The sequence below is a fragment of the Streptomyces sp. NPDC107765 genome (genome assembly GCF_055657085.1).
The window spans coordinates 54,979-280,407 of the sequence record NZ_JBVKBL010000005.1; the positions used below are offsets into that span (position 1 = coordinate 54,979).

Annotated in this window: 211 protein-coding genes, 4 tRNA genes and 1 pseudogene (2 of these 216 cut by a window edge); 161 read left to right on the forward strand and 55 right to left on the reverse strand. The window is 70.9% G+C overall.

What is annotated here, in order from left to right; translation table 11 throughout:
* From ACZ7MX_RS14175 to ACZ7MX_RS14190, 4 genes are all read left to right on the forward strand, one after another.
* Positions 1-944: the 3' portion of a dicarboxylate/amino acid:cation symporter gene (locus ACZ7MX_RS14175; RefSeq protein WP_472131896.1), read on the forward strand. 415 nt of this gene lie to the left of the window's left edge; 944 of the gene's 1,359 nt are visible here — the last part of the coding sequence; its start codon lies off the left edge, out of view; it ends in the stop codon at positions 942-944.
* A gap of 480 nt (positions 945-1,424) precedes the next feature.
* The gene (locus ACZ7MX_RS14180; RefSeq protein ID WP_472131898.1) at positions 1,425-3,392 is read left to right on the forward strand and encodes an NACHT domain-containing protein; all 1,968 of its coding nucleotides are present in this window, start codon (positions 1,425-1,427) and stop codon (positions 3,390-3,392) included.
* A gap of 321 nt (positions 3,393-3,713) precedes the next feature.
* On the forward strand, positions 3,714-4,631 hold the full coding sequence (locus tag ACZ7MX_RS14185) for an aminoglycoside phosphotransferase family protein (RefSeq protein ID WP_472131900.1): 918 nt from the start codon (positions 3,714-3,716) through the stop codon (positions 4,629-4,631).
* Between the two features lie 529 nt (positions 4,632-5,160).
* The gene (locus ACZ7MX_RS14190) at positions 5,161-5,388 is read left to right on the forward strand and encodes a hypothetical protein (RefSeq protein WP_472131902.1); all 228 of its coding nucleotides are present in this window, start codon (positions 5,161-5,163) and stop codon (positions 5,386-5,388) included.
* Between the two features lie 663 nt (positions 5,389-6,051).
* Here the strand turns inward: ACZ7MX_RS14190 and ACZ7MX_RS14195 are convergent.
* Complete coding sequence (locus ACZ7MX_RS14195) at positions 6,052-7,422, reverse strand: sporulation protein (RefSeq protein ID WP_472131904.1); 1,371 nt, start codon at positions 7,420-7,422, stop codon at positions 6,052-6,054.
* Between the two features lie 216 nt (positions 7,423-7,638).
* On the opposite strand from ACZ7MX_RS14195, the gene ACZ7MX_RS14200 reads away from it, so the two are divergent.
* The 4 genes from ACZ7MX_RS14200 to ACZ7MX_RS14215 all read left to right on the forward strand — a co-directional run bounded on the left by ACZ7MX_RS14200 (position 7,639) and on the right by ACZ7MX_RS14215 (position 9,309).
* Positions 7,639-8,172, forward strand: coding sequence for an ATP-binding protein (locus ACZ7MX_RS14200; RefSeq protein ID WP_472131905.1), 534 nt, complete (start codon positions 7,639-7,641; stop codon positions 8,170-8,172).
* Positions 8,173-8,383: 211 nt separating this feature from the next.
* A complete protein-coding gene (locus ACZ7MX_RS14205) occupies positions 8,384-8,587 on the forward strand; it encodes a hypothetical protein (protein ID WP_472131907.1) in 204 nt (67 codons plus the stop codon).
* Positions 8,587-8,823, forward strand: a complete 237-nt coding sequence (locus ACZ7MX_RS14210; protein ID WP_472131909.1) for a DUF7848 domain-containing protein — start codon at positions 8,587-8,589, stop codon at positions 8,821-8,823. Before ACZ7MX_RS14205 ends, ACZ7MX_RS14210 begins: the two co-directional genes overlap by 1 nt.
* Before the next feature lie 213 nt (positions 8,824-9,036).
* On the forward strand, positions 9,037-9,309 hold the full coding sequence (locus ACZ7MX_RS14215; RefSeq protein ID WP_472131911.1) for a hypothetical protein: 273 nt from the start codon (positions 9,037-9,039) through the stop codon (positions 9,307-9,309).
* 509 nt (positions 9,310-9,818) lie between these two features.
* On the opposite strand, the gene ACZ7MX_RS14220 is transcribed toward ACZ7MX_RS14215, so the two are convergent.
* Complete coding sequence (locus tag ACZ7MX_RS14220; protein ID WP_472131913.1) at positions 9,819-10,601, reverse strand: GntR family transcriptional regulator; 783 nt, start codon at positions 10,599-10,601, stop codon at positions 9,819-9,821.
* A 179-nt stretch (positions 10,602-10,780) separates the two neighbouring features.
* Between ACZ7MX_RS14220 and ACZ7MX_RS14225 the strand changes: the two genes are divergently transcribed.
* From ACZ7MX_RS14225 to ACZ7MX_RS14240, 4 genes are all read left to right on the forward strand, one after another.
* Positions 10,781-11,137, forward strand: coding sequence for an SCO3933 family regulatory protein (locus ACZ7MX_RS14225; RefSeq protein WP_472131915.1), 357 nt, complete (start codon positions 10,781-10,783; stop codon positions 11,135-11,137).
* On the forward strand, positions 11,137-12,441 hold the full coding sequence (locus ACZ7MX_RS14230; RefSeq protein ID WP_472131917.1) for an FtsK/SpoIIIE domain-containing protein: 1,305 nt from the start codon (positions 11,137-11,139) through the stop codon (positions 12,439-12,441). Before ACZ7MX_RS14225 ends, ACZ7MX_RS14230 begins: the two co-directional genes overlap by 1 nt.
* The gene (locus ACZ7MX_RS14235) at positions 12,438-12,632 is read left to right on the forward strand and encodes a hypothetical protein (RefSeq protein WP_472131919.1); all 195 of its coding nucleotides are present in this window, start codon (positions 12,438-12,440) and stop codon (positions 12,630-12,632) included. The genes ACZ7MX_RS14230 and ACZ7MX_RS14235 overlap by 4 nt, the downstream gene beginning before the upstream one ends.
* A gap of 293 nt (positions 12,633-12,925) precedes the next feature.
* The gene (locus tag ACZ7MX_RS14240; RefSeq protein ID WP_472132512.1) at positions 12,926-14,299 is read left to right on the forward strand and encodes a replication initiator; all 1,374 of its coding nucleotides are present in this window, start codon (positions 12,926-12,928) and stop codon (positions 14,297-14,299) included.
* A gap of 185 nt (positions 14,300-14,484) precedes the next feature.
* Here the strand turns inward: ACZ7MX_RS14240 and ACZ7MX_RS14245 are convergent, their stop codons facing one another.
* Entirely contained in the window at positions 14,485-14,700 is a 216-nt protein-coding gene (locus tag ACZ7MX_RS14245; RefSeq protein ID WP_368451197.1) for a hypothetical protein, read from the reverse strand.
* A gap of 319 nt (positions 14,701-15,019) precedes the next feature.
* Here ACZ7MX_RS14245 and ACZ7MX_RS14250 point away from each other — a divergent pair, with 319 nt between their 5' ends.
* Positions 15,020-15,586 (forward strand): hypothetical protein, encoded by a 567-nt coding sequence (locus tag ACZ7MX_RS14250; RefSeq protein ID WP_472131921.1) that lies wholly within the window; start codon positions 15,020-15,022, stop codon positions 15,584-15,586.
* A gap of 173 nt (positions 15,587-15,759) precedes the next feature.
* Here ACZ7MX_RS14250 and ACZ7MX_RS14255 read toward each other — a convergent pair whose 3' ends face one another.
* From ACZ7MX_RS14255 to ACZ7MX_RS14270, 4 genes are all read right to left on the reverse strand, one after another.
* Entirely contained in the window at positions 15,760-17,199 is a 1,440-nt protein-coding gene (locus ACZ7MX_RS14255; RefSeq protein WP_472131923.1) for a recombinase family protein, read from the reverse strand.
* Between the two features lie 357 nt (positions 17,200-17,556).
* Positions 17,557-18,321, reverse strand: coding sequence for an alpha/beta hydrolase family protein (locus ACZ7MX_RS14260; RefSeq protein WP_472131925.1), 765 nt, complete (start codon positions 18,319-18,321; stop codon positions 17,557-17,559).
* A gap of 235 nt (positions 18,322-18,556) precedes the next feature.
* Positions 18,557-19,039 carry a hypothetical protein gene (locus ACZ7MX_RS14265; protein ID WP_472131927.1) on the reverse strand — a complete coding sequence of 161 codons (483 nt, stop codon included), beginning with the start codon at positions 19,037-19,039 and terminating at the stop codon, positions 18,557-18,559.
* Between the two features lie 114 nt (positions 19,040-19,153).
* Positions 19,154-19,648 (reverse strand): MarR family winged helix-turn-helix transcriptional regulator, encoded by a 495-nt coding sequence (locus ACZ7MX_RS14270; RefSeq protein WP_472131929.1) that lies wholly within the window; start codon positions 19,646-19,648, stop codon positions 19,154-19,156.
* 244 nt (positions 19,649-19,892) lie between these two features.
* Between ACZ7MX_RS14270 and ACZ7MX_RS14275 the strand changes: the two genes are divergently transcribed.
* Positions 19,893-21,332: an MFS transporter gene (locus ACZ7MX_RS14275; RefSeq protein ID WP_472132514.1), complete on the forward strand. Its 1,440-nt coding sequence runs from the start codon at positions 19,893-19,895 to the stop codon at positions 21,330-21,332.
* 56 nt (positions 21,333-21,388) lie between these two features.
* Positions 21,389-21,850: a TIGR03618 family F420-dependent PPOX class oxidoreductase gene (locus ACZ7MX_RS14280; RefSeq protein ID WP_472131931.1), complete on the forward strand. Its 462-nt coding sequence runs from the start codon at positions 21,389-21,391 to the stop codon at positions 21,848-21,850.
* 101 nt (positions 21,851-21,951) lie between these two features.
* On the opposite strand, the gene ACZ7MX_RS14285 is transcribed toward ACZ7MX_RS14280, so the two are convergent.
* Entirely contained in the window at positions 21,952-22,833 is an 882-nt protein-coding gene (locus ACZ7MX_RS14285; protein ID WP_472132516.1) for an alpha/beta fold hydrolase, read from the reverse strand.
* Positions 22,834-23,125: 292 nt separating this feature from the next.
* Here ACZ7MX_RS14285 and ACZ7MX_RS14290 point away from each other — a divergent pair, with 292 nt between their 5' ends.
* Together ACZ7MX_RS14290 and ACZ7MX_RS14295 are read left to right on the forward strand one after the other, a co-directional pair.
* Positions 23,126-23,815: a TetR/AcrR family transcriptional regulator gene (locus ACZ7MX_RS14290; RefSeq protein WP_472131933.1), complete on the forward strand. Its 690-nt coding sequence runs from the start codon at positions 23,126-23,128 to the stop codon at positions 23,813-23,815.
* A gap of 307 nt (positions 23,816-24,122) precedes the next feature.
* The gene (locus ACZ7MX_RS14295) at positions 24,123-26,090 is read left to right on the forward strand and encodes an AMP-dependent synthetase/ligase (protein ID WP_472131935.1); all 1,968 of its coding nucleotides are present in this window, start codon (positions 24,123-24,125) and stop codon (positions 26,088-26,090) included.
* A gap of 125 nt (positions 26,091-26,215) precedes the next feature.
* Here the strand turns inward: ACZ7MX_RS14295 and ACZ7MX_RS14300 are convergent, their stop codons facing one another.
* Both ACZ7MX_RS14300 and ACZ7MX_RS14305 read right to left on the reverse strand, forming a co-directional pair.
* Positions 26,216-26,629, reverse strand: coding sequence for an ATP-binding protein (locus ACZ7MX_RS14300; protein ID WP_472131937.1), 414 nt, complete (start codon positions 26,627-26,629; stop codon positions 26,216-26,218).
* A complete protein-coding gene (locus tag ACZ7MX_RS14305) occupies positions 26,626-26,835 on the reverse strand; it encodes a hypothetical protein (RefSeq protein ID WP_472131939.1) in 210 nt (69 codons plus the stop codon). Before ACZ7MX_RS14305 ends, ACZ7MX_RS14300 begins: the two co-directional genes overlap by 4 nt.
* 121 nt (positions 26,836-26,956) lie before the next feature.
* On the opposite strand from ACZ7MX_RS14305, the gene ACZ7MX_RS14310 reads away from it, so the two are divergent.
* From ACZ7MX_RS14310 to ACZ7MX_RS14320, 3 genes and pseudogenes are all read left to right on the forward strand, one after another.
* Positions 26,957-27,808 carry a helix-turn-helix domain-containing protein gene (locus ACZ7MX_RS14310; RefSeq protein ID WP_472131940.1) on the forward strand — a complete coding sequence of 284 codons (852 nt, stop codon included), beginning with the start codon at positions 26,957-26,959 and terminating at the stop codon, positions 27,806-27,808.
* Positions 27,789-27,953, forward strand: a pseudogene (locus ACZ7MX_RS14315) (DUF397 domain-containing protein); the annotation flags it as partial. The gene ACZ7MX_RS14310 and the pseudogene ACZ7MX_RS14315, both read left to right, overlap by 20 nt.
* 12 nt (positions 27,954-27,965) lie before the next feature.
* Positions 27,966-28,253 (forward strand): DUF397 domain-containing protein, encoded by a 288-nt coding sequence (locus tag ACZ7MX_RS14320; protein WP_472132518.1) that lies wholly within the window; start codon positions 27,966-27,968, stop codon positions 28,251-28,253.
* Here ACZ7MX_RS14320 and ACZ7MX_RS14325 read toward each other — a convergent pair.
* The 4 genes from ACZ7MX_RS14325 to ACZ7MX_RS14340 all read right to left on the reverse strand — a co-directional run bounded on the left by ACZ7MX_RS14325 (position 28,216) and on the right by ACZ7MX_RS14340 (position 32,341).
* On the reverse strand, positions 28,216-30,921 hold the full coding sequence (locus ACZ7MX_RS14325) for a tetratricopeptide repeat protein (RefSeq protein ID WP_472131942.1): 2,706 nt from the start codon (positions 30,919-30,921) through the stop codon (positions 28,216-28,218). The two genes, ACZ7MX_RS14320 and ACZ7MX_RS14325, sit on opposite strands and share 38 nt — an antisense overlap.
* A gap of 221 nt (positions 30,922-31,142) precedes the next feature.
* Entirely contained in the window at positions 31,143-31,469 is a 327-nt protein-coding gene (locus ACZ7MX_RS14330) for a hypothetical protein (protein WP_472131944.1), read from the reverse strand.
* Between the two features lie 19 nt (positions 31,470-31,488).
* Positions 31,489-31,626, reverse strand: coding sequence for a hypothetical protein (locus ACZ7MX_RS14335; protein ID WP_158745259.1), 138 nt, complete (start codon positions 31,624-31,626; stop codon positions 31,489-31,491).
* Positions 31,627-32,137: 511 nt separating this feature from the next.
* Positions 32,138-32,341, reverse strand: coding sequence for a cold-shock protein (locus ACZ7MX_RS14340; RefSeq protein ID WP_003984261.1), 204 nt, complete (start codon positions 32,339-32,341; stop codon positions 32,138-32,140).
* Positions 32,342-32,590: 249 nt separating this feature from the next.
* Here ACZ7MX_RS14340 and ACZ7MX_RS14345 point away from each other — a divergent pair, with 249 nt between their 5' ends.
* The 6 genes from ACZ7MX_RS14345 (at position 32,591) to ACZ7MX_RS14370 (ending at position 42,304) form a co-directional block, all read left to right on the forward strand.
* Positions 32,591-33,493, forward strand: a complete 903-nt coding sequence (locus ACZ7MX_RS14345) for a menaquinone biosynthetic enzyme MqnA/MqnD family protein (RefSeq protein ID WP_472131946.1) — start codon at positions 32,591-32,593, stop codon at positions 33,491-33,493.
* A 307-nt stretch (positions 33,494-33,800) separates the two neighbouring features.
* Positions 33,801-35,696: a serine/threonine-protein kinase gene (locus ACZ7MX_RS14350; RefSeq protein WP_472131948.1), complete on the forward strand. Its 1,896-nt coding sequence runs from the start codon at positions 33,801-33,803 to the stop codon at positions 35,694-35,696.
* Between the two features lie 280 nt (positions 35,697-35,976).
* Positions 35,977-37,176 (forward strand): cyclic dehypoxanthinyl futalosine synthase, encoded by a 1,200-nt coding sequence (mqnC, locus tag ACZ7MX_RS14355; protein WP_472131950.1) that lies wholly within the window; start codon positions 35,977-35,979, stop codon positions 37,174-37,176.
* 183 nt (positions 37,177-37,359) lie between these two features.
* Positions 37,360-37,890: an imidazolonepropionase-like domain-containing protein gene (locus tag ACZ7MX_RS14360; RefSeq protein ID WP_472132520.1), complete on the forward strand. Its 531-nt coding sequence runs from the start codon at positions 37,360-37,362 to the stop codon at positions 37,888-37,890.
* Positions 37,891-38,423: 533 nt separating this feature from the next.
* Positions 38,424-39,119, forward strand: a complete 696-nt coding sequence (locus tag ACZ7MX_RS14365; protein ID WP_472131952.1) for a demethylmenaquinone methyltransferase — start codon at positions 38,424-38,426, stop codon at positions 39,117-39,119.
* Positions 39,120-39,892: 773 nt separating this feature from the next.
* The gene (locus ACZ7MX_RS14370; protein WP_472131954.1) at positions 39,893-42,304 is read left to right on the forward strand and encodes a hypothetical protein; all 2,412 of its coding nucleotides are present in this window, start codon (positions 39,893-39,895) and stop codon (positions 42,302-42,304) included.
* Between the two features lie 92 nt (positions 42,305-42,396).
* Here the strand turns inward: ACZ7MX_RS14370 and ACZ7MX_RS14375 are convergent, their stop codons facing one another.
* Positions 42,397-42,924: a GNAT family N-acetyltransferase gene (locus ACZ7MX_RS14375; protein ID WP_472132522.1), complete on the reverse strand. Its 528-nt coding sequence runs from the start codon at positions 42,922-42,924 to the stop codon at positions 42,397-42,399.
* 342 nt (positions 42,925-43,266) lie between these two features.
* On the opposite strand from ACZ7MX_RS14375, the gene ACZ7MX_RS14380 reads away from it, so the two are divergent.
* Positions 43,267-44,517: a geranylgeranyl reductase family protein gene (locus ACZ7MX_RS14380; protein ID WP_472132524.1), complete on the forward strand. Its 1,251-nt coding sequence runs from the start codon at positions 43,267-43,269 to the stop codon at positions 44,515-44,517.
* 186 nt (positions 44,518-44,703) lie between these two features.
* Complete coding sequence (locus ACZ7MX_RS14385; protein ID WP_030803835.1) at positions 44,704-45,519, forward strand: alpha/beta fold hydrolase; 816 nt, start codon at positions 44,704-44,706, stop codon at positions 45,517-45,519.
* Positions 45,520-45,651: 132 nt separating this feature from the next.
* Here the strand turns inward: ACZ7MX_RS14385 and ACZ7MX_RS14390 are convergent, their stop codons facing one another.
* Together ACZ7MX_RS14390 and ACZ7MX_RS14395 are read right to left on the reverse strand one after the other, a co-directional pair.
* A complete protein-coding gene (locus ACZ7MX_RS14390) occupies positions 45,652-46,542 on the reverse strand; it encodes an ATP nucleotide 3'-pyrophosphokinase (RefSeq protein WP_472132525.1) in 891 nt (296 codons plus the stop codon).
* 265 nt (positions 46,543-46,807) lie between these two features.
* Positions 46,808-47,602 (reverse strand): C40 family peptidase, encoded by a 795-nt coding sequence (locus ACZ7MX_RS14395; RefSeq protein ID WP_472131956.1) that lies wholly within the window; start codon positions 47,600-47,602, stop codon positions 46,808-46,810.
* A gap of 747 nt (positions 47,603-48,349) precedes the next feature.
* Between ACZ7MX_RS14395 and ACZ7MX_RS14400 the strand changes: the two genes are divergently transcribed.
* From ACZ7MX_RS14400 to nuoN, 14 genes are read left to right on the forward strand one after another with little or no spacing between them, the layout of a single operon-like run.
* Complete coding sequence (locus tag ACZ7MX_RS14400) at positions 48,350-48,709, forward strand: NADH-quinone oxidoreductase subunit A (RefSeq protein WP_030262580.1); 360 nt, start codon at positions 48,350-48,352, stop codon at positions 48,707-48,709.
* A 9-nt stretch (positions 48,710-48,718) separates the two neighbouring features.
* A complete protein-coding gene (locus tag ACZ7MX_RS14405) occupies positions 48,719-49,273 on the forward strand; it encodes a NuoB/complex I 20 kDa subunit family protein (RefSeq protein ID WP_030416193.1) in 555 nt (184 codons plus the stop codon).
* The gene (locus ACZ7MX_RS14410; protein ID WP_472131959.1) at positions 49,270-50,046 is read left to right on the forward strand and encodes an NADH-quinone oxidoreductase subunit C; all 777 of its coding nucleotides are present in this window, start codon (positions 49,270-49,272) and stop codon (positions 50,044-50,046) included. Before ACZ7MX_RS14405 ends, ACZ7MX_RS14410 begins: the two co-directional genes overlap by 4 nt.
* A complete protein-coding gene (locus ACZ7MX_RS14415) occupies positions 50,046-51,422 on the forward strand; it encodes an NADH-quinone oxidoreductase subunit D (RefSeq protein WP_472131960.1) in 1,377 nt (458 codons plus the stop codon). The genes ACZ7MX_RS14410 and ACZ7MX_RS14415 overlap by 1 nt, the downstream gene beginning before the upstream one ends.
* Positions 51,419-52,345: an NADH-quinone oxidoreductase subunit NuoE gene (gene nuoE, locus ACZ7MX_RS14420; RefSeq protein WP_472131961.1), complete on the forward strand. Its 927-nt coding sequence runs from the start codon at positions 51,419-51,421 to the stop codon at positions 52,343-52,345. The genes ACZ7MX_RS14415 and nuoE overlap by 4 nt, the downstream gene beginning before the upstream one ends.
* Positions 52,345-53,727, forward strand: coding sequence for an NADH-quinone oxidoreductase subunit NuoF (gene nuoF, locus ACZ7MX_RS14425; RefSeq protein ID WP_472131962.1), 1,383 nt, complete (start codon positions 52,345-52,347; stop codon positions 53,725-53,727). Before nuoE ends, nuoF begins: the two co-directional genes overlap by 1 nt.
* Complete coding sequence (locus ACZ7MX_RS14430; protein WP_472131964.1) at positions 53,724-56,279, forward strand: NADH-quinone oxidoreductase subunit G; 2,556 nt, start codon at positions 53,724-53,726, stop codon at positions 56,277-56,279. Before nuoF ends, ACZ7MX_RS14430 begins: the two co-directional genes overlap by 4 nt.
* Positions 56,276-57,667: an NADH-quinone oxidoreductase subunit NuoH gene (nuoH, locus tag ACZ7MX_RS14435; RefSeq protein WP_472131966.1), complete on the forward strand. Its 1,392-nt coding sequence runs from the start codon at positions 56,276-56,278 to the stop codon at positions 57,665-57,667. Before ACZ7MX_RS14430 ends, nuoH begins: the two co-directional genes overlap by 4 nt.
* Complete coding sequence (gene nuoI / locus ACZ7MX_RS14440) at positions 57,660-58,277, forward strand: NADH-quinone oxidoreductase subunit NuoI (RefSeq protein WP_472131968.1); 618 nt, start codon at positions 57,660-57,662, stop codon at positions 58,275-58,277. Before nuoH ends, nuoI begins: the two co-directional genes overlap by 8 nt.
* On the forward strand, positions 58,274-59,137 hold the full coding sequence (locus ACZ7MX_RS14445) for an NADH-quinone oxidoreductase subunit J (protein WP_472131969.1): 864 nt from the start codon (positions 58,274-58,276) through the stop codon (positions 59,135-59,137). The genes nuoI and ACZ7MX_RS14445 overlap by 4 nt, the downstream gene beginning before the upstream one ends.
* Complete coding sequence (gene nuoK, locus ACZ7MX_RS14450; protein ID WP_030283548.1) at positions 59,134-59,433, forward strand: NADH-quinone oxidoreductase subunit NuoK; 300 nt, start codon at positions 59,134-59,136, stop codon at positions 59,431-59,433. The genes ACZ7MX_RS14445 and nuoK (ACZ7MX_RS14450) overlap by 4 nt, the downstream gene beginning before the upstream one ends.
* A gap of 13 nt (positions 59,434-59,446) precedes the next feature.
* On the forward strand, positions 59,447-61,393 hold the full coding sequence (nuoL, locus tag ACZ7MX_RS14455) for an NADH-quinone oxidoreductase subunit L (protein ID WP_472131971.1): 1,947 nt from the start codon (positions 59,447-59,449) through the stop codon (positions 61,391-61,393).
* 3 nt (positions 61,394-61,396) lie between these two features.
* On the forward strand, positions 61,397-63,055 hold the full coding sequence (locus ACZ7MX_RS14460) for an NADH-quinone oxidoreductase subunit M (protein ID WP_472131973.1): 1,659 nt from the start codon (positions 61,397-61,399) through the stop codon (positions 63,053-63,055).
* Complete coding sequence (nuoN, locus tag ACZ7MX_RS14465; protein WP_261957006.1) at positions 63,052-64,704, forward strand: NADH-quinone oxidoreductase subunit NuoN; 1,653 nt, start codon at positions 63,052-63,054, stop codon at positions 64,702-64,704. The genes ACZ7MX_RS14460 and nuoN overlap by 4 nt, the downstream gene beginning before the upstream one ends.
* 185 nt (positions 64,705-64,889) lie before the next feature.
* Here nuoN and ACZ7MX_RS14470 read toward each other — a convergent pair whose 3' ends face one another.
* From ACZ7MX_RS14470 to fahA, 3 genes are all read right to left on the reverse strand, one after another.
* Positions 64,890-65,375, reverse strand: a complete 486-nt coding sequence (locus tag ACZ7MX_RS14470) for a hypothetical protein (RefSeq protein ID WP_030416205.1) — start codon at positions 65,373-65,375, stop codon at positions 64,890-64,892.
* Positions 65,376-65,668: 293 nt separating this feature from the next.
* On the reverse strand, positions 65,669-66,310 hold the full coding sequence (locus ACZ7MX_RS14475; protein WP_472131975.1) for a GOLPH3/VPS74 family protein: 642 nt from the start codon (positions 66,308-66,310) through the stop codon (positions 65,669-65,671).
* Entirely contained in the window at positions 66,307-67,533 is a 1,227-nt protein-coding gene (fahA, locus tag ACZ7MX_RS14480; RefSeq protein ID WP_472131977.1) for a fumarylacetoacetase, read from the reverse strand. Before fahA ends, ACZ7MX_RS14475 begins: the two co-directional genes overlap by 4 nt.
* 483 nt (positions 67,534-68,016) lie before the next feature.
* On the opposite strand from fahA, the gene ACZ7MX_RS14485 reads away from it, so the two are divergent.
* From ACZ7MX_RS14485 to ACZ7MX_RS14510, 6 genes are all read left to right on the forward strand, one after another.
* The gene (locus ACZ7MX_RS14485) at positions 68,017-69,396 is read left to right on the forward strand and encodes a carboxylate--amine ligase (protein ID WP_472131979.1); all 1,380 of its coding nucleotides are present in this window, start codon (positions 68,017-68,019) and stop codon (positions 69,394-69,396) included.
* Positions 69,393-70,595, forward strand: coding sequence for an FAD-dependent oxidoreductase (locus tag ACZ7MX_RS14490; RefSeq protein WP_472131981.1), 1,203 nt, complete (start codon positions 69,393-69,395; stop codon positions 70,593-70,595). Before ACZ7MX_RS14485 ends, ACZ7MX_RS14490 begins: the two co-directional genes overlap by 4 nt.
* 351 nt (positions 70,596-70,946) lie before the next feature.
* The gene (locus ACZ7MX_RS14495) at positions 70,947-71,960 is read left to right on the forward strand and encodes a polyprenyl synthetase family protein (protein WP_472131983.1); all 1,014 of its coding nucleotides are present in this window, start codon (positions 70,947-70,949) and stop codon (positions 71,958-71,960) included.
* 245 nt (positions 71,961-72,205) lie between these two features.
* Complete coding sequence (locus ACZ7MX_RS14500) at positions 72,206-73,486, forward strand: LolA family protein (RefSeq protein WP_472131985.1); 1,281 nt, start codon at positions 72,206-72,208, stop codon at positions 73,484-73,486.
* A gap of 87 nt (positions 73,487-73,573) precedes the next feature.
* Positions 73,574-74,587 (forward strand): ABC transporter ATP-binding protein, encoded by a 1,014-nt coding sequence (locus tag ACZ7MX_RS14505; RefSeq protein WP_472131987.1) that lies wholly within the window; start codon positions 73,574-73,576, stop codon positions 74,585-74,587.
* Positions 74,574-75,446: an ABC transporter permease gene (locus tag ACZ7MX_RS14510; protein WP_472131989.1), complete on the forward strand. Its 873-nt coding sequence runs from the start codon at positions 74,574-74,576 to the stop codon at positions 75,444-75,446. Before ACZ7MX_RS14505 ends, ACZ7MX_RS14510 begins: the two co-directional genes overlap by 14 nt.
* Here the strand turns inward: ACZ7MX_RS14510 and rarD are convergent.
* From rarD to ACZ7MX_RS14545, 7 genes are all read right to left on the reverse strand, one after another.
* Complete coding sequence (gene rarD, locus ACZ7MX_RS14515) at positions 75,436-76,533, reverse strand: EamA family transporter RarD (protein WP_472131991.1); 1,098 nt, start codon at positions 76,531-76,533, stop codon at positions 75,436-75,438. The genes ACZ7MX_RS14510 and rarD overlap by 11 nt on opposite strands.
* Before the next feature lie 183 nt (positions 76,534-76,716).
* Positions 76,717-77,583 carry an SDR family oxidoreductase gene (locus ACZ7MX_RS14520; RefSeq protein ID WP_472131993.1) on the reverse strand — a complete coding sequence of 289 codons (867 nt, stop codon included), beginning with the start codon at positions 77,581-77,583 and terminating at the stop codon, positions 76,717-76,719.
* A 232-nt stretch (positions 77,584-77,815) separates the two neighbouring features.
* The gene (locus tag ACZ7MX_RS14525; RefSeq protein ID WP_472131995.1) at positions 77,816-78,910 is read right to left on the reverse strand and encodes a 2-oxoacid:ferredoxin oxidoreductase subunit beta; all 1,095 of its coding nucleotides are present in this window, start codon (positions 78,908-78,910) and stop codon (positions 77,816-77,818) included.
* On the reverse strand, positions 78,903-80,855 hold the full coding sequence (locus ACZ7MX_RS14530) for a 2-oxoacid:acceptor oxidoreductase subunit alpha (RefSeq protein WP_472131997.1): 1,953 nt from the start codon (positions 80,853-80,855) through the stop codon (positions 78,903-78,905). The genes ACZ7MX_RS14525 and ACZ7MX_RS14530 overlap by 8 nt, the downstream gene beginning before the upstream one ends.
* 295 nt (positions 80,856-81,150) lie before the next feature.
* Entirely contained in the window at positions 81,151-81,810 is a 660-nt protein-coding gene (locus ACZ7MX_RS14535) for a response regulator (RefSeq protein ID WP_472132527.1), read from the reverse strand.
* 172 nt (positions 81,811-81,982) lie between these two features.
* On the reverse strand, positions 81,983-83,302 hold the full coding sequence (locus ACZ7MX_RS14540; RefSeq protein ID WP_472132528.1) for a sensor histidine kinase: 1,320 nt from the start codon (positions 83,300-83,302) through the stop codon (positions 81,983-81,985).
* Between the two features lie 176 nt (positions 83,303-83,478).
* Positions 83,479-84,744: a sensor histidine kinase gene (locus ACZ7MX_RS14545; protein WP_472131999.1), complete on the reverse strand. Its 1,266-nt coding sequence runs from the start codon at positions 84,742-84,744 to the stop codon at positions 83,479-83,481.
* 340 nt (positions 84,745-85,084) lie between these two features.
* Between ACZ7MX_RS14545 and ACZ7MX_RS14550 the strand changes: the two genes are divergently transcribed.
* From ACZ7MX_RS14550 to ACZ7MX_RS14620, 15 genes are all read left to right on the forward strand, one after another.
* Positions 85,085-86,233 (forward strand): ubiquitin family protein, encoded by a 1,149-nt coding sequence (locus ACZ7MX_RS14550; protein ID WP_472132530.1) that lies wholly within the window; start codon positions 85,085-85,087, stop codon positions 86,231-86,233.
* Between the two features lie 1,111 nt (positions 86,234-87,344).
* A complete protein-coding gene (locus ACZ7MX_RS14555) occupies positions 87,345-88,607 on the forward strand; it encodes a hypothetical protein (protein WP_472132001.1) in 1,263 nt (420 codons plus the stop codon).
* A 418-nt stretch (positions 88,608-89,025) separates the two neighbouring features.
* Entirely contained in the window at positions 89,026-89,427 is a 402-nt protein-coding gene (locus tag ACZ7MX_RS14560) for an NADH-quinone oxidoreductase subunit A (protein ID WP_472132004.1), read from the forward strand.
* The gene (locus ACZ7MX_RS14565; protein WP_315975476.1) at positions 89,418-90,062 is read left to right on the forward strand and encodes an NADH-quinone oxidoreductase subunit B; all 645 of its coding nucleotides are present in this window, start codon (positions 89,418-89,420) and stop codon (positions 90,060-90,062) included. Before ACZ7MX_RS14560 ends, ACZ7MX_RS14565 begins: the two co-directional genes overlap by 10 nt.
* Positions 90,059-91,492 (forward strand): NADH-quinone oxidoreductase subunit C, encoded by a 1,434-nt coding sequence (locus tag ACZ7MX_RS14570; RefSeq protein WP_472132006.1) that lies wholly within the window; start codon positions 90,059-90,061, stop codon positions 91,490-91,492. Before ACZ7MX_RS14565 ends, ACZ7MX_RS14570 begins: the two co-directional genes overlap by 4 nt.
* A complete protein-coding gene (locus ACZ7MX_RS14575) occupies positions 91,489-92,457 on the forward strand; it encodes a complex I subunit 1/NuoH family protein (protein WP_451105750.1) in 969 nt (322 codons plus the stop codon). The genes ACZ7MX_RS14570 and ACZ7MX_RS14575 overlap by 4 nt, the downstream gene beginning before the upstream one ends.
* The gene (locus ACZ7MX_RS14580) at positions 92,454-93,059 is read left to right on the forward strand and encodes a NuoI/complex I 23 kDa subunit family protein (protein WP_472132008.1); all 606 of its coding nucleotides are present in this window, start codon (positions 92,454-92,456) and stop codon (positions 93,057-93,059) included. The genes ACZ7MX_RS14575 and ACZ7MX_RS14580 overlap by 4 nt, the downstream gene beginning before the upstream one ends.
* Entirely contained in the window at positions 93,056-93,685 is a 630-nt protein-coding gene (locus tag ACZ7MX_RS14585) for an NADH-quinone oxidoreductase subunit J family protein (RefSeq protein WP_472132010.1), read from the forward strand. The genes ACZ7MX_RS14580 and ACZ7MX_RS14585 overlap by 4 nt, the downstream gene beginning before the upstream one ends.
* Positions 93,685-94,053: an NADH-quinone oxidoreductase subunit NuoK gene (gene nuoK, locus ACZ7MX_RS14590; protein WP_472132012.1), complete on the forward strand. Its 369-nt coding sequence runs from the start codon at positions 93,685-93,687 to the stop codon at positions 94,051-94,053. Before ACZ7MX_RS14585 ends, nuoK (ACZ7MX_RS14590) begins: the two co-directional genes overlap by 1 nt.
* Positions 94,050-96,086: an NADH-quinone oxidoreductase subunit 5 family protein gene (locus ACZ7MX_RS14595; protein WP_472132014.1), complete on the forward strand. Its 2,037-nt coding sequence runs from the start codon at positions 94,050-94,052 to the stop codon at positions 96,084-96,086. Before nuoK (ACZ7MX_RS14590) ends, ACZ7MX_RS14595 begins: the two co-directional genes overlap by 4 nt.
* 3 nt (positions 96,087-96,089) lie before the next feature.
* On the forward strand, positions 96,090-97,733 hold the full coding sequence (locus ACZ7MX_RS14600; RefSeq protein ID WP_472132016.1) for a complex I subunit 4 family protein: 1,644 nt from the start codon (positions 96,090-96,092) through the stop codon (positions 97,731-97,733).
* The gene (locus ACZ7MX_RS14605) at positions 97,733-99,262 is read left to right on the forward strand and encodes an NADH-quinone oxidoreductase subunit N (RefSeq protein WP_472132018.1); all 1,530 of its coding nucleotides are present in this window, start codon (positions 97,733-97,735) and stop codon (positions 99,260-99,262) included. The genes ACZ7MX_RS14600 and ACZ7MX_RS14605 overlap by 1 nt, the downstream gene beginning before the upstream one ends.
* A 205-nt stretch (positions 99,263-99,467) precedes the next feature.
* Positions 99,468-100,334 (forward strand): zinc metalloprotease HtpX, encoded by an 867-nt coding sequence (gene htpX / locus ACZ7MX_RS14610; RefSeq protein WP_472132020.1) that lies wholly within the window; start codon positions 99,468-99,470, stop codon positions 100,332-100,334.
* 124 nt (positions 100,335-100,458) lie between these two features.
* Positions 100,459-100,851 carry a YccF domain-containing protein gene (locus tag ACZ7MX_RS14615; protein ID WP_472132022.1) on the forward strand — a complete coding sequence of 131 codons (393 nt, stop codon included), beginning with the start codon at positions 100,459-100,461 and terminating at the stop codon, positions 100,849-100,851.
* Positions 100,852-100,990: 139 nt separating this feature from the next.
* On the forward strand, positions 100,991-101,212 hold the full coding sequence (locus ACZ7MX_RS14620) for a hypothetical protein (protein WP_472132023.1): 222 nt from the start codon (positions 100,991-100,993) through the stop codon (positions 101,210-101,212).
* A gap of 272 nt (positions 101,213-101,484) precedes the next feature.
* Here ACZ7MX_RS14620 and ACZ7MX_RS14625 read toward each other — a convergent pair whose 3' ends face one another.
* Together ACZ7MX_RS14625 and ACZ7MX_RS14630 are read right to left on the reverse strand one after the other, a co-directional pair.
* Positions 101,485-102,222, reverse strand: coding sequence for an antibiotic biosynthesis monooxygenase (locus ACZ7MX_RS14625; RefSeq protein WP_472132025.1), 738 nt, complete (start codon positions 102,220-102,222; stop codon positions 101,485-101,487).
* A gap of 153 nt (positions 102,223-102,375) precedes the next feature.
* Positions 102,376-102,864, reverse strand: coding sequence for a YajQ family cyclic di-GMP-binding protein (locus ACZ7MX_RS14630; RefSeq protein WP_030412989.1), 489 nt, complete (start codon positions 102,862-102,864; stop codon positions 102,376-102,378).
* A gap of 190 nt (positions 102,865-103,054) precedes the next feature.
* On the opposite strand from ACZ7MX_RS14630, the gene ACZ7MX_RS14635 reads away from it, so the two are divergent.
* Positions 103,055-103,136 (forward strand) — tRNA-Tyr (locus ACZ7MX_RS14635).
* Positions 103,137-103,224: 88 nt separating this feature from the next.
* Here the strand turns inward: ACZ7MX_RS14635 and ACZ7MX_RS14640 are convergent.
* Positions 103,225-103,887, reverse strand: a complete 663-nt coding sequence (locus ACZ7MX_RS14640) for an NAD(P)H-binding protein (RefSeq protein ID WP_472132027.1) — start codon at positions 103,885-103,887, stop codon at positions 103,225-103,227.
* Positions 103,888-103,989: 102 nt separating this feature from the next.
* Positions 103,990-105,258 (reverse strand): amidohydrolase family protein, encoded by a 1,269-nt coding sequence (locus tag ACZ7MX_RS14645; RefSeq protein ID WP_472132029.1) that lies wholly within the window; start codon positions 105,256-105,258, stop codon positions 103,990-103,992.
* Between the two features lie 182 nt (positions 105,259-105,440).
* Between ACZ7MX_RS14645 and ACZ7MX_RS14650 the strand changes: the two genes are divergently transcribed.
* The 6 genes from ACZ7MX_RS14650 (at position 105,441) to ACZ7MX_RS14675 (ending at position 108,013) form a co-directional block, all read left to right on the forward strand.
* Positions 105,441-105,513 (forward strand) — tRNA-Thr (locus ACZ7MX_RS14650).
* Positions 105,514-105,559: 46 nt separating this feature from the next.
* A tRNA-Met gene (locus tag ACZ7MX_RS14655) sits at positions 105,560-105,632 on the forward strand.
* An 88-nt stretch (positions 105,633-105,720) separates the two neighbouring features.
* Positions 105,721-105,885, forward strand: a complete 165-nt coding sequence (gene rpmG / locus ACZ7MX_RS14660) for a 50S ribosomal protein L33 (RefSeq protein ID WP_006604855.1) — start codon at positions 105,721-105,723, stop codon at positions 105,883-105,885.
* A gap of 84 nt (positions 105,886-105,969) precedes the next feature.
* Positions 105,970-106,422 carry an FAS1-like dehydratase domain-containing protein gene (locus ACZ7MX_RS14665; RefSeq protein ID WP_472132031.1) on the forward strand — a complete coding sequence of 151 codons (453 nt, stop codon included), beginning with the start codon at positions 105,970-105,972 and terminating at the stop codon, positions 106,420-106,422.
* A gap of 1 nt (position 106,423) precedes the next feature.
* Complete coding sequence (locus ACZ7MX_RS14670) at positions 106,424-106,858, forward strand: MaoC family dehydratase (protein WP_030803088.1); 435 nt, start codon at positions 106,424-106,426, stop codon at positions 106,856-106,858.
* Positions 106,859-106,918: 60 nt separating this feature from the next.
* A complete protein-coding gene (locus ACZ7MX_RS14675; RefSeq protein ID WP_472132033.1) occupies positions 106,919-108,013 on the forward strand; it encodes a UDP-N-acetylmuramate dehydrogenase in 1,095 nt (364 codons plus the stop codon).
* A 97-nt stretch (positions 108,014-108,110) separates the two neighbouring features.
* Here the strand turns inward: ACZ7MX_RS14675 and ACZ7MX_RS14680 are convergent, their stop codons facing one another.
* Both ACZ7MX_RS14680 and ACZ7MX_RS14685 read right to left on the reverse strand, forming a co-directional pair.
* Positions 108,111-109,154, reverse strand: a complete 1,044-nt coding sequence (locus ACZ7MX_RS14680; protein WP_472132035.1) for an adenosine deaminase — start codon at positions 109,152-109,154, stop codon at positions 108,111-108,113.
* A 127-nt stretch (positions 109,155-109,281) separates the two neighbouring features.
* On the reverse strand, positions 109,282-110,517 hold the full coding sequence (locus tag ACZ7MX_RS14685) for a pyridoxal phosphate-dependent aminotransferase (RefSeq protein ID WP_472132037.1): 1,236 nt from the start codon (positions 110,515-110,517) through the stop codon (positions 109,282-109,284).
* A 183-nt stretch (positions 110,518-110,700) separates the two neighbouring features.
* Between ACZ7MX_RS14685 and ACZ7MX_RS14690 the strand changes: the two genes are divergently transcribed.
* The 47 genes from ACZ7MX_RS14690 (at position 110,701) to truA (ending at position 147,811) form a co-directional block, all read left to right on the forward strand.
* Positions 110,701-110,773: transfer RNA gene (locus ACZ7MX_RS14690), tRNA-Trp, on the forward strand.
* 106 nt (positions 110,774-110,879) lie between these two features.
* Complete coding sequence (gene secE / locus ACZ7MX_RS14695; RefSeq protein WP_030412997.1) at positions 110,880-111,176, forward strand: preprotein translocase subunit SecE; 297 nt, start codon at positions 110,880-110,882, stop codon at positions 111,174-111,176.
* A 72-nt stretch (positions 111,177-111,248) separates the two neighbouring features.
* The gene (gene nusG, locus ACZ7MX_RS14700; protein WP_472132039.1) at positions 111,249-112,139 is read left to right on the forward strand and encodes a transcription termination/antitermination protein NusG; all 891 of its coding nucleotides are present in this window, start codon (positions 111,249-111,251) and stop codon (positions 112,137-112,139) included.
* Positions 112,140-112,460: 321 nt separating this feature from the next.
* Complete coding sequence (rplK, locus tag ACZ7MX_RS14705) at positions 112,461-112,895, forward strand: 50S ribosomal protein L11 (protein ID WP_030803101.1); 435 nt, start codon at positions 112,461-112,463, stop codon at positions 112,893-112,895.
* An 80-nt stretch (positions 112,896-112,975) separates the two neighbouring features.
* Entirely contained in the window at positions 112,976-113,692 is a 717-nt protein-coding gene (rplA, locus tag ACZ7MX_RS14710) for a 50S ribosomal protein L1 (RefSeq protein ID WP_030803104.1), read from the forward strand.
* 145 nt (positions 113,693-113,837) lie between these two features.
* Positions 113,838-114,683 (forward strand): SCO4651 family lipoprotein, encoded by an 846-nt coding sequence (locus ACZ7MX_RS14715; RefSeq protein ID WP_472132041.1) that lies wholly within the window; start codon positions 113,838-113,840, stop codon positions 114,681-114,683.
* A 305-nt stretch (positions 114,684-114,988) separates the two neighbouring features.
* Positions 114,989-115,516: a 50S ribosomal protein L10 gene (rplJ, locus tag ACZ7MX_RS14720; RefSeq protein WP_030413003.1), complete on the forward strand. Its 528-nt coding sequence runs from the start codon at positions 114,989-114,991 to the stop codon at positions 115,514-115,516.
* A 126-nt stretch (positions 115,517-115,642) separates the two neighbouring features.
* The gene (gene rplL, locus ACZ7MX_RS14725; RefSeq protein ID WP_265362214.1) at positions 115,643-116,029 is read left to right on the forward strand and encodes a 50S ribosomal protein L7/L12; all 387 of its coding nucleotides are present in this window, start codon (positions 115,643-115,645) and stop codon (positions 116,027-116,029) included.
* Between the two features lie 624 nt (positions 116,030-116,653).
* Positions 116,654-120,136, forward strand: a complete 3,483-nt coding sequence (gene rpoB, locus ACZ7MX_RS14730) for a DNA-directed RNA polymerase subunit beta (RefSeq protein WP_472132044.1) — start codon at positions 116,654-116,656, stop codon at positions 120,134-120,136.
* 98 nt (positions 120,137-120,234) lie between these two features.
* A complete protein-coding gene (locus ACZ7MX_RS14735) occupies positions 120,235-124,134 on the forward strand; it encodes a DNA-directed RNA polymerase subunit beta' (RefSeq protein WP_472132046.1) in 3,900 nt (1,299 codons plus the stop codon).
* A gap of 209 nt (positions 124,135-124,343) precedes the next feature.
* Positions 124,344-124,823 (forward strand): DUF1707 and DUF4190 domain-containing protein, encoded by a 480-nt coding sequence (locus ACZ7MX_RS14740; protein ID WP_472132048.1) that lies wholly within the window; start codon positions 124,344-124,346, stop codon positions 124,821-124,823.
* Positions 124,824-125,179: 356 nt separating this feature from the next.
* Positions 125,180-125,551: a 30S ribosomal protein S12 gene (gene rpsL / locus ACZ7MX_RS14745; RefSeq protein ID WP_003948652.1), complete on the forward strand. Its 372-nt coding sequence runs from the start codon at positions 125,180-125,182 to the stop codon at positions 125,549-125,551.
* Positions 125,552-125,553: 2 nt separating this feature from the next.
* On the forward strand, positions 125,554-126,024 hold the full coding sequence (gene rpsG, locus ACZ7MX_RS14750; RefSeq protein WP_030413008.1) for a 30S ribosomal protein S7: 471 nt from the start codon (positions 125,554-125,556) through the stop codon (positions 126,022-126,024).
* Between the two features lie 39 nt (positions 126,025-126,063).
* Positions 126,064-128,184 (forward strand): elongation factor G, encoded by a 2,121-nt coding sequence (gene fusA / locus ACZ7MX_RS14755; protein WP_310725983.1) that lies wholly within the window; start codon positions 126,064-126,066, stop codon positions 128,182-128,184.
* Positions 128,185-128,350: 166 nt separating this feature from the next.
* Positions 128,351-129,544 (forward strand): elongation factor Tu, encoded by a 1,194-nt coding sequence (tuf, locus tag ACZ7MX_RS14760; protein ID WP_384429890.1) that lies wholly within the window; start codon positions 128,351-128,353, stop codon positions 129,542-129,544.
* Positions 129,545-129,978: 434 nt separating this feature from the next.
* A complete protein-coding gene (rpsJ, locus tag ACZ7MX_RS14765) occupies positions 129,979-130,287 on the forward strand; it encodes a 30S ribosomal protein S10 (RefSeq protein ID WP_003948644.1) in 309 nt (102 codons plus the stop codon).
* 18 nt (positions 130,288-130,305) lie between these two features.
* The gene (gene rplC / locus ACZ7MX_RS14770; RefSeq protein WP_030413011.1) at positions 130,306-130,950 is read left to right on the forward strand and encodes a 50S ribosomal protein L3; all 645 of its coding nucleotides are present in this window, start codon (positions 130,306-130,308) and stop codon (positions 130,948-130,950) included.
* 8 nt (positions 130,951-130,958) lie between these two features.
* Complete coding sequence (rplD, locus tag ACZ7MX_RS14775) at positions 130,959-131,612, forward strand: 50S ribosomal protein L4 (protein ID WP_362142701.1); 654 nt, start codon at positions 130,959-130,961, stop codon at positions 131,610-131,612.
* Positions 131,612-131,935: a 50S ribosomal protein L23 gene (gene rplW / locus ACZ7MX_RS14780; RefSeq protein ID WP_030413013.1), complete on the forward strand. Its 324-nt coding sequence runs from the start codon at positions 131,612-131,614 to the stop codon at positions 131,933-131,935. The genes rplD and rplW overlap by 1 nt, the downstream gene beginning before the upstream one ends.
* Positions 131,936-131,974: 39 nt before the next feature.
* Positions 131,975-132,811: a 50S ribosomal protein L2 gene (gene rplB / locus ACZ7MX_RS14785; protein ID WP_006604876.1), complete on the forward strand. Its 837-nt coding sequence runs from the start codon at positions 131,975-131,977 to the stop codon at positions 132,809-132,811.
* Between the two features lie 12 nt (positions 132,812-132,823).
* Positions 132,824-133,105, forward strand: a complete 282-nt coding sequence (gene rpsS / locus ACZ7MX_RS14790) for a 30S ribosomal protein S19 (protein WP_030016988.1) — start codon at positions 132,824-132,826, stop codon at positions 133,103-133,105.
* Positions 133,106-133,149: 44 nt separating this feature from the next.
* On the forward strand, positions 133,150-133,497 hold the full coding sequence (gene rplV, locus ACZ7MX_RS14795) for a 50S ribosomal protein L22 (protein WP_009997296.1): 348 nt from the start codon (positions 133,150-133,152) through the stop codon (positions 133,495-133,497).
* Positions 133,497-134,321 (forward strand): 30S ribosomal protein S3, encoded by an 825-nt coding sequence (gene rpsC / locus ACZ7MX_RS14800; RefSeq protein WP_030413016.1) that lies wholly within the window; start codon positions 133,497-133,499, stop codon positions 134,319-134,321. Before rplV ends, rpsC begins: the two co-directional genes overlap by 1 nt.
* 5 nt (positions 134,322-134,326) lie before the next feature.
* Positions 134,327-134,746 carry a 50S ribosomal protein L16 gene (gene rplP / locus ACZ7MX_RS14805; protein WP_004571829.1) on the forward strand — a complete coding sequence of 140 codons (420 nt, stop codon included), beginning with the start codon at positions 134,327-134,329 and terminating at the stop codon, positions 134,744-134,746.
* On the forward strand, positions 134,746-134,970 hold the full coding sequence (rpmC, locus tag ACZ7MX_RS14810; protein WP_046927445.1) for a 50S ribosomal protein L29: 225 nt from the start codon (positions 134,746-134,748) through the stop codon (positions 134,968-134,970). The genes rplP and rpmC overlap by 1 nt, the downstream gene beginning before the upstream one ends.
* A complete protein-coding gene (gene rpsQ, locus ACZ7MX_RS14815) occupies positions 134,970-135,251 on the forward strand; it encodes a 30S ribosomal protein S17 (protein ID WP_006604882.1) in 282 nt (93 codons plus the stop codon). The genes rpmC and rpsQ overlap by 1 nt, the downstream gene beginning before the upstream one ends.
* Positions 135,252-135,355: 104 nt before the next feature.
* Positions 135,356-135,724 carry a 50S ribosomal protein L14 gene (gene rplN / locus ACZ7MX_RS14820; RefSeq protein ID WP_003998823.1) on the forward strand — a complete coding sequence of 123 codons (369 nt, stop codon included), beginning with the start codon at positions 135,356-135,358 and terminating at the stop codon, positions 135,722-135,724.
* 3 nt (positions 135,725-135,727) lie between these two features.
* Positions 135,728-136,051 carry a 50S ribosomal protein L24 gene (gene rplX, locus ACZ7MX_RS14825; RefSeq protein ID WP_030413017.1) on the forward strand — a complete coding sequence of 108 codons (324 nt, stop codon included), beginning with the start codon at positions 135,728-135,730 and terminating at the stop codon, positions 136,049-136,051.
* Positions 136,051-136,611: a 50S ribosomal protein L5 gene (rplE, locus tag ACZ7MX_RS14830; protein ID WP_472132053.1), complete on the forward strand. Its 561-nt coding sequence runs from the start codon at positions 136,051-136,053 to the stop codon at positions 136,609-136,611. The genes rplX and rplE overlap by 1 nt, the downstream gene beginning before the upstream one ends.
* Positions 136,612-136,616: 5 nt before the next feature.
* The gene (locus ACZ7MX_RS14835; RefSeq protein WP_003956452.1) at positions 136,617-136,802 is read left to right on the forward strand and encodes a type Z 30S ribosomal protein S14; all 186 of its coding nucleotides are present in this window, start codon (positions 136,617-136,619) and stop codon (positions 136,800-136,802) included.
* 239 nt (positions 136,803-137,041) lie between these two features.
* A complete protein-coding gene (gene rpsH / locus ACZ7MX_RS14840) occupies positions 137,042-137,440 on the forward strand; it encodes a 30S ribosomal protein S8 (RefSeq protein ID WP_030413019.1) in 399 nt (132 codons plus the stop codon).
* 22 nt (positions 137,441-137,462) lie between these two features.
* Positions 137,463-138,002, forward strand: a complete 540-nt coding sequence (rplF, locus tag ACZ7MX_RS14845; RefSeq protein WP_201803195.1) for a 50S ribosomal protein L6 — start codon at positions 137,463-137,465, stop codon at positions 138,000-138,002.
* Between the two features lie 3 nt (positions 138,003-138,005).
* The gene (gene rplR / locus ACZ7MX_RS14850; protein WP_030413021.1) at positions 138,006-138,389 is read left to right on the forward strand and encodes a 50S ribosomal protein L18; all 384 of its coding nucleotides are present in this window, start codon (positions 138,006-138,008) and stop codon (positions 138,387-138,389) included.
* 46 nt (positions 138,390-138,435) lie between these two features.
* Positions 138,436-139,038 carry a 30S ribosomal protein S5 gene (gene rpsE, locus ACZ7MX_RS14855; protein WP_030413022.1) on the forward strand — a complete coding sequence of 201 codons (603 nt, stop codon included), beginning with the start codon at positions 138,436-138,438 and terminating at the stop codon, positions 139,036-139,038.
* A complete protein-coding gene (gene rpmD / locus ACZ7MX_RS14860; protein WP_030413023.1) occupies positions 139,038-139,220 on the forward strand; it encodes a 50S ribosomal protein L30 in 183 nt (60 codons plus the stop codon). The genes rpsE and rpmD overlap by 1 nt, the downstream gene beginning before the upstream one ends.
* 1 nt (position 139,221) lies before the next feature.
* Complete coding sequence (gene rplO, locus ACZ7MX_RS14865) at positions 139,222-139,677, forward strand: 50S ribosomal protein L15 (RefSeq protein ID WP_030413024.1); 456 nt, start codon at positions 139,222-139,224, stop codon at positions 139,675-139,677.
* A gap of 228 nt (positions 139,678-139,905) precedes the next feature.
* On the forward strand, positions 139,906-141,219 hold the full coding sequence (gene secY, locus ACZ7MX_RS14870; protein ID WP_472132057.1) for a preprotein translocase subunit SecY: 1,314 nt from the start codon (positions 139,906-139,908) through the stop codon (positions 141,217-141,219).
* The gene (locus ACZ7MX_RS14875) at positions 141,219-141,872 is read left to right on the forward strand and encodes an adenylate kinase (protein WP_472132059.1); all 654 of its coding nucleotides are present in this window, start codon (positions 141,219-141,221) and stop codon (positions 141,870-141,872) included. The genes secY and ACZ7MX_RS14875 overlap by 1 nt, the downstream gene beginning before the upstream one ends.
* Positions 141,873-141,972: 100 nt before the next feature.
* A complete protein-coding gene (gene map, locus ACZ7MX_RS14880; protein ID WP_351529156.1) occupies positions 141,973-142,809 on the forward strand; it encodes a type I methionyl aminopeptidase in 837 nt (278 codons plus the stop codon).
* A gap of 171 nt (positions 142,810-142,980) precedes the next feature.
* Positions 142,981-143,202 (forward strand): translation initiation factor IF-1, encoded by a 222-nt coding sequence (infA, locus tag ACZ7MX_RS14885; protein WP_003956442.1) that lies wholly within the window; start codon positions 142,981-142,983, stop codon positions 143,200-143,202.
* Positions 143,203-143,262: 60 nt separating this feature from the next.
* Entirely contained in the window at positions 143,263-143,376 is a 114-nt protein-coding gene (gene rpmJ / locus ACZ7MX_RS14890) for a 50S ribosomal protein L36 (protein ID WP_003956441.1), read from the forward strand.
* A 198-nt stretch (positions 143,377-143,574) separates the two neighbouring features.
* The gene (rpsM, locus tag ACZ7MX_RS14895; protein ID WP_018090888.1) at positions 143,575-143,955 is read left to right on the forward strand and encodes a 30S ribosomal protein S13; all 381 of its coding nucleotides are present in this window, start codon (positions 143,575-143,577) and stop codon (positions 143,953-143,955) included.
* Positions 143,956-144,019: 64 nt separating this feature from the next.
* On the forward strand, positions 144,020-144,424 hold the full coding sequence (gene rpsK, locus ACZ7MX_RS14900) for a 30S ribosomal protein S11 (protein WP_004571845.1): 405 nt from the start codon (positions 144,020-144,022) through the stop codon (positions 144,422-144,424).
* A 27-nt stretch (positions 144,425-144,451) separates the two neighbouring features.
* Positions 144,452-145,078, forward strand: coding sequence for a 30S ribosomal protein S4 (gene rpsD, locus ACZ7MX_RS14905; RefSeq protein ID WP_472132062.1), 627 nt, complete (start codon positions 144,452-144,454; stop codon positions 145,076-145,078).
* A gap of 133 nt (positions 145,079-145,211) precedes the next feature.
* Positions 145,212-146,234, forward strand: a complete 1,023-nt coding sequence (locus tag ACZ7MX_RS14910; protein ID WP_003956430.1) for a DNA-directed RNA polymerase subunit alpha — start codon at positions 145,212-145,214, stop codon at positions 146,232-146,234.
* A gap of 128 nt (positions 146,235-146,362) precedes the next feature.
* Positions 146,363-146,845, forward strand: a complete 483-nt coding sequence (gene rplQ, locus ACZ7MX_RS14915) for a 50S ribosomal protein L17 (RefSeq protein WP_472132064.1) — start codon at positions 146,363-146,365, stop codon at positions 146,843-146,845.
* A gap of 108 nt (positions 146,846-146,953) precedes the next feature.
* Positions 146,954-147,811, forward strand: a complete 858-nt coding sequence (gene truA, locus ACZ7MX_RS14920; RefSeq protein ID WP_472132066.1) for a tRNA pseudouridine(38-40) synthase TruA — start codon at positions 146,954-146,956, stop codon at positions 147,809-147,811.
* 24 nt (positions 147,812-147,835) lie between these two features.
* Here the strand turns inward: truA and ACZ7MX_RS14925 are convergent, their stop codons facing one another.
* Positions 147,836-148,708: a hypothetical protein gene (locus tag ACZ7MX_RS14925; RefSeq protein ID WP_472132068.1), complete on the reverse strand. Its 873-nt coding sequence runs from the start codon at positions 148,706-148,708 to the stop codon at positions 147,836-147,838.
* A 55-nt stretch (positions 148,709-148,763) separates the two neighbouring features.
* Between ACZ7MX_RS14925 and ACZ7MX_RS14930 the strand changes: the two genes are divergently transcribed.
* The 4 genes from ACZ7MX_RS14930 (at position 148,764) to glmM (ending at position 153,199) form a co-directional block, all read left to right on the forward strand.
* The gene (locus ACZ7MX_RS14930; protein ID WP_472132070.1) at positions 148,764-150,392 is read left to right on the forward strand and encodes an ABC-F family ATP-binding cassette domain-containing protein; all 1,629 of its coding nucleotides are present in this window, start codon (positions 148,764-148,766) and stop codon (positions 150,390-150,392) included.
* Between the two features lie 296 nt (positions 150,393-150,688).
* Positions 150,689-151,132 carry a 50S ribosomal protein L13 gene (rplM, locus tag ACZ7MX_RS14935; protein ID WP_385860588.1) on the forward strand — a complete coding sequence of 148 codons (444 nt, stop codon included), beginning with the start codon at positions 150,689-150,691 and terminating at the stop codon, positions 151,130-151,132.
* 44 nt (positions 151,133-151,176) lie between these two features.
* On the forward strand, positions 151,177-151,680 hold the full coding sequence (rpsI, locus tag ACZ7MX_RS14940) for a 30S ribosomal protein S9 (protein WP_265362232.1): 504 nt from the start codon (positions 151,177-151,179) through the stop codon (positions 151,678-151,680).
* 160 nt (positions 151,681-151,840) lie between these two features.
* Positions 151,841-153,199, forward strand: coding sequence for a phosphoglucosamine mutase (glmM, locus tag ACZ7MX_RS14945; RefSeq protein WP_472132072.1), 1,359 nt, complete (start codon positions 151,841-151,843; stop codon positions 153,197-153,199).
* 57 nt (positions 153,200-153,256) lie between these two features.
* Here the strand turns inward: glmM and coaA are convergent, their stop codons facing one another.
* Entirely contained in the window at positions 153,257-154,246 is a 990-nt protein-coding gene (gene coaA, locus ACZ7MX_RS14950; protein WP_472132074.1) for a type I pantothenate kinase, read from the reverse strand.
* 167 nt (positions 154,247-154,413) lie between these two features.
* Between coaA and ACZ7MX_RS14955 the strand changes: the two genes are divergently transcribed.
* The 9 genes from ACZ7MX_RS14955 to ACZ7MX_RS14995 all read left to right on the forward strand — a co-directional run bounded on the left by ACZ7MX_RS14955 (position 154,414) and on the right by ACZ7MX_RS14995 (position 163,357).
* Positions 154,414-154,683: a hypothetical protein gene (locus ACZ7MX_RS14955; RefSeq protein ID WP_472132076.1), complete on the forward strand. Its 270-nt coding sequence runs from the start codon at positions 154,414-154,416 to the stop codon at positions 154,681-154,683.
* Between the two features lie 24 nt (positions 154,684-154,707).
* A complete protein-coding gene (glmS, locus tag ACZ7MX_RS14960; protein ID WP_472132078.1) occupies positions 154,708-156,555 on the forward strand; it encodes a glutamine--fructose-6-phosphate transaminase (isomerizing) in 1,848 nt (615 codons plus the stop codon).
* Entirely contained in the window at positions 156,552-156,920 is a 369-nt protein-coding gene (locus ACZ7MX_RS14965) for a holo-ACP synthase (RefSeq protein ID WP_472132079.1), read from the forward strand. Before glmS ends, ACZ7MX_RS14965 begins: the two co-directional genes overlap by 4 nt.
* 10 nt (positions 156,921-156,930) lie before the next feature.
* On the forward strand, positions 156,931-158,355 hold the full coding sequence (locus tag ACZ7MX_RS14970; RefSeq protein ID WP_472132080.1) for an NAD(P)H-hydrate dehydratase: 1,425 nt from the start codon (positions 156,931-156,933) through the stop codon (positions 158,353-158,355).
* 370 nt (positions 158,356-158,725) lie between these two features.
* On the forward strand, positions 158,726-159,589 hold the full coding sequence (locus tag ACZ7MX_RS14975) for a L,D-transpeptidase family protein (protein ID WP_472132082.1): 864 nt from the start codon (positions 158,726-158,728) through the stop codon (positions 159,587-159,589).
* A gap of 59 nt (positions 159,590-159,648) precedes the next feature.
* Positions 159,649-160,956: an alanine racemase gene (gene alr / locus ACZ7MX_RS14980; protein ID WP_472132084.1), complete on the forward strand. Its 1,308-nt coding sequence runs from the start codon at positions 159,649-159,651 to the stop codon at positions 160,954-160,956.
* Positions 160,953-162,290: an alpha/beta fold hydrolase gene (locus ACZ7MX_RS14985; RefSeq protein WP_472132086.1), complete on the forward strand. Its 1,338-nt coding sequence runs from the start codon at positions 160,953-160,955 to the stop codon at positions 162,288-162,290. The genes alr and ACZ7MX_RS14985 overlap by 4 nt, the downstream gene beginning before the upstream one ends.
* A 70-nt stretch (positions 162,291-162,360) precedes the next feature.
* Positions 162,361-162,894: a tRNA (adenosine(37)-N6)-threonylcarbamoyltransferase complex ATPase subunit type 1 TsaE gene (tsaE, locus tag ACZ7MX_RS14990; protein WP_472132088.1), complete on the forward strand. Its 534-nt coding sequence runs from the start codon at positions 162,361-162,363 to the stop codon at positions 162,892-162,894.
* Positions 162,895-163,126: 232 nt separating this feature from the next.
* Positions 163,127-163,357, forward strand: a complete 231-nt coding sequence (locus tag ACZ7MX_RS14995; RefSeq protein WP_472132090.1) for a hypothetical protein — start codon at positions 163,127-163,129, stop codon at positions 163,355-163,357.
* Between the two features lie 45 nt (positions 163,358-163,402).
* Here the strand turns inward: ACZ7MX_RS14995 and ACZ7MX_RS15000 are convergent, their stop codons facing one another.
* On the reverse strand, positions 163,403-163,969 hold the full coding sequence (locus ACZ7MX_RS15000; protein WP_472132092.1) for a hypothetical protein: 567 nt from the start codon (positions 163,967-163,969) through the stop codon (positions 163,403-163,405).
* Positions 163,970-164,058: 89 nt separating this feature from the next.
* Between ACZ7MX_RS15000 and tsaB the strand changes: the two genes are divergently transcribed.
* The 4 genes from tsaB (at position 164,059) to ACZ7MX_RS15020 (ending at position 166,916) form a co-directional block, all read left to right on the forward strand.
* A complete protein-coding gene (tsaB, locus tag ACZ7MX_RS15005) occupies positions 164,059-164,718 on the forward strand; it encodes a tRNA (adenosine(37)-N6)-threonylcarbamoyltransferase complex dimerization subunit type 1 TsaB (protein ID WP_472132094.1) in 660 nt (219 codons plus the stop codon).
* Positions 164,719-164,741: 23 nt separating this feature from the next.
* Positions 164,742-165,215 (forward strand): ribosomal protein S18-alanine N-acetyltransferase, encoded by a 474-nt coding sequence (gene rimI / locus ACZ7MX_RS15010; RefSeq protein ID WP_467698752.1) that lies wholly within the window; start codon positions 164,742-164,744, stop codon positions 165,213-165,215.
* A gap of 5 nt (positions 165,216-165,220) precedes the next feature.
* A complete protein-coding gene (tsaD, locus tag ACZ7MX_RS15015) occupies positions 165,221-166,387 on the forward strand; it encodes a tRNA (adenosine(37)-N6)-threonylcarbamoyltransferase complex transferase subunit TsaD (protein WP_472132096.1) in 1,167 nt (388 codons plus the stop codon).
* A gap of 163 nt (positions 166,388-166,550) precedes the next feature.
* Positions 166,551-166,916 carry a hypothetical protein gene (locus ACZ7MX_RS15020; protein WP_472132098.1) on the forward strand — a complete coding sequence of 122 codons (366 nt, stop codon included), beginning with the start codon at positions 166,551-166,553 and terminating at the stop codon, positions 166,914-166,916.
* Between the two features lie 7 nt (positions 166,917-166,923).
* On the opposite strand, the gene ACZ7MX_RS15025 is transcribed toward ACZ7MX_RS15020, so the two are convergent.
* Positions 166,924-168,282 (reverse strand): THUMP-like domain-containing protein, encoded by a 1,359-nt coding sequence (locus ACZ7MX_RS15025; RefSeq protein WP_472132100.1) that lies wholly within the window; start codon positions 168,280-168,282, stop codon positions 166,924-166,926.
* Positions 168,283-168,996: 714 nt separating this feature from the next.
* A complete protein-coding gene (locus ACZ7MX_RS15030) occupies positions 168,997-170,352 on the reverse strand; it encodes an FtsW/RodA/SpoVE family cell cycle protein (RefSeq protein ID WP_472132533.1) in 1,356 nt (451 codons plus the stop codon).
* Between the two features lie 538 nt (positions 170,353-170,890).
* Here ACZ7MX_RS15030 and groES point away from each other — a divergent pair.
* A complete protein-coding gene (groES, locus tag ACZ7MX_RS15035; RefSeq protein ID WP_030417080.1) occupies positions 170,891-171,199 on the forward strand; it encodes a co-chaperone GroES in 309 nt (102 codons plus the stop codon).
* 133 nt (positions 171,200-171,332) lie between these two features.
* Positions 171,333-172,958: a chaperonin GroEL gene (gene groL, locus ACZ7MX_RS15040; protein ID WP_472132535.1), complete on the forward strand. Its 1,626-nt coding sequence runs from the start codon at positions 171,333-171,335 to the stop codon at positions 172,956-172,958.
* A 238-nt stretch (positions 172,959-173,196) separates the two neighbouring features.
* Here the strand turns inward: groL and ACZ7MX_RS15045 are convergent, their stop codons facing one another.
* The 3 genes from ACZ7MX_RS15045 to ACZ7MX_RS15055 all read right to left on the reverse strand — a co-directional run bounded on the left by ACZ7MX_RS15045 (position 173,197) and on the right by ACZ7MX_RS15055 (position 176,651).
* Complete coding sequence (locus tag ACZ7MX_RS15045; protein WP_472132102.1) at positions 173,197-174,255, reverse strand: hydroxyacid dehydrogenase; 1,059 nt, start codon at positions 174,253-174,255, stop codon at positions 173,197-173,199.
* A gap of 746 nt (positions 174,256-175,001) precedes the next feature.
* The gene (locus ACZ7MX_RS15050; RefSeq protein ID WP_030417282.1) at positions 175,002-175,775 is read right to left on the reverse strand and encodes an SDR family NAD(P)-dependent oxidoreductase; all 774 of its coding nucleotides are present in this window, start codon (positions 175,773-175,775) and stop codon (positions 175,002-175,004) included.
* 207 nt (positions 175,776-175,982) lie between these two features.
* Positions 175,983-176,651 (reverse strand): MOSC domain-containing protein, encoded by a 669-nt coding sequence (locus ACZ7MX_RS15055; protein WP_472132104.1) that lies wholly within the window; start codon positions 176,649-176,651, stop codon positions 175,983-175,985.
* 240 nt (positions 176,652-176,891) lie between these two features.
* On the opposite strand from ACZ7MX_RS15055, the gene ACZ7MX_RS15060 reads away from it, so the two are divergent.
* Entirely contained in the window at positions 176,892-177,803 is a 912-nt protein-coding gene (locus ACZ7MX_RS15060) for a LysR family transcriptional regulator (RefSeq protein ID WP_472132106.1), read from the forward strand.
* Positions 177,804-178,117: 314 nt separating this feature from the next.
* On the opposite strand, the gene ACZ7MX_RS15065 is transcribed toward ACZ7MX_RS15060, so the two are convergent.
* Entirely contained in the window at positions 178,118-178,450 is a 333-nt protein-coding gene (locus tag ACZ7MX_RS15065; protein ID WP_030416371.1) for a WhiB family transcriptional regulator, read from the reverse strand.
* Between the two features lie 382 nt (positions 178,451-178,832).
* Here ACZ7MX_RS15065 and ACZ7MX_RS15070 point away from each other — a divergent pair, with 382 nt between their 5' ends.
* The 4 genes from ACZ7MX_RS15070 (at position 178,833) to ACZ7MX_RS15085 (ending at position 183,170) form a co-directional block, all read left to right on the forward strand.
* Positions 178,833-179,444, forward strand: a complete 612-nt coding sequence (locus ACZ7MX_RS15070) for a response regulator transcription factor (protein WP_003948568.1) — start codon at positions 178,833-178,835, stop codon at positions 179,442-179,444.
* A gap of 279 nt (positions 179,445-179,723) precedes the next feature.
* Entirely contained in the window at positions 179,724-180,299 is a 576-nt protein-coding gene (locus tag ACZ7MX_RS15075; RefSeq protein WP_018090849.1) for a sigma-70 family RNA polymerase sigma factor, read from the forward strand.
* 130 nt (positions 180,300-180,429) lie between these two features.
* Positions 180,430-181,932 carry an IMP dehydrogenase gene (gene guaB, locus ACZ7MX_RS15080; protein ID WP_472132108.1) on the forward strand — a complete coding sequence of 501 codons (1,503 nt, stop codon included), beginning with the start codon at positions 180,430-180,432 and terminating at the stop codon, positions 181,930-181,932.
* A gap of 122 nt (positions 181,933-182,054) precedes the next feature.
* On the forward strand, positions 182,055-183,170 hold the full coding sequence (locus ACZ7MX_RS15085; protein WP_030416369.1) for a GuaB3 family IMP dehydrogenase-related protein: 1,116 nt from the start codon (positions 182,055-182,057) through the stop codon (positions 183,168-183,170).
* 569 nt (positions 183,171-183,739) lie between these two features.
* On the opposite strand, the gene ACZ7MX_RS15090 is transcribed toward ACZ7MX_RS15085, so the two are convergent.
* Positions 183,740-184,981, reverse strand: a complete 1,242-nt coding sequence (locus ACZ7MX_RS15090) for a nucleotide sugar dehydrogenase (protein ID WP_472132110.1) — start codon at positions 184,979-184,981, stop codon at positions 183,740-183,742.
* 245 nt (positions 184,982-185,226) lie between these two features.
* On the opposite strand from ACZ7MX_RS15090, the gene ACZ7MX_RS15095 reads away from it, so the two are divergent.
* Complete coding sequence (locus ACZ7MX_RS15095) at positions 185,227-186,933, forward strand: glycerol-3-phosphate dehydrogenase/oxidase (RefSeq protein WP_472132112.1); 1,707 nt, start codon at positions 185,227-185,229, stop codon at positions 186,931-186,933.
* A gap of 10 nt (positions 186,934-186,943) precedes the next feature.
* Here ACZ7MX_RS15095 and ACZ7MX_RS15100 read toward each other — a convergent pair whose 3' ends face one another.
* Positions 186,944-188,128 (reverse strand): serine hydrolase domain-containing protein, encoded by a 1,185-nt coding sequence (locus tag ACZ7MX_RS15100; RefSeq protein ID WP_472132114.1) that lies wholly within the window; start codon positions 188,126-188,128, stop codon positions 186,944-186,946.
* A 189-nt stretch (positions 188,129-188,317) separates the two neighbouring features.
* Between ACZ7MX_RS15100 and ACZ7MX_RS15105 the strand changes: the two genes are divergently transcribed.
* Together ACZ7MX_RS15105 and ACZ7MX_RS15110 are read left to right on the forward strand one after the other, a co-directional pair.
* Positions 188,318-190,420 (forward strand): serine/threonine-protein kinase, encoded by a 2,103-nt coding sequence (locus ACZ7MX_RS15105; protein ID WP_472132116.1) that lies wholly within the window; start codon positions 188,318-188,320, stop codon positions 190,418-190,420.
* A 206-nt stretch (positions 190,421-190,626) separates the two neighbouring features.
* Positions 190,627-192,789 carry a protein kinase gene (locus ACZ7MX_RS15110; protein WP_472132118.1) on the forward strand — a complete coding sequence of 721 codons (2,163 nt, stop codon included), beginning with the start codon at positions 190,627-190,629 and terminating at the stop codon, positions 192,787-192,789.
* A 12-nt stretch (positions 192,790-192,801) separates the two neighbouring features.
* Here the strand turns inward: ACZ7MX_RS15110 and ACZ7MX_RS15115 are convergent, their stop codons facing one another.
* Both ACZ7MX_RS15115 and ACZ7MX_RS15120 read right to left on the reverse strand, forming a co-directional pair.
* Positions 192,802-193,992, reverse strand: a complete 1,191-nt coding sequence (locus ACZ7MX_RS15115) for a winged helix DNA-binding domain-containing protein (protein ID WP_472132120.1) — start codon at positions 193,990-193,992, stop codon at positions 192,802-192,804.
* A 42-nt stretch (positions 193,993-194,034) separates the two neighbouring features.
* Positions 194,035-195,552: a class I adenylate-forming enzyme family protein gene (locus tag ACZ7MX_RS15120; RefSeq protein WP_472132122.1), complete on the reverse strand. Its 1,518-nt coding sequence runs from the start codon at positions 195,550-195,552 to the stop codon at positions 194,035-194,037.
* Positions 195,553-195,706: 154 nt separating this feature from the next.
* Between ACZ7MX_RS15120 and ACZ7MX_RS15125 the strand changes: the two genes are divergently transcribed.
* The 3 genes from ACZ7MX_RS15125 (at position 195,707) to ACZ7MX_RS15135 (ending at position 198,783) form a co-directional block, all read left to right on the forward strand.
* A complete protein-coding gene (locus ACZ7MX_RS15125) occupies positions 195,707-196,840 on the forward strand; it encodes an acyl-CoA dehydrogenase family protein (protein WP_472132124.1) in 1,134 nt (377 codons plus the stop codon).
* Positions 196,841-196,847: 7 nt separating this feature from the next.
* On the forward strand, positions 196,848-197,837 hold the full coding sequence (locus ACZ7MX_RS15130) for an acyl-CoA dehydrogenase family protein (protein ID WP_472132126.1): 990 nt from the start codon (positions 196,848-196,850) through the stop codon (positions 197,835-197,837).
* Positions 197,838-198,309: 472 nt separating this feature from the next.
* Positions 198,310-198,783: an ATP-binding protein gene (locus tag ACZ7MX_RS15135; protein ID WP_472132128.1), complete on the forward strand. Its 474-nt coding sequence runs from the start codon at positions 198,310-198,312 to the stop codon at positions 198,781-198,783.
* Between the two features lie 271 nt (positions 198,784-199,054).
* Here ACZ7MX_RS15135 and ACZ7MX_RS15140 read toward each other — a convergent pair whose 3' ends face one another.
* Positions 199,055-199,981 (reverse strand): cyclase family protein, encoded by a 927-nt coding sequence (locus tag ACZ7MX_RS15140; protein WP_472132130.1) that lies wholly within the window; start codon positions 199,979-199,981, stop codon positions 199,055-199,057.
* An 82-nt stretch (positions 199,982-200,063) separates the two neighbouring features.
* On the opposite strand from ACZ7MX_RS15140, the gene ACZ7MX_RS15145 reads away from it, so the two are divergent.
* The 5 genes from ACZ7MX_RS15145 (at position 200,064) to ACZ7MX_RS15165 (ending at position 205,359) form a co-directional block, all read left to right on the forward strand.
* Complete coding sequence (locus ACZ7MX_RS15145; RefSeq protein WP_472132132.1) at positions 200,064-200,972, forward strand: SDR family oxidoreductase; 909 nt, start codon at positions 200,064-200,066, stop codon at positions 200,970-200,972.
* A gap of 772 nt (positions 200,973-201,744) precedes the next feature.
* Positions 201,745-202,815 (forward strand): Zn-dependent alcohol dehydrogenase, encoded by a 1,071-nt coding sequence (locus ACZ7MX_RS15150; protein WP_472132134.1) that lies wholly within the window; start codon positions 201,745-201,747, stop codon positions 202,813-202,815.
* Between the two features lie 173 nt (positions 202,816-202,988).
* Positions 202,989-204,338, forward strand: a complete 1,350-nt coding sequence (locus ACZ7MX_RS15155; RefSeq protein WP_472132136.1) for an MFS transporter — start codon at positions 202,989-202,991, stop codon at positions 204,336-204,338.
* Between the two features lie 46 nt (positions 204,339-204,384).
* A complete protein-coding gene (locus ACZ7MX_RS15160; protein ID WP_472132138.1) occupies positions 204,385-205,035 on the forward strand; it encodes a hypothetical protein in 651 nt (216 codons plus the stop codon).
* 186 nt (positions 205,036-205,221) lie between these two features.
* The gene (locus tag ACZ7MX_RS15165; RefSeq protein ID WP_472132139.1) at positions 205,222-205,359 is read left to right on the forward strand and encodes a hypothetical protein; all 138 of its coding nucleotides are present in this window, start codon (positions 205,222-205,224) and stop codon (positions 205,357-205,359) included.
* Here ACZ7MX_RS15165 and ACZ7MX_RS15170 read toward each other — a convergent pair.
* Complete coding sequence (locus tag ACZ7MX_RS15170) at positions 205,344-205,973, reverse strand: flavin reductase family protein (protein WP_472132141.1); 630 nt, start codon at positions 205,971-205,973, stop codon at positions 205,344-205,346. The two genes, ACZ7MX_RS15165 and ACZ7MX_RS15170, sit on opposite strands and share 16 nt — an antisense overlap.
* Positions 205,974-206,351: 378 nt before the next feature.
* Here ACZ7MX_RS15170 and ACZ7MX_RS15175 point away from each other — a divergent pair, with 378 nt between their 5' ends.
* Both ACZ7MX_RS15175 and ACZ7MX_RS15180 read left to right on the forward strand, forming a co-directional pair.
* On the forward strand, positions 206,352-206,957 hold the full coding sequence (locus ACZ7MX_RS15175) for an RNA polymerase sigma factor (RefSeq protein WP_472132143.1): 606 nt from the start codon (positions 206,352-206,354) through the stop codon (positions 206,955-206,957).
* Positions 206,954-207,676 (forward strand): hypothetical protein, encoded by a 723-nt coding sequence (locus tag ACZ7MX_RS15180; protein WP_472132145.1) that lies wholly within the window; start codon positions 206,954-206,956, stop codon positions 207,674-207,676. The genes ACZ7MX_RS15175 and ACZ7MX_RS15180 overlap by 4 nt, the downstream gene beginning before the upstream one ends.
* A 44-nt stretch (positions 207,677-207,720) precedes the next feature.
* Here ACZ7MX_RS15180 and ACZ7MX_RS15185 read toward each other — a convergent pair whose 3' ends face one another.
* Entirely contained in the window at positions 207,721-208,614 is an 894-nt protein-coding gene (locus ACZ7MX_RS15185; RefSeq protein WP_472132148.1) for an enoyl-CoA hydratase/isomerase family protein, read from the reverse strand.
* 100 nt (positions 208,615-208,714) lie between these two features.
* Complete coding sequence (locus ACZ7MX_RS15190; protein ID WP_472132150.1) at positions 208,715-210,991, reverse strand: acetate--CoA ligase family protein; 2,277 nt, start codon at positions 210,989-210,991, stop codon at positions 208,715-208,717.
* Positions 210,992-211,394: 403 nt separating this feature from the next.
* Here ACZ7MX_RS15190 and ACZ7MX_RS15195 point away from each other — a divergent pair, with 403 nt between their 5' ends.
* Both ACZ7MX_RS15195 and ACZ7MX_RS15200 read left to right on the forward strand, forming a co-directional pair.
* On the forward strand, positions 211,395-211,853 hold the full coding sequence (locus tag ACZ7MX_RS15195) for a Zn-ribbon domain-containing OB-fold protein (RefSeq protein ID WP_472132152.1): 459 nt from the start codon (positions 211,395-211,397) through the stop codon (positions 211,851-211,853).
* A 25-nt stretch (positions 211,854-211,878) separates the two neighbouring features.
* Positions 211,879-212,367, forward strand: coding sequence for a GNAT family N-acetyltransferase (locus ACZ7MX_RS15200; protein ID WP_472132154.1), 489 nt, complete (start codon positions 211,879-211,881; stop codon positions 212,365-212,367).
* A gap of 181 nt (positions 212,368-212,548) precedes the next feature.
* On the opposite strand, the gene ACZ7MX_RS15205 is transcribed toward ACZ7MX_RS15200, so the two are convergent.
* Together ACZ7MX_RS15205 and ACZ7MX_RS15210 are read right to left on the reverse strand one after the other, a co-directional pair.
* A complete protein-coding gene (locus tag ACZ7MX_RS15205) occupies positions 212,549-213,307 on the reverse strand; it encodes a pyridoxine/pyridoxamine 5'-phosphate oxidase (RefSeq protein WP_472132155.1) in 759 nt (252 codons plus the stop codon).
* Between the two features lie 14 nt (positions 213,308-213,321).
* Positions 213,322-214,569 (reverse strand): FAD-dependent monooxygenase, encoded by a 1,248-nt coding sequence (locus tag ACZ7MX_RS15210; RefSeq protein ID WP_472132157.1) that lies wholly within the window; start codon positions 214,567-214,569, stop codon positions 213,322-213,324.
* A gap of 348 nt (positions 214,570-214,917) precedes the next feature.
* On the opposite strand from ACZ7MX_RS15210, the gene ACZ7MX_RS15215 reads away from it, so the two are divergent.
* Positions 214,918-216,096, forward strand: coding sequence for a macrolide family glycosyltransferase (locus ACZ7MX_RS15215; protein ID WP_472132158.1), 1,179 nt, complete (start codon positions 214,918-214,920; stop codon positions 216,094-216,096).
* Positions 216,097-216,179: 83 nt separating this feature from the next.
* On the opposite strand, the gene ACZ7MX_RS15220 is transcribed toward ACZ7MX_RS15215, so the two are convergent.
* Complete coding sequence (locus ACZ7MX_RS15220; RefSeq protein ID WP_472132160.1) at positions 216,180-217,373, reverse strand: thiolase C-terminal domain-containing protein; 1,194 nt, start codon at positions 217,371-217,373, stop codon at positions 216,180-216,182.
* A gap of 214 nt (positions 217,374-217,587) precedes the next feature.
* Here ACZ7MX_RS15220 and ACZ7MX_RS15225 point away from each other — a divergent pair, with 214 nt between their 5' ends.
* On the forward strand, positions 217,588-218,898 hold the full coding sequence (locus tag ACZ7MX_RS15225; RefSeq protein ID WP_472132162.1) for an acyl-CoA dehydrogenase family protein: 1,311 nt from the start codon (positions 217,588-217,590) through the stop codon (positions 218,896-218,898).
* Positions 218,898-219,407, forward strand: coding sequence for a nitroreductase/quinone reductase family protein (locus ACZ7MX_RS15230; RefSeq protein WP_472132164.1), 510 nt, complete (start codon positions 218,898-218,900; stop codon positions 219,405-219,407). The genes ACZ7MX_RS15225 and ACZ7MX_RS15230 overlap by 1 nt, the downstream gene beginning before the upstream one ends.
* A 302-nt stretch (positions 219,408-219,709) precedes the next feature.
* On the opposite strand, the gene ACZ7MX_RS15235 is transcribed toward ACZ7MX_RS15230, so the two are convergent.
* On the reverse strand, positions 219,710-220,357 hold the full coding sequence (locus tag ACZ7MX_RS15235) for a TetR family transcriptional regulator (protein WP_472132166.1): 648 nt from the start codon (positions 220,355-220,357) through the stop codon (positions 219,710-219,712).
* 750 nt (positions 220,358-221,107) lie between these two features.
* Between ACZ7MX_RS15235 and afsK the strand changes: the two genes are divergently transcribed.
* A complete protein-coding gene (gene afsK, locus ACZ7MX_RS15240; protein ID WP_472132168.1) occupies positions 221,108-223,711 on the forward strand; it encodes a protein serine/threonine kinase AfsK in 2,604 nt (867 codons plus the stop codon).
* A gap of 76 nt (positions 223,712-223,787) precedes the next feature.
* Here the strand turns inward: afsK and ACZ7MX_RS15245 are convergent, their stop codons facing one another.
* Positions 223,788-224,714 (reverse strand): hypothetical protein, encoded by a 927-nt coding sequence (locus ACZ7MX_RS15245; RefSeq protein ID WP_472132170.1) that lies wholly within the window; start codon positions 224,712-224,714, stop codon positions 223,788-223,790.
* Positions 224,715-224,909: 195 nt separating this feature from the next.
* Between ACZ7MX_RS15245 and ACZ7MX_RS15250 the strand changes: the two genes are divergently transcribed.
* Positions 224,910-225,429 carry the 5' portion of a hypothetical protein gene (locus ACZ7MX_RS15250; RefSeq protein WP_472132171.1) on the forward strand. It continues 35 nt past the right edge of the window, so the window shows 520 of its 555 coding nt (coding positions 1-520); the start codon lies at positions 224,910-224,912; its stop codon lies off the right edge, out of view.

A 225,429-nucleotide genomic window follows, 5' to 3' on the forward strand; every position in this document is an offset into this window, starting at 1 on the left:
CCGAGCACGCCGGCTCCTGGATCGACTTCCTGACCGGCATCGTCCCGACGGACGTCATCACCCCGTTCACCGAGCTGAACGTCCTGCAGATCGTCTTCATGGCGGCCGTCGCCGGTATCGCGGCGCTCCAGCTCGGCGAGAAGGCCGAGCCGGTCCTGCGGCTCAGCCGCTCGGTCCTCGAACTGCTGCAGAAGGCCCTGTGGTGGGTCATCCGCCTCGCCCCGATCGGCACCGTCGGCCTCATCGGCAACGCCATCGCGACGTACGGCTGGAACCTGATCGGCAAGTACGCGACCTTCACCGTCGACATCTACGTCGGCTGCGCGATCGTCCTCTTCGGCGTCTACCCGCTGCTGCTGGCGACCGTCGCCAAGGCCAACCCGCTGCAGTTCTTCCGCGGTGCCTGGCCCGCCATCCAGCTGGCCTTCGTCTCCCGCTCCTCGGTCGGCACCATGCCGGTCACCCAGCAGGTCACCGAGCGCCTCGGAGTGCCGCGCGAGTACGCCTCCTTCGCGGTGCCGTTCGGCTCGACGACCAAGATGGACGGCTGCGCCTCGATCTACCCGGCGATCGCCGCGATCTTCATCGCCCAGATCTTCGACGTCCACCTCGCCGTCGGCGACTACATCCTGATCGCGTTCGTCTCCGTCATCGGCTCGGCCGCCACCGCCGGCCTCACCGGCGCGACGGTCATGCTGACCCTGACCCTCTCCACCCTGGGCCTGCCCCTGGAGGGCGTCGGTCTGCTGATGGCCATCGACCCGATCCTGGACATGATGCGGACGGCCACCAACGTTGCTGGACAATCAGTATGCACGTTGCTCGTGGCCGCGCGTGAGGGAATCCTCGATCGCGACAAGTTCAACAGCGCCAAGAGCATCAGCCTGGGCGCGGCCGCTGCGGATGGCGCGGAGGAGAAGGTCTCAGTGCCGGCTGCTGCGTAGCCTGAGCTTTTCTTCCGCCTGCGCCCCGATCTCCCTGAGGTCGGGGCGCAGTTGCTCGTGCCCGGTCACGACCGGGGTGTTTACCACTTGCATGGACGACTTTGAGGCAGAAGCGCTTGTGCTGGGCTCTTGGGCCGCCGATCGTCCGCATGTGGAACGTCCCAGGCGAGAGCTGAGCTGTGCAGTCAGCCTCATGTCATGTGACACGGACCGATTCGCGGATGCTCCCTAGGGCCCGGTCACGCCGACTCGACGCCGGGGCTCGGTCAGCCAGCCTCGCGAGAACGCGGTCACCTTCGATCAGCGTGCCTCTCTGAGGTGGCAGTTACTGCATCTCGGTCCGGCCATGTTGTGCGATGCCTACGCTGGCTGGAGAGGAAAGTGACCGGAGGATCTATGGGGCGGATAACTGGCTGGGCTCTGACTGCAGTTGGAATCCTGGCGAGCGCGGTCGTAGTCGCGGTAGCGGTGAGGGCCGGGATGGGAGATGCGGACCCCGCCGGGCTGGTGGTCGGCCTTGTGTCCTTGGCAGTCGCACTGTGGGCCGGCCAGTTGGCTCTGCACCAGCTGCGCTGGCAGGACACGGATGTACCGGGGCTGGCGGACCGCCTGGCCGATGAGGTCGCCAGCCGGGAGAACAAGGAGTGGAAGCGACTGCTGGGTACGAGTGACCAGACGATTAACGTGGGCTTCGGGTTAGTGCCCGCTCCCAAGCGCAACGCCGAAGGTGCTCAAGACCGTGGAACTCTTTCCGAGGTGGCCGCCTACTACTGCCGGCTCGATTCGCGACGACTCGTCATCACCGGTGCACCCGGCGCGGGCAAGACGGTCCTGGCCCTGCATCTGATGTTGCTGCTCCTCAAGAACCGCGCGCCAGGCGACCCTGTGCCCGTGCGACTGTCCTTTACCTCCTTTGATACTGATCGGCAAGACTTGGAGGAGTGGCTTATTAGTCGACTTGTAGAGGACTACGCTCTGCGGTCAGTCGCTGCTCGGTCCCTCGTCCTCTCGCGGCGCATCCTGCCCGTCCTGGACGGGTTGGACGAAATGGAACCTAGCCCGGAACCGGGCTACACCTCCCGAGCGGCCCGGGCACTTCATGCACTGAACGACTGGCATCACGGGACGAACAAAGCGCAGGTAGTGATCACTTGTCGTAGTACCGCATACTCCGCCCTGGAGGAACTGAAGGTGTGGGCGCATGACGCCGCCCACATCGATATCGCCCCGGTCAGCGCGGGGGCAGCTCGAACTTTCTTGACTTCGCGTGCCGTCGATGAGGAACGGTGGCAACCTGTGCTGCAAGTCTTGGAAGCAGACCCGACCGGGCCGCTCGCGAGAGGCCTCTCTACGCCTTGGCGCTTAACGCTGGCAGCCACTGTCTACGAACAGCGCGACGGTGACCATCCTGCTGGGCCCTACAGCTACGACCCTGGCGAACTCCTCAACCTGGGGCTCGACACCCCCGAGAAGGTGCGAGACCACTTGCTCGGAATGCTTATTCCAACAGTGGTGAAGTATCCTCGTTTTTCGTACAGCGCCGAGCAAGTTCATAGCTGGTTGTCTGTCCTGGCTCGATATTTGCACATCAACTCCGTCAGGCAACGCAGGATCTACGGAAAGCCATTGCCAGGGGCTGACATTGTCCTGCATGAGCTTTGGCCGCTTGCAGGGCTACGCGCCCCTCGGGCAATTCCAGCTGCTTTCTTCGCGACGCTAGGGCTTATTCGCGGCGCAATCGTACTGTCGCGCATGCATGAAGTTTCACTAGCGACGGCTGCTAAACTGCTGGTGACGACCCTTATTTTGATGTCCGCGGCGCTGACATCATGGTGGATGTTTTGGCCTCCTCCGATTCGTGTAAAAATGCGCAACTTAGCATCAAGTGCCCGTCGCAGGTTGGTGTTTCTGTCATTTCTCGGACTTTTTGCTGGACTCCTAACAGGTTTCGCGGTGGGGGCCGCGGTAGGCTGCTGGACCGGGTTGGGATTCGGGATGATTGCGGCGGTTTCTGTGCTGTTGTTGACGGCGGTCTTCAGCGGGACTCTCGACTCGTTCCTAGGCATTGAATCTTCCGGTGCCGTGGAGTCTTCTGGGCCAAGGGATGTATTGCGCACTGATTCTCTTGTCGGTCTGGTCTGCTGCCTAATATTCGGGCTCTCAGTGGGGCTGATTTTCATCCCGGAAGAAGGTGCTGGGATGGCTCTCATGGGCGGTCTCGTTATTGGCCTCGCTACTTCCTTTGGAGGTGCGGCTGGTCGTGTTAGTCTGCGGTACGTTTCCTTGCTCTTGACTGTGCGTCGCTGGTGGTCGGATCAGTGGCTACCGTGGCGGCTGGGAAGATTTTTGGAACGGTGCTGCGAGGTGGGGCTGATGCGCACTGCTGGAGCGGCATATCAGTTCCGGCACCAAGAATTGCAGGATTTCCTTTCCCGGGTCGATCGGTAAAGCTGTTGTCTTCCCTGGAGTTGAAGAATTAGCTACGGTGGCTGGTTACTGCTCGCCCCATCTGTCCCCGAGTGGGGAGGTGCCCGCTGTCACTATTTGGCTAGCCTCCGGCAGGGGAAATTTCTTGTATTGACCTGATTAGGCTGCCAGTAGCTCGTCGAGCGCGGTTCCTCGTCGCTGCTACCGCTTGCCTCAACTGCGCTGTGCTCTCGTCCGTGGCGGTGGCGAGTCTGTACGGTCGTGGTCGTGTCCGGCGCGCGTGGGTTGGTCGCCATGGCGTGTGCCGGTTGATCGCGCGCGACTAGGGGAGCTGGTTCGGGCATGGCGGTTGACGCTGCTCGGGGTTCGGAAGAGGGGTTCACGTCGGCGGGGGCGGCGCGGGTGATGGCTGCCGCGTGTCGGGCTGCGGGACTCGATGGCAGAGGGGCGGAGTTGATCCGCTTCGGGGAGAACGGACTGTTTCGCCTGGCGTCGGCGCCGGTGATCGTGCGCGTGGCCCGCGGTGAAGAGTGGATGCCCAAGGCCCGAACTGAGGTGGCTGTTTCGCAGTGGTTGCAGGCTGAAGGGTTCCCGGCTGCTCGCATCGTCGAGGGGCTGGAGCAACCGTTCCTGATAGACGGCCACCCTGTGACCTTCTGGCACCTGATCGTTGAGGGGGACCGGAAGGCTACGTACGGGGAGCTGGGCGGTGTGCTACGCGACCTTCACGCTCTGACCGTCCCAGCCGGCCTTGAGTTGCCGTCGTTCGACCCCTTCGACAAGCAGGAACTGCGCCTGGACCGCGCCGTGATCACCCAGGACGACAAGCTCTTCCTGCGGAAGCGGTGGCGGGAGCTGCGGGACAAGTTCAATGACCTGAGGTTCGAGACGCCGAAGGGGCCCGTTCACGGTGACGCCCACGTGCAGAACCTCATGGTGGACGATCAAGGACAAGTGATCCTGATCGACTTCGAAGCCTTCTGCTTCGATCACCCGGAGTGGGATCTGATGGTCACGGCCGTGGAGCATCACAGCCTTGGGTGGCAGACCGATGAGCAGTACGGTGACTTCGTGAGGGCGTACGGGCGGGACCTGTACGACTGGCCCGGGTACGAGACGCTGCGCGGGCTCCAGGAGTTCGGCATGACGACGTGGCTCATGCAGAACGTGCAGGAGGACGAGGCGACTGCGGAGGAGTACCGGCGGCGCATCGCCGGCCTTCGTGATGACGCCGGGCCTAGGGACTGGAGCCCCCGGTAGTTGCTCAGGAATGACTCATGAGTTGCGTGGCTCGTCCGTCGGCGTACCGCGCCTGGCCGTCGGGCGCCCGAGGGTGCAACTGGAGCACTCGTGGGCGACAAGGGATACGGCTCATGCAGGACCGGCACCTGTGATGACGGCAGATCCGGCGCATGATCCCCGAGTGTTGACACCTACCGGTCAACCGCCTCTGACATGCCCGACCGCTGGGTAAACGAGGGCCTAACTGGCGAGTGTGGGTGTGGAGTTGGCCTAGCAGACCCGATTTGGCTCATTTTCGACCATGAGCACCTGGAATCGAACGCAATCACCCCACTAATATGATCATGTTGTAGTCCTGAGGGGCGAAATTCCCCTTCGGGGCGTCCTATGTGTTTCATTCGTCTGGGGGACGCAAGTGAAGAATGTTCGCAGGTATGCCACGATCGCAGGCTTTGCGAGCGCAGCAGTACTGGCGCTCGGTGCGCCGGCTCAGGCTGCGCAGGGCACTTGGAAGGTAGACATTCCTGGCTGCAAGGTCTACGAGCAGGTGCAACTGCGAGACGGGCACGACCACATGCGCTGGTACACCAGCGGAGGCTCCAAGGGGTGCGAGGCGTGGATCTTCGACCAGAAGGACAACTCGGACAAGGGGCGCCACGTCGTGGACACCAGTGGTTCCTACTACAGCGGCTGGTACTACGACGGTCCGGGGCACCAGATGCAGGTTTGTGGCCGCAACGGCGAGGGGCAGATGGCCTGCGGCCGAGTAAACTAGCCTGAATCGGCTACTCCTGCTTTTCGGGGCACCAAGGATGATCCTGGTGCCCCGAACTGCTCTGCAGGTTCGTTGTGACGTTAGGATTTGCTTCCCTGGCGTGATCGGTTGTCAGACACGTTGCCCGACCAGACTTCCCCTGCTACAAGGACAGCGATGCTTGCAATGAGCCGTCGACGGCGCGGCTGGATAGCTTTGGCGGCTGCGGTCTGCTTCCTGACCGCGTGCTCTGAGCACGATTCGCCCCAGAAAGACTCGCCCTCGGCATCTGGGCAGGCTCAGGAGACACCTGGAACGAGCAGCAGCAAGCCGCACGCCGCAGCCACCCGGAGCAGCGATGGCTCGTTGCTCCTACAGGTAGAAGGTTGCCAGATCTACACGCAGAAGGCACATGGGCAGATCCGCTGGTACACCCGCGGCGGCTCCAAGTGGTGCGAGGCTTGGATCACCGATAGTTCGCCCGACGATGCCACCAAAGGACGTCACCTCCTGACTACCGCCAATTCCTACGCCAGCAAGTGGTACTCGGTCCGTCCTGGCGACGGAGTCTGCGTCAATGGCCCCGGGGGACAACTCGTATGTGAGCCTGAGGAGTAGGACTCTTCAGGCTTCTGAGGACATGCCGCTGCGCAGGAGCAGTATCCAGGCACGCAGTGAGGACTGCTAGTTGTCGTCCAGGCGGGCAAGGGCCTCCCGTACCTGGTCGTGGAAGGCAGTCACAGAGGGGTTTCCCGCGTGGATGCTGACCTCCTGCTGGAAGTCGGTGATGTAGCGCTGGAAGCGGGACGACTGGAGGGTGTCGCCGCTGTCGACGGCGAGGCTTGCGGTTTCAACGGCGGCTTCCAGTTCGCCGTTCAATAGCTGGCTTTGGGCGAGGACCATCCGGCAGAAGCCCAAGGTGCGGGCGTACTTCGGGTCGGTGTCGTTGACTGCCCGTTGTGCGGCCTCGATCGACTCGCGGCGCATCTTCAGGTCACGGAAGCAGTGGCAGAGTTTGCCCATGAGCTCTGCCGAGTCGAAGTAGCCGAGCCATTCCGGGTCCTCGCCTGCGTCGGCTCGCTCGAAGTGGCGTTCTGCCTCGTTCATGGCTCGGCCGGCGCCGGTGGGGTCGCCCGCGTTCGAGCAGGCGCGAGCCTCCATCGCCGAGTTCAATGCCATGGCGCGTGGGGTCGCTCGGCCTTTGGCTCCCTCGACGGCCGCACGAGCGAGCTGAATCGCCTGGGCGTGGTTGCCGAGGTAGTTCGCCTGGTGGCTGAGGTTGCCGAGGATGCGGGCGCCGAACATCCGGTCGTCGATGACCTGGGACAGGCGTAACGTCGCGGTCAGGTAGCGGTGCGCGAGGGCGTGGTTCCCGGAGTCGTACGCGGTCCATCCGAGCAGCTGTGAGATCTCGGAAGCGGCGCCGAAGAGTGCTGTGCCGACCCGTTCGCTGTAGCTGGCGCTGAGTAGTGGCAGGACCTCGTGGCGGAAGTAGTGGCGTAGGGCCTTGTGGCCGTGGCCACCGCCGAATTTGAAGTCAAGTTGCATGAACATCTCGGCGGCGGCCCTGATCGCCTTGACATCGCGCATGCCGACGCGTTGGGAGGCGGGCCGGTCGGCCTGAATTCCGTCTGGGCGGGCCACGATCCATGAGAGGACCGCGGAGCTGAGGTCGGCATCGGGGACGATCAGCTGGCTGTTTGACGGGGTCTCTGCCCGTTCCTCGGCGAGACCGTCCAGCGTCGACAGGACGTCGGGCACGGTGCGCGGGTATGCGGCCGGCGGTGGTGCGGTGGGCTCCGGCTGAGCGAAGAATCCGAGATCGCCGGGTGTGATCCGCCGGTTGAGTTTGGCGCTGAGTACGTCCGCCATGATTGCGGCTGTGCTCGGCTGGATCCCCGCACCGTCCCGCCACCGCTGTACGGAGACATGGGTCGTACCGAGGCTGGTCCCGCGCTGCTCGGCAGCGTCCTTCATGCGTTTTGCGAGGCCCTTGTTCGAGACCTTCGCTTCGTCCATGACTGCGATCAACTGCGCGTTCGGCTCTCGGCTCATGCTCCCCTGCCAACCCGAGAATGACGGCGAATGTTCATCGTGGCACAGGTCACTGACATAGGGGGTTCATTCGTGAACCCCCCTCGTACTCAGCGGTGTTCACGTGAACCCCCTGGTGAACGCTCCCGCCTCCGCCTTGCCTGCCCTTCACTGTTCTCACGGCAGAGGGGTCGCCCTGCCAGCAATGGGAGAGGGAATGCGATGAGCGTTCGGAGGATGGGCCGCTCGGTCTTGACCTCACGGGTCATTGATCCTTTGTGCGAAGCGACGCAGTTGGAGCAGTTCCGAGAGCTGACTCTGTTCGCGGAATCACGGCACACGTCGCAGGCTGCACGGAAGATGGTTCGCTCAGCTCTCGAAGACTGGGCGCTGGACACTCTCGTTGACGATGCCGAGCTCTGCGTGTCCGAGCTGGTGGGCAACGTGGTCCATCATGCGTTTCCGGACGACGGCCTGGCGGTGTCAGGGGCTGCTCGGCGTATTGACGTCGCTCTGCGGAAGTGGCCCAAGTGGCTTTTCCTCGGGGTGGCTGATGAGGATTCCTCCCCGCCTATGTTCCCGCTCGGGGAGGCGTTCTCCCCGGAGCTGGTGGGTGACCTTCCCGAGGCTGTGCTGCCGGACGCCGGACGAGGCCTGATGATCGTGCAGCGGCTGGCGGATGGCCTGTGGTGGTCCCTGGATGAACTGGGCGGAAAGACGGTGTTCTGCCGCTTCGACCTCGTAGGCCGCGCCCCCGACGGCCGGACATAGAGAAACGTGGCCCGTCGCCGGCGGCGGGACTCCCTTCTGCGATCAGGGAGGCCGCGGCGGGCCACTGCCAGGCGTGGAGCGACCACCACGCCTGGCCGGGCGCGGCCCCTCGGCTCACGCCCCCTTGAGGGTTGAGGGGTCGCGTCCACCTCCACTGAGCAATGAGGCGTGCCGGCCTGGGCGCGGCCTCCGATGAAGGGTGATGTGCGGCATGGCACGGATTTTGGCGGGCCGCGTACGGCGCGGCGACGTGGTGAGCCTGCGCGGCGAAATGCGAGAGGTGAAAGCGGTGCGCTCCGACCAGCGAGGGGCGAGTAAGCCGGGCTTGACGCTGGTCTTCAAGACGGGGCGACCGCTGCGCGTGAACGCCGCGGATGAGCTCGCGGTCTGGCGCGGTGATCGGGAGCTTCGGTGATGGCGGCGCAGTCGGTCTGGCGGTTCGCGGACTGGGTCCTGAAGGCCGACTCCTCGGGGAGTGGCCCGATCTACGTGCAGGAGTGCATGTCCTGCGGTGACGACTCAGGTGCGGCGGACGAAGCCGAGGGACCGGACGCGTGGTGCCTGCGGCATGCGGGTCGTACCGGACACACCGGGTTCCGGAGTGTGGTGACGACCTTCTACCGCGCCTCGCTCGTAGAGGGCCCTCGCTGACCCTCGCGCAAAACAACCGAAGACCGAGACCGGGCCACCCCGTCAGCCGTGGAAAGCGAAGGGTGGCCCGGCAGGGGGCGCAGCGGCCCCCGGTGCCTGATGGTACCGGGGCCGCTGTGCTGCCATTCCGCCCCGGCCAAAAAGAAGTTGATGAAGCGTTAGCGCACCGGGACGGAGGCGGCGCACGTGATGCGCGATGACGGAGATGGGCTGATGGGCGACCTGAACGACGTGGGGCCCGATGCCTGGGTGTGGAGCCCCAACGTCGATTACCTGTCCGGCTGGCGGCAGGCCAGGGAGTCGGCGGGCCGGCTGAATGACGCGCTGAGGGCCGCGGGCCTGGATTCGTCGACCGTCTGGGCGGTACCCAATGTCGATGCCGATGGGCGCGGGGTCGTACGACTCGCAGCGTCCCTGCCCGCCGCCGATGAGCTGGCAGAGCTGCTGAGGCAGCGCAGCACACATTCTCGACGGCGGGAGGCGTGACGAAGTCACCGTTGCCCCAATGCACCCTGCTACCCACTGCCCGCAGCCGGACGCGCCACCACGACGGCGCCGCGCTGAGCGGAGCGCCCACGACGGGCCCTGCCACAGCGCGGCAGCTGCCAGCTCCCCCTCAGCCGCAGCCGGGCAGTTCGATCTCCTCACGCACCCGCATCTGTGACGGCGGGAGTACGGCGCCCAGCTTCCACGGCCGTGGCAGTCCGGTCTCCGGGCCCACGCCCCCCACCTCTCCTCCCGTAGCCAGCCTCCTTGACGTGCGCAACGACGAGAGTGGCACTCGGCAGAGCACCCGCCATGTGAGCCGCTCAGTGCTTCCGCCGTTCCCGGGGTGGGGAGGGCGCCTTCGAACGCCAATGGGCGTGCTGGTGTGGGCGGCGGGGCGTCCGGCGGGACCGGCCGCCAGGCCGCAGCCCGCCGGGGCGGCCCGGCCGCCGGCGCGCCAGGGGCGCGCCCTTGAGGAAGTAAAGAAGGTTTCGACCGATCGTCAGCCGTCAGGCCGTCGCGGTGCGCGCGTTGCCGTCCTCGTCGGCGGTGATCCGATAGCCGAGTTGGGCGCGGTCGGCGCCGAGGCACAGCTCTTCCAGAATGAGGGCCTGGTCGTCGAGGCCGTGTGCGGTGCGGGTGGTGTGCAGGACCGGGGTGGCGTCGGGGAGGTGCAGGGCAGACCGCTCGTCGGGGAGGGGCATGCGCGCGCGTACGGTCTCGTGCCACCACAGCTCGTGGCCAGCATTGGCGAGCATTCCGTAGATCGCCTCCGGCTCGGCGTCGGGGCTGTCGGCGAGGCCCGGCACCTGGTCAGCGGTGGCGAACGGGATCAAGGTGCGGTGCAAAGCTCGGGCGCCGGTAGCCTGGTCGAGGAGCGTGCGGTCGCAGCCGAACTCCTCCTCCCCCTCTCCCAGCTGGAGAAGCGATCCGGTGGCCGCGGTGGTCTGCGTGCGGTAGACACTCGGGCCGTCGACGATCTTCCAGGTCTCGCCGTCAGCGGTGGTGAACTGGCCCGCTCCGTTGCGGCTGACGCGGCGCTCGACGGTGAGCACCGGCAGACCGGAGGACCGGACGAAACTGCCCTTGCCGTGCTTGACCTCGATCAGCCCTTCGGCCCGGACCGCGGCAATCGCGTTGCGCACGGTGGGGCGGGAGACCTTGTAGCGCTCGATGAGCTGGGCTTCCGAGGGGAGCGGCGCTCCGGGCTCGAACTCTCCGGACAAGATCGCTTCGCGGATAGCGGCGGCGACCTGCTGATAGAGCGCTCCCGGGCGCTGAATCTCTGCCATTACGGGGCCTTCGTCTCGGTCGGATAGGCGAGGGTGCGCATGACGTCAGTCGTCGCACATCACTCGTCAGCATAAGTACTTGCGCGCAAGCCGCATAGAGGCTCATAGTCGTAACTCGTCAGGACAAGTGACGTCAGCCGATATGGCTGACACTTCAGTGGCCAAGGAGGCCAAACAACATGCAGTCCATCCCTGTGGACACGACCCGGCTCGGCGTGCTCCGTTGCGCCGTCGCGCCGGAACCGAAGATCGCGGACTTCGAAAGCAAGGAGGTGAAGAAGGACCGGGACGGCAACACGATCTACACCGTCGGCGTCACGGTCCGACAGGAAGGCCGGCGGGTCTCGGTGATCGAGATCTCGGTCACCGGAGAGCCGAAGGGCGTCGAAGAGGGCCACGAAATCAAGGTCACTGGCCTCGAAGCCTTCGCGTGGGCGATGGGCGACCGGCACGGGATCAGCTTCCGCGCCGCCGCCATCACGCCCGTGCCGGCCGTTCCGACCGGCGCCGCTCAGCGCAAGGCCGGTGATGCGTGATGGGACCGATCACGATCGCCTTCCTCCTGGCAGCGCTGGCCTGGGTCCTAGTCGTAGGCAACTACATGCGGGAGCGGTACCCGGTCAGCTCCTGGTACCTCACCGGCTACCCGGTGGCCGCTGTCCGGGTCCTTGGAAGCTCGCGGAAGGTCGCCCTGATCAACGACCTGACCGTCTCACGCCGACCCACGCGCGGACGCGTCGGCGACCTGGTCGTCAAGGGAGAGGCGCTGCGGCCCATCGCTCCGCGGATCTCCTTCCCCACGGCGACCCGGACGGGATTGCGCATGGAGGTACGGCTGCACGCGGGCCAGACCCCGGCACCGTTCATCGCGGCTGCGGACGCCTTGGCGCACGCCTGGCGCATGCACGCGGTCCGCGTCTCCTCGCCGGAGCGCGGCATCGTCCGCCTGGTCACCACTGCCAGCGACCCCCTGGAGCGTCCCGGCATTGCCTCAGCTCCCGCCGCCCTCCTCTCGGTCCTGCTCGGGGCGCTGGAGAGCGGCGGCGCATGGGTGATGAACCTGCGGAAGGAACCGCACTGGCTAATCACGGGGGCAACCCGATCGGGCAAGTCCACGCTCCTGGCGCGCCTCATCACCCAGCTCGCGCCGCAACCGGTCGCCCTCGTCGGCACCGACTGCAAGGGAGGCATGGAACTGGGGCTCTTCGGCAGCCGGCTCACTGCTCTGGCCACCTGCCGCCGCGAGGCTGCCGCCGTACTCGGCGCGCTCGTGGTGGAGATGCAGGACCGGATGCGCATCTGCCGGGCGGCGGGCGCGCGCTCGATCTGGGAGCTGCCCGAGAAACAGCGGCCGGCTCCGGTCGTCCTCATCGTCGACGAACTGGCCGAGTTGTACCTGTCCAACGGAACGCGGGGAGATCGGGCAGAGGCTGAGCAGTGCTCCACGTACCTCCTGCGGCTGGCTCAGCTCGGCGGCGCACTCGGACTCCACCTGGTGGTCGCCGGGCAGCGGGTCGGCTCTGAACTCGGCTCCGGCGTCACTGCCTTGCGGGCCCAACTCGGCGGTCGGATCTGCCACCGGGTGAACGACCCCGGCACGGCGGAGATGACCCTCGGCGACCTCAACAAGGACGCCGTGGCCGTAGCTCAGTCGATCAGCGCGGAGGAGAAGGGCGTAGCCGTCTGCACCGGCACGGACTGCGGCTGGGGCCGAGCCCGCTCGCACCTCACGCGGGCTGAAGAGGCCAGGGAAGCCGCGGTGAAGTACGCCGAGCTGGCTCCCGAACTCCCGGGCCTCGTACGTGCCCTGGAATCCCTGGATGCGGAGGCAGACGCATGAGCGAGGTAGCAGCCATCCCGTTCGCGGTGGCCTTCGGAATCATCACCGTGCTTCTGGTGCGCTCCCGCGACGTCCGGGCCTGGAAGCCCGTACTCATCGCACTCTTCGGCGTCTACATCGGCCAGACCCCGGTCATCTTCACCATCAACGGTCTCGTGACCTGGGTCTTCTCCGGCTTCCAACACACCTAGGAACAGGAGAGACACATGCCCATGCGCCGTGTGCGCTGCCCTCACTGCAAGGGCGAAGGGTCTCGTACCACCTGGACCGGTCGCCGGCGCAAGTGCCGGATCTGCCGGGGCGCGGGAACCATCCGCTGACTCTCCGCCCAGCACCTCACCACTCAAGGAGCGAACGCCATGGACGACACCACGCCACCACCTAGCCACCGTGCCGCTTTGGCGGCCCACCCCCGGAGGTCACCACCATCCCCGCCGAGATCACCTCGGCTGACAGGCGCGCCACCCTCAACCGCGCGGCGCGCCTGCGTCAGCTCTCCGAAATCGACCGCGACGCGATCCGACTCGCACAAGACCCGCAATTCCCCCGCTGGCTTGAGCAGATCACCGCCACCGGCGGCTGCGCCCACCCGGTCCACCTGGCCGGCTCGACCACCACGCGCGACGCCACGACCGGCGAGATCCTGCACAGCTACGACACCCGAAACGAACCCGGCGAACGCCTCCTCGTCCGCTGTCGCAACCGCCGCGCCACCGTCTGTGCACCCTGCTCCCGCCTCCACGCCGGAGACACGTTCCACCTCGTCCGCGCCGGGCTCATCGGCGGCAAGAACGTCCCGGACGACGTACGCGAACACCCCCGGCTCTTCGTCACCCTGACCGCCCCGTCCTTCGGCCCGGTTCATCGCGTATCAACCACCGGGGAACGCTGCCGGCCGCGACGTCATGCGGCCCACTGCGCACACGAACGCCCGACCGGCTGCTCCTCCGTCCACGACCCCGCTGACCCCCTGGTCGGCCAACCGCTCTGCGCTGACTGCTACGACTACGTGGCGCATGTCCTCTGGCACGCGCACGCCGGTGAGCTCTGGGACCGCTTCACTCGTGCTGTCCGTCGACGCCTCGCCGTGACGGCCGGTCTGCCGCAGAGCCACTTCCCCGCTCACGCTCGGCTGTCCTTCGCCAAGGTCGCGGAGTACCAGAAGCGCCCGGCGGTTCACGTCCACGCCGTCGTTCGGCTCGACGGCCCGGCCGGACCGGCAGACCCACCGCCCCCCTGGGGCACAGCCGATCGGCTCACGGCCGCCGTGCAAGCTGCGGCCCGCTCCGTCGCCGTGCGGACGCCTTACAGCCCAGCCGTCGGCGAGCACGCGTTGCGCTGGGGCCGCCAGATCGACGTTCGGCCGCTCCGCGCTCGTACCGAGGACTACGGCCTGTCGGACGACGCCGTGGCTGCGTACTTGGCCAAGTACGTCACCAAGGGAGCGAGCGAAACGGCGTCCGGCGCCGATAGGCGGCTCTCGTCATGGGACGACATCGACGCGGTGCCTGCCTCGCCGCATGTTCGGGCCCTGATGCGGACCTGCTGGCGGCTTGGCGGCCTGGCTGAGTTCGAACCGCTGCGACTGCGTTCCTGGGCGCACTCCCTCGGATTCCGCGGGCACGTCCTCACCAAGTCCCGGGCGTACTCAGCAACGTTCGCGGCACTGCGGGCGGAACGGGCTGCACACGAGGGGCACGACGATGCGCCCGGCGCGGCCACGGATGCTTCTTGGCGCTACGTCGGCTCCGGCCATTCCCCCGGCGCTGCCCTTATCGCCGTTGGCGTCGCCCATGACCTTGCTCTTAACCGCGAGATCACTCGCGAGGTGCTCCGGGAGCGGGGCGAGCGCCTATGACAGATGCCCAGCCTGCTTCGCTCCCGGATTGGATCGCTGACATCCTCGCCCGTTGGGTGCCCCCGGAGGATTACGATGCCCGCATGTCAGCCGTGGTGGACGGCTATTTGGCTGCACGCGTGTGGGAGGTCAGGTCTCTGCCACCCTCAACGGAATGAGTTGACCCTCTGCATGCCTGTGGGCGTTCATGATGAGGGGCCTCCGCCCAAGGCGCCGAGGCTGGTAAGTACCAGCATCATCAAAGTAAGACTCAGTCCGAAGGCTCCTCCACCTCGGGCGATGCAGGCCGGCACGCGCGCACCGTCCCACCGAGCCAGCAGCCCTGCTGTCATGCCGACGATGATCGCCGCCAGCGCCGCCGCCAGAACAAGCAGCAGCCTGACGCTGAATGACAGCCCCATCTGAACAACCTCCGTTGCAAACAGCCGTGTTGGACAACCTCAGCGTCGGGGAGGGGGCCGTGTCGGGGCTAGAGTTCGGGACTACCTCGATACTTCTCAAGACTATGCAGAACCAGAGGGGGGCGGCATGGGAAGGCGACCAAGCCCACTTGATCCAGACGAGCCACTGCAAGCCTTCGCTATAGAGCTGAGGGCTTTACGGGACGCGGCAGGCTCGGATGGGACTGCTAAGGCCACTTGCGCCAGCGTGGGCATTAGCCGCAGCACATACTTTGCGTGGCTCGGGGGGAAGCAGCTGCCCGGCAGGGACCTCCTGGAGTTGACGATCGAAAGCTGGGGCGGTGATGTCGCATATTGGCTAGAACGCCGTCGACAGGCTGAACAGGCTTTGGAGTGCCTTATGGTGCCCTCTGCCTCGCCGCTAGAAGAAGTGGAAGTCGGGGTGCTGTGTGATGACGAAACTGTCCTCAGTCATAGACTGAAGAACGGGCCTGATTACACGAAATTCTCTGAGCTTGAGGGTATTGATGAACTGCCGATTCACGAGATGCAGGCAAATCGAGAATTCCTTGCGCAGATCCATTATCTAGTATCAGACATGCCATCAGTGCCGCCCCCTTTCTTGCTCTGGCACTACACTAACTGCTCGCCCCAGCAGGTTTCGGATGTCCTTGATGGCAGTTACTATGGCTCGCCGGAAGGGAAGTTGCAGGCGCGAGAGCAGGTCGTCAAGGCTCTTGAAATGTTCTACCCTGACCGGGAAATTGGTGACGCATGGCCAATTGGGTTGCGCGTTCAACTCTGTCTCAAATGGGCAGAGATTGCTAAAGATCTCGAAAAGGCGTGGATCCGTCACTCGATCTCGATGATTCCCCGCCCTCGGTAGAATAGATAAGGCGTGACTATCGATCGCCATGTGTGCGCACCATCGGAGTTCGGGCCTAGAGTGTCGACCTAGTGACCCAAAGGCCCCATTCGCGTGGATACGAGGGGCCTTTGGGTGGGTAGGGGGTCAGGCGCCATCCCGCTCACTGGGTGCGATGGCATGGTTCGGTCCAGTCAAGAAGCGGGAGATGTGTCTTTAGCACCGATCGGCCACACCTTGATTGAGTCCAGCTCCGGGGGCTTCTTCCGCCCCCTGCCGACACTGAAGACCTCGCATTCCGCGATCACGCTTGCCACGATGGCCCGGCGCCGTTCGAGGTTCTGCATGTCCTCATCCCTCCAGACGGCCAGGGCGTCTGTCTCGGTGCGGGACTGCTTGACGACCGATGCTGCCTCGCGGGCCCGGAGCGCCTGCAGGTCGGTACGGAGATGCGTCAACGAGTCGAAGTAGTCTTCGTCGTCCAATCCGCCTTCCTTCCACCGGCTGCGGAGTCCCCGGATTCGCTCTTCCAAGACCTGTATCTCCTCGGCCAGGCCATCGTCAGAGCTGGCTTGGGGCTGCGGCCTGCGCTTCATCAGCGCGGCCTCAACCACTTCGTTCAGCCGGGCCTCGATCCAGTCGTAGCGGCGGTTGACCTTGCCGCATCCCCGCTCACCATTTGCGCCAACCTGGGCGGAGTGGCAGAAAGTTCGGCGGAAGGTGCGCCCCTGGATCGTTGCCCACTGGATGCGCATGGTTGATCCGCAGTGGCCACACTTCAGGACGCCCGAGTAAACGTGCTTGCGCTTTCCTGACCCCTTCTTCGCCGGCGTGGCGCGACTGTCGAGCACGGCTTGCACGTTCTCCCACTCCTCGCGGGTGAGCGGGTGGGGGTAGACGCTGTCGCCGAGGTCCTGGCCCTTATATGTGACGATGCCGCCGATGCGCTCGGACCGGTAGACCCTCTTGACCTTCTGGATGTCCCAGACCGTTTTGGCCTCAGGGGTTCGCGCGCCCTTCTCGTTCCAGGCTCGGGCCACATCTCCCGGCGTCCGCTGGTCCATGAGCATCTTGTAGCCGAGCTGGATGAGCTCCACCTCTTCAGGCTCCAGCTCCTGAAAGTTGGAGCCCTCCTTGAAGCCGAAGAGCCGGCTTCCGCCCGCGTGCGGCTTGCCCTTCTCGCGGCGCTGGAGCAGTGAGAGGTTGATGCGCTCTGACATGCGCTCGGTCTCCTGCTGTGCCACGGCGCCCTTGATCGTGAGGATCATGCGTCCGTTGGCCGTGGCGGTGTCCTCGCCTTCCGTTGTCGCGAATGCGAAGCCGTGTTCCTTCTGCTCCTCCAGGAAGTGAGTCAGCTCGGCAATGCGGCGCGTGAGGCGGTCGATCGAGTAGACGACGATGCCGTCAATCACGCCCTCCCGGGCGTCCCGAAGCATCTCGGTGTAGATCTTGCGCTTACGCTGGCTCGTGGTGGATGCCGACGTGTCGTTCTCCGGGTAGACCTTGAGCACCGTCCACCCGAGCCGTTCGCACAGGTCGCGGCACGCCTTCTCCTGGCGCTGGATGCCGAGTTCCTGCCCCTTGCGGTCCTTGCTGATGCGGACGTAGATCCCCACGCGTTTCGGCCTGGCCATGATGACTGGCTCCCCTCCGTCAGCCGCCCGCACTGATTAACGTACATAGTCAGTGGGCGGTTACCAACGTCGCCGGCCAGTCGGTCATCCCGATCCTGGTCTCCGCCAAGGAGAAGATCCTGGACCGCGAGGCGTACAACAGCGCGAAGAGCATCAGCCTGGGCGCGGCTGCTGCTGCTGACGCGGAGGAGAAGCTCCCCGTGCCGGCTGCCGCATAGCCCGAGCCTGTTGCCGTCCGCCTGCGCCCCGGCCTCCTGGAGGTCGGGGCGCAGGCGTGTGCGGCATGGCGATGCGCGGCCTCGAACCCGGGCCGCGGTGGCGGCGCCCGGCCGGCAGGCCACGCCGCAACCGGGTGCGTCAGGCCCGCGGGGTGACCGCGTGGCCGAAGTGGCGGGCGAAGAACCGCACCGCGCTGTCGGCCTCGAACCTGGGCAGCTCCTTGTGCCTGCCCGAGTTCACGTGCAACGACTTCTCCTTCGAGGCGAAGGCGTCGAACAGGGCGAGACCCTCCTCGCGCGAGATGTGCTCGTCGTCCCACTGCAGGTCGAACTCGATCGGGATGGTGATCTGCTTCGCCTTCTCGGCCAGGACGTCGGGCCAGTGCTGACCGAAGACCGCGGCCGTGATCCTCGGTTCGACCGCCACGAACGGTATGCCGATCGCGGTGCCCATGTTGATGCCCCAGAAGCCGACCGGCCCGTCGGTGCCGATCTCCGGGAGTTCCTGGAGGGCGTCGAGGGTCGCCCGGTACTCGGGGACGGCGAGCTCGGCCAGGTGATCGTTGTAGCGGACGACGATCGGTCCTTCCGGCTCGCCCGCCGCCCGCGCCCGGAACAGCTCGGCGATTTCTGCCTCGTCGTGCGCGGTGCGCGGCCGGTCACCGTGACCGGGCGCGTCGATGACGGCGACGTGGAAGCCGCAGCCGGTCACGAGAAGGCGGGCGCGGCCGGACATCGCCGGGTGCTTCTTGTGATTGCCGCCGCCGTGGGCCATCAGGATCAGGGGCGCGCGATCGGCGCCGGAGGCCGGCGACCAGAGAACACCGGGGACATCGCCCACGGTGAAGTCGCGTTCGCGTATGCCGTTCGACGACGACTCGGTGGTGAACCGCAGAGAGTACATAGGTGTTGCCCTTCGGGAGTGCCTTGTGGTCGAGGCGCTCCCGGCGACACCTAGGTCAATCGCCGGCCGTGACGGGAAGGGGGAGCACCCACGTCGATGCAGCATTCATGGGTCTCACCTCCTCGGGCGGTGTCACGGACGGCTGGAACCTAGCAGCCCGATGATCATCGCTTCAACCTTTTTCCCCGCCCATGCCCGCAAGGACCCAGCTGTCCGGGTGGGTGTGCAGAACGGTTCATCCGGCTCTCTTCGCGGTGCCGGCCGGTCGGGGTTCGCCGGCTTCCGGCACGCGCAGCGAGAACCAGCCGGCCCGGTACCCGAACAGCCACACCACGCCCAGATACAGCCCCGGGCCGACTTCGCGGATCTCGTCGCGAATACCGCGAGCCGCCAGGGAGATCTTCGAGTAGTCGACGACGATGCACTCCCGGTCGTCCAGCAGGCTCGGCCCCCGGTAGACCTGGGCGACGACGGCGAGGATGTCGAACGTGGTCAGCCGGTTGCTCACATAGCCCGGCTCGAAGACCTTGCCCCGCCACACGGCCAGGCGCACCAACCGGGCGAGCGGCCGGGCGACCGCGCTGCCTCCCCACCGGACGATGCCCGTGCCCTCCAGCGGCCCCGTGGGGATGTCACCGGGCGGGCTCTCGCGGAAGAGCTCCCTCAACCGGGCATCACCGGCCGTGAGCAGGTCCGCCTCGCTGACCCCCACGTGCATCCTCCTGACGGACGGGTTATCAGCCCTCACTCTGGTCGCCCCGTGGGAAACCCACCATCGCTGCCGGGCCGAACGGGGGAGTCCGGGCCGCCGGATCAGGGAGCCGGAAGACGCCTAGCTGCGCTGGCGGACCCGGCGGGCGGTGGGGCCCGGGCCGGGGGCGGGGGTGCCGAGGGGGCCGGTGGCCAGGTGGGTCAGCAGGCGGAGGAACGTCTCCCGGTCCTCGTCCGGCAGTGCCGCGAGGGCCCGTTCGTGCACCGCGTCCACGATCCGCTGGCTGCGCTCGGCGGTGCGTGCGCCCTCCTCCGTGACGGCGATGATCCGGGCCCGCCGGTCGGTGCTGGAGGGGCGGCGCTCGGCGAGTCCGGCCTTCTCCAGGGCGTCGACGGTGACCACCATCGTGGTCTTGTCCATGTCGCCGATCTCGGCGAGCTGGATCTGGGTGCGTTCCTCCTCCAGCGCGTGCACCAGGACGCAGTGCATGCGGGCGGTGAGGCCGATCTCGGCGAGCGCCGCCGCCATCTGGGTGCGCAGCACATGTCCGGTGTGGTCCAGCAGGTAGGAGAGGTCCGGCTGGGTGCGGGTCGGGGGCGGCGACATGGCGGTCATGGCTCCAGCGTAAGCCACGATCGATCCGAGAAATATAGTCTGCAACGGAACTATCTGTTACGGTCCCTCTGTCTCCGTCGCCGGCCGGCACCCGTCTGCTCACGCCGTCCGGCGCGCCTTTCGTACGTACTGCGACAGGAGGGCCACCGTGCCCACGTCCCGTTCCGTGCCCATCTCCCGTTCCGTGCCGCCGCGTTCACCGCGCCGCGGCCTCGCCCTCGGCGTCATCGCCGCCAGCACGCTGATGATCGTGCTGGACGGCTCCATCGTCACCGTGGCCATGCCGGCCATCCAGCACGACCTCGGGTTCAGCCCCGAGGGCCTGAGCTGGGTCGTCAATGCCTATCTCGTCGCCTTCGGCAGCCTGCTGCTCCTCGCCGGGCGGCTCGGCGACCTCCTCGGGCGCAAGCGGATGTTCGTCGCCGGCACCGCCGTCTTCACCGCCTCCTCGCTTCTGGCGGGCCTCGCCACCGGGCCCGCCGTGCTGCTCGCCGCCCGCTTCCTGCAGGGCGTCGGCAGCGCCATGACGGCGGCCGTGGGTCTCGGCATCCTCGCCGCCCTCTACCCCGAGGGACGCGAACGGGCCCGCGCCCTCGCGGTGTTCAGCTTCACCGGTGCCGCCGGCGCCTCGATCGGCCAGGTGCTCGGCGGCGTGCTGACCGACGCACTGGACTGGCACGGGATCTTCCTGATCAACCTGCCCATCGGGGCCGCCGTCCTCGCCCTGGCCCGCCCCGCACTGCCCGCCGGCCGGGGGCTCGGCCTGCGGGCCGGGGCCGACGCCTGGGGCGCGCTCCTGATCACCGCAGGTCTCATGGCGGCGCTCTACGGCATCGTCAACACCGCGACGTACGGCTGGACTTCGCCGCAGGCGCTGGTTCCGGCGTCCGTCGGTGCGGCGCTGGTCGTCGCCTTCTTCCTGCGCCAGGCCCGGGCCCGCACCCCGCTGCTGCCGCTGCGCATGCTGCGCTCGCGCGCCGTGGTCACCGCCAACCTCGTCCAACTGCTCATGATCGCCGCCCTGTTCGCCTTCCAGGTGCTGGTCGCGCTCTACCTCCAGGGCGTACTTGGCTACGACGCCGCCCGTACCGGACTGGCGATGCTCCCCGCCGCCCTGGCCATCGGCGCCACCTCACTGGTCGTCTCCGCCCGGCTGATCGCCCGCTACGGGGAGAGCGCCGTCCTGCGGACCGCCCTCGTCCCGCTGATCGGCGCCCTCGCCCTGCTCACCCGGCTGCCCGTGCACGCCGCCTACGTCACCGATCTGCTGCCCGTGATGCTGCTCGTGGCCGGCTTCGGCCTGGCCCTGCCCGCGCTCACCGCACTCGGCATGTCCGGCGTCGACAGCCAGGACGCCGGACTGGCCTCGGGCCTGTTCAACACCACCCAGCAGCTCGGCTCGGCGCTCGGCGTCGCGGCGCTGTCCACCCTGGCGGCCGGCCGCACCGACACCCTCGTCCGGCAGGGCAGCCCCCGCGCCGAAGCCCTCACCGCCGGCTACCACGTGGCCTTCGCCGCCGGCGCCGGACTGCTCGTCCTGGCACTGCTGGCCGCCACGGTGCTGCTACGGCGGCCCCGGGTGCCGGAGGTGTCCGTGGTGCCGGACGTGACCACGGCGGAGGAGCTCATGGGCGCTCAGAAGCCCGGTAGGCAGCCCGCGCCGGACGCGGTTCCGTCCGCCTGACCCGACTCCCGACACCGGACACACCCGAACCCCCACCCACCGAAACGGAGCACCTCATGCCCGGCCCCGCCCCGCGCGTCCTCACCGAGACCGAACTCGACGACATCCTTCAGGAGCAGCAGTTCGGCGTGCTCGCCAGCGTCCGCAAGACCGGCCACCCGCACCTCGCCACCGTCCTGTACCGCTGGGACCCGGCGGAGCGGATCGTGCGGATCTCCAGCACGCAGGACCGCCTCAAGCCCCGCCACCTGCGCGCCGACCCGCACGCCGCCCTGCACGTCAGCCGCGATGTGTGGGCCTACGCGGTCGCCGAGGGCCAGGTCGAGGTCTCGTCCCCGACCACCGTCCCCGGCGACGCGGTCGGCCGCGAACTGCTCGCCATGGCGGTCGCGGGCGGCGCCCCGCTGGACGAGGACGCCTTCCTGGCGGAGGCCGTCACCGAACGGCGCGTCGTCCTCCGCCTCAAGGTGTCCCGCCTCTACGGCACGGCTCTGGACGTCACCGAAAGCCCCGCGTGACCGAAGGCTCCTAGGGGCCAGGCGTCTTCCCGGAACGGATCAGGGCGCGGGAAGCACGCGCCGACCGGATCAGGGCGCAGCGAGCGCCCGCCGGTCAGGCGTCAGCCCGCCGGCACGGCCCCCGTGTGCGCCAGGATCGCCTCCGCCAGCGGCCCCTGTACGGCCGGCGGCAGCGCGTGCCCCATCCCCGGGATCTCGACGACGTGCGCGCCGCCGAGGCACTGCGCGAGGTGCTGCGGATGCGGCGGCGGGAACACCGGCTCGGCGGGCGCCGCGATCACCAGTGTGGGCACCTCGTTCCGCGCCAGCTCCTCCGTACGCAGCATCCCGCTGTCGTCCGCCCGCCCGTGCGCGGTGCCCACCCGGTAGTGCCCGGTGTGCTCGATGACCCGCCGCTCCAGAGCCTCGTAGTGGTCGGCGTCGAACGGCAGTTGACCACCGGCGAGTACCCGCCAGTGTTCGAGCCGCCGTGCCACCTCCGCCTCCGGGCCGTGGTCCTCGACCGGGCGGGCCCACAGCTCCAGGACCTCGGGCCTGATGCCGGGGAGTTCGCCGACCGGGACGACGGAGCCGTCCGGCGCGGTGTAGGGGGTGGTGCTGAGGGCCATGGTGCCGATGAGAGTGGCGCCGATCCATCGGTCGGGGTGGTCGGCGAGCACCATCTGGGCCAGCATGCCGCCCAATGACATGCCGACGAGATGCGCACGCTCGATGCCCAGCCCGTCCAGGACGGCGATCACGTCGTCCGCGAGATCGGCGATCCGGTACGGCCGGTCGTCGAAGCACCAGGTGGAGCGGCCGGTGTCGCGGTGGTCGTAGCGGATCACCCGGTGGTGTGCGGCCAGCGCGTCGACCAGTTCGTCCGGCCAGCCGACGCCGGTCGCCTGGGCCCCCATGACCAGCAGCAGCGGGGGTGCGTCGGCGGGGCCGCGCTGCTCGGTCCACAGGCGGATGCCGGGGGCGACGTCGAGGAACTGCTGCACGGTGATGTCCTCCAGGAAGAGCGGGGTGAAGGGGTAGCCCTTCGGTCCGGCCAGTGGATCGTGACGGAACGAGACGTATCGTCTCGTCACGCGCCGGAAGCTGTCAACTCACCGGCCGCCGGCAACCCGCGTCCGGCCGTCAACTCCCGTGCGGCCACCAGGAAAACGAGGAGGGAAAAGTGCTGTCAGCGCTGCCCATCGGATGGCGGGAAGCCGTCGGAAAGCCGGGCGCGGAAGGTGAAGATCGTAAACTTACTCTGCGGTAAAGGGGCGGGACGGAGGGTTGTTCAGGGTGGGAGCTGTGAAGAGCAAGCGGGTGCCGAGAGCCGTCCGGGAGCAGCAGATGCTCGATGCCGCGGTGCGGACCTTCGCCCGGCGCGGCTACCGAGCGGCGTCGATGGACGAGATCGCCGAAGTGGCCGGGGTCTCGAAACCGCTGGTCTACCTCTATCTGAACTCGAAGGAAGAACTCTTCAGCGCGGTCATCCGGCGTGAGGCGGCGGCGCTGGTGACGGCCGTGACCGACGCCGTGGAACCCCGGGCCGCGGCCGACCGCCAGCTGTGCAGCGGTCTGCGCGGCTTCTTCGCGCACACCGCCGAGCACCCGGACGGCTGGGCCGTGCTCCATCAGCAGGCCCGGACGCACGGCGAGCCGTTCGCGCGCGAGGTCGCCGCCATGCGCGCGGAGATCGTCTCCTTCGTCACGGATCTGATCGGCGTCGCCGCGAAGGAGGCGGGCTGCGCCGGCGAACTGGCCGAACGCGAGGTGGCCGGGCTCGCGCACGCCCTGGTCGGCGCGGCCGAGTCGCTCGCGGAATGGGCCAACGTCCGTACCGACGAAGGACCTTCGGGGGAATGCGTGCATCCGACGGCGAAGGACGCCGCAGCCACGATGATGAACTTCGCCTGGGCCGGCCTGGGCCGGATGATGGCGGGGGAGCGCTGGGCGCCGCACGGCTCGGCCGACCCGGCCGATGCCTAGGGACGAGCGCTCCCCGGCCCTGCCCCTTCTGCTCCCGCGGCTGTTGGTCCCGCCCCGCGGCGGCCAAAGATCCCGCTGTACGAGCATTGGCCGGCCCGGACTCCTCGCGTAAATTTACTTCGCAGTAAGGTTACTGCCGGGTCAGGGGACGGAATACGGGGCCCAACTCCGCGATGACACACGGCAGTTGGACCGCGCGGGCGTGAGACCAGGCGGCCGGCGCGGTTCCGACCACGCTGCCGCACTCCACAGGAGAACAGCACTCCGCAGGAGAACAGCACTCCACCGGAGAACCGAGGAGCCGCTCGTGTCCCACCAGGTAAGTGCCCCTGTCCACGCCCCCGCCCCCACCCTCGTCGAACCCCACAAGGCGACCCTGCCCGACGGCACCGTCCGCGAGGTCTTCGTCCCCCCGCTCGTCCCGCCCGTGACCCACGGATCCCTCGGCGATCTCCCCTTCGTCAACGCCGCCGAGGCCCCCGCCGACGTCGTCCTGGCCCGCAAACAGCCCAGCGGCACCTGGCGCGACATCACCGCCGCCGAATTCGCCGCCGAGGTCCGCGCCGTCGCCAAGGGCCTGCTCGCCCACGGCCTGAATCCCGGCGACCGGCTCGCCATCATGGCCCGCACCACCTACGAGTGGACCCTCCTCGACTTCGCCGCCTGGGCCGCCGGCCTGGTCACCGTCCCCCTTTACCCGACCTCCTCCGCCCACCAGGCGGAATGGATCCTGAACGACTCCGGGGCCCGCGCCTGCGTCGTCGAGGACGTCGACGAAACCCGCCTGATCAGCGGCATCCGCGGCCGGCTGCCCGCCCTCGACCACCTCTGGCAGTTCAACACCGGCGCCGTCGCCCAACTCGTCGCCGCCGGCCGCGACCTCCCCGACGAAGCCGTCGACGCCCGCCGCGCTGCCACCGGCCCGCACGCCCTCGCCACCCTCATCTACACCTCCGGCACCACCGGCCGCCCCAAGGGCTGCGCCCTCACCCACGGCAACTTCTTCGCCGAGGTCGACAACGCCGTCGAACTCCTCCACCCGGTCTTCAGATCCGTCAGCCAGGAGCCCGCCGCCACCCTCCTCTTCCTCCCCCTCTCCCACGTCTTCGGCCGGATGGTCGCGGTCGGCTGCCTCCGCGCCCGGGTCCGCCTCGGCCACGCCCCCAGCATCCAGACCGACGACCTCCTCACCGACCTCGCCGGCTTCCGCCCGACCTTCCTCCTCGCCATCCCCTACGTCCTGGAAAAGGTCTTCAACACCGGCCGCGCCACCGCCGAGAAGATGGGCCGCGCCGCCTCCTTCGACCGCGCCGCCCGCATCGCCCGCGCCTACGGCGAAGCCGTCGAAGCCGAGGAACGCTCGGCTTCCGAAGGCCGGTCAAAGAGCCGAGGCGGAGCGAAGCGGAGCGGGAAGGGCCCCGGCCCCGGCGTCGCCCTCAAGGCCGCCCGCAAGCTCTACGACCCCCTCGTCTACCGCCGCATCCGCGCCGCCCTCGGCGGCCGGGTCCGCCACGTGATCTGCGGCGGCTCCCCCCTCGGCCACCGCCTCGCCGCCTTCTACTCCGGCGCCGGCATCGAGATCTTCGAGGGCTACGGCCTCACCGAGACCACCGCCGCCGCCACCGTCACCCCGCCCCTGCGCCCCCGCATCGGCACCGTCGGCTGGCCGCTCCCCGGCACCGCCGTCCGGATCGCCGACGACGGCGAGATCCTCCTCCACGGCGGCCACGTCTTCGCCGGCTACTGGGACGCCGCCCTCGGCGCCGCCCGCCCCGCCACCGACGCCGACGGCTGGCTGCCCACCGGCGACCTGGGCGCCCTCGACGCGGACGGCTACCTCACTATCACCGGCCGCAAGAAGGAGATCATCGTGACCACGGGCGGCAAGAACGTCGCCCCCGCCCCCCTGGAGGACCGCCTCCGGTCCCACCCCCTCGTAGGCCAGTGCATGGTCATCGGCGACAACCGCCCCTACATCACCGCCCTGCTCACCCTCGAACCGGACGGCCTCGCCCACTGGCGCCAGAGGCACAAGAAGACGGACGTCCCGCTGGAGGACCTCGTTCGGGACCCGCTGCTCCTCGCCGACCTCCAGCGCGCCGTCGACGACGCCAACGCGCTCGTCTCCCGCGCCGAGTCCATCCGCCGCTTCGCGGTCCTCCCGGTGGAATTCAGCGACCGAACCGGACATCTCACCCCCTCCCTGAAGCTGCGGCGGGCCGCCGTGGCGCGAGATTTCGCCAAAGACATAGAAGCCCTTTACGAAAGGACGTGACCCCCCTCTGGAGCCAGGGCCGTCCGCGCGTCAAACTGGAACCCCGTGTCACCTCTGTGGGGGAGGTGGCACGGGGCCTTAGTGCTGCCCGGAATCGTCGGGCTGCCCGGATCCGTCGGGCCCGGCTAGGTGGTGGCGCTCCCGCCGGCCTCGCCGCCGACCTCGCACCACACGGTCTTCCGGCCCACCCCCTGCCGTACGCCCCACCGCACCGCGACCGCGTCCAGCAGCGCCATCCCGCGCCCGGCCTCCGCGTCCTCCGCCGCCCGGACCAGCACCGGCAGCGTCCACGGATCGGGATCGGTCACCTCCACCCGGGTACGGCCCCCGGCCGCGCCCCTGATGTGCACCGTCACCGGCGTGCCCTCCCCCAGGTGCCGGATCACGTTCCCCACTATCTCGCTCACGCACAGCTGCACGTCCGCACACGGCCCGCCCAGATGCGCCCGCACCGCCCGGCGCAGCCCCGGCACCTCCTTCGGTACGGCGAGCAGCTCCCGCGTGAACGGCCCGCCCGGTGGTTCGCCCGGCGCTCTCACCGCCCGGCCGCCTTCCGCAGCGCCTCGGCCAGCCGGCGGGCGGTCTCGGTGTTGCAGTTGCCGAGCGCCACGAGCGGCAGCGCGTAACTGCCCGCGAACCCCGGCAGATCGACGCCGAGCGACGGCAACGTGATGTCGTTGTCCCGCAGCGCGCTCCGCAGCAGCTCGGTGCAGTCGTGGACCTCGTCGTGGAGGTGGCTGGGCATGGGCGTACGCCTTCCTGTGCCGGTCTGTACGTATGGTGACGAACTCCTCACAGCCTGACGTCACCCGGCGTAACGTGGAAGGGGTTCGGACCCCACTGCGCGAACCGTGGAACGGTGAACCATGCCCGCACGCAAAGACGTTGACGGCTCGGCGAGCGTCCCCGCCTTCTACGGCGCCGAACTGCGCTGGAAGCGCGAGGCGGCGGGCCGCACGCTCCAGGAAACGGTCGACGGCAGCTTCTACGGGGCGAGCTACCTCAGCGAGATCGAACGCGGTACGCGGCGGATGCCGCTGGATCTGGCCCGGCACGTCGATCGCGTACTGGACACGGACGGGTTCTTCGAGCGGCGCTGCGAAGACGCGCGGAAGGCGCGGCGGAGAGGGCACGCGGAGTACTTCGAGAAGGTCCTGGAGGCCGAGAAGCACGCGGACCTCATCGAGGAATGGTGCCCCAGCCTCATCCCTGGCCTGTTGCAGACCGGCGCGTACGCGCGGGCGGTCATCCGGGCCACGCATCCCGTGGAGCCGATTGAGGAGACGGACGCCAAGGTCAATGCCCGACTGGCGCGAGCCAGGCTCTTCGACGACCCGGTCAGGCCCGAGTACTGGGTGATCCTGCACGAATCGCTGCTCCGACTGCCGATCCTCCCGGCGGACGCGATGGCCGAACAGCTCGACCACATCTCCGGGTTGGCGCGCCGATGCCGCATTACTCCACAGGTGCTGCCGTGGAACTGCGGGGCGCATCCGTTCATGCTGGGTACGGCCATGATCATGGCGTTCTCTGATGCCCCGCCCCTGGTCTACACCGAGTCGCTCCACACCGGTGACACCATCGACGATCCGGCCCTCGTGAAGGAGTACCGCAGGTCGTACGATCGGCTCAGGGCCGCCGCACTGCCGCCTGAGGCGTCCCTCGCCCTTATCGAGGATGCGGCTGAGGATCTCCGAAATGGCCATCAAACAGCCTGACTTGCGCACAGCACACTGGAGGAAGAGCAGCTACAGCAACGGTTCCGGGGGGAACTGCATTGAAGTAGCGGAGGGGTTCGTGGGCGCTGCCCGCTGGCGCAAGAGCAGCTACAGCAACGTATCCGGAGGCGACTGCGTCGAAGTGGCTGAAGGGTTCGTGGGTGCCGCCCAGTGGCGCAAGTCCAGCTACAGCAACGGCAGCGGGGGAGACTGCGTCGAGGTCGCGGAGGGGTTCGTTGGTGCTGCTCAGTGGCGTAAGTCGAGCCACAGCAACGGGGACGGCGGCAACTGCATCGAGGTCGCCGACACCGCAACCGGCGGCCTCGTCCCGGTCAGGGACTCCAAGAACCCCCACGGCCCCGCCCTGCTCATCCAGGCGGACGCCTGGTCCGCGTTCGTCGCGGCGGTCAAATCCGCAACGTTTTCCCCTCGTGGAGCGCGGTGACGCGGCGGCGCGTCAGTTGGGGTACGTCCTTCACCGCCTGGTGGAACGCCCGGTGGTCGGCCTCGCCCGCCAGCCAGTCGTCGAGGGTCTGCCAGGCCGCCGCGTAGCCCGTGGACAGTCGCTGGACCACCTTCGCGTCCAGGCAGGTCACCCCATTGGCCGCGGCTTCCCGCAACACCCGTTGGCCGGCCTGGCAGTTGACGTACGGGCGGTCGAGAGCACCTTTCGCGCGGGCGAGCAGCCGTCGCAATTCCAGGTCGTGCTGGAGCGTGGTCAACCGTGCCTCGACCGTGTGCGAATCGGGGTGACCGTTCTGCGTGGCCGTTTCCTCCCGAACCAGCGGCGGCGGGAAACCCAGCGTGGACGCCGCCACGGGCTGGCAGTTCGCCTGCAGATAGCGGATGAAACTCACCCGGTCCTGCCATCTGCGCCTGCTGCCCGGATCGGCGATTTCCCATACCGACTTCCAGATGCTGCGCTCGGCCCGGAGCCATTCCGTCGCGCGCTGAATATCCACGGCACCCTGCTCGAAGCGCCGGTTCCAGACCTCCTGCATGAGCTTGGCGATCTCTTCGAGAAGCCGGTAGTCGTATGCCCGCAATTGCACTTCGGTACGGCTGCTGGGCGCGCTCTGCTCGAACGTCTCCGCACTCGGGTACATCGTCCGTACGAAGTTGGTGAAGAGCGCATTCCCCGGGCTCTTCGGGTCCCGCAGCAGCGCCAGGTCCGGGTCCTCCTCGACCAGCCAGGACCGCTCGACGGTGGCGGCCTTGCCCCGGGTGGCCTGTACCGCATGGTCGAGGCGGGCGATGGCCCGCGCGACAAGTTCCCCCTGGTCGGCCGCGGCCCAGTGGGTCGCGTTCAGGGCCACGGCATACACGCAGGCGGCGTTGTAGTGCGTGTGCCAGTCGCGACGCACCCAGAGAAGCGCCGAGGCGCCGAGCCGCCAACGGAGGGACCAGATCTTCAGCTGCGCCCAGTCGAGCCGGCTGACCGGGAGACGCCAGGTGTAGGGCCACCGCCACTTGTACGGCGGCGTGGTCCGAGGGCCCTGCCCGATGGAGGCGTCGTACGCGTGGGTCGCCCAGGTCAGTTGCAGGGGAGCCCACACCCTGCGATTGATGTGGAAGGCGCCGCGCGTGACGGGCGAGGGCGTCCCGCGCACGCTCTGGTAGTAGGAGGCCGGCCAGAAGAACCGGAGCCAACTCCACAGCCGGGCGGGCCAGTACAGCCAGATGCGGGCCCAGGCGTCATCCGCGGCGAGGCGCGCCGTCTCCTGCAGCGCGATGCGCTGCATCACGACCCGGATTTCCGTCGGATTCGTTCTCCGCAATGTCTTTTCCAGCGAATCTTGGGCCGCCTCTTTGCGCTCCTTCCGCCGTTTCCGGCGCAGCGGAATGCGCGGAGCCACCCCGAGGGCCGCCGGCCAGTAGCGGTCCACGAACAGCGGAATCAGGTTCTCGCAGGTCTGCCAGCCGTGGGCGCCCGCTCCCGCGACCCATTGCCGGGCGGTCGTCTCGGCCGTTCCCAGGATGATCGAATTGCGGTACCGGAGTCCGATCAGTTCCCGGTACAGGCGCGGGTGCAGGAAATAGCGCAGCCGCCGCGGATGCGGATTCCAGTGGCTCAGCCACAGCCGTTTGCGGTATCCGCGTACGCTCTGCCCGTCGAGGGTGAGCGCCCGCTGGCAGGTGTCCAGCGCATCGATGTGCAGCCCCATCTTCTCCTGCGTCTCGGCCAGTTCGGCCCGCAGGTAGGGATTGACCGGATCCAGTCGTACGGCGGTGAAGTACTGCTCCAGCGCCTCGTGGTGGCGGCCCGCGCGGCTCAGCGCGTTCGCCTCCTGGTACGCCTCGTACAGCTCGGCTTTGATCTCCTGACCCCACCAGCGGCGCCAGGGCGGCAGCCGGCCCGCGCGGGTGACCGGCAGCAGCGTGCTGATGGTCCAGCTGCCGGCCTTGCGGATGACGTCGTCCCAGTCGCTGCCCCAGACGTCCTTCGCCCGTGAGCCGCCGAAGAGGAACGCGGTGACCGTCACCGTCATGCCGTACGGGTCCGGCCGGCCTTCGTGGTACTGGAGGACGCCGCTGACGCGGTAGGCCAGCTTGGGGCGCAGCCGGCCGAGCAGCTTCGGCAGCGCGGTGCCCAGCTTCTCCGGGTCGATCTCGACGTCGCCGAGCAGCTCCAGGAAGGACTCGGCGGGGGCCTGCGCGGGGAGCGTGGCCGGCGGGTACATGCTGCTGTCGGAGAGACGGCGGCGCAGTCTGGCGGTGAGGTCCACATCGCTCGGCTTCGGCGTGCCCTCCGGAGTGGCGTCCTCCAGTTGCTGGACGTCCACCGCACCGGGCTTGTACGCCAGCCATGCGCGCGTCGCCCGCCACAGGAAATACAGCAGCACCAGCAGGATCAGCAGGAACGCCAGTCGCGAGCCGATCGAGGCGCCACCGGGCTTCGTCGGCTTGAAGACCGCGCCGACGCCACCGAAGACCTGGCCCAGGAAGCCGATGAGGCCGCCGCCGTCCCACGCCGTCCGGTGCTCTCCCGCCTGCCACAGGGCGGCCGTCAGCCCCGCGAAGCCGAGGCCGCTCCACCACCACCAGCCCACATACCGGGGCGCCGGAAGCGGCGCCGAGAGGCTGCGTTCGGAATCTGCTCGGCTGTTGAACATGGCGGCGGCCAACGGCTCGTGAGGGTGCGAAGAGCCTGCGCGACGTGGACGTCTGCGCGCGTGGCGGGCGTCCGTGGCAGGGCATCCGTGTCAGGTGTCCGTGTCAGGCTCAGGTCATGCCTTACGGCCCACGCTACCCGCGGAGCGGGTGGTAGACAGGGCAACCAAATGGGTCCCGGGCGGGACGCCCGAGCGGGGCCTGCCGGCCGGCCGACGGCCGGTCACTGCGGCGGCAGTGCCACCGCCGTCTGCATCTCGCAGGAGTTGCACCAGAACGCCCAGCCGTTCGCGTCCACGGCCCGCGAACCGCACGCCAGACACGGATCCCCCACGAAACTCGCGGTGACCCAGCCCCCGGCCGTCGCCGCCCGCCGGCCGGCCGCGGCGCACTCGTCGGCGTAACACGGGATGCACACCCCGCCCTGACGCCCGGGCAGCTTCATCGACCGTATGCCGCAGTGGCAGCACGGCAGCCTGCCGACGTACTGCGCGTCCAGTCCGACCGGCTTCCCGTTCCTGCCGAAGGCCGCTGATGATCCTGCTGGCATGACGTCGCCTTCGTCTCCTCTATGCAAGGACGGTGCCGGTGCCGCCGCATCCGGAGCACTGCGTGGTGACCTTGTCGCCGGCCGGTGTTTCCCAGTCCACGGTTCCTCTGCCGCAGCAGTCGGGGCAGGGCTTCTGCGGGGGCAACTGCTCGCTCATTCTGCCCACGGTAGGGCGCGTCATGTTGTCATGTGACCACTTTCCGTGATCACTTTGGCGTGCATTTATCGCACATTTGTTTGTCGCGCCCGGCTGCCCTCGGATGGCACGCCAGGGGCCGCGCCGCCTGGTGCGCCAGGGCCACCAGGCGTAATGCCCGCGCCGGGAAAAGTTCATCAACATGCCATGAGGCGACTGTGGTAAAGGCGCCACAGGCGACCGCATTCGGACGCGCGGTCGGCCGTATTCAGGGGCGCGGCGGCATTGGGGCGTGCGTGGGCATTGAGGCGTGCGGCGACATTCGGGCGCGCGCCGACATTCAAGGGCGCGGCGAGACTCAAGGGCGCGGCGGCATTCCGAGGTGACATGTATGCGCCATGAACCCCGGCGCGCAATGTAAGGAAAAAGCGTGGTGCATAAGGCAGGAGCCCCGCTTCGCCACCGGAGTGGCGGAGCAGGGCTCCTTGGGTACTACGTTGAAGCGACCTGGAAGAATTCCGGGCCGGGCAACTTAGACCGGCGTAACGTTCTCCGCCTGCGGACCCTTCGGGCCCTGCGTGACGTCGAAGTTCACCTGCTGGTTCTCCTCCAGGGAGCGGAAACCAGAGGCGTTGATCGCCGAGTAGTGGACGAAGACATCCGGGCCGCCGCCGTCCTGGGCGATGAAGCCGAAGCCCTTTTCAGCGTTGAACCACTTGACGGTTCCGGTAGCCATAAGCCCTCCTTGGGCCAAAGGGTTGCCCTGCTCCAGAACCTGCAAAGAAGTCTGAAACTACAAGAGCCCGCGGGTCACATGCTCCGCAGGCTCTGTACTGCAAGGGAAACCAAACTGCAACTTGCGCTGAGCGTAGCATGGTGGACTCGTGAGGCGGAAGAGCCAAAGATCACGTTTAACCGTCAGCACTAACGTCCATACGCCGCCCCCGACGCCCCGGTCCACAACCACCGGGTCTAGCCTCCGCATGTGGACAATTCAACCTTCGAAGACGCACCCGCAGGAGCCGACGCCGACCACCGTCGCAGCCGGCCGCGGGTGGGCCACATCCAGTTCCTGAACTGCCTGCCCCTCTACTGGGGCCTCGCCCGCACCGGCACCCTCCTCGATCTGGACCTCAGCAAGGACACGCCGGAGAAGCTCAGCGAGCAGCTGATCCGCGGCGACCTCGACATCGCCCCCGTCACCCTCGTCGAATTCCTCCGCGCCGCCGACGACCTCGTCGCCTTCCCCGACCTCGCGGTCGGCTGCGACGGCCCGGTGATGTCCTGCGTGATCGTCACGCAGAAGCCCCTGGAGCAGCTGGACGGCGCCCGCATCGCCCTCGGCTCCACCTCGCGGACGTCCGTACGCCTCGCGCAGCTGCTGCTCGCCGAGAAGATCGGCGTACGGCCCGACTACTACACCTGCCCGCCGGACCTCGGCCTGATGATGCAGGAGGCCGACGCCGCCGTACTGATCGGCGACGCCGCACTGCGCGCCAACCTGCACGACGGCCCGCGGCTCGGCCTGGAGGTCCACGACCTCGGCCAGATGTGGAAGGACTGGACGGGCCTGCCGTTCGTCTTCGCCGTATGGGCGACGCGGCGCGCCTACCTGGAGCGCGAACCGCTCGTCGTGCAGAAGGTGCACGAGGCGTTCCTCGCCTCCCGCGACCTGTCCCTGGAGGAGGTCGGCAAGGTCGCCGAACAGGCCGCCCGCTGGGAGACCTTCGACGAGCCCGTACTGGAGCGCTACTTCACCACCCTGGACTTCCGCTTCGGCCCCGACCAGCTGCGCGGCGTCAAGGAATTCGCCCGCCGGGTCGGCCCGACGACCGGATTCCCGGCGGACGTGAAGGTGGACCTGCTGGGAGCGGCGGGCAACCGCTGATCCGAGGCTTCCGCCTCGGTGCCCGCTGCGCCGGGGCTCCCGCCTTGGTGCCCGCTGGTCCGCGGCCCGCGTTCCGGTGTCCGCTGGTCCGCGGCTGCCGTCTCGGTGCTCGCTGATCTGCGGCTCCCGTCCCGGTGCCCGCTGAGCTGCGGCTCCGCCTCGGTGCCCGCTGATCCGAGGCTCGCGCTCCGGTGCCGGCGCCCCGGTGCCCGCGCCCCGGTGCCTGCGCTCCCCGTGCTCCGTGCCCCACCGACCGGCCGTCCCGGGTCCTAAGCTGGGGCCGCCGTATCGAGGGGGAGGCGGGGCCATGGAGCCGCTGTCAGGGGACGATCCGCGGGTACTGGGCGGGTACCGGCTGCTCGGCCGGCTCGGCGCGGGCGGCATGGGGCGGGTCTATCTGGGCCGCAGCGCCGGCGGGCGCACGGTCGCCGTGAAGGTCGTGCACGCCCACTTCGCCGTCGACGACCAGTTCCGGGCCCGCTTCCGGCGGGAGATCGAGTCGGCGCGGCGGGTCGGCGGCGCCTGGACCGCGCCCGTACTGGACGCCGACCCCGACGCCGCCGTCCCCTGGGTCGCCACCGGCTACGTCGCCGGCCCGTCGCTCACCCAGGCCGTCACCGAGTACGGGCCGCTGGCCGAACGCTCCGTACGGGTGCTGGGCGCCGGACTGGCCGAGGCCCTGGCCGCCGTCCACGCGCTCGGCCTCGTCCACCGGGACGTCAAACCGTCCAACGTGCTGCTGACGCTGGACGGCCCGGTACTGATCGACTTCGGCATCGCGCGGGCCACGGAGGGCACCGCATCCCTCACCACCACCGGGGTCTCGGTGGGATCACCCGGCTACATGGCGCCGGAACAGATCCTCGGGAAGGACGCAGCGGGCGCCGCCGACGTCTTCTCGCTGGGCGCGGTCCTCGCGTACGCGGCAACCGGCGCCAGCCCCTTCCCCGGCGACTCCTCGGCCGCCCTGCTCTACAAGGTCGTCCACGAGGAGCCCGACCTCGGCCGCCAACTGGACGGGGAGCTGAGGGAGTTGGTCACCCGCTGCCTCTCCAAGAACCCGGCGGGCCGCCCCGCCCCGGCCGACCTCGCGGCCCGCCTCACGGGCGAGGGCAGCGGCGGCACGGCCGACCTCGTACGAGCCGGCTGGCTGCCCGGCCCCCTGGTCGAACAGGTCAGCCGCCGGGCCGTGGAACTGCTGAACCTCGACCTGAACTCTGACGCGGGGCCCGATGGCCCCGATGGGGCCAGGACGGTCGGGGCGGGGGCGGCCGTGTCCGGGGAGGCCGCATCGGGGCAGGCCGGAGCTGGGGAAGCCGGGTCCGGGCTGGTGCCGTTCGACCTGCCGGCGCAGGGGCCGGGCGCCGGCCACCCCGGCGGGACCCACCTCCCGACCGCCCCCGACCTCGCCGGCCTACCGACCGACACGGGCCACGGTACGAGCGGCGGAACGGGCGGCGGCATGGGCCGTGGAACGGGCGGCGGAACGGGCGGTGGCGCGGGCCACAGCGGGGGCGGTGGAACGGGCAGTGGCGCGGGCGGTGGCGTGGGTGGTCTCGTCCCGGGGCAGCCCGTGGCACAGCCCGTTCCGAAGGAGCGGAGGGTCTCGCTGACCGGGGCGGTCGGCGGGGCGATCGGCGGCAAGGGCCCGGACCGTCCGCGCCGCGTGAGCTGCACGCTCGTCCTCTCGGTGGCCGGTGCGGTGGCCGCCGCGACGACCGCGGCCTTCGTCTTCACCCTGCTGCCCAGGACGGGCGGTGACGCCGCCGGCAACCAGGCCGGTGCCAAGCCGCCGGCGACCGGCCACACCCCGTCCGGCCGCCCCACCGACCCCGGTGGCTACGAAGGCCCGCTCGCCGTCACCAAGCCGTTCCTCGGCACCTGGACGGGCAGCATCACCACGTCGCACGGCATCCCCAACGGCACCATGACCAGCACCATCACCGCCGGCGGCAAAGGCGACTACGTCATCCACACCACCTACGACGCGGTCCTGGTGCGCTGCGAGGCCAAGGCGAAGCTGGAATCCGCGACCGACCAGCGCCTGACCCTCCTGGAGCGCCCCGACGGCAAACAGGGGCCCGGCTGCACCGGCAACAAATCCCGGGTGACGTACACGCTCACCAAGGACGGCACCACGATCGCGTTCACCTCGGACGACCCGGGGGGCGGCACACCGAAGGCGACACTGACGAAGAAGTGAGCGGGGGGTGCGGCCACCACTGACCACCGACCACTGACCACTGACGAAGAGAAGAAGCGAGGGGCGAGGCCACCGGGCCGCCGCGTGGTCAGGCCCGCGGCCAGGCCGGCGGCCAGCTCGGTGGCCTGAGTGGCCGGCTCGGTGGCCTGAGAGGCCAGCTCGTTGACCAGGCCAGTCGTCAGGGGGCAGCCAGGGACAGCCAAGGGGCTGCCAAGGGCCTGTCGGTGGGCTGACGTACGCTGGGTCCGTCGTGATGCCCGCCTGCGAAAGGGAAGCCCCGGTGACCGAGAACGCCGACCTCCAGTCCGTACTCGACCGCGCCGCGCAGGGCGGTCGCATCACGCCGGAGGAAGCGCTCGACCTGTACCGCTCCGCGCCGCTGCACGCGCTGGGCCGGGCCGCCGACGCCGTGCGCCGCCGCCGCTACGCCGGCACCGAGCACATCGCGACGTACATCATCGAACGCAACATCAACTACACCAACGTGTGCGTGACGGCCTGCAAGTTCTGCGCCTTCTATGCCGCGCCCAAGGACACCGCCAAGGGGTGGACGCGGGACCTGGACGACATCCTGCGGCGCTGCGCGGAGACCGTGGAGCTGGGCGGCACCCAGATCATGTTCCAGGGCGGCCACCACCCCGACTACGGCGTCGAGTACTACGAGAAGCACTTCTCGGCCATCAAGAAGGAATTCCCGCAGCTGGTCATCCACTCCCTCGGCGCCTCCGAGGTCGAGCACATGGCCCGTATTTCCGGGGTGTCGATCGAGGAGGCGATCCAGCGGATCCACGCCGCCGGCCTCGACTCCTTCGCCGGCGCCGGTGCCGAACTGCTCCCCGCCCGCCCCCGTAAGGCCATCGCGCCCCTGAAGGAATCCGGCGAGCGCTGGCTGGAAATCATGGAGGCGGCCCACAACCTGGGCGTCGAATCGACCTCCACGATGCTCATGGGCACCGGCGAGACCAACGCCGAGCGGATCGAGCACCTCCGGATGATCCGCGACGTCCAGGACCGTACGGGCGGCTTCCGCGCCTTCATCCCGTACACCTACCAGCCCGAGAACAACCACCTGAAGGGCCAGACGCAGGCCACGATCTTCGAGTACCTGCGGATGATCGCGCTCGCCCGGATCTTCTTCGACAACGTCGCCCACATCCAGGGCTCCTGGCTGACCACCGGCAAGGAGATCGGCCAGCTGTCGCTCCACTACGGCGCGGACGACCTGGGCTCCATCATGCTGGAGGAGAACGTCGTCTCCTCGGCCGGCGCGAAGCACCGCTCCAACCGCATGGAGATCATCGACCTGATCCGCAAGGCGGGCCGGGTCCCGGCGCAGCGCGCGACGACCTACGAGCACCTGCTCGTCCACGACGACCCCGACAACGACCCGATCGACGAACGCGTCGTCTCCCACCTCTCCTCGACGGCCATCGAGGGCGGCACCGCCCACCCCGAACTGAAGCTCATCGAAGCCAAGTAGGACCCCATGCTGACACTTCACCGGGCCCGGCGAGGTGTCCACTTCACCGACACCGGCGACGCGACGTTCGGCAACAGCGGCATGCCGACCGACGCCAGCTGCGCGGCGGTTGGCGGTAGTGGTGGGGTTGTCGATGTCAGCGGCGCGGCGGTTGGCGGCAGTGGTGCGGTAGTTGATGGTGGGATAGTTGATGTCGCCGGCGACGTCAGCGTGCTCCTCGGTGACAGCGGTGTGGTCGTCGACGGATCCCGCATCGCCGCCATCGGCCCGTACGACGAACTCTCCGCGACCTACGGCGACCGCGCCCGCCTCCGCGATTGGAACGGCACCCTCACCCCCGGCCGCTACGAACCCCACGGCGCCGCCCTACTTGAGGCGGCCTACCACCCGGACCCGCGCGAGGCCGACGAACTCGGCACCGAACCCCTCACGGGTGAGGCCCTCGCGGCTCTCCCCATGACCGAGGCCCGCTGGGGCGCCAGCGCCCGCCGTGGCCTGCAACGCCTCCTGGCCACCGGCACAACGGCCCTGACCGGCCCCTTCACCCGCCCCGCGGTCCGCACCGCCGTGCAACGCTCCGGCCTCGAAGAACTCCCCACCCCCCGCCCCCGAACCCTCCACGTCGGCGGCCCCGCCACCTTCGCCATCTTCGCCCCCGACGGCACCGCCGTGGCCACCGTCCTCGCCGGCCGTCTACTCCACCGCCGCCACTAGCCAACTCTCGCCACTAGCCAACTCTCCTCACTCTGTGTCACGATACGGGGAACAAATAACTCTCCGTAATCGTTGCCTGAACAAGGAAGGAAGCAGGCGGCAAGGCACCCAGGCCCCAGGCACCCCGGCCCACCACTCAACCCAATCAACGCAACCAACCCAGCCAACCGCGCAGCCCACCGCGGCCCCAACGAGCCCCCACGGCCGGACAAGACGCCGGGGCGCCAACGAGCTTTAGCGGCTGGACGAGACCCCGCGGTCCCCACGAGCTTTAGCGGCTGGAGGGGGCGCCGAGGGCCAGCCGGAGACCTCAACTTCCCGCCGGAGGCCCCCGCCGGAGACTTCAACTTCCGCCGGAGACCGCAACCTCCCGCCGGAGACCTCCGCGCCGGAGAACTCACCTCCAGCCCCTCGCCGGAGAACACCGCCCCCGGCGAGGGGCTGGGGGAGGGGCGGCCGGTGGGTGGGGCCTTCCGGGGGCCAGGGGCGTGCCCCGGGCGGGGCGTGGGTGGGGGACGGTGGAGAATGGCCGGGTGACCCGAGCATCCCTGGACAAGCAGCCGCACGAAGTCGCCGCGATGTTCGACGACGTGGCGGCGCGGTACGACCTCACCAACGACGTGCTTTCCCTGGGGCAGGCGCGGCTGTGGCGCAAGGAAGTGGAACGCGCGGTCGCCGCGCGGCCGGCCGAGCGGGTGCTCGACCTCGCGGCCGGGACCGGCACCTCCTCGCTGCCGTTCGCCCGGACCGGTGCGTTCGTCGTGCCGTGCGACTTCTCCGTGGGCATGCTGACCGAGGGCAAGAAGCGGCACCCGTGGTTGCCGTTCACCGCGGGGGACGGCACTCGGCTGCCGTTCGCGGACGGGGTGTTCGACGCGGTCACCATCTCCTTCGGGCTGCGCAACATCCAGGACACCGACGCGGCGCTGACGGAGCTGTACCGGGTCACCAAGCCCGGTGGGCGGGTCGTCATCTGTGAGTTCAGCGAGCCGACCTGGGCGCCGTTCCGGACCGTGTACACCGAGTACCTGATGCGGGCGCTGCCGCCGGTTGCGCGGGCGGTCAGCAGCAACCCGGACGCGTACGTCTACCTGGCCGAGTCCATCCGCACCTGGCCCAACCAGCCCGAGCTCGCCGCGCGGCTGCAGGGTGCGGGGTGGACGAAGGTGGCGTGGCGGAACCTGACCGGCGGGATCGTGGCGATGCACCGGGGCACCAAGCCGGCGTAGGCGTGAGTCAGCCTGGGTGTCGAGTCGGCGTAGGCAGCCAAGCCGGCGTAGGCGCGTCGAGTCAGCCTGGGTGTTGGGCCGGCTTGGGCGTTGAGCCAGTGGGGGCGTCGAGCCTGCCGGGGCGTATGGGCCTGCCGGGCGGGGGCGTAGTGGTCTGCGCGCCTGGGGTGTTGGCCTGTTCGCCTGGTGGGTTGGTCTGAGGGGAGCTCTCAGGGCAACGCCACACCTCTGAGTGGTGCGGCGGCGCTGGTAGTGCCATGCCTCAGGTGTGACGGGGGAACCGGGGGTGGCGGGGTGGTGTCTGTAGGTTACGGTCGCTCGCGGTAGGCGCGGGCGATGTTTCCTTGACCTTCCCGGAGTCCGTCTTGTCGTCGTTCTGTCCGGATTGTGGTTCCGCCTCGCCGCCGGAAGCCCGTTTTTGTATGGGCTGTGGGCGGGAGCGGCAGGGGGCCGCCGCATTGGCCTCCCCGTCATCCCCGCCATCCCTGTCATCCCCGTCATCCCCGTCATCGTCATCCTCGCCGTCGCCGTCCTCGTCGCCGTCGCCTGGAGTGGGGGCTGATGGTGGTGGGGTGTCAGCTGCGGGGGCTGGTGCGGGTGGGGCGGATGGTGTTTCCGTGCCGGCTGTGCCTGGTGTGCCACCTGTGCCTTCCGCTGCCCCGTCTGTGTCTTCTGCCGCGCCGCCCGTTCCTTCTGCGCCGCCCGTACCGGGGGCGCCGCCTGCTCCGGGTGGATCACCTGCCGCCTCGGGTCTTGGGGGGCTGGTGGTTCGGGTGGCCAAGGGGGACTGGCTGGCGGCGGTGAAGGTTGCCGTGTGGCCGACGCTGTTGTTGCTGGTGCTCGCCGGTGTGGCGGCGATGTTCTTCACGGACGATGCGCACGATGCGCACTCGGGTGAGCCCGGGTGGGGCGTACGGATGCGGATCGCGCTGGCGTTGCTGCTGCAGAGCGTGGGCGGTGGCTTCACGATATCGGGCAACATGTCTGAATCGTTCGGGCCGTTCGGTGGTCGGCTCGCGGGTGAGGCGACGCTGTCGCTGGTGCCGCTGGTGGTGACGGCGGCCTGGGCCGGGGTTTTGGTGTTCGCCGCTCGGCGGGTTCTGTTGCGGTCGGTCAGTGGTGCCACCAGTGGTTCCACGGCCCTGGGCAGTTCCATAGGGGTCCCGGGGGCCGGAGTGGCTGGTGGGGCCGGTGCGGTTGGTGTGACCGGTGCGGCCGGTGTGCCCGGTGTGGCCGGCATGACCGGTGTGGTGGAAGCGGTGCTGCGGGTTGCGGTGCTGTGTGGTGCGGGGAGTTTTGTGCTGGGGTTGCTGGCACAGCCTTCGTACGACGGTGTGGAGGTGTCGTCGGCGCCGTTCCTCTCGCTGCTGTGGTCGTTCCTGCTGGCCGCCGTGGTTGCCGGGGTGGCGACGGCCCGGGCCGAGGCGGGGGCGTGGCTCGCTGCCCGGCCCGCGTGGCAACTGGCCGTCGGCGCGCTGCGTACCGCGCTGCTCGCGCTGCTGATGGTGGCCACCCTGGCCGGCATCGTCACCGTCGTGACGCTGCTTGCCACGGCGAAGCAGGACATCAGCGGTGGCGCTGTAGTGGCGATGCTGGTGCTGCTGCCCAACATCGGTGCGCTGGCTCTCGCGATGGCCTGGGGTGCGCCGCTGAACGCGGAGTGGACCCTGCCCGACATCCCGTTCCTCGATCCCTCCGGCCGTCAGTCGATCGGCTACGGCGAGTTGACGGACCAGGGCGGCGGCTGGGTGCTGTTCGGGGTGATCGCCGGCGGGCTGGTCTGTGCGCTGCTGGTCGGTTTCCTGGTCGTACGGCGCAGTGCCGACCGTCGTGAACAGCTCCTGTCCGCGGGCCTCTTCGTGGCTTCTCTGATGGCGCTGGTGCTGGTCGCGGGGGCGAGCGCGAGCGCGGCGTTCCGGGCGGGCGGTGGCTACGGCTACGGCGGTGGTTATGGCGGTGGCTACGGCGAGGGCTACGGCGGTTACGGCGGTGGGTACGGCGGTGGCGAGGCCCTGGGTGCTCATGGCGAGATCGGCGTGGGCGGTGCGGAGACGCTGCTGTTCGCGCTGCTGTGGGTGTTCGGGGCGGTGTTGGTCGTTCCGTATCTGCGGAGGATGACGGGGGTCAGGGGCGGGACCGGGGTCGGGGCCGGCATCGGGGTCGAGGTCGGGGCCGTGGGGGCGCAGCCCCTGATGTCCCCGACGCCCCTGATGCCGCCGACGCTTCCGCCGGCGCCTGGGTCGGATGCGGCTCCCGGGGCTGCGGCGTTCGCGCCGGCACCGGCGCCGGAGCCGGCCCCGGCAGCGGGTGATGCGCCTGCCTCGGCCCCGTCCCCGGCAGCGGCTGATGCTCCCGCCCCTGCCCCTGCCCCTGCCCCCGCCCCGCCATCCGTCGCCCCACCCACCGACGCCCCGTCCCAGGCGCGGCCGCGGTTTCGGGGCGTGAAGTGGGTGGCGCTGGCGTTGGCCGCGTTCCTGGTCGGTGGGGGTGCGACGGCGGGAGCGCTGTATTTCCTGGCTCATCGGGACGCCGGCAACCACCAGGACGCCGGAAAGCAGAAGGACGGCAGCCACCAGAAGGACGGCAGTAACCAGAAGGGCGCCGGCAACCCCAAGTCGGACACCGCCGGCAAGGCCGGTGGCGCCTCGGCATCGACGTCCCCGTCGCCGTCCCCCGCCCCCACGGCCACCGGTGATCCCGCGGGAGGCCCCACCCCCGGCCCGACTGCCGGTCTCCCCGACGGGTTTGTCCAGAAGTACGACCCGTACGGGTTCTCGCTCGCCGTGAAGAGCGACTGGACGCGTTCGGTGAAGGGCACCCAGGTCGACTACACGGCCCCGGTCGGCAAGCAGTACCTGCGTATCGGGGTCATCGCGCACGCCCCGGCCTCGTCGTACGAGAACTTCATGAATCTGGAGAAGGGTGCCAAGAAGCGGACGAACTACCAGCGGGTGGAGCTGAAGAAGAACACCTTCGCCCACCGCCCGGGCGCCCGCTGGGAGTTCACGTACGTCAACGAGACCGGGAACACCGTGCACGCCATCGACCAGGCGTACGTGGCCGAGGACGGGACCGAGTACAGCGTCTACTACGAGTGCCTGGAAGCGCTGTACGACCCCGAGAACGACAAGGTCTTCAGCACGGCGCTCAGCACGTGGTCCGTCAGCGACGTGGACGTGGACTAGCGGTGAAGAGGATGGGGGCAGGGCCCGGCACACCCACCCTGCCCCCGCGCCCGCCCCTGCCGTTCCTCTCGCGCCTGTTCCGCCCCGACCCCTCACACCTCCAGCCGGTAGCAGTGCCCCGTGCGCCCGCTCGCCGGGATGGGCAGGGTTTCGGCGTGGTGCATGCCCAGGCGGCGGGTGACCGCGATCGAGCGGGTGTTGCGGGCGTCGACCACGGCGACGACGTGGCGTACGCCCGCTGCGCGTACGGTCTCCAGGGCCGTGGTGGCCGCGGCGGTGGCGTAGCCCTTGCCCCAGTACGCGCGGCCGAGGCGCCAGCCGATCTCGATCTCGCCCACCGGGCCCCAGTCCCTGGGCCAGGGCTGGGCCCCGGTGAAGCCCATGACGGCGCCGTCGGCCGGGTCGAGCAACGTGTAGAGGCAGAAGCCGAGTTCGGCGTGGTGGCGGCGTTGGCGGGCGGTGAATTCTTCGTAGGCGGAGAGTTCGGCGGGGGCGCCGCCGTGGAATTCCATGACCTCCGGATCGTTGAAGACCCGGTGCCAGTGCAGCGCGTCCTCGTCGGTGGGCACGCGGAGTTCGAGGGCGGGCAGCGGCCGGTCCGGGCGCGGCCCCCCGGGCACGGCCGACGGGTTCCGGGAGGTGGTCGGCGGGGTCTGGTACGTCACGGCACAACCCTTCGGCTTCATGGGACAACCCTTCAGGTGTCGATCACCAGGGCCCCCATAGACTGCACATGCCCGGTGCCGGTCGGCACCCAGATATCCAGATATCGACTTCCGGGAGACACCGCCGTGACCGAGTCCGCGTCCGAGCCCGCGCCCGAGTCCGAGTCCGCGTCCGGGCCCGCGACCGATTCCGTGACCACCGCCCTCCCGGAAGAAACGGCCCCCGCGGAGCACACCGCGCCCGGGGGGAACACCGCGCCCGCGGAGAACACCGCCTTCTCGGAGAACACCGCGGATGTGATCGTCGTCGGTGCCGGCCCGGCCGGTTCGGCCACCGCGTATCACCTCGCCAAGTCCGGTCTGGACGTACTGCTGCTGGAGAAGACCGCGTTCCCGCGGGAGAAGGTCTGTGGTGACGGGCTGACGCCGCGCGCGACCAAGCAGCTGGTGGCGATGGGCATCGACATCTCGGAGGAAGCGGGCTGGCTGCGCAACAAGGGGCTGCGGATCATCGGTGGCGGCTCCCGGCTCCAGCTGGACTGGCCGGAACTCGCCTCCTTCCCGGACTACGGGCTCGTCCGCAAGCGCGACGATTTCGACGAGCAGCTGGCGCGGCAGGCGCAGAAGGCGGGCGCGCGGCTGTACGAGCGCTGCAACGTGGGCGCGCCGATCGTGAACGAGCTGACCGGCCACATCACCGGTGTGCACGCCAAGCTCGGTGAGGAGAAGACCCCGGTCACCTTCCACGCCCCGCTCGTGGTCGCGGCCGACGGCAATTCCACCCGGCTCTCGCTGGCGATGGGCCTGCACCGCCGTGAGGACCGTCCGATGGGCGTCGCGGTCCGTACGTACTTCACGTCGCCGCGGCACGACGACGACTACCTGGAGTCCTGGCTGGAGCTGTGGGACCGGCGCGGGGCGCAGGACCGGCTGCTGCCGGGTTACGGCTGGATCTTCGGGATGGGCGACGGGACGAGCAACGTCGGGCTGGGCGTGCTGAACACCTCCGCGTCGTTCCGGGAGCTGGACTGGCGGGAGATCCTCAAGGCGTGGTGTGCGTCGATGCCGGAGGAGTGGGGGTACACGCCGGAGAACATGACCGGCCCGATCCGCGGCGCGGCGCTGCCGATGGCCTTCAACCGCCAGCCGCACTACACCAAGGGGCTGCTGCTGGTCGGTGACGCGGGCGGCCTGGTCAATCCGTTCAACGGTGAAGGCATCGCGTACGCCATGGAGTCGGGGGCGATCGCGGCGGAGGTGATCGTGCAGGCGCAGGCGCGTGCCACGTACGCACAGCGGGAGCTGGCGCTGCAGCGGTATCCGAAGGTCCTCAAGGACACCTACGGCGGTTACTACTCGCTCGGCCGGGCCTTCGTGAAGCTCATCGGCAACCCGAAGGTCATGCAGATCGCGGCCCAGCGCGGGCTGACCCATCCGCTGCTGATGCGCTTCACGCTGAAGATGCTGGCCAACCTCACCGACCCCACGGGCGGTGACGTGATGGACCGGATCATCAACGGGCTGAGCAAGGTGGCGCCGAAGGCGTAGCGGGTGGCGTAGACACCATGACCTCGTGCCCACCACGACCTCGTGCCCACCATGACCTCGCGCCCACCACGACCTCGTGCCCACCATGACCTCATGGGTAATTGAGCCGCCCGCGGTCTGCCGCGAAGCTTGTGTGCGTCAAGGACACCGGGCGGCAGGGGCCGCTCGCAGCGGGGAGGAAGCGGCATGTTCTTCGAGACGCACGACGGTACGCAGCTGTGGTACGAGGAGTACGGCACGGGCGAGACGCTGGTGTTCGTGGCGAGCTCGATGCTGAACACCGAGATGTGGGAGTACCAGCTCCCGTTCTTCGCGGAGAACGGCTTCCGCTGCGTGGCGTTCGACCGGCGTGGTCACGGCCGTTCGGACCGGCCCTCCGGCGGGTACGACATCGATTCCACCGCTGACGATCTGGCCGCGCTGCTCGACCACCTCGACCTGCGGAACGTCACCCTCATCGGGCACTCGCTGGGCGGCGCGGAGATCGCGCGCTATCTGGCGCGGCACGGCTCGGAGCGGGTCAGCCGGGCGGTGCTGATCGCGGCGATGCTGCCGTTCCTGGCCGGTACCGACGACAACCCGGACGGGGTGCCGGAGGCGGCGGTGGCGGCGACGATGGCGCAGCTCCGGGCGGACCGGCCCAAGTGGCTGACCCGTCAGGCGCAGGCGTTCTTCGCCACCCACCTGGGCAACGAGGTTTCCCCGGCCCTGGTGGAGCACACCCTGGCGCAGTGTCTGTCGGCCTCGCCGTGGGCGACGCTCCAGGCGCAGCGGGAGTCGCTGTTCAACGATCAGCGGGCCACGCTGCCGGAGATCGACGTCCCGGTTCTCGTCATCCACGGTGCGGCCGACGCCTCCGCCCCGGTGGAGCTCACCGGCCGGCGGACCGCCCGGCTGATCCCCGGTGCGGTCTACGAGGAGTACCCGACGGCCGGGCACGGCATCTACGCCAGCCACCACGAGCAGCTCAACGCGGATGTGCTGGCCTTTGTGAAGGGGTGAGCTGCCCGCAGGGGTGAGCTGCCCACGAGGGTGACGCGGGGGTACGCATACGCGAGCCGGCCGGGGCAGGGGCCCCCGGCCGGCTCGGCCCGTCAGCGAACTGTGCCCTGATTCATCCCTGTAGGGCGGGCTTCAATGCGAGTTCACCGGATCCACGCTCGGGCTCGGTTCAGGCTTCCGGTTCGGGTCCGGCAGCCGGCGGGCCGGGTCGGGGGAGAGCCGACGGGCGGGGTCCGGGGAGAGCCGGCGGGACGGGGCGGTCAGCCGTTCCGCGCCGGGTGGGACCGGTACCGCCGCGAAGATCGCGTTCTGCTTCTCCTGGAGCTCGCGGACCCGCTCGGGCGGGGTGCCGGGCAGCCGCTGCTCCTCGTACAGCTTGTGCGTCTCCACCTGGGCGGCCTTGCTCTGCGGGGTGTGGAACTGCACCTCGAAGAGCTGGTGGGAGCGGGGCGCGCGCCAGGCGGAGTTGATCGCCCTGTAGCCGTCGGTGCGGTGCCAGGTGTTGGACCAGCGGGTGGAGTCGTTGCCCCAGGCGGACAGCAGCGCGGAGGCGGTGGTGACGCCCTGGCTGTATTTCGCGTCCGGCCACTGGAGCGTGAACCGGACCGCGTCATTGATCGTCCTGAGCGACGCGTCGACGGTCCGCCCCGGGGTCTGCCGCATCGCGGTGGCGACCTTCCGCTTCAGCGAGTCCGGTGACTTCAGCCGGTGGTCGAACCCGACGAGTTCGGCGTGGCTGATCTTGGCGGCGGCGCGGACCTGGGGGCTGATGGAGCGCTCGGCGCGGCGGGCGCGGGCCACGAAGGCGTCCACCTTCTTGTTGTCGGCGGCGTTCAGCGACAGGCCGTCCTGGTGCCAGCCGCCGCGGTCCGTACCGGCGGCCGCGGTGGCGGGGACGGCGCCGAGGCCGAGAGCGGCGGCGAGGGCGGCGGCGGTGGCGGCCCGGCCGGCGAGGCGGCGGCCCGGGTGGCGGGCGGTACGCGGGCCGGTCGTCCGGAGGGGCGGGCGGGTGGTCGTACGGATGGTCGGGCGCGTGGTCATCGGTGCGCGGGATCCCTCTCTCGTGCCCCGGTGCGGGGTACGGACATGGCGAGAGATGCAACGGCGCGCACCGCCCCTCGGTGACGCGCGATACGGACGACCAACCCGAATTCCGGACAACCGTCCTCCGGTGCCACGCAAAAGACCGCCCCTCCCGAAGGAGAGGCGGTCCTCGTACGGTCCTCGTACGTGCTGCTACTGCTGCCGGCTGCCGGGGCCGATGACCCGACGGGGGTCGCCCTACCGACTAAAGAACGCGCACCGCGCCGGTCGGCATGTCGTAGCTGAGCGGGCGCTCGACGATGCCGGTGCTCGGGTTCTGGGCGCCGATGAACTTGCCGTCACCGACGTAGACGGCGACGTGGTAGGCGCTGCCGGCGCTGCCCCAGTAGAGGAGGTCGCCGACCTGGAGGTTGTCGAGGCCGACCTGGGTGCCCTGCGTCGACTGGTCCTGCGAGACGCGCGGCAGGTCGATCCCGATCTGGCGGAACGCGGCCTGCGTCAGGCCGGAGCAGTCGTACGACGAGGAGCCGGTGGCGCCGAGGACGTATGCCTTGCCCAGCTGGGCCTTGAGGAAGGAGACGAGGGCGGCGGTGGAGCCGGTGGCGTGGGAGGTCGCCGACAGGGTGGTCCGCTCGGCCGAGCGCGAGGCCCGGGCCTGGGCCGCCTCCTTGGCCTTGCGGGCTTCCTCGGCCTTCTTCTTCGCCTCGGCCTTGGCCTTCTTCACGGCCTCGGCCTTGTGCTTCTCCGCTGCCTTGGCGGCGTGGGAGAGGGCACTGTCCTGGAGCGCCTGGCGCTCGTAGTTGAACGCGACCTGCTCGGCGGTGTCGGCGCTCTGTGCGGCGCTGGTGGCCAGCGCCGTCGTGATCGTCGGCATCTCCTGGGTCTCGGAGACGGGCTTTTCCGCGGCGTTGGCCGGCACGGTCGCGCCGGTCACCGCGAGGGTGAGGAAGCCACCGGTCACACCCGCGCGCAGCGCCCGGGAGGACGCGGAAGGGCGGCGGGGCTTCCGGTGGCTGGGTATGAGTGCGTTCGGGGACATGGCCCAACGGCTATCAGGAGGCGCCGGTTGCTGCCAACAAGAGTGCAGTGCGCCACACTTGACGCGTACGCGATGAATAAAAGGGACTTTTTGCCGTCGGCGGCCCCGCCGACGCGATGTCCGAATTTCGCGATCATGTTCCTACGCACGGCATTTGAGGGTCCGTAGGGGCTCCGAGGGGGCTTACCACTTCCCTACGCGCCACGCCAAGGCTTCCCAGGCGTCAAGGACTTAGTGCGCGAAATAGCGTGGGATAGGTCACTCTTGAGTGTCCGTTATGTTCCCGTGATCCGGCCCGTTATGTCCCCGTGACCCGACGGTGGGCGGAGCTCGTGAACGCGGGCACGTGCCGGCGATCACGACGGGGTCACGAGCGGGTCACGGCCACGAGGCGGCCCGCCTATATCAGTTGAAGCGACCCTGCGCCAATTTGCCCTGGGCGGGCACCACTTGATATTGGCCATTCTGCGCTGACCAGCGGTAACCCGTGTGAATGTCACCTCTGGTGATCACTCGCGTGCTTCACGTATGAAGATCACCGCTCATCCGGCTTCATGATCCTTCGCCGGGTGGTGAAGATCACAAAGACGTTGTTCACCCCCGTGTCGCAGATCACAGACCAGCAGGCATAAGATGCAGGCGGTTCGGGCTTGTGAACTGCCTCACATGTGCACGATCTCCGAGGGGCGGCGAGCGGGCCCGGGCGGACCGCCATCCAGTCATCGTCGACTGAAGGGAGCGGGGACGGTGAACGCTTACGCGCCCATCCTCGTACTAGGAGCCCTCGGGGCAGGCTTTGCGATCTTCTCCGTCGTCATGGCCACGCTCGTCGGGCCCAGGCGCTACAACCGGGCCAAGCTCGAGGCGTACGAATGCGGGATCGAGCCGACGCCACAACCGTCCGGTGGCGGTCGCTTCCCGATCAAGTACTACCTGACGGCGATGCTCTTCATCGTCTTCGACATCGAGATCGTCTTCCTCTATCCCTGGGCCGTCACCTTCGACGCCCTGGGATTGTTCGGGCTCGTCGAGATGCTCCTCTTCGCGCTCACCGTCTTCGTCGCCTACGCCTACGTATGGCGTCGCGGCGGCCTGGAATGGGACTAGGGGCCACCCATGGGACTTGAAGAGAAGCTGCCCAGCGGCTTCCTGCTGACCACCGTCGAACAGGCCGCGGGCTGGGTGCGCAAGTCATCGGTCTTCCCGGCGACCTTCGGGCTGGCCTGCTGCGCCATCGAGATGATGACGACCGGCGCCGGCCGCTACGACCTGGCCCGCTTCGGCATGGAGGTCTTCCGCGGCTCCCCGCGGCAGGCGGACCTGATGATCGTGGCCGGCCGGGTCAGCCAGAAGATGGCCCCCGTGCTGCGGCAGGTCTACGACCAGATGCCGAACCCGAAGTGGGTGATCTCCATGGGGGTTTGCGCCTCCTCGGGCGGCATGTTCAACAACTACGCGATCGTGCAGGGCGTCGACCACATCGTGCCCGTCGACATCTATCTCCCGGGCTGCCCGCCGCGCCCCGAAATGCTGATGGACGCCATCCTCAAGCTCCACGACAAGATCCAGCACACCAAGCTCGGGGTCAACCAGCAGCAGGCCGCCCGCGAGGCCGAGGAAGCGGCGCTCAAGGCGCTCCCGCTGATCGAGATGAAGGGGCTGCTGCGGTGAGTGAGCAGAAGAACCCCGAGCGTCCGGACGACGAGCCGCACGGCGGCGACGCCCAGGACGACGCCGTACCGGCGCAGCGCGACGACACCGGCGAGGTGATCGCCACCCGCCGCGGGATGTTCGGCGCCAACAACGGCGGTGACACCAGCGGCTACGGCGGCCTGGTCCGGACCGTCCGGCTGCCCGGCGCGACCTCCCGGCCGTACGGCGGGCCCGGCGCCCCGGGAGCGTACGGGGACTTCGACGAGATCGCCGACGAACTCGAAGGCGCCCTCGACGAACAGGGCCTGGTCCCCGAGAACGTCATCGACAAGACCGTCGTCGACCGCGGCGAGCTGACCTTCCACATCGAGCGGGAGTACCTGCCGGCGGTCGCCCGGATCCTGCGCGACGACCCGGCGCTCCGCTTCGAGCTGTGCACCGGCGTCAGCGGCGTCCACTTCCCCGGCGACAAAGGCCGCGAGCTGCACGCCGTCTACCACCTGCGCTCGATCACCCACAACCGGCTGATCCGGCTGGAGGTCTCCGCACCGGACGCCGACCCGCACATCCCCTCGCTCGTCGCGGTCTACCCGACCAACGACTGGCACGAGCGCGAGACCTACGACTTCTTCGGCCTGGTCTTCGACGGCCATCCCGCGCTGACCCGGATCATGATGCCGGACGACTGGCAGGGCTTCCCGCAGCGCAAGGACTACCCGCTCGGCGGCATTCCCGTCGAGTACAAGGGCGCCCAGATCCCGGCTCCCGACCAGCGGAGGTCGTACAGCTGATGACTACTGCACCGCACTCCCACACCCCGAACGGCCACCGCACCTCCAGCGACTTCGACACCACCGAGTCGCTCGCCCGGGAGACCACCGAGGGCACCGTCTACAACGTCACCGGCGGCGACTGGGACGAGATCGCGGCGTCCGCGGCGAAGTCCGACGACGAGCGGATCATCGTCAACATGGGGCCGCAGCACCCGTCCACGCACGGCGTGCTCCGGCTGATCCTGGAGATCGACGGGGAGACCGTCACCGAGGCCCGCTGCGGCATCGGCTATCTGCACACCGGCATCGAGAAGAACCTCGAATACCGGACCTGGACGCAGGGCACCACCTTCGTCACGAGGATGGATTACCTCACCCCCTTCTTCAACGAGACGGCCTACTGCCTGGCCGTGGAGAAGCTGCTCGGCATCACCGACGACGTCCCCGACCGGGCCACGGTCATCCGCGTGATGCTGATGGAACTCAACCGGCTCTCCTCCCACCTGGTGTGCATCGCCACCGGCGGCATGGAGCTGGGCGCCACCACGATCATGATCTACGGCTTCCGGGACCGCGAGCTGATCCTCGACATCTACGAGCTGATCACCGGCCTGCGGATGAACCACGCCTACATCCGGCCCGGCGGCCTGGCCCAGGACCTGCCCCCGGGCGCGGTCGACCAGGTGCGCGCCTTCGTCAAGAAGATGCGCAAGAACCTCCCCGAGTACGACAAGCTCGCCACCGGCAACCCGGTCTTCAAGGGCCGCATGGAAGGCATCGGCTACCTCGACCTGGCCGGCTGCATGGCCACCGGCGCCACCGGGCCGATCGTGCGCTCCGCCGGCCTGCCGCACGACCTGCGCAAGACCCAGCCGTACTGCGGTTACGAGGACTACGAGTTCGACATCCCGACCGCCGACACCTGCGACGCCTACGGGCGGTTCCTGATCCGGCTGGAGGAGATGCGGCAGTCGCTGCGGATCATCGAGCAGTGCCTGGACCGGCTCGAACCCGGGCCGGTGATGGTCGCCGACAAGAAGATCGCCTGGCCCGCCCAGCTGGCGCTCGGCCCGGACGGCCTGGGCAACTCCCTCGACCACATCAAGAAGATCATGGGCACCTCGATGGAGGCCCTGATCCACCACTTCAAGCTCGTGACGGAGGGCTTCCGGGTCCCGCCCGGCCAGACCTACGCGGCCGTCGAGTCACCCAAGGGCGAACTGGGCGTGCACGCGGTCAGCGACGGCGGCACCCGCCCCTACCGGGTGCACTTCCGCGACCCGTCCTTCACCAACCTGCAGGCCATGGCGGCGATGTGCGAAGGCGGCCAGGTCGCCGACGTCATCGTCGCCGTGGCGTCCATCGACCCCGTGATGGGAGGCGTCGACCGGTGACCACTGCGTCTTCTCCGCAGGGAGCCCCCGCAAGCCCCACCGGCCTGGGGATGCCCGCGCTCCCCGCCCCCGACTACCCGGCCGACGTCCGGGCCCGGCTGGAGGCGGACGCCAAGGAGGTGATCGCCCGCTACCCCGGCCCGCGCTCGGCGCTGCTGCCGCTGCTGCACCTCGTCCAGGCCGAGGACGGGCACGTCACCCGCACCGGCATCCGCTTCTGCGCCGAACTGCTGGACCTGACCACCGCTGAGGTCACCGCCGTCTCGACCTTCTACTCCATGTACCGGCGCAAGGCCGGCGGCGACTACCAGGTCGGGGTCTGCACCAACACGCTGTGCGCGGTGATGGGCGGCGACGCCATCTTCGAGGAGCTCCAGGAGCACCTCGGCGTCGGCAACGGCCAGACCACCGAGGACGGCGCCGTCACCCTCGAACACATCGAGTGCAACGCCGCCTGCGACTTCGCGCCCGTCGTGATGGTCAACTGGGAGTTCTTCGACAACCAGACGCCGGAGTCCGCCCGGCAGCTCGTCGACGACCTGCGGGCCGGCCGGCCGGCCCGGCCCACCCGCGGCGCGCCGCTGTGCACCTTCAAGGAGACCGCCCGCATCCTCGCCGGCTTCCCCGACGAGCGGCCGGGCGCCACCGCCGCCACCGGGAGCGCCGGCCCCGCCTCGCTGATCGGGCTCCGCCTGGCCAAGGGGGAGGCCGTGCCCGGCCGCGGCACCGGCACCGATCACGTCGTGTCGCCCCGTGCCGGCGAGGGCGGCCGCCCGGAGGAGGGCACCGCCGGCGAACCCCCCGGCGGCCACCCCGGCGAGCAGGCACCCGCGGGACACCCCAGCTCCCACGACGCCCCGCAGGAAACGTCGGCCTCCGACGCCGAGCACCCGTCCGGGCCCACCGCAGAGGAGGGGGAGTGATGACCGTGGCAGCCGAATACGGGGGCTCCTCCCGGCCGCCGGCCGGGGGAGAGGCCAGCCCCGAGAAGCTCCTCGTGCCCGTCCTGTCCGCCTTCTGGGACCAGCCCGAGTCCTGGACGCTGGAGACCTACCGCCGGCACGAGGGCTACGAGGGCCTGCGCAAGGCGCTCGCGATGTCCCCCGACGACGTCATCGCCTACGTCAAGGACTCCGGTCTGCGCGGCCGCGGCGGCGCGGGCTTCCCCACCGGAATGAAATGGCAGTTCATTCCGCAGGGCGACGGCAAACCGCACTATCTCGTGGTCAACGCCGACGAATCGGAGCCGGGGACCTGCAAGGACATCCCCCTCCTCTTCGCGAACCCGCATGCCCTCATCGAAGGGATCGTGATCGCCTGTCACGCGATCCGTGCGCACCACGCCTTCATCTATCTGCGCGGTGAGGTCGTGCCCGTGCTGCGCCGGCTGCACGAAGCCGTGCGGGAGGCCTACGCGGCGGGCTTCCTCGGGAAGAACATCCTGGGGTCGGGACTCGACCTGGACGTGATCGTGCACGCGGGCGCCGGCGCGTACATCTGCGGTGAGGAAACCGCGCTGCTGGATTCCCTGGAGGGCCGTCGCGGACAGCCCCGGCTGCGTCCCCCCTTCCCGGCGGTGGCCGGCCTCTACGCCTGCCCCACTGTCGTCAACAACGTCGAATCCATCGCGTCGGTTCCCGCGATCCTCACCAAAGGAAAGGACTGGTTCAGGTCGATGGGCAGCGAGAAGTCCCCGGGCTTCACGCTCTACTCGCTCAGCGGCCACGTCACCAACCCCGGCCAGTACGAAGCCCCGTTGGGCATCACCCTGCGCCAGCTGCTCGACATGAGCGGCGGGATGCGCCGCGGCCACCGGCTGAAGTTCTGGACGCCCGGCGGCTCCTCCACGCCGATGTTCACCGACGAGCACCTCGACGTGCCCCTCGACTACGAGGGCGTCGGCGCGGCCGGCTCGATGCTCGGCACCAAGGCGCTGCAGTGCTTCGACGAGACCACCTGTGTCGTGCGGGCGGTCACCCGCTGGACCGAGTTCTACGCGCACGAGTCCTGCGGCAAGTGCACACCGTGCCGTGAAGGGACGTACTGGCTGGTGCAGTTGCTGCGCGACATCGAGGCGGGCAGGGCCCGGATGACCGACCTCGACAAGATCGCCGACATCGCCGACAACATCAACGGCAAGTCGTTCTGCGCGCTCGGCGACGGCGCCGCCTCGCCGATCTTCTCCTCGCTCACGTACTTCCGCGAGGAGTACGAGCAGCACATCACCGGCCGGGGCTGTCCGTTCGACCCCGCCAAGTCGACCCTGTGGGCCGACAACGACGCTCACCTGGGGGTGAATGCATGACCGTCACCACAACGGGGTCGAGCAGCGGCTCCGCCGCGGTCCCCCCGGAGGACCTCGTCACCCTGACGATCGACGGCATCGAGATCTCCGTCCCCAAGGGGACGCTGGTCATCCGCGCCGCCGAACTCCTCGGCATCGAGATCCCGCGCTTCTGCGACCACCCGCTGCTGGACCCCGCGGGCGCCTGCCGGCAGTGCATCGTCGAGGTCGAGGGCCAGCGCAAGCCGATGGCGTCCTGCACGATCACCTGCACCGACGGCATGGTCGTCAAGTCGCAGCTGACGTCCCCGGTGGCCGAGAAGGCGCAGCGCGGCGTGATGGAGCTGCTGCTGATCAACCACCCGCTGGACTGCCCGGTCTGCGACAAGGGCGGCGAGTGTCCGCTGCAGAACCAGGCGATGCAGGTCGGGGACCCGGACTCGCGTTTCGAGGGCAAGAAGCGCACGTTCGCCAAGCCGGTGCCGATCTCCACCCAGGTGCTGCTGGACCGCGAGCGCTGCGTGCTGTGCGCGCGGTGCACCCGCTTCAGCAACCAGATCGCCGGCGACCCGATGATCGAGCTGGTCGAACGCGGCGCGCTCCAGCAGGTCGGCACGGGGGAGGGCGACCCCTTCCAGTCGTACTTCTCCGGCAACACCATCCAGATCTGCCCGGTCGGCGCGCTCACTTCGGCCGCCTACCGCTTCCGCTCCCGCCCCTTCGACCTGGTGTCGTCGCCGTCGGTGTGCGAGCACTGCGCGGGCGGCTGCGCGACGCGTACCGACCACCGGCGCGGCAAGGTCATGCGGCGGCTGGCCGCCCAGGACCCGGAGGTCAACGAGGAGTGGGTCTGCGACAAGGGGCGTTTCGCCTTCCGGTACGCGCAGCAGCGTGACCGGCTGGAGCACCCGTTGGTGCGCAATGCGGAGTCCGGGGAGCTGGAGCCGGCGAGCTGGCCGGTGGCCCTGGACGCCGCGGCCCGCGGGCTGGCCGCGGCCAAGGGCCGTACCGGTGTGCTGACCGGCGGCCGGCTCACCGTCGAGGACGCCTACGCGTACGCCAAGTTCGCCCGGATCGCGCTGCACACCAACGACATCGACTTCCGGGCGCGGGTGCACAGCGCCGAGGAGGCGGACTTCCTGGCCGCCCGGGTCGCCGGCCGCGGCCGTGACCTCGGGGGCGGCGGGGTCACGTACACCGCCCTGGAGAAGGCGCCGGCCGTGCTGCTGGCGGGTATCGAGGCGGAGGAGGAGGCGCCCGGCGTCTTCCTGCGGCTGCGCAAGGCCCACCGCACGTACGGGCAGCGCACCTTCGGGCTCGCCGCCTACGCCTCCCGCGGGCTGATCAAGGCCGGCGGCACGCTGCTGCCGGCCGCGCCCGGCACCGAAACGGAATGGCTGGACGCGCTGGCGGACGATGAGGCAGCAAGCGCGGAGCGCTTTCCCGCGGAGGGCGGTGGCGGGCGACGGGTGGGCCTTTCCGGTGACGGGCAGGCCGCGGCCGAGGCGCTGCGCGCGGACGGCGCGGTGATCGTCGTCGGTGAGCGGCTGGCGGCGGTGCCGGGCGCGCTGACCGCCGCGGTGCGCGCCGCCACCGCGACCGGCGCGCGGCTGGTGTGGATCCCGCGGCGGGCGGGCGAACGCGGCGCCGTGGAGGCGGGCGCGCTGCCGGGGCTGCTGCCCGGCGGCCGGCCGGCCACCGACCCGCGGGCCCGCGACGAGGTCGCCGCCGCCTGGGGCGTGGCCGCGCTGCCGCACGGGCACGGCCGGGACACCGGCCAGATCATCGAGGCCGCGGCGACCGGTGAGCTGAGCGCGCTGCTGGTGGCCGGTGTCGAGGTCGCCGACCTGCCGGACCCGGCCCGGGCGCTGACCGCCCTGGACGAGGTCGGTTTCCTGGTCAGCCTGGAGCTGCGGCCCTCCGCGGTCACCGAGCGGGCCGATGTGGTCCTCCCGGTGGCGGCCGTGGTGGAGAAGGCCGGCACGTTCCTCAACTGGGAGGGCCGGGCCCGGCTGTTCGACGCCGCGCTCAAGCCCGACCAGATGACCCGCCGCCCTCTGCTGCCGGACTCCCGGGTGCTGCACATGCTCGCCGACGCCCTCGACGTCCACCTGGCACTGCCCGACGTCGCCTCCGTACGCCGCGAGGTGACCCGGCTCGGCAGCTGGGACGGCCCGTACGCGGGCGATCCGGTGGAGAGCGGGCGGCCGCTGCCCCGGCCCGGCACCGGAGAGGCGGTGCTCGCCGGGCACCGGCTGCTGCTGGACCAGGGCGTCCTCCAGGAAGGCGACGAGGCGCTGGCCGGCACCCGGCACGCCGCCGTCGCCCGGATGTCGGAGACCACCGCCGCCGAGACCGGCGTCAAGGACGGCGACCTGCTGGCGGTCAGCGGGCCGGCCGGCTCGGTGCGGCTGCCGCTCGCGGTCACGCCGATGCCCGACCGGGTGGTGTGGCTGCCGCTCAACTCCACGGGCGGGGGCGTCGCCGCCGACACCGGTGCGCGCCCCGGCGAACTGGTGAGGATCTCCGCCGCCCCGGGCACGCCGGAGCCGGCCAAGGAGGTGGACGCATGATGCAGCTCGGTCAACTGGCCGCCGCGCAGACCGCGCTGGCCCAGGAGGACCTGTCGATGTTCGGCCGCGACCCGTGGTGGCTGGTCGTCGTCAAGGCGGTCTTCTGCTTCGCGTTCCTGATGCTGACGGTGCTGTTCTCCATCGTGTGGGAGCGCAAGGTCGTCGCCTGGATGCAGTTGCGCATCGGCCCCAACCGGCACGGGCCCTGGGGCATGCTCCAGTCGCTCGCCGACGGCATCAAGCTGATGCTGAAGGAGGACCTGGTCGTCCGGCGGGCCGACAAGGTCGTCTACGTCCTCGCGCCGATCGTGGCGGCCATCCCGGCGTTCATGGCGATCGCGGTGATCCCGTTCGGCCCGGCCGACAACGAGGTCTCGATCTTCGGGCAGCGCACCACGATGCAGCTGACCGACCTGCCCATCGGCATCCTCTACATCCTGGCCACCGCGTCGATCGGCATCTACGGCATCGTGCTGGCGGGCTGGTCCTCCGGCTCGACGTACCCGCTGCTCGGCGGTCTCCGCTCGTGCGCGCAGATGATCTCGTACGAGATCGCGATGGGCGCCGCCTTCGCCTCGGTCTTCCTGTACTCCGGGTCGATGTCGACCTCCACCATCGTGGAGGCGCAGGCGCACCGGTGGTACATCCTGCTGCTGCCGGTGTCGTTCCTCATCTACATCGCGACGATGGTGGGGGAGACCAACCGGGCGCCGTTCGACATGCCGGAGTCCGAGGGCGACCTCGTCGGCGGATTCAACACCGAGTACTCGTCCATCAAGTTCGCGATGTTCATGCTCGCCGAGTACGTGAACATGGTGACGGTCTCGGCGGTCGCGACCACCCTCTTCCTCGGCGGCTGGCGGGCCCCGTACCCGATCTCGGCGTTCTGGGAGGGCGCGAACCACGGCTGGTGGCCGATGCTGTGGTTCACGATCAAGGTGCAGCTGCTGCTGTTCTTCTTCATCTGGCTGCGCGGCACGCTCCCCCGGGTCCGCTACGACCAGCTGATGAAGCTGGGCTGGAAGGTCCTCATCCCCCTCTCGCTGGTCTGGCTGATGCTCGTCGCCACCGTCCGGGCGCTGAAGAACGAGGGCTACAACTTCTCCCAGATCGTGCTCTACGTCGCCGGCGGCGCGGTCGCGCTGCTGCTGATCTCCCTGCTCGTGGACTTCTTCCGGCGGGCCGAGGCGGCGGAGGAGCCGGACGGCGAGGGGGCGTTCGACCCGATGGCCGGCGGGTTCCCGGTGCCGCCGCTGCCCGGACAGAGCCTGCCGCCGGTGCCGCGCCGGCGCCCGCGCGGGGGAGACCGCGAGTTGATTGTCAGTGGCCGGGTGGACACTGTCAGTAACGAAAACGCAACCGACGGAAAGGGGGGCGACGGTGCCTGAGTTCCAGAACCCCGTGGCCGGCTTCGGCGTGACCTTCAAGGCCATGTTCAAGAAGCGGCTGACCGAGCAGTACCCGGAGGAGAAGAAGCCGACGGCGCCGCGCTTCCACGGCCGCCATCAGCTCAACCGCCACCCCGACGGGCTGGAGAAGTGCGTCGGCTGCGAGCTGTGCGCCTGGGCCTGCCCGGCCGACGCGATCTACGTCGAGGGCGCGGACAACACCGACGAGGAGCGCTACTCCCCCGGTGAGCGCTACGGCCGCGTCTACCAGATCAACTACCTGCGCTGCATCCTGTGCGGCCTGTGCGTGGAGGCCTGCCCCACCCGCGCACTGACCATGACGAACGAGTACGAACTCGCCGACCGGTCCCGCGCCTCGCTCATCTACACCAAGGAGGAGCTGCTCGCCGGCCTGGAGGACACGATGGTCGACACGCCGCATGCCATCCACCCGGGCATGACGGAGAAGGACTACTACAACGGCCTGGTGACCGAGGCCGCCCCGGGGACGGTCGTTCAAGTGGCCCGGTCCAAGGGCGAGGAGCCCCAGGAGGCCGCCGCCACGACCGGCCCCCAGGAGCCCGCCGCGCGGGAGGTGACCGAGCGATGATCTCCCTCGCCGCCGCGGCCTCCACCGGCGAGGCCGTGCAGTTCTGGCTCCTGGGCACCGTCGCCGTCCTCGGCGCCCTCGGCACGATCCTGATGAAGCGGGCCGTGCACAGCGCCCTGTCGCTCGCCGGCACCATGATCGTTCTGGCGGTCTTCTACCTCGCCAACGGCGCGTACTTCCTCGGCGTCGTGCAGATCGTCGTCTACACCGGCGCGATCATGATGCTGTTCCTGTTCGTCGTCATGCTGGTCGGCGTCACCGCCGCGGACTCCCTCAAGGAGACGCTCAAGGGCCAGCGCTGGCTCGCCGCCGGACTGGGCCTCGGCTTCGGCATCCTGCTGATCGCCGGCATCGGCAACGCCTCCCTCAAGGAGTTCAACGGCCTGGGCGAGGCCAACGCCGGAGGCAACGTCCAGGGCCTGGCCGCGCTCATCTTCACCAAGTACGTCTTCGCCTTCGAAGTCACCGGCGCCCTGCTGATCACCGCGGCCGTCGGCGCGATGGTGCTCACCCACCGGGAGCGCACCGAGCGCGCCAGGACCCAGCGCGAGCAGTCCGAGGCCCGCGTCCGCGAGGGCAAGCAGGTGCCGCCGCTGCCCGCCCCCGGCGTCTACGCCCGGCACAACGCCGTGGACATCCCCGGCCTGCTGCCCGACGGCACCCCGTCCGACCTGACCGTCAGTCCGACGCTGCGCGCCCGCGGCCAGATCCGGGACGTCTCCCGCGAGTCGCTCGCCGACCTGAAGGCGCTGGAGCGGCGCTCCGAGGACTGGCTGGGCCGCGGCTCCGGCGAGCAGCCCGAAGCCCCGCCGTCCGGTGGCGCGTCGCCGAAGGAGCACAAGGAGGGGGCCAAGAAATGAACCCGGTCTACTACCTGTACCTCGCCGCCCTGCTGTTCACGATCGGCGCGGCCGGGGTGCTGATCAGGCGGAACGCCATCGTGGTGTTCATGTGCATCGAGCTGATGCTCAACGCCTGCAACCTCGCCTTCGTCACCTTCTCCCGCCTGCACGGGAATCTGGACGGCCAGATCATCGCCTTCTTCACGATGGTCGTCGCCGCGGCCGAGGTCGTGGTCGGCCTGGCGATCATCGTGACGATCTTCCGCACCCGTCATACGGCCTCGGTCGACGACGCCAGCCTGATGAAGCTGTAAGGGGTCGCCCAAAGTGGAGAACTTGATCGCGCTGCTCGTCGCGGCACCGCTGGTCGGTGCGGCCCTGCTGCTGTGCGGCGGAAAACGGCTCGACCGCACCGGCCACTGGATCGGCACCCTCTTCGCGGCGGCGTCGTTCGCCGTCGGAGTGGCGCTCTTCGCCGACATGCTCGGCAGGAGCGCCGACCACCGGGCGCTGCACCAGCACCTGTTCACCTGGATCCCGGTCGGCGGCTTCCGTGCCGACGTCGCCTTCCAGCTCGACCAGCTGTCCATGACCTTCGTCCTGCTGATCACCGGCGTCGGCTCACTGATCCACGTCTACTCGATCGGCTACATGGAGCACGACGAACGGCGCCGCCGCTTCTTCGGCTACCTCAACCTCTTCCTCGCGGCGATGCTGCTGCTCGTCCTCGCCGACAACTACCTTCTGCTGTACGTCGGCTGGGAGGGCGTCGGCCTCGCCTCGTACCTCCTCATCGGCTTCTGGCAGCACAAGCCGAGCGCGGCCACCGCCGCCAAGAAGGCGTTCCTCGTCAACCGCGTCGGCGACATGGGCCTGTCCATCGCGATCATGCTGATGTTCACGACGTTCGGGACGTTCGCGTTCGGCCCGGTGCTCGCCTCCACCGGCGCCACCTCCGAGGGCAAGCTCACCGCCATCGGGCTGATGCTGCTGCTGGCCGCCTGCGGCAAGTCCGCCCAGGTACCGCTGCAGTCCTGGCTCGGGGACGCCATGGAGGGCCCCACCCCGGTCTCCGCCCTGATCCACGCCGCCACGATGGTCACCGCCGGCGTGTATCTGATCACCCGCTCCGGGGCGATCTTCAACGCCGCACCGGACGCCCAGACCGCCGTCGTCGCGGTCGGCGCGGTCACCCTCCTCTTCGGTGCGATCGTCGGTTGCGCCAAGGACGACATCAAGAAGGCCCTGGCCGGCTCGACGATGTCGCAGATCGGCTACATGATCCTGGCCGCCGGCCTGGGCCCGATCGGCTACGCCTTCGCGATCATGCACCTGGTCACCCACGGCTTCTTCAAGGCGGGCCTCTTCCTCGGCGCCGGCTCGGTGATGCACGGCATGAACGACGAGGTGGACATGCGCCGTTACGGCGGCCTGCGTAAGTACATGCCGGTCACCTTCGTCACCTTCGGCCTCGGCTATCTCGCGATCATCGGCTTCCCCGGCCTGTCCGGCTTCTTCTCCAAGGACAAGATCATCGAGGCGGCGTTCGCCAAGGGCGGCACCGAGGGCTGGATCCTCGGCGGCGCGGCCCTCCTGGGCGCCGCGATCACCGCGTTCTACATGACCCGGGTGATGCTGATGACCTTCTTCGGCGAGGAGCGCTGGCGCAACGCCCCCACCCCCTCACCGGACCGGCCCTCCGTCGAACCCGCCGCCGAAACCTGCGGCGAGTACACCCCACCGCATCCGCACGAGTCGCCGAAGGTCATGACCCTCCCCATGGTCGTGCTGGCCATCGGATCGGTCTTCGCCGGCGGCCTGTTCAGCCTCAACGAGGCCTTCGTGAAGTGGCTGGAGCCCGTCACCTCCTTCGCGCACGGCCACTCCCCGGTCAGCGCCACGACCGTCACCGCCGCCACCATCGCCGTCCTCCTCCTCGGCGTCGGCGTCGCCTGGCTGATGTACGGCCGCCGGCCGGTCCCGTCGCTCGCCCCCCGCGGCTCGCTGCTCACCCGCGCGGCCCGCCGCGACCTCCTCCAGGACGACTTCAACGACCTCGTCTTCGTCCGCGGTGGCGGCCACCTCACCACCACCCTCGTCCAGCTCGACCACACCCTGGTGGACGGCGCGGTCAACGGCACGGCCGCCTCCATGGGCGGACTCTCCGGCCTGCTCCGCCAGTTGCAGAGCGGCTTCGTCCGCTCCTACGCGGTCCAGATGCTGGGCGGGGCCGCCGTACTCGTCGCCGCGACCCTGCTGATGAGGGGTGTCTGAGCCATGTCGTTTCCCCTGCTGACAGCGACGGCCGTGGTACCGGCGATCGGCGCGATCGCCACCGCCGCGCTGCCCGCCGCCAAGCGCACCGCGGCCAAATGGCTCGCGCTGCTCTTCTCGCTGCTCACCTTCGCGCTGGCCCTGGTCGTCGCGTTCCGCTTCGACCCCGGCGCCAAGGGCCCCTTCCAGCTCACCGAATCGCACGCCTGGATCCGCGACTTCGGGGTCCGCTACGAACTCGGCGTCGACGGCATCGCGGTCGCCCTGATCGCGCTGACCGCCCTGCTCGTCCCGTTCGTCATCCTGGCCGGCTGGCACGACGCCGATCCCCTGGAGGAAGCCACGCCCAACCGGCGCTGGCGGCCCACCCAGGGCTTCTTCGCGCTGATCCTCGCCGTCGAGGCGATGGTGGTGATCTCCTTCGAGGCCACCGACGTCTTCCTCTTCTACATCTTCTTCGAAGCCATGCTGATCCCGATGTACTTCCTCATCGGAGGCTTCGGGGACCGCGCCGGCGCCGACGGCGAGGAACGCTCCGCGGGCCGCAGGTCGCAGGCGGCGGTGAAGTTCCTGCTCTACAACCTCGCCGGCGGACTGATCATGCTGGCCGCGGTCATCGGGCTGTACGCCGCCACCGCCGACCAGCTCGGCACCGGCACCTTCTCCCTGACGCAGATCGTCGAGGCCCGCGCGGCCGGGCAGCTGGACCTCGGCACCACCACCGAACGCCTGCTGTTCCTCGGCTTCTTCTTCGCCTTCGCCGTCAAGGCCCCGCTCTGGCCGCTGCACACCTGGCTGCCCGGTGCCATGACCGAATCGACCGCCCCGGTCGCCGTCCTGATCACCGCCGTGGTCGACAAGGTCGGCACCTTCGCCATGCTCCGCTTCTGCCTCCAGCTCTTCCCGGAGGCCAGCAGCTGGGCCACCCCCGTCATCCTGGTCCTCGCCCTGATCAGCATCGTCTACGGCGCCCTGCTCGCGGTCGCCCAGCGGGACATCAAGCGGCTGATCGCCTACGCCTCGATCTCCCACTTCGGCTTCATCATCCTGGGCATCTTCGCCATGACGTCCCAGGGCCAGGGCGGCGCCACCCTCTACATGGTCAACCACGGCATCTCGACCGCCGCCCTGATGCTGGTCGCCGGCTTCCTCATCAGCCGCCGCGGCTCCCGGCTCATCGCGGACTTCGGCGGTGTCCAGAAGGTCGCCCCCGTGCTCGCCGGGACGTTCCTGATCGGCGGCCTGGCCACCCTCTCCCTGCCCGGCCTGGCCCCGTTCGTCAGCGAATTCCTCGTCCTGGTCGGCACGTTCAGCCGCTATCCGGTCATCGGCGTCATCGCCACCCTCGGCATCGTCCTCGCCGCGCTCTACGTCCTCGTCCTCTACCAGCGGACGATGACCGGGCCGGTGAAGAGCGAGGTCAGCGCCATGCCCGACCTGCGGGTCCGGGAACTGGTGGTGGTCGCGCCGCTGATCGCGCTGCTGCTCTTCCTCGGCGTGTACCCCAAACCGCTCACCGACCTCGTCAACCCGGCGGTCGAGCACACCCTGTCCGTCGTGGACAAGAAGGACCCCAAGCCCACTGCGCAGGTGAACGCCGTGCCCGGCAGCGGCCGGACCGGTCACGCCGCGAGTGATCAAGATGTGGAGGCCGCGAAGTGAGTTCCGTGGCAAGTGTCCACAGCCTGTGGACAGCGGCGGCCGGAGCACCGGGCAAGATCCCGGGGCCGCACATCGAGTACGCCCAGCTCTCGCCCACCCTGATCGTCCTCGGTGCCGCGGTGCTCGGCATCATGATCGAAGCCTTCGTCCCGCGCCGCAGCCGCTACTACTCCCAGCTGCTGCTGTCCCTGGTGGCGCTGGCCGCCGCGTTCGCCGCGGTGATCGGCCTGGCGGCCGCCGGATTCGGCTCGTCCAAGGCCCATGTCGCCGCGATGGGCGCCGTCGCCGTCGACGGCCCCGCGCTGTTCCTCCAGGGCACGATCCTGCTGGTCTCCCTGATCGCCGTCTTCACCTTCGCCGAGCGCCGGCTCGACCCGGCGGCACACGGGAAGCACGTCGACTCCTTCGCCGCCCAGCCCGCGGCCGTCCCCGGCGGCGCCGCCGAACAAGCCGCCGTCAAGGCCGGGTTCACCACCACCGAGGTCTTCCCGATCCTGCTCTTCGCGGTCGGCGGCATGCTGATCTTCCCGGCGGCCAACGACCTTCTGACGCTCTTCGTCGCGCTGGAGGTCTTCTCCCTCCCGCTGTACATCCTGTGCGCACTCGCCCGCCGCCAGCGCCTGCTGTCGCAGGAGTCCGCGCTCAAGTACTTCCTCCTCGGCGCGTTTTCCTCCGCCTTCCTCCTGTTCGGCGTCGCGCTGCTCTATGGCTACGCGGGCACGGTGACGTACGCCGGGATCGCCGAGGTCGTCTCGGACGGCGCCAAGCAGATCGACCCGGCCCTGGCCGGCACGATGAGCAACGACGCACTGCTGCTGATCGGCGGGGCGCTGGTGCTGATGGGGCTGCTGTTCAAGGTCGGCGCGGTGCCGTTCCACATGTGGACCCCGGACGTCTACCAGGGCGCTCCGACGCCGGTCACCGGCTTCATGGCGGCCGCCACCAAGGTCGCCGCGTTCGGCGCGCTGCTGCGGGTGCTGTACGTCGTCCTGCCCGGCATGCGCTGGGACTGGCGGCCGGTGATGTGGGGCGTCGCGATCATCACGATGCTGGGCGGCGCGATCGTCGCCATCACCCAGACCGACATCAAGCGGCTGCTGGCGTACTCCTCCATCGCACACGCCGGGTTCATCCTCGCCGGTGTCATCGCCACGAGTAAGGACGGCGTCTCCTCGGTGCTGTTCTACCTGGGCGCCTATTCCTTCGTGACGCTCGGCGCGTTCGCCGTCGTCACCCTGGTGCGGGACGCGGGCGGCGAGGCCACCCAGCTGTCCAAGTGGGCCGGCCTCGGCCGGCGTTCGCCGCTGGTCGCCGCGGTCTTCGCGGTGTTCCTGCTGGCCTTCGCCGGCATCCCGCTGACCTCCGGTTTCGCCGGGAAGTTCGCGGTCTTCAAGGCGGCCGCGCAGAGCGGCGCGGGCTGGCTGGTGGTGGTCGGTGTGATCTCCTCCGCCATCGCCGCGTTCTTCTACATCCGCGTCATCGTCCTGATGTTCTTCAACGAGCCCAAGGCCGAAGGCCCGACCGTGGCGGTGCCCAGCCCGCTGACGTCCACGGCCATCGCCATCGGCGTCACCGCCACCCTGGTCCTGGGCCTGGCGCCGCAGTACTTCCTCGACCTGGCAGGGCATGCGGGAGTCTTCGTGCGCTGACCGGGCGGTCGGCCGGCCCCGGCCCGGCCGACCGCCGGACCGGTACCGCGGCTGCGTTCGCGGTGCATCGCATCACCGCATGCGGCAACGGCCGCCGTCCGGAGCCCTCGGGGGGTTCCGGACGGCGGCCGTTCGCCGTGCAGGGCCAGCCGGCCCACCAGCGGTCGGTCCGGCGGGGCGGGCGGTCAGCTCTTGGGCATCCCGCTCGGCAGCTCGGGCATGTCGGGGATCTTCATGCTGCCGTCACCGGTCTTGGTGTACTTCTCGGTGGGACCGTTCTTCCAGTCGACGGTCAGGGTCTTGCCGTCCGAACCGGCCTTGAGCGTGCCCATGGTGCGGGTGGTGTCCCCGTCGGTGCACTTGAGGGCGGCCATGGTCATCCCGGCCATCTCCTGGACCTTGCCCAGACACGCGGACTTGTGCCCGTTGCTGAACGCGACCGTGCCCTTGGTGATCACCAGGACCAGCGGGCTGCTGTCCGTACCGGCCTTCCAGGCGCCCTCGACCGCCTTGGGGCTCGCGGGCTTGTCCGCACCTCCCGGAGTCGACGTCGGAGCCTCCGGCGTCTTGCTCGGCTTGCTGTCGCTGCCGTTGTCGCCGCTGCTTCCGCAACCGCTGAGCAGCATCGCGGCGATGGCTGCCGCCCCGGCGATCTGTGCTGCCTTGCGCACGTACGTCTCCTCCGTTGTGGGTCAGGGACCGTGAGGCTAACAGCGCCCCCACCCCACCGTCCGCCCCGCCATCGCTCTTGCATCAACGCCGGTACGCAGTTGGTGTGGGGCTGTGACGTAGGGGGTGATGTAGGGGCGGGGGAGGGGTGGTGCGGAGGGGTGGGGGGGGGTGTGGAGGGGGAGGGGTGCGTAGGGGGCGGGTGGTGGGGAGGGCGGGGGTGAGGGTGGGCGGCTTTCGTCTTCCTCGGGGGGTTCCCCCCTCCCCCTCCCACCCCCCACCCCGCCCCAGCCCCCTAACCTCCCGCCGCGCTCTTGTCCTGCTGTACCGCGTGGTGGACGGCGCGGGACGTCCAGCACTCCTTGGCCAGGCCGCGCAGGGCACGCCGGTGCGGGCGTCCGGCTGCGCCGGGCAGCAGCCTGGCGTCCAGGTCGCAGGCTGCCACCTGCGCGGCCAGCAGCCGGTCACGCCACCCGGGCAGCCCGGCCTCGACGGCCGCCGTGAAACGGGCCCGGGCCGGCCCCGTGAGGTCCACCGGCCCCACGGGGAACCGTTCGTAGGGGAACAGGCCCAGCGCCCGGTGGGTCTCCCTGCGCAGTGCGCCGCGCTTCTCCAGCACACGCAGGCACAGCTCGTGCAGGGGGCGGCCGGCGCCGTGGACCCAGCGGTGCGCCTTGACGCCCTTGCCGCCCTTGGCCGGGGCGGGCAGTGCCGCCAGTGCGCCGTCCCCTACCGCGTTGCCCAGCGGCAGCGGATTGGTCACCGTGATCCGGTCACCGCGCTCCACGGTGATCCGCCCGGCCGCCTCCAGGTCCGCCAGCGCCGCGCCGGCCAGCCCGTAGTGCAGGTACTTCGGGTTGGTCAGGGGGCGGCCGCGCACCGGGTCGAGGCCGAGGAGCAGCAGTTCCTCGGGCAGGGTGAGCGGGGTGCCGGTCATCTCGCGTCGCGGCCCGGGAGCGTGGGCGCGGGCAGGATGCGGCCGGTGACCTCGCCCAGACCGATCCGGGCGCCGTCCGGGCCGGGTGCCCAGGCGGTGAGGGTGACCTCGTCGCCGTCCTGGAGGTAGGGGCCCTTGCCCTGGGTGAGTTCGAGCAGGCAGCCGAGCTGGTCGGGTTCCGGGCCGGAGACCGTGCCGGAGGCGAACAGATCGCCGGTGCGCAGCGAGGCGCCGTTGACCGTCATATGGGCCAGCTGCTGGGCGGCGGTCCAGTACGTGGCGGAGAAGGGCGGGCGGGAGATCGTCTCGTCATTGATCCGCACCTCGATACGGATGTCGAGGCCGCCCGGTTCCACGTTGGTGTCGTCGAGGTAGGGCAGCAGGGGGTGGTCGCGGGTGGGCGGGGGTGTACGGGCGTGGTCGAGGGCGTCGAGCGGGGTGATCCAGGCGGAGACGGAGGTGGCGAAGGACTTGCCGAGGAACGGGCCGAGCGGGAGGTACTCCCAGGCCTGGATGTCGCGCGCTGACCAGTCGTTGACGAGGCAGACGCCGAAGACGTGGTCGCGGAAGGTGTCGAGGCCGACGGGTTCGTGGAGGACGGAGGGGGTGCCGACGACGAAGCCGACCTCGGCCTCGATGTCGAGGCGGGTGGACGGGCCGAAGACGGGGGCGTCGTCGGTGGCGTTCTTGCGCTGCCCGTTGGGCCGGACGACCGGGGTGCCGGTGGCGACGACGGTGCCCGCGCGGCCGTGGTAACCGATCGGCAGGTGCTTCCAGTTGGGCGGCAGGGCCGCGCCGTTGGGGCGGAAGATCCGGCCGACGTTCGTGGCGTGGTGCTCGCTGGAGTAGAAGTCGACGTAGTCGGCGACCTCGAAGGGGAGGTGCAGGGTGACCTCGGCCAGCGGGTGGAGCAGGGGGGCGACCTCGTCGCGGTGTGTGGGGTCGGTGACCGCGCTGTGGACGGCCGCGCGGATCTGCTGCCATACGGGCCGGCCGGCCGCCAGCAGCGGGTTGAGGTTGGGTGCGGTGAGCAGCTCGGCGTGCGGGTGGATGGCGGCGGGCAGGGCGCTGGGCAGTGCGCTCAGGTCGAGGACGTGACTGCCGTAGCGGACGCCGATCCGGTGTTGTCCGGGTGCGTCGGTGGTGCTGAAGACGCCGTAGGGGAGGTTGTGCGGGCCGAAGGGATCGCCTTCCGCCAGGTCGAACGGGCTCTGCTCGGGCATGGACAGCTCCTCGCGTTCGTCGTCGCCGGTGAGCGGCCGGTCCGGCCGGGGCGAGGGGCCCCGGGCCGGTGGCTCGGTGATCAGAGTACGGCTGGGGGCGGCGCGGCGAAGGAGCCTGTGGATAACTTCCGAAAGGCGTGGTCGGCGCGGTGAGCGGCGGGGCGGGAACGACTCTCGCGCGGGTCAGGAAGGCTCTTCGGGCGGCTCCGGCGGACATGCCGGACCGGTGGGGCGGGTGAGGGCGGCGGCGGGCCGGGACCAGCCCGAGTGAGGAGAGGGGGAGGCAGGGCGGCGGGGGAGGCACGGTGCGTCGGGTCGGCGGGGTGTGAACGGCGCGCGGCGCGGCGGGGTGGTGGACGGGCAGGTGGTCCCGCACGCCCCAACTCCTGGCAATGTCCTGAAAAGCCTTGCCGCCCTGCGCAATTCGGGCCTAGCTTCCTTTCCTGGCACGGGCCGGGGCGGGACCGTTCCGAGGGGGGACACGTGGCTCGCAGTGGCGCACGGCTCGCGGTCGACCAGAGCGTTCCGGGCCTGATCGTGAAGATCGGGGCGTACCCCCTGCATCACGGCGGTGTGGGCGCCATCCGCAGCCTGGGACGGCTGGGCGTCCCCATGTACGCGGTGACGGAGGACCGTTTCACGCCCGCTGCGGCCTGCCGCTATCTGTGCGGCCGCTTCGTCTGGCCGACCACGGGCCGCGAGGAGCCGGAGCGGCTGGTCGCGGGGCTGCTGCGGATCGGGCGCCGGATCGGCCGGCCGGCGGTGCTGCTGCCCACCGACGACGAGGCGGCCGTGCTGATCGCCGAGCACGCCGGAGCGCTCGCCGGATCGTTTCTGTTCCCCCGGCCGTCGCCCGGCCTGCCGCGCCGGCTGGCCAGCAAACAGGGGCTGCACGAACTGTGCGCCACGCACGGTGTCCCGTCGCCGGCCGCCGTCTTCCCCGCGTCGTACGCAGACGTCGAGACGTACGCCGGGCGGGGGCGCTTCCCCGTGGTGGCGAAGAACCGGGAGGCGTTCGTCCGGCGCAGCCGGCCCGCGGTCGCCGGTACCACCCGGATCACGGGGCCGGGGCACCTGCTCGATCTGGCCCGGGAGTGGGGCCCGCGGCCCGCCGTGGTCCTGCAGGAGTACCTGCCGCGGGAGCAGGCCGAGGACTGGATCGTGCACGCCTGCTTCGCGGCGGACGGCGCGCCGCTGGCACTGTTCACCGGGGTCAAGGTGCGGTCGTGGCCGCCGCACGCGGGTATGACGGCCTGTGCGTGGGTGGTCGACAATCCTGAACTGGCGCGGCAGGCCGCGCGGTTCGCCCGCCGGATCGGGTTCACCGGGACCGCCGACCTGGACTGGCGGTTCGACCGGCGCGACGGCCGGTACAAGCTGCTGGACTTCAACCCCCGTATGGGCGCGCAGTTCCGGCTGTTCGAAACCACGGCCGGTGTGGACGTCGTCCGCGCGCAGCATCTGCATCTCACGGGGCGCGCCGTTCCGGAGGGCGTCCAGCGGGCCGGGCGCTGCTTCGTCGTCGAGAACGTCGATCTGCCGGCCCGGCTCGCCTACGGGGGCGGCGGTGGCGGTGGGCCGCACGTACCGGCGCGTCCGCGCGGCACCGAGACGGCGTGGTTCGCCGCCGACGATCCGCTGCCGTTCCTCGCCATGCTGGCGCGGTCCGCCGTGCCGGGGGTCCGGCATCTGTGGCAACTGCACCGGGCGGCCCGCCGGGCGGCCACCGCCCCGCCCCCGAGGCGCGACGGACCACCTGGTCAGGCCCCCAGGCGCGACGCCCCGCCCCGGCAGGCGCCCCCGAAGCACGAGCCACCACCTGGGCACGAGGCACCACCGAGGCAAGGGGAGGAACCGCAGTGAGCACTCCGGTAGCGGTCATCGGGGCCGGTCCCTACGGCCTGTCGACGGCGACCCATCTGCGGGCGCAGGGTGTGCCGGTGCGGATCTTCGGCCGCCCGATGGCCAGCTGGCAGGAGCAGATGCCCGCGGGCATGCTGCTGAAGTCGACGCCCGCGGCGTCGAGCATCGACGTCCCGTTGGAGGGCCATGCCCTCGCCGACTACTGCGCCGCGATGGGCGAGCCGCGGTACGAGTCGGACTGGGACCTCCTGCCCGTCGAGACGTTCGTCCGTTACGGGCGTTGGGTGCAGCGGCGGCTGCTGCCCGATGTGGAGCCGGTCCGGGTGGTGTCGGTGGACAGGCGGGCGGACGGTTTCGAGCTCAAGCTGGACAGCGGCGACCAGGTGGGCGCCCGGGCAGTGGTCGTCGCCACCGGGCTGAGCGGGCTGGCGCATCTGCCCCGCCGGCTGGCGGCCGCGGTCCCGGACGGGCCGTCCGCCACCGGGCCGGTCTCGCACAGCTCCCAGCACCACGACCTGGCCGCGCTGGCGGGCCGGGACGTGGTGGTGGTCGGTGCCGGGCAGTCGGCGCTGGAGAGCGCGGTCCTGCTCGCCGAGGCGGGCGCGGCGTCCGTACGGGTCGTGGCGCGCGGGCCCGCCGCGGTGGGCTTCGGGGCGCCGCCGGACCGCCAGCCGCGGCTGCGGCCCGCCTCGCCGTTCGGCAACGCCTGGTCGTTGTACGCGCTGACGCAGCACGCCGGGGCGTTCCGGTTTCTGCCGCCGCCGGTGCGGCGCGCCCTGGTGCGGCGGGTGCTCGGTCCGCTCGGCGCGTGGTGGCTGCGGGACCGGTTCACCGGCCGGGTTCAGGTCACGCAGGGTCGGCGGATCGTACGGGCCACGGTCCGCGACGGCCGCCCCGTACTGGCGCTGCGCGGCGCCGACGGGCACGGGGGCGAGCTGGCCGGGGACCATGTGCTGGCGGCGACCGGCTACCGGATGGACCTGGCGGCGCTGGACTTCCTCGGGCCGGGGCTGCGCACCGGGATCGTCACGCGGGCCGGCGGACCTCTTCTGGACGCCGGGTTCGGTTCGTCGGTACCGGGGCTGTACTTCACGGGGCTGCCGGCCGCCGCGTCGTTCGGCCCGGTGATGCGCTTCGTGTGCGGGACGGCCTACGCCGGGCCGCGGCTGGCCAGGTCGGTGGCGCGGGCATACGGCTGACGGCCCGTGGGGGCCGGTGGCGTCGCGTCGCCGGTGAGGTGCGCGGGTCGCGAAGATGGCCGAAGTGCGTAGGGTCCTGGTGGATATCCGGCTCATCGGTAACCCCTGTGTTTGCTGGGATGCACGGGGTTCTGCCGGCCTCCGCCGGGCCCGCATTCCGACGTCAAAGCCACGCCAAAACGTGATCAACAGTGATCAACAAGTTGTCGGCCCGGGCGTTGCTGTGCATCCCGGGTGGTTCGGGGGGCGGGCGCTCACGGTGATCGAACTGCGACCGGATACGCTGGCCAATGGTGGAGACAGCGACAGATCGACATTCAGTTTGATCGTCAGCAGACAGGAGTACCCCTCGTGACCGTCGTCGGGCCCTTCGGGCTGAGCGTGCGGGACCAGGCTCTTGAGGCCGATGTCCAGGCCGGGTTGGCGGCTGTCGAGGAGGGCCTGCTGGAGGCCACCAAGAGCGACGTGCCGTTCATCACCGAGGCCGCGCAGCATCTCGTGCGCGCGGGAGGCAAGCGGTTCCGGCCGATGCTGGTGATGCTGGCCGCCCAATTCGGTGACCCCCACAGCCCGGGCGTGGTGCCCTCCGCCGTCGTCGTGGAGCTCACGCATCTGGCGACGCTCTACCACGACGACGTGATGGACGAGGCGGAAGTGCGCCGCGGGGTGGCCAGCGCCAACGCCCGCTGGGGCAACTCCGTCGCGGTGCTGACCGGCGACTTCCTCTTCGCCCGCGCCTCGCACATCCTCGCCGACCTCGGTCCCGAGGCCGTCCGGATCCAGGCCGAGGCGTTCGAGCGCCTGGTGACCGGCCAGATCCTGGAGACCGCCGGACCGCGCGACGGCCGCGACCCCATCGACCACTACCTCGACGTCCTCGCGGGCAAGACCGGCTCGCTGGTGGCCGTCGCCTGCCGCTTCGGCGCCATGATGTCGGGCGCCGAGGAGTCCATGGCCAACATCCTCACCCAGTACGGCGAGCGGCTGGGCACCGCCTTCCAGCTGGCCGACGACGTCCTGGACATCGCCAGCGACTCGCACGAATCGGGCAAGACGCCCGGTACGGACCTGCGCGAGGGCATCCCGACGCTGCCGGTGCTGCGGCTGCGGGCCCGCGCCGAGAGCGACGCCGGCACGCCCGAGGACCGGGCGCTGTGCGAACTGCTCGCCGGCGACCTCACCGACGACGTCCGGCACGCCGAGGCGCTCGCCGGACTGCGTGCCCACCCGGCCCTCGAAGAGGCCCGCCGGGACACCGTCCGCTACGCGGAGGAGGCCCGCGCGACGCTGGCGCCGCTCCCGTCGTGCACGTCCAAGGCGGCCCTGGAGGGCCTCTGCGACGCGGTGGTCCACCGGGCGGGCTGACACCCCCTAAGGGTTCGCCCCCGCTCGCCTCAGGGTTCGGTCAACCCCAGGTCGTACGGGCGGCGTCGTGCGGTGACCGGGCGTCATACCTCAGCAGTACGACGAGTTGGACCCGCGGGCTGACGCGATGCGTCGCGCGAATTGGTGAGATGGGGAACACCACAGCGCGGCGGTCAGGCCACAATGAGCCCAGGGGAGGGCCAGTGGACAGCTCGGCGGCCGCCGCAGACGACGGAGGTAGGCAGATGCCAGGGTACGAACCGACAGAGGTCACCGGCGAGACGGACGGGGGGCGCTCCCCGAAGCGCCGGAAGGCGGTGCGGTACGCCGTACCGGTCGCGGTGGCGGGGGTGGCGGCGGCGACGATCGGGCTGGTCCCGGCATTCGCCGGATCGGGTTCCCCGGACCTGCCGAAGATCTCGGCCCAGGACCTCATAGCCAAGATCGCCAAGTCGGACGTCCAGCAGCTGTCCGGCACGGTCCGGGTCAGCACGGACCTCGGCCTGCCGTCCCTGCCCGGCGGTATGGCGGCCGGCGGCTTCGGCGGCGGCCAGGGCGGCGAGAAGGGTGGGCACGGCCAGGACGGCGCCTCCGCGTCGCCGCGGAGCAAGCTGATGGAGCTGGCGTCCGGTGCGCACACGCTCCGGGTGGCCGCCGACGGGCCCGAGAAGCAGCGGGTGTCCATCGTCGACAAGGCCGCCGAGTACAGCCTCGTCCACAACGGCAACGAGGTCTGGGCGTACGACAGCGGCAGCAACACCGCGGTGCACAGCACCGCACCCGACGCCGGCCGGCACGGCACGCACAAGCGGGCCCCCGAGGGCCTTCCGGGCGACCTGAAGAACGCCACCCCGCAGGACCTGGCGAAGAAGGTCCTCCAGGCCGCCGGTGACACCACCTCGGTCACCGTCGACGGCACCGCCCGGGTCGCCGGACGGGACGCCTACCAGCTGCTGATTAAGCCCAAGCAGGCCGCCTCGACGGTCGGCTCGATCCGGGTCGCGGTGGACGCCGCCAACGGCGTCCCGCTGAAGTTCACCCTGACCCCGAAGAGCGGCGGCGCGGCCGCCATCGACGTCGGCTACACCAACGTCGACTTCGCCAAGCCGGCCGCGGACCTCTTCTCGTTCACGCCGCCCAAGGGCGCCAAGGTCGTCGACGGCGACAAGCAGCGGGCGACGGCCCAGCGCGAACACGGCAAGAAGTTCAAGGACTTCGGGTCCCGTAAGGACGCGAAGGACCTGAGGAAGGACTTCGGCGGGCTGAACGTCATCGGCAAGGGCTGGACGTCCATCGCCACGATCAAGGGCGCCGGCGCAGGACTGCCCTCCGGCAAGGACCAGGCCGCCGCCGGTGACGCCGGGAAGTTCCTGGACAGCCTCGGCGAGAAGGTCAACGGGTCGTTCGGCTCCGGCCGGATGTTCAGCACCCGCCTGGTCAACGCCCTGATAACGGACAACGGCACGGTCTACGTCGGTGCCGTCGACAAGCAGGCCCTGATCCACGCGGCCGACGCCGCGAAGTAACGGGCCCCTCAAGCGCGGGACCGCCGTGCCGCCCGTCCGGGGGCGGGGCGGCGGCCCGCGGCCCAGCCGTACGACATGGGGGAGCCGATGCCACAGCAGCCCGCCAGGGGCCCCGGCGGCATGCCGCCCGCAGAGGAGCGGGCGATCGAGACGCGGGGGCTGACCAAGGCGTACCGAGGGGGTCAGCTCGCGGTCGACGGGCTCGACCTGGTCGTGCCGCGCGGCAGCGTCTTCGGGTTCCTCGGGCCCAACGGCTCCGGCAAGACCACCACCATCCGGATGCTGATGGGTCTGATCGACGCGACCGCCGGCAGCGCCCGGGTGCTCGGGCAGCCGATGCCCGCCGCCGGCCGCCGGGTGCTGCCCAAGGTGGGAGCGCTCATCGAGGGCCCGGCGCTCTACGGCTTCCTCAGCGGCCGGGAGAACCTCCGGCGCTTCGACGCCGCCGACCCGGACGCCGATCCGCGCACTCGCGACGCGCGGGTGGACCGCGCCCTGGAGCGGGTCGGCCTCGGAGCGGCGGCCGGGAAGAAGGCGCGGGCCTACTCCCTCGGCATGAAGCAGCGGCTCGGACTGGCCGCGGCGCTGCTGCAGCCCCGGGAGCTGCTGGTGCTGGACGAGCCGACCAACGGCCTGGACCCGCAGGGCATGCGGGAGATCCGCGCGCTGGTCCGTGAGCTGGCCGCGGACGGCACCACCGTCTTCCTCTCCTCGCACCTCCTCGACGAGATCGAGCAGGTCTGCACCCACGCGGCGGTGATGGCCCGCGGCCGGCTGATCACCCAGGGCACGGTCGCGGACCTGTCCGCCACGGTCCTAGGGCCGCGCGGACCCGGCCGGCTGACGGTCACCACCCCGGACCCGGCGGATGCGGTCCGGGTGCTGAAGGAGCATGGCCTGACCGGCCTTCAGACCACCGACGACCGGGTCACGGGCGAGCTGCCGGAAGCCGACGACGGGGCTGGCCCGCCCGAGCTCGCCGACCTCAACGCCGCGCTGGTGCACGCCGGGGTCCGGGTGCGCGGCTTCGGCACCGAACGGGCCACGCTGGAGGACGTGTTCGTGCAGCTGACCGGGGAGGGCTTCGATGTCGCAGGCTGAGGGCGTGCTGCGCCGGCCCCGACCGCTGTGGTCGCTGGGCCTGCTGCGCAACGAGATCACCACGACCTTCCGGCGCTGGCGGACGCTCGCCCTGCTGGCGGTGCTCGCGGGCGTACCGGTGCTGGTCGGCATCGCCGTCAAGATCGAGACGGGGGACGACGGTCCGGGCGGCGGGGGCGGCCAGGGCGGCCCGGCGTTCATCTCCCAGGTCACCCACAACGGCCTGTTCCTGGTGTTCACCTCGCTCGCGGTGACGCTGCCGTTCTTCCTGCCGATGTCCATCGGCGTGATCGCCGGCGACTCCCTGGCCGGGGAGGCCCACGGCGGCACCCTGCGCTACCTCCTCGTCGCGCCCGCCGGCCGTACCCGCCTGCTGCTGGTCAAATACGCCACCACCCTGACGTTCTGCCTGGTGGCCACCCTGGTCGTGGCGCTCTCCGCACTGGCCACCGGGGCGCTGCTCTTCCCGCTGGGCGAGGTCACACTGCTGTCCGGGACGTCCATATCCTTCGGCGAGGGGCTGCTGCGGGCGCTGGCCATCGCCGTGGTGGTGGCACTGTCCCTGATAGGCGTGGCCGCCGTGGGCCTGTTCATCTCGACGCTCACCAGCAGCGGTATCGCCGCGATGGCGACCACGGTCGGCCTGCTGATCACGGTGCAGATCCTGGACACCATCCCGCAGCTCAGCGCCGTCCAGCCGTATCTCTTCCCGCACTACTGGCTGTCGTTCGCGGACCTGCTCCGGGACCCGGTCTACTGGGACCAGCTGCAGAAGAACCTCGGCCTGCAGGCCCTCTACGCCGCGGTGTTCGGCTCGGCGGCCTGGGCGCGGTTCACCACCCGCGACATCACGGCGTAGGCCCGGTGGCGTCCGCCGGCCCGGTGGCTGCGGCCTCCGCCGCCGACGCCCGCGCGGCCCCGGCCTGCGGAGCCGCGGCCGGGGCGGTTCCGGCCGCCGTGGCCTCGGACTGCGGGGCCCCGGACTGCGCGGTCCGGGCCGCCAGGGCCTGCTCCGCGGCCGCCTCGCCCGCGCGGGCGGCGGCAACGGCCAGCGCCACCCGGGCCCGCCGCGCCGTACGCAACGCGTCCCAGGTCAGCACGGCCAGGGCGACCCACACCAGCCCGAAGCCGGCCCAGCGCTCGGCCGGCATCTCCTCGTGGAAGACGGTGAGACCCAGCGCGAACTGGAACGTCGGCGCCAGGTACTGCATCATCCCGATCACGGTCAGCGGCAGCCGGACCGCCGAGGCGCCGAAGCAGATCAGCGGCACCGCGGTCGCGACCCCGCAGCCGGCCAGCAGCAGCGCCTGGCCCACCCCGCCGCTGACGAAGACCGACTCACCGCGCGCCCCCAGGTAGATCAGGAAGCCCAGCGCGGGCAGCAGCTGCATCGCCGTCTCGGCGCTGAAGCCCTCGATGCCGTCGAGCTTGATGCCCTTCTTGACCAACCCGTACGTCGCGAACGTGAAGGCCAGGCCGAGCGCGATCCAGGGCATCTTGCCGTAGGCGACGGTCATCACGACGACGGCGAGGGCACCGACGCCCACCGCCGTCCACTGCAGCGGCCGCAGCCGCTCGCGCAGGAAGAGGACGCCGAAGGCGATGCTGACCAGCGGGTTGATGAAGTATCCGAGCGAAGCCTCCAGGACGTGACCGGAGTTGACCGCCCAGATGTAGAGGAACCAGTTCGTCGAGATCACCACGGCACAGACCAGCACCAGCGCCAGTCGCCTGGGCTGCCGCAGCAGCGGACGTATCCAGGCCCAGCGGCGCATCGCGGCCAGGATGACGACGGCGACGGGCAGCGACCACGCCATGCGGTGCGCCAGGATCTCCGACGGCGAGGCGGCATCCAGCAGATGCCAGTAGAGGGGCAGCAGGCCCCACATGGTGTAGGCGGCGATGCCGAAGACGAGGCCGGCGCGCTGATCGCTTCGAGACTGCAAGAGGCCCTCCTGGTTGTGCTGCGCCGGCACGGGTGACGGTCGACCCTGTGAAGGTAGCGCCGGACCGGGCCGCGTGTCATGTGTGTATGCAAAAAACGGTGATGACAGACGACGTCGGGGGCGGAGGCAGGTCGCGCGGGTTGGGTCTGGGGTGGTCTCGCCCGCGCGGCCGCGCAGCTCCTCTCAGCGCTCCAGCCGCGCCAGTGCCTCCGCGATGGCCTCCGTGATCGGGGTGGTGGGGCGGCCGATGAGTCGGGAGAGGTCGCCGGGGGTGGCCGCCAGTTCGCCGCGTGCGATCCCGGCGTCGGCCTCGGCGGCCGTCCGCGCGCCCAGCGCCGGCATGCCCGCCTCGATCATCCGCGCCACGTATTCCTTCTGCGGCAGGTCGCGGTACGGGATCCGGCGGCCGGTCTGCCGGGACACCTCGGCGGCGTACTCGGCCATCGACCAGGCGGTGTCGCCGCTCAGCTCGTAGACGGTGTTCTCGTGGCCGGTGCCGGTGAGCACCACGGCGGCGGCCTCGGCATAGTCCCGGCGGGCGGCGGTGGCCACCCGGCCCTCGCCGGCGCAGCCGAACACCGCGCCGTTCTTGAGCGTGGTGGCGAGGGACCCGGTGTAGTTCTCGTGGTACCAGCCGTTGCGCAGCAGGCAGTACGGCACGCCCGAGGCGAGCAGCGCCTGTTCGGTGGCGAGGTGTTCCTCGGCGAGGGAGAAGGTGGCGGTGGGGCCGCCCAGCACGCTGGTGTATGCCAGCAGTGCCACACCGGCCTCCCGGGCGGCGTCGATCACCGTGCGGTGCTGGGTGACCCGCTGCCCGGCCTCGTTCCCGGAGATCAGCAGCACCCGGTCGCCGGCCGCGAAGACGCCTTCCAGGGTGTCGGGACGGCCGTGGTCCACGGTCCTGATCCCGACGCCGCGCGCCTGAAGATCGGCGGCTCTGGCCGGGTCCCGGGCGAGGCCGACGATGCCGGCCGGGGCGGTGCGGGTGAGCAATTCCTCGATGACGAGCCGGCCGAGCGCTCCGGTGGCGCCGGTGACGACGATGCTCATGTTCTGCCCCCTGGTTCGGAGGCCGCCAGCATGGCACCCGTACCGGACGCGCAGAAGGGACGCGCGCCGGAAGCCGGAGCCGGGCCCCGGAACGGCGGGTGCCCGTAGGCGGGACGCCGTATGACGCCTCCCCTACGGGCACCCGCACGAGGTCGCGAGCAGCCGCTGAGCGGCCGCAGGTCCTCAGTGGCCCCTCAAGGGGCTCAGCAGCCCCTTGAGCAAGGGCAGGTCCTCAGCCGACGACCGTCCAGGTGTCGGTGCCGGCCAGCAGGGCGGCCAGGTCGCCCTTGCCCTTCTGCTCGACGGCGGTGTCCAGCTGGTCCGCCATCAGCGTGTCGTAGACCGGCCGGTCGACATTGCGCAGCACACCGATGGGGGTGTGGTGCAGGGTGTCGGGGTCGGCGAGCCGGGAGAGCGCGAAGGCGGTGGTGGGGGAGGGGCTGTGGGCGTCGTGCACCAGCACGCCGTCGGCGCCCTCCTCGGTGACGTCGATGACCTTGAGGTCGCCGGTGGCCGGGTCGCGGACCACGCCCTTGGAGCCGAGACCGTCCTCGGCCGGCGCGCCGAAGCGGATCGGCTGCCCGTGCTCCAGGCGGATGACGGCCTCCTGGGCCTTCTCCTTGTCCTTGAGCACCTCGAAGGCGCCGTCGTTGAAGATGTTGCAGTTCTGGTAGATCTCGACCAGGGCCGTGCCGGGGTGGTCGGCGGCCGCGCGCAGCACCGAGGTGAGGTGCTTGCGGTCGGAGTCGACCGTGCGGGCCACGAAGGTCGCCTCGGCGCCGAGGGCCAGCGAGACCGGGTTGAACGGCGCGTCCAGGGAGCCCATCGGGGTCGACTTGGTGATCTTGCCGACCTCGGAGGTGGGGCTGTACTGGCCCTTGGTCAGGCCGTAGATCCGGTTGTTGAACAGCAGGATCTTGAGGTTGACGTTGCGCCGCAGGGCGTGGATGAGGTGGTTGCCGCCGATGGAGAGGGCATCGCCGTCACCCGTGACGACCCATACGGACAGATCGCGCCGCGAGGAGGCCAGGCCGGTGGCGATGGCCGGGGCGCGGCCGTGGATGGAGTGCATCCCGTAGGTGTTCATGTAGTACGGGAAGCGGGAGGAGCAGCCGATGCCGGAGACGAAGACGATGTTCTCCTTCGCCAGGCCGAGCTCGGGCATGAAGCCCTGCACGGCGGCGAGGACGGCGTAGTCACCGCAGCCGGGGCACCAGCGCACTTCCTGGTCGGACTTGAAGTCCTTCATGGACTGCTTGGCCTCGGCCTTGGGCACCAGGGAGAGCGCCTCGGGGTGTGCGGCCCGCTCCGAGATCGTCTCAGTCATTGATGGCCTCCTTAAAGACCTCGGCGAGCTGCTCGGCCTTGAACGGCATTCCGCTGACCTGGGTGTGCGACCGCGCGTCGACGAGGTACTTGGCGCGCAGCAGGGTGGCGAGCTGTCCGAGGTTCATCTCCGGCACGATCACCTTGTCGTAACGCGCCAGCACCTCGCCGAGATTCCGCGGGAAGGGGTTGAGGTGGCGCAGATGGGCCTGCGCGATGCGCTCCCCTGCGCCCCGTACGCGCCGTACCGCGGCGGTGATCGGGCCGTACGTCGAGCCCCAGCCCACCACGAGGGTGCCGGCGCCCCGGCCGCTGTCGTCGGTGGGGTCGTCGACCTCGATGTCGGGGACCTCGATGCCGTCCACCTTCGCCTGGCGGGTGCGCACCATGAAGTCGTGGTTGGCCGGGTCGTAGGAGATGTTGCCGGTGCCGTCCTGCTTCTCGATGCCGCCGATGCGGTGCTCCAGGCCCGGCGTGCCGGGCACGGCCCAGGGGCGCGCGAGGGTGTGCTCATCGCGCTTGTAGGGCCAGAACACCTCGGTGCCGTCCACCGCGACGTGGTTGGGGCCGGAGGCGAACTGCACGCGCAGGTCGGGGAGTTCGGTGAGCTCGGGGATCCGCCAGGGCTCGGAGCCGTTGGCCAGGTAGCCGTCGGAGAGCAGGAAGACCGGGGTCCGGTACGTCAGGGCGATGCGGGCCGCCTCCAGTGCCGCGTCGAAGCAGTCGGCGGGCGTCCTGGGCGCCACGATCGGCACCGGCGCCTCGCCGTTGCGCCCGTACATCGCCTGCAGCAGGTCGGCCTGCTCCGTCTTGGTCGGCAGACCGGTCGAGGGGCCGCCGCGCTGGATGTCGACGATCAGCAGCGGCAGTTCCAGGCTGACCGCGAGCCCGATGGTCTCGGACTTCAGCGCCACGCCCGGGCCGGAGGTGGTCGTCACCGCCAGCGCGCCGCCGAACGCCGCGCCCAGCGCCGCGCCGATGCCGGCGATCTCGTCCTCCGCCTGGAACGTCCGCACGCCGAAGTTCTTGTGCTTGGACAGCTCGTGCAGGATGTCGGAGGCCGGGGTGATCGGGTACGAGCCCAGGTACAGCGGCAGGTCGGCCTGCTGGGAGGCGGCGACCAGGCCGTAGGACAGCGCGAGGTTGCCGGAGATGTTGCGGTACGTACCGGTCGGGAACGCCTTGGTGGCCGGCGCGACCTCGTAGGAGACCGCGAAGTCCTCGGTCGTCTCGCCGAAGTTCCAGCCCGCCCGGAACGCCGTGACGTTCGCCTCGGCGATGTCCGGCTTCTTGGCGAACTTGTCCCGCAGGAACTTCTCGGTGCCCTCGGTCGGGCGGTGGTACATCCACGACAGCAGACCCAGCGCGAACATGTTCTTGCTGCGCTCGGCCTCCTTGCGGGAGAGCCCGAAGTCCTTGAGCGCCTCGATGGTCAGCGTCGTCAGCGGCACCGGGTGGACGTTGTACGCCGACAGCGAGCCGTCCTCCAGCGGGCTGGTGTCGTAGCCGACCTTCGCCATCGGGCGCTTGGTGAACTCGTCGGTGTTGACGATGATCTCCGCGCCCCGCGGGACGTCCGCGAGGTTCGCCTTCAGCGCGGCCGGGTTCATCGCGACCAGCACGTTCGGAGCGTCACCGGGCGTGAGGATGTCGTGGTCGGCGAAGTGCAGCTGGAAGCTGGAGACACCGGGCAGGGTCCCGGCGGGGGCCCGGATCTCGGCGGGGAAGTTCGGCAGCGTCGACAGGTCGTTGCCGAACGACGCCGTCTCCGATGTGAACCGGTCCCCGGTGAGCTGCATTCCGTCACCGGAGTCACCGGCGAACCGGATGATCACCCGGTCCAGGCGCCGGACTTCTTTGCCCTCGCCGCCACTGCCGGAGGAGCGCTGTCCCCCGACGAGCGCTGCGTCGGCCTGCTCGGCTGGGCTACTGACCTGGCTGGTCACTGCTTCGGACCTCCCTCTAAGGGGTGCGGCGTCCCCGCCGGAGGCAGGGCTCGGGACGTGTCGTACCGACCGGTTGTCCCATAACCATCGTACGTGGGTAAGGGTGCCCTTCCCTGGGTCGATCACATGGTGGACGTCACCATGAGACACCGATCTGGTGCGTTTTGTCATGAAATCACCGCCCCCGTGACCCCTTCTTCATGACGCTCCGGACTCCGCCCCCGGTTCTGCGTCCCGGGGCCCGGTCCGGCGGTGAACACCCTGTGAACTGGACGTCTGACAGCCTGTCAGGTCCTCAGGAATTGAGGTAGGTCAGGACGGCGAGCACTCTGCGGTGATCCCCGTCACTCTGCGCCAGGCCCAGCTTCAGGAAGATGTTGCTGACGTGCTTCTCGACCGCGCCGTCACTGACCACCAGCTGGCGGGCGACGGCGGAGTTCGTCCGGCCCTCAGCCATCAGCCCCAGCACCTCCCGCTCCCGCGGCGTCAGATGCGCCAGCACGTTCTGCTTGCGGCTGCGGCCCAGCAGCTGCGCCACCACCTCCGGGTCCAGGGCCGTACCGCCCCCGGCGACCCGCACCACCGCGTCGACGAACTCGCGGACCTCGGCCACCCGGTCCTTCAGCAGATAGCCCACCCCCTGGGTCGACCCGGCCAGCAGCTCCGTGGCGTACTGCTCCTCGACGTACTGCGAGAGCACCAGAACCCCCAGGCCGGGGTGGTCCCGGCGGAGCCGGATCGCGGCCCGTACGCCCTCGTCGGTGTGCGTCGGCGGCATCCGCACGTCCGCCACCACCACGTCCGGCAGCGCGCCCTCGTCCGCCAGCTCCCCGATCACCTTGATCAGCGCCTCGGCGTCCCCCACACCCGCCACGACCTCGTGCCCCCGGTCGGTGAGGAGCCGGGTGAGCCCCTCCCGGAGCAGCACCGAATCCTCGGCGATGACCACCCGCACCTTGTCCTCCACGGATCCCCCATGCCTCGTACGCGCCCGCCCTGTCGGGCCCCAGCATCTCAGGATCCGGACGAGGCGGGGGAGGTGGGCGGGGAGTACGAGGTGGGTGAGGCGTCCGGGGTGGGCCCGGGGGGGCGCGGGGCGGGCGCGGCTCCGGGGCGGCGGGCCAGGGTCAGCCGCGCCAGGGCAGTTCGGCCGTGATGTGCGTGGGGCCCCCGACCGGCGAGTCGACGACCAGCAGGCCCTCGACGGCGGCCAGGCGTTCGGCGAGTCCGGCCAGCCCGGTCCCGTCGTCCGTACGGGCGCCGCCCCGGCCGTCGTCCGTCACCAGGACCATCAGCCGGTCCCCGGTGCGCCAGACGTCCAGCGTGGCGCCGGTGGCCCGGGCGTGCTTCGAGACGTTCTGCAGCAGCTCGGAGGCGGTGAAGTACGCGATGCCCTCGATCGCCGCGGCCGGCCGGTGGTCCAGGTCCACGGTCACCGTCACCGGGACCGTGCAGCGCGCGGCCAGCGCCGACAGCGCCGGGCCCAGCCCCCGGTCGGTGAGGATCGCCGGGTGGATGCCGCGGGCCAGGTCACGCAGCTCCTGGAGGGCGATCTTCACCTCGCCGTGCGCCTCGTCGACCATCTTCGCGGCGGCCCGCGGATCCTCCGCCAGCTTCTCCTTGGCCAGGCCCAGGTCCATCGCCAGCGACACCAGCCGGGCCTGCGCGCCGTCGTGCAGGTCCCGCTCGATGCGCCGCAGGTCGGCGGCCGCGGTGTCCACCACCACGCCGCGGTCCGACTCCAGCTGCGAGACCCGGGTGGCGAGGGACGAGGGCCCCAGCAGGCCGTGCACCAGGACCCGGTCCACCTGGGTCAGCCCGCGGATCAGCCACGGCCCGGCCAGCACGAGCAGCAGCCCGGCCCCGCTGACGAGTCCGATCTCCGCCGGGGTGTCGAGGTAGAGGCCGTTGCCCAGGCGGTCGCCCCACAACTGGATGCCCGGCTGCCCCAGGTACGCGGGAAAGGTCCACCGCCACAACGGGTACGTCAGCAGCGTCCAGCCGAGCGTCCAGAACGTCAGCGAGAAGATGAAGGCGAAGATCGCCCACGGGAAGCGCAGCAGGCAGTACAGGAGGTGCCGCCAGGACACCCCGCTCTTCAGGACGGCCCCGATCCACGCCATCAGGCCCGGCTTCGCGGGACGCACCGGCTCCGGGCTGGCCACCTCCAGCCCCAGCAGCGCCCGGGCCCGCGCCCGCTCCAGGCCGCCCAGCCCCCGGGCCCCGGCCAGACCACCGGCCAGCACCGGGATGCCGAGGAACGTGACCAGCAGGCCCGCGCCGACCGCGAGCACCCCGACCGCGTAGACGAACAGCACGCAGGCGATCGGATAGCTGAGGAAGAGGTACAGGAACTCCCGCCAGGTGCGCCCGGAAAAGGGGGCGCGCAGCGCCACCGGCACCCGGGAGGGGCGGGGGCGGGACTGCGGGGTGTGGGCGATGTCCATCGTCTCGTCGTCCGTTCTGCCGGGTGGCCGGGTGGCCGGGTGGCCGGGTGTGGTCTGGCCGTCGCGTTCGCCGTGACCAGCGTCCGCGACCGGCCCGCCCCGCACCATGAGGCTGCTCGCAGTCCGTTCCGGGGGTTTTCCCCACCCCGGACCGCGGGCCCGGACCGATCCGCTGGTCAGCGGCGCTTCCGTCCCCGTTCGGCGGGGGTACCGGACGCCGCCCGTCCGGTCGTGGCCGCGCGCTGTGCGCCCACGCCCGGCCGGGCCCGCCACGGCAGTTCCGCGGTCACCCGGGTGGGCCCGCCGTCCGGTGAGCTCAGCAGGAACACCCCGTCCACCGCCCCCAGCCGTTCGGCCAGCCCGGCCAACCCGCTGCCGCCGTCCAGCCGCGCCCCGCCCTTGCCGTCGTCCCCGACCTGGATCAGCAGCCGGTCCGCGGACCGCCACACCTCCACGGACGCCTGCCGGGCCGCGCTGTGTTTGGAGACGTTCTGCAGCAGCTCCGAGACGGTGAAGTACGCGATGCCCTCGATCGCCGGCGCGGGCCGCTCGTCCAGATCCACCGCCACCGTCGCGGGCACCGTGCAGCGCCCGGCCAGCGAGGCCAGGGCCGGCCCCAGCCCGCGGTCGGTCAGGATCGCCGGGTGGATGCCCCGCGCCAGGTCCCGCAGCTCCTGCAGCGCCAGCTTCACCTCGCCGTGCGCCTCGTCCACCATCGCCGCCACGGTCTCGTCGGCCCGGCCCTCCAGCAGCTTCTCCTTCGCCAGGCCGAGCCCCATCGCGAGCGCCACCAGCCGGGCCTGCGCACCGTCGTGGAGGTCCCGTTCGATACGCCGCAGATCGGCGGCCGCGGTGTCGGTGACCGTCATCCGGTCCGCCTCCAGTTCGGCGATCCGCCGCTCCAGCTCGTCCGAGGGCGACAGCAGCCCGCGCACCATCGCCCGGTCCACGTTCGCCAGCCCGCGCGCCACCCAGGGCAGCACCGGCCAACCCACGAAGAGCGAGACCAGCACGACCGCGAAGGTGAGCACGGACCACGGCAGCCGGACGAACGCGAACAGCGCGTGCCGCCAGGCGACCGGATCCGCGAGGCCCGCCCGCAACCACGGGAAGAAGCCCTGATCGCGCGGGCGCAGCGGACTCGGCTCGGCGACCCGCAGCCCGAGCAGCGCCCGCGCCCGGGCCCGCTCCAGCCTCCCGTACCGGCGGCACGCCTTCAGGCCGAGAGCCAGCAGCGGCAGCCCGATGACGGTCACCGACAGCCCGGTGCCCAGCGTCAGCCACACCACCAGCACCACGAACGCCGCGACGCCCAGCGGCAAGTTGGCCAGCAGATGGCCGATCTCCCGCCAGGTCGCGGCGTCGAACGGCGCGCGCGGCGGCGGAGGTGACACCTCGTCAAGGGCGTCGTCGGCGGCACGAGATCGGGAACTCACGGTCATGCGCCCAGCCTGCCCGGCCGCGGCCCGCCGTGCCATGGGGTGGCCGGGGCGGCGGCGGTGGGGTTTTCCCCACCCCTTGCGTCGCGCGCCGGGTCGTGCGAAGGGCCGTACGAAGGGCCGCCCCGCGCCTCGTACCGCGGGCCCTTCCCGCAGGTCATCGGCGCGAGGCGGGGGGCGAGCGGGAGTCGGCCCGATCCGCGATCCGGTCCGCGACCCGATCCGGGAGCCGGTACGGGGCGTTGGTGCAGGTTGATGCCGGTCTCGTTATCCACAGCGGTGGACACGGCGCGCCGGCGGGACCTTATTGTGTGGCGATGCACAACGGGAGGGGCGAGTGGCGATGGCGCGGGGCGATGACGGCCTGGTGATGACGCCGGAATCCGCCGTACGGCAGCCGGCTGACGCGGCGCCGCACGCCACCGGCACGGTGGCCGCCTCCCTCGACGTCCGCGGCTGGGGTTGGGGCGACCGCAGCAGGACGTGGACGGCGGCGACGGCGAGCGTGCTGCTCGCGGCGGTCGCCGGGGCCTGTGCGCACAGCTGGTTCGGGGACGGCGCCGCACCGGCGGCCGGTATCGCCGCGGTCGTGGTCGCCGGGGCCGGAGCGGCCGTCGGCGCGCTCGCCAGGAAGGACGGGCAGCGTTCCCCGGGTGCCGTACGGAGCGGGCAACACGCGCCCGCGGCCGCCCTGTTGCTGCTCGGCGGCACCCTCGGGGCGGCCGCCGCCTGGCAGGCCGCCTCCGGTGGCGGCGCCCGGCTCGCCACCGTCGGCCTCACCGCCGCGGCCGTGCTCGCGCTCCTCGGACTCTGCACCGCCGCGGGCCGCGCGGCCCTGATGGGCGCCGCATCGGTGGTGCTCGCGGTCGGCGGGTGGGAGCTGGGACTGGCACTGACCACCCCCGCCCGTACGGGAGTTGCGCTCGCCTTCGTCTCCGTACTGCTCCTCGGGTACCTCCCCCGGCTCGCCCTGATGACGGCCGGACTGACCCGGCTCGACGACCAGCGCTCCGGCGGCACCCCGGTCAGCCGCCACCAGGTGGGAGCCGCCGTCGGCGGCGCACACCGGGAGCTCTCCCTGGTCACGGTGGTGACGGCCGTCTCGGCGGGCGCGGGCGGGGTGCTCGCGGTGCAGACCCCCGGCCTGTGGACGGTGCTCGCGGCGCTGCTGCTGAGCATCGTCCTGTGCTCGCGGGCGCGGGCGTACCCGCTGGCGGTCGAGGTCGTCGCGCTGCTCGCGGCCGGCCTGGCGACAGCCGTCCGGCTGGTGCTGCTCTGGGCCACCGACGGCGGCGCCCCGGCGCCCGCGCTGGCCACCCTCGGAGCGCTGGCGGTGCTGCCCGCCGTGGTCCCGCTGATACGGGTGCCGGAGCCGCTGCGGACCCGGCTGCGGCGCTGGCTGGACCTGGCCGAGTCGGTGAGCGTGGCAGCGCTGATCCCGGTGGCCCTGGGCGCCTTCGGGCTCTACGGCCTGCTGTCCGGCGCGTCCTGACCCGGAGGGAGGACGGCATGTCGGCTTCGGGAGCGCCTGCGGGCGGGTTTACGGAAGCGCCTACGGGCGGGTTCACAGGGGTGCAGGCCGACGCGGGTGCGTGGGCAGGGGCGGGTCCGCGCGTGGATGCGGTGGATGCGGGTGCGTTGGCGGATGCGGGCATGTATGCGGGCACGTATCAGGAGACGGGGACGCGGAGAGTCGGAGGACCTGGGGGAGCGGGGGAGCACGGGGCGGGACCGAATGGCACGACGGAGGGGACGTGGACGCGGTGACGACGAGGGACGGGGCTGCGGGGGCGAGTACCGGCGCACATCCGGCGACCGGATCCGTATCGGCGGCCGGGTCCGGGCCGGCGGCTGAGTCCGTGCCGGCCGGGTCCATGCCGGCGGCCGGGTCGGTGCCGATGGCTGAACAGCCAGCGGGCCATGGTCAGGCGGCTGCCGGCGGTCAGGTGCCGAGCGGCGGTCAGGAGTTGAACGGCGGGCAGGTGCCGTCCGGTGGCCAGGGGGCGGCCGGCGGGCAGGGGCCTGGTGCCGCGGGTGCCGGGCCGATGCCCGCCCCGGCGCAGCCTGACGTAGCCCCGTCGGTGCCCGTGGCATCCCCGCAGGTGCCCACCACACCTCCGTACGCACCCACCACACCCCCACAGGCGCCTGCCCCTGGGCCGATGCCGGTCTCCGGGGCGATGGATGCGCCCGGCCCCCTGCCTACTTCCGGTCCGGCGCACGCTTCCGGTCCGGCGCACGCTTCCGGGCCGGTGTCTGCCGTCGGCCCGATGCCGGTGCAGCCGACCGCTGCCGCCACCCCTGACCCCATCGCCCACCCCGGCCCCGGCCCCGTCTACACCCCCACTCCCCTCCACAGCCCCACACCCACACCCGCCCCCACCACCGACCAGGCCCCGGCTTCCGCGCCTGCTCCTGGTCCTGGTCCTGGACCTGGACCTGGTTCTGCTCCTGCGCGTGGGCAGTATGGGCGGCCGGGGGCCGGGCTGCCGGCGCGGACGCCGGTCTCCGTTCCGCTCCTGCCGCCGGAACTGGCCGACGGCGGGCCGCGGCCGCGCCGTGGCGACCCGCTGGCCCGGCGTGCGGGCCGTGCGTTGCGCCGGGTGTTCGCCTCATCGCCGGCCGCCGAGACGGCCGCCGTCACGCAGGCCGCGTACGCCATCCAGCAGCCGGTGACGACCGGCCGGCAGATAGCCGTGTCGAGCATCCGTGGGGGCGCGGGCAAGTCCACCGTCGCCGCCCTCCTGGCGCTCACCTACGCCCACTACCGGCCCGACCCCGTGCTCGCCGTGGAGGCCGACCCGGCGCTCGGCACGCTGCCGCACCGCCTCGGCGCCCGCGAGGTGCGCTGGTCCGGGACGGACCTGGCGCAGATCGTCGATCCGTCGATGCTGATCACCGACCTGACCGGCTATCTCCTGCCGTTCGCGGGCGGCGGCTGGCTGCTGCCCGGCAGCCAGGGCTCCATCGGCGCCCGCCTGGACCTCGACACGTACCGCATCGTGATGACCTCCCTGCGACGGCACTTCGCGGCCACGGTGGTGGACTGCGAGACGCTGCCCGCCGAGGTGGCGCGTACGGCGCTGGTGACGACGCAGGCACGGGTGGTGGTCACCCCGGCGACCCCGGAGGGCGTCGCGGCCACCCGTTCCGTACTCAACTGGGTCGGCGGGCTGCATCCCGGCCTGCTGCCCACCACGGTCGTCGTGCTCACCCACTCCTCGCCCGACAGCGGCGTCGACGTGCGCAAGGTCGCCGACCACCTCGGAGCCGGTGGCGCGGCGGTGCTGTCGCTGCCGTACGACCGCCATCTGGCGGCCGGCGGTGCCATCCGGACCGAACTGCTCGGGGAGCGGACGCGGGAGGCGGCGGCCCGGATCGCGGCCGAGGCGATGGACCGCGCGGTGTCCCGGGACCCGATGCGCCGGCAGCACCAGGCACGGCAGCCGTCCCACCAGCCGGGCCAGCCGGGCCAGCCGACCCACCAGCCAAGCCAGCCGGTCCACCATCCGGGCCAGTCGGCCCACCAGCCGAGCCAGTCGGCCCACCAGCCGAGTCAACCGACCCAGCGGGCACAACAGCCGGCCCACCAGCCGCCGCCGCAGAACGGGCAGCCGCCGCAACCACACCCGCAGCACCCGCATCCGGCGCCGCCCCAGTCGCACCAAGCAGCTGCGCCCCACCAGCCGACACCGATGTACGCACCCCCTGCCGCGCCCCCCGCCGCACCCCCTGCGGCACCACCGGTCTCGGCCCCGGTCCCGGCCTCGGTCCCGACCCCGGAGCCGGCCGCTCCCCCGAGCCCCGCTCCGGCACCCCCCGCCCCCGACCGGCGCAGCCCCTTCGACGGCGGCCCGCTCCACTGATCGGGACCACCGGGACCACCGGGACCACCGGGACCATGGGGGCCACCGGGACCATGGGAGCCATCGGGATCTTCGGAACCCGGGATCTTGGGGCCCGGGATCCCCGGGACCCGCGAGTGCGTCCGCAGCTTCGCCGCCCTACGCAGCGCGAGCGCTCGCCCTGTGGGCGGCCCGTTCGTCCGGTCTGTGAGACGGCTTCTGAGACAACCGGGCCTGCCGTCTACGCTGCCAGCCGCCCAGGTAGGGCGAAGTACGGACAAGCTCACCGTCGGCGACGACGCGGCTTCTCGGGGCGGGCCGACCAGGGCCTAGACTCCGGTTCGTACAGATCGCAGATCGTCGAAGTCGTTTCGTCGAATCGTCGAAGTCATTTCGTCGAAGTCGTTGAACAAGCGCAGTCAGGGAGCGAGGGGCGGACGTGCCGGACGCGACCGTACGCACCACCGTCGCCGCGGACTACTTCCAGGGCTACTCGGTCGTCGGGCTCATCGCCGTAATCGGTGTGCTCTTCGTGGCCGTGGCCTTCGGGGCCGGGCGGCTGCTGCGGCCTGTCGTACCGACGCCCGAGAAGATGCTGACGTACGAGTGCGGCGTGGACCCGGTCGGCGAGGGCTGGGCGCACACCCAGGTCCGCTACTACGTGTACGCCTTCCTCTACGTCGTCTTCGCCGTCGACTCGATCTTCCTGTTCCCCTGGGCGACGGTCTTCGCCGCCCCCGGTTTCGGCGGCGTGACGCTCGTGGAGATGTTCATCTTCCTCGGCTTCCTCACCGTCGGCCTGCTCTACGCATGGAAGAAGGGCGTCCTGGAATGGACGTGACCCCCGCCGCCAACAGCTCCGCGGCCGCGGCCGGGGGCGCCGCACCGGAATTCCTTCCGGAGCCGCGCCGCCTGGGCACTCTGGCCCGGCTCGCGCCCGAACCGATGAAGGTGGTCCTCAACTGGGGCCGCCGCTACAGCCTGTGGGTCTTCAACTTCGGGCTGGCCTGCTGCGCGATCGAGTTCATCGCCGCTTCCATGGCGCGCCACGACTTCATCCGGCTCGGGGTGATCCCGTTCGCGCCCGGTCCGCGCCAGGCCGACCTGATGGTCGTGTCCGGCACCGTGACGGACAAGATGGCCCCGGCCGTCAAGCGCCTCTACGAGCAGATGCCCGAGCCCAAGTACGTCATCTCCTTCGGCGCCTGCTCCAACTGCGGCGGCCCCTACTGGGACTCGTACTCGGTCACCAAGGGCGTCGACCAGATCATCCCGGTCGACGTGTACGTGCCGGGTTGCCCGCCGCGCCCGGAGGCGCTGCTCCAGGGCATCCTCAAGCTGCAGGAGAAGATCGCGCGCGAGTCCCTGGGCGAGCGGTACGCACAGGGCGGCGCGGCCCGGCCCTCGGCGGCCGCCCTGCGCAGCGGCCTGGTGACGCCGCCCGCGCCGGCGCCCGCGGGGGAGGAGCCCCGATGAGCGACCAGCCCCAGCGGCCGGATCAGCCCCAGCGGCCCGATCAGTCCCAACGGCCCGATCAGCCCCGGCCTGCTGACCAGCCGGAGCAGCAGCCTGAGGCCGTCGCGCCGGTCGCGCCGGTCGAGCCGGTCGGGTCCGCCGAACCTGGGGAGCCCGCCGAGCCCGCCGAGCCTGCGGAGCCCGCCGAGCCCGCCGAGCCCGCCGAGCCTGCCGAGCCGGTCGTCGGGTGGCTGCCGCGGCCCGCGAGCGAGATCTTCGGCGCCGGTGCCACCGCGGAGCTGGCGTACGACCTGCTGACCGTCGACGTTCCGGTGGACGGCTGGCTCACCGCGCTGACCGCCGCCCGGGACGCCCTCGGCTGCCGCTACTTCGACTGGCTCAGCGCCGTCGACGAGCCCGGCGCCGGCTTCCGTATCTGCGCGCACGTCGCGGACGTGGCCCGCCCGGGGACCGTCCACCGGCTGGTCGTCCGGACCACGGTGCCGCACGACGCGGCCGCGCTGCCCACCGCCGTCGGTGTGTACGCGGGCGCGGGCTGGCACGAGCGCGAGACGCATGAGATGTTCGGCGTCGACTTCACCGGCCACCCCCACCTCGTACCGCTGCTGCTCCCGGAGGGCTTCGAGGGGCACCCGCTGCGCAAGGACTTCGTGCTGGCGGCCCGGGTGGCCAAGGCGTGGCCCGGGGCCAAGGAGCCGGGGGAGTCCGAACACGGTGGACCCAAGCGGCGCCAGATGCTGCCGCCGGGCGTCCCGGACCCGAACGAGTGGGGTCCGCTCAAGGGCCAGCTGCCGCCCGCGCCGACACGTCCGGCGCGGGGTGCGCGGGCGGCCGGCGGCGCGGCGGGCGAGCGTCCGGTACGGCGTACGCGGTCGGTGAGCGCGGGTTCGGCCAGCCAGCAGGCGGCGGAGACCACGTCCCCCGGAGCCACGCCGTCCGGAGCCACCTCGTCCGCGGCTCCTGCGACCCCGGAGGCCCCGGAGGCCCCGACGCGCGCCGAGCGGCCGGAGCGGCCGGAGCGGCCGGAGCGGCCGGCACGCCGTACCCGGTCCGCGAGCCAGGGTTCGGCCAGCCAGCAGCAGGCGGCGGAGAAGGCGGCACCCCCGGAGACCACCGAGCCCCCGGCGACCCCCGAGCCCCCAGCGAACGCCGAGGCCCCCAAGGCCCCAACGGCCCCCAAGGCACCGGCGGCCCCGCGCTCCTCCGACGCACCGTGGCACCACGCCCGCCCGGCCTTCGACGAGCCGCAGAAGCAGCCCGACCCCGAGGCCGAGCCGAAGCGGAAGCCGGAACCGGAAGCCGAACCCGCCCCCCAGCCGAAGCCTGCCCCCGCCCCCGAGGCACAGCCGCAGACCGACGACCCCCAGGCCCCGCAGGGCCCCCAGGCCCCGCAGGCCCCCCAAGACCCGGCAGGAGGCGACACACCATGAGCGACGCGCTCGACATCGCGCTGCGCCTCATCGCCGTCTTCGTCGTGTTCCTGGTGTTGCCGCTGGTCATCGGGCAGACCGAGCACAAGGTCATGGCCCATATGCAGGGCCGGCTCGGTCCGATGTACGCGGGCGGGTTCCACGGCTGGGCGCAGTTGGTCGCCGACGGCGTGAAGTTCGCACAGAAGGAAGACATCGTGCCGGCCGGCGCCGACCGGCGGATCTTCCAGCTCGCCCCGGCCGTCGCCCTGCTGCCGTACCTCCTGGTCCTGGTCGCCATCCCGATAGGGCCGCACAACGCCGTCGGGCAGGCCCTGGACGCGGGCATCTTCTTCGTGCTCGCCGTCATGGGCGTCGGCGTGCTCGGCTCGCTGATGGCCGGCTGGGCCTCGGCGAACAAGTTCTCGCTGCTCGGCGCCCTGCGGACGGCCGCGCAGCTGCTCGCGTACGAGCTGCCGATGCTGCTCGCCGCGGCCTCCGTCGCGATGGCGGCCGGCACGCTCTCGCTGCCCGGCATCGTCGAGGCGTTCCACTGGTGGTGGGTGCCGTGGCAGATCATCGGCGGCGTGGTGTTCTTCACCGCGGGCCTCGCCGAGCTGCAGCGGCCGCCGTTCGACATGCCGGTCGCCGACTCGGAGATCATCTTCGGCGCGTACACCGAGTACACCGGCCTGCGGTTCGCGCTCTTCCTGCTCGCCGAGTACGCGGGCATCGTCGTCCTCTGCGCACTGACCTCGGTGCTCTTCCTGGGCGGCTGGCACGGCCCGTTCGGCGCCGACGGCCTGGGCTGGCTGTGGACGCTGCTGAAGACCGCGCTGCTCGCCTTCGGCGTCATCTGGCTGCGGGTCACCTACCCGCGGCTGCGCGAGGACCAGCTGCAGAAGCTCGCCTGGACGGGGCTCATCCCGCTCGCGCTGGCCCAGATCGCCCTCACCGGCGTCGTCAAGGTGGTGATCTCGTCATGAGCTTCCCCGGTTCCGGTCTCGCCAAGGGCCTGGCCGTCACCCTGCGGACGATGACGAAGCGTTCCGTCACCGCGCAGTACCCGGACGTCCAGCCCGATCTCGCACCGCGCACCCGCGGCGTCATCGGGCTGTTCGAGGAGAACTGCACGGTCTGCATGCTGTGCGCCCGCGAGTGCCCGGACTGGTGCATCTACATCGACTCCCACAAGGAGACGGTGCCGCCGGCCGCGCCCGGAGGCCGTGAGCGCAGCCGGAACGTGCTCGACCGCTTCGCCATCGACTTCGCGCTGTGCATGTACTGCGGGATCTGCATCGAGGTCTGCCCCTTCGACGCGCTCTTCTGGTCACCGGAGTTCGAGTACGCCGAGACGGACATCCACGACCTCACCCACGAGCGCGACAAGCTCCGCGAGTGGATGTGGACGGTGCCCGAGCCGCCGGCGCTCGACCCGGCGGCCGAGGAGCCCAAGGAGATGGCCGCCGCCCGTAAGGCCGCGGACAAACTCGCCGCCCAGCAGGCGGCCGAGGCCGCGGCGCAGAGCGAGAACCAGAACGAGAACCCGCACCAGAACCAGGACCCGGACACCGAGGAGGGGACGTGACGCTCGCCGCCACGGCCGCCGGGCACGGCTTCCTGTCGCCCACCGGCGTCGAGATCGCGTTCCTGCTCGTCGGCATCGCCACCCTCGGCGCGGCCGTCATCACCGTCACCACCCGGCAGCTGGTGCACGCCGCCCTCTGGCTGGTCGTCGCGCTCGGCGGGGTCGCGGTCGAATACCTCCTGCTCACGGCCGAGTTCATCGCCTGGGTACAGGTGCTCATCTACGTCGGGTCCGTGGTCGTCCTGCTGCTCTTCGGGCTGATGCTGACCAAGGCACCCATCGGACGCTCCCCGGACGCCGATTCCGGCAACCGCTGGGCGGCGCTCGTGGTCGCGCTCGCCGCGGCCGGCGCCCTGGTCTGGGTCGTCGTCGACGCCTTCCGTACCACCTGGATCACCTTCGAAGGGCCCGTCCAGGGCTCCACCGAGGCCACCGGCCGCAGCCTCTTCCAGTACTGGGTGCTGCCCTTCGAGGCGCTGTCCGTACTGCTGCTCGCCGCGCTCGTCGGGGCGATCGTGCTGTCCCGCAGGGGCGGTGAGGGCAGGGCCCCGGCGGCCGCCCTGCCGGACGCCGCGGCCCGCGCCTCCGCAGCCCCCGCCACCGCCCCACGAGAGGAGCAGCGCTGATGCATCTCGCCTATCCGGCCGTCCTCGCCGTCCTCCTCTTCTGCACCGGTCTGTACGGCGTGCTCGCCCGCCGCAACGCGATCCTGGTGCTGATGTCCGTCGAGCTGATGCTCAACGCCGTCAACCTCAACCTCGTCGCCTTCGACGTCTGGCTGCGCGACACCCTGCACTCCGGCCAGGCGCTCACCCTCTTCACCATCGCCATCGCCGCCGCCGAGATCGGCATCGGCCTGGCGATCGTGCTGCTCGTCTACCGCAACCGCGGCAGCTCCGACATCGACCGGCTCCGTGACCTCGCCGAGCGGCCGGACGGCGCCGGCGCCGACGGGACCCCGCAGCCGGACACCAAGGCGGAGGCCACCGCGTGACCCTCACGACCACCGCCGTTCTCGTTCCCCTCCTGCCCTTCCTCGGAGCCGTCGCCGGCCTCCTCCTGGGGCGGCGCACGCCCGGTTTCGTACGGCCGCTGGCCGTGCTGCCGACGCTCGCCGCGGCCGGGCTGACCGTCGCGGTCGCCGTCGGCCAGGGCGGCGGACCGGCCACCGACGTCGCCACCCGGCTCACCCCGACCGGATCGATCCCGATCGACCTGGCGCTGCACATCGACGGCTTCGCCGCGCTGATCGCCGTACTCGTCGGCGTCGTGGCGACCTGCGTGCAGATCTACTCCACCGGCTATCTGCGCGACGATCCGCGCTACCCGTCCTACGCGGCGCTGGTCTCGCTCTTCACCGCCGCGATGCTGCTGGTCGTCTACACCGGCGACCTGATGGTGCTGCTGGTCGGCTGGGAAGTCATGGGCATCTGCTCGTACTTCCTCGTCGGCCACTACTGGGAGACCGAGACCGCCCGGGCCGCCTCCCTCAAGGCGTTCCTGGTCACCAAGCTCGGCGACGTCCCCTTCCTCTTCGGCATCTTCGCGCTGGCCGCCGACACCGGCACCTTCCGGATCACCGGCATCCTCGGCTCGGTCGCCAACCGCGGCCTGGACCACCCGACGCTGATCGCACTGCTGCTGCTGGCCGGCGTCGCGGGCAAGTCCGCGCAGTTCCCGCTGCACACCTGGCTCCCGGACGCGATGGCCGGCCCGACACCGGTCTCCGCGCTGATCCACGCCGCGACGATGGTGGCGGCCGGCATCTACGTCGTGGCCCGGCTCCTGCCCGTCTTCGCGGCCTCCGCGGCCGCACTGGTCGTGATGGCCGTCATCGCCGCGATCACCATGGTCGGCTCCGGCCTCGCCGCGCTGGCCCAGGACGACATCAAGCGGGTGCTGGCCTATTCGACGGTCGGCCAGCTCGGCTACATGCTGGGCGCGCTCGCCGTCGGCGACCGCGGCGCCGCCTTCTTCCACCTCCTGGCGCACGGTGCGTTCAAGGCCCTCCTCTTCCTCGGCGCGGGCGTGATCATCCACGCCGCGGGCACCAACTCGCTCGCCGCCATGTCCCGGGTGAGCGGCCTGTCCCGGCGCATCCCGGACGCCTACTGGACGGTGACCGTGGCACTGCTCGCGCTCGCCGCGATCCCGCCGTTCGCCGGCTTCTTCTCCAAGGAAGCCGTCCTCGGCGCCGCCGAGCACGCCGCCACCGGCGCCGCCCACGGCATCCCCGGCGCGGTCGGCTGGACCGTCCTGGTCTCCGGACTGCTCACCGCCCTCCTCACCGCGGCCTACGCCGCCCGTCTGTGGCTGCTCGCCTTCAAGGGCCGGGGCGTCGAAGCCCCCGACCTTCCCCAAGCTCTCAACTCCGTTCGAGCAGGGGAGACCCCAACCCCCCAGCCGGTCGTGATGAACGCCGTCCTGTGGGTGCTCTTCGTCCCCACCGTCGCACTGGGCCTTTCCGCCCCCCTCCTGCCCGAGTGGTTCGACGGGCGCTCGCTCGCTCCGACCCTGACCACCTCCGTCGTCGGCACCGGTATCGCCGTCGTCGGCGGCCTGGTCACCTACGCCGCCTGGCGCCACACCACCGCGCTCGCCGGCCGCACCCCCATCGGCGCGGTCGTCGTCGACCCGGACGCGGCCCCCGGGCTCGCCGAGGAGACGGCCCTCGCCACCCACGCCCCGGTCTACGGCGACAACGCCGGCGCCGCGGACCCGGCCGACCCGGGCCGCCTCCTCCTCGGCCCGCTGCACCGCCACGCGGCCGTCGGCTTCCACCTGGACGCCGTCTACTCGGTGCTGTTCGTCCGGCCCGTACGCGCCGCCGCCACGCTCGTCCGCTTCCTGGACCGCGAGGTCGTCGACACCTACGTCCGCGGTGCGGGCACCGCCCCGCGCTGGCTGGGCGCCGCCGTCCGCCGCGCCCAGACCGGGAACGTGCAGACCTACCTCGGCGCGCTGCTGGCGGGCTCACTCGTCCTGGCGATCGCCGCCGTCCTCGTCGCCACGGGCACGGGAGCCTGACCGATGCACCTGACTCAGACCACCCTGCAGATCCTCCTCGTGGGCATCGTCGCCCTCCCCCTCCTCGGCGCGCTCGCCGCGCTGCTGCCCGCGCCGCCCGGTCTGCGGGGCAAGAACCCCGACCAGGCCGTACTGCGCCACGGCGTGACCGTCACCGGCGTCGTGCTCGCCGCCAGCATCGCGCTGGCCGCCGGCTTCAACCACGCTCAGCCGGCGCGTATGCAGGCCACCACCGACATCAGCTGGATCCCGGCGCTCGGCATCCGCATCCATCTCGGCGTCGACGGCATCTCGCTCCCCCTCGTCGTCATGACCGCGCTGCTGACCTTCCTCTGCGCGCTCTACTCCTACTTCCACATGCCAACGGGCCCGTCTCCCAAGGCATTTGTGGCCCTGCTGCTCGTCCTGGAGGCCGGCACCCTCGCCACCTTCGCCGTCCTGGACCTGATGCTCTTCTTCCTCGCCTTCGAGATGGTCCTCATCCCGATGTACTTCCTCATCGCCCGCTGGGGCGGTGCGGGGAAGCAGGCGGCGGCATGGAAGTTCATCCTCTACACGCTGCTCGGCTCCGTCGTGATGCTGCTCGGCCTCCTCCTCATCGGCGTGAAATCCGGCACGTTCGACATGGTCGCACTCGCCACTGACAACGGCCCGAAAGCCCAGCTCAGCCACACCGTCCAGCTCCTCGCGGTGCTCGCGGTCGGGATCGGACTGGCCGTCAAGTCCCCGATGTGGCCGCTGCACAGCTGGCTGCCCGACGCGCACACCGCCGCCCCCACCGTCGGCTCGGTGCTGCTGGCCGGCGTCCTGCTGAAGATGGGCACCTACGGGTTCGTCCGGATCGCGCTGCCCATCACCCCGGAGGGCATGCACACCTACGCGCCCTACCTCGCCGCGTTCGCCGCCGTCGGCATCATCTACGGCTCGCTCGCCTGCCTCGCCCTCGTCCGCAAGGGTGCCAAGGGCGACCTCAAGCGCCTGATCGCCTACAGCTCCGTCGGCCACATGGGCTTCGTCCTGCTCGGCATCGCCAGCATGACCCCCACCGGCGTCAACGGCGCCCTGTTCGCCAACATCGCGCACGGCCTGATCACCGGCCTGCTGTTCTTCCTCGTCGGCGCCCTCAAGGACCGCTACGGCACCACCGACCTCGACGCCCTCGCCGGCACCACCGGCGCCGCCCTCTACGGCAAGGCCCCCCGCTTCGGCGGCCTGCTCGCCTTCGGTGCGGTCGCCTCGCTCGGCCTGCCCGGACTGGCCGGCTTCTGGGGCGAGATGCTCGCCATGTTCGGCGCCTTCCGGCCCGCCGCGGGCCTGAGCCGCCCGGCCTTCCTCACGTTCATGGTGCTGGCCGGCCTCGGCACCCTGCTGACCGCCGCGTACCTCCTCCTCGTCGTCCGCCGGGTCTGCATGGGCGGCACCCCGCACCTCGCCCCCACCGCCCCGCTCGGCGGCGCCGACGGCGACCGGGAGCGGCCCGCGGCGGCCACCCCCGCCCCCGCCCCGGCCGTCCCCGACCTCGCGGGCTACGAGTACGCGTCCTGGTCCCCCCTGGCCGCCCTCACCGTCCTCGCCGGACTGTGGCCCGCGGCCCTCCTCGGCCTCACCGACCCGGCCGTCCAGCAGCTCCTCGGAGGCGGTAAGTGATGAGCTCGGTCACCTCTCTGGTCCAGTCCGTCGACTGGATCGCCGTCGCCCCGCCCACCATCACCGCGGTCGTCGCCCTGGTGGTGCTGGTCGCCGACCTGTTCGTGCCCGCGGCCCGCAAGCCGCTGCTGGGCTGGGCCGCCACCGCGGGCCTCGTCCTCGCCGCGCTGTCCCTGCTGCCCCTCCTGGGCGTCGACCGGCGTACCTTCTGCCTCCCCGGGCACCCCGACGTGTGCAGCTACGTCGCCGACCCGTTCGCCCTGGTCATCCAGTTCCTGGTGCTCGGCGGCGCGCTGCTGACCGCCCTGCTGTCCCTCGACACCATCAAGGACCACGACCTGCCCGCCGGCGAGTACTGGTTCCTGCTGCTGTCCTCGGCCGCCGGTGCCGCCCTGCTGCCCGCCTCCCGGGACCTGGCCACCCTCGTCATCGCCCTGGAGGTCGCCTCGCTGCCGGCCTTCGCCCTGGTGGGCCTGCGGCGCGGCGACCGGCTCTCCTCCGAGGCGGCGCTGAAGTTCTTCCTCTCCTCGGTGGCCGCCACCGCCGTGATGCTGCTCGGCGTCAGCTTCGTCTACGCCGCCACCCGCAGCCTCTACCTCTCCCGGGTGGCGCACGCCCTCACCGGCCTCCCCGACGCCCGCCTCGCCACCCTGGCCAGCGCCGGCGTCGCGCTCACCCTGGTCGGCTTCGCCTTCAAGACGGCGGCCGCCCCGTTCCACTTCTGGGTGCCTGACACCTACGTCGGCGCGCCGCTGCCGATCGCCGGCTACCTCTCCGTGGTCGGCAAGGCCGTCGGCTTCTCCGGCCTGATCCTGGTCACCGTCCAGGGCTTCCCGGCGTACGCCGACGTCTGGGGCCCGGCGCTGGCCGTCCTCGCCGCGCTCACCATGACCGTCGGCAACGTCGCCGCCCTCCGCCAGGACCCGCGCCGGGAACACAGCGCGGTCCGCCTGCTCGCCTGGTCGTCGGTCGGCCAGGCCGGCTACCTCCTGGTGCCGCTGGCCGCCGCGGGCTACACCCACCGGCCGGCGCACGCCATCGGCGCCACCGTCGCCTACGCCCTGATGTACGCGGCCGTGAACCTCGGCGCGTTCGCCGTCGCCGCCCTGGTGGCCCGTACGCGCCCCGCCAACCGCATCACCGACTACCGGGGCCTGTACGCCCGCCGGCCGCTCGTCGCGCTCGCCATGGGCTTCTTCCTGCTCTGCCTGGCCGGTCTTCCGCCGGGCATCATCGGGCTGTTCGCCAAGGTCACGGTGTTCTCCGCGGCCGTCGACGCCGGGCTGGCCTGGCTCGCCGTGGTCATGGCCGTCAACGTCGTGATCGCGCTCTACTACTACCTGCAGTGGACGGCGGTGCTCTTCCGGGGCGCCGAGGAACCCGCACCCGAACCCGCCGGGCCGCGGCCGCCCGCCCCCCGGATCCCGGCCCCGCTGGCCACCGCCATCGCCCTCGCCGCCGTCCTCGGCGTCGTCCTCTCCGGCGCGCCCCAGCTCGTCCTGCGCTTCGCCTCCGGCGCGCTCCTCTGACGGACGCGGCGGACCCGGGCCACCCATACGGCGCCGGGGCGCCCACGCCCCCACGGACGGGTCCCTGACGCCCGTCCCCGGCCCCGTCGCCCGGGCACCGGGAACCCGGCCCGTTCATCTCGCGTTGACCAGTGAGTAAGGGTCCACTGGAGAGTGGAGCAACGCAGCACAGGGTTCCCCTGCCGCACCGCTTGGAGGGCGTACCGTGCACCGCCGGCACAACGGGCTCAGAACCGCCGTACTCCTCGGGGGACTGTCCGCACTCATCATCCTGATCGGCAGTTTCTTCGGGCGTACGGGCCTGATCGTCGCCGTTCTCGTCGCCCTGGCGACCAACGCCTACGCGTACTGGAACAGCGACAAGCTCGCCCTGCGCGCCATGCGGGCCCGCCCGGTGAGCGAGTTCGAGGCGCCGCAGCTCTACCGCATGGTCCGCGAGCTGTCGACGGCCGCCCGCCAGCCCATGCCGCGGCTGTACATCTCCCCGACCCAGGCGCCGAACGCCTTCGCCACCGGCCGCAACCCGCGCAACGCCGCGGTCTGCTGCACCGACGGCATCCTCCGCCTCCTCGACGAGCGCGAGCTGCGCGGCGTCATCGGCCATGAGCTCAGCCACGTCTACAACCGCGACATCCTCATCTCGTCCGTCGCGGGCGCGCTGGCCTCCGTCGTGATGTTCCTGGTCAACTTCGCCTGGCTGATTCCCATAGGCCGGTCCGAGGACGAGGAGGGACCCGGTCTGCTGGGCATGCTGCTGATCGCGATCCTCGGCCCGGTCGCGGCCTCGCTCATCCAGCTGGCGGTCAGCCGCTCCCGCGAGTACCAGGCCGACGCCTCGGGCGCCCAGCTCACCGGCGACCCGCTCGCCCTGGCCTCCGCCCTGCGCAAGCTGGAGATCGGCACCCAGCAGCTGCCGCTCCCGCCCGAGCCGCGGCTGGAGACCGCCGGCCACATGATGATCGCCAACCCGTTCCGGGCCGGCGAGGGCATGTCCAAGCTGTTCTCCACCCACCCCCCGATGCGCGAACGCATCGCCCGCCTGGAGCAGATGGCCGGCCACCACCGCCCCTGACCCCCGCGAACACCGCTGGCCGACCCCCGGGCACCGGCGCATCATGAACGCAACGCTCCACCGGCCCCGGTGCGTCTAGCAGGGCAGTTACCCCGTTCGCCGTGCCCGTGGAAGGCTGCCGATCATGAAGCTCATCCTCAACATCCTCTGGCTGATCCTCAGCGGGTTCTGGCTGGCCCTCGGCTACGTCCTCGCGGGCATCATCTGCTGCATCCTGATCATCACGATCCCGTTCGGCATCGCGTCCTTCCGCATCGCCGGCTACGCCCTGTGGCCCTTCGGCCGTACGACCGTCGTCCGGCGCGACGCCGGTGCCGGCTCCGTCATCGGCAACGTCATCTGGATCATCTTCGCGGGCTGGTGGCTGGCGCTCGGCCACATCGTCACCGGCCTTGCCCTGTGCGTGACGATCATCGGCATCCCGTTCGGCATCGCCAACTTCAAGATGATCCCGGTCTCCCTGCTGCCGCTCGGCCGCGAGATCGTGCCCACGGACCAGCCTTTCGCAACCCGCTGAGGAAACCGGGCGGGTGCTCCGTTCACCCACCCTGACCAGCGCGTATGCCCCTGGGAGACGAGGTCCTGAGCCGGTTCTTCCCGGCCGGGGCGCCGCCCGACTCGACCAGCTGCCCGTTCCTGGGCGCATACTGGCGACAATGACCAAGCCAGCCGCAGCCCGGCGTCATCTGTCGTCAAGTCCCTTCAAGCCCCCGGTCACGCCACCTCTCAAGCACTTCGCGATGGGTGACCGGGTCACACACGATGAGCACGGCCTCGGCCGCGTGATCGGTACCGAGGACGAGGTCGCGGTGCTCGTCGACTTCGGTTCGCTCCAGGCCCGGATCGTGAGTCCGTACGCCAAGTTGACCAAACTCTGAGCACCGGCGGCCGTCGGGGCGCGGCGGATGCTCCTCCTCGCCCCGGCACCGCAACCACCCGTCCGCACGTAGCTGCGGACCACAACCCGAAAGGGAGACGACCCATCGACACCACGTCGCTGTTCTCCGCACCCGAAACGGTGCTCCCGCGGGTCACGACGCCACCGCCGCCGCCGGCGACGGACCCGTTCCGGAGCCCGGTCGACGAGGCTCAGGCCGGACCTCCCGCTGCCGGGCACCCCGGCACCCCGGAGTAACCACGCAGCCGGCGGTCACACCCGCACCAGCCCCCGCGGCCCCACGTACCGCCGGAAGCCGAGCGGTGTCACGCCGGCCAGACCCTCGATGAAGGACATCACCGGCCCCCCGCGCCCCAGGCTCCCGGTGATCTCCCGTTCGTGCGCCTCGGCGGTCGTCCACTCGCTGTAGTTGACGACCCGGGTGCCGTCCTCGCTGATGTGGAAGTGCGAGGCGATCCCGCCCTCGCCCGGCTGGACGCCACCGATCAGGTCCAGCAGCCCGTCCACGAGCTCCCGGGCCGCGTCGTGCCCCGTCGCACGGAAGGCGACCCGCACGACGCAGCCCGGCGCCTCCGGCTTGCCCTTGGGCAGCAGACTGCGGTAGAGCCGGTACCGGGTGGGACCGGGGCCGCCGCCGTCCCCCGCGACGGCCGGCGCGCCGCCCGCGAGCCGCTCCGCCAGTCCGGCGTTCCCGCCGCGCACGCGCGCCGCATCGCCCGTCCACTGCGCGTAGTCGAGCACGCTGCGCCCGTCCGTCCCGGCGAACCGCACCCGTGACACCAAGCCCGCCGGCAGCGGCGCCCCCTCCCAGGCCCGGGCCACGCCGTCCAGGACGGCCCGCTGTCCCTCCGGGCTCCCGGCATCCCACTCACTGATCAGTACGGTCCCCACGCCCGCCCGCCTGACCTGCGGAAACACATCGGTACGAAAGCCTGAGCGGGGACCGGTCACGAGGCTCTCGCCGCTCTGCACGTTCTCCTGAGAAGTCATGCCAGGAGCCTGCAATCTCAACCAAACTTGAGGTCAAGAGAGATCCCTGAAAGGGGGTCGGAGGCCGTGCTTGCGCGGGCCCGGAAACGCCGGTGGGGCGGCACGCCCGTGGCGCGCCGCCCCATCCCGAAGGCCGAAGCCCTGCCCTACCGGCTACCGGTAGTTCACGAACTGGAGGGCGAAGTCCAGGTCCTTGCCCTTCAGCAGCTGCTGTACGGCCTGCAGGTCGTCCCGGCTCTTGGAGCTGACCCGCAGCTCGTCGCCCTGCACCTGCGCCTTGACGCCCTTCGGGCCCTCGTCGCGGATGATCTTGGCGACCTTCTTCGCGTTGTCCTGCGAGATCCCCTCCTGGAGGGAGGCGGAGATCCGGTACTCCTTGCCCGAGGCCTGCGGCTCACCGGCATCCAGGGCCTTCAGCGAGATCCCGCGCTTGACCAGCTTGGACTGGAAGATGTCGAGCACGGCCTTGACCCGCTCCTCGGCGTTGGCCCGCATCTCGATCTTCTCGCCCGACCATGCGATCGAGGCGTCGACGCCCTTGAAGTCGTAGCGCGTCGAGATCTCCTTGGCGGCCTGGTTGAGTGCGTTGTCGACCTCCTGCCGCTCTACCTTCGAGACGATGTCGAAACTGGAGTCGGCCATGTTGAGTTGGCTCCTCGTGCGTAGATCCGTCGGGGGTGCGGACCGTCCCCGGACCGCTTGCCAAGCCTAGCCACCCCACCAAGATCCAGCGCTCGCGAATCGAGTGGCGAACCACCCCCAGCCATCGGGTATGGTTTACGTCGTTGCCACGGAGCACCGCCGAAAAGCGGCTCTCCCGGCAGCAAACCCCGGCGGTGTGCCCGAGCGGCCAAAGGGAGCAGACTGTAAATCTGCCGGCTCAGCCTTCCCAGGTTCGAATCCTGGCGCCGCCACATTGAGGAACCCCCTCCCCTGCGAATCAGCAGGAGAGGGGGTTTTCTCGTGCGTGGGGAGCCTCGCGGGGGCGCGCCCCGCCGCCCCTCAGTGCGCCGCCACCGTCCTCACCGCGTCCGCCACCGGCACGTCTCCGCCGATCAGCTCCAGGGTGCGGCCGGTGGTGCGGGGCTCGTCGAGGAGTTCCACCAGGGTGGCCGCCACGTCGTCGCGGGGGACATCGCCGCGGCCGGTGGCGTCGGCCAGGGTGACCAGGCCGGTGCCGGGGGCGTCCGTCAGGCGGCCCGGCCGCAGGATCGTCCAGTCCAGACCGGCCCGGGACCGTACGTCGGCGTCCGCGGCGCCCTTGGCCCGCAGGTACGCGGCGAAGACCGGATCGGTGCCCTCCGGGGGCTCCCGGTCGGCGCCCATCGACGAGATGACCAGGAAGCGGCGCACGCCCGCCGCCTCGGCCGCGTCCGCGAAGAGCGCCGCCGCGCCGCGGTCCACCGTGTCCTTGCGTTCGGTGCCGCTGCCCGGGCCGGCACCGGCCGCGAAGACGGCCGCGTCGGCGCCCTCCAGGTGCCGGGCGACGTCCTCGACCGACGCCGACTCCAGGTCGCAGACCACCGGTTCGGCCCCCGCGGCCAGCAGATCGCCGGCCTGCTCCGGCCGGCGGATGATACCCGCGACCTCGTCCCCGCGCTTGGCGAGCAGCCGCTCCAGCCGCAGCGCGATCTGACCATGTCCACCTGCGATGACAATGCGCATGGTGCCGACGGTACGCCGAAGGTCCACCGCGGCGCGGGGGACCCGGCCGGGGGAGCGGCGCTTCTCACCGCGTTCTCGTACGGGGCGGACCGGTCCCCGGCGTCAGCGCTGCGACTGCCGGGGAAGTTCCAGCGCCACCTCGGCCGCCGAGTCGCAGTACTCGCGCACCGCGCTGGTACGGGCCACCACCCGCCCCCGGTGGATCACGATCCGGCTGTACGCCAGCGAGAGCACCCCCGCGATCCGCTCGCCGCGCACCGCCAGCAGCTCCGCCGGGAAGCCCGCCTCGACCCGCACCTCGGGCAGCCCCAGCGTGGTCCGCGCCGCCGAACTCACCGTCTCGTACGCCGCCTCCGGCGTGGCCTCCCCGAGGGACGCCAGGAGGTACGCGGCCTCCAACGGGTCGCCGCGCCCCACCGGGTTCGCCACGTCCCGCAGCGCCCCGCTGCCGGCCGCCACCCGCACCCCGGCCGCCCGCAGCAGCCGCACCGGAGCCGGCCGCGACACCCGCGAGCCGTACCGCTCCAGGCCGGTGCAGTCGCCCTGCGGCAGACAGACCACGGTGACGTCGGCCGCGGCCAGTTGCTCGGCGATCCGCGAGGCGACGCTGCGCGGCATCCGGGCCATCCCGGCGCACGGGCCCAGCGCGACGCCGGACCGCAGCCCGCCGGACATCGCCGCGAACCGGGCCAGCCGGGCCGGGTCGTCACCGTCCGTGTGCAGGTCCACCGGGCAGCCGTGCTCCCCGGCCAGCTCCAGGACCGTCTCGACGTACCCGGCCGGATCGGGGTCCAGGTCCGGGCAGCCGCCGATGACCGAGGCGCCCATCTTGACGGCGTCCCGCAGCATCGCCAGCCCGTCGGCCCCGGCGAGCCCGGTCAGCACCCGCGGCACCGCCACCGCCGCCAGGTCCGCCAGCCCGCGCAGCGACCGGCGGGCCTGCAACACCGCCTCCAGCGAGCGCAGGCCCTGCACGTCGCCGATCCTGACGTGGCTCCGGGACGCGGTGGCCCCGTGCCCCAACTGGAGCAGCGCGGCCTCCGTGGTGCGCCGCTGGACGTCCTCCGGGGAGCCGGAGGCGGGGCCGTCGGAGTCCGCCGTCAGGGCGGTGTCACAGTGCGCGTGCGGCTCGGCCGGGGCGGGCAGCAGCAGATAGCCGGCCAGGTCGACCCGGGCCCCCTGGGGGGCGAGGCTGCCGGCCGTGCCCACGGCCTCGATGCGTCCGCCGCCGAGCCGTACGTCCACGGTGCGGCCGTCGGCGAGCCGGGCGCCGCACAGGACCAGCGCGCCACCGTCCGACCTCATGTACCGGCCGGGTCCTCCGGGCTTTCCCGGCTGGGGGTGCGGCTGCGGCGAACTGCTCTCGGACATGGCGCTCCTCGAAGCCACGGGCGTGCAAGATCACGCAGCGTTGACCCGAGCGTAGGGCGCCGCCGCGGGAGCTTCGCGCAGGCGCGAAATAGTCGTACCGGTGTGGTGCGCGGGGCCGTTGGGGCGCGGAGCGGATACGGATTTCACGTTTGGCGGCGGGCCGTGTAATGTCTTCATCGCTCGCCCCAATAGCTCAGTCGGCAGAGCGTCTCCATGGTAAGGAGAAGGTCTACGGTTCGATTCCGTATTGGGGCTCTGATGTGTGAGGCACCCGTCTTCGGGTGGGCGCCAATCGCATCGCAGCGGTGTAGCTCAGTCGGTAGAGCAAGCGGCTCATAATCGCTGTGTCACCGGTTCAAGTCCGGTCACCGCTACTGACAGTAGCCGATTGTGGGGTCGGTCCTTCGATCGGCTACTCTTTTCTGCGTTCATCCGTCCATCCGTCCGTCAAGGAGCACTCACGTGGCTGCCACCGACGTCCGCCCGAAGATCACGCTGGCCTGCGTGGAGTGCAAGGAGCGGAACTACATCACCAAGAAGAACCGGCGTAACGACCCGGACCGTCTTGAGATGAAGAAGCACTGCCCGCGCTGCAACTCGCACACCGCGCACCGCGAAACGCGATAACACAGGCTCGTCCGTGAGGCCGTCCCCATTGCTGGGGGCGGCCTCACGGCGTTGGCACCATCAGTACAGGGAGGTTGCGAGCCCATGGCGCTCGACCAGTCTTTTGTCGGACGCACGTACCCGCCCACCGACCCGTACGAGGTCGGCCGGGAAAAGATCCGGGAATTCGCCGAGGCGATCGGGGACCCCAACACCGCCTACACCGACGCGGATGCTGCCAAGGCGCTCGGGTATCCCGAGGTGATCGCACCGCCGACTTTTGTGTTCGCGATCACATTCAAGGCCGCGGGGCAGGTTATCGAGGACCCGCAACTGGGCCTGGATTACAGCCGGGTGGTGCACGGCGACCAGAAGTTCGCCTACACCCGGCCGGTGCGCAGCGGCGACCGGCTGGCCGTCACCTCCACCATCGAGGCGATCAAGACCATGGCGGGCAACGACATCATCGACATCCGCGGCGAGGTGCACGACGAGGCGGGCGAACACGTCGTGACCGCCTTCACCAAGCTGGTGGCCCGGCGCGCCGAGGAGGCCTGAGATGACCGCGAAGATCTCTTACGACGACGTCGAGGTCGGCACCGAACTCCCGGCGCAGACCTTCCCCGTGAACCGCGCCACACTCGTCCGCTACGCGGGCGCCTCCGGCGACTTCAACCCGATCCACTGGAACGAGAAGTTCGCCAAGGAGGTCGGCCTGCCCGACGTCATCGCCCACGGCATGTTCACCATGGCCGAGGCGATCCGGGTGGTCACCGACTGGGCCGGTGACCCCGGCGCGGTCGCCGAATACGGCGTGCGCTTCACCAAGCCCGTGATCGTCCCCAACGACGACCAGGGCGCGCTGATCGAGGTCAGCGCCAAGGTCGCGGCCAAGCTCGACGACGACGCCCGCACGGTACGGGTCGACCTCACCGCGATGAGCGCGGGCCAGAAGGTGCTGGGCATGTCCCGCGCGGTCGTCCGCCTGGCCTGAGCCCGCCGAGGAAGCGAAGCCGACGGCAGGAGAAGCGGAGCCGGGGGCGGCCGGACGGGAATGTCCGACCGCCCCCGTACCCTTGTGCGCGTGCAGGAACGCCACGGAGAAGCAAACGCCCCGCTCGCCCCGCTGACCACCTTCCGGCTCGGCGGACCCGCGACCCGCCTCGTCACGGCCACCACCGACGACGAGGTGGTGGCCGCCGTCCGCGCGGCCGACGACGCCGGCACGCCCCTGCTGATCATCGGCGGCGGCAGCAACCTCGTCATCAGCGACAAGGGCTTCGACGGCACGGCCCTGCGCATCGCCACCACCGGCTTCGAGCTGGACGGCACCGCCCTCACCCTCGCCGCGGGCGAGAACTGGTCCGATGCGGTCGCCCGCACCGTCGCCGCCGGACTGGCCGGCGTCGAGTGCCTGGCCGGCATCCCCGGCTCGGCCGGCGCCACCCCGGTGCAGAACGTCGGCGCGTACGGCCAGGAGGTCGCCACCACGATCACCGAGGTCGTCGCCTACGACCGCCGGGCCGGCGAGAGGGTCACCCTCACCAACGAGGAATGCGGCTTCGCCTACCGCGACAGCCGCTTCAAGCAGCACCCCGACCGCTTCGTGGTCCTGCGGGTCCGCTTCGTGCTGGAGGACGCCGGCGGCCTCTCCGCGCCCCTGAAGTACGCCGAGACCGCCCGCGCCCTCGGCGTCGAGGTCGGCGACCGGGTCCCGCTGGACATCGCCCGCAAGACCGTCCTGGCCCTGCGCGCCGGCAAGGGCATGGTGCTGGACCCCGACGACCACGACACCTGGTCGGCCGGGTCGTTCTTCACCAACCCGATCCTCACCGAGGCCGAGCACGCCGCCTTCCTGGAGCGCGTCCGGGACCGCCTCGGCCCCGACACCGCCCCGCCCGCCTTCCCGGCCGGCGACGGCCTGGTGAAGACCTCCGCGGCCTGGCTCATCGACCGCGCCGGCTTCACCAAGGGCTACGGCAGCGGCCCGGCCCGCATCTCGACCAAGCACACCCTCGCGCTCACCAACCGCGGCGAGGCCACCACCGAGGACCTGCTCGCCCTGGCCCGCGAGGTCCGGGACGGCGTCCACGCGGCCTTCGGCATCACCCTCGTCAACGAACCCGTGACGGTCGGCGTCAGCCTCTAGACGGGCCTCCAGGGCGCCGCGACGGGCCGCCGAGGCAGGAAGAGGGCAGAGGAGCCTGCTCGGGTCCTGCCGAGCCCCTGCGACCGCCGCTGGCGCTCTACGCGGCCAGCCAGGCGTCGATCTCCGCCAGCAGCCGCCGCTGCTCGTCCTCGGGGGCGCGCGAGCCGCGGACGGACTGCCGGGCCAGCTCGGCCAGCTCCTCGTCGCTGAAGCCGTGCGCGGTACGGGCGAGCTCGTACTGCGCGGCCAGCCGCGAGCCGAACAGCAGCGGGTCGTCCGCCCCCAGCGCCATCGGCACCCCGGCATCGAAGAGCGTCCGCAGCGGTACGTCCTCGGGCTTCTCGTAGACGCCCAGCGCCACGTTGGAGGCAGGGCACACCTCGCAGGTCACCTGGCGCTCGGCCAGCCGGCGCAGCAGCGCGGGATCCTCCGCCGCCCGTACGCCGTGCCCCACCCGGCCGGCGTGCAGATCGTCCAGGCAGTCCCGGACGCTGGCCGGCCCGGACAGCTCACCGCCGTGCGGCGCCGCCAGCAGACCGCCCTCCCGGGCGATCGCGAAGGCCCGGTCGAAGTCCCGGGCGAAACCCCGGCGTTCGTCGTTGGAGAGCCCGAAACCGATCACCCCCCGGTCCGCGTAGCGCACCGCCAGCCGCGCCAGCGTCCGGGCGTCCAGCGGGTGCTTCATGCGGTTCGCCGCGATCAGCACGCGGATACCGAGACCGGTGTCCCGCGAGGCGGTGTGCACCGCGTCCAGGATGATCTCCAGGGCCGGGATCAGTCCGCCCAGCCGGGGCGCGTACGAGGTCGGGTCGACCTGGATCTCCAGCCAGCGCGAACCGTCCCGGACGTCCTCCTCGGCGGCCTCGCGCACCAGCCGCTGGATGTCCTCGGGCGCACGCAGGCACGAGCGCGCGATGTCGTACAACCGCTGGAAGCGGAACCAGCCCCGCTCGTCCGTGGCACGCAGCTGGGGCGGCTCACCGCTGCGCAGGGCCTCGGGCAGATGGACCCCGTACTTGTCGGCGAGGTCCAGCAGGGTCGCGGACCGCATCGAACCGGTGAAGTGCAGGTGCAGATGGGCCTTCGGCAGCCGGCGCAGGTCTCGGGCGGCGGCCCCGTCGCGGGCACGGGAGCTCTCCATTCGAGGATCTTGCCGTATCAGGGCGGCACGCCGGTAGGCCCTTTCCCGAAGGGGTGTCCGGAAGAACGCACGAGCGGGCGGCCGGAACGCGTCCGACCGCCCGCCCACCTGCCCGAACGGGAAGGCCCTACTTGGCCTCCGCCAGCAGCTTCTGGATCCGGGAGACACCCTCGACCAGGTCCTCGTCGCCCAGCGCGTAGGAAAGCCGCAGGTAGCCGGGGGTGCCGAAGGCCTCACCCGGGACGACGGCGACCTCCGCCTCCTCCAGGATGAGCTCGGCCAGCTCCACGCTGCTCTGCGGGCGCTTGCCGCGGATCTCCTTGCCCAGCAGCTCCTTCACCGACGGGTACGCGTAGAACGCGCCCTCGGGCTCCGGGCACAGCACCCCGTCGATCTCGTTGAGCATCCGCACGATCGTCCTGCGGCGCCGGTCGAAGGCGACCTTCATCTCCTCGACGGCCGTCAGATCGCCGGAGACGGCCGCGATGGCCGCCACCTGCGCGACGTTGGAGACGTTGGAGGTGGCGTGCGACTGGAGGTTCGTCGCGGCCTTGATGACGTCCTTGGGGCCGATCGCCCAGCCCACCCGCCAGCCGGTCATCGCGTACGTCTTGGCCACGCCGTTGACGATGATGCACTTGTCGCGCAGCTCGGGCACGACCACCGGCAGCGACGCGAACTGCGCGTCGCCGTAGACCAGGTGCTCGTAGATCTCGTCGGTGAGGACCCACAGGCCGTGCTCCGCCGCCCAGCGGCCGACCGCCTCGACCTGCTCGCGGGAGTAGACCGCACCGGTCGGGTTCGACGGCGAGACGAACAGCAGCACCTTCGTGCGCTCGGTGCGCGCCGCCTCCAGCTGCTCGACGGTCACGCGGTAGCCGGTGGTCTCGTCCGCGATCACGTCGACCGGCACACCGCCCGCCAGCCGGATCGACTCCGGGTAGGTGGTCCAGTACGGAGCGGGCACGATGACCTCGTCGCCCGGGTCGAGGATCGCCGCGAACGCCTCGTAGATCGCCTGCTTGCCGCCGTTCGTCACCAGGACGTTCGCGGCCTCGACCTCGTAGCCCGAGTCGCGCAGCGTCTTCGCGACGATCGCGGACTTGAGCTCGGGGAGGCCGCCGGCCGGGGTGTAGCGGTGGAACTTCGGGTTGCGGCAGGCCTCCACGGCCGCCTCGACGATGTAGTCGGGCGTGGGGAAGTCGGGCTCACCGGCGCCGAAGCCGATCACCGGGCGTCCGGCGGCCTTGAGGGCCTTCGCCTTGGCGTCGACGGCGAGGGTCGCGGACTCGGAGATCGAACCGACGCGGGCCGAGACCCGGCGGTCGGCGGGGGACGAAACGGAAGGGTTCGCAGCGCTCATACATGCATCGTTGCAGACCTCCGCCGGGCCCGGTACGCGGGTTTGCGGGCACCACCCGGGAGGATCGTGTTCGACGCCCGGCCCGGAAGCACGTACACTCGCTGATCGTTGGCCCTCAACAGGCAGGCACGGCGAACGCACTTAGTGCAGTCGCACGCATGCGGTAGGTTGGGGGAACCACAAAGGGTCGTAGCTCAATTGGTAGAGCACTGGTCTCCAAAACCAGCGGTTGGGGGTTCAAGTCCCTCCGGCCCTGCTACACGCACTCTCACCGCAGTGCGTGCACGTGTACGTATGAAATGCACCGCCGTGCGGCAGGGCAGGGCGCGGCACGGCCACGAACCGGATTCAGGTGAGGACGAGTGACGGACGCCCTGGGCTCCATCGACATGCCTGAGCGCGGTCGCTCCGAGGACGAGGCCGCCGAGTCCCAGAAGAAGCCCCGGCGTGGCGGCAAGCGCGGCAAGAAGGGTCCCTTCGCGCGCCTTGCGCTTTTCTACCGCCAGGTCATCGCGGAGCTCCGCAAGGTCGTCTGGCCCACGCGCAGCCAGCTGTCGACGTACACCAGCGTGGTGATCGTCTTCGTTGTCATCATCATCGGTCTCGTAACCGTGATTGACTTGGGAATCAACCGAGTCGTCGGGTACGTCTTCGGCTGATCCCGCGGAGGGCGCCTGCGCGGGCGCCATTTCGCATGTTCAACCCCTTGAAGCCAGGAAGAAGCAGCCACCGTGTCTGACCCGAACCTGAACGACGCCGCCGAATCCGCCGAGACGGCAGCGGCCGACGTTGACGCGGCTGCCTCGGCCGAGGTCGAGGGCGAAGACACCGCGCAGGAGATCGTCGAGGGCGCCGACACCGTCGACGAGCTCGACGCCGAGGAAGCCGCCGCCGGCGAGCCCGCCGAAGAGGCCGCGGTGCACGTCGAGGAGGACGCCGAGGCCACCGCCGAGGTCGCCGAGGACGAGGCGGCCGAGGACGAGTCGGCCGAGGAGCAGGAGCCGGTCGACCCGGTGGCCGCCCTCCGCGACGAACTGCGCGGTCTGCCCGGTGAGTGGTACGTCATCCACACCTACGCGGGCTACGAGAACCGCGTGAAGACCAACCTCGAGCAGCGCGCCGTCTCGCTGAACGTCGAGGACTACATCTTCCAGGCCGAGGTGCCGCAGGAAGAGGTCGTCCAGATCAAGAACGGCGACCGCCGTACCGTCCGCCAGAACAAGCTCCCGGGCTACGTGCTCGTGCGCATGGACCTGACGAACGAGTCCTGGGGCGTCGTCCGCAACACCCCGGGCGTCACCGGCTTCGTCGGCAACGCCTACGACCCCTACCCGCTGACGCTGGACGAGATCGTCAAGATGCTCGCCCCGGAGGCCGAGGAGAAGGCCGCCAAGGAGGCCGCCGCGGCCGAGGGCAAGCCGGCGCCGTCCCGCAAGGTCGAGGTCCAGGTCCTGGACTTCGAGGTGGGCGACTCCGTCACGGTCACCGACGGTCCGTTCGCGACGCTCCAGGCGACGATCAACGAGATCAACGCCGACTCGAAGAAGGTCAAGGGCCTGGTCGAGATCTTCGGCCGGGAGACCCCGGTCGAGCTGTCCTTCGACCAGATCCAGAAGAACTGATCGAGTTCCCCTGATCCGGGAGGGCCGCAGGGCCTTTCCGGACCACCAGCCACCGGCCAGGTCAGACGGGCGCCAGCCTGTCTGACCTGTCGGTTTTTGGCCGTGCGACCATACCCGTTATCGTTGTGCGGTATGCCTCCATCCGGATGACCGGATGGATCGGCGAAACACTCTCACAACCGAGCGAGCCGAAGGGCGCGCCGGTGTCGAAAGGGAGAGCGCGCGGAGGGCCCGAGGAACGAGGGCCCGAGCACGGTCGACCGTCGACACCGGGACCAAGCGCCCGGAGGTGAGCGAGGGAAACCAGGACCCGGAGAGAGCATGCCTCCCAAGAAGAAGAAGGTCACGGGGCTCATCAAGCTCCAGATCAGCGCCGGTGCGGCGAACCCGGCTCCGCCGGTCGGCCCCGCGCTGGGTCAGCACGGCGTCAACATCATGGAGTTCTGCAAGGCCTACAACGCCGCGACCGAGTCGCAGCGTGGCATGGTCGTGCCGGTGGAGATCACGGTCTACGAGGACCGTTCCTTCACCTTCGTCACCAAGACCCCCCCGGCCGCGAAGCTCATCCTGAAGGCCGCGGGCGTGGAGAAGGGCTCCGGCGAGCCGCACAAGACCAAGGTCGCCAAGATCACCCGTGACCAGGTCCGCGACATCGCCACCACCAAGATGCCCGACCTGAACGCCAACGACCTGGACGCCGCCGAGAAGATCATCGCCGGCACCGCCCGTTCCATGGGCATCACGGTCGAGGGCTGATCACAGCCTCTTTGGCACCCCGTGGCAGGACCAGGCGCTGGTCCGGACCACGACTCCATCCCACTGCATCAGGAGCAGAAGTGAAGCGCAGCAAGACTCTTCGCAACGCGGACGCGAAGATCGACCGGGAGCGTCTGTACGCCCCGCTCGAGGCCGTCCGTCTCGCCAAGGAAACCTCGTCCGCCAAGTTCGACGCGACCGTCGAGGTCGCCATGCGTCTGGGTGTCGACCCGCGCAAGGCCGACCAGATGGTCCGTGGCACCGTGAACCTCCCGCACGGCACCGGTAAGACCGCCCGGGTCCTGGTCTTCGCGACCGGTGACCGTGCTGCGGCCGCGGAAGCCGCCGGCGCCGACATCGTCGGCTCGGACGAACTGATCGACGAGGTCTCCAAGGGCCGTCTGGACTTCGACGCCGTCGTCGCCACCCCGGACCTGATGGGCAAGGTCGGCCGCCTCGGCCGCGTGCTCGGTCCCCGTGGTCTGATGCCGAACCCGAAGACCGGCACGGTCACCCCGGACGTCGCCAAGGCCGTCACCGACATCAAGGGCGGCAAGATCGAGTTCCGCGTGGACAAGCACGCGAACCTCCACTTCATCATCGGCAAGGTCTCCTTCGACGAGACCAAGCTGGTGGAGAACTACGCCGCGGCCCTTGAGGAGATCACCCGCCTCAAGCCGTCCGCCGCCAAGGGCCGGTACATCAAGAAGGCCACCATCACCACCACGATGGGCCCCGGCATCCCGGTGGACAGCAACCGCACCCGCAACCTCCTCGTCGAGGACGAGGCCGTCTGATCTCCCTGATCGACGCCTCGGCGCGCGCGTAACGCCTTCAGGCCCCGCTCTCCCCTACGGAGGGCGGGGCCTGACGCATGCGGTGTCACTCCTCTGGTCTAAAGTCCTCCCGACGTCCAGTACGGGATTTCTAAGGGGGAGCCCAGTGCGCAGCACGCGTATGACCGCCGTGGTGGCGGGAGTTGTCATGATGGCCGGTCTGACGGCCTGTAACGGCGCCAAGAGCGACAACGCCGGCGGCAGCGGCGGCGGATCGGGCTCCGGCCAGTCCCCGCTCCAGGTCGCGCTGGCGTCGCTGAAGACGGCGGCACAGCAGACCGGCGGCAAGAAGTCCGCCCAGGTCGACGGCACGCTCAAGAACGCCGCCTCCACCCAGTCGATGAAGGGTGCGATGGACTGGTCCCAGGGCATGCGGATGAACCTCGACATCACGCAGTCCGCGGGCCTGATGGCCGGCAAGCCCACGAAGGCGGTGTACACGTCCGACGCGATGTACATGAACATGGGCACGCCGGTGGGCGGCAAGTCCTGGATCAAGTACGACTACGACGCCCTGGCCAAGAAGATGGGCCCGGCCGGCGCCCTGATCAAGGACCAGATGAACAACAACAACCCGACGCGGGCGATGGAGTTGCTGATCGCCTCCGGCAAGGTCAAGGAGGCCGGCAAGGAGGACGTCCGCGGCGTTCAGGCCACCCACTACACCGGCACCCTCTCGATCTCCGAGCTGACCCGCATGCAGTCGAAGAACGTCAGCGAGTCGGACATGAAGGCGCTGGAGCAGCAGCTCAAGACCTCCGGTGCGGGCCAGGAGGCCATCGACCTGTGGATCGGGTCGGACAACCTGCTGGTCAAGAAGCGTGAGCACCTGGTCGGCGGCAAGGTTCCGTACGACTCCACGGTCTTCTACTCGAACTACGGCACCAAGGTCCCCGACGAGGCGCCGGCGGCCGGTGACACGGTGGACTTCGACAAGGTCGGCAAGCCGTAAGTGAGCCGTTGAACGGCGGGCAGGGGGCGTGGCCGGCGCCCCCTGTCGGCCGATTTGCCTGACGCGGGTCGCTCCCGTACCGTATGCGGGAAGCCAAAGACCGCTGGTTGTCGCTGCGCGTCCGAACCCGGGCGTGTGGAGGCCGAAGGATCCGCTAGCTGCGGACGACCTGCGCAGGTGACTGTGGAAGAAAGCTCCCGGGCGTCAGCCTGGTCGAGTTCTCGCCCCGTGCGCCTGCGCCGGGGCGTTTGTTTTGCCCAGCCCCTTCTGCGCGGTCCTCATCACCCGGAAGGAGGCCGAGGCTCATGGCGACGTCCGACAAGATCGCAGCTGTTGAGGAGATCACGGAGAAGCTCCGTAACTCCAACGCGGCTGTTGTGACCTCTTACACCGGACTGACTGTGGCGCAGCTCAAGCAGCTGCGTCGTTCGCTCGGCGAGAACGCTCAGTACCGTGTGGTGAAGAACACGCTGACCAAGATCGCGGCCAATGAGGCCGGGATTCAGCTGGACGAGCACCTCAGTGGCTCGACGGCTGTCGCCTTTGTGACCGGTGACCCGGTCGAGGCGGCGAAGGGTCTTCGTGACTTCGCCAAGGACAACCCCGCTCTCGTCATCAAGGGCGGTGTCCTTGAAGGCAAGGCGCTGTCCGCCGACGAGATCAAGAAGCTTGCGGACCTCGAGTCCCGCGAGGTTCTGCTCAGCAAGCTGGCCGGTGCCATGAAGGGCAAGCAGTCGCAGGCTGCCGCGCTCTTCCAGGCGCTGCCGTCGAAGTTCGTCCGCACCGCGGAAGCGCTTCGCGCCAAGCAGGCCGAGCAGGGCGGTGCCGAGTAATTCGGCTCGCACATTGGCACCCCGCGCCCAGGTACGCCTAGGCCGGGAGGCCACAGCGGGCCCGAACGTACGCCCGCCTCACATGTACATCCGGCACCAGCCGAATTAGTGGAAGGATCGCCCATCATGGCGAAGCTCAGCCAGGAAGACCTGCTCGCGCAGTTCGAGGAGATGACCCTCATCGAGCTCTCCGAGTTCGTGAAGGCGTTCGAGGAGAAGTTCGACGTCACCGCTGCCGCCCCGGCCGCCGTCGTCGCCGCCGGTGTCCCGGGTGCCCCGGCCGCCGCCGCCGAGGAGGAGAAGGACGAGTTCGACGTCATCCTCACCGGTGCCGGCGACAAGAAGATCCAGGTCATCAAGGTCGTGCGTGAGCTGACCTCCCTGGGCCTGAAGGAGGCCAAGGACCTCGTGGACGGCACCCCGAAGCCGGTCCTCGAGAAGGTCGCCAAGGACGCCGCCGAGAAGGCCGCCGAGGCCCTCAAGGGCGCCGGTGCCTCCGTCGAGGTCAAGTGACCCCGCTGAGTCTCCGACTCACGTCCGTGTCACCTGAGGTGTAACGGACACCCAGCCAAGGGCGATCACCCATACGGGTGGTCGCCCTTCGGCGTGCTCGCCCGGGCTGCGTTGTCTCCGGCCGGAGTGCGAGTATGGTGATCTTCGTTGCCCGGACGTGCTCCCATGTGACGATCTCGCAGAGGTGGGGGGCCTTGACGAACCGGACGCGGCGCGCAATTCTCGGGACGCGACGCTGAAGCGATCCAGGGTTCGAGGCATGGATCGCCGACGAAGAGGGAAGCATCGGTGTGCGCCACTGGCGCAGGGCTTTCGGCAGGCGCAGGGCATGAGAAGAACAAATGAGGGGCTCCTCCGGTACTGCGGAGGACGCGACTTTCCGGAGGGAGAAGATCGGTATCACGGTGCTGAACCGGTCTCCGGAAACTCGCCCTGGACATCAGTGGGCCTTGTGGCTACACTGACCCTTTGCGCTGCCTGTTAGCTGCTCCCTGCCCGTCACCAGGGGCATATCCGAGCCCGAGCAAAGCTGGATGATCCGCCCTGACCTGGGCTTTCCCTCAGTCTGCTCGAGTCGGAACCGGTACGCGCGTAGTGAGTCCGAGCCCTCGGAAGGACCCCCTCTTGGCCGCCTCGCGCAACGCCTCGACTGCCAATACGAACAACGGCGACAGCACCGCCCCGCTGCGCATCTCTTTTGCGAAGATCAAGGAGCCCCTCGGGGTTCCGAACCTCCTTGCGCTGCAGACCGAAAGCTTCGACTGGCTGCTCGGCAATGCCGCATGGAAGGGTCGCGTCGAGGCTGCGCTGGAGAGTGGGCAGGAAGTTCCCACCAAGTCCGGTCTTGAAGAGATCTTCGAAGAGATCTCCCCGATCGAGGACTTCTCCGGGTCGATGTCGCTGACGTTCCGCGACCACCGCTTCGAGCCCCCGAAGAACTCCATCGACGAGTGCAAGGAGCGCGACTTCACGTACGCCGCCCCGCTCTTCGTCACGGCGGAGTTCACCAACAACGAGACCGGTGAGATCAAGTCCCAGACGGTCTTCATGGGCGACTTCCCGCTCATGACGAACAAGGGCACCTTCGTCATCAACGGCACCGAGCGTGTCGTGGTGTCGCAGCTGGTCCGCTCGCCGGGCGTGTACTTCGACAGCTCCATCGACAAGACGTCCGACAAGGACATCTTCTCCGCCAAGATCATCCCGTCCCGGGGTGCCTGGCTGGAGATGGAGATCGACAAGCGCGACATGGTCGGTGTGCGCATCGACCGCAAGCGCAAGCAGTCCGTCACCGTCCTGCTCAAGGCGCTCGGCTGGACCACCGAGCAGATCCTCGAGGAGTTCGGCGACTACGAGTCCATGCGCGCCACCCTGGAGAAGGACCACACCCAGGGCCAGGACGACGCGCTGCTGGACATCTACCGCAAGCTGCGTCCGGGCGAGCCGCCGACCCGCGAGGCCGCGCAGACGCTGCTGGAGAACCTCTACTTCAACCCGAAGCGTTACGACCTCGCCAAGGTCGGCCGCTACAAGGTCAACAAGAAGCTCGGTGGCGACGAGCCGCTGGACGCCGGTGTGCTCACCACCGACGACATCATCGCCACGATCAAGTACCTGGTGAAGCTGCACGCCGGTGAGACCGAGACGATCGGCGAGAACGGCACCTCGATCGTCGTCGAGACCGACGACATCGACCACTTCGGCAACCGTCGTCTGCGCAACGTCGGCGAGCTCATCCAGAACCAGGTCCGCACGGGTCTGGCCCGTATGGAGCGCGTCGTGCGCGAGCGCATGACCACCCAGGACGTCGAGGCGATCACGCCGCAGACGCTGATCAACATCCGGCCGGTCGTCGCCTCCATCAAGGAGTTCTTCGGCACCAGCCAGCTGTCCCAGTTCATGGACCAGACCAACCCGCTGTCGGGTCTGACCCACAAGCGCCGTCTGTCGGCGCTGGGCCCGGGTGGTCTCTCCCGTGAGCGGGCCGGCCTCGACGTCCGTGACGTGCACCCGTCGCACTACGGCCGCATGTGCCCGATCGAGACGCCGGAAGGCCCGAACATCGGTCTGATCGGCTCGCTCGCCTCGTACGGCCGGGTCAACGTCTTCGGCTTCATCGAGACCCCGTACCGCAAGGTCGTCGACGGTCAGGTCACCGAAGAGGTGGACTACCTCACCGCCGACGAGGAGGACCGCTTCCTCATCGCCCAGGCGAACGCGAAGCTGTCCGACGACATGCGGTTCGCCGAGCAGCGTGTCCTGGTCCGCCGCCGCGGCGGCGAGGTCGACCTGGTCCCTGCCGACGAGGTGCACTTCATGGACGTCTCGCCGCGCCAGATGGTGTCGGCCGCGACCGCCATGATCCCGTTCCTCGAGCACGACGACGCCAACCGCGCGCTCATGGGCTCGAACATGATGCGCCAGGCCGTTCCGCTGATCAAGGCGGAGTCGCCGCTGGTCGGCACCGGCATGGAGTACCGCTGCGCGGTCGACGCCGGCGACGTCATCAAGGCGGAGAAGGACGGTGTGGTCCAGGAGGTCTCCGCGGACTACATCACCGTCGCCAACGACGACGGCACGTACACCACGTACCGCGTCGCCAAGTTCACCCGCTCCAACCAGGGCACCTCCTTCAACCAGAAGGTCGTCGTGGACGAGGGCGCGCGGGTCATCGAGGGCCAGGTCCTCGCCGACGGTCCGTCCACGGACCAGGGCGAGATGGCGCTCGGCAAGAACCTGCTCGTCGCGTTCATGCCGTGGGAGGGCCACAACTACGAGGACGCGATCATCCTGTCGCAGCGCCTCGTGCAGGACGACGTCCTCTCCTCGATCCACATCGAGGAGCACGAGGTCGACGCCCGTGACACCAAGCTCGGCCCCGAGGAGATCACCCGGGACATCCCGAACGTCTCCGAAGAGGTCCTCTCCGACCTCGACGAGCGCGGCATCATCCGGATCGGTGCCGAGGTCGTCGCCGGCGACATCCTCGTCGGCAAGGTCACGCCCAAGGGTGAGACCGAGCTGACCCCCGAGGAGCGCCTGCTCCGCGCGATCTTCGGTGAGAAGGCGCGCGAGGTGCGCGACACCTCGCTGAAGGTGCCGCACGGTGAGATCGGCAAGGTCATCGGCGTCCGCGTCTTCGACCGCGAGGAGGGCGACGAGCTGCCCCCGGGCGTGAACCAGCTGGTCCGCGTCTACGTCGCGCAGAAGCGCAAGATCACCGACGGTGACAAGCTCGCCGGCCGCCACGGCAACAAGGGCGTCATCTCGAAGATCCTGCCGGTCGAGGACATGCCGTTCCTGGAGGACGGCACCCCGGTCGACATCATCCTCAACCCGCTGGGTGTCCCGTCCCGAATGAACCCGGGACAGGTCCTGGAGATCCACCTCGGCTGGCTCGCCAGCCAGGGCTGGAAGGTCGAGGGCGGCGAGGAGTGGCAGCAGCGGCTCCAGGCGATCGGCGCCGACGACGTCGCGCCGCGCACCAACGTCGCGACCCCGGTCTTCGACGGTGCGCGCGAGGACGAGCTCGCCGGCCTCTTCGAGTCGACGCTCCCCAACCGCGACGGCGAGCGGATGGTCAAGAGCTCCGGCAAGGCCCAGCTCTTCGACGGCCGCTCCGGTGAGCCGTTCCCGGACCCGATCTCGGTCGGGTACATGTACATCCTCAAGCTCCACCACCTGGTCGACGACAAGCTGCACGCGCGCTCGACCGGCCCGTACTCGATGATCACCCAGCAGCCGCTGGGTGGTAAGGCCCAGTTCGGTGGCCAGCGCTTCGGTGAGATGGAGGTGTGGGCGCTGGAGGCTTACGGCGCCGCATACGCCCTCCAGGAGCTGCTGACGATCAAGTCCGACGACGTCACCGGCCGCGTGAAGGTCTACGAGGCCATCGTCAAGGGCGAGAACATCCCGGAGCCCGGCATCCCCGAGTCCTTCAAGGTCCTCATCAAGGAGATGCAGTCCCTGTGCCTCAACGTGGAGGTGCTGTCCTCGGACGGCATGTCCATCGAGATGCGCGACACCGACGAGGACGTCTTCCGCGCTGCGGAGGAGCTCGGCATCGACCTGTCCCGGCGCGAGCCGAGCAGCGTCGAAGAGGTCTGACGGGTCTGGCCGGGATCTCCCTCGTACGAGAGATCCCGGCCCCGCCCCGGACCCCGTACAGACCATCTAGATACGACCCTGAGAGGGATTGACGCATAGTGCTCGACGTCAACTTCTTCGACGAGCTGCGGATCGGCCTCGCCACCGCTGACGACATCCGTCAGTGGTCCCACGGTGAGGTCAAGAAGCCGGAGACCATCAACTACCGCACCCTCAAGCCCGAAAAGGACGGCCTCTTCTGCGAGAAGATCTTCGGCCCGACCCGGGACTGGGAGTGCTACTGCGGTAAGTACAAGCGCGTCCGCTTCAAGGGCATCATCTGCGAGCGGTGCGGCGTCGAGGTCACTCGCGCCAAGGTGCGCCGTGAGCGGATGGGCCACATCGAGCTGGCCGCTCCCGTCACCCACATCTGGTACTTCAAGGGCGTCCCGAGCCGGCTGGGCTACCTGCTGGACCTCGCCCCCAAGGACCTCGAGAAGGTCATCTACTTCGCCGCGTACATGATCACGTACGTGGACGAGGAGCGCCGCACCCGCGATCTGCCCTCGCTGGAGGCCCACGTCTCCGTCGAGCGTCAGCAGATCGAGCAGCGCCGCGACTCCGACCTGGAGGCCCGCGCCAAGAAGCTCGAGACCGACCTGGCCGAGCTGGAGGCCGAGGGTGCCAAGGCCGACGTGCGCCGCAAGGTGCGCGAGGGTGCCGAGCGTGAGATGAAGCAGCTGCGCGACCGTGCGCAGCGCGAGATCGACCGCCTCGACGAGGTCTGGAACCGCTTCAAGAACCTCAAGGTCCAGGACCTGGAGGGCGACGAGCTGCTCTACCGCGAGCTGCGTGACCGCTTCGGCACGTACTTCGACGGTTCGATGGGAGCCGCGGCGCTGCAGAAGCGCCTGGAGACCTTCGACCTGGACGAGGAGGCCGAGCGCCTCCGCGAGATCATCCGGACCGGCAAGGGCCAGAAGAAGACCCGTGCGCTCAAGCGCCTGAAGGTCGTCTCCGCCTTCCTGCAGACCCGCAACAGCCCCAAGGGCATGGTGCTGGACTGCATCCCGGTGATCCCGCCGGACCTGCGTCCGATGGTGCAGCTGGACGGTGGCCGCTTCGCGACCTCCGACCTGAACGACCTGTACCGCCGTGTCATCAACCGCAACAACCGCCTGAAGCGGCTTCTCGACCTCGGCGCGCCCGAGATCATCGTGAACAACGAGAAGCGCATGCTCCAGGAGGCCGTCGACGCGCTCTTCGACAACGGCCGCCGCGGCCGCCCGGTCACGGGCCCCGGCAACCGTCCGCTGAAGTCGCTGTCCGACATGCTCAAGGGCAAGCAGGGCCGCTTCCGTCAGAACCTGCTCGGTAAGCGCGTCGACTACTCGGCCCGTTCCGTCATCGTCGTCGGCCCGCAGCTGAAGCTGCACCAGTGCGGTCTGCCCAAGGCCATGGCGCTGGAGCTCTTCAAGCCGTTCGTGATGAAGCGCCTGGTGGACCTGAACCACGCGCAGAACATCAAGTCGGCCAAGCGCATGGTCGAGCGCGGCCGCACCGTCGTGTACGACGTCCTCGAAGAGGTCATCGCCGAGCACCCGGTGCTGCTGAACCGTGCGCCCACCCTGCACCGCCTCGGCATCCAGGCCTTCGAGCCGCAGCTGGTCGAGGGCAAGGCCATTCAGATCCACCCGCTCGTCTGCACCGCGTTCAACGCGGACTTCGACGGTGACCAGATGGCCGTCCACCTCCCGCTGTCCGCGGAGGCGCAGGCCGAGGCCCGCATCCTGATGCTGTCCTCGAACAACATCCTCAAGCCGGCCGACGGCCGTCCGGTCACCATGCCGACCCAGGACATGGTGCTCGGCCTCTTCTTCCTCACCACGGATGAAGAGGAGCGCGAGGTCAAGGGCGAGGGCCGGGCCTTCGGCTCGGTCGCCGAGGCCATCATGGCCTTCGACGCCCGCGAGCTCTCGCTGCAGGCGAAGGTCGACATCCGCTTCCCGATCGGCACCGTCCCGCCGCGTGGCTGGACCCCGCCGGTTCCGGAGGAGGGCGAGCCCGAGTGGCAGCAGGGTGACAGCTTCCGGCTGCGGACGACCCTGGGCCGTGCGCTCTTCAACGAGCTGCTGCCCGAGGACTACCCGTTCGTCGACTACTCGGTGGGCAAGAAGCAGCTCTCCGCGATCGTCAACGACCTGGCCGAGCGCTACCCGAAGGTCATCGTGGCGGCGACGCTCGACAACCTGAAGGCGGCCGGCTTCCACTGGGCGACCCGTTCCGGCGTCACCGTCGCCGTTTCGGACATCGTCGTGCCGGAGGCCAAGAAGGCCATCGTCGCGGGCTACGAGGCCCAGGACGAGAAGGTCCAGAAGCAGTACGAGCGCGGTCTGATCACCAAGGACGAGCGCACTCAGGAACTGATCAACATCTGGACCAAGGCGACCAACGAGGTCGCCGAGGCGATGAACGAGAACTTCCCCAAGACGAACCCCATCTTCATGATGGTTGACTCGGGTGCCCGAGGAAACATGATGCAGATGCGGCAGATCGCCGGTATGCGTGGTCTGGTGTCGAACGCGAAGAACGAGACCATCCCGCGTCCGATCAAGGCGTCGTTCCGCGAGGGCCTGTCCGTGCTGGAGTACTTCATCTCCACCCACGGTGCCCGTAAGGGTCTGGCGGACACCGCCCTTCGTACCGCCGACTCCGGTTACCTCACCCGTCGTCTGGTCGACGTCTCCCAGGACGTCATCATTCGCGAGGAGGACTGCGGCACCGAGCGCGGCCTCAAGCTGCGGATCGCCTCGAAGGACGCCGCCGGTGTCCTGCGCAAGGCGGACGACGTCGAGTCCAGCGTCTACGCCCGCATGCTGGCCGAGGACGTCGTCGTCGACGGCAAGGTCGTCGCGCCGGCGAACGTCGACCTCGGTGACGTGCTCATCGACGCGCTGGTCAACGCCGGCGTCGAGGAGGTCAAGACCCGCTCGGTCCTGACCTGCGAGTCCGCGGTCGGCACCTGTGCCTTCTGCTACGGCCGTTCGCTGGCCACCGGCAAGCTGGTCGACATCGGTGAGGCGGTCGGCATCATCGCCGCCCAGTCCATCGGTGAGCCCGGCACCCAGCTGACGATGCGTACCTTCCACACCGGTGGTGTGGCCGGTGACGACATCACCCTGGGTCTGCCGCGTGTCGTCGAGCTCTTCGAGGCCCGTACGCCCAAGGGTGTCGCCCCGATCTCGGAGGCGGCCGGCCGCGTCCGGATCGAGGAGACCGAGAAGACCAAGAAGGTCGTCGTCACGCCGGACGACGGCAGCGACGAGACGGCCTACGGCGTCTCCAAGCGTGCCCGTCTGCTGGTGGGCGAGGGCGACCACGTCCAGGTCGGCCAGCCGCTGACCGTGGGTGCCATCAACCCGCACGACGTGCTGCGGATCCTCGGCCAGCGCGCCGTCCAGGTCCACCTGGTCGGCGAGGTCCAGAAGGTCTACAACAGCCAGGGCGTGGCGATCCACGACAAGCACATCGAGATCATCATCCGGCAGATGCTGCGCCGCGTGACGATCATCGAGTCCGGCGACGCGGAGCTGCTGCCGGGCGAGCTGGTGGAGCGCACGAAGTTCGAGAGCGAGAACCGTCGTGTCGTGGCGGAAGGCGGCCACCCGGCCTCCGGCCGTCCGCAGCTGATGGGTATCACCAAGGCTTCGCTGGCGACGGAATCCTGGCTGTCGGCCGCCTCCTTCCAGGAGACGACCCGAGTCCTGACGGACGCGGCGATCAACGCCAAGTCCGACAGCCTCATCGGCCTCAAGGAGAACGTCATCATCGGTAAGCTCATCCCGGCCGGTACGGGCCTGTCCCGCTACCGCAACATCCGGGTCGAGCCCACCGAGGAGGCCAAGGCCGCGATGTACTCGGCCGTCGGTTACGACGACATCGACTACTCGCCCTTCGGCACCGGCTCCGGCCAGGCGGTCCCGCTGGAGGACTACGACTACGGCCCGTACAACCAGTAATCCTGGTCCGTACACCGTCCACAGGGCGGCCACCCTCCGGGGTGGCCGCCCTGCGGCATTGGGGGCCGCGCGAGGGGAACTTGTCCTCCCATCCCTGCGTCTCTGATGAGAAGATGGGGAGAACTGTCGAGCGGGGGGAGGGTCGCGACGTGGCATTCCAGCCGTGGCAGGGCGGGCAGCCCGCTCAGCCGTGGAATCAGGTGCCTGCCATGCGTGCCTCGCACGCCGATCGTGAGCGGGCGGTCGATGTGCTCAAGGCGGGGTTCGCCGAGGGGCGGCTGTCGCAGCCGGAGTACGAGCAGCGGCTGACCCGGGCGTACAAGGCACAGACCCACGCCGAGTTGCAGATGCTGGTCTCGGACCTGCCGATGGGGCCGGTGCCCCAGGCGCAGTTCGTCCCGCAGCGGCCGGTGCCGGCGACGTTCATGCCGATGCAGATGCCGCCGCCGCAGGTGACCAACGGCTCGGCGACCGGTGCGCTGGTCTGCGGACTGATGACGCCGGTGACCTGGGGGCTGACCGCGATCCCGGCGGTGATCCTGGGCCACAAGGCGCGCGCCGAGATCCGCCGCTCCGGGGAGCGCGGGGACGGGCAGGCGCTCACCGGGCTGATCCTGGGCTGGCTGGCGATCGGTGGCTGGGCGCTGATGTTCCTGGTGTGGATCCTGCTCGCGGCGGTCAACCTCTGACCGTGCCGCGGGGGCGCCCGCGCCTTCTTCCGTAGGGGCCGCTCGCGCACTACGGTGGCGGCAACGCCGTGACGAGTCCGGCGTGTCCTTCGCGTGTGCATTTGTTTTGACCGCAGCCAATGCGGTAGGTACGCTCTGACCTTGTGCCTGGGGTGTCCCTGGGCTGCCGTGCGCGCAATCTCCCCAAGCCACCGGCCGGGAGGCCACCAGCACGGAAGCCGGGTCTCGACACCGCAATCTGCCGTCTTCTCGTTCCAGCGGGGACCGGACTGCAGTATTCGACACACCCGACCGCGTGGGTCGGGAGCGTTCCAGGTTAGCTTTACCGAGACTGGCACACAGAAACCGGAGAAACGGTGCCTACGATCCAGCAGCTGGTCCGCAAGGGCCGGCAGGACAAGGTCGAGAAGAACAAGACGCCCGCACTCGAGGGTTCCCCCCAGCGCCGCGGCGTCTGCACGCGTGTTTTCACCACCACCCCGAAGAAGCCGAACTCGGCCCTGCGTAAGGTCGCGCGTGTGCGTCTGACCAGCGGGATCGAGGTCACCGCTTACATTCCGGGTGAGGGCCACAACCTCCAGGAGCACTCGATCGTGCTCGTGCGTGGCGGCCGTGTGAAGGACCTGCCGGGTGTTCGGTACAAGATCATCCGCGGCTCCCTCGACACGCAGGGCGTCAAGAACCGCAAGCAGGCTCGCAGCCGCTACGGCGCCAAGAAGGAGAAGTAAGAATGCCTCGTAAGGGCCCCGCCCCGAAGCGCCCGGTCATCGTCGACCCGGTCTACGGCTCTCCTCTGGTGACCTCCCTCATCAACAAGGTGCTGCTGAACGGAAAGCGCTCCACCGCTGAGCGCATCGTTTACGGCGCCATGGAGGGGCTGCGCGAGAAGACCGGCAACGACCCGGTCATCACCCTCAAGCGCGCGCTCGAGAACATCAAGCCGACCCTCGAGGTCAAGTCCCGCCGCGTCGGTGGCGCGACCTACCAGGTCCCGGTCGAGGTCAAGCCCGGCCGTGCCGCCACCCTCTCGCTCCGCTGGCTCGTGGGCTACTCGCGCGCCCGTCGCGAGAAGACCATGACCGAGCGCCTCATGAACGAACTGCTCGACGCCTCCAACGGCCTCGGCGCTTCGGTCAAGAAGCGTGAGGACACGCACAAGATGGCCGAGTCCAACAAGGCCTTCGCGCACTACCGCTGGTAGTCGCAACCCACATCGAGACCGAGAGAAGATTGAGCCACTATGGCCACCACTTCGCTTGACCTGGCCAAGGTCCGCAACATCGGGATCATGGCCCACATCGACGCGGGCAAGACGACCACCACCGAGCGGATCCTGTTCTACACCGGTGTTTCGTACAAGATCGGTGAGGTCCACGACGGCGCTGCCACGATGGACTGGATGGAGCAGGAGCAGGAGCGCGGCATCACGATCACGTCTGCCGCGACGACCTGCCACTGGCCGCTGGACAACGTCGACAACACCATCAACATCATTGACACCCCGGGCCACGTCGACTTCACCGTCGAGGTGGAGCGCTCGCTGCGCGTGCTCGACGGTGCGGTGACGGTGTTCGACGGTGTTGCCGGTGTGGAGCCCCAGTCCGAGACCGTTTGGCGTCAGGCGGACCGCTACGGCGTTCCGCGCATCTGCTTCGTCAACAAGCTCGACCGTACGGGTGCCGAGTTCCACCGCTGCGTCGACATGATCACGGACCGCCTCGGCGCGACCCCGATCGTGATGCAGCTGCCCATCGGTACCGAGATGGACTTCAAGGGTGTCGTCGACCTCGTCAAGATGAAGGCCCTCGTCTGGTCGGCCGAGGCCGCCAAGGGCGAGATGTACGACACCGTCGACATCCCGGACACGCACATCGAGGCCGCCGACGAATGGCGCGGCAAGCTCCTCGAGGTCGTTGCCGAGAACGACGAAGAGATCATGGAGCTGTACCTGGAGGGCCAGGAGCCCACCGAGGAGCAGCTCTACGCGGCGATCCGCCGTATCACGATCGCTTCCGGCAAGGCTGACGTCACCACCGTCACGCCGGTGTTCTGCGGTACCGCGTTCAAGAACAAGGGCGTTCAGCCCCTGCTCGACGCGGTCGTGCGCTACCTCCCCTCCCCGCTCGACGTCGAGGCCATCGAGGGCCACGCCGTCAACGACCCGGAGGAGGTCGTCAAGCGCAAGCCGTCCGAGGACGAGCCGCTGGCCGCCCTCGCGTTCAAGATTGCGAGCGACCCCCACCTGGGCAAGCTCACCTTCATCCGGGTGTACTCGGGCCGCCTTGAGGCCGGCTCGCAGGTGCAGAACTCGGTGAAGGGCAAGAAGGAGCGCATCGGCAAGATCTACCGGATGCACGCGAACAAGCGTGAGGAGATCGACTCGGTGGGTGCCGGTGACATCGTCGCCGTCATGGGTCTGAAGCAGACCACCACCGGTGAGACCCTCTGTGACTCCGCCAACCAGGTCATCCTGGAGTCGATGGAGTTCCCGGCCCCGGTCATCCAGGTCGCCATCGAGCCCAAGTCCAAGGGCGACCAGGAGAAGCTGGGTGTCGCCATCCAGCGCCTCGCCGAAGAGGACCCCTCGTTCCAGGTGCACACCGACGAGGAGACCGGCCAGACCATCATCGCGGGTATGGGCGAGCTGCACCTCGACGTGCTGGTCGACCGTATGAAGCGTGAGTTCCGGGTCGAGGCCAACGTCGGCAAGCCGCAGGTCGCCTACCGGGAGACCCTGCGCAAGGCGGTCGAGCGCCTGGACTACACGCACAAGAAGCAGACCGGTGGTTCCGGTCAGTTCGCGAAGGTCCAGATCGCGCTGGAGCCCCTCGAGGGCGACGGGTACGAGTTCGAGAACAAGGTCACCGGTGGCCGCATCCCGCGGGAGTACATCCCGTCCGTGGACGCGGGCTGCCAGGAGGCCATGGAGTTCGGTGTTCTCGCCGGCTACCCGCTGACCGGCGTCAAGGTCACGCTGCTCGACGGCGCGTTCCACGAGGTCGACTCGTCCGAGATGGCCTTCAAGATCGCCGGTTCGATGGCCTTCAAGGAGGCCGCCCGCAAGGCCTCCCCGGCCCTGCTCGAGCCGATGATGAAGGTCGAGGTCACCACGCCCGAGGACTACATGGGCGATGTGATCGGCGACATCAACTCCCGCCGTGGTCAGATCCAGTCCATGGAGGACCGCAGCGGCGCCAAGCTCGTCACGGGCCTGGTTCCCCTCTCGGAGATGTTCGGCTACGTCGGAGACCTCCGCAGCAAGACGTCGGGTCGCGCGAGCTACTCGATGCAGTTCGACTCCTACGCCGAGGTTCCGCGGAACGTCGCCGAGGAGATCATCGCGAAGGCCAAGGGCGAGTAACTCCGGTCCCGTAAGAACCGGAGCGCAACACGCTTTAGGCTTGACACCGTCTGATGGGGGTAATCCCCGCAAACCGTGAGGATTGCCCCCGTCAGCCGGCACCCCAGCAAAGATCACCTGGCGCCGATGAGTAAGGCGTACAGAACCACTCCACAGGAGGACCCCAGTGGCGAAGGCGAAGTTCGAGCGGACTAAGCCGCACGTCAACATCGGCACCATCGGTCACATTGACCACGGTAAGACGACCCTCACGGCCGCCATTACCAAGGTGCTGCATGACGCGTACCCGGACCTGAACGAGGCCTCGGCCTTCGACCAGATCGACAAGGCTCCTGAGGAGCGCCAGCGCGGTATCACCATCTCCATCGCGCACGTCGAGTACCAGACCGAGTCGCGTCACTACGCGCACGTCGACTGCCCCGGTCACGCGGACTACATCAAGAACATGATCACCGGTGCGGCGCAGATGGACGGCGCAATCCTCGTGGTCGCCGCGACCGACGGCCCGATGCCGCAGACCAAGGAGCACGTGCTCCTGGCCCGCCAGGTCGGCGTTCCGTACATCGTTGTCGCCCTGAACAAGGCCGACATGGTGGACGACGAGGAGATCCTGGAGCTCGTCGAGCTCGAGGTCCGTGAGCTCCTCTCCGAGTACGAGTTCCCCGGCGACGACGTTCCGGTCGTCAAGGTCTCGGCGCTCAAGGCGCTCGAGGGCGACGCCGAGTGGGGCAAGTCCGTCCTCGACCTGATGAAGGCCGTCGACGAGTCGATCCCGCAGCCCGAGCGCGACGTCGACAAGCCGTTCCTGATGCCGATCGAGGACGTCTTCACGATCACCGGTCGTGGCACCGTCGTCACCGGTCGTATCGAGCGCGGTGTCCTGAAGGTCAACGAGACCGTCGACATCATCGGCATCAAGACCGAGAAGACCACCACCACGGTCACCGGTATCGAGATGTTCCGTAAGCTGCTCGACGAGGGCCAGGCCGGTGAGAACGTCGGTCTGCTGCTCCGCGGCATCAAGCGCGAGGACGTCGAGCGCGGCCAGGTCATCATCAAGCCGGGCTCGGTCACGCCGCACACCTCGTTCGAGGCTCAGGCGTACATCCTGTCGAAGGACGAGGGTGGCCGTCACACCCCGTTCTTCAACAACTACCGCCCGCAGTTCTACTTCCGTACCACGGACGTGACCGGCGTCGTGACCCTCCCCGAGGGCACCGAGATGGTCATGCCGGGCGACAACACCGAGATGTCGGTCGAGCTGATCCAGCCGGTCGCCATGGAGGAGGGCCTGAAGTTCGCCATCCGTGAGGGTGGCCGGACCGTCGGCGCCGGCCAGGTCACCAAGATCAACAAGTAATTGTTGATCCGGTTGATCCGGTAGCAGTTCCACAAGGGGCCCCGCACACCGCAAGGTGGGCGGGGCTCCTTGACAGTGGGGGATCGATTGGCCTTGGGTGCCGGACGTATGGCACACTGTCCAGGTTGCTCGGTTGAGTGCCGATGCTGCGCGCCTCCCGCCGGGGGGACCGGAAGCGAGTCCCAGGTATTCGTCGTTCCTCTTCAGGGGCGGAAGTACGGGAATCTTCCGGGAAGCGTCAGCGGGGTGCCTCGGCCAGGCGCCCGGTGGGTGTCCTTCCCCCGCCTCCTCCTTCTTGAGGGATCTCCTGTGCGGAGATTTACGAGAAGGGGTGCGACACGCCCGACCGCGTGGGTCGGAGAAGGACGGCGCTTCTCTGAGGCGCAGCACACCGGGTCCCAGAGCGTTACGAGAGACAGGACTACGAAGTAGCCATGGCGGGACAGAAGATCCGCATCCGGCTCAAGGCCTACGACCACGAGGTCATCGACTCTTCGGCGAAGAAGATCGTCGAGACGGTGACTCGCACTGGTGCGTCGGTCGCGGGCCCGGTGCCGCTGCCCACTGAAAAGAACGTGTACTGCGTCATCAAGTCGCCGCACAAGTACAAGGACTCGCGCGAGCACTTCGAGATGCGCACGCACAAGCGCCTGATCGACATCCTCGACCCGACGCCGAAGACCGTTGACTCCCTGATGCGACTCGACCTCCCGGCCGGTGTCGACATCGAGATCAAGCTCTGAGGGCCGGTGATCTGAGAGATGGCTAAGCAGATCAAGGGCATCCTGGGCGAGAAGCTCGGTATGACGCAGGTGTGGGACGAGAACAACCGCGTTGTTCCCGTCACCGTCGTCAAGGCCGGGCCCTGTGTCGTTACCCAGGTGCGCACCAATGACCAGGACGGCTACGACTCCGTCCAGATCGCCTTCGGCGAGATCGACCCGCGCAAGGTGAACAAGCCCCTCAAGGGCCACTTCGCGAAGGCCGACGTCACCCCCCGCCGTCACCTCGTCGAGGTCCGTACTCCCGACGCCGGTGAGTACACCCTCGGCCAGGAGCTGACCGCTGAGACCTTCGAGTCCGGCGTCAAGGTGGACGTGACCGGCAAGAGCAAGGGCAAGGGCTTCGCCGGTGTCATGAAGCGTCACGGCTTCGGCGGCGGCAAGGCCTCGCACGGTGCCCACCGCGTGCACCGCAAGCCGGGCTCCATCGGTGGCTGCGCCACCCCGGGCCGCGTGTTCAAGGGCATGCGGATGGCCGGCCGTATGGGCAATGAGCGGGTCACCACCCAGAACCTGACCGTCCACGCCGTTGACGCGGAGAAGGGTCTGCTGCTCATCAAGGGCGCAGTTCCTGGTCCGAACGGCGGCCTCGTCCTGGTCCGTACCGCGGCCAAGGGGGCCTGAGGTAACCGATGAGCACCATTGACATCCTTTCGCCTGCTGGCGACAAGGCCGGGTCCGTCGAGCTCCCCGCGGAGATCTTCGACGCCAAGGTCAGCATTCCGCTGATCCACCAGGTCGTTGTTGCACAGCTGGCCGCGGCCCGTCAGGGCACGCACAAGACCAAGACTCGCGGCGAGGTCCGCGGCGGTGGCAAGAAGCCGTACCGCCAGAAGGGCACCGGCCGCGCGCGCCAGGGTTCGACCCGTGCGCCGCAGTTCGCCGGCGGTGGCGTCGTCCACGGCCCCGTGCCGCGTGACTACAGCCAGCGGACCCCGAAGAAGATGAAGGCCGCCGCCCTGCGCGGTGCCCTCACCGACCGGGCCCGCAACAGCCGCATCCACGTCGTTTCCGGCGTGGTCGAGGGCGACATCTCCACCAAGGCCGCCAAGGCTCTCCTCGGCAAGGTCAGCGAGCGCAAGAACGTGCTCCTGGTCGCCGAGCGCAGCGACGAGGCCGCGTGGCTGTCCGCCCGCAACCTGCCCCAGGTTCACATCCTGGAGCCGGGCCAGCTGAACACGTACGACGTGCTCGTCTCCGACGACGTGGTCTTCACCAAGGCCGCCTTCGAGTCCTTCGTGTCCGGCCCCAAGGCCAACGCTGAGACCGAAGGGAGCGACGCCTGATGACTGAGGCCGTCGTCACCAGCAAGACCTTCACGGACCCGCGTGACATTCTCGTCAAGCCGGTGGTTTCCGAGAAGAGCTACGCGCTGCTGGACGAGAACAAGTACACGTTCGTCGTCGACCCGCGTGCCAACAAGACCCAGATCAAGCAGGCCGTCGAGGCGGTCTTCTCGGTCAAGGTCACCGGGGTCAACACGATCAACCGGCAGGGCAAGCGCAAGCGCACCCGCACCGGTTACGGCAAGCGCGCGAACACCAAGCGCGCCATCGTGACCCTCGCCGAGGGCGACCGTATCGACATCTTCGGCGGCCCGGTCTCCTAACGGAGTCCGAGTCGTCCGGAATCGGACGAGGACTGAGAAATGGGTATCCGCAAGTACAAGCCGACGACCCCGGGCCGTCGTGGCTCCAGCGTCGCCGACTTTGTCGAGATCACGCGGTCCACGCCGGAGAAGTCGCTGGTCCGCCCGCTGCACAGCAAGGGCGGCCGTAACAACGCCGGTCGTGTGACCGTTCGCCACCAGGGCGGTGGCCACAAGCGCGCCTACCGCGTGATCGACTTCCGTCGTCACGACAAGGACGGCGTGCCGGCCAAGGTCGCGCACATCGAGTACGACCCGAACCGCACCGCGCGCATCGCGCTGCTGCACTACGCAGACGGCGAGAAGCGCTACATCATCGCGCCCCGTGGCCTGGCCCAGGGTGCTCGGATTGAGAACGGCCCTGGCGCCGACATCAAGCCGGGCAACAACCTGCCGCTGCGCCACATCCCCGTGGGTACGACGATCCACGCGATCGAGCTGCGTCCGGGCGGCGGTGCGAAGTTCGCCCGCTCGGCCGGTGCCTCCGTGCAGCTGCTGGCGAAGGAGGGCGCGATGGCCCACCTTCGTATGCCGTCCGGTGAGATCCGCCTGGTCGACGTGCGCTGCCGCGCCACCGTCGGCGAGGTCGGCAACGCCGAGCAGTCGAACATCAACTGGGGCAAGGCCGGCCGCATGCGCTGGAAGGGCGTCCGCCCGACCGTGCGTGGTGTCGTGATGAACCCGGTCGACCACCCGCACGGTGGTGGTGAGGGCAAGACCTCCGGTGGTCGCCACCCGGTCTCGCCCTGGGGCCAGAAGGAGGGTCGTACTCGCTCGCCGAAGAAGGCCAGCAACAAGTACATCGTCCGCCGCCGCAAGACGAACAAGAAGCGCTAGGAGCGGGTTTAGATGCCGCGCAGTCTCAAGAAGGGGCCCTTCGTCGACGACCACCTCTCCAAGAAGGTGGACACGCAGAACGAAGCCGGCACCAAGAACGTCATCAAGACCTGGTCCCGCCGCTCCATGATCGTCCCGGCCATGCTCGGCCACACGATCGCGGTGCATGACGGCCGCAAGCACGTCCCGGTGTTCGTCACCGAGTCGATGGTCGGCCACAAGCTCGGCGAGTTTGCGCCGACCCGCACCTTCCGCGGCCACGAGAAGGACGACCGCAAGTCGCGTCGTCGCTGATCGACCGGAGTGCGAAGACTATGACTGACACCGAAGGGACAACCATGGAAGCCAGGGCCCAGGCGCGGTACATCCGCGTCACGCCCATGAAGGCCCGCCGCGTGGTGGACCTTATCCGTGGCATGGATGCCACGGAGGCTCAGGCGGTCCTGCGTTTCGCCCCGCAGGCCGCGAGCGTGCCGGTGGGCAAGGTGCTGGACAGCGCCATTGCCAACGCCGCGCACAACTACGACCACACGGACGCCTCTACGCTGGTCATCAGCGAGGCGTACGTCGACGAGGGCCCGACCCTGAAGCGGTTCCGTCCGCGTGCCCAGGGTCGTGCCTACCGGATCCGCAAGCGGACCAGCCACATCACCGTGGTCGTCAGCAGCAAGGAAGGAACCCGGTAATGGGCCAGAAGGTAAACCCGCACGGGTTCCGCCTCGGCGTGACGACGGACTTCAAGTCCCGCTGGTACGCCGACAAGCTGTACAAGGACTACGTCAAGGAAGACGTCGCCATTCGTCGCATGATGACGAAGGGCATGGAGCGCGCCGGTATCTCCAAGGTGGAGATCGAGCGCACCCGTGAGCGCGTCCGCGTTGACATCCACACCGCTCGCCCGGGCATCGTCATCGGCCGCCGCGGCGCCGAGGCCGACCGCATCCGCGGTGAGCTGGAGAAGCTGACCGGCAAGCAGGTCCAGCTGAACATCCTCGAGGTCAAGAACCCCGAGACCGATGCTCAGCTCGTGGCCCAGGCCGTCGCCGAGCAGCTGTCCTCCCGCGTCTCCTTCCGTCGCGCCATGCGTAAGAGCATGCAGTCGACGATGAAGGCCGGCGCCAAGGGCATCAAGATCCAGTGTGGTGGCCGTCTCGGCGGCGCCGAGATGTCCCGCTCGGAGTTCTACCGCGAGGGCCGTGTGCCCCTGCACACGCTCCGCGCGAACGTCGACTACGGCTTCTTCGAGGCCAAGACCACCTTCGGCCGCATCGGCGTGAAGGTCTGGATCTACAAGGGCGACGTCAAGAACATCGCCGAGGTGCGCGCCGAGAACGCCGCCGCCCGTGCGGGCAACCGCCCGGCTCGCGGTGGTGGCAACGACCGCCCGCGTCGCGGTGGCGAGCGTGGCGGCCGCGGCCGCAAGCCGCAGCAGCAGAGCGCCGCTGCCGAGGCCCCCAAGGCCGAGGCCGCTGCCGCTGCTCCGGCGGAGACCCCCGGAACGGAGGCCTGACCGACATGCTGATCCCTCGCAGGGTCAAGCACCGCAAGCAGCACCACCCGAAGCGCAACGGCATGGCCAAGGGTGGCACCGAGCTGGCCTTCGGTGAGTACGGAATCCAGGCCGTCACCCCGGCCTACGTGACGAACCGTCAGATCGAGTCCGCTCGTATCGCGATGACCCGTCACATCAAGCGTGGCGGCAAGGTCTGGATCAACATCTACCCGGACCGCCCGCTCACGAAGAAGCCTGCCGAGACCCGCATGGGTTCCGGTAAGGGTTCCCCGGAGTGGTGGGTCGCGAACGTCAAGCCCGGTCGGGTGATGTTCGAGCTGTCCTTCCCGAACGAGAAGGTTGCTAAGGAGGCGCTGACCCGCGCCGCCCACAAGCTTCCGATGAAGTGCCGCATCGTTCGGCGCGAGGCAGGTGAATCGTGATGTCGGCCGTTACCAAGGCGTCCGAGCTGCGCGAGCTGAACAACGAGGACCTCGTTGCCAAGCTGCGTGAGGCCAAGGAAGAGCTGTTCAACCTCCGCTTCCAGGCGGCGACCGGACAGCTCGAGAACCACGGCCGGCTGAAGGCCGTCCGCAAGGACATCGCCCGGATCTACACCCTGATGCGTGAGCGCGAGCTGGGCATCGAGACGGTGGAGAGCGCCTGATGAGCGAGAAGAATGTGACTGAGACGAACGAGCGCGGTTTCCGCAAGACCCGTGAGGGTCTCGTCGTCAGCGACAAGATGGACAAGACCGTCGTCGTCGCCGTCGAGGACCGCGTCAAGCACGCGCTGTACGGCAAGGTCATCCGCCGTACCAACAAGCTCAAGGCGCACGACGAGCAGAACGCTGCCGGTGTCGGCGACCGCGTCCTCCTGATGGAGACCCGGCCGCTGTCCGCCACCAAGCGCTGGCGCATCGTCGAGATCCTCGAGAAGGCCAAGTAATCCCTCCTAGGGGGACCCCCTAGGAACAGTTCCGCCAGGCTCGGCGAGAAGCGCGAAGCACTCGCGCTTCTCGCCGGGAACCGGCAGACATTCAGGAGATAGACGTGATCCAGCAGGAGTCGCGACTGCGTGTCGCCGACAACACTGGTGCGAAGGAGATCCTTTGCATCCGTGTTCTCGGTGGTTCCGGTCGCCGCTACGCGGGCATCGGTGACGTCATCGTCGCCACCGTCAAGGATGCGATCCCCGGTGGCAACGTGAAGAAGGGTGACGTCGTCAAGGCCGTCATCGTTCGCACCGTCAAGGAGCGCCGCCGTCCGGACGGCTCGTACATCCGCTTCGACGAGAACGCGGCCGTCATCCTCAAGAACGATGGCGACCCCCGCGGCACCCGCATCTTCGGCCCCGTGGGCCGGGAACTGCGCGAGAAGAAGTTCATGAAGATCATCTCGCTCGCGCCGGAGGTGCTGTAACCGATGAAGATCAAGAAGGGCGACCTGGTCCAGGTCATCACCGGTAAGGACAAGGGCAAGCAGGGCAAGGTCATCCAGGCCTTCCCCCGCGAGGACCGCGTCCTGGTCGAGGGTGTCAACCGGGTCAAGAAGCACACCAAGGCCGGCCAGACCGCTCGTGGTTCGAAGACCGGCGGCATCGTGACGACCGAGGCCCCGATCCACGTGAGCAACGTTCAGCTCGTGGTGGAGAAGGACGGCCAGAAGGTTGTCACCCGCGTCGGATACCGCTTCGACGACGAGGGCAACAAGATCCGCGTTGCCAAGCGGACCGGTGAGGACATCTGATGACTGCCACCACCAACACGCCGCGTCTCAAGACGCGCTACCGCGAAGAGATCGCCGGGAAGCTGAAGGACGAGTTCTCGTTCGAGAACGTCATGCAGATCCCCGGTCTGACCAAGATCGTGGTCAACATGGGTGTGGGCGACGCCGCCCGCGACTCCAAGCTGATCGAGGGCGCCATCCGCGACCTCACCACGATCACCGGCCAGAAGCCGGCCGTCACCAAGGCCCGTAAGTCCATCGCGCAGTTCAAGCTGCGTGAGGGCCAGCCGATCGGTGCCCACGTCACCCTCCGCGGTGACCGCATGTGGGAGTTCCTGGACCGTCTGCTGTCGCTCGCGCTCCCGCGCATCCGCGACTTCCGTGGTCTGTCCCCGAAGCAGTTCGACGGTCGGGGCAACTACACCTTCGGTCTCACGGAGCAGGTCATGTTCCACGAGATCGACCAGGACAAGATCGACCGTACCCGGGGTATGGACATCACCGTGGTCACCACGGCGACCAACGACGATGAGGGCCGCGCTCTCCTTCGTCACCTCGGCTTCCCGTTCAAGGAGGCGTGAGCGAGATGGCGAAGAAGGCTCTGATTGCCAAGGCTGCTCGCAAGCCGAAGTTCGGTGTGCGCGCGTACACCCGCTGCCAGCGCTGCGGCCGTCCGCACTCCGTGTACCGCAAGTTCGGCCTGTGCCGCGTGTGCCTTCGTGAGATGGCTCACCGTGGCGAGCTGCCGGGCGTGACCAAGAGCTCCTGGTAATCCCCTAGTTGGGATCCCCCGGAGACTCTCGGTAAGCAGTCGGTCGGCGGGCACCCGCCCCCTTTTCCCGTAGGGTGGAGGGGTTTGGGTGTCCCGCCGCCCGAGACCGACCGCGGGCCGAGCCCGCATAACGTCGCTTACTACGCCGTAGGTCCCCGCGCCGCACCCGTCCCGACCTAGATCGGGGAGAGGGATGGCGCACATAGGAAACCCCGGCGAGAGAGGCCGAAGGCCAATTCATGACCATGACTGACCCCATCGCAGACATGCTGACCCGTCTGCGGAACGCGAACTCGGCGTACCACGACACCGTCGTGATGCCGCACAGCAAGATCAAGTCGCACATCGCGGAGATCCTCCAGCAGGAGGGTTACATCACCGGCTGGCGCGTCGAGGACGCCGAGGTAGGCAAGAACCTCGTCCTCGAGCTGAAGTTCGGCCCGAACCGCGAGCGCTCGATCGCCGGCATCAAGCGGATCTCGAAGCCGGGCCTCCGGGTCTACGCAAAGTCCACCAACCTGCCGAAGGTGCTCGGCGGCCTGGGCGTGGCGATCATCTCCACGTCGCACGGTCTCCTCACCGGCCAGCAGGCGCAGAAGAAGGGCGTGGGTGGGGAAGTCCTCGCCTACGTCTGGTAACCCGGGAACGGAGGAAGAGCTAATGTCGCGCATTGGCAAGCTGCCCATCCAGGTTCCCGCTGGCGTGGACGTCACCATCGAGGGCCGCACGGTCAACGTGAAGGGTCCCAAGGGTTCCCTTTCGCACACCGTCGCGGCTCCCATCGAGGTCGCCAAGGGTGAGGACGGCGTCATCAACGTCACCCGCCCGAACGACGAGCGTCAGAACAAGGCCCTGCACGGCCTGTCCCGCACGCTGGTGGCGAACATGATCACCGGCGTGACCCAGGGATACAGCAAGGCGCTCGAGATCAGCGGTGTCGGTTACCGCGTCCAGGCGAAGGGCTCCAACCTGGAGTTCTCCCTGGGCTACAGCCACCCGATCCTGATCGAGGCCCCCGAGGGCATCTCGTTCAAGGTCGAGTCCCCGACCAAGCTCAGCGTCGAGGGCATCGACAAGCAGAAGGTCGGCGAGGTGGCGGCGAACATCCGCAAGCTGCGCAAGCCTGACCCGTACAAGGCCAAGGGCGTCAAGTACGCCGGCGAGGTCATCCGCCGCAAGGTCGGAAAGGCTGGTAAGTAAGCCATGGCATACGGTGTGAAGATCGCTAAGGGCAACGCTTACAAGCGCGCCGCTGCCAAGCGTCGCCACATCCGCATCCGTAAGCGGATTTCGGGTACCCCGGAGCGTCCGCGTCTGGTCGTGACGCGGTCCAACCGCGGCATCACCGCTCAGGTCATCGACGACATCCAGGGCCACACCCTGGCTTCGGCGTCGACCCTGGACGCGTCCATCCGTGGTGGCGAGGGCGACAAGAGCGCCCAGGCCCAGAAGGTCGGCGCCCTGGTTGCCGAGCGTGCCAAGGCCGCCGGTGTCGAGGCCGTCGTGTTCGACCGCGGTGGCAAGCAGTACGCCGGGCGGATTGCCGCTCTGGCCGACGCCGCCCGCGAAGCCGGGCTGAAGTTCTAAGCCCCGGTTCCGGAGCTAGCGGACGTAACAGAGAGAGGTAAATCCAATGGCTGGACCCCAGCGCCGCGGCAGCGGTGCCGGTGGCGGCGAGCGGCGGGACCGGAAGGGTCGCGACGGTGGCGCTGCCGCCGAGAAGACCGCGTACGTTGAGCGCGTAGTCGCGATCAACCGCGTCGCCAAGGTTGTCAAGGGTGGTCGTCGCTTCAGCTTTACCGCGCTGGTCGTGGTGGGCGACGGTGACGGCACCGTAGGTGTCGGTTACGGCAAGGCCAAGGAAGTTCCGGCTGCCATCGCCAAGGGCGTGGAAGAGGCCAAGAAGAACTTCTTCAAGGTCCCCCGTATCCAGGGCACCATCCCGCACCCCATCCAGGGCGAGAAGGCTGCGGGCGTCGTCCTGCTCAAGCCGGCTTCCCCCGGTACCGGTGTGATCGCCGGTGGCCCGGTGCGCGCCGTTCTGGAGTGCGCGGGCATCCACGACGTCCTGAGCAAGTCGCTCGGTTCGTCGAACCCGATCAACATCGTGCACGCCACGGTGACCGCGCTTCAGGGCCTGCAGCGCCCCGAGGAGATCGCGGCCCGTCGTGGCCTGCCGCTGGAGGACGTGGCTCCCGCCGCTCTGCTGCGGGCGCGTGCAGGGGTGAGCGCGTAATGGCTCGCCTGGAGATCACGCAGACCAAGTCCTACATCGGCAGCAAGCAGAACCACCGCGACACGCTGCGTTCGCTCGGCCTGAAGCGGCTGGGTGACGTGGTTGTCAAGGAGGACCGCCCCGAGTTCCGCGGCATGGTGCACACCGTCCGCCACCTCGTGTCGGTCAAGGAGGTCGACTGACATGGCGGAGCAGAACCCGCTGAAGGTCCACAACCTCCGGCCCGCCCCGGGCGCCAAGACCGCCAAGACCCGTGTCGGTCGTGGTGAGGCGTCCAAGGGTAAGACCGCCGGTCGTGGTACCAAGGGCACCAAGGCCCGTTACCAGGTTCCGGAGCGCTTCGAGGGTGGGCAGATGCCCCTCCACATGCGCCTCCCGAAGCTGAAGGGCTTCAAGAACCCCGCCCACAAGCAGTTCCAGGTCGTGAACCTGGCCAAGCTGGCCGAGCTCTACCCGCAGGGTGGCGAGGTCACGGTGGCCGACCTGGTCGCCAAGGGCGCGGTGCGCAAGAACGAGCTCGTCAAGGTCCTGGGCCAGGGCGAGGTCTCCGTGGCGCTGCAGGTTTCGGTTGACGCCGTTTCCGGCTCCGCCAAGGAGAAGATCGCCGCCGCCGGCGGCACCGTCACCGAGCTCATCTGAGTTCGCTGGTTCAACTGACCGGGGATGCCCATCGATTGGGGCATCCCCGGTTGGTCGTTCCACGGGGGTACGGTCGCCGGTAAGGTGGCATGCACTGTTGTTTTCCGGGGCCAATGCCCCGGGCCCCCGCCGCATGGGCCGTGCCCGTGCGGTTTCCGGCCGTTACGTATTCGTCGATCCTCAAGACCGTTACCTCTCGCCCGCGGGGCGGGGGGCGCAGGAGGCACCGTGCTCACCGCGTTCGCCCGAGCGTTCAAGACGCCCGACCTGCGCAAGAAGCTGCTGTTCACGTTGGGCATCATCGTGCTCTACCGGATCGGAGCGCACGTCCCGGTCCCTGGGGTGAACTACGCGAACGTCACGACCTGTATGAAGCAGGCCGGCGGCAACAGCGGGTTGTTCGCCCTGGTGAACATGTTCAGCGGTGGTGCGCTGCTGCAGATCACGATCTTCGCGCTGGGGATCATGCCGTACATCACGGCGAGCATCATCCTCCAGCTGCTGACCGTGGTCATCCCCCGGCTGGAGGCCCTCAAGAAAGAGGGGCAGTCGGGCCAGGGGAAGATCACCCAGTACACCCGCTACCTGACCGTGGCGCTCGCGATCCTGCAGGGCACCGGCCTGGTGGCCACCGCCCGCAGCGGCGCGCTCTTCCAGAGCTGCCCGGTCGCCAGCGAGATCGTGCCCAGCGACTCGATCTTCACCACCATCACGATGGTCATCTGCATGACCGCCGGCACCTGCCTGATCATGTGGCTCGGTGAGCTCGTCACCGACCGCGGCATCGGCAACGGCATGTCCATCCTGATGTTCATCTCGATCGCCGCCGGTTTCCCGGGCGCCCTGTGGCAGATCAAGCTCACCGGCAAGCTCGCGGACGGCTGGATCGAGTTCTTCTCGGTGATCGCGGTGGGTCTGGCGATGGTCGCCCTGGTGGTCTTCGTCGAGCAGGCCCAGCGGCGCATCCCGGTGCAGTACGCGAAGCGGATGATCGGCCGCCGGTCCTATGGCGGTACGTCCACGTACATCCCGCTCAAGGTGAATCAGGCGGGTGTGATTCCCGTCATCTTCGCGTCGTCGCTGCTCTACATTCCAGCCCTGGTTGCACAGTTCAGCGGGTCGAAGGCGGCATGGGCGACCTGGATCGCCACCAACTTCACCAAGGGAAATCACCCAGTTTACATCGTTACGTACTTCCTGCTGATCGTCTTCTTCGCCTTCTTCTACGTCGCCATCAGCTTCAACCCCGAAGAAGTTGCCGACAACATGAAGAAGTATGGTGGCTTCATCCCGGGTATCCGGGCTGGTCGCCCGACGGCCGAGTACCTCAGCTACGTGCTCAATCGGATCACGTGGCCGGGCTCGCTGTACCTGGGGCTGATCGCGCTCGTACCAACAGTGGCGTTGGTGCTGTTCAACGCGAACCAGAACTTCCCGTTCGGCGGGACGAGCATCCTCATCATCGTGGGTGTGGGCCTGGAGACCGTGAAGCAGATCGAGAGCCAGCTTCAGCAGCGCAACTACGAAGGGTTCCTCCGCTGATGCGAATCGTCCTCGTCGGGCCCCCGGGGGCCGGCAAGGGTACGCAGGCTGCGTACCTTGCCAAGAACCTCGTGATCCCGCACATCTCCACGGGGGACCTGTTCCGGGCCAACATCAGCCAGGGCACCGACCTCGGCAAGCAGGCCAAGGCGTTCATGGACGCCGGTGAACTCGTTCCCGACGAGGTCACCATCGGCATGGCCCGCGACCGGATGAACCAGCCGGACGCCGCCGGCGGCTTCCTGCTGGACGGCTTCCCCCGCAACGTCTCGCAGGCCGAGGCGCTCGACGAGGCCCTCAAGGAGGACGGGGTCACGCTCGACGCGGTCCTGGACCTGGAGGTCCCCGAGGAAGAGGTGGTCAAGCGCATCGCCGGCCGCCGCATCTGCCGCAACGACTCCAGCCACGTCTTCCACGTGTCCTACAGCGCGCCGAAGCAGCAGGGCGTCTGCGACGTCTGCGGCGGCGAGCTGTACCAGCGCGACGACGACAGCGAGGAGACCGTCCGCAAGCGGCTGGAGGTCTACCACACGCAGACCGAGCCGATCATCGACTACTACAAGGCCCAGGACCTGGTCGTCACCATCCCGGCACTCGGGAAGGTCGAAGAGGTCACGGAGCGCGCGATGGCCGCGCTCCAGGGCGGCAAGTAGCCCGCAGCTCCGTACGGCCGCGGTGTCCAGCACGGGCACCGCGGCCGTACTGTTGGTCGGGTACGACGGACACAGCACGGACGGAAGGGCGTAAGCCGCGATGGTGGAGATCAAGACCCCCGAGCAGATCGCGAAGATGCGCGAGGCGGGGCTGGTGGTCGCCGCCATCCACGCCGCGACCCGGGAGGTCGCGGTGCCGGGCGCCACGACCAAGGACCTGGACGACGCGGCGCGCAAGGTGCTCGCCGAGCACGGCGCGAAGTCGAACTTCCTCGGTTACGGCGGCTTCCCCGCGACGATCTGCACCTCGGTGAACGACGTCGTGGTCCACGGCATCCCGGACACCGACACCGTGCTCGCGGACGGCGACATCATCTCCATCGACTGCGGCGCGATCGTCGACGGCTGGCACGGCGACGCCGCGTACACCGCGTTCGTCGGCTCCGGTCACTCCGCGGAGCTGATCGAGCTCAGCCGGGTCACCGAGGGCTCGATGTGGGCGGGCATCGCCGCGGTCGCCAAGGGCAACCGGCTGGTCGACATCTCGAAGGCGATCGAGGGCTACATCCGCCGCCAGCCCCGCCCGGCCGGCGGCAAGTACGGCATCGTCGAGGACTACGGCGGCCACGGCATCGGCTCGCAGATGCACATGGACCCGCACCTGCTGAACTACGTCGACCGCAAGCGCGGCCGCGGCCCCAAGCTGGTGCCCGGTTTCTGCATCGCGATCGAGCCGATGGTGAACCTCGGCACCCCCAAGACCCATGTGCTCGAGGACGACTGGACCGTGAAGTCGAACGACGGCAGCTGGTCCTCGCACTGGGAGCACTCGGTCGCGCTGACCGAGCAGGGCCCGCTGGTGCTGACCGCGCCCGACGGCGGCAAGGCCAGGCTCGCGGAGCTCGGGATCACCGCCGCGCCGGACCCGCTGGCGTAAGGATCACCCGGCATGGGCAATAATCCTGGATTCGTCTTTTCCCGGACCCTGACGTAGACTGACGCGTCGGCTCTCGTGCATCCGTATGCCTGTTAAACGGTCCGGACGCGTCGCAGGTGTTTCACCTGCGAATGACAGCCGCCAAAAGGTAGCCGATTCGAAGGGCGAAGCGTGGCCAAGAAGCAAGGTGCCATCGAAATCGAGGGCACCGTGATCGAGTCCCTCCCGAACGCGATGTTCAAGGTGGAGCTTCAGAACGGTCACAAGGTCCTCGCGCACATCAGCGGCAAGATGCGGATGCACTACATCCGTATCCTTCCGGATGACCGGGTCGTCGTGGAGCTCTCTCCCTACGACCTGACGCGTGGGCGGATCGTCTACCGCTACAAGTAGATCTTGTCGGCACCCCGCTCCCGTGGGGTGACGGCACTGACCCGGAGAACCTCACATCCCATGAAGGTCAAGCCGAGCGTCAAGAAGATCTGCGACAAGTGCAAGGTGATCCGCCGCCACGGCCGGGTCATGGTCATCTGCGACAACCTGCGCCACAAGCAGCGCCAGGGCTGACGCACGCCGACCACCTGCATTTCGCAGTTCGCGCGACGCAAGCACCACACGTTCATACGCAGTCACCCGACCCCCCGCACCAGCGGCGTGGGGACGACACCCCCGGCTCGGAGGCCGGGGACCCGGCTCGTAATTCTGCAGAGTCTTACGGGAACGGTGCTGCGGAAGACCTCCGAATAGCCATCAGGAGCCACATCAATGGCACGCCTCGCAGGCGTTGATCTCCCGCGCGAAAAGCGTGTGGAGGTCGCCCTCACCTACGTCTTCGGTATCGGGCGGACGCTCTCGCAGCAGACCCTCGCCGCCACCGGCGTGAACCCGAACACCCGGGTCCGCGACCTGGCCGAGGAAGACCTCGTCAAGATCCGCGAGTACGTCGACAACAACCTCAAGACCGAGGGTGACCTCCGTCGCGAGATCCAGGCCGACATCCGCCGCAAGGTCGAGATCGGCTGCTACCAGGGTCTGCGTCACCGTCGCGGTCTGCCGGTGCACGGTCAGCGCACCAGCACGAACGCCCGTACCCGCAAGGGTCCGCGTCGCGCGATCGCCGGCAAGAAGAAGCCGGGCAAGAAGTAGTCCTCAGCAGGACGCTCACCAGCGGTCTTCGCTGTAGGACCGACCACCTCCACGGGAGAAATTCATGCCTCCGAAGGGCCGTACGGCCGGCGCCAAGAAGGTGCGCCGCAAGGAGAAGAAGAACGTCGCCCACGGGCACGCTCACATCAAGAGCACGTTCAACAACACGATCGTCTCGATCACCGACCCGACCGGGAACGTGATCTCTTGGGCCTCTGCCGGCCATGTCGGCTTCAAGGGCTCGCGCAAGTCCACCCCCTTCGCCGCGCAGATGGCCGCCGAGTCGGCCGCCCGCCGCGCGCAGGAGCACGGCATGCGCAAGGTCGACGTCTTCGTCAAGGGTCCCGGCTCCGGCCGCGAGACCGCGATCCGCTCGCTCCAGGCCACCGGCCTGGAGGTCGGCTCGATCCAGGACGTCACCCCCACCCCGCACAACGGATGCCGCCCGCCCAAGCGCCGCCGCGTCTGACCATCTGAAGTAGGAGACAACTAGACAATGGCGCGTTACACCGGGGCCGACTGCAAGCGTTGCCGTCGGGAGAAGCAGAAGCTCTTCCTCAAGGGGAGCAAGTGCGAGAGCGCGAAGTGCCCGATCGAGATCCGTCCTTACCCCCCGGGTGAGCACGGTCGCGGGCGCACCAAGGACAGCGAGTACCTGCTCCAGCTTCGCGAGAAGCAGAAGTGCAGCCGCATCTACGGTGTCCTTGAGAAGCAGTTCGTGAACTACTACAAGGAAGCGAACCAGAAGACCGGCAAGACCGGTGAGAACCTTCTGCGCATCCTTGAGACCCGCCTCGACAACGTGGTCTACCGGGCCGGCTTCGCCAAGTCCCGCGACCACGCCCGTCAGCTGGTCCGTCACGGACACATCAACGTGAACGGCCGCAAGACCGACATCCCGTCGGCTCGCGTGTCGGTCAACGACATCATCGAGGTCCGCGAGGGCTCTCGGAACCTGACCCCCTTCGAGGTGGCCAAGGCCGAGGCCGGCGAGAAGACCGTTCCGGCGTGGCTGGAGTCGATCCCCTCGCAGCTGCGGATCCTCGTGCACAGCCTGCCCGAGCGCCAGGTGATCGACACCCAGGTGCAGGAGCAGCTGATCGTCGAGCTCTACTCGAAGTAAGGCTCGTCGGCCCCCGTCACGTCGGGGGCCGGTGGGTGTGGGCGGTACGGAGCTTCGGCGTCGTACCGCCCGTACCCTTGTCAGTACAGCGGGCGTCAAATAGCGGGCGCCCACGACTGAAGGACCGAAAAACATGCTGATCGCTCAGCGTCCCTCCCTGACCGAAGAGGTCGTGGACGAATACCGTTCCCGGTTCGTGATCGAGCCGCTGGAGCCGGGCTTCGGCTACACCCTCGGCAACTCCCTGCGTCGTACGCTCCTCTCCTCGATCCCGGGTGCGGCGGTCACGTCCATCCGCATCGACGGCGTTCTGCACGAGTTCACCACCGTGCCGGGCGTCAAGGAGGACGTCACCGACCTCATCCTCAACATCAAGCAGCTGGTCGTCTCCTCCGAGCACGACGAGCCGGTCGTGATGTACCTGCGCAAGCAGGGCCCGGGCCTCGTGACCGCCGCGGACATCGCGCCGCCGGCCGGTGTCGAGGTGCACAACCCCGACCTGGTCCTCGCCACGCTCAACGGCAAGGGCAAGCTGGAGATGGAGCTGACCGTCGAGCGCGGTCGCGGCTACGTCTCCGCCGTGCAGAACAAGCAGGTGGGCCAGGAGATCGGCCGCATCCCGGTCGACTCCATCTACTCGCCGGTGCTCAAGGTCACGTACAAGGTCGAGGCGACCCGTGTCGAGCAGCGCACCGACTTCGACAAGCTGATCGTCGACGTCGAGACCAAGCAGGCGATGCGTCCGCGCGACGCCATGGCCTCCGCCGGCAAGACCCTGGTCGAGCTGTTCGGTCTCGCCCGCGAGCTGAACATCGACGCCGAGGGCATCGACATGGGCCCGTCCCCCACGGACGCCGCCCTGGCCGCCGACCTGGCGCTGCCGATCGAGGAGCTGGAGCTCACCGTCCGCTCCTACAACTGCCTCAAGCGCGAGGGCATCCACTCCGTGGGTGAGCTCGTCGCCCGCTCCGAGGCGGACCTGCTGGACATCCGCAACTTCGGTGCGAAGTCCATCGACGAGGTCAAGGCGAAGCTGGCCGGCATGGGCCTGGCCCTCAAGGACAGCCCGCCCGGATTCGACCCGACCGCCGCGGCGGACGCCTTCGGCGCCGACGACGACGCGGACGCCGGGTTCGTGGAGACCGAGCAGTACTGAGTTCGACCGGCAGGGGTCCGGGAGGGATTCCCGGGCCCTTGCCGTGTGCGTCTTCCGCGGGGCGGCCGCCTCGTGGGAACTGACACCGGTACCTGATACGGCCGGTGCAGCAATGAAGGAGATACACCATGCCGAAGCCCACCAAGGGTGCCCGTCTGGGCGGCAGCGCTGCGCACGAGCGCCTGATGCTGCGCAACCTGGCGACCAGCCTCTTCGAGCACGGCCGCATCACGACGACCGAGGCCAAGGCCCGTCGTCTGCGTCCGTACGCGGAGCGTCTGGTGACCAAGGCGAAGAAGGGCGACCTTCACAACCGCCGTCAGGTCATGCAGCTGATCTCGGACAAGAGCGTCGTGCACACGCTCTTCACGGAGATCGCGCCGCGGTTCGCGGAGCGTCCGGGTGGCTACACCCGTATCACCAAGATCGGCAACCGTCGTGGCGACAACGCCCCGATGGCCGTCATCGAGCTGGTCGAGGGCGAGATCGCCAAGAAGGCGACCGTCGCCGAGGCCGAGGCCGCGGCCAAGCGCGCGGTGAAGGAAGCCGATGAGGCTGCGGCGACCGAGGCTCCGGCCGAGGCGCCCGCCGAGGAGTCCAAGGACGCCTGAGGTTGACCTCGCGTGAAGCGGGTCCGTCCGAGAGGGCGGGCCCGCTTTCGCGTTTTTCCCAGGGCTCTGCCCTGTTTTCCAAGGGATCTGCCCTGAGAGGATCTCCCCGTGAGTGACGAAGTACGGCCCGGACACGTCCGGATCCGCCTGGACCTGTCGTACGACGGCTCCGCCTTCCACGGCTGGGCCAAGCAGGCCGGCGGCCGGCGCACCGTGCAGGCCGAGATCGAGGACGCCCTGCGCACCGTGACGCGGTCGGGGGACACGACGTACGAGCTGACGGTGGCCGGGCGGACGGACGCCGGGGTGCACGCGCGGGGCCAAGTGGCGCACGTCGACCTGCCCGGGGAGCTGTGGGCGGAGCACCGCGAGAAGCTGCTGAAGCGGCTCGCCGGGCGGCTTCCCAAGGACGTGCGGATCTGGCGCCTCACCGAGGCCCCCGAGGGCTTCAACGCGCGCTTCTCGGCGATCTGGCGGCGCTACGCCTACCGCGTCACCGACGACCCCGGCGGTGTCGACCCGCTGCTGCGCGGGCACGTCCTGTGGCACGACTGGCCGCTCGACGTGGACGCCATGAACGAGGCGGCCCGGCGGCTGCTGGGGGAGCACGACTTCGCGGCGTACTGCAAGAAGCGCGAGGGCGCGACGACCATCCGTACGCTCCAGGAGCTGAGCCTGGTGCGCGGCGGCGACGGGATCATCACCGCCACGGTGCGGGCCGACGCCTTCTGCCACAACATGGTGCGCTCGCTGATCGGGGCGCTGCTGTTCGTGGGGGACGGGCACCGGCCGGCCGACTGGCCCGGGAAAGTGCTCGCGGCCGGCATACGCGACTCGGCCGTGCACGTGGTCCGGCCGCACGGGCTGACGCTCGAAGAGGTCGGGTATCCGGCGGACGGGCTGCTGGCGGCCCGCAACAAGGAGGCCCGGAACAAGCGGGCGCTGCCGGCGGGCGGCTGCTGCTGAGCCGCCCGCCGGGGAGCCGGCCGGTCAGGAGGACCGGCCGGCCTTCTTCTGGGCTTCCTTCAGCTGGCGTTCGGCGGCCTTGGCGGCCTGGTCCTTGCCGCGCTGGGTGATCTGGGTGAACGCGTAGGAGCCGCCGTCCCGGGCGATCTGCCGGGCCTTGGTCTCCGAGGTGACGACGTCCTTGCCGTTGAGGTAGCCGGCGATCGTGAAGTAGGCGTAGCGGCCGGTGGCGTTGGTGGCCATCCGGCACTTGTGGCCCTGGCAGAAGTCCGAGGGGACGCCGCCGCCGGGCAGCGGCATGAGGTTGGTCCGGTTCTCGTTCATGACCTTGGCGGCCTTGGCGGGCGAGTCGAAGACCGCGATGCCGATGGTGACCGCCACTCCGCCCTTGGCGTAGGTGGCGCGCAGCAGCTGCCTGCAGCCGTTGTGGGACAGCGAGGAGACCAGCGCGCCCTGGGCGGCGGCGGTGCAGTCCTTGGTCGAGGCGGTGCTGGTGCGCGGGTAGCTGTGCTCGCCGATGACCATGGTCTTCTGCGGGAAGAGCGTGGCCGGGGTGAGCGGCGCGGTGTCCTTCTTGGGGTCGGAGATGTAGTCCTGCGGGTTCGGCGGCGGCGGTACGGAGACGTCCGGGAAGGACGGCTTGTCGTCCGGGGCCACGGCCTGGCCGGACGAGGTGGGCGCGGCCGTCGGATTGCCGCCGGGGGAGTCGCCGCCGGCCATCACCGCGGCGGCGACGATGCCGGCCACCGCGACGGTCGCCAGTGCTCCGCCGCCGATCCACATCCACCGCTTGCGGCGGGACCGCGCCTCGCTTTCCTCCGCGAGCGCGTCCCAGTCCGGCGTGGACGAGAAAGATCCCCCGGGGCCGTCGAACGGCCCGCCTTGCCCAAAACTCATGGCGCGCATCCTAATGCGGTTGGTGGAACGCTTATAGGCCGGTCACAATCCGCTCATGGGACATCTGGAAGCCGGGCACCTGGAGTACTACCTGCCGGACGGGAGGGTCCTGCTGGGGGACGTGTCCTTCCGGGTGGCGGAGGGCGCGACGGTCGCGCTGGTGGGGGCCAACGGCGCGGGCAAGACGACGCTGCTGCGGCTGCTCGCCGGTGAGCTGGCGCCGCACGGCGGATCGGTGACGGTCAGCGGCGGGCTGGGCGTGATGCCGCAGTTCGTCGGCTCGGTGCGGGACGACCGGACGGTACGGGACCTGCTGGTGTCGGTGGCCCAGCCGCGGATCCGGGAGGCGGCCGCGGCGGTGGACGCCGCGGAGCTGGCGCTCATGGCCGAGGACGACGAGGCCGCGCAGATGGCGTACGCGCAGGCGCTGAGCGATTGGGCCGAGGCCCGGGGCTACGAGGCCGAGACGGTCTGGGACATGTGCACCACGGCCGCGCTCGGCGTCCCGTACGAGAAGGCGCAGTGGCGACAGGCGCGCACGCTCAGCGGGGGCGAGCAGAAGCGGCTGGTGCTGGAGTCGCTGCTGCGCGGCACGGACGAGGTGCTGCTGCTGGACGAGCCGGACAACTATCTCGACGTGCCGGGCAAGCGCTGGCTGGAGGAGCAGCTGCGGGGGACCCGTAAGACGGTGCTGTTCGTCTCGCACGACCGGGAGCTGCTGGCCCGCGCCGCGGAGAAGATCGTCAGCGTCGAGCCGGGCCCGGCGGGCTCGGACGTCTGGGTGCACGGCGGCGGCTTCGACACCTACCACGAGGCGCGCCGGGAGCGTTTCGCCCGCTTCGAGGAGCTGCGGCGGCGCTGGGACGAGAAGCACGCCCAGCTCAAGAAGCTGGTGGTCACGTTGCGGCAGGCGGCCGCGGTGAGCCATGAGATGGCCTCGCGCTATGCGGCGGCGCAGACCAGGCTGCGGAAGTTCGAGGAGGCCGGGCCGCCGCCGGAGCCGCCGCGGGAGCAGGACATCACGATGCGGCTGCGCGGCGGCCGCACCGGCGTCCGGGCGGTGACCTGCGAGAACCTGGAGCTGACCGGCCTGATGAAGCCGTTCTCGCTGGAGATCTTCTACGGCGAGCGGGTCGCGGTGCTGGGCTCCAACGGCTCCGGCAAGTCGCACTTCCTGCGCCTGCTGGCCGGGGACGCCGACGACCCGGTGGCGCACACCGGCAGCTGGAAACTGGGCGCCCGGGTCGTCCCCGGCCACTTCGCCCAGACCCATGCCCACCCCGAGCTGGTGGGCCGCCCCCTGCTCGACATCCTGTGGACCGAACACGCCAAGGACAAGGGCCAGGCGATGTCCGCGCTGCGCCGCTACGAACTGGAGAAGCAGGCCGAGCAGCCCTTCGACCGCCTCTCCGGCGGCCAGCAGGCCCGCTTCCAGATCCTCCTCCTGGAGCTCTCCGGGTCCACGGCCCTGCTCCTGGACGAGCCGACCGACAACCTGGACCTGGAGTCGGCGGAGGCTCTGCAGGAGGGGCTGGAGGCGTATGAGGGGACGGTGGTGGCGGTGACGCACGACCGGTGGTTCGCGCGGTCCTTCGACCGGTTCCTGGTGTTCGGGGCGGACGGGGTGGTCCGGGAGACGGCGGAGCCGGTGTGGGACGAGCGGCGGGTGGCGCGGGAGCGGTAGCCGGCAGGCCCGGGGAGCGGACGGGGAGGGGCCGCGGGAGGCGGTTCGGGGGGCGTTTTGACCCCGCCGGGGACGGCCCGGTATTCTGCTGGTTCGTTATGCGTATTGGCTTGCTCTATCTCACGTGAGGGGCCCTTACGCCGGTCCACCGGACCGATCACCAGCGGCAGACGATCGGGTTGCGTCACCCGTAGTGCCGCCCTGCTGCGTGATCGATCGTGGTGACCAGTACAGGACCCACCCCCGAGTCCTCACGGCCCGGGGGTCCCATCACTGAAGAAGCGAAGGCTACGACCGTGCGTACGTTCAGCCCCAAGCCCGGCGATGTCCAGCGCCAGTGGCACATCATTGACGCGCAGGACGTTGTCCTGGGCCGTCTGGCCAGCCAGGCCGCGTCCCTCCTGCGGGGTAAGCACAAGCCGGTGTATGCACCGCACGTTGACACCGGTGACTTCGTCATCATCATCAACGCCGACAAGGTGCACCTGTCCGGCAACAAGAAGACCCAGAAGCTGGCCTACCGTCACTCCGGTTTCCCGGGTGGTCTGCGCTCCGTCCGTTACGACGAGCTGCTCGCCAAGAACCCCGAGAAGGCCGTCGAGAAGGCCATCAAGGGCATGCTCCCCAAGAACACCCTCGGCCGTCAGATGCTCTCGAAGCTGAAGGTCTACGCGGGTGCCGAGCACCCGCACGCTGCGCAGCAGCCGGTGCCGTTCGAGATCACCCAGGTCGCGCAGTAAGTCCGGCCACCCCCTAAGACGACAGAGAATTCTTAAGGAGCATCGTGGCTGAGACCACCCCCGAGACCCCGCTGGACGAGGTCGAGGAGTACACCACCGAGACCGAGGTCGTGGAGTCGGAGTACACCTCCGAGTCCCTCGCGTCCCGCTTCGGCGACCCGCAGCCGGCCGCCGGCCTGGGCCGTCGCAAGAACGCCATCGCCCGCGTCCGGATCGTTCCGGGCTCCGGCCAGTGGAAGATCAACGGCCGCACCCTTGAGGGCTACTTCCCGAACAAGGTGCACCAGCAGGAAGTCAACGAGCCCTTCAAGGTGCTCGAGCTCGACAACCGCTACGACGTCATCGCCCGCATCTCCGGCGGCGGCATCTCCGGCCAGGCCGGTGCGCTGCGCCTGGGCGTGGCCCGTGCGCTGAACGAGGCGGACATCGAGAACAACCGCCCCGCGCTGAAGAAGGCCGGGTTCCTCAAGCGTGACGACCGTGCGGTCGAGCGCAAGAAGGCCGGTCTGAAGAAGGCCCGCAAGGCGCCGCAGTACAGCAAGCGCTAATCACGCGCTGCATCATGCAGCTCGTGGCGTACGCCCCGGTGGCACTTCCCGTGCTGCCGGGGCGTTCGGCTATCCGGGACCGGGCGGCGTAGATCACCGTCCAGGGGCGTATACCTGGACGTGACGCTCTGGTCCAAGCTCAGAAACTCGGAGGACACCAGTGGGACGACTCTTCGGCACGGACGGTGTGCGCGGCGTCGCCAATGCGGACCTGACGGCGGAGCTGGCGCTCGGTCTCTCGGTCGCTGCGGCGCATGTGCTTGCGGAGGCAGGCACATTCGAGGGTCACCGCCCGGTGGCCGTGGTCGGGCGGGATCCGCGGGCGTCGGGGGAGTTCCTGGAGGCGGCGGTGGTGGCCGGGCTGGCCAGCGCCGGGGTGGACGTGCTGCGGGTGGGCGTGCTGCCGACCCCGGCGGTGGCGTACCTGACCGGCTCGCTGGGCGCGGACCTGGGCGTGATGCTCTCCGCCAGCCACAACCCGATGCCCGACAACGGCATCAAGTTCTTCGCCCGCGGCGGCCACAAGCTCGCCGACGAGCTGGAGGACCGGATCGAGGAGACCTACCGCGCGCACAGCTCCGGCGAGCCGTGGGAGCGGCCGACCGGCGGCGGCGTGGGCCGGGTCACCGTCTACGACGAGGGCTTCGACAACTACGTCGCGCACCTGGTCGGCGTCCTGCCGAACCGCCTGGACGGGCTGAAGGTCGTCATCGACGGTGCGCACGGCGCGGCGGCGCGGGTCTCGCCCGAGGCGTTCGCCCGGGCCGGCGCCGAGGTCATCACGCTCGGCACCGACCCCGACGGCCTGAACATCAACGACGGCTGCGGCTCCACCCACCTCGCGCAGCTGCGCGCGGCCGTCGTCGAGCACGGCGCCGACCTCGGCGTCGCCCACGACGGGGACGCGGACCGCTGCCTGGCCGTGGACCGCGAGGGCAACGAGGTCGACGGGGACCAGATCCTGGCCGTGCTGGCGCTCGGCATGCGGGAGGCCGGGGCGCTGCGGAAGAACACCGTGGTCGCCACCGTCATGTCCAACCTGGGCTTCAAGCTGGCCATGGAGCGCGAGGGCATCGCCCTCGTGCAGACCGCGGTCGGCGACCGGTACGTCCTGGAGGAGATGAAGGCGCACGGCTTCGCGCTGGGCGGCGAGCAGTCCGGGCACGTCATCGTGCTGGACCACGCCACCACCGGCGACGGCACGCTGACCGGGCTGATGCTGGCCGCCCGGGTCGCGGCGACCGGCCGTCCGCTCGGGGACCTGGCGGGCGTCATGGAGCGGCTGCCGCAGGTCCTGGTCAACGTTCCCGATGTCGACAGGTCGCGGGTGGCCACCTCGCCCGAGCTGACCCAGGCGGTCGCCGAGGCGGAGCGGGAGCTCGGCGGCACCGGGCGGGTGCTGCTGCGGCCGTCCGGCACCGAGCCGCTGGTCCGGGTGATGGTGGAGGCCGCGGACGAGGAGCAGGCGCGGGCGGTGGCCGGCCGGCTCGCGGACGTCGTCAAGTCCGCGCTGGGCTGAGGCTTTTCGGGGCGCGCCCGGAAGCTGCCGGGTCCCGGCGGCCTCCGGGCGCGCCCGCTACAGCTTGCGCAGGGAGAGCCGCTGCACCTTGTGGTCCGGTCCCTTGCGCAGCACCAGGCTGGCGCGGCCGCGGGTGGGGGCCACGTTCTGCTGCAGATTGGGCTTGTTGATGGTGCGCCACATCATGCGGGCGTAGTCGAGGGCCTCCTCCTCGGAGACCTGGGTGTACTTGCGGAAGTACGAGAACGGGTTCTGGAAGGCGGTCTCGCGCAGTTTGCGGAACCGGCCGAGGTACCACTGCTCGATGTCCTCGGTGCGGGCGTCGACGTACACGGAGAAGTCGAAGAAGTCGGCCAGACCGAGGCGGGTGCGTCCGTCCTTGCCGGGCAGCGCCGGCTGCAGGACGTTGAGCCCCTCGACGATGAGGATGTCCGGGCGGTGCACGGTGAGCCGCTCGCCGGGCACGATGTCGTAGATCAGGTGCGAATAGACCGGCGCGGAGACCTCCGCCCTGCCGGACTTCACGTCCGCGACGAAACGGGTCAGCGCGCGGCGGTCGTAGGACTCCGGGAAGCCCTTGCGGGACATCAGGCCGCGCCGGTGCAGCTCGGCGTTGGGGAACAGGAACCCGTCGGTGGTGACCAGCTCGACGCGCGGGTGCTCCGGCCAGCGGGCGAGCAGCGCCTGCAGCAGCCGGGCGGTGGTCGACTTGCCGACCGCGACGCTGCCGGCGACCCCTATGACGAACGGGGTGCCGGGCTGCGAGCCGTGGCCGTCGCCGGCGTCGCCCAGGAAGGTGTTCAGCGCACCGCGCAGATTGCTGGTCGCGCCGACGTAGAGGTTCAGCAGCCGGGACAGCGGGAGGTAGACGTCGCGGACCTCGTCGAGGTCGATGACGTCGCCCAGGCCGCGCAGCCGCTCCACCTCTTCGGCGGTCAGCGGCAGCGGGGTCTTCTCCCTGAGGGCGCTCCACTGGGCGCGCGTCAGATCGACGTAGGGGGAGCTGTCGGCGCGGCGGCGCGCGGGCGGATCGGTCGTCAGGGGCACGCGCCCATTGTGCGCAGCCGTCACACGCCGTTCATGCCGGGGTGTCATACGCCACCCCGGCCCGGAGTGTGGCCTTCGCCACCTGCACCTCTGTACCGGACGGATTCGGCCCGGTACGGTCGGCGCGGGGGCGGCCCGCAATCCGGGCCGCGAAGAAGACACAGGGGGTGGCTGTGCGCACGCGCAGGCCAGCACTGCCGGGACTGCGGTACCGGCGCAGGAAGAACGGACCGGACGGCACGGCGACGGACCTCTTCGTCGCCCGGGTGCACGCCGAACTCGCCGAGGAACTCCCCGACGAGGACCTGGGCGAGGACCTCGCCGACTTCCTGGAACGGTACGAGCCGGCCGGCGGACCCGGAGCCGACGCGGAGGCCGACGAGGAGTTCCTGGAGACGGTGCGGGAGGCGCACCACCGGATAGCACGCGGGTATTGAGGGGCCGCGTCGTAGGCTGCCCCCATGTGCGGAATCGTGGGTTATGTGGGCGGCCAGAGCGCCCTGGACGTCGTCCTGGCCGGGTTGAAGCGGCTGGAGTACCGCGGCTACGACTCGGCGGGCGTCGCCGTGCTGGCCGACGGCGGGCTGGCCGCTGCCAAGAAGGCCGGCAAACTCGCCAACCTGGAGAAGGAGCTGGCGGACCGTCCGCTGCCGGCCGGCTCCACCGCCATCGGGCACACCCGGTGGGCCACCCACGGCGGGCCCACCGACGAGAACGCCCACCCGCACCTGGACAACGCCGGGCGGGTCTCGGTGGTGCACAACGGCATCATCGAGAACTTCGCCGCGCTGCGCACCGAACTCGCCGAGCGCGGCCACACCTTGGCGTCCGAGACCGACACCGAGGTCGTGGCCCATCTGCTCGCCGAGTGCTATTCCTCGTGCGGTGAGCTGGCCGAGGCGATGCGGCAGGTGTGCCGGCGGCTGGAGGGCGCGTTCACGCTGGTCGCGGTGCACGCCGACGAGCCCGACGTGGTCGTCGGCGCGCGCCGCAACTCCCCGCTGGTGGTGGGCGTCGGCGACGGCGAGGCGTTCCTGGCCTCGGACGTCGCGGCGTTCATCGCGCACACCCGCGAGGCGATCGAGCTGGGCCAGGACCAGGTCGTCGAGGCCCGCCGGGACGGGGTGACGGTCACCGACTTCGACGGTGCGCCCGCGGACGTCCGCGCGTACCACGTCGACTGGGACGCCTCGGCCGCCGAGAAGGGCGGCTACGACTACTTCATGCTCAAGGAGATCGCCGAGCAGCCCAAGGCCGTCGCGGACACCCTGCTGGGCCGGATCGACGGCTCGGGGGTGCTGTCCCTGGACGAGGTGCGGATCCCGTCGGAGGTGCTGCGCGAGGTCGACAAGGTCGTCATCGTGGCGTGCGGGACGGCGTACCACGCCGGCATGATCGCCAAGTACGCCATCGAGCACTGGACCCGCATCCCCTGCGAGACCGAGCTGGCCAGCGAGTTCCGCTACCGCGACCCGATCCTGGACCGGCGCACGCTGGTGATCGCGATCAGCCAGTCCGGCGAGACCATGGACACCCTGATGGCCCTCCGGCACGCCCGCGAACAGGGCGCGAAGGTGCTCGCCATCTGCAACACCAACGGCTCGACGATCCCCCGCGAGTCGGACGCGGTGCTCTACACGCACGCCGGCCCCGAGGTCGCGGTGGCGTCCACGAAGGCGTTCCTGACCCAGCTGGTCGCCTGCTACCTGGTCGCGCTGTACGTCGCGCAGGTACGGGGCACGAAGTGGGGCGACGAGATCCGGGCGGTGGTGCGCGAACTGGCCGCCATCGGCACCCAGGTCGACCAGGTGCTCGGCACGATGGAGCCGGTGCGGGAGCTGGCCCGCAGCCTCGCTGACAAGAACACCGTGCTGTTCCTCGGCCGGCACGTCGGCTACCCGGTGGCGCTGGAGGGCGCGCTCAAACTCAAGGAGCTGGCGTACATGCACGCCGAGGGGTTCGCCGCCGGTGAGCTCAAGCACGGCCCGATCGCGCTGATCGAGGACGATCTGCCGGTCGTCGTCGTGGTCCCGTCGCCGCGCGGCCGGTCCGTGCTGCACGACAAGATCGTCTCCAACATCCAGGAGATCCGGGCCCGCGGCGCCCGCACGATCGTGATCGCCGAGGAGGGCGACGAGGCCGTGGTGCCCTACGCCGACCACCTCGTACGCATCCCGCACACACCGGTGCTGCTGCAGCCGCTGGTCTCCACCGTCCCGCTGCAGGTCTTCGCCTGCGAACTGGCCACCGCCCGCGGCAACGAGGTCGACCAGCCGCGCAACCTCGCCAAGTCGGTGACGGTGGAGTGATCATCGGGGTGGGGATCGATGTCGCCGAGATCGACCGGTTCGCCGCGGCGCTGGACCGCACGCCCGAGCTGGCCGGCCGGCTGTTCGTCGCGTCGGAACTGCTGCTGCCGAGCGGGGAGCGGCGCGGCACGGCGTCGCTCGCGGCCCGGTTCGCCGCCAAGGAGGCGGTGGCCAAGGCGCTCGGCGCGCCGGCCGGGCTGCACTGGACCGACGCCGAGGTGTACGTCGAGGACAGCGGGCGGCCCCGGCTGCGGGTGCGCGGCACGGTCGAGGCGTGCGCGGCCCGGCTGGGCGTACGGTCGTGGCACCTCTCGCTGAGCCATGACGCGGGGGTGGCTTCGGCCGTGGTGATCGCCGAGGGGTGACACTGGGGGCATGAGGACTGCCTACAGCGTGTCGACCGTGCGGGCCGCCGAGCGGGACCTGATGTCCCGTCTGCCGGAAGGGGCCCTGATGCAGCGGGCGGCGGCCGGACTGGCCGCCGCCTGCCGGGAGTTGCTGGGCCGGGTCTACGGCAGCCGGGTCGTGCTGCTGGTGGGCAGCGGGGACAACGGCGGGGACGCGCTGTACGCCGGGGCCCGGCTGGCCCGGCGCGGGGCCGGCGTGGTGGCCGTCCTGCTCTCGCCGGAACGGGCCCACCAAGGCGGCCTCGGCGCACTGAGGGCGGCCGGCGGCCGGGTGTCGGACGACGCGCTGCGGGACATCGCCCGGTGCGATCTGGTCGTGGACGGGATCGTGGGCATCGGCGGCCGCGGCGGTCTGCGCCCGGACGCCGCCGAACTCGCCCGCGCGGCCTGGGAGTCGGCGCCCGTCGTGGCCGTCGACCTGCCCAGCGGGGTGGACGCGGACAGCGGCGAGGTGCGGGGCGAGGCGGTACGGGCCGATGCGACGGTGACGTTCGGGGCGTACAAGCCGGGCCTGCTGATCGATCCGGCCCGGGAGCGGGCGGGGGCGCTGCGGCTGGTGGACATCGGCCTGACGCTGCCGGGGGAGGCCGAGTTCGAGGCGCTGCAGCACGCGGACGTGGCGGAACTGCTGCCGCGGCCGGCGGCGGAGAGCGACAAGTACCGGCGGGGCGTGGTCGGTGTGGTCGCCGGGTCGGCGCGCTATCCGGGGGCGGCGGTGCTGGCGGTGGCCGGTGCGCTGCGCGGCGGCGCCGGGGCGGTCCGGTACGTCGGGCCGGCCGCGGACGCGGTGCTGGCCCGCTTCCCCGAGACGTTGGTGCACGCCGGGCCGCCGCACAAGGCCGGCCGGGTGCAGTCCTGGGTGATCGGCCCCGGCATCGGCGACGAGTCGGACGCCCTGGAGGACGTGCTGGCCTCCGACGTACCGGTCCTGGTGGACGCCGACGGGCTGCGCTTCCTGACGCCGGAACGGGTCCGGGCGCGCACCGCCGAGACGCTGCTGACGCCGCACGCGGGGGAGGCGGCGGCGCTGCTGGGCCGCGGCCGCGACGAGGTCGAGGCGGAACGGCTGGCGGCCGTACGGGAGCTGGCGGCGCGCTATGCCGCGACGGTGCTGCTGAAGGGCTCGACGACGCTGGTCGCGCGGGAGAGCGGCCCGGTGCGGGTGAACCCCACGGGCACCGGCTGGCTGGCCACGGCCGGCAGCGGTGACGTCCTGTCGGGCGTCACCGGCTCGCTCCTCGCCGCCGGCCTGCCCGCCCACGACGCGGCATCCGTCGGCGCGTACCTCCACGGCCTGGCGGCCCGCCGGGCAGCCGGCCCCGAGGGCGCCCCCATCCTCGCCACGGAGGTGGCGGACCATCTGGGGGCGGCGTGGCGGGACGTGACGGGCTGACAGCCCGGGAACATCCGTCAGCCCGGGAATACCCGTCTCCCGCGCAGCGTTGTGGCCCAGCAGGGGGCGCTCGTGACCCTTACGGGATCTGTTCGACCACCCCCTAGGGTCCCCGCCGCCCGCCCCCTGGGGTCCTCAGCCGCCCGCCCCCTGGGCCCCAAGCCGCCCGCCCCCGCCCTGCGTTACGCCCGCCACCCGCCACCCGCCACCCGTTCCCGGCGGCCCCCGCGCCCGGCGCCTTCCGCCGCCCGCCTCCCCGCCCGTTACGCCGTTGCGCCGTTACGCCCCGCGGGGGAATGCCGCGGGCAGCAGGGCGAACCTCGTGGCCGGGCGGGCGGGAGGGGGGTTCGGTCACGGCATGCGTGAGGGCATGAAACGCACGCTTGTGGCGCTGCTGGCCGGCGCCTCGCTGTTCCCGCTCGCCGGGCCGCCCGCGGTGGCCGTCGCCCCGTCAGCCGCCCGGCCCGCGGCCCCTGCCCGGTATGCGCCCTCCGCCGGATACGCACCCGGGCACACGGCCCTCACCCGCCCCGCGGCCGCCGACCTCGTCCCCGGGATCCCGCGCGGTCCCCGGCGCCCGGCGCCCGGGGGGCGGCTGCACATCGAGTACGTCCCCCGGTCCGAGGCGGGGCACGCCGCCCGGACGGCGCGCTGCACCCGCTCCACCGGGCCGTTCCAGCGGCAGGCCGAGCGCTATCTGCGGCGGAAGCCGGACGGGCGGCAGAGCGCGGGGGACTGCCGGGCGATCCGGCGGTTCCAGCAGGCACACCGGATCGCCCCGGCGACCGGTTACGCGGGGCCGGTCACCGGCGCCGTGGTGCGGCTGATGCGGGCCAGGAAGGACCCCAACCGGGCCGGCCACTGCCCGGTCCGCGCGGAGCGGACCGCGTGCGTCGACCTGGACCGGCAGCTGATGTGGGTGCAGCAGGCCGGACGGGTGATCTTCGATCCGGTGCCGATCCGGTCCGGTCAGCCGACGATGGAGACCCGTACCGGGACGTACCGGATCTATCTGCGGCGCAAGAACCACATTTCGAACCTGTACCACACGCCGATGCCGTTCGCGCAGTTCTTCGACCGCGGGGAGGCGTTCCACGGCGTCGAGGACGACATCTACGAGGGACCCGGCTCGCACGGGTGCATCAATCTGACCTGGTCGGACGCGCGCAACCTGTGGTACGTGCTCAAGAAGCACGACCTCGTGTACGTCTGGGGGCGGAAGCCCAGCGGGTGAGCACGGTTTTGGCGCCGGTCCCCGGGGGCGCCGCGCGATCGCCTGCGACACTGAGGGGGATGAACGAGACAGCGAACCGTGCCCGTGCCGTCGTCGACCTCGCCGCCGTGCGGGCGAACGTGCGCGCTCTGCGGGACCGCGCCCCCGGGGCAGAGCTGATGGCCGTGGTCAAGTCCGACGGTTACGGACACGGCGCGGTGCCGTGTGCCCGGGCGGCCCGGGCGGCCGGCGCGGGCTGGCTGGGCACCGCGCTCCCCGAGGAGGCGCTCGCCCTGCGCGCGGCCGGTGACACCGGGCGGCTGATGTGCTGGCTGTGGACGCCGGGCGGCCCCTGGCGGCGAGCGGTGGAGCAGGACATCGATGTCTCGGTGAGCGGCTTGTGGGCGCTGCGCGAGGTGACCGCCGCGGCGCGGGCGGCCGGCCGTACCGCCCGCGTCCAGCTCAAGATCGACACCGGGCTCGGCCGCAACGGCTGCCCGCCCGCCGACTGGCCGGAGCTGACCGCCGCGGCCCGCGCCGCCGAGGCCGCGGGCGCCGTGCGGATCACCGGCGTCTGGTCGCACTTCGCCTGCGCCGACGAGCCCGGCCACCCCTCCATCGCCGCCCAGCTCGACGTCTTCCACCGGGCGCTGCGGACGGCGGAGTCGGCCGGGCTGCGCCCCGAGGTGCGGCACATCGCCAACACCCCGGCGACGCTCACCCTCCCCGAAGCCCACTTCGACCTGGTCCGTACCGGTATCGGGGTCTACGGCATCTCGCCGAGCCCCGAAGTCGGCACCTCCGAGGACTTCGGACTGCGGCCCGCGATGACCCTGGAGGCCGCGCTCGCGTCGGTCAAGCGGGTCCCGGGCGGCCACGGCGTGTCGTACGGGCACCGGTACCTCACGCCCGGAGAGACGACGCTCGCGCTGGTCCCGCTCGGCTACGCCGACGGCGTCCCGCGGCACGCCTCGGGCACCGGCCCGGTGCTGGTCGCCGGGAAGTGGCGGACGGTCGCCGGGCGGATCGCGATGGACCAGTTCGTCGTCGACCTGGGCGGCGACAGCGTCGAGGTGGGCGATCTCGCGGTGCTCTTCGGCCCCGGTGACCGCGGCGAGCCGACCGCGGAGGACTGGGCCCGGGCGGCCGGAACCATCGGGTACGAAATCGTCACCCGGATCGGAACCCGCGTCCCGCGCGTCTATGTGGACAGCGAGAGGTACGGCGGGGAGTTCGGGGCAGACGGGGCAGAAGAGGCGCACGAGGCACACGAGGTACCGACCACCGCAGCACACAAGGCAACGACACCCGCACCGACCACCGCAACCGACACCGCGACAGCCGGAACGGCCGGTGGAGACACCGCGCTCACGGGGGGTACGGCATGACCGACGGCACTGAAGCCGCCGTGCAGGCGGTCGAGACGGCCGCCGAGGTGGCGGCCGAGACCGCGAACAACTGGGCCAAGGCGGGCCGCCACGCCGGCATCGCCGGAGCCGCGATCGGCGTGGTCGCGGCCGGGGCGGCGGCCGGTGTGGCCATAGAGCGGCTGACGGTCGGCCGCGGAATGCGCCGCCGGGCCCGGCTCGCCCTGGACGCGGCCGGCCCGTACGGCACGCTGCGCGGCACCCCCGGCGCGGCGATCTCCGAGGACGGCACGGAGCTGTACTTCGAGATCGACGAGGTGGGCGCCGAACCCGCGCGCCTGGAGAAGGGCGACCGCCGGGGCGGCAAACACGGCCGCAACGACCCGTCGGCCAGGCCGGTCCGCGGCAAGCAGGCCCGTGCCGCCCAGGAGGCCCAGGGCGGGCTGCGCAAGCGGCTGACGGCGGCGCTGGGCCGGCGCCCGTCGGCCGCCCCGACGGTCGTCTTCAGCCACGGTTACTGCCTGAACCAGGACTCCTGGCACTTCCAGCGGGCCGCGCTGCGCGGCACGGTGCGCACCGTCCACTGGGACCAGCGCAGCCACGGCCGCTCGGCCCGCGGTCACGGCCAGCTCGACGGCACCGAGAACGTCACCATCGACCTGCTCGGCCGGGATCTGAAGGCGGTGCTGGACGCCGCGGTGCCCGAGGGGCCGATCGTGCTGGTCGGGCACTCGATGGGCGGGATGACGGTGATGGCGCTGGCCGACCAGTTCCCCGAGTACGTCGCGGAGCGGGTGATCGGCGTGGCCCTGATCGGCACGTCCGCGGGCCGGCTCAGCGAGGTCACCTACGGGCTGCCGTCGATGGGCATGAAGGCGTTCCACGCGCTCGCGCCGGGCGTGCTCAAGGCGCTGGGCTGGCAGCCCGATCTGGTCGAACGCGGCCGGCGGGCCACCGCCGATCTGTTCGCCGGGCTGGTCAAGCGGTATTCGTTCGGCACGCCGGAGGACGTCGACCCGGGTATCGCGCGGTTCGGTGAGCGGCTGATCGAGGGCACCCCGATCGACGTGGTCGCCGAGTTCTTCCCGGCGTTCGCGGTGCACGACAAGACCGAGGCGCTGGTGGCGTACGACGCGGTGCCCGCGCTGGTGCTCGCCGGGGAGAGCGATCTGATCACCCCCGCCGACCACAGCCGGACGATCGCGGAGGTGCTGCCGGACGCGGAGCTGGTGTGCGTGCCCGGCGCCGGCCACCTGGTGATGCTGGAGCGGCCCGAGCTGGTCAACGAGCATCTGGTGGCCCTCGTGGAACGCGCGGCGGCAGCGGCCCGCAGCTCGGGGCACGCCCGGGCGTGACCCTCGGTCCACGCCCGGGCGTGGACCGAGGATCCACCGGCGGTGTTGTCTGGGCCGTACCATTTGCGGCATGAGCACCACCGCCCCCGTTGCGCATGTCACCGTCAAGTCCCCCGACCAGATGCAGGAGTTGGGCCGCAGACTGGCCCCGCTGCTGCGCCCCGGCGACCTCGTGCTGCTCACCGGTGAGCTGGGCGCCGGCAAGACCACACTGACCCGCGGGCTGGGCGAGGGCCTGGGCGTGCGCGGCGCCGTGACCTCGCCCACGTTCGTCATCGCCCGGGTGCACCCGTCCCTGACCGGCGGCCCCGCGCTGGTGCACGTCGACGCCTACCGGCTCGGCGGCGGGCTGGACGAGATGGAGGACCTGGACCTCGACGTCTCGCTGCCGGAGTCGGTGGTGGTCGTCGAGTGGGGCGAGGGCAAGGTCGAGGAGCTCTCCGAGGACCGGCTGCACGTCGTCATCGGGCGGGCCGTGGGTGCCGATGCCCCGGGTGGTGCCCACGGGCACCCGGAGGACGACGTGGACGACGTCCGTGAGGTGACGGTCAGCGGTTTCGGCGCGCGCTGGGCGGACGCCGGCCTGGCCGACCTGGAGATCTGACCCGGCTGATGATCCGGCCGGCCCGATCGGGCCGGCGGGCCCCTTGGGCGGGCGGATATCCGGCCGCGCGTCCCGTAGTTTCCGACAAGCCGTCGGCAAGATGTTGCGTACCCGGTACCGGGCGTGGTCACATGGGATGTGACCCCAGTTAGGTCAGCCTAAGTAACGAGCTCGCCGAGCCCGGAGGCGGCCTAGCTTCTGTCGCTTGCCCCAGGAGCCCCGGGAGGCGTCCATGCCGGCCCACCAGCACGATGCGCGCGAGACGCCGACGATGAACGAACTGCTGGCGGCGTGCGCCGCGGCCAACGCCGTTTCCACGCCCCCCGACGCCCCCGAGGAGTCCCGGAAGGAACGCCCGGAAGCCCGCAAGGACCGCCCGGCGGACCGGCCGTCCGCCGCGGAGGAGTCGCCTGCGGACGGCGAGGACACCCCGGCGTCCACTCCGGGCCGCACCGCGGCGTAGCCCGTACGGGCCAAGAAACCGCCGAGGTCCACCCAGGGGACGCCCCTAGGCCACCACCACGACCTTGGTGCCCTGGAGTGCGAAATCCCACATCGCCTTGCCGTCGGCCCGGGACTCCCGGATGCCGCCGGTCTTCTTCTTGGAGGCGGGGTCGGGCCGGGAGCCGTCGACGGCCGCGCTGAAGCCGACCGGGACGCCGCCGACGCCGCCGAACAGCACCACGTGCTCGATCGCGACCCCGTCCGAGCCGGTGATGCTCACCGACCGCGAGGTCACCGCGTACGCGCCGGGCGGCGGGCTCACCGTGCTGGGCGCGACCTGGTACGTCCGCAGTGCCTTGCCGTTCGCGCCGACCAGCCAGACCCGCTTGGCGGCGAGCGAGTACACCACCCGCTTGCCGGTGCCGGACGCCGCCGGGACCGGCGCCGGAGCGGGCGCGCGGTGCTTCTTGCCGGAGCCGTCCTCGTGGCCCTTGGCGGTGCCGTGGTGACCCTTACGGGCCGGGGCGAGCGAGTCCGGGGCGGAGGCCGCGGCCTGGTAGCCGAGCACCCCGACCACGACCACGGCGGCCGTGGTCAGCGCGGTGACGATCGTGCTGCTCTTAGCGGGCACCGCTGTGCCACCTTTCCGTACGGGCCTGGACCACGGGCCGACGGTAGCACCGCGACGGGCACCACCCGCCGCGCCGTAGTCTTAAAGACGTGCTGCTGCTAGCTCTTGACACCGCCACCCCCGCCGTCACCGTCGCGCTCCACGACGGCGAGCGGGTCCTCGCCGAGTCCCGCCAGGTGGACGCGCGCCGGCACGGCGAACTGCTGCTGCCCGCCGTCGACCGGGTGCTGGCCGAGGCCGGCCGCAAGCTCGACGAGGTCAGCGCCATCGTCGCCGGAGTGGGCCCGGGGCCGTACACCGGACTGCGGGTCGGTCTGGTGACCGCCGCCACGTTCGGCGCGGCGCTCGACGTCCCCGTCCACGGCCTGTGCACGCTCGACGGCCTGGCCCACGCCTCCGGCCTGACCGAACCGTTCGTGGTCGCCACCGACGCCCGCCGCAAAGAGGTCTACTGGGCCCGCTTCCAGGACTCCCGTACGCGGATCACCGAGCCCGCCGTGGACCGCCCCGCCGACATCGCCGACCAGGTGGCCGGCGTCCCGGCCGTCGGCGCGGGCGCGCTGCTCTACGACTCCGTCTTCACCGGCGTACGGCGCGACGCCCCCGAGCACCAGTCCGCCGGCGCGCTCGCCGAACTGGCCGCCGCCAAGCTGGCCGCGGGCGAGGAGCTGCTGCCGCCGCAGCCGCTGTACCTGCGCCGCCCGGACGCCCAGGTGCCCGCCAACTACAAGGTGGTCACGCCGAAGTGAGTCCGGCCGCCGAGCTGCGCGAGATGCGCTGGTGGGACATAGCCCCGGTGCTGGAGCTGGAGCGCCGGCTGTTCCCCGAGGACGCCTGGTCGCGCGGCATGTTCTGGTCCGAGCTGGCACACGCCCGCGGCCCGCGGGCCACCCGCCGCTACCTGGTCGCCGAACTCGCGGGCCGGCTGGTCGGCTACGCCGGGCTTGCCGCCGTCGACGGCACCGGCGACGTCCAGACCATCGCCGCCGCCCGCGACCAGTGGGGCACCGGCCTCGGCGCCCGGCTGCTGACCGAACTCCTCGGCGCCGCAACGGACTTCGAATGCCACGAGGTGCTGCTGGAGGTGCGGGTCGACAACCTCCGCGCCCAGCGCCTCTACGAACGCTTCGGCTTCGAGCCGATCGGCTTCCGGCGCGGCTACTACCAGCCCGGCAACGTCGACGCCCTGGTGATGCGCCGCACCACCCAGACCTCCTCCGAAGCACCCTCCGTACAAGGAACCTGACAACCATGGCTGACTCACGCGGCGGACCGCTCGTCCTCGGCATCGAGACCTCCTGCGACGAGACCGGTGTCGGTATCGTCCGCGGCCACACCCTCCTCGCCGACGCGGTCGCCTCCAGCGTCGACGAACACGCCCGTTTCGGCGGCGTGGTGCCGGAGGTGGCCTCCCGCGCCCACCTGGAGGCGATGGTCCCCACCATCCAGCGCGCCCTGAAGGACGCCGGTGTCGCGGCGAGCGACCTGGACGGCATCGCGGTCACCGCGGGCCCGGGCCTGGCCGGCGCCCTGCTGGTCGGCGTCTCGGCCGCCAAGGCGTACGCCTACGCGCTCGGCAAGCCGCTCTACGGCGTCAACCACCTCGCCTCGCACATCTGCGTCGACCAGCTCGAACACGGCCCGCTGCCGGAGCCGACGATGGCGCTGCTGGTGAGCGGCGGCCACTCCTCGCTGCTGCTGGCCCCGGACATCACCTCCGACGTGCGCCCGCTGGGCTCGACCATCGACGACGCGGCCGGCGAGGCGTTCGACAAGATCGCCCGGGTGCTGAACCTCGGCTTCCCGGGCGGCCCGGTCATCGACCGCTACGCCCGCGAGGGCAACCCGGACGCGATCCGCTTCCCGCGCGGGCTGACCGGCCCCCGCGACCCCGCCTACGACTTCTCCTTCTCCGGTCTGAAGACGGCGGTGGCCCGCTGGATCGAGGCCAAGCGGGCGGCCGGCGAGGAGGTGCCGGTGGCGGACGTCTCGGCGTCCTTCCAGGAGGCCGTGGTGGATGTGCTGACCCGCAAGGCGGTACGCGCCTGCAAGGACAACGGCGTCGAGCACCTGATGATCGGCGGCGGGGTCGCGGCCAACTCCCGGCTGCGGGCGATGGCCCAGCGCCGCTGCGAGGACGCCGGGATCACGCTGCGGGTGCCGCGGCCCAAGCTGTGCACGGACAACGGCGCGATGGTCGCGGCCCTCGGCGCCGAGATGGTGGCGCGCGGCCGCGCGGCCTCCGCCTGGGACCTGTCCGCGGACTCCTCGCTCCCGGTCACCGAACCGCACGTCCCGGCGGAGACCACCGAGGACGACGGCCACCACGGCCACGGCCACGGCCAGGGCCATGGTCACGGCCACGGCCACAGCCATGACCACGTCCACGAGCTGAGCAAGCAGAACCTCTACTCGTGAGCCTGCTCGTCCTCCCTCGCCTGGACGGGGCGCCGGTCCGGAATGTCGGCCTCCGGACCGGCGACTTCTGAGGATCGGTGACAACCGCCGCCTCCCCGGACTCCGCGACCGCCGCGAGGTCTTACCCTGGTGCAGCACCGGGCGCGTGGGGAGGCGGCAGGCTGTGGACTGGTTCTGGTGGGTGTTCATCTTCTTCATGGCGGGCGGCTTCGCGAAGGTCGCGGACACCGCCCGTACGGCGCTGCGCACCCGCCACGAGCGCAAGATGGAGCGGCTGGCGACCGCCCGTCAGGAACGGCAGGCGCTGGAGGCCGCCCATAAGCCGCCGGAGCCGGTGTGCGGCTGCACCCACCACCTCGCGAAGCATGACAAAAAGGGCAAGTGTCATGAGCGGGTGGAGATCCCGGTCGCCTGGGACGCCGACCACAAGCCGGTCCAGTACGAGGCCGGCCAGTGCACCTGCCAGCAGTACGTCGGCCCGCAGCCGCTCTCCCAGATCTACGCCGAGGACCTCACCGACCTGGCCTGACCACCGGTCAGACCGCGTTGGCCGGCTGCCCCAGCAGCATCGTCGGCGCCCCCGCCACCCGGGTGAGGAAGATCGTGCAGGAAGTGCCGCCGCCACCCAGCTTCAGCTTCTTGCGCAGTTCCTCCGGCTCCACCGCGGAACCCCGCTTCTTGATCACCGCGACACCGACCCCGCGCTCCCGCAGCAGCGCCTTGAGCCGCTTGACGTTGAACGGCAGCACATCGGTGATCGCGTAGGCGGTGGCGAAGGGGGTCGGGCGCAGCGTGTCGGCGGTGACGTAGGCGATCGTCGGGTCGATCAGCCGCCCGCCGAGCCCGGCGGCGACCTCCGCGACGAGGTGGGCGCGGATCACGGCACCGTCCGGCTCGTACAGATAACGGCCCACCGGACCGGGCTCCGGATCCGGCAGACCGGCCCCGAGCAGCGAGTCCCCACCGGGCAGCAGCGTGGCCCGACGCCCACCGGCCACCGGCGCATCGCCTCGGCCGCGCACCGGCCCGTCGCCCCCGCCGGCCACCGGCTCGTCGTCCCCGTCGACCACCGGCGCGCCTGCCCTGCCGTGCACCGGCTCCTGGCCCCCGCCGGGCACCGGCTCGTCACCCCCGCCGGCTACCGGCTTGTCGCCCCCGCCGGGCCGGGCGAACCACACCACCGCCTCCTTCACCTCGCCCCCGTAGGAGATCCACTCCGTCTCGGCGTCCTCGGGCAGCGCCTCGTGCGGCACCCCCGGAGCGATCTTCAGCGCCGCGAACGGGGCGGTACGGGCCGCCTCGACGGCCCAGGACAGCGGCGGCGAGTACGCCTCCGGATCGAAGATCCGGCCCCCGCGTGCCTTGGTGCGGCGCGCCGGGTCGACGAACACCGCGTCGTACCCGGTGGTGTCCACCTCCGTCACGTCCGCGCAGCGCACCTCGATCAGTTCCGCGAGCCCCAGTGCCTCGGCGTTCGCCCGTGCCGCCGCGCAAGCCAGCGGGTCCCGGTCGACGGCCAGCACCCGGATCCCGGCCCGCGCCAGGGCCAGCGCGTCCCCGCCGATCCCGCAGCACAGATCGGCCAGCGTCCGTACGCCGAGCCCGGCCAGCCGTGCCGCGCGGTGCGCGGCGACCGAGGCGCGGGTGGACTGCTCGACCCCGTTCGGCGTGAAGTACATCCGCTGCGCGTCGGCCCCGAACTTCACGGCCGCCCGCTGCCGGAGCCGCGCCTGGGTGAGCGCGGCGGAAACGAGCGGTGCGGCATGGTCCCGCCGCAGCCGGGTGGCTGCCGCCAGCTCGTCGGCGGGGTCGTGGTCCCGCAACTCCCACAGCAGGGCTTGCCCCTTCGGGGCGAGGAGAGCAGCGAAGTCGTCGAGGGCCTGGTCGTCCGTCACGGAACCATTGTCTCCTTCCCCCACGTACCCGTCTGTCCCGCCGTTCCGCTGCGCTTTGCGGCGCCTCCCACGTACCTGGCTTTCCCGCCGCGGTTGTCGGTCGCCGTTGCGCTTTGCGGCGCCCCCGCACGTAGCTTTCTGCGGCGCCGCGGTTGTTTCTCGCCGTTGCGCCTGCGGCGGGCTGGGTGGGTGTCGGGTGCGGTGACGGGCCTGCGGGGCCGGTTGTGTGGACTGCTGACGCTTTACGTCCACACAACCGGCCCCTCCGGCCCGTCCCCTCCCGTTGCGGGAGAAGGAATGCGGTGCGTGGGGGCGGGCGTTGAGGCATGCAAGGGGGCTTGGGAACCCCTACGGGATGGTCGAACAGAACCCGTAAGGGTCGCGAGGGCCCCCTGCTGGGCCTCAACCCAACGGGACGGGGGAGGTATTCCCGACACCACCCCACCCACGCCACCCACCCAACCCCACGATGCGAGGTACAGCCAGAACGACGACGCCCACCCCCACCGGCCTCCCACCCCCCACCAACGGGAGGGGACAGACCGGAGGACGAAGTCTGTAGGGCTGTCACCGCACCCGACACACAAACGCCCGCCGCCAGGCGCAACGGCGAACAACACCCGCGCCGGGACGGCCAGGTACGTACGCGGCGCCGCAAAGCGCAACGGCGAGCAGCCCCGCGGCGGGACGGCCAAGTACGTGGGAGGAGAAAAGTCACCGCACCGGCTCGCGCCGCTTCTGGGCGTGGTCGCTGATGCGTAGCAGTACCGCCACCATCACCCAGTTCGCGACCAGCGACGAGCCGCCCTTGGCGAGGAAGGGGAGTGCCTTGCCCGTGAGGGGGATGAGGCCGGTGACGCCGCCGGAGACGACGAAGACCTGGAGCAGCAGCGCGCCGGCGAGGCCGACCGCGAGGAGTTTGCTGAAGGGGTCGCGGGCGGTCAGCCCCACCCGCAGGCCACGCTGGGCGAGCAGGACGTAGAGCATCAGGACGGCCATCACCCCGGCGAGGCCCAGTTCCTCGCCGACTGTGGTGAGGATGAAGTCGCTGTTGCCGGCGAAGCCGATCAGCTCGGGGTGGCCCTGGCCCAGCCCGGTGCCGCTGATGCCGCCGCTGCCGAAGCTGAACAGTGCCTGGGCGAGCTGGTCGGACATGTACTCTGCCCTGCCCTGTTTGGTGAACGCGCGCATGGGGTCCAGCCAGGCGGTGACCCGGCCGTGCACATGCGGTTCCAGTGAGCCGACGACGGCCGCACCGACGATGGCCATCAGCAGACCGCACACCACCCAGCTGGTGCGGCCGGTGGCCATGTAGAGCATGATCACGAAGACGCCGAAGAAGATCAGCGAGGTGCCCAGGTCGCGTTCGAAGATCAGCACCAGCAGGCTGATCACCCAGATCGTGAAGATCGGGCCGAGCTGCCGCCCCGGGGGCAGCTGCATGCCCATGACGCGGCGGCCGGCCAGCGCCAGGGCGTCGCGGTTGACGGTGAGGTAGCCGGCGAAGAACACCGAGATCATGATCTTGACGAACTCGCCGGGCTGGAGTGACAGCGGCCCGAGCAGGATCCACCGCTTCGCGCCGTACATGTCCGCCCCGAAGAAGGCCGGCGCCATCAGGAGCACCAGCGCCACCACCATCGTCAGATAGATGTAGCGCTGCAGAATGCGGTGGTCACGCAGCACCAGCAGGATGACGATGCAGACCGCCACCCCGATCACCGTCCACACCAGCTGCCCGCTGGCCGCCTCGGCGATCTTCGGATGGCGGGTCTGGGCGTACGTGACGTCCAGGCGGTGCAGCAGGACCAGGCCGATCCCGGTCAGCAGCGTCGCGAGCGGCAGGATCAGCGGGTCGGCGCGCGGGGCGAAGCGGCGCAGGACCAGGTGCGGGACCAGCGCCACGAAGAGCATGCTGACCGCGAAGCCGGGCAGTCCGCCGGGCAGCCGGCCGGTCATGGACAGGCCGGTGTACGCGTAGCCGAAGACGGCGATCGCGACGACGAGGGCGAGCAGCCGGGCCTCGGTCCTCCGGCGGTTCGGTGCCTGGGCGAGCGCGGCGAACGTCATGGTGCGTTCGGCATCGCTCTCCGGCTCCCCGGCCGCCCGGGAAGCGCTGGTCAGTCCACGCACGGGTTCCTCCGCCATCGATGGTCAGGGCCGCCGGCCCGGAACCGGTCGCATGTGTCGCACACGTCGCACACGCCCCACTGCGTCGTATGCGTGGTGCGCATCCACGTCGCAAGCGGGGAGACGTCGTACGCGTCGCGCGCACGGTTCACCGGCTCGGCAGTCGGGGAGGTAGACGAAGTAGCCGGTGGCGTGGTTGCGAGGGAAGGCGAAGGTGTGTCCGATTTGGCAGGGATCCCCGCCGCCCGTCCCCCTGGTGCGGGGCTGCGGTCAACCCGCGTCACACGATGCACCCCCGCCGCGCTGGCACTCCGCTTGACCGAGTGCTAACCGCGTCATAGTCTCGGCGTTGGCACTCTCCGAGGGGGAGTGCCAGACACACAGCGACGGGCAGGTCCGGCACCCGCGACGACGGATCCACCTGGTCGCCACCTCAGACAGTTAACCCCGTGAGATCTCCGAAGGGGGAGGTCGGATCGTGACGACCGCCAGCTCCAAGGTTGCCATCAAGCCGCTCGAGGACCGCATTGTGGTCCAGCCGCTCGACGCCGAGCAGACCACGGCTTCGGGCCTGGTCATTCCGGACACCGCCAAGGAGAAGCCCCAGGAGGGCGTCGTCCTGGCCGTGGGCCCGGGCCGCTTCGAGGACGGCAAGCGCGTCGAGCTCGACGTCACCGTTGGCGACGTCGTGCTTTACAGCAAGTACGGCGGCACCGAGGTGAAGTACAACAACGAGGAGTACCTCGTTCTCTCGGCTCGCGACGTTCTCGCGATCGTCGAGAAGTAAGTCACCCAGATTTGCCGTGATCTGCGCCCCTGGTTCCCGCGTCTAAACAACCCGGGGCAGGGGCGCAGTTCCGTTTGAGACAGCGGTCCCCACTGCGTGCCGAGGATCGCAATGAGAGGACTTGAAGCAACCCATGGCGAAGATCCTGAAGTTCGACGAGGACGCTCGTCGCGCCCTTGAGCGCGGCGTCAACAAGCTTGCCGACACGGTCAAGGTGACGATCGGCCCCAAGGGCCGCAACGTCGTCATCGACAAGAAGTTCGGCGCCCCGACCATCACCAACGACGGTGTCACCATCGCCCGTGAGGTCGAGGTCGACGACCCGTACGAGAACCTGGGCGCCCAGCTCGTCAAGGAGGTGGCGACCAAGACCAACGACATCGCGGGTGACGGCACCACCACCGCCACCGTGCTGGCCCAGGCGCTGGTCCGCGAGGGCCTCCGCAACGTCGCCGCGGGCGCTTCCCCGGCCGCCCTGAAGAAGGGCATCGACGCCGCCGTCAAGGCCGTGTCCGAGGAGCTCCTCGCGACCGCCCGGCCGATCGACGACAAGACCGACATCGCCGCCGTGGCCGGCCTGTCCGCGCAGGACAAGCAGGTCGGCGAGCTCATCGCCGAGGCGATGGACAAGGTCGGCAAGGACGGTGTGATCACCGTCGAGGAGTCCAACACCTTCGGCCTGGAGCTCGACTTCACCGAGGGCATGGCCTTCGACAAGGGCTACCTCTCGCCGTACATGGTCACCGACCAGGAGCGTATGGAGGCCGTCCTCGAGGACCCGTACATCCTGATCCACCAGGGCAAGATCGCCTCGATCCAGGACCTGCTGCCGCTGCTGGAGAAGGTCATCCAGGCGGGTGGCTCCAAGCCGCTGCTGATCATCGCCGAGGACGTCGAGGGCGAGGCCCTGTCGACCCTGGTCGTCAACAAGATCCGCGGCACCTTCAACGCGGTGGCCGTCAAGGCCCCCGGCTTCGGCGACCGCCGCAAGGCGATGCTCGGCGACATGGCCACCCTCACCGGTGCCACCGTCATCGCCGAAGAGGTCGGCCTCAAGCTCGACCAGGCCGGTCTGGACGTGCTGGGCTCCGCCCGCCGCGTGACCGTCACCAAGGACGACACCACCATCGTCGACGGCGGTGGCAAGGCCGAGGACGTCGCCGGCCGCGTCGCCCAGATCAAGGCCGAGATCGAGACCACCGACTCCGACTGGGACCGCGAGAAGCTCCAGGAGCGCCTCGCCAAGCTCGCCGGCGGCGTGTGCGTCATCCGTGTGGGTGCGGCCACCGAGGTCGAGCTCAAGGAGAAGAAGCACCGTCTGGAGGACGCCATCTCCGCGACCCGCGCCGCGGTCGAGGAGGGCATCGTCTCCGGTGGTGGCTCCGCGCTGGTCCACGCCGCCAAGGTGCTGGACGGCTCCCTCGGCAAGGAGGGCGACGAGGCCACCGGTGTCGCCGTCGTCCGCCGCGCCGTCGTCGAGCCGCTGCGCTGGATCGCGGAGAACGCCGGCCTCGAGGGCTACGTCATCACCGCGAAGGTCGCCGAGCAGGACAAGGGCAACGGCTTCAACGCCGCCACCGGCGAGTACGGCGACCTGGTCAAGGCCGGCGTCATCGACCCGGTGAAGGTCACCCGCTCCGCCCTGGAGAACGCCGCCTCCATCGCCTCGCTGCTCCTGACGACCGAGACCCTGGTCGTCGAGAAGCCCGCCGAGGACGAGTCCGCCGAGGCCGGTCACGGCCACGGCCACGCGCACTGACGCACCGTACGGGCCGGGGGCGGCACCCCGCCGCCCCTCGCTGACCTACGGAACCCGGTCCCGCTTCGGCGGGGCCGGGTTCCGTGGTTTCGGGGGGCTTGGTGGGCTCGGTGGGCTTGGTGTTCGGGGCCTTATGGCTCGGGATGGGCGGTGGTTCCAGCTCGTTCCAGCTCGTTCCAGGTGGCTCAGGTGGCCCAGGTGGTCCAGGTGGTTTCAGGTGGTTCCATCGGGCGGGCGGTCAGGCCGAGTGGTGCAGGTGCTCGGGGTGGACCGGGTCGGTGAACGGGAGGCCGTGGGCATAGCGTTCGAGGGCGTCCAGGGCGTGGTCGGCCAGGCGGTGGAGCTCGGTGCCGAGGGAGCCGGCGACGTGCGGGGTGAGCAGCACGTTCGGCAGGTCGTACAACGGCGAGCCGGGGGGCGGGAGTTCGGGGTCGGTGACGTCCAGGACCGCGTTGAGGCGCCCGGTGAGCAGCTCGGGCAGCAGGGCCGTCTCGTCGACGAGTGAGCCGCGGGCGGTGTTGATCAGCGTCGCCCCGTCGGGCATCAGGGCCAGTTCCCGTACGCCGAGCATATGGCGGGTCGCGGGCAGCTGCGGGGCGTGCACGGTGACCACGTCGCTGTCCGCGCACAGCGTGTCCAGCGGCACCGGCCGGGCGCCCAGACGGGCGGCCTCGGCGGCGTCGACGTACGGGTCGTGCAGCAGCACGCGCAGGTCGAAGGGGCGCAGCAGTTCGATGACGCGGCGTCCGATGCGGGAGGCGCCGATGACACCGACGGTGCGGTGGTAGTTGCCGGCGCCGGCGAGCTCCCGCTGCCAGTCGTGCGGGCCGCGCAGGGCGCGGTAACGGTGCGCGGAGTGCAGCACCCGCTTGTTGGCGAGCAGGATCGCCGCGAGCGTGTACTCGGCGACGGGCAGTGCGTTGGCGGCGGCGGCCGAGGTGACCGCGAGGCCGCGTTCCCAGCAGGCGTCGGTGATGTGGTGTTTGACCGAGCCGGCGGCGTGGATGACGGCACGCAGGCGGGGCGCCGCGTCCAGCACGCGGGCGGTGAGCGGCGGCGCGCCCCAGCAGGTGAGCAGGACCTCGGCGTCGGCGAGGGCGGCGGCGACCGCGGGAGGCGGGTCGGCCAGTTCGTGCGCGACGAGGCGGGGGTCGGTGCGGGCGAGCGCCGCGAGGCGGGTGCGGTGGCGGGCGTCGAACAGCCGGTCGGCGATGCCGGGACCCATCGACAGCAACAACACGGGCCGCACGAACGGCGTTCCCGCAGGCCCGCCCGGATTGTCAGTGGAGGGGTGCATGGTGATGAACGCTGCTCCTTCGCCGTTCCGCTGCGCTTTGCTGTGCCTCCCACGTAGCTGGCTGTCCCGCCGCGGGGCTTCTCGCCGTTGCGCTTTGCGGCGCCGCGCACGTACCTGGCCGTCCCGGCGCGGCTTGCTCTCCGTTGCGCGCTTTGCGGCGCCGCGTACGTAGCTGGCTGTCCCGCCGCGGGTGTTGTTCGCCGTTGCGCCTGGCGGCGGGCGTTTGTGTGTCGGGTGCGGTGACAGCCCTACAGACTTCGTCCTCCGGTCTGTCCCCTCCCGTTGGTGGGGGTGGAAGGCCGGTGGGGGTCGGCGTCGTCGTCTTGGGTGTAGCTCGCGTCGCGGGGTGGGGTGGGGTGAAGCGGGTGTGGGGAATACCTTCCCCGTCCCGTTGGGTTGAGGCCCAGCAGGGGGCCCTCGCGACCCTTACGGGTTCTGTTCGACCATCCCGTAGGGGTTCCCAAGCCCCCTTGCATGCCTCAACGCCCGCCCCCACGCACCGCATTCCCTTCCCACAACGGGAGGGGACGGGCCGGAGGGGCCGGTTGTGTGGACGTAAAGCGTCAGCAGTCCACACAACCGGCCCCGGAGGCCCGTCACCGCACCCGACACCCACCCAGCCCGCCGCAGGCGCAACGGCGACCAAGACCCGCGGCGGGACGGCCAAGTACGTACGCGGCGCCGCAAAGCGCAACGGCGAGCAACCCCCGCGGCGGGAAAGCCAGGTACGTGGGCGGAAAAAAGAGTCAGCGTGGCCCGTACTTGCGCCCCGTTCGCGACGTGAGGCCCCCCAGCACCCCCCGCGGCGCCAGCTTCACCGCGCCCATGAGGGCCTTGTAGCGGGGGTCGGGGATCGAGAGGGACTTGCCGCGCATGAGGTCCTTCATCGCCGCGTCGACCAGCTTGTCGGCGTCCAGCCACATCCAGCCGGGGATGTTGTCCGTGCCCATCCCGGCCCGCTGGTGGAACTCGGTCCGTACGAAGCCGGGGCACAGCGCCATCAGGCGCACCCCGCTGCCCGCCAGGTCGCGCGCCGCGCCCTGCGTGAACTGCACCACCCACGCCTTGCTCGCGCCGTAGGTGCCGCGCGGCACGAACGCCGCCACCGACGCCACGTTGACGACCGCGCCGCGCCGCCGGTCCCGCATCCCGCGTACGCCGGCGGTGGTGAGCCGCAGCACCGCCTCGCAGTGCACCTTCAGCATCGTCAGCTCGTCGGCCATCGGGACTTCGAGGTACTCGCCCTTGTTGCCGAACCCGGCGTTGTTCACCAGCAGATCGACCGGGTGTTTGGCGTCCGAGAGCCGCGCCTCGACCGCCGCGATGCCGTCGTCCGTCGACAGGTCGGCGCTGAGCACCTCCGCCTCGATGCCGTGCCGGTCGTGCAACTCGGTGGCCTGCTCGCGCAGTCGCTTCTCGTCGCGGGCCACCAGCACCACGCTGTGGCCGTCGCTCGCCAGCCGCCGGGCGAACGCCGCGCCGATGCCCGCCGTCGCTCCCGTGATCAATGCAGTCGTCATACCGGCACGCTATCCGCCCGGAGCGCGCCACCGGAGCCCCAACCCCCCACCACCGGAGCCCCAGCTCCCCCCATTGGAGCCCCAACCCCCCACCCGCCGGTAGCTCCCGACGCTTCGGCCCGCCCGCGGGGCCCCCACCGGCCCGCGGGGTCCCACCGACCCGCGCGTCCCACCGGATCACCGGCCCGACCCGTGGGTCCCACCGGCTCACCGGTCTCCTGCGCGCTCCAGGTACTTCGCCACCTGCCGGCGGGTCTCCTCCGGGAGTGCCTCGCCCGCGTCCAGCAGTTGGGGCAGCAGCTCCCGCCGGCCGGTCAGGGCCCGGAACGCCGTCCGGACGGTCACCTCGTGGTCCGGGCGGTGCTCCCGTCGGACGCGGTCCCCGGCGCGGATCTGGCCCGGTTCGATCACCCGGAGGTACGCGCCGGGCACCGCGGCCCCGATGAACCGCTTCATCCAGCGGGGCTCCCCCATCCGCCCCTGGAACGTACGGCAGGGGACCCGCGGCGCCGACACCTCCAGCAGGACGTGGTGGCCGATCCGCCAGCGTTCGCCGATGCGGGCGTGGGTGACCTCGACCCCCCAGGTGGTGAGGTTCTCGCCGAAAAGCCCATTGGGCAGCGTGCGGCCCAGCTCGTGCTGCCAGACGTCCAGGTCCTCGCGGGCGTACGCGTACACGGCCTTGTCGTCGCCGCCGTGGTGGCGACGGTCGACCACCGCGTCACCGGTCAGCCCACTGCCCCCGACGCCCCTGGGCCCGGGGGAGCGGACCGTCACCGGGCCGTCCACGGGCCGTTTGAAGATGCCCGTGCCGGCCTCGACGGCGGCGTGCGCGTACGGGGTGTGGTGTCCCAAGTTCACGGTCAGCAGCTTCATACGGAGCTCCGATGCCCGGTCGTGGCGGCAGGATGCGGCCCTCACACCAGGGTGACCGCAATTCGTCCCGGCACGCCCCGCACACTCCGCGCGCCCCCGAGCTTCCGACGCACTCTCCGTGCACCCCGCGGTGATCACGGGCCCCCGGCCCCGCCCCCGTGCCTCCGCGCGTGCGCCCGGTGCCTCAAAGCAGCCAATCGATTTTTCCTGATCATCCCAAGACTCGCTTATGCTCGAACCATGATCGAGGCCCGTCACCTCCGCGTGCTGCGCGCCGTCGCCAGGACCGGCTCGTTCTCCGGCGCGGCGCGGGAGCTGGGCTGCACCCAGCCGGCCATCAGCCAGCAGATGAAGGCGCTGGAGCAGTCCGCCGGGACCCCGCTGCTGGTCCGGGCGGGCCGCGAGATGCGGCTGACGCAGGCCGGCGAGGCGCTCGTACGGCATGCGGTCGGCATCCTGGCCGGGCTGACCGCCGCCGAGGAGGAGGTCGCGGCCATCGCGGGTCTGCGGGCCGGGCGGGTGCGGCTGGTGTCGTTCCCCTCGGGCAGTTCGACGCTGGTGCCGACCGCCCTGGCGAAGATGCGCGCCGCCCACCCGGGCACCCGGGTCTCGCTGGTGGAGGCGGAGCCGCCGCGCTCGATCGAGATGCTGCGCAACGGCGACTGCGAGATCGCCCTGGCGTTCCGCTACCCGGAAGTGCGCGGGGCGGACCCGGCGGCCGGTGCGGAATGGGACGACCTGGTGGTGCGGCCGATCCTGGCGGACCGGCTGATCGGACTGGTCCCGGACGGCCACCGGCTGGCGAGGGCCGGCCGTGCGTGCTTCACCGACCTGGCCGACGAGCCGTGGATCGCGGGCTGCCCGCGCTGCCGCCGGCATCTGGTGGAGGTCTGCGAGAGCTTGGGTTTCACGCCCCGCATCGACTTCGCGACGGACGACTACCCGGCCGTGATCGGCCTGGTCGGGGCGGGGCTGGGGGTCGCCGCGCTGCCCGAGCTGACCCTTGCGTCGGTACGTCCCAAGGGAGCCACCGCGATCCGGATGGAGCCCGCCGTGCACCGGGAGATCGTCGCGCTCACCCTGCCGGACCTCGCACAGGTCCCGGCCGTCGAGGCCATGCTCGACCAGCTGGTCGACGCCGCGACCCACTGAGCGCCGCAGAACGAAAGCGGGCGGGCGGACGCCACCGGGCGGACGCGCGCGCCGGCCACCCGCGGGCGGGCCGATCCGCGGGACACCGACCCGACGCGCACGCCGAACGGCGGGCACGCCGCGGCTGCCCGCACGCCGAAACCGATCCCGACCCTGATCCCGAACCCGACCCCGATTCCCTCCCCGACCCCGCCGCCCCACCGCAGACAGGTCCCGCCACCGCACCGTGGGCACGACCTGACCCCCGCACGAACGATCCCCTCAGCGATCCCCTGCAGGAACGTTTCTTCCCGAGCTCCGCGCGTTCTTCTCCCTCAGTGGCCGGGCGCCCCCGGCCGGCCTGTCATCGAGTTGGCGGGGACCAGGCGGTGGCGGGCCCGGCCCATCAGTTCCTCGCGTTCGTCCTCGGTCAGGCCGCCCCACACCCCGTAGGGCTCACGGACGGCCAGTGCATGCGCCGCGCACTCGGCCCGCACGGGGCAGCGCATACATACCTCTTTCGCCGATGTCTCACGCGCGCTGCGAGCCGCTCCGCGCTCGCCCTCGGGGTGGAAGAAGAGTGAGCTGTCCACGCCGCGGCAGGCGGCCAGCAACTGCCAGTCCCAAAGATCTGCGTTCGGGCCCGGGAGGCGGGAGAAATCTGCCATTGCTTGTCCCCTCGAAGCGATGCGGATTCGGGCTCGGTGCTCACGACCGTACATCTACTGTCGAAGTAGATGTAAATATGACTCATTGCGAATCTAGTCATAGTCAACGCAAAAATGGAAGAAAGGGAGCCAAATAGGGCATAGGGTGCACGCGCGGATGCCGGTCGCCCGATGAGTCGTCTGCGTATCCGGCTCCTTACGGAGTGTGCTGAACTCGGTCGCCGAAGCCGTAACTCTTTCGGGTGACCGTCGTTGAGTGTGCGGAGGCGATTGGCAGAGGTAGCCCTCGGGCAGGTGTCCGAGGCGGCCGTCAATCGCACAGGTGACGATACGTACCAGCCTGGAGGCTCAAGGTGACGCGCATCAGCTGCGGAGGGCGGTCATGACATCCGTCCTCGTCTGCGACGACTCCCCGCTTGCCCGAGAGGCGCTCCGTCGGGCGGTTGCGACCGTGCCCGGCGTCGAGCGTGTGACGACCGCGGCCAACGGCGAGGAAGTCCTCCGCCGCTGGGGTGCCGATCGCTCGGACCTGATTCTGATGGACGTACGGATGCCCGGGCTCGGCGGTGTCGAGACCGTGCGCCGGCTGCTGTCCGCGGACCCGGGCGCCCGGATCATCATGCTCACGGTGGCCGAGGACCTCGACGGCGTCGCGCTCGCGGTCGCCGCCGGGGCCCGTGGCTATCTGCACAAGGACGCCTCGCGCGCCGAGCTGCGGGCGACGGTGACCCAGGCGCTCGCCGATCCGACGTGGCGGCTCGCACCGCGCCGGCTGCGGTCCGCCGAGATGGGTGCCGCGCCGACGCTCACCGCGCGCGAGATCCAGGTGCTGGAGGGCATGAGTCACGGCCGTTCGAACGCCGAGATCGGTCGTGAGCTCTTCCTGTCGGAAGACACGGTCAAGACGCACGCCCGGCGGCTGTTCAAGAAACTGGGCGCCTCCGACCGGGCCCATGCGGTGGCGCTCGGTTTCCGCTGGGGACTGGTCCGCTAAGGCGTCGTGACGTGCAGCGATGCGGGGGAATGGAGATCCCCGCCCGCCCTGTGGCGGGCGGGGCGGCATGGTGCCCCGCATGCCCCGGTCGCCGACGGCGGTCCGATTCGCCGCGCGGTGCCGCATCCTTGAGGTATGGAGTTCCTCGGGGACGGGCCGCTCGGGCACGAGGGGAGGGCGCGGGAGATGACTGCCGGCGCACCTGCCGCTCATAACGCTTCGGTGCACAACTACGGACCTGGTGCCGCGGACCGTGCGGCGCCAAGGCACCATGGACCGATGCGCGACGACGGGAAGCAGGAGATCGGCGATCTCGTCGCACGCGCCGTCGAGGGGGACCAGCGGGCCACCCATGACCTGCTGGCCCATGTGCATCCCCTCGCTCTGCGCTACTGCCGCACCCGGCTGTCCCGGCTGCCCGGTGATGCCCGGCACTTCGTCGAGGACCTCGCGCAGGAGGTGTGTGTCGCGGTGCTCTGCGCGCTGCCGCGCTACCGCGACACCGGCAAGCCCTTCGAGGCGTTCGTCTTCGCCATCGCCGGCCACAAGGTCGCCGATCTGCAGCGGGCCGCGATGCGCCACCCGGGCAGCACGGCGGTGCCGTCCGACGAGATGCCCGAGCAGCCCGACGACTCCCTCGGTCCCGAGGAGCGGGCGCTGCTGAGCAGCGATGCCGAGTGGGCCAAGAAGCTGCTGGCCAACCTTCCGGAGAACCAGCGCGAGCTGGTGCTGCTGCGGGTGGCGGTCGGGCTGACGGCCGAGGAGACCGGGCAGATGCTGGGGATGTCGCCCGGTGCCGTACGGGTCGCCCAGCACCGCGCGCTGAGCCGGCTGCGGGCGCTCGCCGAGCAGTAGCCCTCGGGTGACGTGAAGTCGCCGTAGGAAAGTACAAGTGACGAGGCCCTCATCGCTCGTGGAATGGGCCACCCCCGTAGGCCGTTAGCATGGGAGTCCGCGCTGAGGCAAGAGCATTGGGGAAGGTGTCATGAGTGACAACGTCGACGGTATGCCCGCCAAATTCGCCATGCTCGGGCTGACATACGACGACGTGCTGCTGTTGCCCGGCGCGTCGGAGGTGCTGCCCAACGCGGTGAGCACCGCGTCCCGGGTCTCGCGCAACGTCACGGTGAACATCCCGCTGCTCTCCGCGGCGATGGACAAGGTCACCGAGGCGCGGATGGCCATCGCCATGGCGCGGCAGGGCGGCGCGGGCGTGCTCCACCGCAATCTGTCCATCGAGGACCAGGCGAACCAGGTCGACCTGGTCAAGCGCTCCGAGTCCGGCATGGTCACCGACCCGATCACGGTCCGTCCGGACGCCGACCTCGCCGAGGCCGACGCGCTGTGCGCCAAGTTCCGCATCAGCGGTGTGCCGGTCACCGACGCCGCGGGCAAGCTGCTGGGCATCGTGACCAACCGCGACATGGCCTTCGAGATGGACCGCCGCCGGCAGGTCCGCGAGGTCATGACCCCGATGCCGCTGGTCACCGGCAAGGTCGGGATCTCCGGTGAGGACGCCATCGAGCTGCTGCGCCGCCACAAGATCGAGAAGCTGCCGCTGGTCGACGACGAGGGCGTGCTCAAGGGCCTGATCACGGTCAAGGACTTCGTCAAGGCCGAGAAGTACCCGAACGCCGCCAAGGACGCCGAGGGCCGGCTGGTCGTCGGTGCCGCGGTCGGCGTCGGCGACGCCGCGTACGAGCGGGCGCAGGCGCTGGTCGAGGCCGGTGCCGACTTCCTCGTCGTGGACAGCGCGCACGGCCACTCCCGCGGCATCCTCGACATGATCGCCAAGATCAAGTCCAACATCAGCGTCGACGTGGTCGGCGGCAACGTCGCCACCCGCGACGGCGCCCAGGCCCTGATCGACGCCGGCGCGGACGGCATCAAGGTCGGCGTCGGCCCCGGCTCCATCTGCACGACCCGGGTCGTGGCCGGTGTCGGAGTGCCGCAGGTCACCGCGATCTACGAGGCGGCGCAGGCGGCGAACGCCGCGGGCGTCCCGCTGATCGGTGACGGCGGCCTGCAGTTCTCCGGCGACATCGCCAAGGCCATCGCGGCCGGTGCGGACACCGTCATGCTGGGCTCGCTGCTGGCCGGCTGCGAGGAGTCGCCGGGCGAGATGGTCTTCATCAACGGCAAGCAGTTCAAGTCGTACCGCGGCATGGGTTCGCTGGGCGCGATGCAGTCCCGCGGCCAGGGCAGGTCCTTCTCCAAGGACCGCTACTTCCAGGACAACGTCCTCTCCGAGGACAAGCTGGTGCCCGAGGGCATCGAGGGCCAGGTCCCCTACCGCGGCCCGCTCGCCTCGGTCGCCCACCAGCTCGTCGGCGGCCTGCGGGCCTCCATGGGCTACGTCGGCTCCGCCGACATCCCCGAGCTCAAGGAGAAGGGCCGGTTCGTCCGGATCACCGCCGCGGGCCTGAAGGAGAGCCACCCGCACGACGTCCAGATGATCACCGAGGCGCCGAACTACGCCCGGCGCTGATGCCGGGCAGGTAGCCCCGGGCCTCGTAGGCCCCTACCGTGAGCCCGCGGCCGCACCCCGGCCGCGGGCTCCGGTGCGTCGGGGATACTGGAGACGCAGACGTAGAAGGAAAGGCCACACACGTGACTGAGATCGAGATCGGGCGCGGCAAGCGCGGCCGCCGGGCATACGCATTCGACGACATCGCCGTCGTACCCAGTCGCCGCACCCGCGACCCGAAGGAGGTCTCGATCGCCTGGCAGATCGACGCCTACCGCTTCGAGCTGCCGTTCCTGGCGGCCCCCATGGACTCGGTGGTCTCCCCGCAGACCGCCATCCGCATCGGTGAGCTGGGCGGCCTGGGCGTCCTCAACCTCGAAGGGCTGTGGACCCGCTACGAGGACCCGGAGCCGCTGCTCGCCGAGATCGCCGAGCTCGACGAGGCCGACGCGACCCGCCGGCTCCAGGAGATCTACGCGGCCCCGATCAAGGAAGAGCTGATCGGCCAGCGGATCAAGGAGGTGCGCGACGCGGGCGTGGTCACCGCCGCGGCACTGTCGCCGCAGCGCACCGCGCAGTTCTCCAAGGCCGTCGTGGACGCCGGCGTGGACATCTTCGTCATCCGCGGCACCACCGTTTCCGCGGAGCACGTGTCGAGCGCGGCCGAACCGCTGAACCTCAAGCAGTTCATCTACGAGCTGGACGTCCCGGTGATCGTCGGCGGCTGCGCCACGTACACCGCGGCCCTGCACCTGATGCGCACCGGCGCGGCCGGCGTGCTGGTCGGCTTCGGCGGCGGCGCCGCGCACACCACCCGTAACGTCCTGGGCATCCAGGTCCCGATGGCGACCGCGGTCGCCGACGTCGCGGCGGCCCGCCGTGACTACATGGACGAGTCCGGCGGCCGCTACGTCCACGTCATCGCCGACGGCGGTGTGGGCTGGTCCGGCGACCTGCCCAAGGCGATCGCCTGCGGCGCGGACGCGGTGATGATGGGCTCCCCGCTCGCCCGCGCGACCGACGCGCCGGGCCGCGGCCACCACTGGGGCATGGAGGCGGTCCACGAGGACGTGCCGCGCGGCAAGCGGATGGACCTGGGTGCGGTCGGCACGACCGAGGAGATCCTCCTCGGCCCCTCGCACACCCCGGACGGTTCGATGAACTTCTTCGGCGCGCTGCGCCGGGCGATGGCGACCACCGGCTACTCGGAGCTGAAGGAATTCCAGCGCGTCGAGGTCACGGTCGCGCCGCGGCGGTAGTCCGTGCGGTAGTCCGTAGGGCACGTACGCATATGTAGGGGCCGGTCATCCTGGTGGGTGACCGGCCCTTTCGCGTGCCCAACGGCGCTGATGGGGGCGTGTTTTGAGAGGGGAGGGGCGCGTGGTTGCGTTCAGGGCGAGTGTGGGCTGAACGGGTGTAGCAGGGCGGTAATGTCCCTGTTCGGCGACCCGCTCTCTGGGACGCCCCCTTCCAAGGAGCACGTGTCCGGACCCGGTGGCCCGGGGCCCGGCCCGGAGCTCCAGTGGACCGCCCAACCGGGTTAATGGGCGGCGTCATGGAAGGGGGCGTGCCCATGGGCCGTCACCGCAAGCCCACCCGCTGGGATCACATTCGGCTTCGGCTGGTGCAGTTCCGGAGGAGGTGGATCTTGCGGATTTACGGAAGGTGAGCGGCCACCCCTACGAGAACTAGGGGTGGACACTCCGATCACTTCCAGGAGCCTGCCGCAGTACCCGCTGCGGTGGGCTCCACCTGATTCCGTAAGGTACCCGTGCTGCGCGCCGGGTGCCACCGACCTCGGGGTTCGGGCCGTCCTCGCGCGCCCCCTTCACAGCCGGTGCGCCGCCCCCGTGGGCGTGGCGCCCCTCGTGTCCAGGAGCAGCTGGGCCTTCACCGACAGGCCCTGGAGGTCGTAGGTGCGGTGGGGCTGGAGGAGGAGGGTCAGGTCGGCGGCGGAGGCGGCGTCGTAGAGGGAGTCGGCGCGGGGGACCGGGCGGCCGTGGACGGTCCAGTGGGCGACGTGCGGGTCGTGGTACGTGACGTGGGCGCCGAGTTCGCGGAGACGGGCGGCGATCTCCCAGGCGGGGGAGCCGGTCTGGTCGGCGACGTCCGGTTTGTAGGTGACGCCCAGCAGGAGGATGCGGGCGCCGCGGGCGGACTTGCCGTGTTCGTTGAGGAGGGTGGCGCAGCGCTGGATGACGTAGTGCGGCATCCGGCCGTTGACCTCCTGGGCGAGTTCGACCATGCGGAGGGGGAGCGGGAGGGAGGGTGAACGGCCGCGTTCCGTAAGGGAGTTGGGGTCGACTGCGGGGGCGTGGCCGCCTACGCCGGGGCCGGGGCGGAAGGACTGGAAGCCGAAGGGTTTGGTTTCCGCGCAGCGGATGACGTCCCACAGGTCGACGCCGATGTCGTGGCAGAAGACCGCCATCTCGTTCATCAGGGCGATGTTGACGTGGCGGTAGTTCGTTTCGAGGAGTTTGGCGGTCTCCGCCTCGCGGGGGCCGCGGGCGCGCACGACCTTGTCGGTGAGCCGGCCGTAGAAGGTGGCGGCGGCCTCGGTGCAGGCGGGGGTGAGGCCGCCGATGACCTTGGGCGTGTTGGCGTAGTGGTGGGTGCGGTTGCCGGGGTCGTGGCGGCCGGGCGAGTAGGCGAGGTGGAAGTCGCGGCCGGCGGTGAGGCCGGAGCCCGTTTCGAGCAGCGGGCGCAGGAATTCCTCGGTGGTGCCCGGGTACGCGCTGGATTCCAGGATCACCGTGGTGTGCGGCCGTAGTTGTGCGGCCAGGGTGCGGGCGGCGCCGGCGACGGCGGAGAGGTCCAGGGTGCCGTCCTCGCCGAGCGGGGTGGGGGCGCAGATGACGGCGGTGCGGACCCGGCTGAGGGCGGTGGGGTCGGCGGTGGTGCGGAAGCCGGCGGCGAGCAGCCGGCGGAGTTCGGTGGCGGTCAGCGGCCCGTCGGTGGCGGCGTGCGGGTCGGGGTCGTAGCCGAGGGTGCCGATGCCGGCGGTGGTGGCGGCCTGGGCGAGGGGGAGGCCGAGGTGACCGAGTCCGATGACGGCGAGATCTGCGGGCATGCTGCGACCGTCCTTCCCGGGCGGAGGGGTGGCGGGTGGGGTGCGGGGGCGGGGAGCGCATGACGTATGCGAAGAGTGCATAAGTAGACTAAGCGGATATTTGGCCCAGAATGGGGATTGAGGGATCAAGGTGGCCGGGGTGTTGCCGTGTGGGTGAGGGGGGATAGCGGCAAGGAGCGCGGTCAGAATCGACGGACGGGGCAGGGCCCCGGTCACGGTGGCCCCGGCCACAGCGGGAGGCAGCGGTGAGGACAGCGATACTGGGACCGGCACGGCGGGCCGAGGCGCTCGCCCGAATGGCGGAGCGGGAGCTGGACGTTCTCGTGGTCGGGGGCGGGGTCGTCGGCGCGGGGACCGCGCTCGACGCGGCGACCCGCGGACTGGACACCGGACTGGTCGAGTCCCGGGACTGGGCCTCCGGCACGTCCAGCCGGTCGAGCAAGCTCATCCACGGCGGTCTGCGGTATCTGGAGATGCTGGACTTCGCGCTGGTGCGGGAGGCGCTGAAGGAGCGTGGGCTGCTGCTGGAGCGGCTGGCGCCGCATCTGGTCAAGCCGGTGCCGTTCCTGTATCCGCTGCAGCACAAGTTCTGGGAGCGCTGGTACGCGGGCTCCGGTGTGGCGTTGTACGACGGGATGTCGGTGTCGTCGGGGCACGGCCGCGGGCTACCGGTCCACCGGCACCTGTCGCTCAAGAAGGCGCTGCGGGTCGCGCCGTGCCTGAAGAAGGACGCGCTGGTGGGCGCGTTGCAGTACTACGACGCGCAGATGGACGACGCGCGGTACGTCGCGACCCTGGTGCGGACCGCCGCGGCGTACGGCGCGCACGCCGCCAACCGGGCGCGGGTGGTGGGTTTTCTGCGCGAGGGCGAGCGGGTGGTCGGCGCGCGGGTGCAGGACGTCGAGGGCGGCCGGGAGTACGAGGTCCGGGCGCGGCAGATCGTCAACGCCACGGGGGTGTGGACGGACGACACCCAGGCGCTGATCGGGGAGCGCGGGCAGTTCCACGTGCGGGCCTCGAAGGGGATCCACCTGGTCGTTCCCAAGGACCGCATCCACTCGACGACCGGGCTGATCCTGCGGACCGAGAAGAGCGTGCTGTTCGTCATCCCCTGGGGCCGGCACTGGATCGTGGGGACCACGGACACCGACTGGGACCTGGACAAGGCACATCCGGCGGCGTCCAGCGCGGACATCGACTATCTGCTGGAGCATGTGAACGCGGTCCTCGCCACCCCGCTGACCAGGGACGACGTCGAGGGTGTCTATGCCGGGCTGCGGCCGCTGCTGGCGGGGGAGTCGGACGCCACCAGCAAGCTGTCGCGGGAGCACACGGTCGCGCATCCGGTGCCGGGCCTGGTGGTGGTCGCCGGCGGCAAGTACACGACGTACCGGGTGATGGCCAAGGACGCCGTCGACGAGGCGGTGCACGGGCTGGACCAGCGGGTGGCGGAGTGCGTCACCGAGGAGGTGCCGCTGGTCGGGGCCGAGGGGTACAAGGCGCTGTGGAACGCCCGGGCCCGGATCGCGGCCCGCACCGGGCTGCACGTGGCGCGGATCGAGCACCTGCTGAACCGTTACGGCGCGCTCACCGAGGAACTGCTGGAGCTCGTGGTGGGCGATCCTTCACTGGGCGAACCACTGACCGGCGCCGACGACTATCTGCGCGCCGAGGCGGTCTACGCCTGTACGCACGAGGGGGCGCGCCACCTCGACGACGTGCTGACCCGCCGGACCCGGATCTCGATCGAGACCTTCGACCGCGGGACCCGCTGCGCCCGCGAGGTGGCCGAGTTGATGGCACCGGCGCTCGGCTGGGACGACGACCAGGTCGAGAAGGAGATCACCCACTACCGCAAGCGGGTCGAGGCGGAACGCGAATCGCAGCGCCAGCCGGACGATCTGACGGCGGATGCGGCGCGGCTGGGGGCGCCGGACATCGTGCCGCTGTAGCCCGCCGGCCTCATGGACGCCGTGCCGCGCAGAACTCCGCGGTCAGCACGTCGGTGCCGTGTGCCCGGGCGGCCGGGGCGTCCGTGTTGATCCGGTAGCTGACGAGGTGACGGCCGTCGGCGGTGCCCGCGGTCTGGGCGAACGAGCCGTTGATGTCGCCGTTGTGGCCCCAGACCGTGATGCCGCAGGGCAGCTCGGTGGCGTAGAGGCCGAGGCCGTAGGCGCCGTGGGTGGCCTTCTCGCTGCGTATCTCGGCCATCTGGCGGGGTGCCAGGAGCTTCCCGCCGAGCAGGGCGGCGAAGAAGCGGTTGAGGTCGCCCAGGGTCGTGATCATCTCGCCGGCCGCGCCGGCCCGGCTGGGGTCGAGGTAGGTGGTGTCCACCCGCCGGTCGCCGACCTGGGAGTACGCGCGGCCGTGCGGCGCCGGCAGCCCCGGGTCCGTACCGGGGAAGGACGTGTCGTACAGCGCTGCGGGGACGAGGACGCGGCGGCGGATCTCGGTGGCGTACGGGTGGCCGGTGACGGCCCGGATGATCAGGCCGAGCAGCAGGTAGTTGGTGTTGGAGTAGAGGTAACGCGTGGCCGGTGCGGCCACCGGCGGATGGTGGAGGGCGCTCCGCAGGAGTTCGGCCGGGGTGTGGCTGTCGTAGCGGTGGGCGGCGAAGCCGGTGCCGTAGAGCCGGCGGGCGAGCCGCGGGTCCTGGGTGTAGTTGAACAGGCCGCTGGTGTGGTCGAGCAGCTGGCGGACCGTCACCTTCCGCAGATCGGCGCCGCCGTGCCCGGCCGTGACCGGTACGCCCGGCGGGAGATGGGCGGCCGCCGGGTCGCTCAGGCGCAGCCGCCGCTCGGCGACGAGCTGCAGGACCACCGTCGCGACCACGGTCTTGGTGAGGCTGCCGGCCCGGAAGTGGTCCCGCTCGGCCATCCTGCGGCCGGTGCGCAGATCGGCGACGCCGGCCGTGGAGAAGCGCGAGGCGCCCAACCCGCCGTCGCGGGTGAGGAGCGAGGCCGCGCCCGGGGCGCCGTCCGCGACCAGCCGGCGCAGGGCGGGGAGCGTCGTCGCCGGCGGCCGGTCGACCTCTCCCACCGGCGGCACACGGGTGGTGGCCGGCCGGCCCGCGCAGGCCGGCAGGGCCAGCGCGGCCACTGCGGCCAGCACCGCCGCCACGACCGACCGGGGCGGACACATCGTCATCGGGACTCCCGTTCGTCGGGGCCATCATGACGGGTACGCGGTGCCGCCCGGCACCGACCCGGGCCTTCCGCACGGCCGCGGATGAGGGAGAATGAAGGCTCTGCCAGGGTGGGTTGTCCGAGTTGGGTCAGTTTGGCGATCGATGCGATGTCAAGGCTGCCAACTCGGCTGGATTGCCGAGGGGATTCAGTGGGCGACGAGGTCGAGATGGACGGCAAGGAGGGCAGGCTGCTCGCCGGCCGGTACCGGCTCGCCGATGTTCTCGGCCGGGGTGGCATGGGCACCGTCTGGCGGGCACGCGACGAGGTCCTGGGCCGTACGGTCGCAGTCAAGGAACTGCGCTTCCCGGGCGGGGTCGAGGAGGACGAGAAGCGCCGGCTGATCACCCGCACGCTGCGCGAGGCCAAGGCGATCGCCCGGATCCGGAACAACGGCGCGGTGACGGTCTACGACGTGGTCGACGAGGACGACCGGCCGTGGATCGTGATGGAGCTGGTCGAGGGCCGCTCGCTCGCCGAGGTCGTACGGGACGACGGCCCGCTGACCCCGCGCCGGGCCGCCGAGGTCGGCCTCGCCGTGCTCGACGTGCTGCGCGCCGCGCACGACGCCGGCATCCTGCACCGCGACGTGAAGCCGTCCAACGTCCTGATGTCCGACGACGGCCGGGTCGTGCTCACCGACTTCGGCATCGCCCAGGTCGAGGGCGACCCCTCGGTGACCTCGACCGGCATGCTCGTCGGCGCGCCCTCCTACATCTCCCCCGAGCGCGCCCGCGGCCAGAAGCCCGGCCCGCCGGCCGACCTGTGGTCGCTGGGCGGCCTGCTGTACGCCTGTGTCGAGGGCGTGCCGCCGTACGACAAGGGCTCGGCGATCGCCACGCTCACCGCCGTGATGACCGAACCGGTCGAGCCGCCGAAGAGCGCCGGCGCGCTGGAAGAGGTCATCTTCGGGCTGCTGGTGAAGGACCCGCAGGCCCGGCTGGACGACGCCGGTGCGCGGGCGATGCTGCTGGACGTCATCCACGCGCCGGAGAAGACCGAGCCGCCGATGGACGCGACCCGGGCCATGGTGCTGCCGACCGTGCCCGGCGAGCGCACCCCGGCGAAGCCCAAGGACGCGCCGAAGGGCAAGGCGGCACCGAAGCCGAAGGCCGCCAAGAGCGGTGCCCCGGCGCGGCCGCAGCGCAAGCCGAAGGAGAAGCCGGCCGCCGCGCCGGCCGCGGCGTCCGCCGCCGCGTCCGCCGGTGCGTCCGCGAAGGCGCCGGCCCGGCCGGAGCAGAAGCCCGCCGCGGTCGCGACGGAGCGGCCGGCCGCGGGCGGCACGGCGGCGGGCCGGCCGTCCGGTGGCCGCCCCGGCTTCGACGGCGAGGCCGCCAAGGAGCGGGTGCGCGCCGCGCTGGCGTCGGTGCGCAACGCCGCAGCCGCGGCCGCGGCCCGTGCGGACTCCAGACCCGGCGAGGGGGACCGCCCGTCCGCCCCGCGTGCGTCGCTGACCGATGTCGTCCCGCGCCGCACCCTGATCACCGTGGCCGTGGTCGTCGTCCTCGCGGTGCTGGGCACGGTCCTGGCGCTGTCCCTCAGCGGCGACGACACCGGCGCGAAGGGCAGCGGCAGCGGCTCCTCGGGCAAGGACGGCAAGGGGTCCTCCGCGGCCCGCACCAAGCCCTCGACCGACGCGGCCGACGCGAACGGTGACGACGCGAACGGGGACGGCGCGAACAGCGGCGGCCCCGGCGGGTCGGGCCCGGCGCCGAGCGCCGACCAGGCCGGCGACAAGGGCGGCGCGGACGGCAACGGCGGCGACGGCGGCGGCGGGAAGGGCGGCGCGAAGCTGCCGGACGGCTACGCCCAAAAGACCAACGGCACGTTCCACTTCCGTATGGCCATGCCCAAGGGGTTCCGGCAGACCGGCACCGCCGGGCAGGGCTCCGGCGCCATATACAGCGCCTCGGGCGACGGATTCCCGCGCGTCCAGGTCGACTACAACGCCAAGCCCGGCAAGGACGCCGCGGCCGCCTGGCGCAGCCTGGAGCCGAGCGTGCGCGGGTCCAGCGACGACTACCACCTCATCGGCATCAAGACGGTGAAGTGGCGGGGCTATCCGACCGTCGCCGACTGGTCGTTCACCCGCACCCAGGACGGCGAGAAGGTACGGGTCCTCAACCGCGGCTTCCGGGCCGACGACGACCACGGCTACGCCATCATGATCACCTGCAAGGCGGACAGCTGGTCGGGCAAGGAGTGCCAGCAGGTCATCGCCACCGCGTTCAAGACCTTCGCGGTGAAGGACTGAGCGGACGCGGCCGGCGGGAGACCGCGCGGACGGACGCGTCGACGGGCCGGGCGGGGGCACCGTCCGGCCCGGGCACGTATCGTGAGACATCGAAGACCGTACGCATCCGCATTCGGTGGGAACGCGACCGGAAGTGACCGACGGCGCCCGCGCCGGAGGGCGGCGGAGGCGGGGCGGTAACACAGCACGCGCTGCGGGGAGGCGTCGTGGACGAGTACGCAGGGCGAGTGCTCGCCGAGCGCTACCGCCTGCCCGTGCGCCCCCTCGGCGACGACGACTTCACCGAGTCCCGGGCGTTCGACACGTTCAGCGGGCAGGAGGTGCTGGTCCGTCAGGTACCGCTGCCCGAGGTCGTGGAGGCCGAGGTCCTCGAGGCGGAGGCGGTGGGCGCGGGCCCGGCCGGTGCCGGCGAGTGGAGCGGCGGCGGCCGCTTCGGCGGCCTCCGGGCGACGGGGGTGGCCGACCGCAGCCCCCGCGATCCCGCCGTACGCCGCGCGCTGCAGGCCGCCACGACCGTGGCGCAGCTGCCCGACCATCCCCGGCTGGAGCAGGTCTTCGACGTCTTCGCCCAGGACGGCAGCCTGTGGATCGTCGGCGAACTCCTCACCGCCCGCCCGCTGTCCGCACTGCTCGCCGAGCGGCCGCTGACCCCGCACCGCGCCGCGGAGATCGGCGCCGACCTGCTCACCGCGCTGCGGATGCTGCACACGGACGGCCGGCCGCACCGCAACATCACCGCCCGCACGGTCCTGGTCTGCGACGACGGCCGGGCCATCCTCACCGGGCTGGCGGCGGGCGCGGCCCAGGAAGCACTGTGCGGAGACGATTCGGCTGCCGCGGACGACACCGACGGGGCCCGGCCCCTCACCGGGCTCGCCGCCGAACGGGCACGCCAGGCGCGGCTGACCGTCGTCGGCCCGGTCACCGAACGCTGGGCGCCCGAGCAGGCCGCGCCGGTGGACGAGGACGCGCCGATCGCCCGTCCGGGCCCGGCCGCGGATCTGTGGGCGGTCGGCGCGCTGCTGTTCCGCAGCGTGCAGGGCCATCCGCCGTTCCCCGAGGACAGCACCGCCGAACTCGCCCGGCTGGTACGGTCCGGGCCGCCCGTGGACGCGGCGGGGTGCGGGCCGCTGCGCCCGGTCGTCGAGGCCCTGCTGCACCGGGACCCCGCCGAGCGCCCGGACCTCGACGAGGTGCGCCACGCGCTGCGCGCGCTGATCCGTACGGCCCCGGAGCCGGAGGCCGAGCGCCGGCTGGTGACGGTGCCGGCGCTGGAGCAGGGCGGCGCCCCGCGATGGCTGCCGATCGTACGGCGGCGCGGCGAACTCGTCCGCAAGGGGCGGCACAAGAAGGGCCGGCCGGCCCGACGCCCCGAGCCGTCGGCGCAGGCGGCCGCCGCCCCGGCACCGCCCGCCGCGCGCCCGCCGCACCCGCGCCGGATGCCGCCGGCCGAGGAGCGGACCATTCCTCTCCCAAGCTCGAAGGAGCAGGGGGGACGCCCGTCGCCGCCGGCCCGGCTGCCCCGCCCGCCGAAGCAGCCCAAGCCGCTCCGGCAGCCGAAGCCGTCCCGCGCGGCCCGGCCGCCGCGGGGGGCCGCCGCCCCGCACCGGGACGCGTACGAGCCGGATCTGCTGGCCTCCGGGCCGCGGCCGGCCCGGTCCGGACGCGGTGCGCCGCGCCACCTCGGAAGGCTGCTGCTCGGCGCGATCCTGCTGCTCCTCGTCGGCGCGGTCGCCTACGCCATGGCGTTCCTGCCGAAGGCGGGCGAGGACGCCAAGGATGGGCGGCGCGGCGCCGACCGGACCGCCACCTCGGGTGCACCGCCCGCCGGGAGCCCCGCCCCGACCCCCTCCGGCGGCGAGGACGGCGGTTCGCCGGACCCCGGTGAGCCGCGGCCCACCGCGCCCGGCGACGTCGCCCCCGGCTTCGCGCTGCGCACCGACCCCCGGGGCTTCCAGATCGCGGTCCGCGACGGCTGGCAGCGGCGCGCCGCCGACGCCCAGGGCCAGGTGCGCTATCTCGGCGGCGACTACGAACTGCTGGTCGTGCCCGGCCGGGACAGCACCGCCCGGTACGGCGCGGACCCGATGGCCTACCTCCAGGACAAGGAGCCCGAGCTGGCCCCGTACCGCGGCTCCAGCTGGGCGACCGCGGCCGGGTTGCGGCGGATCGACGTCGGCCGGACGGCGATGGCCGAGGGCACGTTCACCTGGCGCGACCGCAGTGGCCGGGAGGTCTACGTCCGCAACCTCGCCATGATCCACAACGGCCGCTACCACCTGGTCCTGGTCATCGGTCCGGACGGTTCCGGGCGCCGCGAGGTCGACCGGCTCTACGAGCAGGCGACCAGCTCGTACCGGCCCCGGTGAGGCCGGTACGGTTCAGCGCCGCCCGGAGAGCTCCCGTTCCAGCGGGGTCCGGAAGCGCGGCGTGATCCGGACCGGGCCGACCCAGGCCGCGAGCCGGGCGGCCTCCGCGGTCACCGCATCGGCCGCCTCGCCGCCGCCGTCGCCGGTCAGCAGCCGCCAGACGATCTCGCCGTCCGGGCGCTGGGCCCAGCCGCCGATGATCCGGCCGTTCCACCACACCGTCGGGCCGATGTTGCCGCTGCGGTCGAAGAGCTGCGGTACGTGGTCCGGGTCGAGGTACCAGTCCCGGGCCTTCCAGCCCATGGCGGTGGGGTCGAGGGCGGGCAGCAGGGCCGCCCAGGGCTCCGGTTCGGGCACCGGGCCGAGGTCGTCGGGCAGGGCCAGTCCGGTCGTGCCGCCGTCGAGCGTCACCTCGACGGCGTCGGTGGCGGCCACCGCCCGCCGGGTGTCGGTGAGCGTCCAGCCCGTCCACCACTTGAGGTCCTCGACGGTCGCCGGGCCGTAGGCGGCCAGCCAGCGGCGGGCGAGCGCGGCGCGGGCCTCGGCGGCCGGCGGCGCGGGCAGGTCGGCGAACGCGGTGCCCGGCGTCCAGCGGAAGGAACTGCTGGTCCAGCCGCCGCGCGGACGGCCGCGCCGGACCCGGCCCTCGGCGGCCAGGGTCCGCAGCAGCCGGCTGGAGACCGCGACGGTGGCCTCGTACGGTTTGCCGGGCGAGACCACGACGCTCTCGCGCAGGGCGGGCACGTCCTCGGTGAGTTCGGCCGCGGCCGCGGTGCCCCGGGCGGCCAGCGCGGCCAGCGTCTTCTCCTCCACCTCCGCCAGCCGCCGCTCGTCCCAGCCGACGCCCGTGGCGAGCCAGCCGACCAGGCCGGCGCGCTCCTTGGCGGCGATCGCCCGCCCGGTGGAGGAGGACACGACCGGTGCGAGGCCGGCGCCGACCGCGAACAGGGTGCGCCGCATGGCCAGCAGTCGGACCAGGGTGTGGTCGTCGTAGAGCGCCCGCTCGACCTCGGCGGGGTCCGGCACGGTCAGCCGGGCGCAGGCCGCCAGGTGCACGGTCGCCGCGTCGGTGGCGTGCAGCGCGACGAGCGCGTCGGCGACCTCCTCGGGGCGGTCGGCGCGGCACGCGGGGGCGAGCAGATGCCGCCGTCCGAGGCGGGCCCGGCGACCGGCGGTGTCGATACGGGGGCGGGAGTGGCTCATGGGGCGACCGTACGGGAGGTCGCGGACGGCGGGTGTCCTCTTTCAGGAGTCTCCGGGGGCCGGGCGGGCCGCCGCCGGTCCGAACCGCTCCCGCAGCTCCTGCTTGCGCACCTTGCGCAGCGTCGCCCCGCGCGGCAGCGCGGCCACCACCTCCAGCTGCTCGGGGAGCTTGTACCGGGCCAGGCCCTGGCGGAGGAGGTGGGCGCAGACCGCGCCGAGCGTCAACTCCCGGGCCCCCGGCGGTTGTTCGACGACCGCGCAGACCCGTTCGCCGCGCCGGTCGTCCGGCAGTCCGATGACGGCGGCGTCCGCCACGTCCGGGTGGCGGTAGAGCAGCTCCTCGATCTCCTGGGCGGAGACGTTCTCGCCCTTGCGGATGATGATGTCCTTGAGGCGGCCGGTGACCACGAGGTGTCCGGTGGGCGTGAGGTGCCCGAGGTCGCCGGTGGGCAGGAATCCCTCCGCGTCGAACGGATCGGGCTCACCGAGATAGCCCCGGCACACCGCCGGGCCGCGCAGCCGTATCTCTCCGGTGCCGGGCGTGATCCGGATTTCCATACCGGCGGGCGGCCGGCCGTCGGTGGCCGCGAGGTGCTCCGGGCTGTCGTACGGGTCGCCCATGGTGACCATCGGGGCCTCGGTCAGCGCGTAGCCGTGGGTGAGCCGGCAGCCCAGTTCGGCGACGACCTCGTGGTACAGCGCGGGCGGTTTGGGCGCGCCGCCGCCGGCCAGCAGCCGCAGCGCCGGCAGCAGCCGCCGGCCGGGCGGCAGGCGGCGCTGTTCGGCGAGGAAGAGGCTGTAGAAGGCGGTGGAGCCGCCGGCGAGGGTGACGCCGTGCCGGCGGTAGGCGGCGAGCGACCCGGGCAGCGCGAAGCGTTCCAGCAGCAGGGCCGGGATGCCGCACAGCAGGAGCATGACGGTGTAGTCGGGGCCCGCGACATGGGCGTACGGGAAGGCCATCGAGCCGATGTCGGACCGGGCCGGCCGCAGCGCCTCGGCCAGCCAGCGGCCGGCCGTCCGCAGGGAGTGGTCGGTGTGCCGGACGCCCTTGGGCCCGGCGGTGGTGCCGGAGGTCCAGTAGATCCAGCGGACCTCGTGGGCGTCGGCGGGCGGCGGCGGCAGGAGTGCCGGATCGCCGTCCGGCAGTCCGCCGCCGGCCCGGTCGTACGCGGCGATGACGGTGGCCGCGCACTCCGGGCGGGCGTTGCGGACCGGGCCGGGCACGAGGAAGAAGGCGGCGCCGGTGCGGCGCAGCACCTGCCGCACCTCGTGGTCGCCGTAGCCCGGAACGACCGGGCTCTGCACCGCGCCGAGCCGGGCCAGGGCCAGGCTGACCAGGACCGTTTCGATGCGGGTCGGCAGCTGCCAGACGACCGTGCGACCGGGCCGTACGCCGCGCGCGTACAGTCCGGCCGCGACCCGCTCGGCCCGCCGCCGCAGCCCGCCGAAGCTGATCCGCCGCTCGTCCCGTGCCGACTCCGCCCCCTGGATCAGGGCGGTGGCATCCGGACTGCCAGCGGCCCGCCGTACGACCAGGTCCCAGAGGGTGCCACCGGCCATGTGCCCTCCCCTTGCGGATATCTGACGCCTCGTCAGGCAGTGTGCCGAGGTTAGGGGCGGACGCCTTGTCGGTCCAGGGGTCCCGGTCTAGCCTGGGCACTGGAACTGACGCACCGTCAGGAAAGTGTGGGCGGGCCCGAGGTGAGGGGACACGATGGACCTCGCGTACACCGAGGAGGAAGAGGACTTCCGCGCCCGGCTGCGCGGCTGGCTCGCGGGCGTCCTCCCCACCCTGCCCCCGCGCCCCGACCCGCTCGACTGGCCGGGGCGCCGCGCCTACGACACCGCCTGGCAGCGGATGCTGCACGACGCGGGGTACGCCGACGTCCACTGGGCGGCCGCCCCCACCCTGCGGCTGATCTTCCTGGAGGAGACCGAACGCGCCGGGGCACCCTACGTGGGCGCGAACTTCGTCGGGCTGCTGCACGCCGGGCCGACCATCGCGGCCGAGGGCACCGAGGCCCAGAAGCGGCGCTGGCTGCCGCCGGTGCTGCGCGGTGAGGAGATCTGGTGCCAGGGCTTCAGCGAACCGGAGGCCGGCTCGGACCTCGCGTCGCTGCGCACCCGCGCGGTGCGCGACGGGGACGCGTACGTGGTGACCGGGACCAAGATCTGGACCTCGCACGCCGAGGTCGCCGACTGGTGCGAACTGCTCGTCCGCACCGACCCCACCGCCCCCCGGCACCGCGGGATCACCTGGCTCGCGATGCCCATGGACGCCCTCGGCGTCACCGTCCGGCCGCTGCGCACCCTCGCCGGATCGACCGAGTTCGCCGAGCTGTTCCTCGACGAGGTGCGGGTGCCGGTGGACTGCCGGGTCGGCGCGGAGAACGACGGCTGGCGGGTGACGATGGTGACGCTGTCGTTCGAGCGCGGCACCGCCTTCGTCGGCGAGGTGGTGGCCTGCCGGCGGGTGCTGACGGAGGTCGCCCGCCGGGCCCGGGCGAACGGCCGCTGGGACGACACCGTGCTCCGCCGCAGGCTGGGCCGGCTGAACGCGGAGTTCGCCGCGCTGTGGCGGCTGACCCAGTGGAACGTCAGCGAGGCGCAACTACGGGGCGGCGGGCCCGGTACCGGCGGCTCGGTCTTCAAGCTCCGCTACTCGCACGCCCGGCAGGAGCTGTACGACGCGGCGGCCGAGGTGCTGGGGGCCGGCGCGTGGGACACGGACGAGGAGTGGACCGCCGACCGGCTCTCGTCCCTCTCGTACACCATCGCGGCCGGCACGTCGCAGGTGCAGCAGAACATCATCGCCGAGCGGATCCTCGGCCTGCCGAAGGGGCGGTGACCGGCCGGTGCGCTTCCAACTCACCGACGAACAAAGGGCGTTGAAGAAGGCGACACGGGAGCTGCTGGCGGCCCGGTTCGACCGGGACCGGCTGCGGGCGGCGACCGGGGATCCGGCCCCGGACCGGGCGCTGTGGCGGGAGCTGGGCGCGGCCGGGTTCTTCGCGCTGCGCCTGCCGGAGGAGGCCGGTGGCGTGGGACTGGGGCTGCCGGCGGCGGTGCTGGCCTTCGAGGAGGCCGGGCGGGCGCTGCTGCCGGGGCCGCTGGTGGCCTGCCAGCTGCTCGCCGGGGCGGTGGACGGTGTCGCGGACGGCGAGAGGATCGTCGGGCTGTGCGACGGGGACGCTGAGCCCGTGCTGTGGGAACATCCGGACGCCTGCGATGAGTTGATCTTGCTGGAGGGCGGCGCCCCGGCCCTCGCGTACGGGCCCGGGGGCGCGCAGAGGCGCGCGGCCGGCGCATACCGGAGCGTGGTCGGCACGGTGTCGCGCACCCCCTTCGCCTCCATCGACCCCCTCACCCCGCTCGCCCGCGTCACCGACCACCCGCGGACGACTCCGCTCAACGGTCCGGACGTGACCCGGCTGCGCCGCGAGGCCGCCCTGCTGACCGCCGCCCAGCAACTGGGCAGTGCGCTCCGTACCGTCGAGACGGCGGTCGGTCACGCCCGCGTACGCACCCAGTTCGGCGCGCCCATCGGCTCCTTCCAGGCGGTCAAGCATCTGTGCGCGCAGATGCTCGTACGGGCAGAAATCGCTAGAAGTGCCGTATATGCCGCGTCGGTGACGGGCGGGGCCGTCGACGTGGCGGGCGCGAAACTGCTCGCCGACGAGGCCGCGGTGCGCAACGCCCGGGACTGCCTGCAGATTCACGGCGGTACCGGCTTCACCTGGGAGGCCGACGTCCATCTGCACCTCAAACGGGCCTGGTTGCGGGCCGGCTCCTGGGGAACGGCCGGCGAGGCGGAAGAGCTGCTGGCGGCGGATCTGGCCGGCTGAGGGCGGGCGGTTCCGGGATGCGGGGCGGTGAGCCGTGAGGGCCGGTGTCAGACTCTGGCAACTCGTGTGCGAAATGTCGGACTCACCACACAGAAGTGGTCACGGAGGGTCGATATCGGGTTGTGTCCTAGGCGTGACTCGTCACAGGGGGGAGTCGGCGCCCGGCTCGGGTACGCTCCGTCGGGTGCGAGTGGTTCTGTGGCGCAACGAACCCGGTGCCGTCGGCATGACGGCTCCGGCGTACGGACTGCGCGCCGCCCGCCTTGGCCGAGGGCCGGCCACTCCCCCTTGTTCGACTCCCCGCAAAGTGCGTCGCACAGTATGCAGGATGCATACTCCCTTGCGCTGGAATATGCCCGAAGCGCTTGTTGGGGTGACTGAACGTCAACCATGCTGTGCGTCGCTGGGGTCACGCACTGTGACTCCATGGAGGCGCGAGGCGATGTTTCCGCCGGTTCGGATGGTGTGAGCGGTGCAGGTGCTTCAGGTGCAGTTGGACGTACGGCCCGACCCCGCGGAAGTGGGGCGGGCCCGGCGATGGGCCAGGTCGCGGCTCCTGGGATCCGGCATAGGGGCGGACGAGCCGCTCGCGGAGACGCTGATCCTGCTGATCTCCGAGCTCGTGACCAACGCCGTGGTGCACACCGGCACCGCGGCCTCGCTGCGGATGTGCTTCTCCGGGTCCGGCGCCGTCGTCGGCACCGTCCGGGTCGAGGTCACGGACGCCAGCGCCCGTCCGCCGCGCCAGCGGCACGCCGACGGTGACGACACCAACGGGCGCGGCCTGGAACTGGTCGACGGCCTCGCCGACCGCTGGGGCTGGCAGCCGGAAGGCGCCGGCAAGCGGATCTGGTGCGAGGTGGACCGCGGCCGGCCGCTGATGATGGCGACCGGGTCCGACCTGGGGGCCTACGAAGACCGGTGCGCCGTATCGCGCCGGATGTGAGAACCGCGGTGCGCAGCGCACCATCAAGTCCGGGCCCGGTGTTGACGTAACGTGCCCGTTTGATCACTCTGGGACGAGCGATGCGCCGTGAGGGGACGCCGAGGGCGGGATGCGGCCGGGTCCGGGTACCCGGCTTCGGCCTCGACGAGTGCGGATCGCGGCCCGGTGGGGGGCGGGGGTGGCGGTCCGCGGTGCCGTGCTCGGGGCGCGCACACGAGCGCACCGCCACCCGGCCGGCCCGTCGCGGGCGCGGGGGCGGGCGCGGGGCGGGTCAGAGGATCGCCACCGGCGCGACCGGGGTGCCCGAGCCGCCGACGAACGGTTCGGCCATCGCGGACAGGAAGAACGCAGAGCGGCCCGCCTCCGCGCAGGTCGCCGACAATTCCTCCAGATTCCAGTTCTGGCCCTGCAGCATGCCCATCTCCACCAGGTGGAGCGCATGCACCGGCATCCACAGCCCCTCGATCTCCGGCGGGAAGATCTCGAACGTCAGGGTGTCGTTGGCGACCGCCGCGACATCGCGGGCCCGGAACCACTCCGGGGTGCGCACCGACAACCCCGGCGACGGGAAGGCGTAGGCCTGCCGGTCGCCGGCGAGGTAGTGCTGCAGCTGCCCGGTCCGTACGAGCACGATGTCCCCGGCCCGGACCCTCGTCCCGGCCAGTTCCTCGGCGGCGTCCAGGTCCTCCGGCGTGACCGCGTGCCCGCCGGGCAGCCGGTCGGTGCCGTGCGCCCGGGCCACGTCCAGCAGCACGCCCCGGGAGGTGATCGGGGTGGCCTTCTCGATGCCGAGGACGGTGGCGCCGTCGTGGGCGGTGACGGACGTGGCGGGGCGGCCGTTGTAGAGCCGCCCCGAGTGCGAGACGTGGGTGAGGCCGTCCCAGTGGGTGGCCGCCTGCAGGCCCATGGTGACCGCGTCGTCGGAGGTGGCGACCGTACCCGGCCCGAAGATCTCCTGGTTGATCGCCACCATCGTGTGCAGCGGATTGATCCGGCCCGGGATCATCCCGGTCTGCACGCCGTCCTGCCGCAGCGGCAGCGCGAGCGGGACGCGGCGGCCGCTGCGGATGCAGCCGGCGGCTTCCCGCACCACCTGCCCGGTGATCAGGTTGAGCGTGCCGATCTCGTCGTCCGCGCCCCAGCGCCCCCAGTTGTTGACGCGTCGGGCGATCTCGTGGAACTCCTGCGGCAGCGGCATGGGGCCCTCCGGGGTCTTGTGTTCGGCTCGCGCCTGCCCAAAAATCTAACGGTCCGTCAGAAACTGCGGGAAGGGGCGCGGCATGGGGAACTTCTTGGCCGGCAAGGTGGTCGCCGTCACCGGGGCCGGGCGCGGCATCGGGCGGGCGGTGGCGCTGGCCTGCGCACAAGAGGGCGCCAAGGTCGTGGTCAACGACTACGGGGTAGCCATCGACGGCGCCGAACCGAGCAGCGAGGTCGCCGAGGCGGTGGTGAAGGAGATCGAGGCGGCCGGCGGCACGGCGACCGCGGTCGCCGACGACGTGTCCACGATGGCGGGCGGCCAGCGGATCGTCGACACCGCCCTGGCGCAGTACGGGCGGATCGACGGCGTCGTCTGCGTGGCCGGCATCCTGCGCGAGCGGATGCTCTTCAACATGTCCGAGGAGGAGTGGGACCCGGTGGTCGCCACCCACCTCAAGGGCACCTTCACGGTCTTCCGGGCCGCGGCCGCGGTGATGCGCCGCCAGGGCTCCGGCACGCTGGTGGGCTTCACCAGCGGTAACCACCAGGGCTCGGTCTCGCAGGCCAACTACTCCGCCGCGAAGGGCGGAATCATCTCGCTCGTCCGGAGCGCCGCTCTGGGCCTGCACAAATACGGCGTGACGGCCAACGCGGTCGCCCCCGTCGCCCGCACCCGGATGTCGGCGAACGTCCCCATGGAACTCACGGAGATCGGCGAACCGGAGGACGTGGCGGCCTTCGTCGTCTACCTCCTGAGCGAGCGCGCCCGCGAGGTGACCGGCCAGGTCTACACGGTGGCCGGCCCCAAGATCGCGGTCTGGGCCCAACCGGGGGAGCTGCGCTCCGTATACGCCGACGAGGGGAGCTGGACACCGGAACGGGTGGCGGAGCTCGTGCCGGACGCGGTGGGCGTCGACCCGATGCCGTTGCTGGAGCGGGTGTCGGCGATGGCGGATGCGGCGCGGCGGCGCGGGGGTGGCCCCACGTAGTTGTCTGTTCCGCCGTGGTGGTTGCTCGCCGTTGCGCTTGGCGGCGCCCCGCACGTACCTGGCCGTCCCGCCGCGGGTCGTCTCGCCGTTGCGCTTTGCGGCGCCTCCCACGTACTTGGCTGTCCCGCCGCGGGTGGTCTCGCCGTTGCGCGCTTTGCGGCGCCGCGTACGTGGATGTCTGCGGCGCCGCGGGGCTCGCTCGCCGTTGCGCCTGCGGCGGGCTGGGTTTGTGGTGGGTGCGGTGACGGGCCTGCGGGGCCGGTTGTGTGGACTGCTGTCGCTTTACGTCCACACAACCGGCCCCTCCGGCCCGTCCCCTCCCGTTGGGGGAGGGGAATGCGGTGCGTGGGGGCGGGCGTTGAGGCATGCAAGGGGGCCTGGGGACCCCTAGGGGAGGGTCGAACAGATCCCGTAGGGGATGCGAGTGCCCCTTGCTGGGCCTCAACTCGACGGGCCAGGGAGGTATTCCCGACACCCGCCCCACGACGCGAGGTGCACCCGGAACGACGACGCCCACCCCCACCGGCCTCCCAACCCCCCACCAACGGGAGGGGACAGACCGGAGGACGAAGTCTGTAGGGCTGTCACCGCACCCGAAAACACCACGCCCGCCGCCAGGCGCAACGGCGAACAACACCCGCGGCGGGACAGCCAAGTACGTGCGGGGCGCCGCAAAGCGCAACGGCGAGCGTGCCCCGCGGCGGGACAGCCAGGTACGTGGGAGGCACAGCAAAGCGCAGCGAAACGGTCAAGTACGTGGGAGGCAGATGCCATGCGAGGGGTCATATACGACGGGGAGCAGCCGCGGGTTGTGGATGATCTGGTGGTGCGGGAGCCGGGGCCGGGGGAGGTGCTGGTGGGGATCCGGGCGGCGGGGTTGTGTCACAGCGATCTGTCGGTGATCGACGGCACGATTCCGTTTCCGGTGCCGGTCGTGCTGGGGCACGAGGGCGCGGGTGTGGTGGAGGCGGTGGGTGCGGGCGTCGGCCATGTGGCGCCCGGGGATCACGTGGCGCTGTCGACGCTGGCCAACTGCGGGGTGTGCGCGGAGTGCGACCGGGGGCGGCCGACGATGTGCCGCAAGGCCATCGGGATGCCCGGGAGGCCGTTCCGGCGGGGCGGTGCGGAGCTGTTCCAGTTCGCGTCGAACTCGGCGTTCGCGGAGCGTACGGTCGTCAAGGCGGTGCAGGCGGTGAAGATCGACGCGGACATTCCGCTGCCGTCGGCCGCGCTGATCGGGTGCGGGGTGCTGACCGGGGTGGGCGCGGTGCTCAACCGTGCGAAGGTCGACCGTGGGGACTCGGTCGTGGTGATCGGGGCGGGCGGGATCGGGCTCAACGTGCTCCAGGGGGCGCGGCTCGCGGGTGCGTCGGTGATCGTGGCGGTGGACGCCAATCCGTCGAAGGAGACCGTGGCGCGGCAGTTCGGCGCCACCCACTTCGTCGACGCCTCGGCCGCGGCGGACGCCGTCAAGGCGGTGAAGGAGATCCTGCCGACGGGCGCCGACCACGCCTTCGAGTGCGTGGGCAGTACGCGGCTGATCCGGCAGGCGATCGACCTGCTGGACCGGCACGGCCAGGCGGTGCTGCTCGGGGTGCCGCCGGCCGGCGCGGAGGCGGCGTTCCCGGTCTCGTCGATGTATCTGGACAAGTCGATCCTCGGCTGCCGCTACGGATCGTCCCGCCCGCAGCGGGACATCGCGCTGTACGCCCGGCTGTACCGCGAAGGGCGGCTGCTGCTGGACGAGTTGGTGACCCGGACGTACCCGGTGGAGGACTTCGCGAAGGCGGCGGACGACGCGCATCACGGGCGGGTGGCGCGGGCGGTGCTGACGTTCGGGTAGGAGGTGGCGTTCGGGTAGGAGGCGGGCGCGGTCCGGGTGGGCGGTTGCCGTTCGGGGGTTGCCGTTCCGGTTCCGGGGGTGTCCTTCGGCCGGCGCGGGCGGTGGCCCGATCCTGATGAACCCTGGCCCTCCGGCCACTCGTTCCGCAACGAGGCGGCAGCGAAGCTTCTGGGGTGCCCCAGACGCCCCAGACACCCGAACTCCGCCCGCCCGCGGCGGACGACCGTACTCCCGCTCCCGTCGCCGCCGAGGCCGTGCCGAGGCGGCGCCCGCACCGCGCCTGGTCGGTCGCCGCCGTCACCTTCCTCACGATCATCGGCGCGGCCGGTTTCGCGTCCCTCCCCGGCCTGCTCATCGATCCGCTGCACGCCGAGTTCCACTGGTCCCGCGGCACCATCGGCTTCGCGGTGTCGGTGAACCTCGCGCTGTACGGGCTGACCGCGCCGTTCGCCGCCGCCCTGATGGACCGGTTCGGTATCCGGCGGGTGGTCGCGGTCGCCCTGGCGGTCATCGCGGTCGGCGCCGGGCTGACCGTCTTCATGACGGCCGCCTGGCAACTGGTCCTGTTCTGGGGCGTGTTGGTGGGTCTGGGCAGCGGTTCGATGGCGCTGGCCTTCGCGGCCACGGTCACCAACCGCTGGTTCACCGCGCGGCGCGGACTGGTCACCGGCATCCTCACCGCGGCCGGTGCCTCCGGCCAGCTGGTCTTCCTCCCCCTGCTGTCCTGGATCGTCGACCGGTACGACTGGCGGCCGGCCGCGGTGACCGTCGCGCTGGCCGCGCTCGCCGTGGTCCCGCTGGTGTGGCTGCTGCTGCGTGACCACCCGGCGGACGTGGGTCTGGCGCCCTACGGGGCGGACGCGTTCGTGCCCAAGCCGCCGCCGCAGCGGGGCGCGGCCCGGCGGGCGGTGCGGGCGCTGGTCTCGGCGGCCCGGACGGGACCGTTCTGGCTGCTGGCCGGCACCTTCGCGATCTGCGGCGCCACGACCAACGGCCTGGTCAAGACGCATTTCGTGCCCGCGGCGCACGATCACGGCATGCCGATGACGGCGGCCGCCTCACTGCTCGCGGTGATCGGCGTCTTCGACGTCGCCGGAACGATCGCCTCCGGCTGGTTCACCGACCGCTTCAACACCCGCCGGCTGCTGGCCGTCTACTACGGTCTGCGCGGTCTGTCGCTGATGTTCCTGCCGCTGCTGCTCTCCGACACCGTCCGTCCGCCGATGGTCTTCTTCATCGTCTTCTACGGCCTGGACTGGGTGGCGACGGTCCCGCCGACCATCGCGCTGTGCCGTGAGCACTACGGCGAGGACGGCGCCATCGTCTTCGGCTGGGTCCTGGCCGCCCATCAGGTGGGCGCCGCCCTGATCGCCTTCCTGGGCGGCCTGGCCCGCGACGCCTTCGGCACGTACAACCCGGTCTGGTACGCCTCGGGCGCGCTGTGCGCACTGGCGGCCCTGATGGCCCTGGTCATCCGCGAGCGGCGTAGGGGGGCGGCCCAGGGGCAGCCGGCCGCCGCGTGAGCCGCCCCCGGTGGCGGGGCGCCCGGCCGGCCGGTGCATGATCCCCGTGGAACGAGCGACGGGCGACGAGCTACGGGGGGCGGGGACGGGCATGACGGTGGAGGCCGGGGCCGGGGCGGCGGCCGGGCAGTTCCGCGACGTCTGGAGCGGACGGGCCGTTCTGGTGTCGATGGCGGCGCTGCTGGCAGAGGCGATGTGCGCGACGGCCGGGGTCGTGCTGTACGGCTTCACCCTGGAGGCGCCGGTCGGCAATGCTTTCCTGGCCGTCTTCATGTTCCCGGTCGCGCTGGTGCTCGGCGCGCTCTCCGGCCTGGTGCTGACGGTCACCCTGGTGCTGCCCACGCTGACGCTGGGGCGCCTGGCGGCCCGTTGGGGAGGGCGGCAGGGACGGGCGCCGTGGTGGTGCACGGTGGCCGCCGCCCCCTTCTCGGCGGCCGGCGCTACGCTCGCCTACGGGGCGTGCTGTGCGCTCCTCACCGGCTCCGTGGGGCCGCCCCTGGCCTACCTGGTGTGCTGGCCGGGGCTCATTGCGGTCGCCGTACCGGCCGCCCTGCTGGCCGCGGTCGCCGCCCGGGGCACCGGGACCCGGCGCACCGTGCGGCTGACCGTCACCGTCGCCAGCAGCGGGTTCCTGATCGCCCTCACGGTGGGTCTGCTGGGCATCGTCGCCCTGGCAGCCGGAGTGTTGCCGGCGTAAGAGCCCCCGAAGCCGGCCCGCGCCGGCCTCGTCGGGCCCTGGCGGGACGGCAGCGGCGGCACCCTGCCGCTGCGCGCCGACGGAACGGCGACGGCCCGGGGGCTGAGCAGGCCGGGCGACCACTGCGGCGGCGTCGGCGGAGGGGAGCTGGACCGCTTCACGGCGGAGGCGCGGCGGGAGATGGAGGTGGACGGCGACTGCCGGGGGCAGTGGTTCATGGGCGGTAAGCAGGAGCGCCCCACCCTCTCCTACTTCCTGGGCGACCCGGACGAGTGGCACCGGCATGTCCTGACCCGGCAGGGCCCCGCTCAGGGGCTGAAGTGACCGAAGGTGCCCCGGTGGAAGAGGAGGGGGCCGGTTTCGGCGGCCGCCGGGTCCGTGCCGAGGGCCTCGACGCGGCCGACGACGATCAGGTGGTCGCCTCCGGTGTGCACGGCCTGGATGGTGCAGTCGATCCAGGCGGGGACGCCGGCCAGCCGCGGTGAGCCGGTCACCGGCGCGGGCCCGTAGGAGACGCCGGCGAACTTGTCGCCACCACTGACCGCGAACCCCCGGCACAGCCCGCCCTGTGCCGCCCCGAGAACATTGACGCAGAACACCCCGGCCCGCGCGATCCGCGGCCAGGTCGTCGACGTACGCGCCACCATGAACGTCACCAGCGGCGGGTCGAGCGAGAGGGACGCGAAGGACTGGCAGGCAAAACCGGCCGGGCCCGGTTCGCCCGGTGCCGTGACGACGGTGACGCCGCTGGCGAAGTGGCCCAGGACGGAGCGGAAGGCGGCCGGGTCGAGGGGGGCGCGCTCGCCCTCCCGCACGGCGCGCAGGGCGGGCCGCGGGAGTGGTGCGGCAGGAGGGGCGGGCGCGGCGGCCGTGGTCGGCGCGCCGACCGAGCGGAGGTACCGCACGGCCGTGGCCGCCATCCCCGCGTGCCCCATCATCGCTTCGGCCCCATCAGTCCCATTGGCCCCATCGGTCCCCTTGGACCCGTCAGTTCCGTCGGTCCCGTCATGGCGTCCGTCCCGTCGTGTCTTCCGCCCGGCCCGTCTTCGGCGGGTCCGTCTTCCGCTTGGCCGTCTTCGGCCTGGGCGTTGCCTGCCTGGGCGTTCCTGTCCGGCCGCCCATTGAATCTGATGCCCCGTCAGATGTGAAGCCCTGCGGGCCGGTGGCCACCCGCACGTGTGGTTTCGCGGCGTACGCGGCGATCTTCGGCGGAATGGGGGGAGATTGGGGGAGGGATTCCTGATTGTGTGCCGCCCGCGCGGGTAGCGTCCACGTCGGCCGCGTCCGTAGCCGAACACGGGGGAGAGTTCCGGTACATGGCCGAGGCAACACCGTCACCACCACCGTCGTCGCCGTCAGCACCGCCGTCCGCCGCGTCACGCACCTTCGACGAGGTCTTCTGCGGCCTGCTGCCCCGCCTCTACCGCAGGGCGGTGATGCTGGCCGGTTCGAGACAGTCCGCGGAGGATGTGGTGCACGAGGCGTACCTCAAGCTCGCCGCCCGTCCGCAGCGCTTCCTCGCCCACCCGGAGCCGTACGCCTACGCCTTCACCGCGGTCCTCAACGTCGCACGCGACGCCTACCGCAAGGACCGCCGCCAGGTCCTCGTGGACGGCCTGGAGGGCGTCGAGGAGGCCGGTGCGGGCGGCGGCGCGGGAGCGGTCCCCGGCGCCGGACCGGGCGGCTGGGACGGCGGGGTGGAGCGGCGGCACGCCGAGATCGAAGCGGTGCGCCTGCTGGGGAGGCTGTCGCACCGGCAGGCCGGCATCGTCATCCTCGTCGACCTCGACGGCTACACCCTCGATCAGGCCGCCAAGATCATGAAGGTGCACCGCGGTACGGCCGCCCGCCATCGGGCCCGCGCGCTGGACAGGCTGCGTGCGTACCTCGTTGAATCGGAGCACGGGCAGGCCGGGAGGTGAGCGGCACGGTGGGCGTGGGGCGACGCCACGACGGCGAGGCCGGCGATGTCGGCGGCACCGGTGGTGCGGGCGGCGGCGGCCGGTCGTTCGGCGGCGGGGGCCGGGGCGACGGCTCCGGCGGCTCCGACGGCGACATCGAGGCGCTGCTGCGCGCCCGGCTGCGGCGCGCGGACGAACAGATCGAGCCACCGCCCGGCCTGTGGGAGCGCGTCCGCCGGCCGGACAACGAGCGGGTGCCGGAGGCGCGTTCGCCGCGCAGGTGGCCGTACGCCTCCGCGCTGTCCCCGAGGCGGCCGTACGCGATCGCCTGCGCGGTGGCGGCGGCGGTCGCCGCGGTGGCGCTGGGGGTGTGGTGGCTGGTGCGGCCCGGGCCGGTCACGCTGCAGCCGGCGGGGCCGCCCCCGACGGTGAGGATCACGGTCTACAACAGCGAGCGCGCCTGCCGTACGGGCCGCTCCCTGGAGTGCGCGCTGCGGCTCGCCAAGGACCCGTACGCCGCGTACGCCGCGCGGAACAACTCCGCGGGCCGGGTCTGGCACGGCGACGGGCTGGCCGCGCGCTGCGTCGTCACCGACGGGCGGATGGTCCGCGACGAGGCGGGCATCACCTCCACCCGCTGGTACCTGGTGACGAACGGCCAAGGGGCGCGCGGATGGCTGCCGGGGGTGCGGACGCGGAACACCCATGAGGTGCCGGTGTGCCCGGAGGACGTGACGTAGCGGACCGGCGCAACGGGCGGCGCGCGCCGGCCGGCGGGGCGTGGTCAGCGGCCCCGGTAGACCGGGCTGCGGCGCTCCACGAAGGCGGCGACGCCCTCCTGGGCGTCCGCCGTCGACATGGTGATCTCCTGGGCGGTGGCCTCGGCGGCGAAGGCCGCGGCCCGGTCGGTCTCGAACGACGCGTTCACCAGCTGCTTGGCCAGCGCCAGGGCGCGGGTCGGGCCGGCCGCCAGCCGCTCCGCCCACTCCCGGGCGGTCTTCACCAGTTCGCCGTCGGGGACGACCCGGTTGACCAGCCCGAGCCGCTCGGCCTCCGCGGCCGGGACCGCGTCGCCGAAGAACATCAGCTCCTTCGCCCGCTGCGGGCCGATCAGCCGGGGCAGGAGGTGGGCGCCGCCACCGTCCGGTACCAGGCCGCGGCGGACGAACACCTCGATGAAGCGGGCCGATTCGGCGGCCAGTACGAGGTCGCAGGCGAACGCGAGGTGGGCGCCGAGCCCGGCCGCGGTGCCGTTGACCGCGGCGATGACCGGCTTCTCGCAGTCCAGGACCGCGGCGATGAACCGCTGGGCACCGCGCCGGATCATCCGCGCCACATCGCCGGAGGTCCGTTCCGCTCCGGCCCGTTCACCGGAGCTCGTGCCGCCGCGCAGGTCGGCGCCGGCGCAGAAGCCCTTGCCGGTCGCGGTGATGACCACGGCTCGTACGTCCGGGTCGGCGGACGCGTCCGCGAGCAGCCCGATGAGGCGTTCGCGCTGGTCCCAGGTGACGGCGTTCAGCGCGTCCGGGCGGTTGAGGGTGATCCACGAGACGCCGTTGTCAGTGGCGTGCAGTACCAATGAATCAAGCGCCTCGACGGGTGGGGCACAGGCGGCGGAATCGGCGGAACGGCCGGGCGAGGACGGCGGGGAGAACGGGGAAGGCTCGGAGGTTGTCATGGGGGAACGGCTCCAGAGGGTGCGGTCGCGGGGGTGGCTGCGCCTGGGATCACGGCGGCGGTTGCGGACGTGGGCCCGGCTGCGGAGGGGGCGGTCGGGGTCAGTGGCAGACGGCGAGCGCGTCGAGGGCCACCGCGCCCTGCCCGCGCTCCAGGACCACCAGCGGGTTGATGTCCAGCTCGGCGAGCGCGCCGTCCAGTTCCAGGGCCATCCGCTGGACCCGGAGGACGACCTCGACCAGCGCGTCGACGTCCGCGGGCGGCCCGCCGCGTACGCCCTCCAGCAGGGCGCGGCCGCGGAGTTCGGCGAGCATCGCGCGCGCCTGGTCCTCGCCGAAGGGCGGTACCCCCACCGCGACGTCCCGCAGGACCTCGACGAGCACCCCGCCCAGCCCCACGGTCACGGTCGGCCCGAAGAGCCGGTCGGGGGTGACCCCGACGACCATCTCGACGCCCCGCTCGATCATCTGGCAGACGAGCACGCCGTCCAGCGGGACGTCCTCGTAGCGGGCGATGTCGGTGAGCTCGCGGTAGGCGTCCCTGACCTGGCTGGCCGAGGTCAGCCCGACCTTGACCAGCCCGAGCTCGGTCTTGTGCGCCAGCTGGGCCCCGGACGCCTTCATGACCACGGGATAACCGACCAGGCTCGCCGCCCGTACGGCCGCCGCCGCGCTGGTCACCAGCTGTTCGCGGGGTACCCGGATGCCGTAGGCGCGCAGCAGTTGCTTCGCCGCGTGCTCGCTGAGCTGCTGGCCCGGGCGCAGCAGTGCCTGGGCCTTGCGGGCGGAGGGGGACGGCACGCGGGGGGCGTCGTCGAAGGGCGAGCGGTAGCCGGCCGTGAAGCGGTGGTGGTCGAGATAGGCGCGTACGGCGGTGATGCAGTTGCCGAAGGTGCGGAAGGTCGCCACGCGCGAGGAGCCGAGCAGCGTGCTGCGGTAGGCGTCCTCCGTACCGACCGGCGAGCCCCACACCACGCACACCAGCTTGTCGGTCTGCTCCGCCGCGTCCACCAGGTCCTGGGCGAGCTTGTCGCTCATCGGCGGGAAGGGGCCGGTGATCGGGCAGATCAGCACGCCGACGGCGGGGTCGGCCAGGATCGCGTCGATGATCCTGCGTCCGCGCCAGTCGCCGACGGGGTGCCCGCCGTTGTCGATCGGGTTGGCGACGGAGAGGTAGTCCGGTATCCACCGGTGCAGTTCGGCCTGCTTGGCGGCGTCCAGGGTGGGCAGCCGCAGCCCGGCCGCGGTCGCCAGATCGGCGAAGTGGGCGCCGGTGCCCCCGGAGATCGAATAGACCGCGATGCCCTCGGCGGTGGGCTTCCTGGCGCGGGCCAGCAGCGCCGCGGTGTCCTGCAGTTCGTCGAGCCCGTCCACCCGGATCACCCCGAACTGGCGCATCGCGGCGTCCACGACCTCGTCCGCGCCGGTGAGCTTGCCGGTGTGCGAGGCGGCCGTGCGGGCGCCGGTCTCGGTGCGTCCCACCTTGACGGCGACGACGGGCACCTGGTGGCGGGCCGCGCGATCGGCCGCGAGCAGGAAGCTGCGGCCGTCCTTGAGCCCTTCCACATATGCCGCGATGGCCCCGACCTCGGGGCGGGTGGCGAAGTAGGAGAGGAAGTCGGCGGTCTCCAGATCGGCCTCGTTGCCGGTGGGGGCCCAGTGGGAAAGGCGGATGCCCAGTTCCTGGAGGGTGAAGACGGGACGGCCCTGGTGGCCCGACTGGGTGATCAGGGCGATGGCCGGGCCGTCGAGATCGTCACGGAACTTCTCGAAGGCGTTGAGGTTGGTGTTGGGGCCGAGCAGCCGCAGCCCGGAGCGTGCCACGGCCTCGGCCAGCCGGGCCTGGGCGGCCGCGCCCTCCGCCCCGGTCTCGGCGAACCCGGAGGCGAAGGCCACCGCGAACTTCACCTTGATCGCGGCAAGTTGCTCGATGACCGGAAGGGGGTCGCTGACGAGCAGTACGGCGAGATCGACGGTCTCGGGGAGGTCGGCGACGGTGGCGTGGCAGGGCAGCCCGAAGACCCGGGTGCGTCCGGGGTTGACGGGGTGCAGCCGGGCGCCGACGCGCTCGGCCCAGGCGATGAGCTGGCGGGTGATACCGGTGTTGGGGCGGCCCTCGCTGTCCGAGGCGCCGATCACGGCCACCGACTCCGGCCGGAAAAAGCGGTCGAGGTCGGGCACCGGGGCGTACAGCGGTCGGCCGCTGACGTCCCGCTCGACCGCCTCGCCGGAGCCCCGGCCGCCCTGGCCGCCCGGTCCGCCGCTGCCGGGGTGCGGTTCGCTCGTGCCGTGCACGGTGTGTGGTGGGTGCTCCCCACAGGCCACGACGCGGGCCGGCCGGGAGTGCGTGGTGAGGGTGCCGTGAGTCGATCCAAGCATCGCAGTCGCCCGCTCCTGTGTGACGGCTCTCATTGACTCGCTAGCTGACGCATAGTCAGATTACTTGAACTGACGCCTTGTCAGGAATGGGGGAGGCGTGAGAAGTGGGTGAGGGGTGTTCCCGTCGCGCTGGCGGGGGGAGTGGGCGGGCTCTGTGGTGGGCCGCGCCCTCTTGCGCCCTCCGTTGCGCTGAGCTGAACTGACGTACCGTCAGGAACGGGCGGGCGGTGTACGGGTCGGAACAAGGCGCCCGGCGAGTGGCGCTGATGGCGCTGGTGGAGTCGATGGGGGCGGTGGTCCGGTGAATGACGGAAGAGCTGCGGGGCGAGAGGCGGTAGCGGGGAGGGAGGCGGCAGAAGGAGGGAAGGGGGCGGTGGGCGGGGCAGTGAGGAGTGCCGCGCGGGTGGATCTGCCGGAGGTGGATGCCTTCACCCGGCCGTACTGGGAGGCGGCGGCCGAGGGGCGGTTGCTGCTGCGGCGTTGCCGGGCCGAGGGGTGTGGGCGGGCGCATCACTACCCGCGCGAGTTCTGCCCGTACTGCTGGAGCGAGGACGTCGACTGGGAGCCGGCCGCCGGCCGCGGCACGCTCTACACCTGGTCCGTCGTGCACCGCAACGACCTCCCGCCGTTCGGGGACCGGGTGCCGTACGTGGCGGCGGTGGTCGATCTCGCCGAGGGGCCCCGGATGATGACCGAGATCGTCGGCTGCCCGGACGCGGACCTGCGGATCGGCATGCCGCTGGTCGTGGACTTCCGCCGCACGGCCACCGCGGCGACGCCCCGGCCGGCCGACGGGGACGCGGACGGTCCGGAGTTCGCCGTGCCCGTGTTCCGGCCCGCGGGCAATTCGGTGGCGGGGTGAGGCGGCCGGTCGCCATGCTGGAGGGATGCTGATCCGTGAGGCGACCGCGGCCGACTGGCCCGCCATCTGGCCGTTCTTCCACACCATCGTCGCCGCCGGCGAGACGTACACCTATCCGCGCGACCTCGACGAGGAGACCGGGCGCGAGATGTGGCTGCCGGCGCGGCCCGGCCGTACGGTCGTCGCCGTGGACGACGCCGGAACGGTGCTCGGCAGCGCGAAGATGAACCCCAACCACATGGGCGGCGCCTCGCACATCGCCAGTGCCAGCTTCATGGTCGACCCGCGGTGCGCCGGCCGCGGCGTCGGGCGGGCCCTGGGCGAACACACCCTGGCCTGGGCCCGCGCCGAGGGCTACCGCGCCATGCAGTTCAACGCCGTGGTGGAGACCAACTCCCGTGCCGTCGCCCTCTGGCAGTCCCTGGGCTTCACGATCATGACGACGCTGCCGGAGGGCTTCCACCACCCCACCAAGGGGTACGTGGGGCTGCACATCATGTACCAGCAGTTCTAGCCGGTCCGGGTCACATCACGCCACGACAGCCACGACAGGCCACGACAGCCACGACACGCCACGACAGGCCACGCCACGCCGCGCCACGCCACGCCACGACAGGCCACGCCGCGCCACGCCACGTCACGCCGTGCCGTCGGGCCGTGTCGGTCCCGTGACGCCACGCCATGGGCCGGCACGGCTACGGCCAGAGCAGCTCCCGCTCCCAGCCTCCGGTTCCGCCTCGCCCGCTGCGCCGGTAGTTGAGGCGTACGTGGCGGCGCCGGGCGTCTCCCTGGAAGAACTCGACCTCGTCGGGCTCCAGGACGTACAGCGTCCAGCTGGGCACCGGAGCCTCCGGCTCGCGCCGGGCGCGCTCCCACGCGGCCTCGGAGGCGCGCGCCAGCTCCCCGACCGAACCCAGTACCTCGCTCTGCCGGCCGACCAGCGCCGCGGCCAGCGCCCCCGTCGAACGGTGGTGCAGATCGGCCGCGCTCTCCTCCGGGCCCGCCTCGGTCACCGGCCCGCCGACCCGTACCTGGCGGCCCACCGCCGGCCAGTAGAAATCGAGTGCCGCCCGGGGCCGCGCGGCCAGTTCGCGGCCCTTGCGGCTGCCGCGGTGCGAGCCGAAGTGCCAGCCCCGCTCGTCGGCGTCGTGCAGCATCACGGTCCGTACGGAGGGGTTGCCGGCCGCGTCCGCCGTGGCCAGCGCCATGGTGTGCGGCTCCGGCTGGCCGGCCTCGGCGGCCTCGCGCAGCCACTGCCGGAACAGCGGCAGCGGTTCGGCCGGCGCCGCCTCCGGATCGAACGACGGCAGCTCGACGTCCCAGACCCGCAGTCCGCGCAGCAGCTGCCGGAACGCCTGGCCCGCGGCGTCCGCGGTGTGGGCGGCGCCCCCGCCGCCCTCGGTGCCGGAGGCGGCGGTGTCATCGTGCGGGGAACCGGTCGGGTGATCGCTCATGCCGGGCAGCGTACTCAGGCGGCGTACGGGGTCGCTGCTGCCGTTGCCGCCGCCGGAGCGCCGTAGTCCTTGAGCGTGATCGCCCGGGCGCCCCGCTGGACGTCCTCCGCGATCTTCTTCACCACCGCGTCCTTCCAGGGCATGTGCGGCAGCATCCGCAGCATCAGGTACCGCAGCCGGAGCCCCCACCGGCTGTCCGCGGTCATCTGCCGCGCGAACCGGCGCGCAAGCTCATGATTGACCGTGACATAGCCGCGCATCTCCTCCTCGTAACGGGCGAACGCCACCTCCGGCGCGCCGCCCGCCGCCGCGAGCTCGCCGGCCAGTACGTACGCACCGACCAGCGCCATCCCCGTGCCCTGCCCCGATGCCGGTGAGGGGCAGTGCGCGGCGTCGCCGAGGAGCACCACCCGTCCGCGGGACCAGCGGTCCATCTCGATCAGGTGCAGCCCGTCGAAGTAGAGGTCCGGGGCCGAGCGGGCCGCTTCCAGCATCCGCGAGGTCCGCCAGCCGACGCCGGCGAACGCGGTGTCCAGCAGGGCCAGTTGCTGTGCCCGGTCCCGGTGGTCGTACGCAAGCCGGGGCGAGCGGAAGACGAGCAGGCCCTTGGCCGCCGGGTCTCCGGCCGAGCTGTACGCGCAGACCAGGCGGCCGGGCTCCGCGTAGTACAACTCCTCGCGGTCCAGGCCGAGTTCGTTCGGCATGGAGAACGCCGAGACGTACGCGCCGAGGTGCCGCAGGAACTTCTCCTCCGGGCCGAAGGTCAGCCGGCGGACGTTCGAGTGCAGCCCGTCGGCACCGACGACGAGGTCGAAGCGGCGGGGCGCGCCCCGCTCGAAGGTCACCTCGACGCCGTTGCCGTCGGCGGTCGGGGTGAGGGAGGCGATCGAGTCGCCGAAGACGTACTCGACGTCCGCGCGGGTGCGTTCGTACAGGATGCGGGCCAGGTCACCGCGCATGATCTCGTCGTCCCGGCCGGTCCGGGCGCCGAAGATCGCGGCGGGGAGGGTGGCGACCCGCGTGCCGTCGTCCTTCACGTAGGCGCCGTTCCGCATGTCCGTACTGGCGCGCCGGATGTCCTCCAGGATTCCCATCCGGTCGGCGACCTCGACCGATGCGCCGCGGATGTCGACCTTGTAGCCGCCGGTCCGCAGTGCGGGCGCGCGCTCGACGACGGTCACGGAGAAGCCGTAGCGGTGCAGCCAGTGGGCGAGCGCCGGGCCGGCGATGCTCGCGCCGGAGATCAGGACGGTCCTGGGCATGGCGGGATTCCCTTCAGGAGCGGTGCGCTGCTGGGTGGTGGGGTCGGTGAGGACCCGGATGCCTTGACTATACGAGCGTCTTAAACGCTTGTCTATGACGGATGTATAGATTGCTTCCGTCGGGCTTCCGGTCGGGTTTCCCTTTCGGCTTCCGGTCCGGCTTCCGCTCCGGCTTCCGTCGCTCGGGAAAATGCTTCGACCGGTGCGGACGGGGGGAGTTACGCTCCCGGCATGCACTTCCTTCAGATCTACGGCTGACGCGGCGTCGGGCGGTTCACCCGTCCCACGGCTTCTCCCTGCCCTCTTGCGGCCCTCTTGCCGTAGCTCTGCGAAGAAGGAAGTCCCGGTATGTCGCGCACTGCCCATATCGCCATGGTCGGCACGCCCATGGTCAGTCATGTCCTGCCCAACCTGGAGATCATCCGTGAGCTGGTGTCCCGCGGTCATCGCGTCACGTACGCCAACACCGACCACGCCGCCGAGCTGATCGCCCCCACGGGTGCCACGCTCGTCCGCTACACCTCCACCCTGCCGGTCGCCGACAACGTCTGGCCCGAGGATCCGGTCGCCGCGGCCTCGCTCTTCCTCGACGACGCGATCGCCGTACTGCCGCAGCTGCGGGCCGTCTACGACGACGACCCCGCCGACCTCTACCTCTACGACGTCGGCGCGTACGCCGGCCGTGCGCTGGCCGAGGCGCAGGGCCGCGACGTCGTCCAGCTGTCACCGACCTTCGTGGCCTGGGAGGGCGCCCAGGAGGAGATCGGGGCGGCGTTCGACGGGCTGCCGGGGGCGACGGCGTACCAGGCCCGGTTCGCCGCCTGGCTGGCCCGGTGCGGGGCGGTCACCACGGACTTCGCCGAGTTCTCCGGCCGGCCGCGCCGGGCGCTGGCGACGATCCCGCGGGCGATGCAGCCGCACGCGGACCGGGTGGACGACGCCGCGGTGACCTTCGTCGGGCCGTGCCTGGGCTCCCGTGCGGAGCAGGGCGGCTGGGTCCGGCCGGCCGGTGCGGAGAAGGTGCTGCTGGTGTCGCTGGGCTCGGCGTTCACCCGGCAGCCGGAGTTCTACCGCCGCTGTGTGGCGGCCTTCGGGAATCTGCCGGGGTGGCACGTGGTGCTGCAGATCGGCAGGTACGTCGATCCGGCCGAGCTGGGCCCGGAGGTGCCGGAGAACGTCGAACTGCGGTCGTGGGTACCGCAGTTGGCGATCCTGGAGCAGGCGGACGCGTTCGTGACGCACGCCGGGATGGGCGGCAGCAGCGAGGGGCTGTACGCCGGTGTGCCGATGATCGCGGTGCCGCAGGGCGCCGAGCAGTTCCTCAACGCCGACCGGCTGGTCGAACTGGGCGTGGCCCGCCGGATCGACACCGCGGATGCCACCCCGGAGGCGTTGCGTACGGCCCTGCGGGAGCTGACCACCGATCCGCGGGTGGCGGCCCGCTCGGCCGCGCTGCGGGCGGAGTCCCGTGCGGAGGGCGGCGCGCGCCGGGCCGCCGACCTGATCGAGGAGCGGCTGGCGGTCTGACGCGGCGGGGGTGGGGGCGGTCCGGGCGGCTGTCCCCGCTCCGGCACCACCGTCCCCCTCGGCCGCTGTTCCCGCGACAGGCCCTAGTCCCGCCCCAGCACCACCGTCCCCGACGAGCAGAACCAGCCGCCGGTGCCGGAGGCGACCGCGAGGCGCGGGAGGGTGCCGTCGGGGCGGTGCACCTGGCGGTCCGGGCCGACCTCGCCGCGGAGCTGGCGTACCGCCTCGACCAGCAGGAACAGCCCGCGCATCCCGGGATGGCAGGCGGCCAGGCCGCCGCCGTCGGTGTTCACCGGCAGCGCGCCGTCCCGCAGCAGCCGCCCCTTCTCGACGAACGCGCCGCCCTCCCCCTTGGCGCAGAAGCCCAGGTCCTCCAGCGTCACCAGGGTCATGTACGTGAAGGCGTCATAGATCTGCGCGAGATCGATCTCGGACGGCCGGACGCCCGCCCGCTCGAAGGCCAGCCGCCCCGAGACCGCCGCCGGCGAGACCGTGAAGTCGTCCCAGTCGGACATGGTGGTGTGCGAGACCGCGGTGCCGGAACCGAGCACCCACACCGGAGGTTTGGCCAGGTCGGGGACGTGGTCCTCGGCGACCAGGAGGACCGCGCAGCCGCCGTCGGAGCGGATGCAGCAGTGCAGTTTGGTGAACGGGTCGGCGATCATCGGGCCGGCCAGCACGTCGTCGACGGTGATCGGGTCGCGGTACAGGGCGTCCGGGTTGGCCGCCGCGTTGGCCCGCGCCTGCACGGCTATCTGGGCCAGTTGTTCCGGCGTGGTGCCGTACTGGTGCATGTGGCGGCGGGCGGCCATGGCGTACTTGGCGATCAGGGTGTGCCCGTAGGGGACCTCGAACTGGAGCGGGCCCCGGGCGCCGAACGAGAGGTTGGCGGTGCGGCGCCGGGCCTTGAGGTCGGCGCGGGCGGTGGAGCCGTAGACGAGGAGGACCGCCTCGGCGTGGCCCGCGGCGATCGCGTCGGCGGCGTGCGCGGCCATCACCTCCCAGGTGGCGCCGCCCACCGACGTCGAGTCCACCCAGGTGGGGCGCAGTCCCAGGTACTCGGCGACCTCGACGGGCGCGAGGGTGCCCAGGCCGGCCGAGGCGAAGCCGTCGATCACCGACCGGTCCAGTCCGCTGTCGGCGAGCGCCCGGCGGGCGGCCTGGGCGTGCAGCGCGTACGGGGTGGCCTCGTCCACCCGGCCGCAGTCGGACAGGGCGACCCCGGCGACGGCCACCTTGCGGTTCCCGGCGCGAGGGCCGGAAGCTGGTGAAGGCATGAATCTGACGGTACATCAGATACGGGCGGTTGCGGCAGGGGCCGTCCGGCCGGGCTCCCGGCCGGGATCGCCCGGCCCGCCCGCCTCGGGAATCGCGCCGCCCGGCTCTGGGAAACTGCGTCGCCGCTCCCTACTATGACGGGCCGTCAGATCGCGTTGGCGCACGCCTGCCGGACCCGGCGGGCGTGGTCGTACGGCCGGGAGGAGCCCGCCGATGGATGCCGCGTTCACCGAGGAGCAGCACGCAATCCGCCGCACCCTGCGCGCACTGCTGGACAAACGCTGCGGCCCGGACGAGGTCAAGGCGGCGGTGCGTACCCCACCCGGCTACGACGAGGAGCTGTGGCGGGAGCTCGCCGGCCGGCTCCGGCTGCCCGGTCTGGCCCTGCCCGCCGTGTACGGCGGGGCCGGCCGGGGGCCCACCGAACTCGCCCTGGCCTGCGAGGAGACCGGCCGCACCGTACTGCCCTCGCCGCTGATCGCCACCGCCGCGCTGGCCGCCCCGTTGATCCTCGCGCTGGGCAGCGAGCGGCAGCGCGCCGGCCTGCTGCCGGCCCTCGCCTCCGGTGAGCTGACCGGCACGCTGGCCGTGCCGGCCGGCCGGCTCCCCACCGCGCTCGCGCTGACCGGGCCGAACGACGGCGACTGGGCGGGCGGCGGCCGGGCCGGCGGGATCCAGGCGCACAAGGAGGAGGGCGGTACCGGCTGGCGGCTGTACGGGGAGGCCGGGCAGGTGCTGAACGGGCACACCGCCGAGGTGCTGGTGGTGGCCGCGCACACCGGCGGGTTCGCGTGCAGCAGCACCCGGCTCTTCCTGGTCCGGGCGGCCGGTGCGGCCGGGCTGCGGCGGACCCGGCGGACCGCGGTGGACGGGACCCGGCCGCAGGCGCTGCTCGAACTGCGGGACGTACCGGCCGAGTTGCTGGGCGAGGAGGGCGGTGGCGCGCGTTCCGCGGTCGGTGCGGCGCTGGCCGCGACCGGTGTGGTGGCGGCCGCGGCGCTGGCCGCCGAGGCGGTCGGGGCGGCCGATGCGGCGCTGGCCGGCACCGTCGCGTGCGTCAGGGAGCACGAGCGGTTGGGCCGGCCGGCCGGGTCCCTCCAGGCGGTGCGGCACCGGCTCGCCGACCTCTACGCGACGCTGCAGGCGGCCCGCTCGGCGGCGTACCACGCGGCCTGGACGGCGGGCCGCGGGCCCCTCGGGGCGGACGGGCCCTCGGGTGTGTACGGGGGCGAACCCGGAGTCACCGGCCGGGCCGGTGGGTCGGGGGCGGCGGGGCTGGCGCTGGCGCAGGCGCTGGAGGCGCTGCGCGCGGTGGCGGCCGAGGCGGTGCAGTGGCCCGGCGGGACCGGCTTCCCCTGGGAGCACGCGGCGCAGCTGTACTTCCAGCGCGCGGCCTGCGACGAGCTGCTGCTGGGCCCGGCGCACCGGCTGCGGGACCAGGCGGCCGAGGAGGCGGGGCTGTTCGCGGGGGCGGGGCGTGGTGCGGGCCGTACGGCGGGTCTGCCGGCGGGGGTCGACGCCTGATGCCCCGGAGAAGCCTCGGACCGTCGGCGGTGGGGGACGAGCGGCTGATGCGGCGGCTGGTGCAGAAGGTCTCCGCGACCCGGACGTTCGCCCGGATCGCCCCGCATGTCGTCCCGGCCCTGGACGGTCTCGTGCACCGGCTGACCGGGGGCAAGGTGCTGCTCAGCGCCCGGATGCTGCCCGGACTGGTCCTGACGGCGACCGGCGCCCGGAGTGGACGGCCGCGGCGGACCCCGCTGGCCTGCCTGCCGGAGGAGGGCGGCAGCTGGCTGCTGATCGGCAGCAACTTCGGGCGCCCGGGCCACCCCGCCTGGACCGGAAACCTCCTCAAGTACCCCGAGGCGACGGTCAGTTGGCGCGGCGAGGAGATCGCCGTACGCGCCCGGCTGCTGCGCGGAGCGGAGCGGGCGCGGGCGTGGCGGGCGGCGCTGGCGTTCTGGCCGCCGTACGCCGCCTATCAGGAGCGGGTGGAGCGGGAGATCCGGCTGTTCCGGCTGGAGCGACGCTGACCGGTCCGGGGGCGGGCGCGCGGGCGGGAGGGTGCGCGTTCCGCGTCCACATGCACACAGCGGGTGCCTCGGCGCCCCTGGGAGGGGGCGGCCGGCACCCGCTGTGTGTGCGGTACAGCTATGGCAGGACGGATACAGGATCGACGGCGGAACGGGCCCGGATGCAACGGGCCTTGGAGGCGCGGCGCTTCTCGGGCCGCTTCCTCGAAAGGGCTGCCGGTTGCCGGGTTCCCGGTCTTCCGGCTCGGGTGGCCTCGCTCGGGTTACCGGCTGGGCCTAGTGGTTCGGACGGCTTGCTTGGCTCACCTGGTCGGCTTCTTGCCGGTGATGCCGAAGTGCACCAGCAGCGCAAGGTTGGGCTTGAGCTCGGCCTGCTTCACGCCCCAGCTCTGGAAGCCCTTCTGGTGACCGGCGACCGCCGCGAGCATCGCGACGATCGAGCCGGCCATGGCTGCCGGGCTGACGTCCTTGTCGACCTTGTTCTTGCTCTGGAGCTCCTGGATGGAGTCGGTGAGCGAGTTGGTGACGGCGTTGAGGATCTTCATGCGGATCTTGTAGAACCGCTTGTCGCCCTCGGCGGCACCCAGGTCGACGACGCGCAGAATCGCATCGTTCTTGCGCCAGAAGGAGAGGAAGCCGTCGACCAGCTCCTCCGCCGCCTGCCAGCCGGACTTGCCCACCCAGGAGCGTCCGGCGACAAGATCGGTCAGAGTGGCGCCTTCTTTGGCCATCTCCTCGGCGATTTCAAGGACGGCACCTTCGACGTCCGGGAAGTACTGATAGAACGTAGCGGGCGAAGTCCCCGCTTTTCGGGCCACATCGATGACCTTGACGTCCCGGTAGGGGGACGAACTGAGCATTTCACTGAGGCAGTCGAGAAGCTTTTGCCGCGTCGCCTGTCCGCGGCGGCCGGCCACTCTGCCGTCGACGGTTCGTACTTGTCCTGTCATGCCGTCAGCTTACCGAGGGGTGATCGGAGCGCGATTTGGCTGCCTGCAAATGGGGATGCGGGAGTTCGGCCTCCGCGGCCCCTGTTACCGCACCGGTGGCGAACCCGCTCGTGGTCCTGGCGCGCGGCGCGCGGCTTGGTCCGAACCGGTGAATGCTCTTATCAACAGCCTGTGGACAACTTCGGTGGATAAGCGGTCACGCTCCGTGCAGAAAATGCCGGATGTCGACCGGAATTCTGAATTCCCTTCGCTCTGCATGTACGAACCGGTACTAGCGTGGACATATAGCTGCTGCGGTGGCCCGCAACGACGGCCCGGGGGGAAAGCCGTGCGAAGAATGGACGGACGCTTTGCTTCCGGACCACCGTTCGCCGTGGCGGAGAGGCGCGGCCCCGAAGTGGCCTGCGCCGGCGAAGAATTGGCGGGCCGTTCCGGCGGCGGCGAACAGGGGTGCCAACCCGCCGGTAACCGACGGCACCGTCGTCCGCCGGTGGGCCTGTCGGCGCACGTCAGCCCGGGTGGGGTGACGCCGGGTAACGGGCCCGGGGCGGGACGCGGGGGGCATGCCGGGACACGACGGACGGGCCCCGGGTTCGCAACCATCGGCGCGGCCAGGAAGAATCAGCACGCGTACGGCCGTTTCGATAGTCCTCGCCGCAGGCGGGGAGACGCTGCACGGGGCAGTGGCTCTCGACGGCTCGTGGCTTTTGAGAGTCTCTTTTTTACGCCCCACGGGGAGGTGGCAGACAAGTGGTGGAGCAGCTGAAGCAGCTGACGCAGCACGATCCCCGGCGGATCGGGCCGTTCGAGGTGCTCGGCCGACTCGGGGCCGGTGGCATGGGACTGGTCTATCTGGCCCGTTCGGCGTCCGGCCGGCGCGTGGCGATCAAGACGGTGCGTACCGAGCTCGCCGAGGACCAGCTGTTCCGGGTCCGCTTCACACGCGAGGTCGAGGCGGCCCGCGCGGTCAGCGGCTTCTACACCGCGGCGGTGGTGGACGCCGATCCGCGCGCGGCGGTGCCGTGGCTGGCGACGGCCTACGTCCCCGCGCCCTCCCTGGAGGAAATAGTCAATGAGTGCGGTCCGCTGCCGGCCCAGGCGGTGCGCTGGCTGGCGGCCGGAATCGCCGAGGCGCTGCAGTCCATCCACGGCGCCGGCCTGGTCCACCGCGACCTGAAGCCGTCCAACGTGCTGGTCGTCGAGGACGGCCCCCGGGTGATCGACTTCGGTATCGCCTCCGGGGTGTCCAACACCCGGCTGACGATGACCAACGTGGCCGTGGGCACCCCCGCCTACATGTCGCCCGAGCAGGCCCGGGACTCGCGCAGCGTCACCGGCGCCAGCGACGTCTTCTCCCTCGGCTCGACGCTGGTCTTCGCCGCCACCGGGCACGCGCCCTTCCACGGCGCCAACCCGGTCGAGACGGTCTTCATGCTGCTGCGCGAGGGCCCCGATCTGACCGGACTGCCGGACGAACTGCGTCCGCTCATGGAGTCCTGCATGCAGATGGAGGCGCCCCACCGGCCGTCCCCCGCCGACCTGCAGTCCCAGCTCGCCCCGCACCTCTTCGGCTCCGGCAGCGACGACAGCGGTACCGCGTCGGCCTGGCTGCCGCCCGGCGCGGTGGCGCTCATCGAGAGCCGGCGCGGCGGCCGCTCCGCCGTACTGCAGGAGAGCCGGCAGGCGGCCTCCGGGCGCGGCCCGGGCCGCCCCGCGCCCGCCGCACCGCTCCTCCCGCCGTCGCCGCCCCAGGCGCCCGCGCAGGCGCCCGTGGCGGCCCTCCCGCAGCCCGCCCAGGCCCCGCCGCGGCCGGAGAACGCGCCCGCGGGCGCCGCCGCGGACGGCTGGCCCGGCCGGATCGGTGCCGGCCCCGGCGCCCACCGCAGTGGCGACCCGCGCGGCGCCCACCCCGGCCCCATGCCGCCGCCGGCCGCGCCCGCCGCCGCACCGTCGCCGGCCGCCGCGCTCTCCGCGGCACCCGCCGAGGGCGCCGCGGGCGCCGCCGGACCCGTCCACCTCGCCGGCTCGGCCGCCCCGATAGGGCCGGGGCCGCGCGCCGACACCCGGGAGCCGCAGCCCCGCGGGCAGGCCGGTGCCGCGACGAACTGGGTCCGGCCGCCCGGTGGCGGGCCGGTCACCGGCGTGCCGCCGCAGGGCGCGCCCGGCGGTGCGCCGTCGCCCGAGGGCGCCGCGGCGCCGGCCGAGGCACCGCCCGCCGACCCGGGCCGCTGGCGCCCCTGGCGGTTCCGGATGTCCAACGACGTCTGGGGCACCCCCGCCGTGGACGGCGAGCTGCTCTACGTCACCTCCTTCGAGGTGCACGCGCTCGACGTGGCCAGCGGGCGGCGCAGGTTCAAGACCCGCGACGTCGCCTGGGCGATGGCGGTCGCGGACGGCCGGATCCACGCCTCGGACGGCCCGAGCCTGTACGCACTGGACGCCACCGACGGCACCGACCGCTGGCGGCTGAACACCGACGGCTGGGTCTACGCCCTCAAGGTCGACCGCGGGACCGTCGTCACCAGCACCCGTGGCGGCGGCGTCCAGGCGTGGGAGGCCGCCACCGGCGAACTGCTGTGGGAGACCACCGGCGTCCAGACCGACTTCGAGACCGCCGAGGCCGGGCCGGTGATCCACGACGGCACGGTGTTCGTCTGGGCCGACGCCCGGCTGAAGGCGCTGGAGGCGCGTACCGGCGCGGAGCGCTGGTCGTACCCGGTCGGTGACGCGGCGGCCTGCGGCGGGGTGCCGATGCGGCTGCTGCCGGCGCCGGACGGGGCGGTCTACGTCGTGGCCGGCACCCGGGTGCTGGCGCTCGACATCGCGCGCGGCGACGTGCGCTGGCACTTCGAGGCGCCCGCGGTGTTCCTCAGCCCGCCCGCCTTCGCACCCGGACCGGCGGTCACCGGCGGCGGGGTCTATCTGGCGGACTACCTCGGCACGGTCTACGCCCTGGACCCGGCGGACGGCCGCGACCGCTGGCGGATCGCCACCGAGGCCCGGCAGTCCACCGAACCGGTGCTGGTCGCGCACGGCGCGGTCCACCTGGGCAGCGGCAAGGCGCTCTACACCCTGGACGCGGTGACCGGCACCCCGCGCTGGCGTTTCCAGGCGGGCGCGGAGGTCGTCGGCTCCCCGGTCGTCGCGGAGGGCCGGGTGCACTTCGGGTCGGCCGACCACTGCCTGTACACCCTCGACGCGATGGGCGGCCAGCTGCGCTGGAAGCTGGCGACCGGCGGGGAGATCACCGGTTCGCCGGTGGCGGTCGGCGGTGTGGTCTACGCCTGCAGCAAGGACCGCTGCGTGTACGCGCTGGACGCGGCGAAGGGAACGGGCCAGGCCCGGCGGTCCTGACCGACGGGCAGGCCCGGCGGCCCCGAGCGCCGGGCACCCGGCCGGCCCGGGCACCCCGCCCGGCCACCCCCGCTCCTCACGTCCCGCCCTGCTCCTCGTCCTCACGGCGGGGCTGCTGCCGCTGCTCCCTGCCCCACTCCACGGGCGGGGTCGGCGGCGGGCGGCGGGCCGGCATGGTCGGCGGCGGCTCGTGTCCGTACGGCTCCTGCTGCGGCGTACGGGGCTGCTGGGGCGCCGGTGGTTGCTGCTGCCGGGCGGGCGGTGGCGGGGGGACCGGCGGCAGCGGCGTGGTGGGGGTGTCGTCGTCGGCGCGGTACGGACCGCCGGAGCGGCCCGGCGGAGGCGGCGGCGCCCCGGTGCCCGCCGGCCCGGCGGCGTACGGCTCCGGGTCCCACTCCTCGGCGCCGGGGCGGCCGGCGTCCCACGGCTCGGGCGGGCCGGGCGGGTAGGCCGCGGGCGGGTAGGCGGCCGGGGGATAGGCGGAGGGCGCGTCATAGCGGTCGTCGGGCGGGTAGGGGCCGTAGCCGTCGTCGTAGCGGCGGTCGTCGTAGTCGCGGTCGTCGTGGCGCCGGTCGTACCCGCGGTCGTAGACCCGCCGGTCGCGGCCGCGCATGACGAGCGCGCCGAGCAGCAGCAGGGCGCCGCCGCCGAGCGCGTTGGCCACGCCCACGCCCAGCCCGCGGGCGCCGGCGGTCAGTTCGCTCGCGGCCTGGCCCTGGCGCACCATCCACAGGATCGTGAAGCCGAGCACCACCACGCCGGCCACCGCGACCAGCGCCCGGGAGCGCAGCGCGACGCCGATCAGCGCCAGCAGCGCCGCGAAGGCCATGGGCAGCACGACGGACCCGAACAGCGCGGCGCTGTTGGGGGTGATGCCGTTGAAGAGGTCCTCGATCCGGATGTCGCTGCCGTGACGGCCGTCGTACCAGGGACGGAAGGGGCTCCATACGGCGGCCGTCGCTCCGACGAGGGCGATCAGTGACCCGAGAACGTTGCGCACCACGGGCGTCGCCTCGCTTCGGATCGTTCGGTCGGCCTCCGCGACCGACGCTACGCCTGCCCCCCGGCACCCGCTAGACAGGTTGGGCCGGACGCGCGCCGGGGCCCGTACGGGCCGTCCCGGGCTCTTGCTAGGGTGCCGTGCACGCGTCAACCCGCAGTCCGGCGGGCCAGAAGTTTCCACGGGGGATGGGCGATCATGAAGCAGCGCACACGCACGGGCACGGCCGGCGACGGTGCCCGCAGGGCAGCGAGGGTGGCGGTGGCCGGCGGGCTGGCACTGGCCGCGGTCGCCACGGTCGGGGGGTGCGCCTTCAGCCGCCCGCGGGTCGCGATGCCGACCGCCCTCGCGAGCCCCAGCGCCACCGGGTACGACTCGACCCCCACGGGCTACCCGACGGACAGCTACTCGCCGTCGTACTCGCCCTCGCCGACCGAGGAGACCTACGACCCGGACGGGCGGGCGGACGTCACCGGCAGCAACTGCGACTTCTCCAACTCGCTGCGCCAGTTCACCTACACGGTGTCCATCACCAACCCGTCGACGACCTCCTCGTACTCCTACGACATGGCCGTGAACTGGATGAAGGCCAAGCCGGCCGACGGCAAGGCGTACGGGCTGCACGAGCGGTCCATCATCGTGGGCCCCGGCGCCACCGAGACCTACACCGCCAAGTACACGGTCAACCAGTCCTCCATCGGGCAGTTCTGGTACACCT

Excerpts from the sequence above, each read along its gene's own strand:
- rplD (WP_362142701.1), top strand. The coding sequence starts at position 130,959 with ATGAGCACCATTGACATCCTTTCGCCTGCTGGCGACAAGGCCGGGTCC.
- ACZ7MX_RS15150 (WP_472132134.1), top strand. The coding sequence starts at position 201,745 with ATGCGAGGGGTCATATACGACGGGGAGCAGCCGCGGGTTGTGGATGAT.
- nuoF (WP_472131962.1), top strand. The coding sequence starts at position 52,345 with ATGACCGTGGCAGCCGAATACGGGGGCTCCTCCCGGCCGCCGGCCGGG.
- ACZ7MX_RS15055 (WP_472132104.1), bottom strand. The coding sequence starts at position 176,651 with ATGAAGCTGCTGACCGTGAACTTGGGACACCACACCCCGTACGCGCAC.
- ACZ7MX_RS14280 (WP_472131931.1), top strand. The coding sequence starts at position 21,389 with ATGCCCGGCCCCGCCCCGCGCGTCCTCACCGAGACCGAACTCGACGAC.
- ACZ7MX_RS15175 (WP_472132143.1), top strand. The coding sequence starts at position 206,352 with ATGGCCGAGGCAACACCGTCACCACCACCGTCGTCGCCGTCAGCACCG.
- ACZ7MX_RS14680 (WP_472132035.1), bottom strand. The coding sequence starts at position 109,154 with ATGGAGAGCTCCCGTGCCCGCGACGGGGCCGCCGCCCGAGACCTGCGC.
- ACZ7MX_RS14200 (WP_472131905.1), top strand. The coding sequence starts at position 7,639 with ATGGGCCGCTCGGTCTTGACCTCACGGGTCATTGATCCTTTGTGCGAA.
- ACZ7MX_RS14645 (WP_472132029.1), bottom strand. The coding sequence starts at position 105,258 with ATGTCCGAGAGCAGTTCGCCGCAGCCGCACCCCCAGCCGGGAAAGCCC.
- ACZ7MX_RS14180 (WP_472131898.1), top strand. The coding sequence starts at position 1,425 with ATGGGAGATGCGGACCCCGCCGGGCTGGTGGTCGGCCTTGTGTCCTTG.
- ACZ7MX_RS14310 (WP_472131940.1), top strand. The coding sequence starts at position 26,957 with ATGCCCGCACGCAAAGACGTTGACGGCTCGGCGAGCGTCCCCGCCTTC.
- ACZ7MX_RS15125 (WP_472132124.1), top strand. The coding sequence starts at position 195,707 with ATGGACCTCGCGTACACCGAGGAGGAAGAGGACTTCCGCGCCCGGCTG.
- rpsK (WP_004571845.1), top strand. The coding sequence starts at position 144,020 with ATGCCTCCGAAGGGCCGTACGGCCGGCGCCAAGAAGGTGCGCCGCAAG.
- rpmJ (WP_003956441.1), top strand. The coding sequence starts at position 143,263 with ATGAAGGTCAAGCCGAGCGTCAAGAAGATCTGCGACAAGTGCAAGGTG.
- ACZ7MX_RS15205 (WP_472132155.1), bottom strand. The coding sequence starts at position 213,307 with ATGAGCGATCACCCGACCGGTTCCCCGCACGATGACACCGCCGCCTCC.
- nuoK (WP_472132012.1), top strand. The coding sequence starts at position 93,685 with ATGCATCTCGCCTATCCGGCCGTCCTCGCCGTCCTCCTCTTCTGCACC.
- ACZ7MX_RS15075 (WP_018090849.1), top strand. The coding sequence starts at position 179,724 with ATGCGCGACGACGGGAAGCAGGAGATCGGCGATCTCGTCGCACGCGCC.
- ACZ7MX_RS14665 (WP_472132031.1), top strand. The coding sequence starts at position 105,970 with ATGGCGCTCGACCAGTCTTTTGTCGGACGCACGTACCCGCCCACCGAC.
- ACZ7MX_RS14570 (WP_472132006.1), top strand. The coding sequence starts at position 90,059 with ATGAGCGACCAGCCCCAGCGGCCGGATCAGCCCCAGCGGCCCGATCAG.
- ACZ7MX_RS14235 (WP_472131919.1), top strand. The coding sequence starts at position 12,438 with ATGAGCGAGGTAGCAGCCATCCCGTTCGCGGTGGCCTTCGGAATCATC.
- ACZ7MX_RS14835 (WP_003956452.1), top strand. The coding sequence starts at position 136,617 with ATGGCGAAGAAGGCTCTGATTGCCAAGGCTGCTCGCAAGCCGAAGTTC.
- ACZ7MX_RS15145 (WP_472132132.1), top strand. The coding sequence starts at position 200,064 with ATGGGGAACTTCTTGGCCGGCAAGGTGGTCGCCGTCACCGGGGCCGGG.
- rpsD (WP_472132062.1), top strand. The coding sequence starts at position 144,452 with ATGGCGCGTTACACCGGGGCCGACTGCAAGCGTTGCCGTCGGGAGAAG.
- rplW (WP_030413013.1), top strand. The coding sequence starts at position 131,612 with ATGACTGAGGCCGTCGTCACCAGCAAGACCTTCACGGACCCGCGTGAC.
- fahA (WP_472131977.1), bottom strand. The coding sequence starts at position 67,533 with ATGCCCGAGCAGAGCCCGTTCGACCTGGCGGAAGGCGATCCCTTCGGC.
- ACZ7MX_RS14975 (WP_472132082.1), top strand. The coding sequence starts at position 158,726 with ATGAAACGCACGCTTGTGGCGCTGCTGGCCGGCGCCTCGCTGTTCCCG.
- ACZ7MX_RS14605 (WP_472132018.1), top strand. The coding sequence starts at position 97,733 with ATGAGCTCGGTCACCTCTCTGGTCCAGTCCGTCGACTGGATCGCCGTC.
- map (WP_351529156.1), top strand. The coding sequence starts at position 141,973 with ATGGTGGAGATCAAGACCCCCGAGCAGATCGCGAAGATGCGCGAGGCG.
- ACZ7MX_RS14545 (WP_472131999.1), bottom strand. The coding sequence starts at position 84,744 with ATGACCGTGAGTTCCCGATCTCGTGCCGCCGACGACGCCCTTGACGAG.
- ACZ7MX_RS15090 (WP_472132110.1), bottom strand. The coding sequence starts at position 184,981 with ATGCCCGCAGATCTCGCCGTCATCGGACTCGGTCACCTCGGCCTCCCC.
- ACZ7MX_RS15065 (WP_030416371.1), bottom strand. The coding sequence starts at position 178,450 with ATGGCAGATTTCTCCCGCCTCCCGGGCCCGAACGCAGATCTTTGGGAC.
- ACZ7MX_RS14500 (WP_472131985.1), top strand. The coding sequence starts at position 72,206 with ATGCCAGGGTACGAACCGACAGAGGTCACCGGCGAGACGGACGGGGGG.
- ACZ7MX_RS14540 (WP_472132528.1), bottom strand. The coding sequence starts at position 83,302 with ATGGACATCGCCCACACCCCGCAGTCCCGCCCCCGCCCCTCCCGGGTG.
- rpsE (WP_030413022.1), top strand. The coding sequence starts at position 138,436 with ATGGCTGGACCCCAGCGCCGCGGCAGCGGTGCCGGTGGCGGCGAGCGG.
- rplC (WP_030413011.1), top strand. The coding sequence starts at position 130,306 with ATGGCTAAGCAGATCAAGGGCATCCTGGGCGAGAAGCTCGGTATGACG.
- ACZ7MX_RS14685 (WP_472132037.1), bottom strand. The coding sequence starts at position 110,517 with ATGAGCGCTGCGAACCCTTCCGTTTCGTCCCCCGCCGACCGCCGGGTC.
- ACZ7MX_RS14340 (WP_003984261.1), bottom strand. The coding sequence starts at position 32,341 with ATGGCTACCGGAACCGTCAAGTGGTTCAACGCTGAAAAGGGCTTCGGC.
- ACZ7MX_RS15225 (WP_472132162.1), top strand. The coding sequence starts at position 217,588 with ATGGATGCCGCGTTCACCGAGGAGCAGCACGCAATCCGCCGCACCCTG.
- ACZ7MX_RS14925 (WP_472132068.1), bottom strand. The coding sequence starts at position 148,708 with ATGAGTTTTGGGCAAGGCGGGCCGTTCGACGGCCCCGGGGGATCTTTC.
- ACZ7MX_RS14565 (WP_315975476.1), top strand. The coding sequence starts at position 89,418 with ATGGACGTGACCCCCGCCGCCAACAGCTCCGCGGCCGCGGCCGGGGGC.
- ACZ7MX_RS15060 (WP_472132106.1), top strand. The coding sequence starts at position 176,892 with ATGATCGAGGCCCGTCACCTCCGCGTGCTGCGCGCCGTCGCCAGGACC.
- ACZ7MX_RS14445 (WP_472131969.1), top strand. The coding sequence starts at position 58,274 with ATGATCTCCCTCGCCGCCGCGGCCTCCACCGGCGAGGCCGTGCAGTTC.
- nuoK (WP_030283548.1), top strand. The coding sequence starts at position 59,134 with ATGAACCCGGTCTACTACCTGTACCTCGCCGCCCTGCTGTTCACGATC.
- ACZ7MX_RS14985 (WP_472132086.1), top strand. The coding sequence starts at position 160,953 with ATGACCGACGGCACTGAAGCCGCCGTGCAGGCGGTCGAGACGGCCGCC.
- ACZ7MX_RS14875 (WP_472132059.1), top strand. The coding sequence starts at position 141,219 with ATGCGAATCGTCCTCGTCGGGCCCCCGGGGGCCGGCAAGGGTACGCAG.
- ACZ7MX_RS14210 (WP_472131909.1), top strand. The coding sequence starts at position 8,587 with ATGGCGGCGCAGTCGGTCTGGCGGTTCGCGGACTGGGTCCTGAAGGCC.
- rplO (WP_030413024.1), top strand. The coding sequence starts at position 139,222 with ATGGCGGAGCAGAACCCGCTGAAGGTCCACAACCTCCGGCCCGCCCCG.
- ACZ7MX_RS14225 (WP_472131915.1), top strand. The coding sequence starts at position 10,781 with ATGCAGTCCATCCCTGTGGACACGACCCGGCTCGGCGTGCTCCGTTGC.
- ACZ7MX_RS14415 (WP_472131960.1), top strand. The coding sequence starts at position 50,046 with ATGACTACTGCACCGCACTCCCACACCCCGAACGGCCACCGCACCTCC.
- ACZ7MX_RS15210 (WP_472132157.1), bottom strand. The coding sequence starts at position 214,569 with ATGCCCAGGACCGTCCTGATCTCCGGCGCGAGCATCGCCGGCCCGGCG.
- rplX (WP_030413017.1), top strand. The coding sequence starts at position 135,728 with ATGAAGATCAAGAAGGGCGACCTGGTCCAGGTCATCACCGGTAAGGAC.
- ACZ7MX_RS15170 (WP_472132141.1), bottom strand. The coding sequence starts at position 205,973 with ATGATGGGGCACGCGGGGATGGCGGCCACGGCCGTGCGGTACCTCCGC.
- ACZ7MX_RS15115 (WP_472132120.1), bottom strand. The coding sequence starts at position 193,992 with ATGAGCCACTCCCGCCCCCGTATCGACACCGCCGGTCGCCGGGCCCGC.
- ACZ7MX_RS14510 (WP_472131989.1), top strand. The coding sequence starts at position 74,574 with ATGTCGCAGGCTGAGGGCGTGCTGCGCCGGCCCCGACCGCTGTGGTCG.
- alr (WP_472132084.1), top strand. The coding sequence starts at position 159,649 with ATGAACGAGACAGCGAACCGTGCCCGTGCCGTCGTCGACCTCGCCGCC.
- ACZ7MX_RS14970 (WP_472132080.1), top strand. The coding sequence starts at position 156,931 with ATGAGGACTGCCTACAGCGTGTCGACCGTGCGGGCCGCCGAGCGGGAC.
- rpsC (WP_030413016.1), top strand. The coding sequence starts at position 133,497 with ATGGGCCAGAAGGTAAACCCGCACGGGTTCCGCCTCGGCGTGACGACG.
- ACZ7MX_RS14430 (WP_472131964.1), top strand. The coding sequence starts at position 53,724 with ATGACCGTCACCACAACGGGGTCGAGCAGCGGCTCCGCCGCGGTCCCC.
- rplB (WP_006604876.1), top strand. The coding sequence starts at position 131,975 with ATGGGTATCCGCAAGTACAAGCCGACGACCCCGGGCCGTCGTGGCTCC.
- ACZ7MX_RS15200 (WP_472132154.1), top strand. The coding sequence starts at position 211,879 with ATGCTGATCCGTGAGGCGACCGCGGCCGACTGGCCCGCCATCTGGCCG.
- ACZ7MX_RS15140 (WP_472132130.1), bottom strand. The coding sequence starts at position 199,981 with ATGCCGCTGCCGCAGGAGTTCCACGAGATCGCCCGACGCGTCAACAAC.
- ACZ7MX_RS14475 (WP_472131975.1), bottom strand. The coding sequence starts at position 66,310 with ATGACCGGCACCCCGCTCACCCTGCCCGAGGAACTGCTGCTCCTCGGC.
- ACZ7MX_RS14620 (WP_472132023.1), top strand. The coding sequence starts at position 100,991 with ATGACCAAGCCAGCCGCAGCCCGGCGTCATCTGTCGTCAAGTCCCTTC.
- ACZ7MX_RS14740 (WP_472132048.1), top strand. The coding sequence starts at position 124,344 with ATGCGTGCCTCGCACGCCGATCGTGAGCGGGCGGTCGATGTGCTCAAG.
- groL (WP_472132535.1), top strand. The coding sequence starts at position 171,333 with ATGGCGAAGATCCTGAAGTTCGACGAGGACGCTCGTCGCGCCCTTGAG.
- rplE (WP_472132053.1), top strand. The coding sequence starts at position 136,051 with ATGACTGCCACCACCAACACGCCGCGTCTCAAGACGCGCTACCGCGAA.
- ACZ7MX_RS14580 (WP_472132008.1), top strand. The coding sequence starts at position 92,454 with ATGAGCTTCCCCGGTTCCGGTCTCGCCAAGGGCCTGGCCGTCACCCTG.
- fusA (WP_310725983.1), top strand. The coding sequence starts at position 126,064 with ATGGCCACCACTTCGCTTGACCTGGCCAAGGTCCGCAACATCGGGATC.
- ACZ7MX_RS14395 (WP_472131956.1), bottom strand. The coding sequence starts at position 47,602 with ATGTCCCCGAACGCACTCATACCCAGCCACCGGAAGCCCCGCCGCCCT.
- rpmC (WP_046927445.1), top strand. The coding sequence starts at position 134,746 with ATGTCGGCCGTTACCAAGGCGTCCGAGCTGCGCGAGCTGAACAACGAG.
- guaB (WP_472132108.1), top strand. The coding sequence starts at position 180,430 with ATGAGTGACAACGTCGACGGTATGCCCGCCAAATTCGCCATGCTCGGG.
- ACZ7MX_RS14230 (WP_472131917.1), top strand. The coding sequence starts at position 11,137 with ATGGGACCGATCACGATCGCCTTCCTCCTGGCAGCGCTGGCCTGGGTC.
- ACZ7MX_RS14255 (WP_472131923.1), bottom strand. The coding sequence starts at position 17,199 with ATGGCCAGGCCGAAACGCGTGGGGATCTACGTCCGCATCAGCAAGGAC.
- ACZ7MX_RS15220 (WP_472132160.1), bottom strand. The coding sequence starts at position 217,373 with ATGCCTTCACCAGCTTCCGGCCCTCGCGCCGGGAACCGCAAGGTGGCC.
- ACZ7MX_RS14265 (WP_472131927.1), bottom strand. The coding sequence starts at position 19,039 with ATGCACGTGGGGGTCAGCGAGGCGGACCTGCTCACGGCCGGTGATGCC.
- ACZ7MX_RS14460 (WP_472131973.1), top strand. The coding sequence starts at position 61,397 with ATGTCGTTTCCCCTGCTGACAGCGACGGCCGTGGTACCGGCGATCGGC.
- ACZ7MX_RS14575 (WP_451105750.1), top strand. The coding sequence starts at position 91,489 with ATGAGCGACGCGCTCGACATCGCGCTGCGCCTCATCGCCGTCTTCGTC.
- ACZ7MX_RS14205 (WP_472131907.1), top strand. The coding sequence starts at position 8,384 with ATGGCACGGATTTTGGCGGGCCGCGTACGGCGCGGCGACGTGGTGAGC.
- rpsQ (WP_006604882.1), top strand. The coding sequence starts at position 134,970 with ATGAGCGAGAAGAATGTGACTGAGACGAACGAGCGCGGTTTCCGCAAG.
- ACZ7MX_RS14330 (WP_472131944.1), bottom strand. The coding sequence starts at position 31,469 with ATGCCAGCAGGATCATCAGCGGCCTTCGGCAGGAACGGGAAGCCGGTC.
- rpsS (WP_030016988.1), top strand. The coding sequence starts at position 132,824 with ATGCCGCGCAGTCTCAAGAAGGGGCCCTTCGTCGACGACCACCTCTCC.
- rplQ (WP_472132064.1), top strand. The coding sequence starts at position 146,363 with ATGCCGAAGCCCACCAAGGGTGCCCGTCTGGGCGGCAGCGCTGCGCAC.
- ACZ7MX_RS14335 (WP_158745259.1), bottom strand. The coding sequence starts at position 31,626 with ATGAGCGAGCAGTTGCCCCCGCAGAAGCCCTGCCCCGACTGCTGCGGC.
- rimI (WP_467698752.1), top strand. The coding sequence starts at position 164,742 with ATGCGCTGGTGGGACATAGCCCCGGTGCTGGAGCTGGAGCGCCGGCTG.
- rpsM (WP_018090888.1), top strand. The coding sequence starts at position 143,575 with ATGGCACGCCTCGCAGGCGTTGATCTCCCGCGCGAAAAGCGTGTGGAG.
- glmS (WP_472132078.1), top strand. The coding sequence starts at position 154,708 with ATGTGCGGAATCGTGGGTTATGTGGGCGGCCAGAGCGCCCTGGACGTC.
- ACZ7MX_RS14185 (WP_472131900.1), top strand. The coding sequence starts at position 3,714 with ATGGCGGTTGACGCTGCTCGGGGTTCGGAAGAGGGGTTCACGTCGGCG.
- ACZ7MX_RS14640 (WP_472132027.1), bottom strand. The coding sequence starts at position 103,887 with ATGCGCATTGTCATCGCAGGTGGACATGGTCAGATCGCGCTGCGGCTG.
- ACZ7MX_RS14520 (WP_472131993.1), bottom strand. The coding sequence starts at position 77,583 with ATGAGCATCGTCGTCACCGGCGCCACCGGAGCGCTCGGCCGGCTCGTC.
- rplR (WP_030413021.1), top strand. The coding sequence starts at position 138,006 with ATGGCATACGGTGTGAAGATCGCTAAGGGCAACGCTTACAAGCGCGCC.
- ACZ7MX_RS14195 (WP_472131904.1), bottom strand. The coding sequence starts at position 7,422 with ATGAGCCGAGAGCCGAACGCGCAGTTGATCGCAGTCATGGACGAAGCG.
- ACZ7MX_RS15190 (WP_472132150.1), bottom strand. The coding sequence starts at position 210,991 with ATGCTTGGATCGACTCACGGCACCCTCACCACGCACTCCCGGCCGGCC.
- rpsH (WP_030413019.1), top strand. The coding sequence starts at position 137,042 with ATGACCATGACTGACCCCATCGCAGACATGCTGACCCGTCTGCGGAAC.
- ACZ7MX_RS14525 (WP_472131995.1), bottom strand. The coding sequence starts at position 78,910 with ATGACTGAGACGATCTCGGAGCGGGCCGCACACCCCGAGGCGCTCTCC.
- ACZ7MX_RS14910 (WP_003956430.1), top strand. The coding sequence starts at position 145,212 with ATGCTGATCGCTCAGCGTCCCTCCCTGACCGAAGAGGTCGTGGACGAA.
- ACZ7MX_RS14550 (WP_472132530.1), top strand. The coding sequence starts at position 85,085 with ATGGCGCGGGGCGATGACGGCCTGGTGATGACGCCGGAATCCGCCGTA.
- ACZ7MX_RS15050 (WP_030417282.1), bottom strand. The coding sequence starts at position 175,775 with ATGACGACTGCATTGATCACGGGAGCGACGGCGGGCATCGGCGCGGCG.
- rplF (WP_201803195.1), top strand. The coding sequence starts at position 137,463 with ATGTCGCGCATTGGCAAGCTGCCCATCCAGGTTCCCGCTGGCGTGGAC.
- ACZ7MX_RS15235 (WP_472132166.1), bottom strand. The coding sequence starts at position 220,357 with ATGACAGGACAAGTACGAACCGTCGACGGCAGAGTGGCCGGCCGCCGC.
- rplK (WP_030803101.1), top strand. The coding sequence starts at position 112,461 with ATGCCTCCCAAGAAGAAGAAGGTCACGGGGCTCATCAAGCTCCAGATC.
- tsaE (WP_472132088.1), top strand. The coding sequence starts at position 162,361 with ATGAGCACCACCGCCCCCGTTGCGCATGTCACCGTCAAGTCCCCCGAC.
- rplP (WP_004571829.1), top strand. The coding sequence starts at position 134,327 with ATGCTGATCCCTCGCAGGGTCAAGCACCGCAAGCAGCACCACCCGAAG.
- ACZ7MX_RS14930 (WP_472132070.1), top strand. The coding sequence starts at position 148,764 with ATGGGACATCTGGAAGCCGGGCACCTGGAGTACTACCTGCCGGACGGG.
- rpsJ (WP_003948644.1), top strand. The coding sequence starts at position 129,979 with ATGGCGGGACAGAAGATCCGCATCCGGCTCAAGGCCTACGACCACGAG.
- ACZ7MX_RS14600 (WP_472132016.1), top strand. The coding sequence starts at position 96,090 with ATGCACCTGACTCAGACCACCCTGCAGATCCTCCTCGTGGGCATCGTC.
- ACZ7MX_RS14275 (WP_472132514.1), top strand. The coding sequence starts at position 19,893 with ATGATCGTGCTGGACGGCTCCATCGTCACCGTGGCCATGCCGGCCATC.
- ACZ7MX_RS14625 (WP_472132025.1), bottom strand. The coding sequence starts at position 102,222 with ATGACTTCTCAGGAGAACGTGCAGAGCGGCGAGAGCCTCGTGACCGGT.
- ACZ7MX_RS14675 (WP_472132033.1), top strand. The coding sequence starts at position 106,919 with ATGTCCGACCGCCCCCGTACCCTTGTGCGCGTGCAGGAACGCCACGGA.
- rpmD (WP_030413023.1), top strand. The coding sequence starts at position 139,038 with ATGGCTCGCCTGGAGATCACGCAGACCAAGTCCTACATCGGCAGCAAG.
- rplJ (WP_030413003.1), top strand. The coding sequence starts at position 114,989 with ATGGCGACGTCCGACAAGATCGCAGCTGTTGAGGAGATCACGGAGAAG.
- ACZ7MX_RS14245 (WP_368451197.1), bottom strand. The coding sequence starts at position 14,700 with ATGGGGCTGTCATTCAGCGTCAGGCTGCTGCTTGTTCTGGCGGCGGCG.
- ACZ7MX_RS15215 (WP_472132158.1), top strand. The coding sequence starts at position 214,918 with ATGTCGCGCACTGCCCATATCGCCATGGTCGGCACGCCCATGGTCAGT.
- ACZ7MX_RS14615 (WP_472132022.1), top strand. The coding sequence starts at position 100,459 with ATGAAGCTCATCCTCAACATCCTCTGGCTGATCCTCAGCGGGTTCTGG.
- ACZ7MX_RS15100 (WP_472132114.1), bottom strand. The coding sequence starts at position 188,128 with ATGACGATGTGTCCGCCCCGGTCGGTCGTGGCGGCGGTGCTGGCCGCA.
- ACZ7MX_RS14995 (WP_472132090.1), top strand. The coding sequence starts at position 163,127 with ATGCCGGCCCACCAGCACGATGCGCGCGAGACGCCGACGATGAACGAA.
- ACZ7MX_RS14260 (WP_472131925.1), bottom strand. The coding sequence starts at position 18,321 with ATGTACTCTCTGCGGTTCACCACCGAGTCGTCGTCGAACGGCATACGC.
- ACZ7MX_RS14305 (WP_472131939.1), bottom strand. The coding sequence starts at position 26,835 with ATGCCCAGCCACCTCCACGACGAGGTCCACGACTGCACCGAGCTGCTG.
- ACZ7MX_RS15045 (WP_472132102.1), bottom strand. The coding sequence starts at position 174,255 with ATGCACCCCTCCACTGACAATCCGGGCGGGCCTGCGGGAACGCCGTTC.
- ACZ7MX_RS15070 (WP_003948568.1), top strand. The coding sequence starts at position 178,833 with ATGACATCCGTCCTCGTCTGCGACGACTCCCCGCTTGCCCGAGAGGCG.
- ACZ7MX_RS14325 (WP_472131942.1), bottom strand. The coding sequence starts at position 30,921 with ATGTTCAACAGCCGAGCAGATTCCGAACGCAGCCTCTCGGCGCCGCTT.
- ACZ7MX_RS15230 (WP_472132164.1), top strand. The coding sequence starts at position 218,898 with ATGCCCCGGAGAAGCCTCGGACCGTCGGCGGTGGGGGACGAGCGGCTG.
- tsaD (WP_472132096.1), top strand. The coding sequence starts at position 165,221 with ATGGCTGACTCACGCGGCGGACCGCTCGTCCTCGGCATCGAGACCTCC.
- rplV (WP_009997296.1), top strand. The coding sequence starts at position 133,150 with ATGGAAGCCAGGGCCCAGGCGCGGTACATCCGCGTCACGCCCATGAAG.
- ACZ7MX_RS14630 (WP_030412989.1), bottom strand. The coding sequence starts at position 102,864 with ATGGCCGACTCCAGTTTCGACATCGTCTCGAAGGTAGAGCGGCAGGAG.
- rplL (WP_265362214.1), top strand. The coding sequence starts at position 115,643 with ATGGCGAAGCTCAGCCAGGAAGACCTGCTCGCGCAGTTCGAGGAGATG.
- ACZ7MX_RS14385 (WP_030803835.1), top strand. The coding sequence starts at position 44,704 with ATGTTCTTCGAGACGCACGACGGTACGCAGCTGTGGTACGAGGAGTAC.
- ACZ7MX_RS14505 (WP_472131987.1), top strand. The coding sequence starts at position 73,574 with ATGCCACAGCAGCCCGCCAGGGGCCCCGGCGGCATGCCGCCCGCAGAG.
- ACZ7MX_RS14670 (WP_030803088.1), top strand. The coding sequence starts at position 106,424 with ATGACCGCGAAGATCTCTTACGACGACGTCGAGGTCGGCACCGAACTC.
- ACZ7MX_RS14270 (WP_472131929.1), bottom strand. The coding sequence starts at position 19,648 with ATGACCGCCATGTCGCCGCCCCCGACCCGCACCCAGCCGGACCTCTCC.
- ACZ7MX_RS14405 (WP_030416193.1), top strand. The coding sequence starts at position 48,719 with ATGGGACTTGAAGAGAAGCTGCCCAGCGGCTTCCTGCTGACCACCGTC.
- ACZ7MX_RS15030 (WP_472132533.1), bottom strand. The coding sequence starts at position 170,352 with ATGACGTTCGCCGCGCTCGCCCAGGCACCGAACCGCCGGAGGACCGAG.
- ACZ7MX_RS14220 (WP_472131913.1), bottom strand. The coding sequence starts at position 10,601 with ATGGCAGAGATTCAGCGCCCGGGAGCGCTCTATCAGCAGGTCGCCGCC.
- nuoH (WP_472131966.1), top strand. The coding sequence starts at position 56,276 with ATGATGCAGCTCGGTCAACTGGCCGCCGCGCAGACCGCGCTGGCCCAG.
- ACZ7MX_RS15120 (WP_472132122.1), bottom strand. The coding sequence starts at position 195,552 with ATGGCCGGTGGCACCCTCTGGGACCTGGTCGTACGGCGGGCCGCTGGC.
- rpsG (WP_030413008.1), top strand. The coding sequence starts at position 125,554 with ATGCCTCGTAAGGGCCCCGCCCCGAAGCGCCCGGTCATCGTCGACCCG.
- ACZ7MX_RS14215 (WP_472131911.1), top strand. The coding sequence starts at position 9,037 with ATGGGCGACCTGAACGACGTGGGGCCCGATGCCTGGGTGTGGAGCCCC.
- ACZ7MX_RS14350 (WP_472131948.1), top strand. The coding sequence starts at position 33,801 with ATGGAGCCGCTGTCAGGGGACGATCCGCGGGTACTGGGCGGGTACCGG.
- ACZ7MX_RS15185 (WP_472132148.1), bottom strand. The coding sequence starts at position 208,614 with ATGACAACCTCCGAGCCTTCCCCGTTCTCCCCGCCGTCCTCGCCCGGC.